The organism is Actinomycetospora sp. NBRC 106378, from assembly GCF_030269685.1.
In the GTDB taxonomy this organism is placed as follows: Bacteria; Actinomycetota; Actinomycetes; order Mycobacteriales; family Pseudonocardiaceae; genus Actinomycetospora.
Map to the genome: position 1 here is coordinate 109,729 of NZ_BSTT01000007.1, position 174,510 is coordinate 284,238.

At 74.4% G+C, this 174,510-nt stretch carries 160 protein-coding genes and 1 pseudogene (1 of these 161 only partly in view); 63 read left to right on the forward strand and 98 right to left on the reverse strand.

The features are described 5' to 3' along the window. Both QSK00_RS17265 and QSK00_RS17270 read left to right on the forward strand, forming a co-directional pair. Positions 1-1,216 carry the 3' portion of a sensor histidine kinase gene (locus QSK00_RS17265; RefSeq protein ID WP_285592392.1) on the forward strand. Its footprint begins 83 nt before the window's first position, so only the last 1,216 of its 1,299 coding nucleotides appear in the window; its start codon lies off the left edge, out of view; the stop codon is at positions 1,214-1,216. Between the two features lie 508 nt (positions 1,217-1,724). Further along, positions 1,725-2,513, forward strand: coding sequence for an SDR family NAD(P)-dependent oxidoreductase (locus QSK00_RS17270; protein ID WP_285592393.1), 789 nt, complete (start codon positions 1,725-1,727; stop codon positions 2,511-2,513). Positions 2,514-3,058: 545 nt separating this feature from the next. Here the strand turns inward: QSK00_RS17270 and QSK00_RS17275 are convergent. The 6 genes from QSK00_RS17275 to QSK00_RS17300 all read right to left on the reverse strand — a co-directional run bounded on the left by QSK00_RS17275 (position 3,059) and on the right by QSK00_RS17300 (position 10,051). Continuing rightward, positions 3,059-3,883 carry an SDR family oxidoreductase gene (locus QSK00_RS17275; protein ID WP_285592394.1) on the reverse strand — a complete coding sequence of 275 codons (825 nt, stop codon included), beginning with the start codon at positions 3,881-3,883 and terminating at the stop codon, positions 3,059-3,061. 24 nt (positions 3,884-3,907) lie between these two features. Then, complete coding sequence (locus QSK00_RS17280; RefSeq protein ID WP_285592395.1) at positions 3,908-4,900, reverse strand: endonuclease/exonuclease/phosphatase family protein; 993 nt, start codon at positions 4,898-4,900, stop codon at positions 3,908-3,910. A 37-nt stretch (positions 4,901-4,937) separates the two neighbouring features. Beyond that, positions 4,938-5,732: a methyltransferase domain-containing protein gene (locus QSK00_RS17285; protein ID WP_285592396.1), complete on the reverse strand. Its 795-nt coding sequence runs from the start codon at positions 5,730-5,732 to the stop codon at positions 4,938-4,940. Between the two features lie 32 nt (positions 5,733-5,764). After that, positions 5,765-6,913, reverse strand: coding sequence for an alpha/beta hydrolase (locus QSK00_RS17290; protein ID WP_285592397.1), 1,149 nt, complete (start codon positions 6,911-6,913; stop codon positions 5,765-5,767). A 40-nt stretch (positions 6,914-6,953) separates the two neighbouring features. Further along, positions 6,954-8,891, reverse strand: coding sequence for a glycosyltransferase family 39 protein (locus QSK00_RS17295; protein WP_285592398.1), 1,938 nt, complete (start codon positions 8,889-8,891; stop codon positions 6,954-6,956). Between the two features lie 359 nt (positions 8,892-9,250). Next, entirely contained in the window at positions 9,251-10,051 is an 801-nt protein-coding gene (locus QSK00_RS17300; protein WP_285592399.1) for a TspO-related membrane protein, read from the reverse strand. A gap of 60 nt (positions 10,052-10,111) precedes the next feature. Here QSK00_RS17300 and QSK00_RS17305 point away from each other — a divergent pair, with 60 nt between their 5' ends. Both QSK00_RS17305 and QSK00_RS17310 read left to right on the forward strand, forming a co-directional pair. After that, positions 10,112-10,945: a VldE C-terminal domain-containing protein gene (locus QSK00_RS17305; RefSeq protein WP_285592400.1), complete on the forward strand. Its 834-nt coding sequence runs from the start codon at positions 10,112-10,114 to the stop codon at positions 10,943-10,945. A gap of 32 nt (positions 10,946-10,977) precedes the next feature. After that, entirely contained in the window at positions 10,978-13,245 is a 2,268-nt protein-coding gene (locus tag QSK00_RS17310) for a molybdopterin-dependent oxidoreductase (RefSeq protein WP_285592401.1), read from the forward strand. On the opposite strand, the gene QSK00_RS17315 is transcribed toward QSK00_RS17310, so the two are convergent. Continuing rightward, on the reverse strand, positions 13,242-14,909 hold the full coding sequence (locus QSK00_RS17315; protein ID WP_285592402.1) for an L-lactate permease: 1,668 nt from the start codon (positions 14,907-14,909) through the stop codon (positions 13,242-13,244). The two genes, QSK00_RS17310 and QSK00_RS17315, sit on opposite strands and share 4 nt — an antisense overlap. A 195-nt stretch (positions 14,910-15,104) precedes the next feature. Between QSK00_RS17315 and QSK00_RS17320 the strand changes: the two genes are divergently transcribed. Next, positions 15,105-16,580, forward strand: a complete 1,476-nt coding sequence (locus QSK00_RS17320; protein WP_285592550.1) for a peptide MFS transporter — start codon at positions 15,105-15,107, stop codon at positions 16,578-16,580. A gap of 156 nt (positions 16,581-16,736) precedes the next feature. On the opposite strand, the gene ypfJ is transcribed toward QSK00_RS17320, so the two are convergent. The 3 genes from ypfJ to QSK00_RS17335 all read right to left on the reverse strand — a co-directional run bounded on the left by ypfJ (position 16,737) and on the right by QSK00_RS17335 (position 19,516). Continuing rightward, complete coding sequence (ypfJ, locus tag QSK00_RS17325) at positions 16,737-17,750, reverse strand: KPN_02809 family neutral zinc metallopeptidase (RefSeq protein ID WP_285592403.1); 1,014 nt, start codon at positions 17,748-17,750, stop codon at positions 16,737-16,739. A gap of 71 nt (positions 17,751-17,821) precedes the next feature. Next, a complete protein-coding gene (locus QSK00_RS17330) occupies positions 17,822-17,959 on the reverse strand; it encodes a hypothetical protein (RefSeq protein ID WP_285592404.1) in 138 nt (45 codons plus the stop codon). A gap of 111 nt (positions 17,960-18,070) precedes the next feature. Then, positions 18,071-19,516 carry a glycoside hydrolase family 183 protein gene (locus QSK00_RS17335; protein ID WP_285592405.1) on the reverse strand — a complete coding sequence of 482 codons (1,446 nt, stop codon included), beginning with the start codon at positions 19,514-19,516 and terminating at the stop codon, positions 18,071-18,073. 150 nt (positions 19,517-19,666) lie between these two features. Between QSK00_RS17335 and QSK00_RS17340 the strand changes: the two genes are divergently transcribed. Then, positions 19,667-20,854 carry an acetyl-CoA hydrolase/transferase C-terminal domain-containing protein gene (locus QSK00_RS17340; RefSeq protein ID WP_285592406.1) on the forward strand — a complete coding sequence of 396 codons (1,188 nt, stop codon included), beginning with the start codon at positions 19,667-19,669 and terminating at the stop codon, positions 20,852-20,854. 8 nt (positions 20,855-20,862) lie between these two features. Here QSK00_RS17340 and QSK00_RS17345 read toward each other — a convergent pair whose 3' ends face one another. After that, a complete protein-coding gene (locus QSK00_RS17345) occupies positions 20,863-21,150 on the reverse strand; it encodes a hypothetical protein (RefSeq protein ID WP_285592407.1) in 288 nt (95 codons plus the stop codon). A gap of 238 nt (positions 21,151-21,388) precedes the next feature. On the opposite strand from QSK00_RS17345, the gene QSK00_RS17350 reads away from it, so the two are divergent. Beyond that, a complete protein-coding gene (locus tag QSK00_RS17350) occupies positions 21,389-21,724 on the forward strand; it encodes a hypothetical protein (protein ID WP_285592408.1) in 336 nt (111 codons plus the stop codon). 273 nt (positions 21,725-21,997) lie between these two features. Here QSK00_RS17350 and QSK00_RS17355 read toward each other — a convergent pair whose 3' ends face one another. Further along, positions 21,998-22,291, reverse strand: a complete 294-nt coding sequence (locus QSK00_RS17355; RefSeq protein ID WP_018331607.1) for a metal-sensitive transcriptional regulator — start codon at positions 22,289-22,291, stop codon at positions 21,998-22,000. Between the two features lie 84 nt (positions 22,292-22,375). Here QSK00_RS17355 and QSK00_RS17360 point away from each other — a divergent pair, with 84 nt between their 5' ends. The 12 genes from QSK00_RS17360 (at position 22,376) to QSK00_RS17415 (ending at position 35,563) form a co-directional block, all read left to right on the forward strand. Next, on the forward strand, positions 22,376-24,583 hold the full coding sequence (locus QSK00_RS17360; RefSeq protein ID WP_285592552.1) for a heavy metal translocating P-type ATPase: 2,208 nt from the start codon (positions 22,376-22,378) through the stop codon (positions 24,581-24,583). After that, on the forward strand, positions 24,580-24,939 hold the full coding sequence (locus tag QSK00_RS17365) for an NADH-quinone oxidoreductase subunit A (protein WP_285592409.1): 360 nt from the start codon (positions 24,580-24,582) through the stop codon (positions 24,937-24,939). Before QSK00_RS17360 ends, QSK00_RS17365 begins: the two co-directional genes overlap by 4 nt. Beyond that, positions 24,930-25,925, forward strand: a complete 996-nt coding sequence (locus QSK00_RS17370) for a hypothetical protein (RefSeq protein WP_285592410.1) — start codon at positions 24,930-24,932, stop codon at positions 25,923-25,925. The genes QSK00_RS17365 and QSK00_RS17370 overlap by 10 nt, the downstream gene beginning before the upstream one ends. A 10-nt stretch (positions 25,926-25,935) precedes the next feature. Further along, entirely contained in the window at positions 25,936-26,832 is an 897-nt protein-coding gene (locus QSK00_RS17375) for an NADH-quinone oxidoreductase subunit H (protein ID WP_285592411.1), read from the forward strand. Next, positions 26,829-27,344, forward strand: a complete 516-nt coding sequence (locus QSK00_RS17380) for an NADH-quinone oxidoreductase subunit J (protein ID WP_285592412.1) — start codon at positions 26,829-26,831, stop codon at positions 27,342-27,344. Before QSK00_RS17375 ends, QSK00_RS17380 begins: the two co-directional genes overlap by 4 nt. Further along, positions 27,341-27,652, forward strand: coding sequence for an NADH-quinone oxidoreductase subunit NuoK (locus QSK00_RS17385; protein ID WP_285592413.1), 312 nt, complete (start codon positions 27,341-27,343; stop codon positions 27,650-27,652). Before QSK00_RS17380 ends, QSK00_RS17385 begins: the two co-directional genes overlap by 4 nt. Next, the gene (locus QSK00_RS17390; protein WP_285592414.1) at positions 27,649-29,535 is read left to right on the forward strand and encodes a proton-conducting transporter transmembrane domain-containing protein; all 1,887 of its coding nucleotides are present in this window, start codon (positions 27,649-27,651) and stop codon (positions 29,533-29,535) included. The genes QSK00_RS17385 and QSK00_RS17390 overlap by 4 nt, the downstream gene beginning before the upstream one ends. Next, positions 29,535-31,067 (forward strand): complex I subunit 4 family protein, encoded by a 1,533-nt coding sequence (locus QSK00_RS17395; RefSeq protein ID WP_285592415.1) that lies wholly within the window; start codon positions 29,535-29,537, stop codon positions 31,065-31,067. Before QSK00_RS17390 ends, QSK00_RS17395 begins: the two co-directional genes overlap by 1 nt. After that, positions 31,064-32,467 carry an NADH-quinone oxidoreductase subunit N gene (locus tag QSK00_RS17400; RefSeq protein WP_285592416.1) on the forward strand — a complete coding sequence of 468 codons (1,404 nt, stop codon included), beginning with the start codon at positions 31,064-31,066 and terminating at the stop codon, positions 32,465-32,467. The genes QSK00_RS17395 and QSK00_RS17400 overlap by 4 nt, the downstream gene beginning before the upstream one ends. Positions 32,468-32,584: 117 nt before the next feature. Continuing rightward, the gene (locus QSK00_RS17405) at positions 32,585-33,994 is read left to right on the forward strand and encodes an ammonium transporter (RefSeq protein ID WP_285592417.1); all 1,410 of its coding nucleotides are present in this window, start codon (positions 32,585-32,587) and stop codon (positions 33,992-33,994) included. A 39-nt stretch (positions 33,995-34,033) separates the two neighbouring features. Beyond that, the gene (locus QSK00_RS17410) at positions 34,034-35,035 is read left to right on the forward strand and encodes an aminotransferase class V-fold PLP-dependent enzyme (RefSeq protein WP_285592418.1); all 1,002 of its coding nucleotides are present in this window, start codon (positions 34,034-34,036) and stop codon (positions 35,033-35,035) included. 219 nt (positions 35,036-35,254) lie between these two features. Further along, positions 35,255-35,563: a hypothetical protein gene (locus QSK00_RS17415; protein ID WP_285592419.1), complete on the forward strand. Its 309-nt coding sequence runs from the start codon at positions 35,255-35,257 to the stop codon at positions 35,561-35,563. On the opposite strand, the gene QSK00_RS17420 is transcribed toward QSK00_RS17415, so the two are convergent. Next, positions 35,549-37,012, reverse strand: a complete 1,464-nt coding sequence (locus QSK00_RS17420) for a glucose-6-phosphate dehydrogenase (protein ID WP_285592420.1) — start codon at positions 37,010-37,012, stop codon at positions 35,549-35,551. The genes QSK00_RS17415 and QSK00_RS17420 overlap by 15 nt on opposite strands. A 68-nt stretch (positions 37,013-37,080) precedes the next feature. Further along, entirely contained in the window at positions 37,081-38,508 is a 1,428-nt protein-coding gene (locus tag QSK00_RS17425; RefSeq protein ID WP_285592554.1) for an MFS transporter, read from the reverse strand. Positions 38,509-38,554: 46 nt separating this feature from the next. Between QSK00_RS17425 and QSK00_RS17430 the strand changes: the two genes are divergently transcribed. Next, positions 38,555-39,268: a M50 family metallopeptidase gene (locus QSK00_RS17430; RefSeq protein ID WP_285592421.1), complete on the forward strand. Its 714-nt coding sequence runs from the start codon at positions 38,555-38,557 to the stop codon at positions 39,266-39,268. Here QSK00_RS17430 and QSK00_RS17435 read toward each other — a convergent pair. Next, complete coding sequence (locus QSK00_RS17435; RefSeq protein ID WP_285592422.1) at positions 39,260-39,964, reverse strand: (2Fe-2S)-binding protein; 705 nt, start codon at positions 39,962-39,964, stop codon at positions 39,260-39,262. The genes QSK00_RS17430 and QSK00_RS17435 overlap by 9 nt on opposite strands. Positions 39,965-40,025: 61 nt before the next feature. On the opposite strand from QSK00_RS17435, the gene QSK00_RS17440 reads away from it, so the two are divergent. Next, positions 40,026-41,645: a hypothetical protein gene (locus QSK00_RS17440; RefSeq protein WP_285592423.1), complete on the forward strand. Its 1,620-nt coding sequence runs from the start codon at positions 40,026-40,028 to the stop codon at positions 41,643-41,645. A gap of 200 nt (positions 41,646-41,845) precedes the next feature. On the opposite strand, the gene QSK00_RS17445 is transcribed toward QSK00_RS17440, so the two are convergent. The 10 genes from QSK00_RS17445 to QSK00_RS17490 form a co-directional block, all read right to left on the reverse strand. Further along, positions 41,846-42,580: an urease accessory protein UreD gene (locus tag QSK00_RS17445; protein ID WP_285592424.1), complete on the reverse strand. Its 735-nt coding sequence runs from the start codon at positions 42,578-42,580 to the stop codon at positions 41,846-41,848. After that, positions 42,577-43,236 carry an urease accessory protein UreG gene (gene ureG / locus QSK00_RS17450; protein WP_285592425.1) on the reverse strand — a complete coding sequence of 220 codons (660 nt, stop codon included), beginning with the start codon at positions 43,234-43,236 and terminating at the stop codon, positions 42,577-42,579. Before ureG ends, QSK00_RS17445 begins: the two co-directional genes overlap by 4 nt. Then, complete coding sequence (locus QSK00_RS17455; protein WP_285592426.1) at positions 43,226-43,909, reverse strand: urease accessory protein UreF; 684 nt, start codon at positions 43,907-43,909, stop codon at positions 43,226-43,228. The genes ureG and QSK00_RS17455 overlap by 11 nt, the downstream gene beginning before the upstream one ends. Positions 43,910-43,957: 48 nt before the next feature. Continuing rightward, positions 43,958-45,124, reverse strand: a complete 1,167-nt coding sequence (locus QSK00_RS17460) for a DUF4190 domain-containing protein (RefSeq protein ID WP_285592427.1) — start codon at positions 45,122-45,124, stop codon at positions 43,958-43,960. A gap of 114 nt (positions 45,125-45,238) precedes the next feature. Then, a complete protein-coding gene (locus QSK00_RS17465) occupies positions 45,239-45,733 on the reverse strand; it encodes a methylated-DNA--[protein]-cysteine S-methyltransferase (protein ID WP_285592428.1) in 495 nt (164 codons plus the stop codon). 74 nt (positions 45,734-45,807) lie between these two features. Further along, entirely contained in the window at positions 45,808-47,874 is a 2,067-nt protein-coding gene (locus QSK00_RS17470; RefSeq protein WP_285592429.1) for an urease subunit alpha, read from the reverse strand. 37 nt (positions 47,875-47,911) lie between these two features. Continuing rightward, positions 47,912-48,214 carry an urease subunit gamma gene (locus tag QSK00_RS17475; RefSeq protein ID WP_018331582.1) on the reverse strand — a complete coding sequence of 101 codons (303 nt, stop codon included), beginning with the start codon at positions 48,212-48,214 and terminating at the stop codon, positions 47,912-47,914. 32 nt (positions 48,215-48,246) lie between these two features. Next, the gene (locus QSK00_RS17480; RefSeq protein ID WP_285592430.1) at positions 48,247-49,884 is read right to left on the reverse strand and encodes a purine-cytosine permease family protein; all 1,638 of its coding nucleotides are present in this window, start codon (positions 49,882-49,884) and stop codon (positions 48,247-48,249) included. A gap of 70 nt (positions 49,885-49,954) precedes the next feature. Continuing rightward, entirely contained in the window at positions 49,955-50,953 is a 999-nt protein-coding gene (locus tag QSK00_RS17485) for a cation diffusion facilitator family transporter (RefSeq protein ID WP_285592431.1), read from the reverse strand. Between the two features lie 49 nt (positions 50,954-51,002). Next, complete coding sequence (locus QSK00_RS17490) at positions 51,003-51,554, reverse strand: Uma2 family endonuclease (RefSeq protein WP_285592432.1); 552 nt, start codon at positions 51,552-51,554, stop codon at positions 51,003-51,005. A gap of 90 nt (positions 51,555-51,644) precedes the next feature. Between QSK00_RS17490 and QSK00_RS17495 the strand changes: the two genes are divergently transcribed. The 5 genes from QSK00_RS17495 to QSK00_RS17515 all read left to right on the forward strand — a co-directional run bounded on the left by QSK00_RS17495 (position 51,645) and on the right by QSK00_RS17515 (position 57,134). After that, positions 51,645-52,211: a GNAT family N-acetyltransferase gene (locus tag QSK00_RS17495; protein ID WP_285592433.1), complete on the forward strand. Its 567-nt coding sequence runs from the start codon at positions 51,645-51,647 to the stop codon at positions 52,209-52,211. Between the two features lie 9 nt (positions 52,212-52,220). Further along, positions 52,221-52,853, forward strand: a complete 633-nt coding sequence (locus tag QSK00_RS17500) for a class I SAM-dependent methyltransferase (protein WP_285592434.1) — start codon at positions 52,221-52,223, stop codon at positions 52,851-52,853. Then, positions 52,850-54,412, forward strand: a complete 1,563-nt coding sequence (locus tag QSK00_RS17505) for a Na+/H+ antiporter (RefSeq protein WP_285592435.1) — start codon at positions 52,850-52,852, stop codon at positions 54,410-54,412. Before QSK00_RS17500 ends, QSK00_RS17505 begins: the two co-directional genes overlap by 4 nt. A gap of 317 nt (positions 54,413-54,729) precedes the next feature. Further along, a complete protein-coding gene (locus QSK00_RS17510; protein ID WP_285592436.1) occupies positions 54,730-55,974 on the forward strand; it encodes an ATP-binding protein in 1,245 nt (414 codons plus the stop codon). After that, positions 55,971-57,134 carry a tetratricopeptide repeat protein gene (locus QSK00_RS17515; protein ID WP_285592437.1) on the forward strand — a complete coding sequence of 388 codons (1,164 nt, stop codon included), beginning with the start codon at positions 55,971-55,973 and terminating at the stop codon, positions 57,132-57,134. Before QSK00_RS17510 ends, QSK00_RS17515 begins: the two co-directional genes overlap by 4 nt. On the opposite strand, the gene QSK00_RS17520 is transcribed toward QSK00_RS17515, so the two are convergent. From QSK00_RS17520 to QSK00_RS17545, 6 genes are all read right to left on the reverse strand, one after another. Beyond that, positions 57,118-57,429, reverse strand: a complete 312-nt coding sequence (locus QSK00_RS17520) for an EthD family reductase (protein ID WP_285592438.1) — start codon at positions 57,427-57,429, stop codon at positions 57,118-57,120. The two genes, QSK00_RS17515 and QSK00_RS17520, sit on opposite strands and share 17 nt — an antisense overlap. A 67-nt stretch (positions 57,430-57,496) precedes the next feature. Next, positions 57,497-58,456: a phytanoyl-CoA dioxygenase family protein gene (locus tag QSK00_RS17525; RefSeq protein ID WP_285592439.1), complete on the reverse strand. Its 960-nt coding sequence runs from the start codon at positions 58,454-58,456 to the stop codon at positions 57,497-57,499. Further along, positions 58,453-59,289 (reverse strand): class I SAM-dependent methyltransferase, encoded by an 837-nt coding sequence (locus QSK00_RS17530; protein ID WP_285592440.1) that lies wholly within the window; start codon positions 59,287-59,289, stop codon positions 58,453-58,455. Before QSK00_RS17530 ends, QSK00_RS17525 begins: the two co-directional genes overlap by 4 nt. Positions 59,290-59,368: 79 nt before the next feature. Further along, the gene (locus tag QSK00_RS17535; RefSeq protein WP_285592441.1) at positions 59,369-60,001 is read right to left on the reverse strand and encodes a TMEM175 family protein; all 633 of its coding nucleotides are present in this window, start codon (positions 59,999-60,001) and stop codon (positions 59,369-59,371) included. Then, entirely contained in the window at positions 59,998-60,612 is a 615-nt protein-coding gene (locus QSK00_RS17540; RefSeq protein ID WP_285592442.1) for a histidine phosphatase family protein, read from the reverse strand. Before QSK00_RS17540 ends, QSK00_RS17535 begins: the two co-directional genes overlap by 4 nt. Further along, positions 60,612-61,037, reverse strand: coding sequence for an HIT family protein (locus QSK00_RS17545; protein WP_285592443.1), 426 nt, complete (start codon positions 61,035-61,037; stop codon positions 60,612-60,614). The genes QSK00_RS17540 and QSK00_RS17545 overlap by 1 nt, the downstream gene beginning before the upstream one ends. Before the next feature lie 94 nt (positions 61,038-61,131). Between QSK00_RS17545 and glgX the strand changes: the two genes are divergently transcribed. Further along, on the forward strand, positions 61,132-63,342 hold the full coding sequence (gene glgX, locus QSK00_RS17550) for a glycogen debranching protein GlgX (RefSeq protein ID WP_285592444.1): 2,211 nt from the start codon (positions 61,132-61,134) through the stop codon (positions 63,340-63,342). Continuing rightward, positions 63,339-65,687, forward strand: a complete 2,349-nt coding sequence (treY, locus tag QSK00_RS17555; protein WP_285592445.1) for a malto-oligosyltrehalose synthase — start codon at positions 63,339-63,341, stop codon at positions 65,685-65,687. The genes glgX and treY overlap by 4 nt, the downstream gene beginning before the upstream one ends. Before the next feature lie 182 nt (positions 65,688-65,869). Here the strand turns inward: treY and QSK00_RS17560 are convergent, their stop codons facing one another. From QSK00_RS17560 to QSK00_RS17575, 4 genes are read right to left on the reverse strand one after another with little or no spacing between them, the layout of a single operon-like run. Then, positions 65,870-66,610, reverse strand: a complete 741-nt coding sequence (locus QSK00_RS17560) for a ferric reductase-like transmembrane domain-containing protein (RefSeq protein WP_285592446.1) — start codon at positions 66,608-66,610, stop codon at positions 65,870-65,872. A gap of 4 nt (positions 66,611-66,614) precedes the next feature. Continuing rightward, positions 66,615-66,863 carry a hypothetical protein gene (locus tag QSK00_RS17565; RefSeq protein ID WP_018331567.1) on the reverse strand — a complete coding sequence of 83 codons (249 nt, stop codon included), beginning with the start codon at positions 66,861-66,863 and terminating at the stop codon, positions 66,615-66,617. 58 nt (positions 66,864-66,921) lie between these two features. Beyond that, complete coding sequence (locus QSK00_RS17570) at positions 66,922-67,962, reverse strand: aldo/keto reductase (protein ID WP_285592447.1); 1,041 nt, start codon at positions 67,960-67,962, stop codon at positions 66,922-66,924. 52 nt (positions 67,963-68,014) lie between these two features. Next, positions 68,015-72,916, reverse strand: a complete 4,902-nt coding sequence (locus QSK00_RS17575; RefSeq protein WP_285592448.1) for a SpoIIE family protein phosphatase — start codon at positions 72,914-72,916, stop codon at positions 68,015-68,017. Between the two features lie 103 nt (positions 72,917-73,019). Here QSK00_RS17575 and treZ point away from each other — a divergent pair, with 103 nt between their 5' ends. Then, positions 73,020-74,756, forward strand: coding sequence for a malto-oligosyltrehalose trehalohydrolase (gene treZ, locus QSK00_RS17580; protein WP_285592449.1), 1,737 nt, complete (start codon positions 73,020-73,022; stop codon positions 74,754-74,756). Positions 74,757-74,832: 76 nt separating this feature from the next. On the opposite strand, the gene acs is transcribed toward treZ, so the two are convergent. The 4 genes from acs to pyk all read right to left on the reverse strand — a co-directional run bounded on the left by acs (position 74,833) and on the right by pyk (position 79,770). Next, entirely contained in the window at positions 74,833-76,755 is a 1,923-nt protein-coding gene (gene acs, locus QSK00_RS17585; RefSeq protein ID WP_285592450.1) for an acetate--CoA ligase, read from the reverse strand. A gap of 75 nt (positions 76,756-76,830) precedes the next feature. After that, positions 76,831-77,043, reverse strand: coding sequence for a hypothetical protein (locus tag QSK00_RS17590; protein WP_285592451.1), 213 nt, complete (start codon positions 77,041-77,043; stop codon positions 76,831-76,833). Between the two features lie 70 nt (positions 77,044-77,113). Then, entirely contained in the window at positions 77,114-78,280 is a 1,167-nt protein-coding gene (locus QSK00_RS17595) for a MalY/PatB family protein (RefSeq protein ID WP_285592452.1), read from the reverse strand. A gap of 71 nt (positions 78,281-78,351) precedes the next feature. Beyond that, positions 78,352-79,770 carry a pyruvate kinase gene (pyk, locus tag QSK00_RS17600; protein WP_285592453.1) on the reverse strand — a complete coding sequence of 473 codons (1,419 nt, stop codon included), beginning with the start codon at positions 79,768-79,770 and terminating at the stop codon, positions 78,352-78,354. 133 nt (positions 79,771-79,903) lie between these two features. Between pyk and QSK00_RS17605 the strand changes: the two genes are divergently transcribed. Both QSK00_RS17605 and QSK00_RS17610 read left to right on the forward strand, forming a co-directional pair. Next, positions 79,904-81,172 carry an AI-2E family transporter gene (locus tag QSK00_RS17605; protein WP_285592454.1) on the forward strand — a complete coding sequence of 423 codons (1,269 nt, stop codon included), beginning with the start codon at positions 79,904-79,906 and terminating at the stop codon, positions 81,170-81,172. 19 nt (positions 81,173-81,191) lie between these two features. Then, positions 81,192-81,455, forward strand: coding sequence for a hypothetical protein (locus QSK00_RS17610; RefSeq protein ID WP_285592455.1), 264 nt, complete (start codon positions 81,192-81,194; stop codon positions 81,453-81,455). Positions 81,456-81,492: 37 nt separating this feature from the next. On the opposite strand, the gene QSK00_RS17615 is transcribed toward QSK00_RS17610, so the two are convergent. The 3 genes from QSK00_RS17615 to QSK00_RS17625 all read right to left on the reverse strand — a co-directional run bounded on the left by QSK00_RS17615 (position 81,493) and on the right by QSK00_RS17625 (position 84,557). Continuing rightward, positions 81,493-81,906, reverse strand: coding sequence for an SsgA family sporulation/cell division regulator (locus QSK00_RS17615; protein ID WP_285592456.1), 414 nt, complete (start codon positions 81,904-81,906; stop codon positions 81,493-81,495). A 462-nt stretch (positions 81,907-82,368) separates the two neighbouring features. Further along, a complete protein-coding gene (locus QSK00_RS17620) occupies positions 82,369-83,739 on the reverse strand; it encodes a hypothetical protein (RefSeq protein ID WP_285592457.1) in 1,371 nt (456 codons plus the stop codon). Positions 83,740-83,993: 254 nt separating this feature from the next. Next, the gene (locus tag QSK00_RS17625; RefSeq protein WP_285592458.1) at positions 83,994-84,557 is read right to left on the reverse strand and encodes a CGNR zinc finger domain-containing protein; all 564 of its coding nucleotides are present in this window, start codon (positions 84,555-84,557) and stop codon (positions 83,994-83,996) included. A 124-nt stretch (positions 84,558-84,681) separates the two neighbouring features. Here QSK00_RS17625 and QSK00_RS17630 point away from each other — a divergent pair, with 124 nt between their 5' ends. Beyond that, entirely contained in the window at positions 84,682-85,977 is a 1,296-nt protein-coding gene (locus QSK00_RS17630; protein ID WP_285592459.1) for an MFS transporter, read from the forward strand. A gap of 20 nt (positions 85,978-85,997) precedes the next feature. Here QSK00_RS17630 and QSK00_RS17635 read toward each other — a convergent pair whose 3' ends face one another. The 5 genes from QSK00_RS17635 to QSK00_RS17655 are packed head-to-tail and all read right to left on the reverse strand — an operon-like array spanning position 85,998 to position 90,746. After that, positions 85,998-86,381 (reverse strand): nuclear transport factor 2 family protein, encoded by a 384-nt coding sequence (locus QSK00_RS17635; protein ID WP_285592460.1) that lies wholly within the window; start codon positions 86,379-86,381, stop codon positions 85,998-86,000. Between the two features lie 55 nt (positions 86,382-86,436). Beyond that, positions 86,437-87,234 carry an enoyl-CoA hydratase/isomerase family protein gene (locus QSK00_RS17640; protein ID WP_285592461.1) on the reverse strand — a complete coding sequence of 266 codons (798 nt, stop codon included), beginning with the start codon at positions 87,232-87,234 and terminating at the stop codon, positions 86,437-86,439. After that, positions 87,221-88,849 carry a class I adenylate-forming enzyme family protein gene (locus QSK00_RS17645; protein ID WP_285592556.1) on the reverse strand — a complete coding sequence of 543 codons (1,629 nt, stop codon included), beginning with the start codon at positions 88,847-88,849 and terminating at the stop codon, positions 87,221-87,223. Before QSK00_RS17645 ends, QSK00_RS17640 begins: the two co-directional genes overlap by 14 nt. After that, positions 88,849-89,589: an SDR family NAD(P)-dependent oxidoreductase gene (locus tag QSK00_RS17650; RefSeq protein WP_285592462.1), complete on the reverse strand. Its 741-nt coding sequence runs from the start codon at positions 89,587-89,589 to the stop codon at positions 88,849-88,851. Before QSK00_RS17650 ends, QSK00_RS17645 begins: the two co-directional genes overlap by 1 nt. A gap of 14 nt (positions 89,590-89,603) precedes the next feature. Further along, positions 89,604-90,746 (reverse strand): acyl-CoA dehydrogenase family protein, encoded by a 1,143-nt coding sequence (locus QSK00_RS17655; protein WP_285592463.1) that lies wholly within the window; start codon positions 90,744-90,746, stop codon positions 89,604-89,606. An 85-nt stretch (positions 90,747-90,831) separates the two neighbouring features. Here QSK00_RS17655 and QSK00_RS17660 point away from each other — a divergent pair, with 85 nt between their 5' ends. After that, positions 90,832-91,431 carry a TetR/AcrR family transcriptional regulator gene (locus QSK00_RS17660; protein WP_285592464.1) on the forward strand — a complete coding sequence of 200 codons (600 nt, stop codon included), beginning with the start codon at positions 90,832-90,834 and terminating at the stop codon, positions 91,429-91,431. Here QSK00_RS17660 and QSK00_RS17665 read toward each other — a convergent pair. The 9 genes from QSK00_RS17665 to ruvC form a co-directional block, all read right to left on the reverse strand. Next, positions 91,415-93,718 (reverse strand): RelA/SpoT family protein, encoded by a 2,304-nt coding sequence (locus QSK00_RS17665; protein WP_285592558.1) that lies wholly within the window; start codon positions 93,716-93,718, stop codon positions 91,415-91,417. The two genes, QSK00_RS17660 and QSK00_RS17665, sit on opposite strands and share 17 nt — an antisense overlap. A gap of 276 nt (positions 93,719-93,994) precedes the next feature. Then, positions 93,995-96,418, reverse strand: a complete 2,424-nt coding sequence (locus QSK00_RS17670) for an FUSC family protein (protein ID WP_285592465.1) — start codon at positions 96,416-96,418, stop codon at positions 93,995-93,997. Between the two features lie 314 nt (positions 96,419-96,732). Next, positions 96,733-97,266, reverse strand: a complete 534-nt coding sequence (locus QSK00_RS17675) for an adenine phosphoribosyltransferase (protein WP_285592466.1) — start codon at positions 97,264-97,266, stop codon at positions 96,733-96,735. Beyond that, positions 97,263-98,603: a protein translocase subunit SecF gene (secF, locus tag QSK00_RS17680; protein ID WP_285592467.1), complete on the reverse strand. Its 1,341-nt coding sequence runs from the start codon at positions 98,601-98,603 to the stop codon at positions 97,263-97,265. The genes QSK00_RS17675 and secF overlap by 4 nt, the downstream gene beginning before the upstream one ends. After that, entirely contained in the window at positions 98,600-100,375 is a 1,776-nt protein-coding gene (gene secD, locus QSK00_RS17685; protein WP_285592468.1) for a protein translocase subunit SecD, read from the reverse strand. The genes secF and secD overlap by 4 nt, the downstream gene beginning before the upstream one ends. 212 nt (positions 100,376-100,587) lie before the next feature. Next, positions 100,588-101,001, reverse strand: coding sequence for a preprotein translocase subunit YajC (gene yajC, locus QSK00_RS17690; protein WP_285592469.1), 414 nt, complete (start codon positions 100,999-101,001; stop codon positions 100,588-100,590). Positions 101,002-101,061: 60 nt separating this feature from the next. Beyond that, positions 101,062-102,135 (reverse strand): Holliday junction branch migration DNA helicase RuvB, encoded by a 1,074-nt coding sequence (ruvB, locus tag QSK00_RS17695; protein WP_285592470.1) that lies wholly within the window; start codon positions 102,133-102,135, stop codon positions 101,062-101,064. Positions 102,136-102,169: 34 nt separating this feature from the next. Beyond that, positions 102,170-102,796 (reverse strand): Holliday junction branch migration protein RuvA, encoded by a 627-nt coding sequence (ruvA, locus tag QSK00_RS17700; RefSeq protein WP_285592471.1) that lies wholly within the window; start codon positions 102,794-102,796, stop codon positions 102,170-102,172. 116 nt (positions 102,797-102,912) lie between these two features. Further along, complete coding sequence (gene ruvC / locus QSK00_RS17705; RefSeq protein WP_285592472.1) at positions 102,913-103,485, reverse strand: crossover junction endodeoxyribonuclease RuvC; 573 nt, start codon at positions 103,483-103,485, stop codon at positions 102,913-102,915. Positions 103,486-103,611: 126 nt separating this feature from the next. Here ruvC and QSK00_RS17710 point away from each other — a divergent pair, with 126 nt between their 5' ends. Further along, positions 103,612-104,076 carry a nuclear transport factor 2 family protein gene (locus QSK00_RS17710; RefSeq protein ID WP_285592473.1) on the forward strand — a complete coding sequence of 155 codons (465 nt, stop codon included), beginning with the start codon at positions 103,612-103,614 and terminating at the stop codon, positions 104,074-104,076. Between the two features lie 19 nt (positions 104,077-104,095). On the opposite strand, the gene QSK00_RS17715 is transcribed toward QSK00_RS17710, so the two are convergent. After that, a complete protein-coding gene (locus QSK00_RS17715) occupies positions 104,096-104,788 on the reverse strand; it encodes an alpha-ketoglutarate-dependent dioxygenase AlkB (protein ID WP_285592474.1) in 693 nt (230 codons plus the stop codon). Positions 104,789-104,863: 75 nt separating this feature from the next. On the opposite strand from QSK00_RS17715, the gene QSK00_RS17720 reads away from it, so the two are divergent. The 4 genes and pseudogenes from QSK00_RS17720 (at position 104,864) to QSK00_RS17735 (ending at position 107,655) form a co-directional block, all read left to right on the forward strand. Continuing rightward, the gene (locus QSK00_RS17720; RefSeq protein ID WP_285592475.1) at positions 104,864-105,130 is read left to right on the forward strand and encodes an acylphosphatase; all 267 of its coding nucleotides are present in this window, start codon (positions 104,864-104,866) and stop codon (positions 105,128-105,130) included. Positions 105,131-105,140: 10 nt separating this feature from the next. Further along, positions 105,141-106,190 (forward strand): annotated as a pseudogene (locus tag QSK00_RS17725) (DNA glycosylase AlkZ-like family protein); the annotation flags it as partial. Positions 106,191-106,313: 123 nt separating this feature from the next. After that, positions 106,314-106,487, forward strand: coding sequence for a CsbD family protein (locus QSK00_RS17730; RefSeq protein ID WP_285592560.1), 174 nt, complete (start codon positions 106,314-106,316; stop codon positions 106,485-106,487). A 193-nt stretch (positions 106,488-106,680) separates the two neighbouring features. Beyond that, positions 106,681-107,655, forward strand: a complete 975-nt coding sequence (locus QSK00_RS17735; RefSeq protein ID WP_285592476.1) for an FAD-dependent oxidoreductase — start codon at positions 106,681-106,683, stop codon at positions 107,653-107,655. Here QSK00_RS17735 and QSK00_RS17740 read toward each other — a convergent pair. After that, positions 107,652-108,413, reverse strand: coding sequence for a uracil-DNA glycosylase family protein (locus tag QSK00_RS17740; RefSeq protein ID WP_285592477.1), 762 nt, complete (start codon positions 108,411-108,413; stop codon positions 107,652-107,654). The genes QSK00_RS17735 and QSK00_RS17740 overlap by 4 nt on opposite strands. A 60-nt stretch (positions 108,414-108,473) precedes the next feature. Here QSK00_RS17740 and QSK00_RS17745 point away from each other — a divergent pair, with 60 nt between their 5' ends. From QSK00_RS17745 to QSK00_RS17760, 4 genes are all read left to right on the forward strand, one after another. Next, the gene (locus QSK00_RS17745; protein WP_285592478.1) at positions 108,474-109,214 is read left to right on the forward strand and encodes a hypothetical protein; all 741 of its coding nucleotides are present in this window, start codon (positions 108,474-108,476) and stop codon (positions 109,212-109,214) included. Between the two features lie 85 nt (positions 109,215-109,299). Then, positions 109,300-109,806, forward strand: a complete 507-nt coding sequence (locus QSK00_RS17750) for a hypothetical protein (protein WP_285592479.1) — start codon at positions 109,300-109,302, stop codon at positions 109,804-109,806. Continuing rightward, entirely contained in the window at positions 109,803-110,438 is a 636-nt protein-coding gene (locus QSK00_RS17755) for a hypothetical protein (protein ID WP_285592480.1), read from the forward strand. Before QSK00_RS17750 ends, QSK00_RS17755 begins: the two co-directional genes overlap by 4 nt. Positions 110,439-110,475: 37 nt before the next feature. Then, positions 110,476-110,961 (forward strand): hypothetical protein, encoded by a 486-nt coding sequence (locus QSK00_RS17760; RefSeq protein ID WP_285592481.1) that lies wholly within the window; start codon positions 110,476-110,478, stop codon positions 110,959-110,961. Here QSK00_RS17760 and QSK00_RS17765 read toward each other — a convergent pair. Further along, positions 110,951-111,394 carry a DUF3293 domain-containing protein gene (locus QSK00_RS17765; RefSeq protein ID WP_285592482.1) on the reverse strand — a complete coding sequence of 148 codons (444 nt, stop codon included), beginning with the start codon at positions 111,392-111,394 and terminating at the stop codon, positions 110,951-110,953. The genes QSK00_RS17760 and QSK00_RS17765 overlap by 11 nt on opposite strands. A gap of 193 nt (positions 111,395-111,587) precedes the next feature. Between QSK00_RS17765 and QSK00_RS17770 the strand changes: the two genes are divergently transcribed. Together QSK00_RS17770 and QSK00_RS17775 are read left to right on the forward strand one after the other, a co-directional pair. Next, a complete protein-coding gene (locus QSK00_RS17770; RefSeq protein WP_285592483.1) occupies positions 111,588-111,827 on the forward strand; it encodes a hypothetical protein in 240 nt (79 codons plus the stop codon). A gap of 75 nt (positions 111,828-111,902) precedes the next feature. Continuing rightward, positions 111,903-112,649, forward strand: a complete 747-nt coding sequence (locus tag QSK00_RS17775) for a dienelactone hydrolase family protein (protein WP_285592484.1) — start codon at positions 111,903-111,905, stop codon at positions 112,647-112,649. Here the strand turns inward: QSK00_RS17775 and QSK00_RS17780 are convergent. The 5 genes from QSK00_RS17780 to QSK00_RS17800 all read right to left on the reverse strand — a co-directional run bounded on the left by QSK00_RS17780 (position 112,621) and on the right by QSK00_RS17800 (position 116,286). Then, positions 112,621-113,043 (reverse strand): NUDIX domain-containing protein, encoded by a 423-nt coding sequence (locus QSK00_RS17780; protein ID WP_285592485.1) that lies wholly within the window; start codon positions 113,041-113,043, stop codon positions 112,621-112,623. The genes QSK00_RS17775 and QSK00_RS17780 overlap by 29 nt on opposite strands. A 9-nt stretch (positions 113,044-113,052) precedes the next feature. Beyond that, positions 113,053-113,541 carry a DoxX family protein gene (locus tag QSK00_RS17785; protein ID WP_285592486.1) on the reverse strand — a complete coding sequence of 163 codons (489 nt, stop codon included), beginning with the start codon at positions 113,539-113,541 and terminating at the stop codon, positions 113,053-113,055. Between the two features lie 123 nt (positions 113,542-113,664). After that, on the reverse strand, positions 113,665-114,708 hold the full coding sequence (locus QSK00_RS17790) for a GGDEF domain-containing protein (RefSeq protein ID WP_285592487.1): 1,044 nt from the start codon (positions 114,706-114,708) through the stop codon (positions 113,665-113,667). 104 nt (positions 114,709-114,812) lie between these two features. Continuing rightward, a complete protein-coding gene (locus QSK00_RS17795) occupies positions 114,813-115,799 on the reverse strand; it encodes a sensor domain-containing diguanylate cyclase (RefSeq protein ID WP_285592488.1) in 987 nt (328 codons plus the stop codon). A gap of 52 nt (positions 115,800-115,851) precedes the next feature. Continuing rightward, on the reverse strand, positions 115,852-116,286 hold the full coding sequence (locus QSK00_RS17800) for an acetyltransferase (protein ID WP_285592489.1): 435 nt from the start codon (positions 116,284-116,286) through the stop codon (positions 115,852-115,854). 38 nt (positions 116,287-116,324) lie between these two features. Between QSK00_RS17800 and QSK00_RS17805 the strand changes: the two genes are divergently transcribed. Beyond that, entirely contained in the window at positions 116,325-117,095 is a 771-nt protein-coding gene (locus QSK00_RS17805; RefSeq protein ID WP_285592490.1) for a MerR family transcriptional regulator, read from the forward strand. A gap of 3 nt (positions 117,096-117,098) precedes the next feature. On the opposite strand, the gene QSK00_RS17810 is transcribed toward QSK00_RS17805, so the two are convergent. Genes QSK00_RS17810 through QSK00_RS17835 form a run of 6 tightly spaced genes read right to left on the reverse strand, consistent with a single transcriptional unit; the run spans position 117,099 to position 123,172 of the window. Further along, the gene (locus tag QSK00_RS17810; RefSeq protein ID WP_285592491.1) at positions 117,099-117,857 is read right to left on the reverse strand and encodes a creatininase family protein; all 759 of its coding nucleotides are present in this window, start codon (positions 117,855-117,857) and stop codon (positions 117,099-117,101) included. Beyond that, positions 117,858-119,177, reverse strand: coding sequence for an FAD-binding oxidoreductase (locus QSK00_RS17815; protein ID WP_285592492.1), 1,320 nt, complete (start codon positions 119,175-119,177; stop codon positions 117,858-117,860). Further along, complete coding sequence (locus QSK00_RS17820; protein ID WP_285592493.1) at positions 119,174-120,331, reverse strand: substrate-binding domain-containing protein; 1,158 nt, start codon at positions 120,329-120,331, stop codon at positions 119,174-119,176. Before QSK00_RS17820 ends, QSK00_RS17815 begins: the two co-directional genes overlap by 4 nt. Before the next feature lie 20 nt (positions 120,332-120,351). After that, complete coding sequence (locus QSK00_RS17825) at positions 120,352-121,200, reverse strand: ABC transporter permease (RefSeq protein WP_285592494.1); 849 nt, start codon at positions 121,198-121,200, stop codon at positions 120,352-120,354. Then, complete coding sequence (locus tag QSK00_RS17830) at positions 121,197-121,934, reverse strand: ABC transporter ATP-binding protein (RefSeq protein ID WP_285592495.1); 738 nt, start codon at positions 121,932-121,934, stop codon at positions 121,197-121,199. Before QSK00_RS17830 ends, QSK00_RS17825 begins: the two co-directional genes overlap by 4 nt. Next, complete coding sequence (locus QSK00_RS17835) at positions 121,931-123,172, reverse strand: amidohydrolase family protein (protein ID WP_285592496.1); 1,242 nt, start codon at positions 123,170-123,172, stop codon at positions 121,931-121,933. Before QSK00_RS17835 ends, QSK00_RS17830 begins: the two co-directional genes overlap by 4 nt. Positions 123,173-123,197: 25 nt before the next feature. On the opposite strand from QSK00_RS17835, the gene QSK00_RS17840 reads away from it, so the two are divergent. Together QSK00_RS17840 and QSK00_RS17845 are read left to right on the forward strand one after the other, a co-directional pair. Next, a complete protein-coding gene (locus QSK00_RS17840; protein ID WP_502872046.1) occupies positions 123,198-123,767 on the forward strand; it encodes a helix-turn-helix domain-containing protein in 570 nt (189 codons plus the stop codon). Further along, positions 123,760-124,308 (forward strand): pyridoxine/pyridoxamine 5'-phosphate oxidase, encoded by a 549-nt coding sequence (locus QSK00_RS17845; RefSeq protein ID WP_285592498.1) that lies wholly within the window; start codon positions 123,760-123,762, stop codon positions 124,306-124,308. Before QSK00_RS17840 ends, QSK00_RS17845 begins: the two co-directional genes overlap by 8 nt. A gap of 31 nt (positions 124,309-124,339) precedes the next feature. On the opposite strand, the gene QSK00_RS17850 is transcribed toward QSK00_RS17845, so the two are convergent. From QSK00_RS17850 to QSK00_RS17875, 6 genes are all read right to left on the reverse strand, one after another. After that, complete coding sequence (locus QSK00_RS17850) at positions 124,340-125,575, reverse strand: amidohydrolase family protein (RefSeq protein WP_285592499.1); 1,236 nt, start codon at positions 125,573-125,575, stop codon at positions 124,340-124,342. Between the two features lie 132 nt (positions 125,576-125,707). Further along, positions 125,708-126,685: a zinc-binding alcohol dehydrogenase family protein gene (locus QSK00_RS17855; RefSeq protein ID WP_285592500.1), complete on the reverse strand. Its 978-nt coding sequence runs from the start codon at positions 126,683-126,685 to the stop codon at positions 125,708-125,710. A gap of 66 nt (positions 126,686-126,751) precedes the next feature. Further along, complete coding sequence (locus QSK00_RS17860; RefSeq protein WP_285592501.1) at positions 126,752-128,215, reverse strand: aldehyde dehydrogenase; 1,464 nt, start codon at positions 128,213-128,215, stop codon at positions 126,752-126,754. A gap of 5 nt (positions 128,216-128,220) precedes the next feature. Then, positions 128,221-128,808, reverse strand: a complete 588-nt coding sequence (locus tag QSK00_RS17865; RefSeq protein WP_285592502.1) for a 3,4-dihydroxy-2-butanone-4-phosphate synthase — start codon at positions 128,806-128,808, stop codon at positions 128,221-128,223. A 25-nt stretch (positions 128,809-128,833) separates the two neighbouring features. Beyond that, on the reverse strand, positions 128,834-129,373 hold the full coding sequence (locus QSK00_RS17870; RefSeq protein WP_285592503.1) for an NADPH-dependent FMN reductase: 540 nt from the start codon (positions 129,371-129,373) through the stop codon (positions 128,834-128,836). A gap of 539 nt (positions 129,374-129,912) precedes the next feature. After that, entirely contained in the window at positions 129,913-130,605 is a 693-nt protein-coding gene (locus QSK00_RS17875) for a GntR family transcriptional regulator (protein ID WP_285592504.1), read from the reverse strand. 147 nt (positions 130,606-130,752) lie between these two features. On the opposite strand from QSK00_RS17875, the gene QSK00_RS17880 reads away from it, so the two are divergent. Then, positions 130,753-131,742, forward strand: coding sequence for an AraC family transcriptional regulator (locus tag QSK00_RS17880; protein WP_285592505.1), 990 nt, complete (start codon positions 130,753-130,755; stop codon positions 131,740-131,742). Between the two features lie 131 nt (positions 131,743-131,873). Continuing rightward, positions 131,874-133,016, forward strand: coding sequence for an LLM class flavin-dependent oxidoreductase (locus tag QSK00_RS17885; protein ID WP_285592506.1), 1,143 nt, complete (start codon positions 131,874-131,876; stop codon positions 133,014-133,016). 45 nt (positions 133,017-133,061) lie between these two features. Here the strand turns inward: QSK00_RS17885 and QSK00_RS17890 are convergent, their stop codons facing one another. Next, positions 133,062-134,756 (reverse strand): DUF885 domain-containing protein, encoded by a 1,695-nt coding sequence (locus tag QSK00_RS17890; RefSeq protein WP_285592507.1) that lies wholly within the window; start codon positions 134,754-134,756, stop codon positions 133,062-133,064. A gap of 44 nt (positions 134,757-134,800) precedes the next feature. Here QSK00_RS17890 and QSK00_RS17895 point away from each other — a divergent pair, with 44 nt between their 5' ends. After that, complete coding sequence (locus QSK00_RS17895) at positions 134,801-137,167, forward strand: transketolase-like TK C-terminal-containing protein (protein ID WP_285592508.1); 2,367 nt, start codon at positions 134,801-134,803, stop codon at positions 137,165-137,167. A gap of 53 nt (positions 137,168-137,220) precedes the next feature. On the opposite strand, the gene QSK00_RS17900 is transcribed toward QSK00_RS17895, so the two are convergent. The 4 genes from QSK00_RS17900 to QSK00_RS17915 form a co-directional block, all read right to left on the reverse strand. Then, positions 137,221-137,502 carry a hypothetical protein gene (locus tag QSK00_RS17900; protein WP_285592509.1) on the reverse strand — a complete coding sequence of 94 codons (282 nt, stop codon included), beginning with the start codon at positions 137,500-137,502 and terminating at the stop codon, positions 137,221-137,223. Between the two features lie 23 nt (positions 137,503-137,525). Beyond that, entirely contained in the window at positions 137,526-138,005 is a 480-nt protein-coding gene (locus tag QSK00_RS17905; protein ID WP_285592510.1) for a (2Fe-2S)-binding protein, read from the reverse strand. A 13-nt stretch (positions 138,006-138,018) separates the two neighbouring features. Beyond that, positions 138,019-140,376, reverse strand: coding sequence for a molybdopterin cofactor-binding domain-containing protein (locus QSK00_RS17910; protein WP_285592511.1), 2,358 nt, complete (start codon positions 140,374-140,376; stop codon positions 138,019-138,021). A gap of 250 nt (positions 140,377-140,626) precedes the next feature. After that, the gene (locus tag QSK00_RS17915) at positions 140,627-142,387 is read right to left on the reverse strand and encodes a pyruvate dehydrogenase (RefSeq protein WP_285592512.1); all 1,761 of its coding nucleotides are present in this window, start codon (positions 142,385-142,387) and stop codon (positions 140,627-140,629) included. Between the two features lie 133 nt (positions 142,388-142,520). Between QSK00_RS17915 and QSK00_RS17920 the strand changes: the two genes are divergently transcribed. Both QSK00_RS17920 and QSK00_RS17925 read left to right on the forward strand, forming a co-directional pair. Next, a complete protein-coding gene (locus QSK00_RS17920; RefSeq protein ID WP_502872047.1) occupies positions 142,521-143,465 on the forward strand; it encodes a permease in 945 nt (314 codons plus the stop codon). A 55-nt stretch (positions 143,466-143,520) separates the two neighbouring features. Next, positions 143,521-144,285, forward strand: a complete 765-nt coding sequence (locus QSK00_RS17925; RefSeq protein ID WP_285592513.1) for a TIGR03943 family putative permease subunit — start codon at positions 143,521-143,523, stop codon at positions 144,283-144,285. A 6-nt stretch (positions 144,286-144,291) separates the two neighbouring features. Here QSK00_RS17925 and QSK00_RS17930 read toward each other — a convergent pair whose 3' ends face one another. Further along, entirely contained in the window at positions 144,292-144,627 is a 336-nt protein-coding gene (locus QSK00_RS17930; protein WP_285592514.1) for an STAS domain-containing protein, read from the reverse strand. Between the two features lie 276 nt (positions 144,628-144,903). Between QSK00_RS17930 and QSK00_RS17935 the strand changes: the two genes are divergently transcribed. Further along, positions 144,904-145,653: a hypothetical protein gene (locus QSK00_RS17935; RefSeq protein WP_285592515.1), complete on the forward strand. Its 750-nt coding sequence runs from the start codon at positions 144,904-144,906 to the stop codon at positions 145,651-145,653. Here QSK00_RS17935 and QSK00_RS17940 read toward each other — a convergent pair. Then, positions 145,650-147,605 carry a protein kinase domain-containing protein gene (locus QSK00_RS17940; protein ID WP_285592516.1) on the reverse strand — a complete coding sequence of 652 codons (1,956 nt, stop codon included), beginning with the start codon at positions 147,603-147,605 and terminating at the stop codon, positions 145,650-145,652. The two genes, QSK00_RS17935 and QSK00_RS17940, sit on opposite strands and share 4 nt — an antisense overlap. A 218-nt stretch (positions 147,606-147,823) precedes the next feature. On the opposite strand from QSK00_RS17940, the gene QSK00_RS17945 reads away from it, so the two are divergent. The 4 genes from QSK00_RS17945 to QSK00_RS17960 are packed head-to-tail and all read left to right on the forward strand — an operon-like array spanning position 147,824 to position 152,990. After that, positions 147,824-148,108: a DUF1490 family protein gene (locus QSK00_RS17945; RefSeq protein WP_285592517.1), complete on the forward strand. Its 285-nt coding sequence runs from the start codon at positions 147,824-147,826 to the stop codon at positions 148,106-148,108. Positions 148,109-148,115: 7 nt separating this feature from the next. Beyond that, positions 148,116-150,368, forward strand: coding sequence for a heavy metal translocating P-type ATPase (locus tag QSK00_RS17950; protein ID WP_285592518.1), 2,253 nt, complete (start codon positions 148,116-148,118; stop codon positions 150,366-150,368). A gap of 18 nt (positions 150,369-150,386) precedes the next feature. Beyond that, positions 150,387-151,811 carry a YibE/F family protein gene (locus QSK00_RS17955; protein ID WP_285592519.1) on the forward strand — a complete coding sequence of 475 codons (1,425 nt, stop codon included), beginning with the start codon at positions 150,387-150,389 and terminating at the stop codon, positions 151,809-151,811. Between the two features lie 39 nt (positions 151,812-151,850). Further along, entirely contained in the window at positions 151,851-152,990 is a 1,140-nt protein-coding gene (locus QSK00_RS17960) for an MFS transporter (RefSeq protein WP_285592520.1), read from the forward strand. Here QSK00_RS17960 and QSK00_RS17965 read toward each other — a convergent pair. Continuing rightward, complete coding sequence (locus QSK00_RS17965) at positions 152,971-154,344, reverse strand: protein adenylyltransferase SelO (RefSeq protein ID WP_285592521.1); 1,374 nt, start codon at positions 154,342-154,344, stop codon at positions 152,971-152,973. The genes QSK00_RS17960 and QSK00_RS17965 overlap by 20 nt on opposite strands. A gap of 36 nt (positions 154,345-154,380) precedes the next feature. On the opposite strand from QSK00_RS17965, the gene QSK00_RS17970 reads away from it, so the two are divergent. After that, the gene (locus QSK00_RS17970; RefSeq protein WP_285592522.1) at positions 154,381-155,151 is read left to right on the forward strand and encodes a class I SAM-dependent methyltransferase; all 771 of its coding nucleotides are present in this window, start codon (positions 154,381-154,383) and stop codon (positions 155,149-155,151) included. A gap of 148 nt (positions 155,152-155,299) precedes the next feature. Continuing rightward, complete coding sequence (locus QSK00_RS17975) at positions 155,300-155,437, forward strand: hypothetical protein (protein ID WP_285592523.1); 138 nt, start codon at positions 155,300-155,302, stop codon at positions 155,435-155,437. 21 nt (positions 155,438-155,458) lie between these two features. On the opposite strand, the gene QSK00_RS17980 is transcribed toward QSK00_RS17975, so the two are convergent. Next, positions 155,459-155,788 carry a DUF1330 domain-containing protein gene (locus QSK00_RS17980; RefSeq protein WP_285592524.1) on the reverse strand — a complete coding sequence of 110 codons (330 nt, stop codon included), beginning with the start codon at positions 155,786-155,788 and terminating at the stop codon, positions 155,459-155,461. 159 nt (positions 155,789-155,947) lie between these two features. Between QSK00_RS17980 and QSK00_RS17985 the strand changes: the two genes are divergently transcribed. After that, positions 155,948-156,367, forward strand: coding sequence for a DUF5994 family protein (locus QSK00_RS17985; RefSeq protein WP_285592525.1), 420 nt, complete (start codon positions 155,948-155,950; stop codon positions 156,365-156,367). Continuing rightward, on the forward strand, positions 156,364-156,531 hold the full coding sequence (locus tag QSK00_RS17990; RefSeq protein ID WP_285592526.1) for an RGCVC family protein: 168 nt from the start codon (positions 156,364-156,366) through the stop codon (positions 156,529-156,531). The genes QSK00_RS17985 and QSK00_RS17990 overlap by 4 nt, the downstream gene beginning before the upstream one ends. A 120-nt stretch (positions 156,532-156,651) precedes the next feature. On the opposite strand, the gene QSK00_RS17995 is transcribed toward QSK00_RS17990, so the two are convergent. From QSK00_RS17995 to QSK00_RS18020, 6 genes are all read right to left on the reverse strand, one after another. Further along, positions 156,652-157,383, reverse strand: a complete 732-nt coding sequence (locus tag QSK00_RS17995; RefSeq protein WP_285592527.1) for a TIGR03943 family putative permease subunit — start codon at positions 157,381-157,383, stop codon at positions 156,652-156,654. Further along, entirely contained in the window at positions 157,380-158,351 is a 972-nt protein-coding gene (locus QSK00_RS18000; RefSeq protein ID WP_285592528.1) for a permease, read from the reverse strand. The genes QSK00_RS17995 and QSK00_RS18000 overlap by 4 nt, the downstream gene beginning before the upstream one ends. A gap of 109 nt (positions 158,352-158,460) precedes the next feature. Then, a complete protein-coding gene (locus QSK00_RS18005; RefSeq protein ID WP_285592529.1) occupies positions 158,461-159,210 on the reverse strand; it encodes a dihydrofolate reductase family protein in 750 nt (249 codons plus the stop codon). After that, positions 159,210-160,064: a dihydropteroate synthase gene (folP, locus tag QSK00_RS18010; RefSeq protein WP_285592530.1), complete on the reverse strand. Its 855-nt coding sequence runs from the start codon at positions 160,062-160,064 to the stop codon at positions 159,210-159,212. Before folP ends, QSK00_RS18005 begins: the two co-directional genes overlap by 1 nt. A 129-nt stretch (positions 160,065-160,193) precedes the next feature. Continuing rightward, positions 160,194-161,807 (reverse strand): thiamine pyrophosphate-binding protein, encoded by a 1,614-nt coding sequence (locus tag QSK00_RS18015; protein ID WP_285592531.1) that lies wholly within the window; start codon positions 161,805-161,807, stop codon positions 160,194-160,196. After that, positions 161,804-162,550 (reverse strand): cyclase family protein, encoded by a 747-nt coding sequence (locus tag QSK00_RS18020; RefSeq protein WP_502872048.1) that lies wholly within the window; start codon positions 162,548-162,550, stop codon positions 161,804-161,806. The genes QSK00_RS18015 and QSK00_RS18020 overlap by 4 nt, the downstream gene beginning before the upstream one ends. A gap of 92 nt (positions 162,551-162,642) precedes the next feature. Here QSK00_RS18020 and QSK00_RS18025 point away from each other — a divergent pair, with 92 nt between their 5' ends. Continuing rightward, positions 162,643-163,650, forward strand: coding sequence for an alcohol dehydrogenase catalytic domain-containing protein (locus QSK00_RS18025; RefSeq protein ID WP_285592534.1), 1,008 nt, complete (start codon positions 162,643-162,645; stop codon positions 163,648-163,650). Here QSK00_RS18025 and QSK00_RS18030 read toward each other — a convergent pair. After that, a complete protein-coding gene (locus tag QSK00_RS18030) occupies positions 163,634-165,094 on the reverse strand; it encodes an NCS1 family nucleobase:cation symporter-1 (protein ID WP_285592536.1) in 1,461 nt (486 codons plus the stop codon). The two genes, QSK00_RS18025 and QSK00_RS18030, sit on opposite strands and share 17 nt — an antisense overlap. 357 nt (positions 165,095-165,451) lie before the next feature. Here QSK00_RS18030 and QSK00_RS18035 point away from each other — a divergent pair, with 357 nt between their 5' ends. Continuing rightward, positions 165,452-166,027: a hypothetical protein gene (locus QSK00_RS18035; RefSeq protein ID WP_285592537.1), complete on the forward strand. Its 576-nt coding sequence runs from the start codon at positions 165,452-165,454 to the stop codon at positions 166,025-166,027. 91 nt (positions 166,028-166,118) lie between these two features. Here QSK00_RS18035 and QSK00_RS18040 read toward each other — a convergent pair whose 3' ends face one another. The 6 genes from QSK00_RS18040 to kdpF form a co-directional block, all read right to left on the reverse strand. Beyond that, a complete protein-coding gene (locus tag QSK00_RS18040; RefSeq protein ID WP_285592538.1) occupies positions 166,119-166,808 on the reverse strand; it encodes a response regulator in 690 nt (229 codons plus the stop codon). Then, positions 166,805-169,468, reverse strand: a complete 2,664-nt coding sequence (locus QSK00_RS18045) for a sensor histidine kinase (RefSeq protein WP_285592539.1) — start codon at positions 169,466-169,468, stop codon at positions 166,805-166,807. Before QSK00_RS18045 ends, QSK00_RS18040 begins: the two co-directional genes overlap by 4 nt. 27 nt (positions 169,469-169,495) lie before the next feature. Further along, positions 169,496-170,116 (reverse strand): potassium-transporting ATPase subunit C, encoded by a 621-nt coding sequence (locus QSK00_RS18050; protein ID WP_502872049.1) that lies wholly within the window; start codon positions 170,114-170,116, stop codon positions 169,496-169,498. A gap of 64 nt (positions 170,117-170,180) precedes the next feature. Then, positions 170,181-172,217, reverse strand: coding sequence for a potassium-transporting ATPase subunit KdpB (gene kdpB, locus QSK00_RS18055; RefSeq protein ID WP_285592563.1), 2,037 nt, complete (start codon positions 172,215-172,217; stop codon positions 170,181-170,183). Positions 172,218-172,288: 71 nt separating this feature from the next. Next, positions 172,289-173,980 (reverse strand): potassium-transporting ATPase subunit KdpA, encoded by a 1,692-nt coding sequence (gene kdpA, locus QSK00_RS18060; protein ID WP_285592542.1) that lies wholly within the window; start codon positions 173,978-173,980, stop codon positions 172,289-172,291. Beyond that, entirely contained in the window at positions 173,980-174,087 is a 108-nt protein-coding gene (kdpF, locus tag QSK00_RS18065; RefSeq protein WP_285592544.1) for a K(+)-transporting ATPase subunit F, read from the reverse strand. Before kdpF ends, kdpA begins: the two co-directional genes overlap by 1 nt. Positions 174,088-174,510 lie beyond the last annotated feature (423 nt).

The following is a 174,510-nucleotide window of genomic DNA, read 5'->3' on the forward strand; positions in this document are numbered from 1 at the left end:
CGCCCGGTACTACGTCGTGGACGAGCAGTCCGACCTCGAGGGCGACGCCCAGGTCGCCGCGGACGCGATCGGGCCGGTGCTCGCGGCGGGATCGGTCCCGACCGACGTCTCCCCCGTCTCCGCGGAGAGCCCCGCCGCCGTCTACGGGCTCGACGGCCGGCGCGTCACCGGCGACGGACCGGACCGGCTCGACGCGACGCTCGCGGGCTCGCTCAACGGACGAGTCGAGCGGCGCGGGTCCGCGGGGGCGTTCCTGGTCGCGGTGCCGATCCTCGACGGCGACCGCCGCGTGGGCGTGCTGCGTGCGGAGCGGTCGCAGGACGAGGCGGTCGAGCGGACGGCGGTGACGTGGGCCGTCATGCTGGTCCTGGGGGTCACGGCGGTGGCCGGGACCCGCCTCGTCGCCCGCCGTCTCGCCACCCGTCTCGCCGCCCCGCTCGAGGTCCTCGCCGACGACGCCCGCCGCCTCGGCGAGGGCGACTTCACCGTGTCGGCCGGAACCGCCGACGCCGCCGTGCCCGAGGTCGCGGCCGTGCACCGGTCGCTCTCGGTCACCGCGACCCGCCTCGCCGACCTGCTCGCCCGGGAACGTGCGTTCTCCGCCGAGGCGTCGCACCAGCTGCGCACGCCCCTCGCCGGGCTGCGGCTGCGGCTCGAGGAGGCCGCCTCGCTGCCGCCCGGGTCGCCCGGGGTCACCGAGGCCGTCGAGGGGTCGCTCGAGTCGGCCGACCGGCTCGACCGCACCGTCACCGAGCTGCTCGCCCTCGCCCGTGAACCGGCCGGGGCGCGGCGGGCGCGGGTGGACATCGTGGACCTCGTGGAGCAGGTCGTCGAGGACGCGCGTACCGACGGGATGGCCGTCGAGCTGCAGGTCGCCGACGAGGGGGCGGCGATCTCCGGCTCGGAGGCGGCGGTCCGCCAGGTGCTCGCGGTGCTGCTGGAGAACGCGCGGGTGCACGGGGAGGCGCCCGTGACCGTGACGGTGCGAGATGCGGGCCCGGCGGTGGCGCTGGACGTGGCCGACGCCGGGTCGCTCACGGTGGACGAATCGGCGCTGTTCGCCGCCCGCTCCCCGGCCGAGGGCCACGGCATCGGGCTCGCCCTGGCCCGTCGGCTCGCGGAGGACCAGGGCGGGCGGTTGCGGCTGCGCTCGGCGTCCCCGACGACGATCACCCTGCTGCTCCCGGCCGCGTCGGACCCCGCTTCCCCGGCGTGAGGGGAACCCTCGTGCCACACGAGCGCTCGAATCCTCCCCTCACGCTCACCGCGGCGGGCCGGGCCGTCACGTGGTGACGCTCGCGCGGCACACACACAGTTCTGAAGGCCCGGGGACCGACCCGGGTCCTCCCTGCGCGGCACGCACACATCGAGCCGGCGTCCCGGCCATGCGGGTCGACGACCGGAGTGCCGGCGGCGAACCGCACCAGCGCCGAGGCGCATCACCCGCTGGACGGCGCGGGGCACGGCGCGGGGCACGGCGCGGGGCACGGCGCGGGGCTCGGCGAACGTGTGCGCGACGCGGCGGAGTCCCGCCGCCGATCCCGGCCCTCCGCAACACTGTGTGCGCCTCGCGCAGGAGTCGCCCGCGCCGTGTCGACCCGCGACCACCGTGTGTGCGCCACGCGCACGAGTCGGCCCGGCTCGTGCGGAGGCCGGCGCCCGGACCCGGCCACACCCGCCGTCGGGAAGGGGTGGGAGCGCGGCCCGCGGGGAAGGCAGCGCCCATGGACCTCGGACTGGGTGGAGCACGCGCGATCGTCACCGGGGCGTCGCGCGGCATCGGGCTGGCGTGTGCGCAGGCGCTGGCGACGGAGGGCGCGCGGGTGGCGCTCGTGGCGCGGACGGCGGGCGACCTCGAGAAGGCCGCGCAGCAGGTGGACGGAGAGACGCTGCAGCTCGTCGCCGACACCACCGACGACGCGGCGGTGCGGGCAGCGGTGGACCAGGTGGTCGCGGCCTGGGGCGGGGTGGACGTGCTGGTCAACGCGGCGGCGCGGCCCGCGGGCGGGGCGGCGATCCCGAAGCTCGTCGACCTCACCGACGACGCGGTCCAGGTCGAGTTCGATACGAAGGTGATGGGCTACCTCCGGACGGCTCGGGCGGTGGCGCCGTCGATGATCGCGCAGGGGGCGGGCCGGATCGTGAACATCAGCGGCCTGAACGCCCGGAAGACCGGGTCGATCGCGGGGACGATCCGCAACGTCGCCGTCGCCGCGCTCACCGCGAACCTCGCCGACGAGCTCGGGCCGCAGGGCATCAACGTGACCTGCGTGCACCCCGGGATCACCGACACCGAGCGGACGCCGGGCATGCTCGCCGACATCGCCGGGAAGCAGGGCATCTCCGAGGCGGAGGCCCGCGCGGGGCTGGAGGCGACGACGAGCCTGCGGCGCGTGATCACGGCGGCCGAGGTCGCCGACGTCGTGACCTTCCTGGCCTCGCCCCGCGCGGTGGCGGTGACGGGCGACTCGCTGGGAGCCGGCGGCGGGCAGCCGGGGGTCGTGCACTACTAGCGTCGGAACAGGGCCGGACATGCCGCGGCGGCGCCACCCCAGAGGTGAGGAGTGACGCCGCCGTGGGCTTCGAAGGAACGTTGTGCTCGGGACCCGCCCCGGACGAACGTCTCGGGTCGCGGCTCACCGCTCGTGGGTCTGCGCTCTCTCGGCGTCGCCGCGCCGTGCCTCGCGGGCTACGGGCGACCGATGTCCTCTGAGCGGCACGAGCCGGTCCGGTGCGGGATGGTCCCTGCGATCAGACGATCACCTGCCTCCTCGTCGGACTGGCGGAACGTGCCGCTGTGAGTCGATCCACGGGGCGCTGCGTTCGGAGCTCTGTACCCTGTGATCGGGACCACATCGACCCCTCCGAAGGTACTCCGTGTCCGGTCGGTGTCAACGACCCCGTCCGCCCGCCGTTCGGGCGGCGTTCACGCAGCGTCTGCTCCCCCACACGCACATCTCCCCTGCTCGAGCGCTTGACCGCCCACCGCGCGCTCCGGGAACGGTCGCCGGTGCCCGACCCTCGGTGTCCGGACCGGTCGAGCGGCCACCGGGTCGGGTCAATTCGTGTCGAAGCACTCCGCGAGCCACGTCCGGTAGGTCCGCGCGGGGTGCCCGGAGCGGTGCTCGACCTCGTCGGTGACGGGCGCCGGCACCCCGTCGGTCGCCCGCCAGTAACGGAAGAGCGAGTCGACGATGCCGGCCGGGACGAAGCGCGCCATCTGCTCCCGGGCGGCGTCGGGGTCGACCTTGCGGGCCTCGACGGGGCGCCCGAGGTGCTCGGCGATCAGCCCGACCTGCTCGGCCATGGTCAGCGACTCCGGCCCGGTCAGGTGCGGCGACTCGTCGACCGGGTCGGCGAGCAGCGCCGCGACGGCGACGTCGGCGATGTCACGCTCGTCGATGGGAGTGGTCGCCGCCTCGGGGAAGGGCAGCTCGACGACGCCCGCCGCGATGCCGCGCGACCACTGCCCGGTGTTGCCCGCGAACGCGCCGGGACGCAGCGCCGTCGTCGGGACTCCGACTCCGCGCAGCGCGTGCTCGGCGTCGGCGTGATGTGCAGCGATGCCGCCGGGTTCGGGGTCGGGCTCGAGGAGCACCGACTCCGAGGACAGCAGCACGGCGTGCCGCACCCCCGCCCCGGCCGCCGCGGCGGCGAAGGCGCGCAGGTCACCGGTGACGTAGAGGAACACGCGGTCCACCCCGTCGAGCGCGGGTCCGTACGAGGACGGGTCGTCGAGGTCGAGCGCGACCCGGCTCCCGCCGTCGGCGGGGAGCTTCCCCGGGTCGCGGCCGGCGGCACGGACGTCGACCCCGGCGGCGAGCAGGCCGGCGCGGACGGAGGAACCCACGGCGCCACGGGCGCCGGTGACGAGGACGGTCATGCCGCCCACTCTGCTCCGCGTGGTTCAGCCCGGCAGCGACAACCGGGTCAGGACGGCCCGGTGGTCGGTGCCCGGGACGTCGAGCACCTCGCCGTCCTGCACGCCCACGCCGCCGGTGGTCAGCACGTGGTCGATCTGGACGCCGAACCAGCGCGGGAGATTCGTCGGGAAGGTCGCGGTGGTCCCGGCGCCGAGGGTCTCCAGGGCGTCGACGCACCCGTCGGACGCGGCCCGGAAGGCGCTCTGGTCGGTGGTGGCGTTGAGGTCACCGACGACGACCGCGGGCGCCCCCGACCGGCACGCCGGCGCGACCAGGTCCGCGAGGTCCTGTTGCCACGCCCCGACCTGTCCCGGCACGGGCGCCGCCGTGTGCACCGCCAGGAGCCGCACGCCCCCGGGCAGGGTCGTCGCCAGGCTGCCGAACAACTGCCCCTGCACGACGTCCACCGTCCCGACGCCGGGTCGGGTCAGCAGGGTCGTCGACCCACCGTCCTCGACGGCGGGGGCGCTGACGCCCGCGTAGCCGGGCAGCAGCGGGGCGAGCCGCGCCCGGTAGGCGTCGCCCGCCTCGGGCAGGACCACCACGTCGGGGTCCCGCGCGCGCACCACCGCGGCCAGCGCCCCGACGTCGGCGGCGCCGTGGTCGACGTTGAGCGCGAGCACCGTCAGCGGCCGTCCCGGGGGCGCCGGGTCGTCGGCGAGCAGGCGGCTCCCCACGATCCCGGCCGCCGTCAGCGCCCCGACCGCCGCCGTCACCATCGCCGCGAACCCGAACGCGAACAGTCGCGGGTACCGCTCGACCAGGGGGCGCCCGCGTCGGCGCCGCGTCACGAGCACACCGGCGATCCGACCGACGAACACCGACCCGGTGATCACCACCAGGAGCATCGGCGTCAGCGCCGCCAGCTGCACGAACGGCGTCAGTCGGTCCAGACCGACGTACCCCGGCAGGAGCAGCGCGAGGGCCACCACCGCGCCGACCACGACGCCGAGCACGGCGGGCAGGGATCGGCGCACCCGATCATCGTCGCAGGTGTCGCGAGCCGCCCGGGGATCAGCGTCCGCAGGCCAGGACCCCGGTGACCGAGCCCGGGTAGGCGCCCGGCACGGCGAGCTCGGCGAACCACGCCGCGACCCGGTCGGCGTCGAGCCGACCCTCCGCCACCGCCTGCTCGACCGGCGCCCGCACCGCGGAGGCGAACACCGGCGGCGGGATCGGCATCGCGTACGGCGTCTGGTCCACCACGAGCACGCCCGCGTCGGTCAGCAGCGGGCCGAGCGCGCGGCCCATGCGGTCGCAGCCCACCGTCCCGCAGACGACGGCGAGCACCGCGTCGGCCGTCTTCGGGTCCCCGCCGAGCGTCATCGAGGCGTAGTCGAGCTCGAACAGCGCCACCCGCCCGCCGGGCCGACGGACGCGCGCGATCTCGGCCACTGCGTCCGCCGCTTCGTCGACGTACATGAGGACCCGCTCGGCGTAGACCGCGTCGACGCTGTCGTCCTCCAGCGGCAGGGCCTCCGCGGTGCCCGGCAGCCACCGGACGACGCCCCCGTGCCGGGCCTCCGCCTCCTCGAGCATCCGCGGCCGGTCGATCCCGACGACCGGTCCGGGCGCGTCGGCCGCCACCCGGGCGGCCGCGAGCGCGGCGGCGTGGTGTCCCGCGCCGCACCCGACGTCGAGCACGGTCTCCCCCGCCGCGGGCGCCAGGTGGGCCTCGAGCCGCGTCCGGTAGGCGAGCACCGACGGCGACGCCTCGACCGCCCGCAGGAACTCCACGGCGGGCCGGGCCGACGGGCCCCGCTGGACGTCGTGGAACAGCCGGTGGATGTCCTCGCCACGCTCCGTCATCCCGACCATGGAACGGGATCTCCGGCGGGTCGTCACCGCCCGGACGGGTCGCGGATCTCCTCCCGGACGAAATCGATGACCACGGGGCGCACGATCTGGGCGCCCGGTGATCCGTACGGGTGATCGAAGACGTGGTCGGCGTAGGGCACCTGGACCAGCCGTCCCGGCACCCCGGCGGCCCGCAGGGCGGCGTCGAACCCGCGGACCAGGTCGGCCCGGATGAAGTTGTCCGCCCGCCCGAGCACGAGCAGGGTCGGCGGCAGGCGCGGGTCGACCAGCTCGTCGGGAGAGGCGGCGCGGAGCAGGGCCGGCCGGGCCGAGGCGGGCCCGCCGAACACCGCGTCCTGCAGTCCGGGCGCCACCTGGGTCATGTCGACGACCGGGTAGAACGCGACCGTCGCCCGCGGCACCGGCGCGCTGCAGCCCCCGGGCAGCGAGGCGCGGGGCACCCCGGCCAGGGCGGCCGTCGTCGAGAGGGCCAGCGTCGCACCGGCCGACTGGCCGCCGAGGACGACGGCGCCCGGGTCGAGCCCGTGGAGCACTCCGGCGCCGGCGATCCAGGCCAGCGCGCACGCGACGTCGTGGCGCTGCGCCTCGCCGAGGGTCGCGCCGGGCAGCGGCGCGTCGCCCGGCAGCCGGTACTGCACGGCCACGACCGCGAGCCCCTGGTCGGCGTACCAGCGGTTCGCCCGCGCCCGGTCGGCCGTGGTGCCCCGGACCCAGCTGCCGCCGTGCACCCACACCATCACCGGGTGCGGGCCCGGGCCCGACGGCAGGTGGACGGCCAGCTCGAGCCCGGGCTGGTACTCCACGGTGAGGTCGGGCGGGGCGCCGCGCTGGTCGACGGCGGTGAGGGCCAGCCCCCAGTCGACCCGCACCCCCGCCGCGCGGGCCGCGGCGACCTGCGTCGCGAGGACGACGAGGGTCCCGACGACGGCGAGCGCCCCCACCGCCGTCACCACCGCACCGAGGCGGGGCACCCCGAGGACGAGCAGCCCGACCCCGGCCGCCAGGCTCACCACCGCCCCGAGCGCGGCGTGCAACGGGTACTGGCCGGACACGAACGATCCGAGGAACCCGACGACGGGCAGCCGTGGCAGGAACGTGCCGAGCACGACGACGACGAGGGCCAGGGCACCCGCGACGCCGAGCAGGCCGAGGGCGACACGGGCGATCGTCACGCCCCGATCTTCGCCCGGACCGCGTCCCCGGTGCGGGTGATCAGTGTCGCGGCCCCGCGAGGTCGTAGACCGTCTCCGACCCGACCTGTCGGCCCGTGTAGTGCGCGCCCACCCACTGTTGGATCGGCAGGATCGCCTTCCCACGACCGAAGCCGCCACGCTGCGCGGCGCCCCCACCGGCACCCGTCGTCGGGGCGACGTAGAAGCGGATGAGGCCGCGGTCGACGTCGGCCTCGAACTGGTCGAGGGTCGGCGTCGGGTCGTTGCCGGAGAACCCGCCGAGGCCCATCACCGAGGTACCGCTGGCGAGCTCCAGAGCGGAGGCGGCCATCGTCGTGGGCGTCGCCGCGGACCACTGGGTGGTCGCGCCCCGCAGCAGGGCGGCCACCTGGGGGTCGGTGCGCCCGCCGAAACCGCCGCCACCCGGGAACCCGCCACCGGGGAACCCGCCACCGGGGAACCCGCCACCCGGAGACCCGCGACGGGCCGCCGCGGCGAAGCGGTCGGAGCGTGCGTCGTGGACCGCCGGTCCGGGCGAGTCGGCGCTGGTGTGCGGCTTCACGACCGTGTCCACCGCCCAGGCCGTGGTCCCGCCCAGGGCCCCGATCAGACCGAGGGTCACCGCGGCCACCACTCCGCCCCGTCGGGCGAGCCCGGCCGGCGCGAGCACGACCACGGCCGCGACCAGGCCCGCGAGCAGGACCAGCCAGCGCAGCCACGGGACGAAGGTCGGCGCCCGGTCGAGCAGCACGAATCCCCACGCCGCGCTGCCGAGCACACCGACCGCGAGCAAGACCCGCGCGCCGAGGGCCTCCCGGCGCCGCCATCCCTCGTGAGCCCCCGTCGCGACCAGCGCCGCGACCGCGGGCGCCATTACGATCGTGTAGTAGGAGTGCACGGTCCCGGCCATGAACGAGAAGACCGCCCCGCTGACGAGCAGCCACCCGCCCCAGAGCAGGGCCGAGGCACGCAGGCGGTCCGCCCGCGGGGCACGGCGGGTCACCCAGAGCAGCGCCACCAGCGCCAGGATCGCGACCGGCAGCAACCACGCGATCTGACCGGCGAACTGCCCGTCGAAGAGCCGACCGAGGCCCGCCGAGTCGCCGCCGAAACCGCCCGGCCGGCCGCCGCCACCCCCGCCGCCACGGCCCTGCAGCCGCGAGAGCCCGTTGTAGCCGACCGCGAGCTGGAGCAGCGAGTCGTCGGTCGACCCGCCGATCCACGGCCGCTGCGACGCGGGCCAGAGAGCGACGAGCGCGAGGAACCAGCCGGCGCCCACGACGATGCCGACGCCCCCGAGCAGCAGCTGTCCCACGCGGCGGGTCCACGGGCCGGACGCGGCGACGAGGAACGTCAGGGCGAACGCCGGCAGCACCAGCAGGGCCACGCCCATCTTCGCCAGGAACCCGAGCCCGACGAGCAGTCCCGTCGCCACCAGCCAGGCCGTCGCCGCGCGGGTCGTGGCCGCGTCGACCGCCCGGACCAGCGTGTAGGCGGCCGCGACCAGCAGGAACGTGAGCATCGGGTCGGGGTCGTCGAACCGCGACATGATCACCACGACCGGCGTCAGCGCCAGCACCACGCCCGCGCCGATGGCGGCCACGTCGCCGCCCCACCGCCGGACCGCGAGCACCAGCAGGGCCACCGACCCGATGCCCAGCAGCGCCTGCGGGATCAGCATCGACCACGGCGAGAACCCGAACACGTTCGCCCACAGCCCCATCCACCAGTTGTCGGCCGGGGGCTTGTCGACCGTGATGAATCCCGGCGCGTCGACCGCCGCGAACAGCCACGCGACCGGGTTGCGGGTCGAGGCCTGCACGGCCGCCGCGTAGAACGGGTTGGCGTCGCCCTGGGCGCCGAGGTCCCACAGGTCGATCAGTGCGGTGAGGACGAGGACGCCGGCGAGGGCCGGACGGAACCAGGCCCGTTCCCGACGGCGGGTCGGGTCGGCCGGGCGCGTGAGGGTGGCGGTCACGAGGGCTGACGATCATCGGCGTTCCTCGCCGGCGGCTGGGGCGTTCCTGTGCAGGTGCTGTGGGCCCGCCGGGTGGCGTCTGTGCTCTGTGAGGTGGCTGCGCCGGCCGGTCCGGTGCCCTGTTCCGACGGCGTCGCGGCGCCCCGTGCGGCCGGGCCGGGCCGGGCCGGGCCGGGCCGCAAGATCTCGTCGCGCGGAGCGAAGCGGTCGCTCAGCGAGCACTTCGCTCCGCGCGTCAGGATCTTGCTGCCCGGCATCCCGCTCCAGGCCACCCGGGAGCCCGCTCCGGGCGTCGCGGCGCGGGACGAGCAGCACGGAGCCCCGCCGCCGTGTGCGCCCCGCACGAGGCGGCGCGGCCGTCAGGCCACGCGGGCGGGCCGCTGCTCCCGGAGTACGCGCCCGGCGACCAGGCGCCGCACCACCGCGGCGAGCACGAGCACCGCCGCGACGAGCGCGGCGACCACGACCGGCGCCGGCCGCCCCGCGACGACGATGCCCCCGAGCGCCCACAGCACCGCGAGCGCGTACGCCACGGGCGCCGGACCCGCCGTCGCCACCGCGGCCGCGATCAGCCCCGTCACGACCAGCATCACCACGCCGAGCAGGGTCGCGACCCCGCCGGTGCCGGGCAGGCCCGCCCAGACGCCGGTGGCGGCCGTACCGACGACGGTCGCGACGCTCACCCAGCCCGCGTAGAACGCGACCGGCACCGCGAGGAGCCAGCGGTCCGCACCCCCTGTCGGCGTGCTCTGCTTTCCCATGGCGAGGCGCGCGAGGACGACGGCGAGGCAGACGAGCAGGGCGATGATCGCGATCTCCGCCAGGCCGGGCAGCACCTGGGAGAACAGCGCGATCCAGGCCATGTTGGCGATCGCCGCACCGACCAGCCACCAGCCCGTGGCGCGGTGCACCGGGCGGGACCGTTGCGCGGGCAGCACCTGCCGGACCGCCAGGACGAGGACGCCGAGGTAGATGAGGCCCCAGATCGCGAAGGCGCCGCCCGCGGGGACGATCGGCGTCTCGAACACGGCGGAGACCTCCCCGATCGGCCGCCCGAGGGCCCCCGACCCGCCGAACGACCCGAGGACGAACTGCGCGACGGCCGTCACCAGCACCGCGACGGCGCGGACGGAATCCGAGGTCCCTGGTGTCTTGGTCACCAAGACATCATGCCCGGGCGTCACCCGGACGAAACCGGCGTGGATGGGATGCTGGCGCCCGTGGCGCAGTTCCCCCGGACCCGACCGCAGTGGCTGCTCCCCGCGGCGCTCGGCGCCGTGGTCCTCCTCGCGCTGGTGGTGCTGGTGATCGTGGTGACCGGGACCGGGCCGGCGGCCCGTCCGACCTGCACCGTCACCGCGCCCCCGAACTCGCCGGGGCTGCGCCCGAGCTGGAGCGGGTCGCCGGAGCAGATGGACAACGCGGCCACGATCGCGGCCGTGGGTCGCAAGCTCGGCGCCCCCGACCGGGCGATCACGATCGCGCTGGCCACCGCCATCCAGGAGTCGACCCTGGCCAACCTGCGCGGCGGCGACCGCGACTCGGTCGGCCTGTTCCAGCAGCGACCCTCGCAGGGATGGGGCAGCCCGTCCGAGCTGCTCGACACCGTGACCTCGTCCACCAAGTTCTACGAGGCCCTGCTCGCCACCCCCGGCTGGGCGGGGATGGACGTCACCGAGGCCGCGCAGCGGGTGCAGCGCAGCGGGTTCCCCGAGGCCTACGCCGACCACGAGCCCGAGGCGCGCACCCTCGCCGTCGCCTTCCTCGGGCAGAATCCGGGCGGGCTGACCTGCACCGACCTGGACCTCTCGGCCGCGCCCGCCGACACCGTCGCGGGCCTCGCCCGGGCCGAGCTCGGGAACGCGCGCCTGTCCGGGCCGCAGAGCGCGGAGAACGGGTGGGCGATCGCGTCGTGGCTGGTCGGGCACGCGACGCGGCTCGCCGTCGACCGGGTCACCTACGACGGACGGACCTGGACGGCGGCCTCGGGCGCGTGGGAGCAGACGGGCTCCGCGGACGGGGTGCTGGCCCTGCACCGGGTCGGAGACCCCTGAGACCGTCGGACCCCCGGGTTACCGTCCCCGTCATGAGCCGGACCGCATCCCACTGGGGCGTCTACGACGTCGACATCGATGCCGGACGCGTCGTCGGGGTGCGGGGCGACCCGACCGACCCACACCCGTCCGCGATGGTCACGGGGCTGCCCGAGCTGGTGCACTCCCCGCTGCGGATCGACCGCCCGCACGTCCGCGAGGGCTGGTTACGCCGGCGGGACCGCGCGGGGCGGGGCGCCGAGGCGTTCGTGCCGGTGGACTGGGACACCGCGCTCGCCCTGGTCGCCGACGAGCTGCCCCGGGTGCGTGCCGAGCACGGGCACGAGGCGGTCTACGGCGGGTGCTACGGCTGGGCCAGCGCCGGACGCCTGCACCACGCCCCCAGCACTCTCAAGCGCTTCCTCGCCCTCGACGGCGGCTACGTCGACAAGGTCGGCAACCACAGCTTCGGGGCGGCCCTCGCCGTCCTGCCCCACGTGCTCGGACGCGGCGACGTCCCGAACCTGACGCCGACCTGGCCGGAGGTCGTGGAGCACACCGAGCTGGTGGTGATGTTCGGCGGGGCACACCTGAAGAACGGTGCGGTCGACCCGGGCGGCGCCCTCGGCCACACCGGGGCCGACTGGTTCGCGCGGGCCCACGCGGCCGGGGTGCGCTTCGTCAACGTGAGCCCCGCCCGCGACGACCTCACGGCCGCCGTCGACCCCGAGTGGCTCCCCCTCCGCCCGGGCACGGACGTCGCGCTCATGCTCGGGCTGGCGCACACCCTGCACGACGACGGGTCGGTGGACCGGGACTTCCTCGCCCGGTACTGCGACGGGTTCGAGACGTTCGAGGCCTATCTCGTGGGCCACGACGCGGACTGGGCGGCGGGGGTCACGGGTGTCCCCGCCGACCGCATCCGCGCCCTCGCACGGCGGATGGCGGCACACCGCACACTGGTCACCACGAGCTGGTCGGTGCAGCGGGCCCAGCACGGCGAGCAGCCGCCGTGGATGACCGTGGCGCTCGCGGCGATGCTCGGGCGGATCGGGCTGCCCGGACAGGGGTTCGGGCTCGGTTTCGGCAGCATCCGGGGCAACGTGCTGCCCCGCACCGAGCCCGTGCCGCGCCCGACGCTGCCCCTGGGACACAACCCGGTGGACGTCGCGATCCCGGTCGGGCGCTTCGCCGACCTGCTGCTGCACCCCGGCGAGGAACTCGAGTACGCGGGCGGGCGGATCACGCTGCCCGACGTGCGGCTCGTCTACTCCGCGGGCGGCAACCCCTTCCACCACAATGCGAACCTGAACCGGCTGCTCGCCGGGTGGCGGCGGCTGGACACCGTGGTCGTGCACGAGCAGTTCTGGAACCCGCCCGCCCGGCTCGCCGACATCGTGCTCCCGGCCACCACCACGATGGAGCGCAACGACGTCCTCGCCACGGAGTTCGCCCCGGAGTGGCGGGCCATGTACCGGGTGCTGGCGCCGTACGCGCAGGCCCGCAACGACCTCGACGTGTTCGCCGAGCTGGCCGACCGGCAGGGGTTCGGCGCGGCCTACCACGAGGACCGCGACGAGATGGGGTGGCTGCGCCACCTCTACGACGTCGCCGCCGACCAGGCGCGCGTCGAGGGCTACGCGCCGGTCGACTTCGACGAGTTCTGGGCCACCGGTCGGTGTGCCTTCCCGGCGCCGACCGCGCCGCCGGTGTTCTCGGCCTTCCGCGCCGACCCGGCGGCCCACCCGTTGGCCACCCCGTCGGGGCGCATCCAGATCACGTCGCCGGTCGTGGCGGGCTTCGGGTACGACGACCAGCCCGGTCACCCGCGCTGGTCCGAGCCCGACGAGTGGCTCGGCAGCGCCCCGCCGGGCGCGCTGCACCTGCTCTCGAACCAGCCCGCCGCCCGGCTGCACAGCCAGCTGGACCCGTCGTCGGGGAGCCGTGCGACGAAGATCGACGGTCGCGAACCGCTGCGCATCGCGCGCGCGGACGCCGAGGCACGAGGCATCGCCGACGGCGACACGGTGCGGGTGTCGAACGGGCGCGGCGTCTTCCACGCCGGCGCCCGCGTGACCGACGACCTCCTCCCCGGCGTCCTGTCCATCGCCACCGGGGCGTGGTACGACCCGGCCGATCCCGGCAGCGCCGGCACGCCCGACAAGCACGGCACGCCGAACGTGGTCACCGCCGACTCCGGCTCCTCCCGGCTCGGCCAGGCCCCGGTGGCGCAGACCGTGCTCGTCCAGGTCGAGAAGGTGCTCGACGCCCCACCGGTCACGGCCTTCGCGGAGGTCCGGCTCGCGACGGGGGGCGACTAGGGCAGCATCCACCCGAGCACGGGCGTCGACTGCAGGTAGACCAGCGCCGCCATGCCGACGAGGAACAACACGCTCCAGGGCAGGACCCGCCGGAAGATCTCGCCCTCCCGCCCGGCCATGCCGACGGCGGAGGCGGCGATCGCGAGGTTCTGGGGCGAGATCATCTTGCCCAGCACGCCGCCGGAGGTGTTGGCGGCGGCGAGCAGGACCGGGTCGAGACCACTGCGCTGGGCCGCGGCCACCTGCAGGGCGCCGAACAGCGAGTTCGACGAGGTGTCGGAGCCGGTGACCGCGACGCCGAGCCAGCCCAGCACCGGCGAGAGGATCGCGAAGAACCCGCCGGTCGCCGCGAGCCACTGCCCGATCGTGATCGTCTGCCCCGAGAGGTTCATGACGTAGGCGAGGGCCAGGACCGCCATCACGGTGACGATGGCCGTGCGCAGCTCGGTGAGCGTCTGGCCGTAGGAGCTCACGGCGGTCCGCGGGGCCACGCGCAGCACGAGCATCGTGATCAGCCCGGCGATGAGCAGGATCGACCCGGCCGAGGCGAGCCAGTTGAACGTGAAGCTGGTGGAGGAGACCTGGCTGCCGGTCGGCGTACGCACGTCGAGCCCGGGCCAGCGGAACTTCGCCGTCGTGGCGTCCAGGGCCTTCTTCACCGGCGGGATCTGCTGGATCGAGAAGAGCGCGATGATGATGACGTAGGGCAGGTAGGCGAGCACGGTGTCGCGCGCCGAGTCGCGGGTGGTGTCGCGGGTGGTGTCGCGCTCCGGGGCCGCACCGGACCCGGCGTCGGGACCGGGCCCGTCGGGGACGACCCCTCCCCCGGCCGCGACCGGCACCCGGTCCTGCGAGGTGCGGCGGGCCCGCACGGTCAGCACGACGGCGCCGGCGCAGAGCAGCGAGGCGACGATGTCGGTGAGCGGGACCGACAGGAAGTTCGACGTGAGGAACTGCGCGACGGCGAAGACCAGGCCGCCGACGAGGGCGACCCCCCAGGTCTCCCGCAGGCCCCGCATCCCGTCGACGAGCGCCACCAGCACGAACGGCACGAAGACCGCGAGCACGGGGGTCTGCCGCCCGACGACGGCGCCGAGGACGTCCTCGGACAGGCCGGTGACCTGCGCGAGCGTCGTGATCGGGACCGCGATGGCGCCGAAGGCGACCGGAGCGGTGTTGGCAACGAGAGCGACGACGGCGGCCTTGAGCGGCTTGAAATCGACCGCCATCAACATGACGGTGCAGATCGCGACCGGAGCCCCGAACCCGGCCAGCGCCTCGAGCAGCGCCCCGAAGGCGAAGGCGATGATGATGGCCTGCACCCGCTGGTCGTCGGAGACGGAGCTGAAGGAGCGCCGCAGGACGTCGAAGTGCCCGGTGCGCACCGTCATCCGGTAGATCCACAGGGCGTTGATGACGATCCAGAGGATCGGGAAGAACCCGAACACGGCGCCCTCGGTGCCGGCGAGCACCGCCTGGCCGACCGGCATCGCGTAGACGAGCACCGCGACCAGCAGCGAGACCACGAGGGCGATGATCGACGCGAGCCACGCCCGCACCCGGAGGCCGCCGAGCAGGACGAACAGGACGAGGAGCGGGAGGGCCGCCACCAACGAGCTCCAGGCCAGGGACCCGAGTACCGGCGCGTACTGCTGCACGTACATGGCTGATGACTCCTCGTCGTCGAGTTGCCGTGCCTAGTACCCCATCCGGGGTGGAACACTCCACATGGAATTCACGGGACGGAATGTCGCCCGGCCACTGGTGCGGACCTCTCAGGTTTGTCACAGTGTCCGTTCGTGACCATCACCCCTGGTAACCCCGACGATCCGAAGGCGGTCGATCCCGCCGACGGAGGCGTGACGACGGCCGACACCCCCGACCCCGGCCAGGACTTCTCCGCCGACCGCCGCTTCTTCGGCCATCCGCTCGCGCTCGCGAACCTGTTCTCGGTGGAGCTGTGGGAGCGGTTCAGCTTCTACGGGATGCAGGCCGTCATGGCCTACTACCTCTACACGCAGGTGGCCGAGGGCGGGCTGGGCCTGCCGAAGGAGGCCGCGACCAGCATCATCGGCGCCTACGGCGGGATGGTGTACCTCGCCTGCGTCGGCGGGGCGTGGATCGCCGACCGGGTGCTCGGCGCCGAGCGGACCCTGTTCTTCTCCGCGTGCACGGTGATGCTCGGCCACATCGCGCTGGCCCTGATCCCGGGCCTCGGCGGCGTCGTGGTCGGCCTCATCCTGGTCGCGCTCGGCTCGGGCGGGGTGAAGACCTCCGCGACGTCCGTGGTCGGTTCGCTGTACCGCCGCGACGACCCCCGGGCCGACGCCGGGTTCTCGATCTTCTACATGGGCGTCAACATCGGCGCGCTGGTCGGGCCGCTGTTGACCGGTCTCGCGCAGACCACGATCGGCTTCCACTGGGCATTCGGTCTCGCCGCGATCGGCATGGCGCTCGGCCTCGGTATCTACGTCACGGGCCGCAAGAACCTCCCGGCCACCGCGAACGTGGTCCCGACGCCGCTCACGCCGGGGGCCTGGCAGCGGCCGGTCGGCATCGTCGTGGCGGCCGTCGTCGTCATCGTCGTGCTGTTCGTGGTCGGCGTGCTGACCGCGGAGAACCTGTCGACCGCGGTGGCGATCGTGGTGGCGGTCATCGCGATCGCGCTGTTCACGACGCTGCTCCGGAGCCCGAAGGTCACGGCGGACGAGCGTTCGCGCACCCGGGCCTACATCCCGATGTGGCTCGCCAGCGTCGTGTTCTGGTCGCTGTTCCAGCAGCAGTTCACGGTGGTGACCCTCTACACCGACGAGCGCCTCGACCGGATGCTCGGCGGCTGGGAGATGCCGATCGCGTGGGTGAACTCCCTCGAGCCGTTCTTCGTCATCGTCCTCGCACCGCTGTTCGCGGTGCTGTGGACCCGACTGGGCGAGCGGGCTCCGTCGACGCCGGTCAAGTTCGCGATCGGCGCGGGCGGTATGGGGGTGGCGTTCCTGCTCTTCCTGCCCTGGGCGGGCGGTACCGGCAACACGACCCCGGTGCTCGCGATCGTGCTGATCATGCTCGTGTTCGCGCTGGCCGAGATGAACCTGTCGCCCGTGGGGCTGTCGCTCTCGACCCGGATCGGGCCGGAGGCGTTCCGGTCGCAGTCGGTGGCGCTGTTCTACCTGTCGGTCTCGCTCGGCTCGACGCTCGCGGGCACCATGGCGGGCTTCTACGACCCGTCGACGGAGGGCACGTACTTCTCGGTCATCGGGATCGCGGCCCTCGTCCTCGGCGGGGTGCTGCTCGCTCTCGCGCCGTGGGTGAAGCGGGCGATGCGCGGCGTGCGCTGACCTGCTCCCCGAGGTGCACGTGGGGCAGGTCCGGGCGCTCTGGAACCTGCTCCACGTGTCCCTCGCGGGCGCCTGGCCCGTTGCTCCGGTCGCGAGGGTGACCTCAGACAGGTCGACGGGCCGCCCGCCCTGCCTGGTGTGCCCCTCGCGGGAGGCTCAGAGCGCATTCGTCGAGAACGTGTCGCAGCGGGTCGGGTCGCCACCGGTGTAGCCGGTGGTCAGCCAGCGCTTGCGCTGGTCGGACGACCCGTGGGTGAAGGTGTCCGGGTTGACGGTGCCGCCCCCGAGCTTGCCCTGGATGTAGTCGTCGCCGATGCGCTGGGCGGCGTCGACGGCGGATCCGAGGTCGGCCGGCGTGATGTCCTCGATGAGGGCGGGCCGACCGGCCGCCGGCTGGCTCGCGTGGTTCATCCACACCCCGGCGTAGCAGTCGGCCTGCAGCTCGAGGCGCACCGAGTCCGACGTCGCGCCCTGCCGGGACCGCACCTTCGCCTCGGTGCCGAGCTGGGCCTGCACGTGGTGGCCGTACTCGTGGGCGAGCACGTAGGCGTTCACGAGCGGCCCACCCTGCGCGCCGAACTGCTGCTGGAGCTGGTCGTAGAAGCTCAGGTCGATGTAGACCAGGTTGTCGCCCGGGCAGTAGAACGGGCCCGCGCTGGAGTCGGCCGACCCGCAGGCGGTGCGCACCGAGCCGGTGAAGAAGGTCGTGTCGACCCGCTCGTAGGTCGGTTGCGCGCCCCGCACCGCCGACGCCGCCCGCGCGTAGCCGCCGCCCGCCCAGTACGCCTGGATCGAGTTGATGTCGGCGACGATCGCGCAGTCCAGCTTCGTGTTGGCGTCCCGCCCGGTGCGGCACTCGCTCGCCAGGTCGCTCGTGCCGACCCGGCCCGGGCCGCCGGGGTCGCCGAACCCGCCGGCGACGCCGGTCGTCATCCCGGATCCGCCCCCGAGGAACTGCACCGCGAGGAACCCGATCACGGCGACGACGATGACACCGAGGCTCGCCTTGCCGCCGCGGCCCCGGAGGAGCAGGCCGAGGACCAGCGCGATCAGCCCGCCACCACCGCCGCCGCCCCCACCGAGGCCTCCGAAGCCTCCGGAGCCCCCGGACGAGCCCCGCTGGTCGGTGACCTCGGACGCGTCGAGCTGGGCGTCGTCGTCGTAGCGCATCGCGAAGTTCCTCCGGCCGTGTCGGTTCGCGTCGATCCTGTCGCGCTCACCTACCCGACCGGAAGCCGGGCCTACGACCGGTAGTTCTTCCGCCCGTTCCACGCGTTGCGTCCGTCGCGCCGCGCCCTTCCGGTCTCGGCACGCCACCGCCCGAGGAAGTAGCCGATGACGATCCCCACCAGCACGAACAACATCCACGCCTCGACCACGCAGGCCCCCCTGTCCGGTGTCTGCCGTCAGGCGTAGCACGGGTGTTCGAGTGGTGGTCGGGAAATTGCGACGGTCGGTGGCCGAGGTTCAGTCTCCCGGCCCAGTCGGGCTCACGGTGGAGTGGTCTCGTCCGCCGGTTCCGGCGACGCCGTGTCGATCGTCGGCGGGGTGGTCGTCGCGGCGGGAGCCGCGGCGGGGGCCGCGGCGGTGGTGGACGGGGCCTGCGAGGTGGGCGCCGCCGGCGTGGTGACCGGCGTCGTGGTCGCCGGCGGCGTGGACGACGGCATGGGCGTGGACGTCTCCGGTGCGGGCACCGCCGACCGGAACCCGGGAGCGCTGAGCGAGGCCGACCGGGCGGGAGCCGACTGCGGGACCACCGCGGCGGGCAGCGGCGCGCCCGCGGCGAGCGGCGTGAGCCGGGTCTTCATCAGCTCGACGCGGTAGGTCGTGTACTGCGACATCGTGAACCAGATGTCCGGGCCGTCGTTCCAGCGTGGCGTGAGGTAGGGCGCGTAGGCCTGGGGGAACTCCTTGGTGGTCGTGACCACCTGGGCGGGCGTCCACGGGCCGGTCGGCGTGGTGGCCGTCCGCAGGACGACCTCGCCGGTGTCGTCGACCAGGTACATCATGATCCAACGCTGGTAGTAGGCGTTCCAGCGCACCGAGAGCTCGCCGACCGGGCCCTTCACCACCGGGACGGCGTTGGCCTCCCCCGCTACCCAGTCGGTGCCGTTCCAGTAGCGGTAGGCCGTGGTGTCGGTCAGCTTCTCCGCCGGGACCCGGGCCAGGGAGAGATCGCCGTAGCGACCGCCGGGGATGCCGTACACGTAGATCTGGGAGCCCGGAGCGGTGCCGGCCTCGACCGGCGAGGCCGGGTCGTCGGGTCCGCCCGGCCGGACGTAGGCGACCTGACCGAACTTGGAGTCGGCGGCCCAGCGGGCGCCGGAGTCGGTCCAGGTGGTGCCGCCGTCGGTGGAGGTGACCATGCCCGCGCCGGTGAGCCGCCAGTGACCGGGCCGGTCGAAGCTCTGCACCGACATGTACTGCAGGTTCATCGTGGTGTTCTTCGCCCCGGTCGCGATGCCGTAGGTCGGGATCACCGTCTCCTGCACGCCCTTGCGCTTCTGGGAGGGGATCAGTTCCTTCGCGTGCCCGCCGCGGTCGGTGATCATGCCCTTGAACGAGAGCCCGTTCGCCGGGGAGGCGGGCGGGTCGATCGAGGCGATGACGTTGGAGCGCCAGTCGGTGTGCGGCACGGAGAAGAAGTTCTTCGCCGCCGGGGCGCCGAAGGTGTCGCCGAACGTCATCGCCATGCGCGGCCCCACCATGAACATGTGCCCCAGGTCGGTGCCCTCGACCCCGTACCGTGCGCCGGTGTCGTTGATCGATCCGGCGCCGACGAGGTCGGCGACCTTCGCGGTGGCCGACCGCTCGACCGCCCAGGCGCCCGTCTCGGCGGGGGCCGCCACCGCGGCGGTCCCGACCGTGAACCCGACGAGGGCGGCCAGGCCGGCGGTCAGCCCGGCGAGGACCCGCCGGCGGCGTGGGTGCTCCATGCGGGCGCACGCTAGGAAGCGCAGGCGCCGCGCCCGGGGCGCGAAACGCCCGATCACCCACAGGTGTCCCACCGACCACCCGGGGAACGCCGTGGCCGTCGGGCATGATCACCGTACGCCGACCGACACCCCGTTCGAGGAGTCCCGATCGTGAGCGCGGAGATCGACACGCGAGCCCTGGCGTCCCTGGTGCGGCCGGGAGCGCGGATCGCGCTGGCCGACGGGTGCGGCGCACCCCGGGCCGCATACGCGGCGCTCGGCGCGATCGCCCGCGAGCGCGGCGACCTGCGCCTGCTCCTCGGATGGATGCCCGCGTCGGTGGAGGGCCTCGACCTCGCCGCGTTCGCCGACGCCCGCACCGTGATGCCGGGCTGGGGCCTGCGGACGGGGGTCGCCGCCGGCCACGTCCGGGCCGTGCCCGCCCGGCTCTCCGCGATGCCCGCGCTGCTGGCGGGTCCGCTCCGGCCGGACCTCCTCGTCCTGGCGGCCGCCCCAGGGCCCTACGGGCCGGTGCTGGGCAGCGAGGTGTCCTGGCTGCGCGCGGTGATCGACGCCGGGGTGCCGCTCGCGGTCGTGCTCGACGAGGCGCTCCCCCGCGCCACCGCCGGCCCGCCGCTGCCCGAGGACCAGACCTTCGTGATCGGCCACACCGCGGACGGCCCGGCGACGGTGCCCGTCGCCCCCGAGCCGAGCCCCGAGCACCGGCGGATCGGCGAGCTGGTCGCGGGGCTCCTCCCCGACGACGCCCGGGTCCAGTGGGCGCCGGGGCAGCTCGGCCAGGCGGTGGTACGCGGCATCCTCGAGCGGGGCCGCCCGGTGCACGCCGACTCCGGGCTGCTCGGCGACCCCGTGGTGGACCTCGACGAGGCCGGGTTGCTCGCCTCGACACCGACGGCGACCTACCTCGTCGGCACCCCGCGCCTCTACGACTGGGCCGACGCGCACGGACGGGCCGGCCGCCCGGTGCTCCACGGCGTCGAGGTCACCCACGACCCGAACCGGCTCGCGGCCGACCCGCCGCTGGTCGCGGTGAACACGGCGGTGGAGGTCGACCCGGACGGGCAGGTCAACGTGGAGGGCACGGCCTCGGCCCTCGTCGGCGGGATCGGCGGGCACCCCGACTACGCCGCGGCCGCCACCCGCTCACGACGCGGCCTGTCGGTGGTCGCCCTCGCCAGCACCCACCGCGGGCGGTCGACCCTGGTCGACCGCCTGTCGCGACCGGTCACGACGGCGAGCCACGACGTCGACGTCGTGGTCACCGAGCACGGGGTGGCCGACCTGCGCGGTCTCGACCGGGAGGAGCGCCGCACGGCGCTGCGTCGACTCTGGCCCTGACGCAGGCGTCAGCTCGCGAGCACGCGCTCCTGCCGCGTCTCCTCGCGGAGCACCTCCATCAGGGCGGTGGCGAGATCCCCCGCGGCGGGGTCGTTGACGAGCAGCAGCAGGGCGATCAGGACGCGGGCGTGGGCGCGGCGCTGCACCCCGCCGACCGCCGGGGCGCCCTCGGTCAGCGGCAGCGCGTTCTGCGCCAGGGCCAGGGCGACGTCGTGCGCGAGGCCCTCGAGGATCCACACCTCGACCTGCGTCACGACGGACGCCGCCAGATCCTCGAGCCGTCCCGGTTCCGCCACGTCGGCCATCACCCCTGTTCCAACGTTCACGTAGGTAGTCTTACTGATCACGGACCGATGTCCGGACCCCCCTTTTCCGACGGGTGGACGGTGCCCGTTGTCGCCCGCCGGAGTGGCGCCGTGACCCCCGGTGCACGGGTTCGGGGTCCGTGCGTGCGCGACGCCGCAGGTGAAACCCAGGTGACCCCGAACCGCGATCCGGCGACACCGACGTGAACGGCGGGTAGCGTCGGGCCGTATGGCCGACCGTGTGCTGACCAGCGTCCCGACGGGCCCCGAGGCGGCACCGGCCCTCCCGCCGGAGAAGCACGGGGACCCGCTGTCCGCGCCGGACCTGCTGGACGCGCTCGACCGGGGCGACGACGCTGCCGTGCGCGCGTGGATCACCGCACACACGCCGGAGCCGGAGAGCCTCCTCATGTACGGACTGTTCCTCGGGGCGGGCGTCCTCGGGTTGGTGGAGTGGCCCGCGGTCCTGCTGTCCTGCCTCGGGCAGCTGGTGGTCGACCGGCGCTTCGGCGGGGTGGAGAGCCTCGCGGCCCAGCTGCGGGCACGGGTCGCCGCGGTCGGCTGACCCGCCTCGTCGTCGGGCGGGCCCCGCCGACCCGGTCCCGGAACGAACGTCTCCGGCGCAATCAGGAGGGACACCCCGGCGACCGGGAGCATCCGCGGCGTGGCAGCGGCGGGAGGTGTCGTCGGTCATGGGGCGGCCGCATCACGTTGCGTACAACCAGTTGAAGATGGCACAGTCGCCCGCGCCGGGCTCCTCGCCCCCCGAGGAGTCCGGTCAGACCCCGTCGCCCCTCCCCCCGGGGCGACGGGGTCGCTCCAGCGGCCGACCCGTCGGTCAGGACCGCACGAGCCGGGCGATCGCGGCCGAGGCCTCCGCGACCTTCTCCTTCGCCTCCGCGTCCCCCGCCTTGGCGGCGTCGACCACACAGGAGCCCATGTGCTCCTCCAGCAGCGCGAGCGCGAGGTTCTGCAGCGCGCCGGTCACGGCGCTGACCTGCGTGAGGACGTCGATGCAGTACTTGTCCTCCTCGACCATGCGCGCGATGCCCCGGACCTGGCCCTCGACGCGCTTCAGGCGTCGCAGGTGCGCGTCCTTGTGCGGGGAGTAGCCGTGCTGGTGCTCGCTCACGGGTGTCATCATACCGGGGTGGGGTATACCTTCCCCGATTGACTCGAATACCCCCCAGGGGTACCACTGGTAGACGTGGAGACGATGACGCCCGCCGTCGACGGCCGCACGAGCACGCAGCTCGCCATCTCCGGGATGACGTGCGCCTCGTGCGCGATGCGCATCGAGAAGAAGCTCAACCGCCTCGAGGGCGTCACCGCGAGCGTCAACTACGCCACGGAGAACGCGCACGTCGACCACCCGGCGGGGATGGCGACGGACACGCTGGTCGAGACCGTCGAGAAGCTCGGCTACGGCGCGACCCCGCCGGCGACGCGCGAGGAGCCCGCATCCGGGGAGTCCGACGGCTCCGACCCCGAGGTCGACGCGCTCCGTCACCGCGTGCTGGTCAGCGCGGCGCTCTCGGTGCCCGTCGTGGCGCTCGCGATGGTCCCCGCCTGGCAGTTCGTCGACTGGCAGTGGATCTCCCTGGTGCTGGCCGCTCCCGTCGTCGTCTGGGGTGGGTGGCGCTTCCACCGGGCCGCGGCGGTGAACCTGCGCCACGGCACGGCGACGATGGACACCCTGATCTCGGTCGGCACGCTCGCCGCCCTGCTGTGGTCGGTCTGGGCGCTGCTGTTCGGGGACGCCGGCATGCCGGGCATGACCCACGAACTCTCCTTCACCGCCGACCCGGGCGACGCGATCTACCTCGAGACCGCGGCCGCCGTCACCACGTTCGTGCTCGCCGGCCGCTTCTTCGAGGCCCGCGCCAGGCGGCGGGCCGGCGCCGCGCTACGCGCCCTGCTGGACCTGGGCGCCAAGGACGTCGCGCTGCTCACCGAGGACGGCGAGCAGCGCGTCCCGGTGGAGCGGCTCGTCGTCGGGAACCAGTTCGTGGTCCGCCCGGGCGAACGGGTCGCGACCGACGGCGTCGTCGTCTCCGGGGTCGGCGCGGTCGACGCGAGCACCGTGACCGGGGAGTCGGTGCCGGTCGAGGTGTCGCCCGGCTCCGAGGTGGTCGGGGGCTGCGTCGCCGTCGGGTCGCGGCTGGTGGTGCGCGCGACGCGGGTCGGCGCGGACACCCAGCTCGCGCGCATCGCGGCGCGGGTGGCCGACGCGCAGAACGGCAAGGCTGCGATCCAGCGGCTGGCCGACCGGGTGTCGGGCGTGTTCGTGCCCGTCGTGATCGCGGTCGCCGTGCTCACCTTCGTGGGCTGGCTCGTGGTCCCGGGCGACGTGAGCGGGGCCTTCACCGCCGCCGTCGCCGTCCTCATCATCGCCTGCCCGTGCGCGCTCGGCCTGGCCACGCCGACGGCCCTGATGGTCGGCACCGGCCGGGGCGCACAGCTCGGCATCCTGCTGCGTGGCCCGGAGGTGTTGGAGTCCACCCGGCGCGTCGACACCGTGGTCCTCGACAAGACCGGCACCCTCACCACGGGGCGGATGCGGCTGGTCGGGGACGTGGAGGACACCGCGCTCCGGTACGCCGCGGCGGTCGAGGACGGGTCCACCCACCCGATCGCGCGGGCGATCGCGGAGGCGGGCCGGCGCGCGGGGGCGCTGCCCGCCGCGACCGACGCACGGACGATCGACGGACTGGGGGTGAGCGGGACGGTGGACGGCGTGGACGTGCTCGTCGGCCGGCCCGCGCTGCTGGCCGAGCGGGGGATGCCCCTCACCGCCGCACTCACCGCCGACCTCGAGGCCGCGCAGGCCGACGGGGCCACCGCCGTCGTCGTCGGCTGGGACGGCACGGCGCGGGCCGTGCTCGCGGTGGCCGACACCGTCCGGGAGACCTCGGCCGACGCGGTGCGCGCGCTGCGCGACCTCGGCGTACGGCCCGTGCTGCTCACCGGCGACCACGAGGCGGCCGCCCGGGCCGTGGCGGCGAGCGTGGGCATCGACGACGTCCGCGCCGGGGTGCTGCCGGAGGGGAAGGCCGACGCGGTCGCCGCACTGCAGGCCGAGGGGCACACGGTGGCGATGGTGGGAGACGGCGTGAACGACGCCGCTGCGCTCGCCCGGGCCGACCTCGGGCTCGCCATGGGTGCGGGCACGGACGTGGCGATCGAGGCGGGCGACGTGACGCTGGTCCGCGAGGACCTGCGCGCGGTGCCCGACGCGCTGCGCCTCGCCCGCCGCACCCTCGCGACGATCCGCGGCAACCTGTTCTGGGCGTTCGCCTACAACGTGGCCGCCCTCCCGCTGGCCGCGTCCGGTCTGCTCAACCCCATGATCGCGGGCGCCGCGATGGCGTTCTCCAGCGTGTTCGTCGTGGGCAACAGCCTGCGGCTGCGGCGGTTCCGGTGAGCCCCTTCGTGGCGCTGGCCGTCGTCGGCGGGGCCGCCCTGGTCGGGGTCGGGCTGGTCGTCGCCGTGTCGTGGACGCTGCGGGCGACCCGCGGGCGGCGGCGTCCCCTCGTCGCCGCCCCGCACGCGGGCGGGATGCCGGTGGTCGAGCACGCCGTGTCCCGCTGGCACGTCCGCTGGCCGACCCTCGCGCTGGTCTTCCTGGCCTTCGACATGGAGATGCTCTTCATGTACCCGTGGACGCTCGTCGTCGCGCGGACCGGCACCGGTGCCGCGGTCGAGATGTTCGTCTTCCTCGCGGTCCTGCTCGTCGGGGTCGGCTACGCCTGGCGGGAGGGCGCCTTCCGGTGGTCCTGACCTCCGTCGTCGCGCGTCGCCCGCACGTCCTGACGGTCGCGCCCGCGACCGTGGACGCCGGGCTGCGTACGGCCGTCGAGGCGGAGCTCGCCCGCCGCCGCTGGCCTGCGGCGTCCTCCCCCGCCGACACCGACGTGGTGCTCGTGCTCGGCACACCGGGGCCGAGGCTCGCCGACGTGGTCCGGTCGGTGTGGGCGACGGTCCCGGCGCCCCGGGCGCTGGTGGGAGTCCCGACGGAGGTCGCGCTCCGGTCGGTGCTCGACGAGGCGGCGGCGGGGCTGGTCGCGTCGCGTGGCAGGACGTCGTTGCTGTCGGCCAGTGACAGCAACGACGTCCTGCCACAGGAGGTGGGCGAGCCCCAGATGGCCGACCTCGCCTTCTACGACCACGACGGGCTCGCCCTCGACGCGCTGCACGTGGCGGTCGGGCCGGTCCTCCCCCACTGGCCGGCCGGTCTCGTGGCGCACGTGACCCTGGCCGGGGACCTGATCACCGACGCGCGGGCCGAGGTGCTCGACGTGCCGGCCAGCGTCGGCCCCGGCAGCCGCGGGCGGTCCCCGCTCGGCCCGGACCGGACGCGGCTCGACATCCTCACCCGGGTCCTCGGTCTCCTCGGCGCCGACCACCTCGCCGCCCGGGCCCGGCAGTTGCGCGACCGCGACCCGGAGCCCGGCGAGCTCACCACCTTCGGGCGGCGGCTGCGGCGGAACCGGCCGCTGCGCTGGGCCCTCCGGGACGTCCCGCTCGTCGGCGGGCCGGTCGAGGAACGGACGCTCGAGGAGCGGGTCGCGAACCTCGCGGGCGCGCTGGGCGGCAGCCTCCCGCCCCCGGTGCGGCCGACCGCCGAGAAGGCCGTGCAGGCGATGGTCGGGCTCGAGCTCGGCGCCGCCCGGCTCGCCCTCGCCGCGATGGACCCCGACACCGCCCTCGGCGCCGGCCCGGTCACCGCCTTCACCCCGGCGGAGGTGGCCCATCAGCATCACTGAGCTGGTCGAGTTGGTCCTCCTCGCCCCCGCCCTGGTCGTCGTCGCCGGGCTGGCGGCGGCCGCCGGCGCCGCCACGGCCGGCGAGGGGCCGACCGCACCCGTCGTCGAGACCCTGCGCCTGCTGACCAAGCAGCGCCGCCGCACCCTCTCCGACGACCCCGCCCTCGCCCGGATCGGCCTGACCGCGCTCCCGGTCGCCGCCGTGCTCGCGCTCGCCGTCGTCCCGCTCGGTGACCGGGCGCCGGTCGACCTCGGCGTCGGGGTCGTGTGGTTCAACGCGATGGAGGTCGTCGCCTGGTTCGCGGTGTGGGTGGTCGGCTGGGGACCGAACGCGGCCACGAGCCTCGCCGGCGGGTACCGCGTCCTCCCGCTGGGACTCGCCTACGAGCTGCCGCACATGCTCGCGATCATCACCCCGGCGATCGCCGCGGGCTCGCTGTCCCCCGGGGTCATCGCCGCCGCCCAGCACGACCTCTGGTACGCCGTGTGGATGCCGGCGGCCTTCCTGCTCTACCTGCTCTCGGTCGCCGCCATGGCCTTCTGGGGCCCGTTCGCCGCGCCGCTGGGCCGCGACCTCGCGGGCGGTGCCGCCGCCGAGCACGCCGGGCTGGACCGGCTGCTCCTGCTCGCCGGGCGCTGGATGCTCCTCACGGCGGCCGCGGCGATGGCGGTGCCGCTCTTCCTCGGCGGCGGGGCGCCGCCGCCGATCACCGGGCCCGACCCGTTCCCCGGGCTGCCCGTGCTGTGGTTCGCGGTCAAGCTCGTCGTCGTGCTCGGGCTGCTCCTCGCCCTACGGCGCGCCGTGCCGATGCTGCGGATGGCCCGGTTCGCCACCCTCGCGTGGACCGTCCTCATCCCCCTCGCCGTGGCGCAGGCGCTCGTCGTCACCGTGGTGGTCCTCCCGTGATCGCGCTGGTCGCCGCCCTGGGCGCGGTCGCGGTGATCACCGGGCTGCTCGTGTTCACGGTCGACTCGATGGCGCGCGCGACGTTCCTGCTGCTCGCGTCGTTCGTCGCGGTCGCGGTGGTGCTGATCGGCTTCGGGCTCGGCTACCTCGGGACCGTCGTGATCCTCATGATGACGATCGAGATGATGATCATGGTCGTCTTCATGGTCATGCTCATGATGAACCCGGCCGGGCTCATGCCGATGACGATGGTCCACAACCGCCGCGGCTCCTGGGCCATCGCGCTCGTCGCCTTCGGGCTCCTCACCGCGGGCGTCTGGCTGGTCCCCTTCCCGGTCCGGGCGAGCGCAGCGTCGCGGGGTGTGACGTCGGGTCCTGCCGTGGGTCCGGACCCGACGGTCGCCCTGGGCGACGCGCTCATGGGCGGGCAGATGCTGACGATGATGACACTCGGCCTGGCGCTGCTGGCCACGATCGTCGGAGCCGTCGCCGTGGCGGTGAGCCGACGGTGACCGAGCTCGTCCTGCGGATCGCGCTCACCGTCGCCGCGGCGCTCGTCGCGACCGGGCTCTACGGGGCGCTCTCGCAGCAGTCGATCGTCATGATCATGATGGGCCTGGAGCTGGTGGTGAACGGCCTGATCCTGGGTGCGGGCGCGTTCTGGTGGGCGGGCGGGCAGCCGGTCGCGGCGAGCGTGCTGATCGTCGTGCTCCTGACCGTGATGGCCGTCGAGATGGCCCTGGGCTTCGCCGTGGCCCTCGCGCTCTACCGCGCCCGGCAGGTCGACCTGACCGACGACGCCGGGGAGCTCGCCGGATGACGCTCCTCCTGGCACTGCTCATCGCCGTCCCCGTCCTCGCCGGTCTGGTGCTGCTCACCGCCTTCCCGCGCGCGACCGGGGCGCGGGTGGTCGCGGCGGGGCTGGTGGCGGCCGTCGTCACCGCCGCGCTGGCCCTCCAGCTCGCGACCGCCCGCCCCGTCCTCGGGCTCCCGGTGCTGATCGTCCCGCTGGTCCCGGGGATCACGTTCACCTACGCCGTCGACGGCCTCGGCGCGGTCCTCGCGGTGACGGTCGCCGTGATCGGCGCACTCGTGCTCCTCGCGGCCGCCGGGGAGGACCGGCTGCGACGGGGCCGGTTCGTCGGGATGGTCCTCGTGTTCCTCGGGGCCATGCTCGCCACGGTCACCGCCGCAACGCTGCCCGCCCTGCTCGCTCCCTGGGAGGTGATGGGCGCGGCGAGCTGGGCCCTCATCGCCTTCGACCGCCGCGACCCGGCGGTCGGGCCCGCCGCCGGCCGCGCCTTCCTGACGACGAGGACCGCCGACGTCGGGCTCTACCTCGCCACCGGCGCTGCGCTGGCCGCCGGGGTCCCCGGCCTGTCCCTCGCCGGGCTCGCCACCGCCGACCCCGGGTGGACCTCGCTGATCGCGGCCGGGCTCGTCGTCGCCGCCCTCGGCAAGTCCGCGCAGCTGCCGTTCTCCGGCTGGCTCTCCGGGGCGATGATCGGACCGAGCCCGGTCTCGGCGCTGCTGCACTCGGCGACCATGGTGGCGGCCGGCGCGGTGCTGCTCATCCGCGCAGCTCCCCTGCTCGCGACGACGGGCTGGGCCGCGACCACCGTGGCGTGGGCGGGCGCCCTCACCGCGGTGGTGCTCGGCCTCGTCGCCTGCGTCCAGCGCGACCTCAAGCAGCTGCTCGCCGCGTCCACCTGTTCGCAGGTGGGCCTCATGGTGCTCGGCGCCGGGGTGGGCGCCCTCGGCGGGGCGGCCGGCCTGCTCGTCGCGCACGCCGCGGTGAAGGCGCTGCTCTTCCTCGCCGCGGGCGGCTGGCTCGCGCTGCTGCGCACCCGTGCCCTGCCCGCGCTGCGGGGCGCGGCCCGGCGGCACCCCGCGGTCGGCGTCCCCTTCACCGTCGGCGCGATCGCGCTCGCCGGGGTGCCGCCGCTGTCGATCTGGTGGACCAAGGACGCCGTGCTCGCCGCCATCCCGCTCGGTGACGGCGGGCTGACCGTGGCCGCGCTGCTGGCGACGACGCTCTCCGCGGTCTCCGCCACTCGCGCTGCGTGGTTCGTCTGGCGGCCCGTGCGCTCGCCGTCGATCCGGCGGGGACCGGATCGCGCCGGGCGCTCCGGCCGCCCCCGCCGCCACGTCCCGGTCGCCATCACCGCCGCTCTCGCCGTCCTCACGGTGCCCGCGGTCGCGCTGGGCGCCGTCGGCGTGGCGGTCGGGCTCGTGCCCGGCGCCGATCCGGGCGAGCTGGTGACGACGGGGGTGGTGGTCGTCCTCGCGGCCGCGGCCACCTGGGCGCTCCACACACGCCCGGTGCAGCTGCGCTCGCGGGCCTGGGGTCGGGCGGCCGGCACCGCACGCGGCTGGTTCGGGCTCGAGCGGCTGGTCGGACCCGTCGTCGGGACCCCGGTGCTGGCGCTGGCGCGGCTGCTCGACCGGGCCGACGCGACCCTCGGTGCGGCCGTGCCCCGGGCCGCGACGACGGTGCCGGACCTGGCCCAGGGCGTCCAGCGGTACGGCGAACGGCCGGTCGCGGCGGCGGTCGACCGGCTCGCCACCGGAATCCGCCGTCTCGGTGACCTCGCGCGGCGCCCGCAGACCGGGCAGCAGCACCAGTACTACGCCCAGGGGGTGATCGCGATCGGCGTGCTGGCGGCCGTGGCGGTGGTCGTGGTGTCGGCGGGGGTGCGCTGATGCTGACCGTGATGTGGGTGGCGCCGCTGGTGGTGGCGCTGCTGCTGGTCCCGGTGACGCGCCGCGAGGTGCTGCTGGGCGCGTGGATCGTGCTCGCGCTGCTCGAGGCGGTGCTGGCGGGGGTGGCGTGGGCCGGTGTCGGCACCGGCTACGCGCACGAGGTGGTGGTGCCGTGGATCCCGGCGTTCGGGGTCGGCTACCACCTGGGTCTCGACGGCCTGTCGGCGCCGCTGGTGGCGATGACGACGGTGGTGTTCCTCGCCGTGGCGCTGTACTCGCTGCGCGCCGACCCGGCCCAGGACGGCGACACCGACCCCCGGCGCACCCGCGGCTGGGTGCTGCTCTTCCTGGGGCTCGAAGCGGTGTCGGTCGGGGTGTTCGTCGCCCTGGACCTCGTGCTGTTCTTCGTCTTCTTCGACGTCGCGATCGTGCTCATGTACTTCGTGATCGCGGGCTGGGGCAGCGGCGAGCGGGCCCGCAGCGCCCTGCAGTTCTTCCTGTACACCTTCGTCGGGTCGCTCGTGATGCTGCTCGGCTTCCTCGCGCTCGCCGTCTCCGGGCCGGCGCTCACCTTCGACATCCCGACGCTGGCCGCCCGTCCCCTCGGCGGCACCGCCGGGACCCTCGCCCTCGTGGCCATCGGCGTCGGGCTCGCGATCAAGACGCCGGTCTGGCCGGTGCACACGTGGCTCCCGCCGGCCCACACCGACGCCCCGGCGGCCGGGTCGGCGGTGCTCGCGGCGGTGCTGCTGAAGATGGGGACCTACGGGTTCGTCCGGATCGCGCTGCCGCTGCTGCCCGGGCCGTGGCGCTCGGTCGCGCTGGTCGCGGTGGTGCTCGGCGTGGTGTCGGTGCTGTGGGGCGCGCTGGTCGCGCTCGCCCAGCGCGACCTCAAGCGGATGATCGCCTACACCTCGGTGAACCACATGGGCTACGTCCTGCTCGCCCTCGGCGCCGCCGGTTTCCTGACGGCGGGTCCGGCGGCCCGGGGCCTCGCCGTCACCGGCGCCACGGTGCAGATGGTCTCGCACGGCCTGGTCACGGCGGCGCTGTTCCTGCTGGCCGGCGTGCTGCGCGAACGCGGCGGGACCTCGGAGATCGGCGCCTGGTCGGGGATCGCGGGCCCGATGCCGCGCTTCTCGTGGACCTTCGCCGTCGCGGCGTTCGCCTCCCTCGGCCTGCCCGGCCTGTCCGGGTTCGTCGCGGAGTTCTCGATGATCGCGGGATCGCTGGCCGCCGTGCCGGTCGCGGCCGCGCTGTCCGCCCTCGGGCTCGCCGTGACCGCCGCGCTGTTCGTCCGGGCGCTGCAGTCGATGCTGCTCGGCGACCGGCACCTCCCGCGCCGAGCGGAGCGGGTGCCGCCCCGGACGGGCACCTTCCGACGGCCGGCCCCGGTCGACCTGCGGGTGGCCCAGACCGTGGCCGTCGGGCTGCTGCTGGCCGGCTCGCTCGCGATCGGGGTGGCGCCCGCCCTCGTGACCTCGACGATCGCGCCCGCGGCCGCGACGGTGGTGGACCTGGTGTCGCGGTGACCGCCGACCTCCTCGTGCTGGCCCCGGAGGCGCTGCTCGCGCTGGGGGCCGTGCTCGGGCTCGCCGTCGGGACCTGGCTGCCGCCCGGCCGGGAGGGCGCGGTGCGCGGGATCGGGGGCGTCCTCGCCGTCGCCGCCGCCGTGGCGGCGCTGACCGGGCCACGGGGTCCGGCCTTCGACGGCACCTACCTGGTGGACACGGCGACCACGGTGGTGCGGGTCGTGGTGGCGGGCGCCGTCGTCGTGACGCTGGTGCTGGCCGGGGACCGTCCGGACGTCAGCGGTGGCCCACGGCCGACGTCGGGTGACAGCGGTGGGCCACCGCTGACGAGCGCCCGGGGCGACACCGCCTTCGCCGTGCTGCTCCAGCTCTCCGCGGTCGGCGCGATGCTGCTCGGCGGCGCCACCGACCTGCTCCTGCTCGCCGCCGCGGTCCTGCTCGCCGGCCTCCCGCTCGCCGCGCTGGCGGGTCTCGCCCGGGACGGCCGGGCCACTGAGGCGGCACTCAAGTACTTCCTGACCTCCGCCCTCTTCGGCCTGCTCGCCCTGACCGGCACCACGCTGCTGCTCGGCCTCGCCGGCGCCACCACCTATCCCGCCCTCGTGGGCCTCACCGGAGCCGCACCCGCCGTCGGGATCGTGCTCGTGCTCGCCGGGCTGCTCATGGCCGCCGGGGCCGTGCCCGCGCACTACTGGGTCCCCGACGCCGTGGACGGCACCTCGCCCGTGACCGGCGCGGTCCTGACGACGACCGCCAAGATCGGCGCGCTCGTCGCGCTCTGGCGGTTGACCCTCGCCGTCCCGGCCGTCCCGACGCCGCTGCTCGTCGCGATCCTCGCCGTCGCGTCGATGACCCTGGGCAACCTCGCCGCGTTCGCCCAGACCTCGCTGCGGCGCCTGCTCGCCTACTCGACGGTCAGCCAGGTCGGGTACCTGCTCGTGCCGGTCGCGGTCGCGCGGGAGACGGCGCTGGCCCTGCCGACCCTGCTCGGCTACCTGGCCGCGTACACCGTCACCAACCTGGCCGTGTTCGCCGTCGTCGCCGCGCGCCCGCAGGCCCTCGAGATCGGCGAGCAGCGCGGCCTGGCCCGGCGTCATCCCGCGCTCGCCGTGGCCCTGGCGGTCGGCCTGCTGGGCCTGGTCGGCACGCCCCCGACGGTCGTGTTCGCGGGCAAGCTCGGCGTCTTCGCGGCCGCGCTCGACGGCGGGGCGGCGTGGCTCGCCGTCGTCGCGGTGGTGAACTCGATCGCGAGCCTCTTCTACTACCTGCGCTGGATCGCCCCGGTGTTCTCCGCGGGCGACCCGGTGCTGCGCGACCCGGTGGCGCCCCGGGCCCGCGCGGTCGCCGTCGGCCTGGCCGTGGTGTCGGTGGTGGGCACGGTCGCCCTGGCGACGCTCTGACACACCCGGCGTCGTCTGTCCGGGCTGTTCACAGATCGGAAACCGGCGGCGTGTGACGGGACGACGGCACTTACGGCAGTCTGTTTTGCGCTGGACGGGTGAAGGTGGTGTCGGAGTGTGATCAATACCGGGGACACGGCGTGGGTCCTGGCGTCGAGCGCGCTCGTCATGCTGATGACGCCGGGCCTGGCCTTCTTCTACGGCGGCATGGTGGGCGCCCGCAGCGTGCTCAACATGCTGATGATGGTGTTCGCCTGCCTGGCCGTCGTCCCGGTGCTGTGGCTGCTCTACGGCTACTCGGTGGCGTTCGGCTCCGACGCCACGGAGCTGGGCCTGTTCGGCGGCCTGGAGCACGCGGGGATGCGGGCCGTCATCGGGGCGACGGTCACGTCGGCGCCGGGTCACACCATCCCGATGTTCGCCTACGTGATGTTCCAGCTCATGTTCGCGGTGGTGACCCCGGCCCTCATCGCCGGAGCGATCGCCGCCCGCGCGCGGTTCGGCGCCTGGATGGTCTTCGTGGCGCTCTGGTCGACCCTCGTCTACTTCCCGGTGGCGCACTGGGTCTTCGACTTCTCCGGGTACGCGTCGTCGGTGTCCGGTGGGCCGGCCGACGGGGGCTGGATCGCCAACGTGCTCAAGGCCGAGGACTTCGCGGGGGGCACGGCGGTGCACATCAACGCGGGTGCCGCCGCCCTCGCGCTCGCCCTCGTGCTCGGGCGTCGGGAGGGCTGGCCCCGCTCGGCACCCCGGCCCCACCACGTACCGTTCATCCTGCTCGGCGCCAGCCTCCTGTGGTTCGGCTGGTACGGGTTCAACGCCGGCTCGGCGCTCGCCGCCACCGACACCGCAGGGCTCGCGTTCACCAACACCACCGGCGCGACCGCGGTCGCCGTCCTCGGGTGGATGGCGATCGAGTGGCTCCGGGACGGGCAACCGACGACCTTCGGCGCGGCGTCCGGGGCCGTCGCGGGCCTCGTGGCCGTGACACCCGCCTGCGCCTACGTGAACACCGTCGGTGCCCTGTGCATCGGGCTGGCCGCGGGGGTGGTCTGCGCCTGGGCGGTCGGCTGGAAGTACCGCCTCGGGTTCGACGACTCCCTCGACGTGGTCGGGGTGCACCTCGTCGGCGGGCTGATCGGCGTGCTGCTCATCGGCCTGTTCGGCACGTCGAGCACCGGCACCACCGGCGCCGCGGACGGCCTCCTCTACGGCGGGGGCCTCGACCTGCTCGGGAGGCAGGCGCTCGCCGCGGGCGCGGTCGGCGTCTACTCGTTCCTCGTGGCGGGCTTCCTGGGCGTGGTCATCTCGGCGACCATCGGCTTCCGGGTCCGCCGGGACGAGGAGCTCGCGGGCATCGACGAGAACGAGCACGCCGAGACCGCGTACGACCTCGCCGGGCTGCTGTCGGACCCCAGCCGGCCCCGGAGCGGGCCGCCCCCCGCCGGGCGGCACGCCTCCCCCGACGGCTCCTCGAACGGGGTCGGTCGGCCCGACCCGGCGGCCCTGCCACCGTGGGCGCAGTGACAGTCCTCGGGACGCACGACGACGGCTAGCGTGCGGCGGGTGATCACTGCCTTCGGCGCCGACTTCGACGTCGAGCCCGGGTACCTGAACACGCCGTCGGTCGGCATCCCGCCACGGCACGTGGTCGACGCCGTCCGCTCCTGGGTCGACGACTGGGCCGCGGGCCGCATCTCCGCCCCCGCGATGGACGGCCCGGTCGACGTGACCCGCGCCGCCTTCGCGGCCCTCACCGGCTTCCCGACGACGGACGTGGCGGTCGGGTCGGTCGTCTCCGGACTGCTCGGGCCGGTCGCCGCGTCGTTCCCCGCGGGCACGCGCGTGCTCACGGCGGCCGGCGAGTTCACCAGCGTGAGCTTCCCGTTCGCCGCCTGCGGGCACGAGGTCACCGAGGTCCCGGTCGCCGCGGTCGGCGAGCGCGCGGGCGACCACGACGTCGTCGCCGTCAGCGTCGCGCAGTCCGCCGACGGCACCCTGGTCGACCTCGACGCCCTGCGCGGGTCGGGGGCCGTCGTCGTGCTGGACGCGACGCAGTCGCTGGGCTGGCTGCCGGCGGACCTGTCCTGGGCCGACGTCGTCGTCGCGGGCGGGTACAAGTGGCTGCTCTCGCCCCGCGGCTGCGCGTGGGGGGCGTTCTCCGCGCGGGCCCTGGAGCGGGTGACGCCGAGCGCGGCGGGGTGGTACGCGGGCGAGGACCGGTGGGACGCGGTCTACGGCCTCCCGCTCCGGCTGGCCGGGACGGCCCGTCGCCTGGACGTCTCCCCCGCCTGGTCGGCCTTCGCAGGTGCGGCCGTCGCCCTGCCGTGGCTGGCCGGGCTCGACCGGGCCGCCGTGCACGCGCACGGCGTCCGGCTCGCGGACCGCCTCCGCACGGCCCTCGACCTCCCGCCGTCGTCGAGCCCGATCGTCTCGATCCCGGGCGACCCGCAGCGCCTGCTCGACGCCGGTGTGCGCTGCGCCGCCCGGGCCGGCGCCACGCGGGTCGGCCTCCACCTGCACAACACCGACGCCGACGTCGACCTCGTGCTGGACGCCCTGAGATAGGGGGGCGGGCGCCGAGTGCGGCGATGTGCGTCACCTCCGACACACATCGCCGCACTCGCCGACGAGGAACGACCACGACGGCGGTGGGTGACATCACGGGCGCCACCCGAGACGGTGCCGTGCGCTGGGCCGACGGCACAGGCGACGTGGCTCACCCGTCGTCAGGAAGACCGAGCAGGCACCCTGGGGAGCGCTCCCCAACGCGTCTGGAGGTGCGACATGCGCACCCGCGTCCGTCACGGGCACGCCGTGACCGCCCTGCTGCTGCAGGCCCGCTCGATCGTCCTCGTCCGGCGTCGCACCGGGCGCTACGACGACCTGTCCGACGCGGCGGTCAACGTCGTGAGCAACGGGCTGACCGGCGTGGCCGTCGACCCGTCCGCGGTGCCGGCGCCGCTGCGTGAGGAGGCGACGGCGCTCGCCCACCGCATCGTCGACGACGACCACCCCGAGGACTCGCCGCTGTGGCCGCCGCCGGGCGAGGACCTGCCGGTCACCAGCTGGATCCACCCGTCACTGGTCGCCTAGCGTCCAGCCGATCGGCTCGGCGAGGCGCAGCGCGTCGCGCGGTCCCCAGGACCCGGGCTCGTAGGACTCGATCGGCGCCGAGCCGTCGAGGGCGGCGCCCGCGGCCTCCCAGACCTCCTCGAGCCCGTCGGGCCGGGTGAACAGCGTCCGGTCGCCGAGCAGGATGTCGTGGATGAGCCGGACGTAGGGCGGCAGCGGGTCGCCGCCGTGCACGTCGTGCAGCGGGATCGTCGTCCACTGCGTGGTGAGCTGGGACTGGCTGCCGGGCAGCTCGATGTTCATCGAGATGCCGAGCTCGCCGTCGCCGGAGAGGTCGAAGCGGATGACGTTGCCGCGCTGGGGGATGTCGGCGCCCGCCCCGCCGTCCTCGTCGGGCGCGCAGTAGGGGCCACCCTGCGGGTCGCGCATCACCAGCGAGACCTTCTGGTGGCTCTCGGCCATCTTCTTGCCGGTCCGCATGAGGAACGGGACGTCGCGCCAGCGGTCGGTGTCGACGAACATCCGGGCCGCGACGAAGGTCTCGGTGTCGGAGTCGTCGGCCACCTCGTCGATGTCGCGGTAGCCGTCGAACTGTCCGCGCACCACGTCGTCGGTGGTGAGCGCACGGAAGGCCTTCACCGCGTCCGCGCGGGCCTGCGCGATGTCGTCCGCGGCGAGACTCCTCGGCGGCTCCATCGCGATCTCGGCCGCCACCTGGAACAGGTGGGTGACGAGCATGTCGAGCACCGCACCGGTCTCGTCGTAGAACTCGGCCCGGTCGGCGACGTCGAGGGTCTCCGGGACGTCGATCTGCACGGCGGCGACGTGGTGGCGGTCCCAGCTCGACCCGAACAGGCCGTTGGCGAACCGCAGCGCACGCAGCTGCTGGGTCGCCTCCTTCCCGAGGAAGTGGTCGATCCGGTAGATCACGGACTCGTCGTAGACCCGGTGCACCGCCTCGTCGAGCGAGCGGAACGACTCCAGCGAGGTGCCGAACGGCTTCTCGTAGACCACGCGGCTGCGCTCCACGAGGTCGTGGGCGGCGAGCGCGTTGGTGTAGTCCTCGAAGGTGGTGGGCGGGAGCCCGAGGTAGTGCACCCGCTGGACGGCCGACGGATCGCCGTCGCCCAGCTCCTGCTCGGCCTGGGCGACCTTGTCGACCAGCTCGCCGGGGTCGTCGACGGTGAAGCCCTTGCCGGCGAAGTGCAGGCGACCGGCGAACTCCTCCCAGACGTCACGGGGACCGTCGTCGGGCTTCGGCCCGAACTCGGTCAGCTTCTCGTGCACGTGGGAGCGGAAGTCGTCGTCGGAGAGCTCGCGGCGCCCGCTGCCGATCAGCTGCCACTGCGCGGGCAGGAGCTTCTCCTGGGCGAGCCGGAAGAACGCCGGCAGCACGAGCCGTGCCGCGAGGTCGCCGCTCGCGCCGAACAGGACGAAGACGGTGGGCGGGGTGCCTCCGGGATCGGTCACGAAGACCTGCTTCCCCCGCTTGCCCCTGCTTGACACGTCCGCGGGCACGCGAGGGTCCCGACGGCGGGTCAGCCGGGGTCGGGGGCGGGTTCGGAGACCCCGCAGTGCGAGCACTCGTGCACCTGGAAGCGCGACGTGGGGCGCAGCAGCAGGGCCGTGAGCAGGGCCGCACCCAGGAGCAGGCACGCCGCGATGACGACGGCCCGGTGGTAGCCCGCCGAGAACGCCACCGGGTCCGTGTAGTCCGCCCCGGCGATGCCCGCGGCGGCGGGGATCACGGCGACGGCGAGCAGGCCGGCGGCGCGGGCGACGGCGTTGTTCACCCCGGACGCGACCCCCGCGTGCCGGTCGTCGGCCGCGTCGAGCACGGTCGCGGTCAGCGGCGCCACGGTCGCCGCCAGCCCGAGCGCGAACAGCACCACCGCGGGCAGCACCTCGGTCCAGTACGAGGCCCCCGGCCCGACCCGCAGGAGCAGCAGCATGCCGCCGGCGGCGACCACCAGGCCGACCGTCATCGGCAGCCGCGGCCCGATCCGCGTCGCGAGCCGTCCGGCGCGGGCGGAGAGCAGCAGCATCACGAGCGTGATCGGGAGGGTCGACAGCCCGGCCCGCAGCGGCGAGAAGCCGGCGACCACCTGCAGCTGCAGCACCAGGAGCACGAACAGCACCCCGAGCGCGGCGTACATCAGCAGCGTCACGACGTTGAGGGCGCTGAACCGCGGGTTGGCGAACAGGTCCGGCGGGACGAGCGGCGAGCGCGACCGACGTTCCACCACGACGAAGGCGACGAGCGCGACCACCCCGGCCGCACCCGTCGTCAGGACCGCCGGGGTGGTGCCGGCCGCACCGGCCTCGGTGAGCGCCCAGGTGACGGCGCCGAGCCCGACGAGGGCGAGGACCGTGCCCGGGAGGTCGAGGTGCTGCGCGGCGGACGGGTCGCGCGACTCCGGCACGTGGCGCAGCGCGGCGGCCACGACGACGGCGGCGACCGGGAGGTTCACGAGGAAGACCGCCCGCCAGTTCCACTCGACGAGCCAGCCGCCGACGAAGGGACCCACGGCGCCGGCCACCCCGGCGAGACCCGACCACGCCCCGATCGCCGCGGCGCGGTCCTCCCCGTGGAAGGAGGCGGAGATCAGGGCGAGCGAGCCCGGCGTCAGGAGCGCACCGCCGACGCCCTGCAGCGCGCGGGCCGCGATCAGCACCTCCACCGACGGCGCGAGACCGCACAACGCGGACGCCACGGCGAACCAGACGACGCCGACGAGGAACACCCGCCGACGCCCGAACCGGTCACCCAGGGAGCCGCCCAGCAGGATGAACCCGGCGAGGGTGAGCGTGTAGGCGTTGATCGTCCACTGGAGGTCGGCGAACTCGGCACCGAAGTCCGACCCGATCCGCTCGAGGGCGACGTTCACCACCGTCGAGTCGAGCATCGCCAGACCCGACCCGAGCACCGTCGTCGCCAGCACCCAGCGCCCGGCCGGGGTCCGCATCCGCAACTCGGTCGTCACAGGTCCCCACGCTACGGTTCCGGGCACTGTGCTCGAACCACTCGGTGACCTCACCGCCGCCCAGACCCAGGTCGCCCTGGTCGTCTGCGCCGGCCTCGTCGCCCTGCTCGTCATCGCCTTCGACTCGACCTGGCGGGTCGCGCGGAACGTCGTGACGATCGCCCACGAGGGTGGGCACGCGCTGGTCGCCATCGCGACCGGCCGGACCTTGACCCGCATCCGCCTGCACTCCGACACCTCCGGCGTGACCCTGTCGAAGGGTCGGCCGACCGGCCCCGGCATGGCGCTCACGGCCTTCGCCGGCTACCCGACGCCGCCGCTGCTCGGGCTCGGGGCCGCCGCCCTGGTTGCGGGCGGGGCGGTCCCGACGATGCTCGGTCTGGCGATCATGGTGCTGCTCGGCACGCTCGTGCTGATCCGCAACGTCTTCGGGGTGGTCTCGGTGGTCCTGACGGGGGCCGTCGTCGCGCTGGTCATCGCCTACGGCTCGGTGACGTGGCAGTACGCCTTCGCCTGCTTCGTCACCTGGTTCCTCATCGTGGGCGGACTGCGGACGGTGCTGGAGATGGCGCAGAAGCGCTCACGGCTGCAGCGCCGGGGCGCCCCGACCTCCGACCCGGACCAGGTCGAGCACCTCACCGGGATCCCGGCGGGCGCGGTCGTCGCGCTGTTCGCCCTGGTCGGCGTGATCTCGCTGATCCTCGCGGCGAACCTGCTCCTCGCCTGGCCGCCGCTACCGTGACGCGAGCACGCAGTCACCGCACGTCCCGCCACCGGGCACCCGGTAGAACAGGCAGCACGTCCGGCGCCTGAACCCGATGCCGGTCGGGTGCCCGGGCTCCGGCCCGAACTCCCCCAGCCCCGTCAACGGCGGGTTCCCGACGACGGCGCGCGCGACCTCGACCGCGTGGCCGGCGGCACCCGGGCGGTCGGTGAGGATCATCCGCAGCGCGCCGCCCACCGACGACGCGACGTTGCCCCACAGGACCTGCGCCGAGACGGCCGCCTGCTCCTCGATCGCGGTGAGGACCGGCTGCAGGGTCCGGGCGATCTCGGCGGTGGCGGCGGCGCCGAGGTCGTCGTGGTCGATCGCGTCCGGGACCTCGACCCACAGCGGGGCGGGCCCGCCGGACCACGGACGCCAGTGGAGCCGGTCGTGCAGGCGGGGCACCAGCCCGTGCAGGGCGGCGGCGCCGAGGACCAGGCCGGTGATCCGCGCCGACACCGAGAGTCCGAGCAGCGACCCGGCGACGCGGCGCGAGGCGCCGAGCTGACCGGCGATCGCGTCGATGCGGGCGTCGAGGACGTCGCCCCGGAACTCCGGCAGCGGGCGCCAGGAGGGGTCGGCGCCCTCGACCCGGCCGGTCGCGAGGACGAAGAAGCCCCCCAGTGCGTCGACGTCGGCGAGCGCCTCGGTGGCCGTCGGGGTGGGAGCCATGGGGCCATCGTCCCGGAACCACGTCGCGGTGGGTGTCGTACCCATTCGTTAGATTCGGCGCATGGTCGAGTCCGGTCTGCGCTTCGCGTTCGCCTTCCTGCCGGCGGGCGTCGCCGTCGTCGTGGGCCTCGTCCTGGCCGTGCAGCGCCGTCGGGTGCAGCCCGACGTGGCGACGCCGGCCGTCTGGGGCCTCGCGCTCCAGCTCGTCGCGATCGTCGCGGGCGCCCTCATCAACGTGATCCCGTCGTCGATCGTGGAGGGCGGCGGGGACCCGCAGACGGCCATCACCGTCGCCACCGTGATCTCCCTGGTCGTCGCGGCCCTCACCGTGATCTCGTGGGTGCTGATCCTCACGGCGCTGTTCCGGCGTCTGCCCGCCGCGGCGGGCGCCGACGCGCCGACCGCCGCCGTGCCCACCCCGCCCCCGGGCAACGCCTTCGAGCCGTTCGCCGACGACGCGCCCACCGGACGACACGCGCTGCTCGACGAGCACGGCCAGCAGGTGGTCGCCCAGGCCGGGGTGCGGCTCTCCCCGCAGACGGCGGGGCTCGCCGCCGGCGCGGCCGGGGTCGCGGGGGTGGGTGCGGCAGCCGCCGCCACGGGGTCGGGGCCCTTCGCCGCGCCGCCCGTCCCGGCGCACACCGCGGACCTGCCGACCGAGGCCGTGCCGGTGGTCCGCGCCCCGTCCGCGGGCCCGGCGGCGCCGGCTGGTGACGCCACGGCCGAGCAGCCCGATCCGGGGCCCGCCGGGGTGGACGAGTCCGCCGTCGGCGGCACCCCCACCGGCCCCGGGCCCGACGACGCCGCGGCGCCGGCGTCGCCTGCCGAGGTCGCTGCACCCGTCGTGCCTGCCGGACCTGCCGGACCTGCGCAGCCCGACCCCGGGCCGTCCGGCGTCGACGAGTCCGCCGTCGGCGGCACCCCGACCGGTCCGGACGCGTCCTCCGAGTCCTCCGAGGCCGCCGCCGACCTCACGCCCGGGCCGGATGCCGCCCGCGCAGCCGACGGTGTCGCCGCCGCAGCAGCGGTCGACGTCGACGAGGCGGCCGTGGGCGGCACCCCGACCAGCGCGGACGCCGACCCCGGCACGTCCTCGCCCGCTGACGGAGCTGCCCCCACCGGCCCGGCGTCCGCCCCGCAGCCTGCCGTCCGTCCGTCGCCGACCGCGAACGGGTCGACGACCCCGGCGTCCGGTCCGCAGCCCGCGGTACGGCCTACTCCTGAGGGCCCGAGCGCGTCGACGCCGCCGTCCGCTCCCCAGCCCGCAGTAAGGCCGTCGCCCGAGGGCCCGAGCGCGTCGACGCCGCCGTCCGCTCCCCAGCCTGCGGTGCGGCCGTCGCCCTGGCCGACGCCCACCCCGGAGTCGGCGGTCGACACCCGCGGGCCCGCAGAGGAGCAGCCGTCGGAACCCTCGACGGGCGGTCCCGCGAGCCACCCGGGGCTCGCCGGCACGATGCGGTCGCCGCGCCCCACCCCGACGCCTGCGGGCGGCTCGGACCTGTTCAGCCCGTCGGCGCCGCTCCCGGAGATCGCCGACGAGGCCGTGGGCGGCACGCCGGTCGAGCCGCAGGAGTCGCGCGCGCCGCGAACGCGGTCGTCGAGCACCCCGGTGGCGGGGTGGTTCGAACCGGTCACCGACGGGTCGGCCGACGGGGCCGGCACGGAGAACCGGGACAACTGACCCGATCCGCGACCGCGAGGTGCACGCCAGGCAGCCCTGGGAGCCCGCGAACCTGCCTGATGTCACCCTCGCGGCACGGCCGGCACGAAGAACCGGGACAACCGGCCCCGGCCGGGCCGATCCGCCCGCGAGGTGCACGCCAGGCAGCCCCGGGAGCCCGCGAACCTGCCTGATGTCACCCTCGCGGCACGGCCGGCAGGCTAGCCCGCCGACACCCGCACGTCCGGCTCCCCATACGCCGCGAGCACCCGAGCGACGCCGCGCACCGTCCCGACCGCCGACACCATCGAGCCGGGGCCGGCGAGCGGGGTCTGCGCCCAGACCACGTCGTCGTCCGCACCACCGTCCTCGGCGTCGCCCGGCTCCCCCACCCGCACCACCGTGCCGACGGATCGCGCATCGGCGGTCCCGCCGATCCCGGTGAGCGCCGGGTCCGCACCGTCCAGGACGGTCGTCGTCGCGAGCAACGGCCGCCCCTCGACCGACGCGCGCACCGACGAGGAGCAGCGGCCGCCGGACTGTCCGGCGCGCCCGAGCACCACCTGCTCCACCACGCGCGCCACCGCCCCGGCCGCCGCCTCGATCCGCACCGACGGCGCCCACACGGCGCCGTCGCAGACCACCGTCGGCTCCGGCAGCCACGCGAACTCCGCCCCGGCCCCGAGCCGCACGTCGACCGCGAACGACGCCTCCGTCCCCGCCTCCCGGCCCGGCTGCACCACGGTGGCCGCGGCCGAGTGCACGGTGAGGCGCTCCCCCGGGCCCAGGTCGATCGCGAGCGCCAACCGGTCACCGCCGAGTGGCCCACCGCCGACGGCGACCACGTGGACCTGACGCACCCCGGTCCGGCGCAGCACCACCGGCGGCGACGACGCCCAGCGCACCCGCCCGTCGAGGACCGACAGCCGTGCCGCCGACGCGACCGACGTGGTCACGCGGTGACCCGGACCTGGGCGCGCACCCAGTCCACCACCTCCGGGATCGGAGCGGTGCGCACGCTGACCAGGGCGGTCGGCTTCCCGTCGCGGACGCGCGCGGCGTCGGCGGCCATCCGCTCGGTGTCCGCGCCGACCAGCGGGCCGAGGTCCACCTTGTTGATCACCAGGAGGTCGGCGCCCGCCACGCCCGGCCCGCCCTTGCGCGGCACGTCGTCGCCGCCGGCGGTGTCGATGACGAAGATCTGGCGGTCGATCAGCCCGTAGCTGAAGGTCGCGGTGAGGTTGTCCCCGCCGGACTCGACGAGCACCAGGTCGGGATCGAACCGCTCCACGAGGTCCTCGACGGCGTCGAGGTTCGCGGTGACGTCGTCCCGGATCGCCGTGTGCGGGCAGCAGCCGGTGCGGACGGCGGCGATCCGGTCGGCGTCGAGCACGGCCTCGCGGCGCAGGAAGTCGGCGTCCTCGGTCGTGTAGATGTCGTTGGTGACGACCGCGAGCGAGAGCTCGTCACGCAGCACCCGGCACAGCGCCGCGACCAGCGCCGTCTTGCCGCACCCCACCGGCCCGCCGATCCCGATGCGCACCGCACGACCCGGCTTGGGGTGGTCGTGCGCACCCCCGGACAGGTCGAGTTCGTCGAGTCTATGAAGCAAAGAGAGCTCCCTCGGATCGGACGTGCAGGACGGCGAGCACCTCCGGCAACGGTATCGTCGCCGTGGGCAGCAGATCGGGGTCGTCCGCGAGCGCGGCCGCCGTCCCCGCGTCGGAGGCCTTCCCGACGACGGGTCCGTGCTCGGCCAGGGCGCGGGCGTGAACTCCGGCGAGGGCGAGCGGGTCGAGCCCGAGGAGCCGCACCGCGGCCGAGCACACCTGCCCGACGAGGTGGTGGACGGCGAGCGCGGCCGCGTCGTGCGGGGCGCCGCCCGCTGCGGCGACGGTGACGCCGAGCACGAGGGCCTGGTGCGGTCGGGTCCCGAGCCGGTCGACGGCGGCCGTCGGCCAGGCGGCGCGCACCGTGCGGAGCATCGCCCGCCCCTGTTGGCGCGACACCTCGCGCAGCGCCGCCACCGGGGTCCGCGCCGACAGCGCGGCGTCCCACGGCGTCCAGTCGGGCTCCGGGCGGTCGGCCACCAGCGCGCAGGCCGCGGCCGCCGCGGCCGCCGTCACCAGACCCGTCGTCGGGACCCGGCCGGCGAGCCAGGCCGCGACGTCGTCCGGAGCGCGGACGAGACCGCGGCGCACCGCCGCCTCGATGCCGCCGGAGTGGGCGTGCCCGCCGGTCGGCAGCCGCGAGTCGGCGAGCAGCCAGAGGTCCGGGGCGAGCACCGCCCCACCCTAGGGCCGGCGTGTTACCGGCAGGAGACTCAGTCGCGCCTACGGCAGAGGGCCGGTGAAGGTCGCGGCTTCGAGGACGAACCCGGGGCGCACGTCGACCTGGAGGTCACCGGTCTCGACGGGCACGCTGAACCCGACGGTGTACGTCGTGCTCTTCCCCGGCTGGACCGACGTGCTCGGCGGGAGGCCGATCTTCTTGGGGATGTCGACGATCGAGGTCGCCTCCTGGCCACCGACCGACGCACTGGTGATCGCCGTGGCGGGCTGGAAGACCTCGTTCGTGCCGTTCTGGATGGTGACCTTGACCTGGACGTTCTTGACGCCGTCCGCGCCCGCGGCCGAGGACGACGGCGAGAAGGCCGTCGGCGCTGCCACAGTGACCTGGAGGCCGTTGGGATACGAGATCGGCGTGCCGAACGCCGCGGTGTTGCTCGCCGGGGCCTCCGACCCGCTCGCCGGTGCCGACACGTTCGGCGAACCCGCGACCGGTGCGAGGTCGTTCACGGCGCTCGTGAAGGCGGCGGCATAGATGATGCAGATCAACAGACCGAGTGCCGAGACGACGAGCCCCGCGATCGACATCCCGCGTCCGCCGCGGGAGCGAGAACGGACCAGGCCGATACCGGCGAGAATCAGACCGATGATCACCAGCGGCCACGCGATCACCCCGATGAAGGGGATGAAGGAGAGGATCAATCCGATCAGCCCGACGACGAAGCCGGCCGTCGCGAGCCCGTTGCCGCCACTCGACGTGGGTGCCGCGGGCGTCGCAGCGGGAGCCGGTCCGCTTGCGGGACCGGACCCGTATCCGGCCGGTGCCCCGAAGCCCTGCTGCTGGCCGTACTGGCCGTACCCCTGCTGCTGGCCGAAGGTGTGCTGGCCGTAGCCCTGCTGGCCGTAGCCCTGCTGGCCGTAGCCCTGCTGGCCGTAGCCCTGCTGGCCATAGCCCTGCTGGCCATAGCCCTGCTGGCCATAGCCCTGCTGGCCATAGCCCTGCTGGCCATAGCCCTGCTGGCCATAGCCCTGCTGCTGGCCGTACCCCTGCTGCCCGTGGTCGCCGGAGCCGTGTCGTCCGCCGTAGCCCTGCTGCGGGCCGTCGTGATCGGGCCCGGCTGCTCCGGCGTCGCTCGACGGCCTCCAGGCCTGCTGCCCCTCGCGCTCCGAGCCCCCATGGCGACTGCGTGACGCGTCCATCGGATCGGTCATCTGTCGTCCCTCCCCCCGATCCGGACAGAAGATCCGTCCGGGCGGTGAAGGTTAGGCGATGGCAAAGTGGTCGGCATCACGGCGGAGCGCGATGCTCCGGACGCCGGGCGGCACTCAGCCGAACAGCGTCGGCGCCCCGAGGCCCTCGAGGTCGAGCAGCGCCCGCTTGCGCTCCATGCCCCCGCCGTAGCCGGTGAGCGACCCGCTCGCCCCGATCACGCGGTGGCACGGCACGACGATGCTGACCGGGTTCTTCCCGTTCGCGAGGCCCACCGCGCGGACGGCCGTCGGCGCTCCGATCGCCTCCGCGAGCTCTCCGTAGGTCCAGGTCTCGCCGAAGGGGATCGTGCGCAGGCCGGCCCACACCCGGGACTGGAACTCCGTGCCGCGCAGCACCACGTCCACGGTGAACGCGCGCAGCTCCCCGGCGAAGTAGGCGGCGAGCTCCTCCCGGGCAGCGGGCGCCGCGTCGTCGACCCGCTCCCCCAGCTTCTCGACGGACGGTCCGTGCCGGTGGTCGGTCATGAACAGCCCGGACAGCACCCCGTCGTCGGCGCGCAGCGTCAACGGCCCGAGCGGGCTGTCCGTGATGGAGTGCGTGACCGCCATGCAGGTGACCTCCCGCCCTGTGAGTACGTCTCCGTGTCCTGACACGGAAAAGTACTCACGGGCGAAGCCACCTCCTAGAACAGGAAGTACCGCTGCGCCATCGGCAGTTCGCGCACCGGGTCGGGGTCGACCACCGAGCCGTCGATCGTCACCGTGAACGTCTCCGGATCGACCCGGATGTCCGGTGTCGCGTCGTTCTGCGGCATGTCGGCCTTGGCCACCGCCCGGGTCGAGCGCACGGGCACGAAGCGGCGCGCCACGTCCACGTCGGGCGGGGTCACCCCGGGCGCCGTGAAGAAGACCGAGGAGGCCGCCGGGGCCGCCCCCATGGCACCGAACATCGGCCGGGACAGCTCGGGCTGCGGGGTCGGGATCGAGGCGTTGGCGTCGCCCATCCGGCCCCACGCGATCATGCCGCCCTTGACCACGACGTTCGGCCGGACGCCGAAGAACGCCGGGTCCCAGAGCACGAGGTCGGCGAGCTTCCCGACCTCCACCGACCCGACCTCACCGTCGAGCCCGTGCGCCACCGCAGGACAGATCGTGTACTTCGCGACGTACCGCCGGGCGCGCTCGTTGTCGTCGCCCGAGGCCTGCACGCCGGTCAGCCCCGTGACGCGTCGCTTGGCCGCGTGCGCCGTGTGCCAGGTCCGCAGCACGACCTCGCCGACCCGCCCCATCGCCTGCGAGTCCGAGCCGATCATCGAGATCGCGCCGAGATCGTGGAGCAGGTCCTCCGCGGCGATCGTCGAGGCCCGGATGCGCGACTCGGCGAACGCCAGGTCCTCCGGGATCGACGGCGAGAGGTGGTGGCAGACCATGAGCATGTCGAGGTGCTCGTCGACGGTGTTCACGGTGTGCGGGCGGGTCGGGTTGGTCGACGACGGGAGCACGTGCGGCTGCCCGGCGACGGTGATGATGTCCGGCGCGTGCCCGCCCCCGGCCCCCTCGGTGTGGTACGCGTGGATCGACCGGCCGGCGATCGCGGCGAGGGTCGAGTCGACGTAGCCGGCCTCGTTGAGCGTGTCGGTGTGCAGCGCGACCTGGACACCCGTCTCGTCGGCCACGCGCAGGGCGGCGTCGATCGCCGCCGGGGTCGCGCCCCAGTCCTCGTGGACCTTGAACCCGGAGGCGCCCGCGGCGACCTGCTCGCGCATCGCCTCGAGCCCGACCGTGTTGCCCTTGCCGAGCAGCGAGACGTTCAGCGGCACGGAGTCCAGGGCCGTGAACATACGCGCGAGCCACCAGGCGCCCGGTGTCACCGTCGTCGCCTTCGTGCCCTCCGCCGGCCCGGTGCCACCGGCGATCCACGTCGTGACGCCCGAGCCGAGCGCCTCCGGGATCTGCTGCGGGCTGATGAGGTGGACGTGGCAGTCGACCCCACCCGCCGTCAGGATGAGGCCGTTCCCGGCGAGGATTTCCGTGGACGGCCCGATCACGAGCTCCGGGGAGACCCCGTCCATCGTGTCCGGGTTGCCGGCCTTGCCGAGCCCGACGATCCGCCCGTCGCGCACGCCGACGTCGGCCTTCACCACGCCCCAGTGGTCGAGCACCAGCGCGCCGGTGATGATCAGATCGGCCGCGCCCTCGGCGCGGGTGGCCCGGGACTGGCCCATCGACTCGCGGATGACCTTCCCGCCGCCGAACACCGCCTCGTCCCCGCCCCGCGGACCGCGCGAGCGGTCCTCCTCGACGCGGATGGTCAGGTCGGTGTCGGCCAACCGGACGCGGTCACCCGTCGTCGGGCCGAAGAGCGCCGCGTACCGGTCGCGCCCGACGCTCCAGCCACTGCCCGTCCTTCCCGACGACGGGTCGGTGCCGGCGGGGTCGGCCACGTCCAGCCGCCCGCCGGGGAACGACCCCCGCCCGCCCAGCGCGACGAGGTCGACGTCCTTCTCGACGCCGGGCTCGAAGCGCACCGAGGTGCCCGCCTGGATGGCGAGGCGCATGCCCGACGCCGCCGCCCGGTCGAAGGCGAGCGCCGGGTTGGTCGACGCGAAGTGCATGTGCGAGCCGACCTGGATCGGCCGGTCGCCCGTGTTCGTCACGGTCAGCGAGAGCGTTCGCGCGCCCTCCCCCGCGACGATGTCGCCGTCGCCGGGGAGGATCGCGCCGGGTCCCTGGTCGGTCGTCCCGCTCACTCGCTGCCCCCGTCGCTCCGCTCGCGCTCCGCTCGCCTCACTGGATCGGCTCGTGCACGGTGACGAGCTTCGTCCCGTCCGGGAACGTCGCCTCCACGGCCACGCTGGGCACCATCTCGGGTACGCCCTCCATGACGTCGTCGCGGGTCAGGACGTGCTGTCCGTCCGCCATGAGCTCGGCCACCGACCGGCCGTCCCGCGCGCCCTCGAGGATCCACGAGCTGAGCAGGGCGACCGCCTCGGGATGGTTGAGCCGGAGCCCGCGGCCCCGCCGTTCCCTCGCGAGGTTGGCCGCCACGTGCAGCAGCAGCTTCTCCTGTTCGTGGGGCGACAGCAGCACCTCGGGCTCCTCCCGGTCGGGTGGCGGCGAGACTACGGGGCGGCCGGCAGGACGTGGTCCCCGCTGCGGTCGGTGGACAGGCACAGCGAGCAGACGTGGCCGGTCCCGGTGCCCGAGGCGGTCATGTCGGGGCGCTCGAAGTCCTGGTCGCACACCTGGCAGTGCAGCGTCTCGCCCGAGGGGTTGCCGAGCTCGTCGAGCATCGGCGAGTCGATCCCGTCCTCGGAACGGCGCAGGTAGTACTTGCCCTTCGTCGCGATCGCGAGGATCGGCGGCAGCACGAACGCGAGCCCGATCGCGACCAGCGGGGAGTACGAGGCGAGCGTCGAGCCGAGCGCCCCGAAGAACGCGAGGATCGAGACGCCGGCCGAGACGATCATCGAGACGAAGCCGACGGGGTTGACGTCGTAGATCATCCCGCGCCGGAACTCGGGCTGCTTCGGCGAGAGCCCCAGGACGTACTTGTTGATCGCGATGTCGGTGGCGACCACGACCACCCACGCCATGCCGCAGTTCGCGTAGAAGCCGAGGATCGTGTTCAGGAAGTCGAACATGTTCGCTTCCATGAGGATCAGCGCGATCACGAGGTTGACGCCGAGGAACACGAGCCGCCCCGGGTAGTACTTGGTGACGCGGGTGAACGAGTTCGTCCATGCCAGCGACCCGGAGTAGGCGTTGGTCACGTTGATCTTGATCTGGCTGATGACGACGAGGATCACCGCGAGGGTGAGGGCGAGCCAGCCGGGCAGGATGTCGTTGTAGATGACGACGAACTGGCGCACCGGTTCGTTGGCGAACTCCGACGCACCCGCCACGTTCGCCAGCAGGTACACCGCGAGGAACAGCCCGACCACCTGCTTGGCGGCGCCGAAGATGACCCAGCCCGGTCCCGCGAGGACGACGGCGGTCCACCAGCGCCGCGAGTTCTCGGGCGTCTTCGGCGGCATGAAGCGCAGGTAGTCGATCTGCTCGGCGATCTGCGCGATCAGCGAGAGGCACACACCGGCGGCGAGGAAGACGGCACCGAGCGACGGGGCCCCCTGGCCCTCCTCACCCTGGTAGGCGAAGAACGTCTGCACCGACTCGGGGTGGCTCAGCAGCAGGTAGACGAACGGCGCGACCATGAGGATCAGCCACAGCGGCGTCGTCCAGAGCTGCAGTTTCGAGAGCAGGCTCATCCCGTAGACCACGAGCGGGAAGATGATGATCGTCGAGAGCGCGTAGCCCGCCCACAGCGGCAGGCCCAGGCCCAGTTCGAGGCCCTGCGCCATGATCGAGCCCTCGAGGGCGAAGAAGATGAAGGTGAACGTCGCGAAGATGATGTTCGTGACGACGGACCCGTAGTAGCCGAAGCCGCTGCCCCGGGTGATGAGGTCCAGGTCGAGGTTGTAGCGCGCGGCGTAGAAGGCCAGCGGGAACCCGGACAGGAAGATGACGACCGCGAACACGCCGATCCCCCACAGCGCGTTCACGGTGCCGTAGGAGATGCCGATGTTCGCGCCGATCGCGAAGTCGGCCAGATAGGCGATGCCACCCAGCGCCGACGTGGCGACCACGCCCGTGGACCATTTCCGGTAACTGCGCGGCGCGAACCGGAGGGTGTAGTCCTCGAGGGTCTCGTTGGCCTTCGCCGGGGGCGCCGCCGCCTGCGCCTGCACGTCCTGCGACATCTGCCCACCCCTTCGTACCGGCCGACCCGCTCGGGTGGCGCACGGTGAAGCCTGGGTGAGCCCGATGTGGTCAGCTTTGCCGCGGTGTCACAGGGTCGTTAACGGCCACTCGAACGGGGGGCGAGGGACAGTGCTCCTCGTGATCGGCGTGCTCGGGCGTCTCGATCTGCAACGTGGAGTGATCGAGCCCGAACTCCTCGCGCAGGGCGGCGGCGGCGCGGTCGAGCACGCTGCCGTCGTCGGCACGGCCCTCGCAGTGCGAGGTGGTGCCGTCGTCGACGACGAGATGGGCCGACGCGGCCGGGGTGCGGTCGGAGATGACCCACACGTGCAGGTCGTGGACCTCCCGCACCCCGGGGACCGCGAGCAGGGCGGCCCGGACCTCCTCGACGTCCACGCCCGGGGGCGCGCCCTCGAGCAGGACGTGGGCGGTCGTCGAGAGCAGCCCCACGGTGCGGGGCACGAGGATCGCCACGATCACCAGAGAGGCCACGACGTCGGCGTACGGCCACCCGGTCAGCAGCAGCACGCCGGCGGCGACCATCACCGCGACCGATCCGAGGGCGTCGCCCAGCACGTGGAGCGCCGCCCCCCGGACGTTGAGCGAGCCGCTGCCGCCGGAGAGCACGGCGAGCGAGATCAGGTTCCCGACGAGGCCGACCGCACCGAAGATCAGCAGCGCGACCCCGGGGACCTCGGGCGGGGCGTCGGCCAGCAGGCGTTCGACCGCCTCGACCGCGACCCACACGGTGACCGCGAGCAGCGCCAGGGCGTTGACGGCGGCACCGAGCACCTCGCTGCGCCCGAGCCCGAACGTGCGGCGCGCACTCGGCGGGCGCTGCGCCAGGCGCGCCGCGACCACGGCCATGACCAGCGCCGCCACGTCGGTGACCTGGTGCCCGAGGTCGGCGAGCAGCGACAGCGACCCGGTGATCGCGGCACCGACCGCGCCCGACACGAGCACCAGGGCCGTGATCCCGAGCGCGACGGTCAGCCGGCGGCCGTCCGCCGCCGCCCCGTGTCCGTGGCCATGTCCGTGGCCATGTCCGTGCCCGTGGTCGTGCCCCATGACCCGGACGATACATGCACGGATGCGCATGTGGGGATGGTGTGAGCGCTCAGACCGTGATCGTCGGACCGAGTGCGAGCGTCGCCGCCCCGCGGTGCTCGGCGACGAGCCGGTAGGCCCCGTCGACGAGGGCGAACTCCGCGATCGGCCCGTCCGGGTCGACGATCACGTAGTGCTCGACGCCCGCCTCGGCGTACTCGGCGAGCTTCGCGACGCGGTCGGTGCGCCGGGATCCGGGCGAGAGCACCTCGACGGCCGCGACGACGTCCCCGGGACCGCCACGCGCCCGGTCGGGGACGTGCTCGACGGGGACCACGACGACGTCCGGCACCCGGACGGTCGCCGGCCCTCGACCGTCGATCACCAGCTCGACCTCCGGCAGGGCGGTGAGTCCGTCGGGGAGCTGCTCCCGCAGCTGGTGGCACAGGCGGAACACCAACTCCTGGTGCCGGTACGAGGGGCGCGGGCTGACGACCATCACCCCCTCCACCAGCTCGTACCGCGCGGACGTGTCCTCGGGCAGCGCCTCCCACTCCGCCAGGTCGATCAGGTGATCGGGCGGGTGCGGGGGCCAGGCGGGGCCGGCAGCGGTCATGGTCATCTCACCTCCTCGGACGTCGCGCATCGTCGCACGGTTCCCGACCCACGAAATCGGGTGCGACCCGTCGTCGGGAAGGGTTGGCTGCCTGCCGTGGCCATCACCTTCCGGCGCGTCGCGCGGGACGACTTCCCGCTGATCGGGCGCTGGCTGGCCGAGCCCCACGTCGCGCGGTGGTGGGCACACGACCCGAGCCCGGCGGCGGTGGAGCGGGACTTCGGGCGGACGCTGCGCGGCGAGGAGCCCGCCGAGGACCTGGTCGCGGACCTCGACGGGCGCCCGCTCGGCCTGTGCCAGCGTTCGTTCTGGCACGCCTACCCGGAGGAGGTCGCCGAGTACGCGGGACAGATCGACGTACCGACCGACGCCATGACCATCGACTACCTCGTCGGCGACCCCGCTGAGGTCGGGCACGGCATCGGGACCGCCCTGATCCGGGACCTCGCCGCCGACACCTTCGTCACCCACCCCGACGCCGGCTGCCTGCTCGTCCCCGTCGCGACGGGCAATCGGGCCTCCTCGCGGGCACTGGAGAAGGCCGGGTTCCGGTTCGTCGGCGCGGCGCTCGCGTCCCCCGACAACCCCGTCGACCCGCCGGACCACCGCGTCTACCGCCTCGACCGGTCCGCTCCCCCGTCGCTGCGCCCGCCCCGGCACTAACATGCGCCGGTGCCCGAGAACCCCTGGCTCGTCGTCACCGGAGGGACCGCCGGACCCGGCTACGCGGAGCGCTTCGCGACGATGGCCGCCGAGGGCGCCGACCTGCACGGCGAGGCCCGGCGGGTCCACGCGCTGCTCGACGGGACGCCGTCCGACGTCCTCGACGCCGGGTGCGGCACGGGTCGGGTCGCGATCCACCTCGCCGAGCTGGGACACCGCGTCGAGGGGGTCGACCTCGACGCCTCCATGCTCGACGAGGCCCGTACCGCCGCCCCGCACCTGCCGTGGCACCTGCGGGACCTCGCGACGCTCGACCTCGGTCGACGCTTCGACCTCGTGGTCGGCGCCGGCAACCTGTGGCCGCTGCTCACCCCCGGCACGCACGCCCGCGTGATCGCCCGGCTGGCGGCGCACCTGCGCCCGGGCGGACTGCTCGTCCTCGGGTTCGGGCTCGATGACGGGCACGTCCCCTTCACCCTTCCCGACGGCGTGCCGTTCCCCGACCTGCACGCCTACGACACGGCCGCCGTCGGCGCCGGCCTGCAGCTGCTCACCCGCACCGCCGACTGGGACGGGCGCGAGCCCTTCACGGGCGGCGGCTACGCGGTGAGCGTCCACCGTCGAGGGAGCACCACCCCGTGAACGGCCTCGCCCTCCTCATCGTCCTCGTCGTCTCGCTCGCGGTCACCGCCCTCGCCGACCGCTTCCGCGTCTCCTCCCCGCTGCTGCTCGTGCTGGTCGGTCTCGTGCTGTCCTTCGTCCCGGGCATCCCCAACGTCCCCCTGGACCCCGACCTCGTCCTCTTCCTCGTCCTCCCGCCGCTGCTCTACTCGGCCGCGCTGGAGTCGTCCGCGCTGCGGATCCGGGAGAACCTCAACCGCATCGGCCAGCTCGCCTTCGGCCTGGTCATCTTCACGACGGTGGCCGTGGGTCTCGTCGCGTGGCTGGTCGTCCCGGGTCTGCCGCTGGCGAGCGCGCTGGTCCTCGGGGCGGTCGTGGCACCGCCCGACGCGGTCGCCGCCGCGTCGATCGGGCGCCGCCTCGGGCTGAACCGCCGCATGATGACCGTGCTCGAGGGCGAGAGCCTGCTCAACGACGCGACGGCCCTGACGCTGTTCCGGGTGCTGCTGGCCGTGGCCCTCGGTACCGGGGCCTCGCTGTGGGAGGGCATCGGCGAGTTCGTCCTCGCCGCGGCGGGCGGCATCGTCCTCGGCGCGGCCGCGGGCTGGCTGATCCACCGCGTGCGGCTGCGGCTGGGCGACTCGTCCCTGGAGAGCGCGGTCGGGCTCGTCGTGCCGTTCGCGATCTACCTGTTGGCGGAGGACCTGCACGCCTCCGGGGTGCTCGCCGTCGTGATCGCGGGGCTCTACCTCGGGCACCGGTCCAACGAGGGCGGGTTCGCGACCCGCATCCAGGACCAGGCCGTCTGGAAGGCCCTCGACCGTCTGCTCGAGGCCCTCGTCTTCGCCCTGATCGGGCTGCAGCTCGCGGTCGTCGTCGCCGACCTCCGGATCTCCTTCGGCGTCATCGCCTGGGCCTCGGTCGCCGTCCTCGCGGCGACGATCCTCGCCCGCTTCGTCTGGATGTTCCCGACGATCTACCTCCCGCGCCTCCTGCCGAAGGTCCGGGCGCGCGGTCCGGCGATGCCCGCCCGGGTGCCCGTGGTCCTGTCCTGGGCCGGCATGCGCGGGGTGGTGACGCTGGCCGCGGCGTTCACGATCGACCCGGCGATGCCCGGCCGCGACATCGTGGTGTTCCTCGCCTTCGTGGTGACGGTCGGGACCCTGCTCCTCCAGGGCCTCTCCCTGCCCTGGGTGATCCGGCGGCTCAACGTCTACGACACCGGGGGCCAGGCCGACACCCTCAAGGAGGCCGCCGCCAAGCAGGCGGCCGCCGAGCAGGCACTGAGCCGCCTCGAGGAGCTCACCACGACCGACGGCGACCGGACCCCCGGCCACGTCACCGACCAGCTCCGCTCCTGGGCCGAGCAACGCTCCAACGGCGCCTGGGAACGCCTCGGGCGCCCCGCCGCGGAGATCGGCGAATCGCCCTCGGTGGCGTTCGTCCGGCTGCGCCGCGCCATGCTCGACGCCGAGCGGCAGACCTTCGTCCGCTTCCGCGACATGGGCCGCCTCGACGAGTCCGCCATGCGCGAACTGCTCCGCGAGCTGGACTACGAGGAGGCCATGCTCGACCGCTGAGCACCGCGGGACGCGGTGCGGCTCGGGGCGCGGGCATCGCACGTGCCCTCGGGTCTCCCCGCCGCACCGGCTCCGACGCGTCGCGCACACACTCCAGGCCTCACGGCGAACGACCCCGTCCACCCCGACGCGTCGCGCACACAGTTGTCCGCGCGACGCGGAGGAGTCACCGCACCCCGTCCCCGACCCCGCCCGACGGTGTGCGCGACGCATGAGCCGTCCCACCCGCCGCCGGTCCCGGACACGCAGGACGAGGGAGACGACCTCGTCGCTCCTGCGAAGCTGCGGCAGGCCGGGAACTGGCTAGGGTGCCGGACGTGAGCGGCGCGGATCCCCTGCTCGACAGCCTGCGAGCCGCGGTCGCGGCGGCCCCGGAGGACGCGACGCTGCGGCTGCACCTGGCCGGGCTGCTGCTCGACGCCGGGGAGCAGCAGGAGGCGATCTCCCACGTGGCGGCCGTGCTCGGCCGCGAGCCGGGGCACGCCGGGGCGGCCGCGCTGATGGCCCGTGCGCTGGCACCCGCCGCGACCGAACCGCCCGAGCCGGCCCCGGCCGCCGTCGGGAAGCCCTCCTTCGACTGGGACGCCGCCGAGGCCGAGGTCAGCGACGTCGTCGGGCCCCGGTTCGCGGCCGAGACCGAGGAGCCGGAGCGCGTCCCGGCGCACCCGCCGTCAGGCGGTGGCCGGTTCGCGGTGGAGCGCCCGGACCTGCGCCTGGCCGACGTCGGCGGCATGGACGCGGTGAAGAAGCGCCTGGAGGCGGCGTTCCTGGCACCGCTGCGCCACGAGAAGCTGCGGGCGCTCTACGGCAAGAGCCTGCGCGGCGGGCTGCTGCTCTACGGGCCCCCGGGGTGCGGCAAGACCTTCTTCGCGCGGGCGCTCGCGGGTGAGCTGGGCGCGAGCTTCCTCTCGATCGGCATCCACGACGTGCTCGACCAGTGGGCCGGCCGCTCCGAGCGGAACATGCACGACGTCTTCCTCGCCGCCCGCGCCGCGGCGCCGTGTGTCCTCTTCCTCGACGAGCTCGACGGGATCGCGCAGAAGCGGTCGGCGGTCGTCGGCGGGGTGCTGCGGCAGGTCATCACCCAGCTGCTCGCCGAGCTCGACGGGGTGTCGGCGGACAACGAGGGCGTGTTCGTGCTGGCGGCGAGCAACATGCCGTGGGACGTCGACCCGGCCCTCCGGCGGCCCGGACGGTTCGACCGGACGGTCCTCGTGGTGCCGCCGGACGACGACGCCCGGCGGGCCGTCCTGGAGTACCACCTGCGCGACCGTCCGGTGGAGAACGTCCGCCTCAAGCCCCTCGTCGCGCGCACCGCGGGGTTCTCCGGCGCCGACCTCGCCCACCTCTGCGAGGCCGCGACGGAGCGCGCCCTGCTCGACTCGGTGAGCACCGGCACCGCCCGGATGATCACCCAGGAGGACCTGCTCGCAGCCGCCGCCGAGGTACGGCCCTCGACCGGCCCGTGGTTCACCACCGCCCGCCAGGTGGCGCTGTACGCCAACGGCGACGGCTCCTACGACGAGCTCGCCACGTACATGAAGCGCCACAAGCTGCTGTGAGCCCCGGAGAGGCCCGGCGCCGTGCGGGCCTGCTCGTCGACGCCCGGCAGTACGACCGGGCGCGCCCCGAGATCGCCCGCGCCCTCGCCGAGGACCCGGACGACGCCGCCGCCTTCCACGTGCTCGCCCTGCTCGAGCAGCGGGTCGGCCATCACGACGACGCGCTCGCGGCCCTCGACCGGGCCGCCGCGCTCGGTCTCCCCCCGCGCGCGCACCTCACCAGCCGGCTCGACACGCTCTACCACGCCCGACGGTTCCCGGAGGCCGTCGCGACCGCCGAGGAGCTGCTGCTCCACGACCCGCACCAGGTCACGGCCCACGTCCTGCTCGCCCAGATGTTGGGGAGCGAGGGCCGGGCGGACTACCACCGCGCGCGGGCCCACGGCGAGTACGCGGTGCAGCTCGCGCCGGAGAACGACCACGCGCACTACGCGCTCGGACAGGTCCTCGCCTCGACGCACGGCCGCCGGGGCGCGCGCGCAGCCCTCCCCCGCCTGCAGGAGGCGGTGCGTCTGCGGCCGGACGACCCGGCGAACCTCAACGCCCTCGGCGTGGTCGACCTCACCCTCGGCCGCTCGCGGCGGGCCCTGCGCGCATTCGCCGATGCGCTCGCGCTCGACCCGACCCTGGAGCCCGCCGCCTTCAACGTGCCGCTCGCGATGCTCGGCCTGGTCCGTCGGGCGGGGCTGGTGATGACGCTGCTGTTCCTCGCGGCCGCAGTCGTCGGCGTCTCGCTCGCCCCACGGCTCCCGACGTCGCGGGCGGGCGCCTCGGCGGGCGCGGGCGCGATCGGGCACGGGGTGGCGGTCGTCGCGGTGCTCGCCGTCGTCGGCCTCGTCGTCGTCGCCCTGCGGCGGTCGGTACCCCCGACGATCCGGCCCGCGGCGGCCCGCGCGTGGCGGCGGGATCCGGTCCTCGCGCCGCTCGTGATCGCGGGGGCGGTGCTCGCGGGGCTGAGCCTCGTGATGGTCGCGCTGCCCGTGCCCGACGGGGTGCACGTCCCGCCGCTGCTGCTCCTCGGGCTGGTGGTGCGGGTGGTCGCCGTGCTGCTCAGCCGGACGCGGACCGCCCGCTACGGTCGCGAGCGGCGGGCCGAACGGGCCGAGCTGTGGCGGCCGTCGGAACGGCCGCCACGGCCCGACGTCACACGGTCGTCGTGAGCTCCTGGAACTCCATGTCGACCCCGGCCTGGGCGAAGGTGTCCAGGTCGGCCACGGCCGCCTGACCGGGCTCGGAGCCCAGCGAGGCCTGGGCGGCCTCCTTCGAGTCCCAGTCCAGCACCGCGATCAGCGCGTGGGCCGGCTGCGACCCGTCCGGCGTCTCGCAGACGCCCCACGTGAACGACCGGAGGTCGGGCAGCTTCGCTGCCAGCGGCGCGTGGGTGTCGCGGTAGTGCGCGACGAAGGCGTCCTTGTCGGCGGGGTGGTGGTAGCTGGCGGTCAGGCGGTACGTCATCGAACCCTCCCTGCGGAATTCCGTGTGCGCTGCAACACAACCAGCCCCACCCGTCGTCGGGAAGGGGTCAGGAGCGATCGGTGACGATCGGGTTGTGGGCACTCGCCGCGGTCTCGCCCGGCTCGGTGTCGGGCACGAAGAGCCGCCAGTCCCCGCTGACCATCGTGGGGCGGTCGATCACGCGAGCCCCGTCGGCGTAGTACGTCGCGCCCAGCACCATGCGCGGCTGCGTCGTGTGGTTCGCGCCCGCGGTGTGGAAGCACAGCGTCGAGTGGAAGCTGACGTCGCCGAGCGCGAACGGCTCGTCGTGGACCACGACGCCCGCGTCGCGCAGGGTCTCCGACACCGTCAGGTCGTAGGAGGTCCCGACCTTGTCGAAGGGCACGTCGGCCACCAGCTTCCACGTGTCCATCCCGCGTGCGAACGAGAGCGGACCCATCGCCGCCGGGACCGCCTGCAGCGGCATCCACGTCGAGATCACGTCGTGGGAGTCGAGCGGGAAGTGGTGGGCGTCGTAGTGCCAGGGGGTGCGGCCCGCGCCGGGCTCCTTGCAGAGCGCGCTGTCGTGGTAGAGCCGCAGCGTGTCGTGGCCGAGGAGCGCCGCGCAGATGCCGGCGATGCGCGGCGACAGGACGGCCGCCCGGACCAGCGGGTCCTCCAGCCACATCATCTCGCGGGCGCGCAGTGCTGACCCGGTCGTCGTGGCGAGAAGGTCGGTGAGGCGCCGGCGCAGCACCTCCGCCGCGCCCGGGGACACCACGCGGGGCAGGACGACGAAGCCGTCGGCGGCGAAGGCCCCGGCCGCCCCGAGGGGCAGGTCGTAGGGCTCGGCGAACTCGGCGATCACGGCCGCGTCGCCGGGGAGCGGGCCGGGGTCGGAGGCGGGGATCTCGACCGGGGTCCTCGGCGCCTCGGTGCCGGCGAGGGACATGTACCAGTCCCACCACTGCTCGTTGTCGCCGTCCCAGGCGGGGGCGACGTCGTCGGGGGCACCGGCCGCGGTGGCTTCGCTGAGGTGCGGGTTCATGCGGGTCTCTCCCATGTGAGGACGTGGACGACCTGGGTGAAGCGGTATCCGTCGTCGTTCCGCCGACCGGCGAGGTACTCCCCCACCGCGCCCTCGGACTCCATGCGGTCGAGCGAGACCGAGTCGTCGAAGACGCAGCGCTGGAGGAAGCCCTCGATCACGGCCCGGTCGGGATGGCCGACGTCGTAGTGGATCGGGGCGACGGCGGGCTCGACGCCGGCCCCGACGAGCGCCTCGCGGACCTGCTCGGCGGTGGTGAAGGGCACCGCGTCCGGGGCGAAGGTGGCGCGGTACGCCTCCGCGAAGCGCAGGTAGTGCGAGTCCGCGGACGCGTGGACGATCGCGCCGAACCCGCCCGGGCGCTGCGCCGCGACCATCCGCGCGATCCCCGCGCCGATCTCGGCGGGCGGGACGGCGTAGAGGGCGTGCGTGGCCCAGGCGACGTCGAACCCGCCGGCGTCGTCGGGCAGGTCCTGGATCCGGCACTCGTGCTCGGCGCCGACGGTGAACGGCGCTGCGAGCACCGAGCGGGCCTCGGCGATCGAGAACGGTGACGGGTCGAGCAGGTCGATCTCGACCCGGAGGTCGCCGACGGCGTCCGCGAGGCCCCGCCGTTGCAGCTCGGCGGGGAACTTCCCGCTGCCGCAGGCCACGTCGAGCACCGTGGTGGCAGCGCCCCGGGCGTGGCCGCGCAGGTCGGCGGCCCAGTCCCGGGCGGCGACGATCTGCCGGTAGTCCTCGACGGCGAGGGCGTAGAACGCCTCCATCCCCGCGCGGCCCTCCTCGGCCCAGTGCGCGAGGCTGCGTTCCTCGGTGGTGCCCTGCTGCGGCATGCGACGCGCCTCCGTAAGAGCCGTGACGGGCTTGTCTCCCGAACAGAACCACGTCCCCGCACCCTCGGCAGGGCGAGCGTCACCGACGCCGGAGGCGGGCGACCAACCGCGTCGTGAGCGGGTCGAGCAGCAGGGCGAGCAGCGCGAGGTACCCGACGGCGGGGACGACCACGGCGAGCAGGAAGGCGAGGACGACGTTGCCCGTCGCGGCGATCATGCGGGTGACGAAGACGTCCGGGGGGCGGCGGAGGTCGCCCTCGGCGAGCCCGGTCCGGCGCATGAGCACGGTCATCGCCGTCAGCAGCCCGCTGCACACCGCGAGCACCGCGATGTAGAGGCGCAGCACGAACGGCTCCGAGCCGTAGGTGGAGACCATCTGCGTCGTGAACGGCAGGACGACGATGGTCAGCACCCACAGGAGGTTGAGCAGCACCAGGCCCCGTGTGAGACGCGCACCGAAGCCGAAGAGCCGGTGGTGGACCAGCCAGAAGCGGCCGATGACGGCGAAGCTCAGCACGAAGCTGCCGAACACCGAGAGGTTGTCGAGGACGAGATCCTGCGGCGGTCCGGCGGGCCGGTCGTCGGAGGGCACCAACTCGGTGAGCTGCAGGACGAGCAGCGTGAGCGCGATCGCCACGGAGGCGTCGACGAACGCGACCATCCGCGCCTGACCGGGGAGCGCGTCCGGGTCGGGCTCCCCCTCCACGGTCACAAGAGGTCCGCCACGTGGCCCGTCTCGTTGACCGACCGCACCTTGCGGGTCCCCGAGCGGGACACGAGGACCCGGCTCAGGCCCGCGTGGTCCAGCGGGAACGTCAGGGGCCGGGCCAGGGCGAGCTCGAGCGCGAGGAACATGTTGATCGTGCCCGCGTGGCAGACGACCAGCACCGACTCGCGGCCGGCGTCGGCGTGGCGCGCCAGGATGCGGTCGAAGGCGCCGCGCACCCGGGCGGTGAAGGCCCCGACGTCGACGAACTCGGGGAGGAAGCCCTCCTTGATCCGCTCCCAGTCCGGGTCGTCGGAGTCGATCCGCTGGTGGACCGGGGTGTAGGAGGAGCGACCGAGGTCGAACTCCGCGAGGTCGGTCTCGACCACGGGCGTCAGACCGAGCGCGTCGGCCACCGGCTGCGCGGTCTCCTGCGCCCGCCGCATCCCGGAGACGACGATCTCGGTGATCTTCTCGCTGGTGTTGTTCGCGGCCCACCACCCGAGCGCGCTCGCCTGGACACGGCCGCGGGAGGAGAGCTCCGGGTCCGCCGGGGCACCGTCCGGGCCGGCCTCGGCGGCCTCGGGCTCGGCGTGGCGGGCGAGGATGAGCTGCATCAGGCGGGCACCTGGTCGCCGTGGCCCGCCGCCCGCAGGCCGGCGCGGATCCGCTCGGCCTGGTCGTCCATCGCGGCCTGGTCGGGGTCGGCGGCGGCCTGGGTGAAGTCGAAGGCCTCCAGCCCCCACGCGGGGTGGACGTGGACGTGCAGGTGCGGCACCTCGAAGCCGGCGATCATGAGGGCGACCCGCGGGGGCTCGAAGACGTCGCGGAGGACGGTGCCGATGGTCCGGGCCGTCGTCATCGCGTGCTCGAAGAGCCCGGTTGGCGCGTCGATCCACTGGTCAATCTCCTCGCGGGGCACCACGAGGGTGTGGCCGGGCCCCAACGGGTTGATCGAGAGGAACCCGACGACCTGGTCGTCGGACCACACGAATCGCCCGGGGATCTCGCCGTTGATGATCTTGGTGAAGACGGTCGCCACGCGCCGGAGCCTAACGACCGCGGGGTGTCGGTGCGGGCCGGTAGCGTGGCCCGGGTCGGCGACCTGTCGGTGTTCGAGGTGTTGAGGAGAATCGATGCAGCCCTGGCCGGGCACGTCCTACCCGCTGGGCGCCACCTACGACGGCGCCGGCACCAACTTCGCGTTGTTCAGCGAGGTCGCCACCGGGGTGACGTTGTGTCTGTACGACACCGACGGGTCCGAGACGAGCATCCCGCTGCCCGAGCGTGACGGGTTCGTCTGGCACGGCTACCTGCCCGGCGTCGTCCCCGGGCAGCGCTACGGCTACCGGGTGGAGGGGCCCCTCGATCCCGAGGCGGGCCAGCGCTGCAACCCGCACAAGCTGCTGATCGACCCGTACGCGAAGTCGATCGACGGTTCGCTCGGGCAGACCTACGCCTGGGACGAGTCGCTGTTCGGGTACCACTTCGAGAACGCGGACGAGGTCAACCACGACGACTCGGCGCAGCACGTGCCGAAGGCCGTCGTCGTCAACCCGTTCTTCGACTGGCACGACGACCGGCCGCCCCGCACGCCGTACCACGAGACCGTGATCTACGAGGCGCACGTCAAGGGGCTGACCTACCAGCACCCGGACATCCCCGAGGAGATGCGCGGGACGTACTCCGCGGTCGCCCACCCGGCGACGATCTCCCACCTGCAGCGGCTCGGGATCACCGCGATCGAGCTCATGCCGGTGCACCAGTTCGTGCACGACGACGCGCTCGTGCAGCGCAGCCTGCGCAACTACTGGGGCTACAACACGATCGCCTTCTTCGCCCCGCACTTCGGCTACGCGAGCACCGGCCCGACCGGGTCCAGCGCGCCCGGCTCGCAGGTGCAGGAGTTCAAGGCGATGGTGCGTGACCTGCACGCCGCCGGCATCGAGGTCATCCTCGACGTGGTCTACAACCACACCGCCGAGGGCAACCACCAGGGGCCCACGCTCTCGATGCGCGGGATCGACAACCAGGCCTACTACCGCCTGGTCGACGACCAGCCGCAGTACTACATGGACTACACGGGCACCGGGAACTCGCTCAACGTCCGCCAGCCCCACACGCTGCAGCTGATCATGGACTCGCTGCGCTACTGGGTCACCGAGATGCACGTCGACGGCTTCCGGTTCGACCTCGCGTCCACCCTCGCCCGCGAGTTCTACGACGTCGACCGGCTGTCGACCTTCTTCGACCTGGTCCAGCAGGACCCGGTGATCTCGCAGGTCAAGCTCATCGCGGAGCCCTGGGACGTCGGGCCGGGCGGCTACCAGGTGGGCAACTTCCCGCCCGCGTGGACCGAGTGGAACGGCAAGTACCGCGACACCGTCCGCGACTTCTGGCGGGGTACGCCGGGCACGCTCGGCGAGTTCGCCGCCCGGCTCACCGGGTCCTCGGACCTCTACCAGGACGACGGCCGGCGCCCCTACGCCTCGATCAACTTCGTCACCGCGCACGACGGCTTCACGCTCAACGACCTCGTCTCCTACAACGAGAAGCACAACGAGGCCAACGGCGAGGGCGGCCAGGACGGCGCCGACGACAACAACTCGTGGAACTGCGGCGTCGAGGGCCCGACCGACGACGCCGCCGTGCTCGAGCTGCGCCAGCGCCAGCGGCGGAACTTCCTCGCCACGCTGTTCCTGTCCCAGGGCGTGCCGATGCTGCTGCACGGCGACGAGCAGGGCCGCACGCAGGACGGCAACAACAACGGCTACTGCCAGGACTCCGAGATCTCCTGGATGGAGTGGGCGCCGGAGAAGTCCGACTCGGCGCTCATGGGCTACACCTGCGAGGTCTCGGCCCTCCGCGCGGCGCACCCGGTGTTCCGCCGTCGGCGGTTCTTCAACGGCCGTGAGATCCGCCCCGCCCTGCCCGGCTCCTCCGACGAGCCGCAGCGCGACATCGCGTGGTTCACCCCCTCCGGCGAGGAGATGACCGACGAGGACTGGCAGGGCGGCGCGGCGACCCTGACGGTCTTCCTCAACGGCGACGGCATCCTCGAGGCCGACCAGCGCGGCCAGCGGGTCGTCGACGACTCGTTCCTGCTGGTGTTCAACGCCCACCACGAGGACGTCGAGGTGACGCTGCCGGGCGCCGGTCTGCCCGACCGGTGGGCCACCGTCCTCGACACCGTCGACGGGATGGTGGTGGTCGGCACGGCGCGGTCGACGGCGCAGACCACCGTCGACGCCCTGCCCGCGGACCTCGAGACGCTCGGCGGCGGGGACACCGTGACCCTCGCGGCGCGGTCGACGCTGCTGCTGCAGAAGACGGATGCGGGCTCGTGAGCGGACGCATCCCCTCCTCGACCTACCGGCTCCAGCTCTCCCCCGAGCAGACCTTCGCCGCCGCGACCGACCTGGTCGGCTACCTCGACGACCTCGGGGCGGGGGCGCTGTACTGCTCCCCGCTGCTGCAGCCCTCCCCCGGCTCGATGCACGGGTACGACGTCGTCGACCCCACGAAGGTCAACGACGAACTCGGCGGTGAGCAGGCGCGCGTGGCCCTGATCGGCGCGCTGCGCGAGGCCGGGCTGAAGGCGCTGATCGACCTCGTGCCCAACCACATGGGCGTCGCGGTGCCGGCCGCCAACCCGTCGTGGTGGTCGCTGCTGGCGCTCGGGCCGGAGTCGCCGTACGCGTCCTGGTACGACGTCGACCTCTCGGTGCCGATCCTCATCCCGGTGCTCGGGTCACCGGAGGACGTCGAGAAGCTCGAGCTGTCCGACGACGGCTCCGAGCTGCGGTACTTCGAGCACCGCTACCCCGTGGCGCCGGGGACGGGCGAGGGCACCGCGCAGGAGGTGCACGAGCGGCAGCACTACCGGCTCGTGCACTGGCGGCGCGGCAACGCCGAGCTGACCTACCGCCGGTTCTTCGACGTCTCCGACCTCGCGGCCGTCCGCGTGGACGACCCGGAGGTCTTCGACGCGACCCACGCCGAGGTCCTGCGCTGGGTCGGGTCCGATCCCGACGTCGTCAGCGGCCTGCGCATCGACCACCCCGACGGGCTGACCGCGCCCGGCGCGTACCTGCGACGGCTCCGCGAGCGGCTGGGTGACGACGCCTGGCTGTTGGTGGAGAAGATCACCTCGCTGCGCGCGGACGGCGCCGTCGAGGCGCTGCCGGCGTCGTGGCCGGCCGACGGCACCACGGGCTACGACGCACTGCGCGAGGTCTGCGGCCTGTTCGTCGACCTGCGCGGCGAGTCGCTGATCGAGCAGATCGCGGCCGAGCACACCGGGGAACGCCGGCGCCTGTCGGTGGCCGAGCACGTCGCGAAGCGGCTGGTCACCGACGAGATCCTGGTCGCCGAGGTTCGCCGCATCGCGCGCCTGGTGCCGGACGGCGAGGAGTCCGACGACGTCGTGCAGGACGCGGTGGCGGAGCTGCTGGCGGCCTACCCGGTGTACCGGTCGTACCTCCCCGAGGGGCGGGCCGACCTGGAGCGGGCGGTCGACACGGCCGCGACGGCGCGGCCCGAGCTGGCGCCCGTGGTCCGCCGAATCCGGGCGGCGATGATCGCCGACCCGGACGGGCCGCTGACGCTGCGGGTCGAGCAGACCAGCGGGATGGTCACCGCCAAGGGCGTCGAGGACACCACGTTCTACCGGTGGAACCGGTTCGTCGCGCTCAACGAGGTCGGCGGCGCCCCCGACCGGTTCGGGGTCTCCCCCGCCGAGTTCCACACGGCCGCCGCCCACCGCGAGGCGGCCACGCCGCTGGCGATGACGACGCTCTCCACGCACGACACGAAGCGTTCCGAGGACGTCCGCGGCCGGCTCGCGGTGCTGTCCGAGCTCACCGCGGAGTGGGGCGCGTTCCTGCGCACGCACTCGGCTCGCCACCCCCTCCCGTCGCCGTCCCTCGAGCTGCTCGCGTGGCAGTCGGTGATCGGGGCGTGGCCGCTCACCGAGGACCGGCTCGTCGGCTACCTGACGAAGGCGTCGAAGGAGGCGAAGCTCGTCACGGCCCACGTCGACGCGAACGCCGAGGTCGACGAGCAGATCGCGGCGTGGCCGGCCCAGGTGCTGGGCGACGCGGAGACGGTCGGCGAGATCGAGTCGTTCGTGGCGGGGATCGACGCGTACGGCCGGTCGAACTCACTCGGTCAGAAGCTGCTGCAGATCGCCGGTCCGGGCGTGCCGGACGTCTACCAGGGCACGGAGCTGTTCGAGTACTCGCTGGTCGACCCGGACAACCGGCGTCCCGTCGAGTTCGCCCGCCGTCGCGAGCTGCTGGCGCGCATCGACGGCGGATGGCTGCCGCCGGGGGACGACCCCGACGGCGCGACGAAGCTGCTCGTGACCGCGGCCGCGCTGCGCCTGCGCCGGTTCCGCCCCGAGCTGTTCGACGGGTACGCCCCGCTGCCGGCCTCGGGTCCGGCCGCCGACCACGCCGTGGCGTTCGCCCGGGGCGGCCCCGCCGGACGGGAGCGTCTCGTGGTCGTGGCGACGCGGCTCCCGGTGGGGCTGGAGGCGGCCGGGGGCTGGGCCGACACGGTCCTCCCGCTGCCCGCCGGCGCGTCCGACTGGACCGACATGGTCACCGGTGAGGCCGTCGACGGCTCCGCCCCGGCCCTGGCGGACCTCCTCGCCCGCTACCCCGTCGCGCTGCTCGTGCGCCCGGCCTGACGGCCGCCGCCGCTCCGCGAGAGCTACACCAGGCAGGATCCGAGCCTCCGGAACCTGCCTGGCGTGCACCTCGCGGAGGGTTCGGACGGGGCCGGGCAGGTCGGGCCCGCTGGGCCGTTGGCGAGGGTCACACCAGGCGGGGATCACCGGTCCGGGACCTGCCTGGCGTGCACCTCGCGGGGCTACGGCCGCCGTCTCGGCGCGAGCGGGACCACCCGGCGGGCCGGAGCCACCGTGGGCAGCACCTCGGTCTGCGCGTCGACGGGCGACATCGTCTCGGTCACGGCCTCGCCCGCCGGGGAGGGCGCCGCCCGCACCACGGGCACCTCCCCCGTGACCGCGCGGATCGCCTCCTCCGGCACCCGGCCGCGTTCGGACACCGGGACGGAGGTCCGCCGGGTGTCGCGGCGGCGGTAGAGGAGCGCGCCGACGATGGCGACGGTCGAGAGCAGCGGCACCCCGAGCGTCCACCACGTCGTACCGCGGAACGACAGGTTGAGCACCGCGTGCGCCACCACGACCGGCCAGCACAGGTACGAGGACCAGTGCACCCAGAACCACACGCGTCGCGAGATCCGGGACCGCAGCACCGAGGTCACGATGATCGCGATGATCAGGTCGAAGGCGAGGGTGCCCATCGCCGCGCCGATCGGGTTGTACAGCGCGATCCCGGGCACGAACACGTCCACCACGCGCAGGTGCACGTAGTCGGTGACCAGCACCGTCACCACGTGCAGCACCACGAACACGACCGTGATGAGCGAGAGGTTGCGGTGCAGCGCGACGAGCACGAACCGGGGCAGGCCCAGGTCCGCGTTCTTCACCACCGAGGTGTTGTGCAGGATTCCCAGGACGACGACGAGGCTGAGCAGCAGCAGACCCATGGCCCCGAGGGCCCGCGAGACGAACCAGAGTTGGAGCACCGCGTCACCGCGTGAAGGGCGTGTAGACGAGCGGCCCCTCCTGCGGGCGCGTGTACTGGTACTCCAGCGGCGTCACGCGCGGCACGTCGGGGGCCGAGGCGGTCGCCGAGATCGCCGCCTGCAGCCCGACCGTGAGCGCGGCGGCGATCGCGGTGATCCACGCGGTGGTCTCGACGATCATGCGCTTGTTCGTCTCGTGCTGGGACTTCTTGCGCGCGCCCGTCCCCGCCCGCACCGCTCCCGACGCCGCCACGCCCCCAGGATGCCGGATGAAGCCGGAGTGAGATCACCCGAGGGGCGTGGCTGCGCGATCAGCCCAGCAGCGTCGCGTCGGCCGGGGAGAGCCGGTCGGTGATCGTGTTCTTCTGGTGCCAGTAGGGGTAGAGCAGTGGCATCGCCGAGACCTCGTCGAGGCGGCGGATCTCGTCGTCGGACAGGGCGAGGTCGGCTGCGGCGAGGTTGTCGGCCAGCTGCTCCTCGGTGCGCGCTCCGATCACCAGCGAGGTGACCCCGGGCTTGTGCAGCAGCCAGGCGTTGGCCACCTGGGCCACCGACACCCCGTGGCCGTCCGCGATCTCCGCGGCGACCTCGATGATGTCGTAGAGCCGCTCGCGGTCGTGCACCGGCGGTTCGGACCACTCGCCGAGATGGCGGGAGGTCTCCGGGTCGTCCTGGCCGCGCCGGAACTTGCCCGAGAGCAGGCCGCCGGCGATCGGGCTCCACACGAGGATGCCGAGTCCCTGGTCGATCGAGACCGGGACCAGCTCGTTCTCGGCCTCGCGGGCCTGCAGGGTGTAGTGGATCTGCTGGGAGACGAAGCGCTGGAACTCGCCGCGCTCGGAGACGGCCAGCGCCTTCATGATGTGCCAGGCCGAGTAGTTCGAGCAGCCGATGTAGCGGATCTTGCCCTTGCGCACCAGCGTGTCGAGGGCCTCGAGGGTCTCCTCGAGCGGGGTCTGCCCGTCCCAGCCGTGGAGCTGGTAGAGGTCGATGTGCTCGACGCCGAGGCGACGCAGGCTGTCCTCGCAGGACCGCACGATGCGGGCGCGGGAGGCACCGCCGTCGTTCGGACCGTCGCCCATCGGGAAGCGCATCTTGGTGGCGAGGTAGACGTCGTCGCGGTGGTTCTTCGTCGCCTGTCCGACGATCTCCTCGGACCCGCCCGCCGAGTACATGTCCGCGGTGTCGACGAGGTTCACGCCGTGCTCGACGCAGAGGTCGATCTGGCGGGTGGCGCCCTCGACGTCGGTCGTGCCGAGCTGCTCGAACATGCCCCGGCCGCCGAAGGTCATCGTGCCCATCGTCATCGTCGAGACCTTGAGTCCCGACCGGCCCAGCTGCCTGTACTCCATGACCGTCGGGTGCCCGCCCCCGCGCGTCGCCGAACAGGGGTGGCGGGGCCGGTCAGGACCGGGCGGCCTCCCGCGGCGAGGCGAGCCCGCTGAGGGCGAGGACGCGGGCGGCAGGCCCGGTCTCCGGGAGCACCAGCGTCGCCCCGGCGTCGGCCGAGGTGAGCAGCACGCCGATGCCGGCGCTCGCGAGGTACCCGACCCCGGTGACGTCGACCGACCACGTCGGCGCGGGCGGGGTGGCGACGACCCGGGCCAGCACCTCGGCCCCGGCGAGGTCGAGGTCCCCGGCGACCCGGACGGTGCCGCCGTCGACGGTCACCGACACCTCGCGGTCGGGGGCCGACGCGGAGGCGGGTACCTCCCGGTCGCTGCGGCCGGAGCGCCGCGCCGGCGGCACCGTGAAGGACACCGTCGTGCCCTCCGACCCGGTGTCGAGCACCACGTCGGAGGCCAGCGCCCGGATGAGGGACAGTCCACGGCCCCGGTGCCCGGGATCGGTCGGGATCTCCCGCCACGTGCCGTGGTCGGTGACGGCCACCGCGGCGCCGCCGTCGGGCTGGACGGTGAGGGTGACGGTGACCTCGGCACCGGCGGGCGGGACCGCGCCGTACGCGTGCTCCACGGCGTTCGTGGCGGCCTCGCCGAGCGCGAGCTGGAGGTCCTCCGCGACCTCGTCGCGCAGGCCCGCCGGCCCCGACCAGGCCCGGACCGCCCGGCGCATCCGTGCGAGCTCGGCGGGATCCGCCGGGAAGGTGCGGGTCATCGGCGAGGGCGCCAGCCGCAGCACCACGACCGCGACGTCGTCGATCGCCTCGCTCGGGGCGAGGGCGTCGAGCAGGTAGGTCGCCGTCGGTTCGGGAGCGACGTCGGGTCGGGCCGCGGCGACCGCGACGAGGCGGTCGAGGCCCTCGTCGAGGGACTCCCCGCGGCGCTCCACCAGGCCGTCGGTGTAGAGCACGAGGTCGTCGCCGTCGGCGATGGTCACGACGCCCTCGGTCCGCGGCACCCGCGACTCCTGGGCGAGGCCGAGCAGCGGGCCGTGTCCGGCGGCGTCGGTCAGCAGCCGGGGGCCGGCCCCGTCGACGAGCAGGGCGGGCAGGTGGCCCGCGCGCGCCCAGCGGACCTCGCCGGAGTCGGTGTCGACGAGCACGCAGATCGCGGTGGAGGCCCGGGCGCCGGGCACCCGGGCGACGAGCCCGTCGAGGAGGTCGAGGGCGGGCCCGGGACCGTGGCCCGCGAGCAGGTACCCGGACAGCGCGGTGCGGAGCTGTCCCATGACGGCCGCCGCGGCGGTTCCCTGCCCCACGACGTCGCCGACGACCACCGCGACGTGGTGGGAGCCGACCTCGACGACGTCGTACCAGTCGCCGCCCGCCGAGGTCCCGACCGCGCCCGGGAGGTAGCGGACGGCGACCGGCAGCCGCGCCACCTCCGGCAGCGCCTGCGGCAGCAGGGAGCGCTGCAGGGTCTGCGCGATCTCGTGCTCGGCCCGGAAGAGGCGGGCGCGGTCGAGGGCGACCGCGCAGGGCTCGGCGAGTGCCAGCAGCGTCGTGCGCTCCCCCGCGTCGAGCCGGCCCAGGACGTCCCGGCCGACGGCCAGGGCGCCGACGACGTTCCCCGCCGCGATCAGCGGCACGGTCACCACCTTGCGCATGCCCCGGGCGCGCATGAGGGCCACCAGCTCCGGGTCCTGCGCGTCCTCGGGCTCGCCGGGCTCGGGCTCGTGCACCCAGACGGACCGCTCGGAGCGCACGGCGCGGGTGAGCAGGGTGTCGGCGCCCAGGGACACGACGTCACCGTTCGACCGCGGGTCGCGCGACTGCGGACGGCGGGCGACCATCCGGAGCTCGCGCGCGGCGCGGTCGTACTCGAAGACCGCCGCCTGGGCGTCCTCCCCGAGGAGTTCGACGATGTGCTCCATCATCGCCCGCCCGACCTCGGACGGGGTCGCGGCCGCGGAGAAGGCCGCCGTGGCGTGCTGCACGATCCCGAGCCGGTGGGCGGCGCTGCGCTCGTCGGCGTAGAGCAGCGCGTTGTCCAAGCTCGGCAGGACGCGGGCGACGACCTCCTCGACGAGGCCGCGGTCGGCCTCCGACCACGCGGCGGCGGTCGGGTCCCGCTCGAGCACGACCACCCCGATCGTCCGGTCGCGCACCCGCAACGGACGCCGGAGCCGGTGGCCGTCCTCGCCGTCGTCGACGTCGTCGACGTCGACGTCGCCCTTCTCGTCGATCTCGACGCGATCGGCCAGACCCGCCTCGCGCAGCACCCGCGCGAGCTCGCGCAACCGCCCCGCGACGGTGTCGGTGGACTCCATGCCCGCGCCGACCTCGGCGAGCAGGCGGGCTCGGTCGGCCTCCCGCAGCCGGGTCTCCACGTCCACGGCGGCACCGACCCAGCCGGTCGCCCGGCCGTCGGGCCCGGGCACGGGCGTGGCCTGCTCGACGAGGCGGTGGTACGTGCCGTCCACGTGCCGCAGCCGGAAGTCGGTCTCCCAGCTGCGCCCCTCGGCGCGGGCGAGGCCGACCGCCTCGTCGTAGCCCGCCCGGTCGAGCGGGTGCATCCCCGTGACCCAGCCCTCGCCGAGCTCCCCGGCCCGGTCGCGTCCCGTGAACCGCGTCCACCCGGCGTTGAGGAAGACCCGCCGGCCCTCGGCGTCGGAGACCCAGATCATCGCCGGGGCGAGATCGGCGACCGCGGTGAAGCGGGCCTCCGCCTCCCGCCGGGCCCGACTCAGCTGCAGGTGGGCCTGCACACGGGCCTGCAGCTCGCCGGGGGCGAACGGCTTGACCAGGTAGTCGTCGGCCTGCGCGGCCAGCCCCTCGACCGCCGCCTCCTCGTCGGCGCGCGCGGAGAGCAGCAGCACCGGGACGCGGGAGGTGCGCGGGTCCGCGCGCAGCGCCGCCAGCAGCCCGAGGCCGTCGCGGCCCGGCATCATGACGTCGGAGACCACCATGTCGGGCGGGTCGGCCAGGGCCAGCTCGAGGGCGGAGTCGCCGTCGACCGCCGTCACCACGGTGCACCGGGGAGCGAGCAGCCGGCTCACGTACGCCCGCATGTCCGCGTTGTCGTCGGCCACCAGGACGCGGCCGATCACGCCCCGGTCGGGGTCGGGCCCGGGCGGGGTCGGGTCGGCGGGCACCCACAGCTCCGCCTCGTCGACGAGGGCACGGGACCGGCCGGAGCCGTCCTCGGTGTCCTCGGCGTCCGCCGCGTCGCCGCGGAGCTCGGTGACCGGCATCAGCACGGTGAAGGTGGTCCCCCGGCCGGGTTCGCTCGCGACCTCGACCGACCCGCCGTCGTACTCGACGAGCTCGCGGACCAGCGCGAGCCCGATCCCGCTGCCCTCGGCGCTGCGGGCCCAGGCGCCCTCCACCCGGTGGAACCGCTCGAAGAGCCGCGGCAGCTCGTCGGCGGCGATCCCGATCCCGGTGTCGGCCACGGTGAGGACCGCGCGGCCGCCCTCGCGACGCAACCGCACGGTCACGGTGCCGGTCTGCGTGTACTTGAGCGCGTTCGCGACGAGGTTGAGCACGATGCGCTCCCAGCCGACCCGGCTGAGGGAGACCGACGTCCCCCACGCCGGGGCGTCCACGACGTAGTCGAGGCCGCCACGTTCCATCGCCGAGGCCACCATCCCGGCGACGTCGGCGGTGAGGCGCCCGAGGTCGACGGGGCTGCGGCGGGGCTCGGCGCTGCCGGCCTGCAGCCGGGCCACCTCCAGCAGGTCGCCGACGAGCCGGGTGAGGCGCCGGGTGTTGCGGGCGACCACCTCGAGGTCGGCGCGCGCCCGGGCGGGCGCGAGGTCGGGGGCTGCGAGCAGCCCGTCGACGGGCCCCGAGATCAGCGTGAGCGGCGTGCGCAGCTCGTGGCTGGCGTCGGCGAAGAACCGGCGCCGCGCCTCGTCGAGCTCGGCCAGCGCCTCGGCCCGCCGTCGTTCGGACTCCCCGGCGCGCGCGTCGAGCACGCCGGAGGTGACCTGGCCGGCGACGAGCTCCACGAAGTCGCGGTAGAGGTCGTCGAAGGCGAGGAAGCGCGAGAGCCCGACGACGAGGACGCCGAGCAGGTCGCCGGAGGGGGCCCCGGGCGGGCGCAGCGGCACGAGGACGACCCGGTCGCAGTCGTCGGGCACGGCGTCGCGCACTCCGGCGGGCAGCTCGACCGGGACGGTGCCCTCCCGTGCCCGCCCGAGCGGCCAGGGCCCGGACCCGTCGTCGAGACCCGCGGTGACCGGCGCCGCCGGGCCGCCGCGCGCCGTCCCGACGGCGGCGGCGAGCCGCAGGTCGTCGGGGTCCTGGTCCTCGTCGGGACCGCGGAGGTAGACCAGTCCGAACGGCAGGTCGGCGTGGTCGCCGCCGAGGACCTCGCCGGCGGCGTCGGCGACCTCCCCGGTGGTGCGCGCGGTGGTCATCGCCGTCGCGAGGTCGCGCAGGAACGCCATCCGCCGCTCGGAGAGCACCCGGGGCGTGGTCTCCGTCACCGCGCAGAACAGCCCGTGGATCCGGCCCTGCTCGTCGGCCAGCGGGCTGTAGGAGAACGTGTGGTAGGTCTCCTCGGGCCAGCCGTTGCGCTCGAGGTGGAGCAGCAGGTCCTCGTCCCACGTGGACTCACCCCGCTCGGTCACGGCGGTCACCTGCGGCAGCACCGCGTCGTAGACCTCCGACCACACCTCCCGGAAGGGGCGGCCCAGCGCCCACGGGTGCTTCCCACGCAGTGTGTCCCGCTGGTAGGAGTCGTTGTAGAAGAACGTGAGCTCCGGCCCCCAGGCCATCCACATGGAGAACCGCGAGGCCAGCAGGACGCGGACGACGGTGCGCAGCTCCTGGTGCCAGGACCGGGACGGACCGAGCGGGGTCGCCGACCAGTCGACCTCCGCCATGGCCGAGGCCACGTCGCCGTCCCCGGCGAACAGGGGGTCGACCCCGGCCCCGTCCTCGTCCGGGCTCGCTGACATCCGTGCTGCTCCTCCATGCCGTCGTGCGCGACCGACCCTAACGCCGCGGGCGTGTACCCGGTTCGCACGGCGACGCGTCGTCCGTGCCGGGAGGATCATCGTCATGACGGGTCTGGGCGTCGACGGGGCGTTCTCGGTGTGGGCTCCGACGGCCGATTCGGTGGCCGTGGTGGTCGACGGGGTGACGTGGCCGATGGCGGCGGAGGAGGGCTGGTGGAGCGCCGTCGTCGACGGCGCCGGCCCGGGCAGCACGTACGCCTACTCCCTCGACGGCGCGGACCCGCTGCCCGACCCGCGCTCGCGCCGCCAGCCCGACGGCGTCCACGCCGCCTCGCAGGTCTGGGCGCCGCCGGGCCTGCCCGACGACGGGTGGACGGGACGGGGTCTCCCGGGCGCGGTGATCTACGAGCTGCACGTGGGCACGTTCACCCCCGGCGGGACCTTCGACAGCGCCGTGGAGCGGCTCGACCACCTGGTCGAGCTCGGCGTGACGATCGTCGAGGTCCTGCCCGTCAACGCCTTCGACGGCACCCGCGGCTGGGGCTACGACGGCGTGCTGTGGTTCGCCGTGACGGAGAACTACGGCGGACCCGACGGATTCCGCCGGTTCGTCGACGCCTGCCACGACCGTGGCCTGGGCGTCGCGGTCGACGTCGTCTACAACCATCTCGGGCCGTCCGGGGCCTACCTCGACCGCTTCGGGCCCTACTTCGCCGGCTCGAACGACTGGGGGTCGGCGCTCAACCTCGACGGCCCCGGCTCGGACACCGTGCGCGACTACATCCTCGAGAACGTCTCGATGTGGTTCGTCGACTTCGGGGTGGACGCGCTGCGGCTCGACGCGGTGCACGCCCTGCGCGACACCCGGGCCACCCACCTGCTCGAGGAGATGGCGGTCCACGTCCAGGGGCTGGAGGCCACCCTGGGCCGGCCGTTGACGCTGATCGCCGAGTCCGACCTCAACGACCCGCGGCTGGTCACCCCCCGGGAGGCCGGCGGCTACGGGCTGGACGCCCAGTGGTGCGACGACATCCACCACGCCCTGCACTCGACGCTGACCGGCGAGACCCAGGGCTACTACGTCGACTTCGGCGACCTGGAGACCCTCGGGACGGTGCTGCGCGAGGCGTACGTGCACGCCGGGACGTGGTCGACGTTCCGCGGCCGCACCCACGGGCGCCCCGTCGACCTCGACCGCGTGCCCGGGTGGCGGTTCCTCGCCTACCTCCAGGACCACGACCAGGTCGGCAACCGCGCGGGCGGTGACCGGCTCTCCGCGTCGCTGTCCCCCGGCCGCCTGGCCTGCGGCGCGGCGCTGGTGTTCTGCTCGCCCTTCACGCCGATGATCTGGATGGGCGAGGAGTGGGGCGCCTCGACCCCGTGGGCGTTCTTCGTCGGGTTCGACGACCCTGGGCTGCAGGACGCGGTCCGCGAGGGACGCCGACGGGAGTTCGCCGAGCACGGCTGGGGCGCCGAGGAGGTCCCCGACCCCACCGACCCTGCCACGTTCGAGCGCTCCCGCCTCGACTGGTCCGAGCCCGAGGAGGGCCAGCACGCATGGCTGCTCGACGTCTACCGCTCGCTCACCGCACTGCGCCGCACCGAGCGGGAGCTCGCCGACCCGCGCCTGGACCGGGTGCACGTCGACGTCGACCCGGGCGCCCGGACCCTCGTGGTGCACCGCGGAGCGCTGCGCCTCGTGGTGAACCTCGGCGCGGGCGAGGCGACCGTGCCCCTGGACGGGGCCACCGACGTGGTGTGGTCGCCGTTCGAGGTCGGGCTCTCCGAGGCGGCCGTGGTGCTGCCGGCGGAGTCGTGTGCGGTGATCCGGACGTCGTGACCCCCGCCCTCGTGGCAGGAAAGCGTCGTTGCTGTCATCCGGTGGGGGGTTCCGCCGCATCGTCAGGCGCGCACCGTCAGCTCTGCAGCGCCGCCCGTGCCTGGTCGAGGGCGGTCGGGTCGACGATCGACGTCGTGTCCCCCGGCTCCCGGCCCGACGCCAGGTCGAGCAACAGCCGGCGCATGATCTTGCCGGAGCGGGTCTTCGGCAGGACCGACACGACGTGCACCTGCTGCGGGCGCGCGACCGGCCCGAGTTCTCGGGTGACGTGCGCCCGCAGGTCCGCGGTCAGGTCCTCGTCGGGCGCACCCTCGCCGCGGGTGACGACGAAGGCGACGACCGCCTGACCCGTCGTCGGGTCGGGCGCGCCGATCACCCCGGCCTCCCCCACCCGCGGGTGGCTGACGAGCGCCGACTCCAGCTCGATCGACGACAGACGGTGCCCCGAGACGTTCATGACGTCGTCCACGCGGCCCTGCAACCAGACGTACCCCTCGGCGTCGATGCGGGCGCCGTCGCCCGCCAGGTACCAGCGCTGCGCGCGGAAGCGCTCGAAGTAGGAGGAGACGTAGCGGTCGGGGTCGCCCCAGACAGTGCGGGCCATCGACGGCCAGGGACGGTCGACGACGAGCAGTCCGCCCTCGTCGGGATCGGCGTCGGTGCCGTCCTCGCGGACCACCTTCGCCGAGACGCCGGGCAGCGGCTTCGTCGCGGAGCCGGGCTTGAGCGTCGTCGTGCCGGGCAGGGGCGCGACCATCGCGGCTCCGGTCTCGGACTGCCACCAGGTGTCGACGATCGGGCACCGCCCGCCGCCGACGTGGGAGTGCAGCCAGCGCCACGCCTCGGGGTTGATCGCCTCGCCGACGCTGCCGAGCAGGCGCAGCGACGACAGGTCGTGCCCGTCGGTGATCTCGTCGCCCCAGGTCATGAACGTCCGGACCAGGGTGGGCGCGGTGTAGTACACGGTGACGCCGTAGCGCGCGAGGATCTCGAAGTGGCGGCCGCGGTGCGGGGTGTCCGGCGTGCCCTCGTAGAGGACCTGGGTGACGCCGTTCGCGAGCGGGCCGTACACCTCGTAGGTGTGCGCCGTGACCCAGGCGAGGTCGGCCTGGCACCAGTAGACGTCGTCGTCGCGGTGGTCGAAGCACGCCCACGCGGTCCACGCCGTCTGCGTCAGGTAGCCGCCCATGGTGTGGACCAGGCCCTTCGGCCGGCCCGTCGTCCCGGACGTGTAGATGAGGAACAGCGGCGTCTCGGCGTCGAAGGCCTCGGCGTCGTGCGTCTCCGGCTGCCCGTCGACGACGTCGTGCCACCAGACGTCGCGGCCCTCGGTCCACGGCACGTCCTGCCCGGTGCGCCGGACGACGAGCACGTGCTCGACGTCGGTGTCGGTCACGGCGTGGTCGGCGTTCTCCTTGACCGGGACGGCCTTCCCGCGCCGGTACTGCCCGTCGGTGGTGACGACGACCTTCGCCCGCCCGTCGGTCACGCGGAAGCGCAGCGCCTCGGCCGAGAACCCGCCGAAGACGAGCGAGTGCAGCGCACCGATCCGCGCGCACGCCAGCATCACGACGACCGTCTCGACGAGCACCGGCAGGTACACGACGACGACGTCACCCTTCCCGACGCCGAGCCCGGTCAGCGCGTGCGCCGCCTGCGCCACCCGCCGCTGCAGGTCCGCGTAGGTGACGGCGACCCGGTCCCCCGGCTCGCCCTCCCAGTACAGCGCGACCTTCTCCCCGCGGCCCGCGGCGACGTGCCGGTCGACGCAGTTGTGCGCGACGTTCAGCCGGCCGTCGGCGAACCAGGTGACGAACGGGTGCTCGGAGCCGTCGTAGCCGACCGTCGGCTCCCGTTCCCAGTCCAGCTCTCGGGCCCGGGCGAGCCAGAAGGCGTCGAGGTCGGCCTCGGCCTCGGCGCGCAGCCGGGCCTCGTCGGCGGCGGTGACGTTCGCGCGGGCGGCGAGGTCGGCGGGCGGGGCGTAGCGGTCGTCGTCCATCCCCCGTCGTGTTCCCCCCTCGCGGCAGGAACGCGTCGTTGCTGGCGTCCAGTGGGAGGAAACCCACACCGTGGATCAGTCCGGCGGGTCGTCGATGAGCTCGTCCAGCGTGACGAACAGCGGTTCGCCCCGCTCCCGGGCCCGAGCGGCGGCGCGCCGGGCGGCGGCCGCGATCCGGGCCAGTTCGTCGGCGCCGACCACCCGGGTCTGCACGACCTCACCCGACTCGTCGGTCAGCGTGACGGCGACCAGGCCGGTCTCGCGCTCCTCCGAGAACGACAGCGGCATGGCTCCACCCTAGGTGCCGACGATGTGGCTTCCCTGCCACTGGATGCAGGCAACGACGCTTTCCTGCCACTCAGGCGAGGGCCGCCGCCATCCGCTCCAGCGCCTCGGCCAGCACCGGCCGCGGCGTCGCCAGCGTGAGCCGCATCCCGCCGGGCCCGCCGCACCGCGTGCCGTCGGTCATCACCACGCCCGCCTCCCGGGCGAAGAACGCCGCCGGCGACTCGTCGAGCCCCAGCCCCGTGGCGTCGAGCCACGCCAGGTACGTCCCCTCCGGCACCACCGTCCCGACGCCGGGCAGGGTCGCCTCGCGCAGCAGCGCACGGTTGCCGTCGAGGTAGGCCAGCACGTCGTCGAGCCACTCCCGGCCGTGCGCGTACGCCGCCGTCGAGGCGAGGACACCCGGCGTCGCCGTGCTGTGCTCGGCGAGGTAGCCGCGTTCGGCCCAGGTGGCGGCGTCGGCGGCGTTCGACAGGATCACCTGGCCGCACTTGAGGCCGGGCAGGTTCCACGCCTTCGACGCCGAGGTCGCCGTGACGGTGTGCGCGGCCGCCGTCTCCGAGGTCGACGCGTACGGGACGTGCGGCCGGCCGTCGAAGGTCAGCGGGGCGTGGATCTCGTCGGCGAACACCCGCGCTCCGTGCCGCTCGACCACGGCCGTCACCGCGGTGAGCTCCTCGCGGGTGAACACCCGGCCCGTGGGGTTGTGCGGGTTGGTCAGCACGAGCAACCGCGCGCCCGACGACGTGAACGCGGCGTCCAGGGCGTCGAGGTCGAGCGCGAAGGGGTCACGGGTCATCGGCACCGGGACCATCTCCCGCCCCAGCTGCCCGGGCACCGTCAGGAACGGCATGTAGGCGGGCATCGGCAGCAGGACCGGGCTGCCGGGCGGCGTGACGTGCTCGATCGTCGCCACCAACGCGGTCATGACGTCGGGGACCGGCCGGATCCGCTCCGGGTCGATCGACCAGCCGAACCGGTCGGCCCAGAACGCCGAGCAGGCGGCCGCGAGGTCGGCGACCCACGCGTCGGCGAGGTAGCCGAACCGGGACGCGTCGGCGCTCGCGCGGACCGCCTCGGCGACCGGACCCGCCGTCGGGAAGTCCATCTCGGCGACGAACGCGCCGATGAGCTCCCGGCCGTGCCGGTCGACGCCGTCCGCGACGCCCTGGCCCGACCACTTCCACGTGCCGCCCGCCCGCATCGCGTCGGCGGTCAGGGCGTCGAACGGGTGCGCCATGCCCCCGATCCAACCGAACGAACGGCACTTTCGCGCACACAGATGCTGCGAGAGTGCCGTTGGCAACGGTCCTAGTGCGTGTCCTCGCCCAGCCGGTGCACGCGGATGAGGTTCGTCTTGCCGGCCTGCCCGGGCGGCGAGCCGGCGACGATGACGACGAGCTCGCCCGGGGCGAAGCGGCCGATCTGCAGGATCGAGGCGTCGACGCGGGCGATCATGGCGTCGGTCGTCTCCTCCCACGGCACGAGGAAGGTCTCGACGCCCCAGGACAGGGAGAGCTGCGAGCGGATCGCGGGCACCGGGGTGAAGGCGAGGACCGGCAGCCGGGTGTGGAGCCGCGCGAGGCGGCGCACGGTGTCGCCGGAGCGCGTGAAGGCGACGAGCGCGCGGGCGTTGAGGCGCTCGCCGATGTCGCGGGCCGCGGTGGTGACCACCCCGCGCTGCGTCCGCGGGACGTGCTGGATGGCCGGGACCGACGCCGGGCCGGACTCGACCGCCTCGACGATGCGCGACATCGTCTGCACCGTCTCGATCGGGTAGTCGCCGACCGAGGTCTCGCCGGAGAGCATCACCGCGTCCGCGCCGTCGAGCACGGCGTTCGCGACGTCGCTCGCCTCCGCGCGGGTCGGCCGGAAGTTGTGGATCATCGACTCGAGCATCTGCGTCGCGACGATCACCGGCTTGGCGTTCTCGCGGGCGATCTGCACGGCGCGCTTCTGCACCAGCGGGACGTCCTCGAGCGCCAGCTCCACGCCGAGGTCGCCGCGCGCGACCATCACGGCGTCGAACGCGAGCACGATCGCCTCGAGCGCGTCGACCGCCTCGGGCTTCTCCAACTTCGCGATCACGGGGAGCCGGCACTCGTACTCGTCCATGATCTTGTGGACGAGCTCGGCGTCGGCGGGCGAGCGGACGAACGACAGCGCGATCATGTCGACGCGCAGGCCCAGCGCGAAGCGCAGGTCGGCCTCGTCCTTCTCGCTCATCGCCGGGACCGACACGACGGTGCCGGGCAGGGAGATGCCCTTGTTGTCCGAGACCCGGCCGCCCTCGACGACCCGGCAGACCACGTCGCGACCCTCGACCGCGGTGACCTCGACCGAGACGTTGCCGTCGTCGATCAGCAGCGACTCGCCGGCGCGGACGTCGTCGGCGAGGCCCTTGTAGGTGGTGGAGACGCGGTCGTGCGTGCCGGCGACGTCCTCGGTGGTGATGCGGACGGTCTCGCCGGTGGCCCACGTCTGCGGCCCGTCGGTGAACCGGCCGAGCCGGATCTTCGGGCCCTGCAGGTCGGCCAGGATGCCGACCGCGCGGCCCTCGGCGTCGGCGGCCTCGCGCACGAGGCGGTAGACCTCGGCGTGCTGGGCGTGCTCGCCGTGGGAGAAGTTCAGGCGGGCGATGTCCATCCCGGCCCGGACCAGGGCCCGGATGCGCTCCGGGGACGACGTCGACGGACCCAGCGTGCAGACGATCTTCGCGCGGCGGCTCACGCCGCCCACCCTACGCCGTACTGCACCGATCCAGAAAGCCAGGACACGCATTCCCGACGGCGGCTCGCGGGGCGCCGACATCTTCAGCCCCGTCGTCCGGCCCCCTGACCTGCGCAGGTCTAGCGTGACGCCCGTGACGGCGCAGAGTGGGACCGGGGCCCCGGAGGTGGTGGGCGACCGGCTGACGGATCCTGCAGCCGGACGGGCCACCTCGGCACGACCGACCGTCGAGCCCGGACCGTCGCGCCCGAAGCAGCGCTGGACGATCCCGCACGGTCTCGACGTCGCCGCGGGGCTCGCGTGGCGAGTGGTGCTGATCGCTGCCGCGATCGCCACGCTGATCTTCGTCGCGAGCACGCTCTCGGTCGTCCTGATCCCCGTGGTGATCGCGCTCATCCTGGCCTCGCTGCTCGCGCCGGAGGCCCACCTCATGAGTTCGAAGGTCCGGTGGCTCCCCCACGCCGTCGCCACGGCGATCGTCATCATCGCCGGGCTCGCGGTCGTCGGCGGGGTGTTCACCGGGGTGGTCTATGCCTTCATCTCCGGGCTCCCACAACTCACCAGCGCCTTCACCGGCAGCCTCGCCGAGATCCAGAACTGGGTGCGCACCGGGCCGCTGGGCCTCAACAACCAGCAGTTCGCGCAGATCGGCGACCAGATCCTCGGCAGCATCCAGTCCAGCCAGGCCGCGATCGCCACGAGCGCGCTGGGGGCGGTCGGCACCGTGGGCGAACTGCTGACCGAGGGCCTGCTCGCGCTGTTCACCCTGATCTTCCTCATCCACGACGGCGGGGCCATCTGGCGGTTCCTGCTCGGCGGGGTCCCGCGGGCGGTGCGCGACCGGGCCGACGTGGCCGGCCGCCGGGCGTTCGCGTCCCTGGTCGGCTACACGCGCGCGATCATCGTCGTCGCGTTCATCGACGCGGTGACGGCGGGCATCGGGCTCTGGCTCATCGGCGTGCCCCTGGCCGTCCCGCTCGCCGCCCTCATCTTCTTCGGCGCGTTCATCCCGACCCTGGGCGCCGTGATCTCGGGCGCCGTCGCGGCGCTCGTGGCCCTGGTCAGCGGGGGGCTCACCGACGCCCTGCTCGTCGTCCTGCTCCTGCTCGCCGTGCAGAACCTCGAGGGCTACATCCTGCAGCCGCTGTTCCTCGGGAAGTCCATCAAGCTGCACCCGCTCGCGGTGGTCCTCCCGATCGCGTGCGGCCTCGTCGTCGCCGGGATCGCCGGCGCGCTGCTCGCGGTGCCGCTGGTGACGGTGCTCGACAACGGGGTGCGGTCGTTGATGCGGAAGTCGGACGCCACCGTCGACCCGGCCACGGTGAATGCGCTCGACCCGCGCAGCGCCCGCCCCGAGTACCACGACGATCCGGCCGTCGACGTGGTCCCCGAAGCCGCGTGACCCCTTCTACGCTCCGGGCATGAGCGTGGTCGTGGCATCGCGGTTCACCTGGAGCGACTACCCGGGTCTGCGCCCGGGCCGGGTCTACGCGGGCAAGCCCGACCTGTTCCGCCGGCCGTCGGGCGACGTCCACGTCCTCGCCGACGCGGACGCCACCGACACCCTGTGCGGCCTGCCGCGCGCCGACTTCCCGCACGAGTTCGCCACCGCGGACGCGATGGTGAAGGCGACGCCGTGTCCGGCGTGCGGGCTTCGCGACGGTGAGCAGGGAGTGGGGCCGTGACCTCCTCTTCGGGCCGGCGAGCGCGGCCCGACATCGGTCAACCCGTTCCCGACCCCGGCGTGGGCGGAGCGAGGAGCAGCATCGCCACCGTGTGATCGAGGTCGAGCCACTCGTGCTCGGCCCCGAAGGCGATGAGTTCCTGCGTACGGGCCAGGTACTCGCGGAGTTCGGCCTGCGGCGCGTGGAAGACGGCCCGGCCGCCGGGCCACAGGAGTTCGATCTCGACGACGGGTGTCGGCACGCCCGTCTCGAGGGGGCGGAGGCGGACGTCCCCCTCGCCGACCGCCTCGATCAGGCCCTGGGCGAGGAGACCGCGGGAGAACCGCCACACGACCTCACGGGCATCCAGGGTCTGGAACGCGAGCGCCACCGCATAGGGGTCGGGGCCGGCGAAGCGGAACTCGACCTGGGCGGACAACGGCGGGCGCTGGGCACCCACGAGTTGGAGCATGACGGGACAGCGCACGAAGACGTCGTGTCGCATCGCACGGGCCTTTCACGGAGGTGTGTCTGATCGAGATGCGGCCGCGGCCCCGGGGGCCGGCCGTGCAGGAGCCGACGGCGACCACGCGCGGGACGGGAGCCCGCGCAACCGCGTCGAGTGGCGATGGGCCGCCCCCTCGTACGGCCATCGCCGACGGCGGTCGGCGGGCGGTCCCGCGCGTGGTCACCCTGGGCCGACCGAGCCCGAGGAGGCGCTACCTCCGGGCCGGGCGACCGGTCGCCGGGGACGGGCGCGCCGGTGTGGGTCGGCACCCGGCCGGACGTCGCGGCGCCTCGATCACGATGCGCAAGCGAGGACACCGACCCTCAGGGCACGAGCCACCGGGCCCGTCGCGAAGGACTGACCGGGTGCTCGGCGCACGACCCCCACCCGCACCGGGCGGGACGGCGGACGGCGCGGGTCGGGACCTCAGTCGGGACCGACGGCGACCTCGGGGAACCACCACGTCCGTCGCCGGGCGCAGGCGATCAGCACCAGCGCGGTCAGGACGGCCGGCAGAGCCAGCGGGTCGGCCAGCAGCCCGGGTGGGACGCCCACGCCGGAGCCGCCCGCGCCGCCGGGTGTCCCGGTCGGGGACGCCGGGGCAAGAGGTGCCTCGGGGACGGGCGCGCCGGGGACCGCTCCCTCGGCGAAGGGACCGGCGGCGGACCCGGCGGTCGACCAGGAGCCCGGTGAACCCGGGAGGGCCGTGCCCGGGGGAACGGGGTCGCGCGTGGACCCGCCGGGACCGGCCGGTGGCGGTGTCGACGCGACGACCGCCGGTGGGCCGGCACCCACGAACGCCGGGCCGGGGACGGCCGACGGCGCCGCCACCGCCCCTGCGGTCCCGAGGAATCCGGTCACCCCGGCCTGCGCCTCCTGCGTCAGCCCGACGACAGGGCCGCCGAGGGCGCCGACGACACCGCCACCCAGGCTGCCCACCACCCCGGTGAGTGCCGTCGTGGTGGAGGTCAGCCCCGTGACCGTGTGGACGAGGGTGCCGCCGGTCCGGGCCAGGAGGTCGGAGGTACCGGTGAGCGTGCTGGGGAGGAGCGACGGGACCGCCGGGAGCGCGTGGGTCACCTGCGCCGTCGTGGTCGCCACCGGGGCGAGGGCGCCGTCGAGCGTGGTGGTGGTCGTGGAGACCGCCGTCCCGAGTGTCGTGAGGAGAGGTGCAGCGTGCGCGAGCGGGATCGAGGACGTCGAGCGCGCCACGCTCCGGACGGCCGAGGGCGTGCTGGTCAGCGGCGCGTGGCGGGTCGCCGTCGCGCGGGACACCACCGATCCGAGGTCGACGGTCGGGGTGTGCGTCGCGGCGACCGGGGCCTTCGTGCGTGTCGAGCCGACGGAGCCGACGGAGCCGTCGACCACGCGACGGGCGACGCGCACCGCGTCGCCGGACGTCGACGTGAGCGACGGCGCCTTCACCGACGGCGCCTTCACCGACGGCGCCTTCACCGACGGCGCCTTCACCGACGGCGCCTTCTTCGACGTGGCCTTCTTCGACGTCGTCCTGTCCGAGGTGGACTTCCCCGAGGTGGACTTCCCCGAGGTGGACTTCCCCGAGGACGATCGGGAGCTCGATCCGTGCGACGTCGTCGCGTGGGAGCCGAGGTGCGCGAGGGAGCTCACCGCGCCGGAGGGAGCGTCGCTGCCGCCCCGATCCCCCGCGCCGGGAGCGGCCTGCGCGGGACCGGCGAACAGGAGGCCCACCACGACGAAGCCGGCCACGAGCCCCGCCAGGAGGACGACGCGGCGCAGGAGACGCAGCGCGAGCGGCATCGGGTCGTCGACCTCCACGACTCCCGCCCCCTCTCGACGCGCCGACGCCCCACGGGCCGAGGCTGGTCGTCACCCCGACCAGGAACCGCTGCCCTCGTCGTCGAGGCGCCGGACTCAGCCGGAGGACGAGTCGTACCGCGCGACCTTCCCGTGTGCGCTCGAGTGAACACTAACCGTACTTTCGCAACGCCGGAGCAGCTTTAGGCCGTCCGGATGCGGCTCCTGCCGGACGGCCCAACCGGCGCCGCCGATGTCCGCGCGCCGCCCGTCGGCTAGCGGTCGCTGGTGCGGCTCCGGTAGGCCGCGACGCTGGCGCGGTGGGCGCAGGTCCGCGTGCAGTACTGCTTCGAGCCGTTGCGGGAGAGATCGACGTACGTGGCACGGCAGGTCGGTCCGGCGCACACGCCCAGCCGGCCGGGGCCGAGTGCGGCGATCACCCCGGCCAGGGCCGTGAGCGTGGTCGCCGCCAGGTGGGCCCCGGGCCGGTCGTCGTCGGACGCGACCTCGATCCGCCAGCGGTCGTCGCGGTCGTGGCGCAGGGTGGGCGTGGCCCGGGACCGGCGCAGCCCGTCGTTGATCAGGGTCGCCGCTCCTGCCGGGTCGGTGTCCGCGCGCTCGAGCACGGCCCGCACCGTCTCCCTCACGGCGCGGACCTCCGCCAGGTCGGCCTCGGTGGGACCCGCACCGGAGCGGTCGCGGCCCACGGGGTGCTCGGCGAGGAAGTCCCCGAGCTGCTCCACGGTCTCGAGCGCGTCCTTCCCCCGGATCGGCATCCAGGTGTTGGCCAGCGCCACGGCCGCCTCGACCGCAGAGACGTCGTGATACGCATCCGCCATTTGACGTGTCTCCTCACCGGTTCGTACGGTGACACTCGTCCAAGCTGTCACGTGTCACACGATACCCGGGAGAGCGATTTCGCGAACGATTCCGTCAGGCCGGACGCTCGGGGACGGACACCGTGTGGGGCTCGTCCTCGGCGTGCTCGTGCTGCCGGTGTTCGTGGCGCTGGGAGCGCCGTCGGTCGCCCTGCCCGCGCTCGGCCGCGCGCTGTCGGTGCCGTTCGGGTCCACCGCGTGGGTCCTGGCCGCGTGGTCCTTGACCTCCGCGCTCGCGATGCCGGTCGCGGGTCGGCTGGTCACCCGGTTCCGGCCCGTCCGCGTGCTCACCGCCGGAGTCGTGACGCTCGCCGCGGGCTCCGCGCTCGCGGCGGTCGGCCCGACGCTCGCGGTGGTGGTCGCCGGTCGGCTGGTCGGCGGCGCCGGAGCGGGCGCGACCGTGATCGCCGTCTTCGCGGTGGCCACGGCACTACCCGGGGCGGAGCGGGCCCGGGCGCTGGGGGTCGTCGCGGCCGCGAGCGCCACGGCGTCGGCGTGCGGGACCCTGCTGGGCGGGGCCGTCACGGCCTGGCTGGGATGGCGGGCCGTCCTCGCGATCCCGGTCCTCGCGCTCCCGCTCCTGCTCCTCGCGACCGCATCGACGTTCCCCGACGACGACGGGACCGGGCGGGCTCCGGCCGAACGGTTCGACCTCCTCGGCGCCGCGCTGCTCTGGGTCCTCGCGGGCGCGCTGGTCACGCTGCTCCAGGCGCACGCCGTCGGCCTCCCCGCCCCGGTCACGCTCGCGGTGGGCGTCGCCGGCGCGGTCGCCGGCGTCGGTCTGTGGTGGCGCGTGCGGCGGGTGCCCGACGGCTTCGTGCCCCGTCGGGTCGTCACCGCCCGCGGGCTCCCGGCCGCCGGGGTGGTCGGCGGCACGGTGTTCGCCGGCTACTACGGGGTGCTGTTCCTCGCCCCGTCCCTGATCGAGCAGGCCACCGGCGTGGGCGCGCTCGGGGCCGGGGCGGCACTGGTCCCGGCGGCCGCCTGCTCGGTGCTCGCCGGGCGGCTGGTGGCCGCCGCCGGCCGGTTCGCAGCCTGGCGGACGGCGGCCGTGCTGGCGGCGCTGACCACGCTCGGCGTGATCGTGGTCGCGGCCTTCCCCGGACCGGTCCCGGTCGTCGTCGGCACCGCCCTCACCGTCTGCGGGTTCGCCGGGGCGCAGGCCGTCCTGGTCGGCCTCGCCCCGCAGCTGGTCGCCGCACCCGACCGCGACACCGCCCAGGGCCTGCTCAACTTCGCGATCTTCCTCGGCGGCGGGATCGGACCGGCCGCGGTCGCCGGGCTCTCGGCGGTCGTGCCGGTGCCGACGGCGCTCGCCGTCCTCGCGGCACTCCCCCTCCTCGGACTCGTGATCGGCCTGACCCGACGACCCGGGGCATGACCCGCCGTCAGGACCCGCCGTCAGGACCCGGCGCGGAAGAAGGCCTCGAGCCCGGGGACGTCGGAGATCAGGTTCTCGGCCGCGGTGATCCGGCCGTCGGCCACCGTGAACACGATGACGACCTGCTCGTCGAGCACCGTCCCGTTCCGCTCACCGGTGTTGTGCAGCAGCACCGCCACGCGGTCCCACCCCGTCAGCTCGTACCGCAGCTCGATCGACACCCCGCCGGCCGCGACGGCGCGGGCCCGCTCCACCACGGCGTCGGCGCCCCGGGCGACCCCGGAGATCCCGTGGTCGCCCGGCACGCTCCACGTCGCGTCGGGCGACAGCGCGGCGTGCATGCGGTCGAAGTCGTGGTCCATCACGCCGGCGACGAAGTCCCGGGCGAGATCGCGTGCGGTCATGGATGTGCGGTACCCGCAGGTGAGCACTCAGGGTCGCTGGAGCGACCTTCTCTGCTCACCTAGCCGACGGCCACACCGGAGCCCGCTTCTCCCGCAGCGCCGCCACCCCCTCGTGCACGTCCGACCCGAGGAAGCACAACATCTCGTAGGCGACGGACTGGTCGAAGGTCGGCCCCATCGAGCGCAGCCAGTTGTTCAGGGACTTCTTGGTCAGCCGGATCGCCTGCTGGGACCCGGTGGCCAGGACCTCGGCCACCCGCAGCGCCTCGTCGAGCACCTGCTCGCGCGGGAGCGCCTTCGCCACCATGCCCAGCTTCTCGGCCTCGGCGCCGGTGACCATCTCGCCGGTCAGCAGGTAGTAGCGCGCCTTCGCCATGCCGGCGAGCAGCGGCCAGATGATCGCGGCGTGGTCCCCGGCGGAGACACCGAGCTTCACGTGCCCGTCGCCCAGCTTGGCGTCCTCGGCCGCGATCGCGACGTCGGCCAGCAGCGCCACCACCACACCCGCGCCCACCGCGACCCCGTTGATCGCCGAGACGATCGGTTTCTCGCAGTCGATGATGTTGTAGACCAGCTCGGACGCCTCCTTGAGCATGTGCGAGACGCGCGCGTGATCGCCCGCCATGCGTTCGACCATCGCGAGGTCGCCGCCCGCGGAGAACGCCCTCCCGGCGCCGGTCACCACCGCGACCCGCACCTCGGGGTCCGCGTCCACCTCGCGCCACACCCGGGCGAGCTCGCCGTGGAGCTGCTCGTCGGTCGCGTTGTACTTCTCGGGGTTGTTGATCGTGATCAGCAGGACGCCGTGGTCGCGGCGCTCGAACAGCAACTGGCCGTAGTCATCGAAGGACATCCGTACCTCCTCGTACCTCGGTGAACAGCCCGGCCGCGACGTCCGCGGCCGCCTGCTCGGTCGCCCGGTAGTGAATCTTCTTCCCGGTCGCGGTCAGTGGCAGCGCGTCGACGAACCGGTATCCCCGTGGCCGCTTGTAGCGCGACAGCATGGGGTGGTCGCGGCAGTGGGCCTCGCAGTCGGCCGCGGTCAGCGCCGGGTCGGCCCGCACCACGTAGGCCACGACCCGCCGACCCCAGCGCTCGTCGGGCACGCCGACCACGAGCGAGTCGGCGACCCCCGGCAGCTCGTTCAGCGCCTCCTCGACCTGCACCGGGTGCACGTTCTCGCCGCCCGAGACGAGCATGTCGTCGGCACGCCCGACGATCGTCACGAATTCGCCGGCGTCCCAGGTGGCGAGGTCGCCGAGGTGGATCCACCCGTCGTCGTCGAACTTGGCGCGCTCCTGCTCGGGGACGTTCACGTACGCGTAGCCCGCTTTCGGCGAGCGCACGACGACCTCGCCGACCGTCTCCGCGTCCTTCGGGACCTCCTCGCCCGGTCCGCCGCCGATCACGACCACGCGCACCTCGTCGTCGGTGCACGCCCGCCCCGCGGCGCCGGCGTGCCCGGGCAGGTCGGCCGGACGCAGGAAGGTGTTCCAGAACGACTCGGTGGTGCCGTAGCCGTTGAAGATGTTCGGTGTCAGCACGGACTGGTAGCGCAGGCACGCCTCGCGCTCGAGGGGCGCACCCATGGTCACGATCCCCCGCAACGACGCAAGGTCGCGTGGCCGGGCCTCCTGCGCCGCGGCCAGCATCGCGAGGTTCGTGGGCGCTCCGACCAGGAACGTGAGGCCGTGCCGCTGCACCAGGTCGAGCACCACGTCGGCGTCGAAGGCCCGCAGCGGCACCACCTGCGCCCCGACGTAGAACGCCGGGTTCGGGCCGCCCGAGTACAGCCCGCCGCGATGGAACCAGGGCGTCATGTTGAGCGTGACGTCCTCCGGCCCGAGTGGGAAGTGCATCGCCACGTCGTGGGCGCTGAACACCTCGACGAGGCTGTTCAGCGGCACACCCTTCGGCATCCCGGTGGTCCCGGAGGTGTAGAGCCGGGTGGTCTCGTCGTAGACCGTTCCCGACGGCGGGTCGACCGCCCTGCCCCCGGGCAGCAGGCCCGCCAGCTCCTCGTCGGCCTGCACCGCGATCACGACGTCGGGTCGGTGCGGGCTGCGGCGCAGGGCCTCGGCCGCCGTGTCCTGCAGCGTGGCGTCGTAGACGAACACCCGCGGCGCACTGTCGGTGAGCACGTGGGCGACCTCGCCCGGGGCGAGCCGGAAGTTGATCGGCGAGCCGACCGCGCCGAGCGCCTGGGTGGCCAGGTAGAGCCGCGCGAACTCCGGGGAGTTGTAGAGCTGGTAGGTCACCACGTCGCCGGGCCGCACGCCGGCGGCCGCGAGCCCGGCGGCGAGCCGGTCGACGTCCGCCGCGAGCTCGGCGTAGGTCCAGGACCGTCCGGACGGGTCGGTGACGGCGGTGCGCTCGGCGTACCGGCTCGCGGTGCGGCGGAACCCGGCGAGGTAGGTGAAGGAGTGCTCGAAGTACCGCCGGTACGCGGTGGGGTCGTAGGTGTACATCACGACATCGACATCCCGCCGCTGACGCTGACGGTCTGGCCCGTGACGAACCCGGCCTCGTCCGAGGCGAGGAAGGACACCATCGGCGCCAGGTCGGAGGGTTGTGCGAGCCGGCGCATCGGGATGGCCTTGATCAGCGCGTCGCGGAGCCGGTCGTTGCCCTCGACCACCGAGGCGAACAGCGCGGTGTCGGTCGGTCCGGGGCACACGCAGTTGGCGCGGACCTGGTGGCGGGCGCTCTCGCGGGCGATCGTCTTGGTGAAGGCGATGACGCCGCCCTTGGCCGCGGAGTAGACCGCCTCCCCGGACGAGCCGACGCGCCCGGCGTCGGACCCCAGGTTCACGACGGCCCCGCGCCGCTGGGAGATCATCACCGGCAGCACCGCGTGGCAGGTGTGGAGGACGCCGTAGAGGTTGATGCCGACGATGCGACCCCAGCGCTCGGGGTCGGAGTCGACGAAGGGCCCGACCTCGTCGTACCCGGCGTTGTTGACCAGCACGTCGATCCGGCCGTGCTGCTCGAGGACCTGCGCGACCAGGGCGTCCACCGCCGCACGGTCACTGACGTCGGCGGCGATGCCGGTGCCGCCGACCGCGCCCGCCGTGTCCTTCGCCGCGCCCTCGTCGACGTCGGTCGCGACCACGGTCGCCCCCTCGGCCGCCAGCGTCTCCGCGATCGCGCGGCCGATACCGCGCCCGGCGCCGGTCACGATCGCGACGTTGCCGTCGTGTCTTCCCATCGTCTGCGTCCTCCTCAGGGTGCGAGCGACCGGCCGACCCGCTGCCGGGCGATGACGAGCTTCATGATCTGGGCGGTGCCGTCGCCGATCTGCAGACCGAGGACGTCGCGCATCCGCTGGTCGAAGGGCAGCTCCCGGCGGTAGCCGTACTGGCCGTGCAGCAGCAGGCAGGCGGTGATCGCCTCGTGCGCCGCCTTCGGGGCCCACCACTTGCACATCGCCGCCTGCGCGGTGTGCGGCCGGCCGGTGTCCTTGCGCCACAGCGTCTCCAGGCACAGCAGGCGGGCGGCGGACAACAGCGTCTCCTGCTCCGCGAGCGGGAACGCCACGCCCTGCCGGGTCGACAACGGCTGGTCGAACGCCTCCCGGCCGGAGACGTAGGTCCACGTCTCGTCCACGGACTGCTCCGCGGCGCCGAGACACTGCAACCCGATCAGCGCGCGACTGAAGTCGAAACCCTGCATGACCTGGCTGAACGCGCGTCCCTCGGCGCCGATGAGATTCGCCGCCGGCACCCGGACGCCCTCGAGGTGCACCGCCCCCCGACCCACGGCGGTGGTCCCGACGTCCGGGTAGGGCTCGCGGGTGACGCCGTCGGCCTCGAGCGGGACGAGGAACGCCGAGATGCCGCGTCCACGGGTGTCGCCCTCGGTCCGCGCGAAGACGACGACGGCCTCGGCGTCGGCCGCGAAGGAGAGCGACTTGACCCCGTCGAGTCGCCACGAGCCGGCGTCGGGAACGGCGGTCATCCTCGGCATCCCCGCGTCGGAACCGCCGTGCGGCTCGGTGAGCCCGATCCCGACGATCCCCTCCCCCGCCGTGATGCGCGGGACCCACGTCCGGGCGAGGTCGGGCGCGTTCGCGACGAGGATCTGCCCGACCAGCGAGCCGACGACCTGCAGGTACGCGACGTTGAGATCGCCGCGGCCGAGCTCCTCGCAGACGAGGCCGGTGGTCACGCGGTCGGCGTCGCGGCCGCCGAGCCCGACCGGCAGCTCCGGGGCGATCAGCCCGAGGGCGCCCAGGTCCCGACGGAGCGCCGGCTCGATCCGGCCGGCCCGCTCGCGCTCGGCGTAGCCCGGCAGCAGCGTGCTCGTCGCGATCTCCCGCGCGGTGTCCCGCACCTGACGCTGGGAGTCGGTGAGCTCGAAGTCCATCGTCGGCCTCCGTCCTCGGTGTCGACGAACGTGCCGAACTTTGACCTCAGAGTCAAGAGATGACCGGTGGGTTAGGCTCGCTGCCGTGAACCGGGTCCAGCGCAAGCGCGACGAGCGGGTCCGCCGCATCGTCGCGGCCGCGGCCGAGGTGTTCGGGGAGCGCGGCTACGAGGCGTCGACCCTCGAGGAGGTCGCCGAGCGGCTCGACGTCACGAAGGGCTCGCTCTACTACTACTTCGCCGGGAAGGACGAGTTGGCCACGGCGGCGATCGAGACCCTCGGCACCGACTGGACCGAACGGCTGGAGGCCCTCGCGGACGCCCGCGCCGACGCACCGCGGGTCGAACGGCTCCGGGCGCTGCTGCGCGAGCACATCGCGATCGCGGTGCTCGAGTACCCGGCGGCGCTACGCCTGTTCCTCGTGCCCGACTCGTGGCCGGCGGCGCTGCGCGAACGCATCCGGGACCTCCGCCGCCGCCACGACCTGGTGTTCCGGCGCGAGGTCACCGCGGGCGTCGCCGCCGGGGAGTTCGCCGTCGTGTCCGTCGACGCCACGCTGCAGGCCATGCACGCGGCGATGAGCCAGGCGCCGCTGTGGTGCTCGCACCTGGCCGCGGAGGCCCGCGACCAGGCGATGGACGACCTGGCCACGACCCTGCTGCGCCTGGTCAGCTCGCCGAGGTGACCCGGTACACGTCGTAGACGCCCTCGACGTTGCGGACCACGCGCAGCACGTGCCCGAGGTGCTTCGGGTCGCCCATCTCGAACGAGAACCGGCTCACCGCGACGCGGTCCCGCGAGGTGGTCACCGACGCGGAGAGGATGTTGACCTTCTCGTCGGCCAGCGCCTTCGTGATGTCGGAGAGCAGCCGGTGGCGGTCGAGCGCCTCGACCTGGATGGCCACGAGGAAGACCGCGGTCGACGACGAGGCCCAGCTGACGTCGACGAGGCGTTCGGGCTCGGAGCGCAGGTCGTCGGCGTTGGTGCAGTCGGTGCGGTGCACGGAGACGCCGCCGCCCCGGGTGACGAAACCGAGGATGTCGTCGCCGGGCACCGGCGTACAACAGCGGGCCAGCTTGATCCACAGATCCGAGCTCGACCCGTCGTCGGGATCGACGCCGTTGATGACGACCCCGACGTCCCCCGTCCCGCGGCGGCGCTGGACCGTCGACGGGGTGGCGCGCTCGGCGAGCTCGTCCTCGTTCTGCTCGACCCCGCCGAGCAGGGCCACGAGGCGCTGCACGACGTGTCGGGCGGAGACGTGGTGCTCCCCCACCGCGGCGTAGAGCGCGGTGACGTCGGCGTAGCGCAGCTCGCGCGCCAGCGCGCCCATCGAGTCGGCTGAGACCAGGCGCTGCAACGGCAGCCCGGTGCGGCGCGCCTCGCGGGTGATCGAGTCCTTGCCCTCCTCGATCGCCTCCTCGCGGCGCTCCTTGGCGAACCACTGCTTGATCTTCTGCTTCGCCCGCGGCGAGGCGACGAAGCCCGTCCAGTCCTTCGACGGGCCGGCGCTCTCGGCCTTCGAGGTGAAGATCTCGACGACCTCGCCGTTCTCGAGCTGCCGCTCGAGCGCGACCAGGCGGCCGTTGACCCGCGACCCGATGCACTTGTTGCCGACCTCGGTGTGCACCGCGTAGGCGAAGTCGACCGGGGTGGAGCCGGCGGGCAGCGTGATCACGTCGCCCTTCGGCGTGAACACGAAGATCTCGCGGGTGGCGAGGTCGTAGCGCAGCGACTCCAGGAACTCGCCGGGGTCGGCCGCCTCCCGCTGCCAGTCGAGCAGCTGGCGCATCCACGCCATCTCGTCGAGCTCGAGGCCCGCGGTGTTGTGGCTGCCCTTCGTCTCCTTGTAGCGCCAGTGCGCCGCGATGCCGTACTCGGCGGTGCGGTGCATCTCGTGGGTGCGGATCTGCACCTCGAGGGGCTGCCCGTCCGGCCCGATGACGGTGGTGTGCAGCGACTGGTACACGCCGAACCGGGGCTGGGCGATGTAGTCCTTGAACCGGCCCGGCATCGGCTGCCAGAGGGCGTGGACCATGCCCATCGCGGCGTAGCAGTCCCGCACGTCCTCGACGAGGATGCGGACGCCCACCAGGTCGTGGATGTCGTCGAAGTCCTTACCCTTGACGATCATCTTCTGGTAGATCGAGTAGTAGTGCTTCGGGCGGCCGAGCACCTCGGCCTTCACCCGCGCGGCCTCCAGCTGGCCGGAGACCTCGTCGATCACGGTGCGCAGGTAGGTGTCGCGGCTCGGCGCGCGGTCGGCGACGAGGCGGACGATCTCGTCGTAGCGCTTCGGGTGCAGGATCGCGAACGCGAGGTCCTCGAGCTCCCACTTGACCGTCGACATCCCGAGCCGGTGGGCCAGGGGCGCGAGCACCTCGAGGGTCTCGCGCGCCTTCTTGGCCTGCTTCTCGGGCTTGAGGAAGCGCATGGTGCGCATGTTGTGCAGCCGGTCGGACAGCTTGATGACGAGCACCCGCGGGTCGCGGGCCATCGCCACGACCATCTTGCGGATGGTCTCCGCCTCGGCCGCCGCCCCGAGCTGGACCTTGTCGAGCTTCGTGACGCCGTCGACGAGGTGCGCGACCTCGGCGCCGAAGTCGGCCGCCAGGCGCTCCAGGGAGTAGTCGGTGTCCTCGACGGTGTCGTGCAGCAGCGCCGCCGTCAGCGTCGTGGTGTCCATGCCCAGCTCGGCGAGGATCGTCGCGACCGCGAGCGGGTGGGTGATGTAGGGGTCGCCCGACTTGCGCATCTGGCCCTCGTGGAAGGCCTCCGCGGTGTCGTACGCCCGCTGCAGGATCGCGAGGTCCGCGCTCGGGTGGAGCTCCCGGTGGACCGTGGCGAGCGGCTCGAGGACCGGCTTCACCGGCCCGGTGCGCTGCGCGGTGATGCGGCGCGCGATCCGGGCCCGGACGCGACGGGTGGCGGACCGCGGACGTCCGGTCGACGTGCCCCCGACCGGTTCCAGACGACGGGCCTCCCGCGGCTCGCTCGACCCGACGGTCGGCTCCCCGGGCGCGTCGACGCCGTCGGCCACCCCGTCACTGACCGTCTCGACCGGCCCCACGTCCTGGCTCACGGTCACCTCCGCTGGTACGGCCCCCTGCACATCCCGGCCGTCGCGCGTACCGGAATCAGTTCAGCGTAGGTCAGGAGGACCACCCGCGTCCGCCGACGTCGCCGTCCGGTCCCCCGGGGGCGGTGGCCCGTGCCACGCCGGGACCGCCGTCCGGTGAGCGGTCGTTCAACGGTGGGCGGCGCGGGACGGGCGCAGCACGACCACGTCGTGGGTCCCGCCCGCGATCCGCCCGGCGTACGGGGCGAAACCGTCGGACGCGACCACCATCTGCCACCACCCGCCGGCGGGAACGTCGAGGGCGAAGCAGCCGTCGGCGCCGGTGCGGACCCGCGCCTGCTGGGTGCCGTGCGGGTCGACCACCGTGACGACGGCGGGCAGGCCGGACCCGTCGGTGTCGACGACACGGCCCCGCACCCCGGGCGCCGTCCCGACGGCGGGGGTGGCCGGCTCCGGCGTCGCGGGGGCCTCGCCCGCGGCCTCCGGGTCGATCTCGTGCAGGTCCACGAGGGCGCCGTGCAGGGCGGAGAGCTCGGAGAGGACGTCGTCGGGGTCGTCGTCCCAGGCCCGGCGACGGTGCTCGCCGGGTCCGCGGCCCTCGGCCAGGGCGTCGACGAGCCCCTGCACGGCCCGCGTGGCGGCGCCGACGCGTTGGTGGCGCACCGTCGGGTCCGACCGGCTGGTGTGCTCGAGCTCGAGCGCGGCCTCGACGAGGGCGCGGACCCGCACCGCGCACCGCACCCACGCGGCGAGCCGGCGGGCGAGCGGCGGGCGCCGACGGGCCCCGCCCGGGGAGAAGCGCAGCGAGAGCGGCACCCCGATCAGCGCGAGCTGGTGCACCGCGGCGTCGAGCGCGCGGGCGCGGGCGTGCAGGTCCGGCCGGCCGGGACCGTCGTCGGACTCGCCGCGGAGGACCGCAGCGACGTCGGCGGTGGCCGCCCGCAGCTCCTCGGCGAGCCGGGCGCGGGCCTGCCGTTCGGCCCGCATGGCGGTGATCGGCAGGAACGAGACCGCGACGACGCCACCGATCACCGCGCCCAGCGCGGTCTCCCCCACCCGCAGCGCGAGGAGCCCGTCGGAGTAGGTGCCCAGCATCTCGTAGAGCTCGGCGACGATGAGGGTCACCGCGAAGGCCATCGACGTGTAGGACACGCGGAAGAGGTAGAAGCCGACGAAGAGCGCCACGAGGATGACGGTGAGCGCGACGGCGGTGGAGTTCCCGAGCCAGGGCACCACCACGAGGGCGACCACGACACCGACCAGGGTGCCCACCGTGCGCTGCACCGCCTTGCGGATGGTCTCGGCCGCGGTGGCCGTGCCGGTGAACGCCAGGAAGCAGGCGAGCACCGCCCAGTACCAACGCTGCCCCGACACGGCGTCGCCGAGGGCGATCGCCAGGCCCCCTGCGAGCGCGATCTGGCAGGCCTGCCGAGTGCTCAGCAGCATCCCCGTCGCGCGTCCGGTCCCGGGCTGCGCCTCGTCCTCCGGGGCCACCATCGGCCCGACCGTGATGGCGCTGCCGGGCAGGAAGCCCGCGAACAGCTCGGCGGCCGGGGTGAAGGGCGCCGACCCGTCGGTCCCGTCGTCGGGACGCGGACGGCCGGCCCGGTCCTCGTCGAGCACCGCGTCGAGGTCGGCGAGCGCCACCGTGACGGCCTGCTCGGCGGACACGTCGTCGGGGTCGTCCAGGGCCCGGGACAGGGCGGACTCGGCACGGATGACGGCCGCGCGCACGTCGGCGGCGCGGGCCGGCACGGTGAGCGACCCGGGGATCGCGAGCTGCCCGTCGACGAGGACCGCGGCCTCGTTGACCCGCAGGACGGCGCGGTCGCGCGCCGTCTCGTCGTCCCGCCGCCACGGCGGTCGGAGCGCGGGGTCCCGGTGCTCGGCGAGGGCGACCCGGACCCGGGCGCCGAAGGAGTCGACCATCCGCCGCAGGCGCCGGGCCGGACGGTGCGGGACCACGACGAGGGCGATCACCAGCAGCAGGACCGTGGTGGTCGCGAGCGCGAGGACCACGGTCGGGAGCTGGGCGAACGAGAGCTGCAGGAAGAGGGCGATGAAGTAGCCCATCCACGCGACCATCCCGCATGCGAAGGCCCGCGGCCCGAAGCGGCGCACCCACACCACCGCGAACATCACGACGACGAAGAGCGAGAGCGACAGCACCCGGTGCTTGTCGACCAACGTGCTCAGCGTGATCCCGACCAGCATGGCGACCGGCAGGCTCACCTGCGTGATCGCCCGCCCGCCCGGGGTGGGGTCGGCGGCCGTGAAGGTGGTGATCATGGTGAGGACGGCGCCGAGGACCAGCACGATGATCGCCTGCGTCCCGGCGAGCCCCAGAACGGCGGCGAGCACCGCGGACGCGGCCAGGGAGAGCGCGAGCGACACGGCCGCCCGGCTGGCGAGCGCGAGGCGCACGTGTCCCGGGTCGGAGGCGAGCAGACGGTCGCGCGCCCGCACCGTGGCGGCCGCCCGGGGCTCGCGCACCGCGAGCGTCGTGGGCGTCGTGGGCGTCGTCGGGGTGTCGGGCTCCTGTGGCCCGTCGTCCCGGGTGTCGGTGCGGCGACCGGTCGCCTGGATGGTCATCGTCCTCCCTCGCTCGGCCGCCCTGAATGTTAGCTGCGCGAAGCAATTCGTGGAGCCGTGGGAGGAGTTCCCCGGCCGGATGTGGTCAATCCCCTCCCGCCCGACGGGTCGCCGAGGGTCACGTCAGGCAGCTTCCGACGCCCGAGACCCTGCCTGGTGCCACTCTCGTGGCGCGGACGGCCGGGGTCGGCCCGGAGGTCGGCCGGGGGTCGGCCGGGGTCGGGCGGGGTCGGCGGCCGCGAGGGTCACCTCAAGCAGGCTCCAGGGCGCGCAAGCGCGCCTGGCGTGAACCTCGCTGGCGGAGTCGGGCCGGGTCAGCGTTCGAGGACCGTGTGCACCGGCCGCGCCCCGAGCCGGCCACGCCCACGGAGGCCCGGCAGCTCGAGGACGACCGAGAGGGCCCGGACGTGCGCGCCGCAGCTCTCGACCAGCTCGCTCGCGGCAGCCGCCGTCCCACCCGTGGCCAGCACGTCGTCCACGAGCAGCACCTGCGCCCCGGCGGTGAGGACCCCCGCGGGCAGCTCGAGCGTCGCCGAGCCGTACTCCAGGTCGTAGGACCGCGACGCGGCGACCGCGGGCAGCTTGCCCTGCTTGCGCACGGGAACGATGCCGAGACCGAGCGCCTGGGCGACGGCGGCGCCGAGCAGGAAGCCCCGCGCCTCGATCCCGACGACGACGTCGACGGCCGTCCCGGCCACGGGGGCGCTGAGCAGGCGCGTCGTCGCCGCGAGCCCCGCCGCGTCCGCCAGGACCGGCGTCAGATCCCAGAACCGGATGCCCGGCTCCGGGAAGTCGGGGACCGCGCGCAGCAACTGCTCGACGGTCCCGCGATCGTCGGCCGGGCTCACCGGCGGCGCTTGCCGCTCGGCCGGCCCGACTTGCCCGCCGGCCGTGCTCCCGGCCGGGGCGCCGCCGCGCGCCCGTCGACCACCGGGCGGGACGAGGCGCCCGCCCCTGCGGCAGCCACGGCCCGGGTGTCGATGACCTCGGTGTTCTCGCCGCGGGTGGCGCCCTCGTCGCCCTGGCCGCGACGCGCGTTCTTCTGCCGACGCGCCGCGACGCGCTGGGCCTGCTGGACCCACACGCGGTCGCGCATCGCGAGGTCCACCACGATCGGGGTCGCGAGGAGTACCGAGGACGCGGCACCGATGACCGTGCCGACCAGCTGCACCAGCGCGAGGTCGCCGAGCACGCCGACCCCCAGGAGCACGACGCCGACCACGAACAGGCCGATCAGCGGCAGCGCGGCGATGAGCGAGGTGTTCAGCGACCGCATCAGGGTCTGGTTGACCGCGAGGTTCGCGGCCTCGGCGTAGGTCCGCCGACTCAGGCTCTGCAGGCCCCGGGTGTTCTCGCGGACCTTGTCGAACACCACCACCGTGTCGTAGAGCGAGAACCCGAGGATCGTCAGCAGGCCGATCACGGTCGCGGGCGACACCTCGAAGCCGACCAGCGAGTACACGCCGGCCGTGACGATGATGTCGTTCGCGAGCGCGACGAGGGCCGCGAAGGCCATCCGCCGCTCGAAGTAGAAGGCCAGGTAGATCGCGACCAGCACCAGGAACACGACGAGCGCGATGAGGGCCTGGCGGGTGATCTCCCCGCCCCAGCTCGCGCTGACGGCGCTGTCGCTCACCGCGTTCTGGTCGGGCGCGCCGGCCGTGTCGAGGGGCTGGAACCGGTCGAAGAGGGCCTGACGCAGGGCGACGACCTCGCTCTGCGAGAGCCGGTCGGACTTGATGATGATCGTCGCGTTCTCGCCGGTGCCCGCGGTCTGCACGGACTCGGCGGGACGGCCGACCGACTGGTCGAAGACCTGCTGCACCTGGCTGACCTCGGCCACCCCGGTCGCGCCGCGCGCCGGGAACTGCACCGAGGTGCCGCCCTCGAAGTCGATCGAGAAGTTGAAGCCACGCAGGATCATCGACAGCAGGCACACCACGACGACGGCGCCGAACACCGCGTACCAGGTCTTCGAGCGGCCGACGACGTCGATCCCGCCGTTGCCCTCGTAGAGCTTGTCCAGCCGGCTGCGGCGCACCTGGCGCGCGGCGGCGGGGTCGGGCTCGTCGTCGGGGTCGGCGTCGTCCGCGTCGAGGTCGGTCGCGCCGGGGACCAGGTCCTCGGGCTCCTCGTCGCGGGGTTCGCGGGCGTCACGGCCGGAGCGGCCGCCTGCGCGGGTCATCGGGCACCTCCGCGGCCGGAGCCGCTGCGCGTGGTCGAGCGGGTCGATCGGGTGCTGGAACTGCGGGGGCCGTCGGGACGCGCTCCCACCCGCGGCGTCGTCCCGGCACGCGGACCGGAACGCCCCGTCTGGTTCGCGACCTTCCCGAGGCCCGACCACGCCGGGCTCGCGAACAGCTTCGAGTTCGAGGCGAGCGCGAGCAGCGGGTGCGTGACGAGGAAGACCACGACGAGGTCGAGGATCGTCGACATGCCGAGGGTGAACGCGAAGCCCCGGACCTGCCCGACCGCGAGGACGTAGAGCACGACCGCGGCGAGGAAACTGACCGCGTCGCCGGAGAGGATCGTGCGTCGCGCGCGGGTCCAGCCGCGGGGCACGGCGGAGCGGAAGCTGCGGCCCTCGCGCATCTCGTCCTTGATCCGTTCGAAGAAGATGACGAACGAGTCCGCCGTGATGCCGATCGCGACGATGAACCCGGCGACGCCGGCGAGGTCGAGCGTGAAGCCGATGCTCCGCCCGAGCAGGACCAGCACGGCGTAGACGATCGCGCCCGAGAGGACCAGCGAGAGGATCGTCAGCACACCGAGCGCCCGGTAGTAGAACAGGGAGTAGACGAACACCAGGATCAGGCCGATGACCCCCGCGATCAGCCCCGCCTCCAGCGACGCGAGGCCGAGCGTCGCGGAGATCGTCTGTGCGTCGGAGGTGTCGAAGGACAGCGGGAGCGAGCCGTAGCGGAGCACGTTCGCGAGGTCCTGCGCGGACTGCTGGTTGAAGTTGCCGCTGACCTGGGAGTTGCCGGCGGGCTGGGCCGCCTGGATGACCGGCGCCGACACGACCTCGGAGTCGAGCACGAAGGCGACGGCCTGGCCGATGTTCGCGCTGGTGTACTGCGCCCAGATGCCGGCGCCCTCGGACTTGAAGGTCACGTCGATGACGTAGCCCGCGCCCTGCGGGTTGGGGCTGGCGTTTGCGCCGGCCACCTCGGTGCCGGAGAGGATCGACGGGCCGAGGACGTACTTGGCCGTGCCGTCGCGGTCACACGCCACGAGCGGACGCGTCGGGTCGTCGTACCCGCGCAGCGGGTCGTCCGCACTGCAGTTGAGCGCCTGCAACGCCCGCGCCTGCACCGTGGGGTCGGTGCTCTGCCGGGTCTCCTTGGCCTGGGCGATCGCCGCCGCCAGCCGCGGGTCCTGCGAGGTGCCGCCGCCGGGCGACGGGGACGGTGGCGTCGGTTGCTGGGCGGGCAGCCGCACGGCCTGCCCGGCGGGCGCCTGCCCCGGCGTGGCCGCACCGGCGCCGCCGGTCTGACCCTGCTGGCCCGTCGTGCCCTGCTGGCCCGTCTGACCCTGCTGGCCGGTCTGACCCTGCTGCGCCGCGGGCGGCGTGGCCGCCACCGGCCCGTTGACGACGGGGCGGAAGTAGAGCCGGGCGGTCTGCCCGAGGCTGCGGGCCTGGTCGCCCGACGTGCCGGGCACGGTGATGACGAGGTTGTTCCCGTTCTGGACGACCTCCGCGCCGGACACGCCCAGACCGTTCACGCGCTGCTCGATGATCTGGCGCGCGAGGTTCAGCTGGTCGGGCGTCGGCGCGGCCCCGGTCTCGGTGCGGGCCGTGAGGGTGACCTGCGTACCGCCCTGCAGGTCGATACCGAGCTTGGGGGTGGGCCGACCGTCGCCGGTGAGGAACACCAGGCCGTACAGGACCACCACGATGGCCACGAAGAAGGCCAGGTAGCGCCCGGGCCGGAACCGGACGGTGGGAGGGGCCACGCTGCGAACTCCTGGGTCGGGCGGGATCGGATCCTCGCGGTCGGGCCCCGCGCGGCGGGCCCGGCGTCGATCACGCCACCCGCCCCACGGGCGCCGCGGCACCGGGGCCGCGACGGCCCGCGAAGGACCTCACCGCAGGGTAGGACCACCCTCCGACAGCGACCGCACCCGGCCCGTGACGGGCGGCCGGGTGACGTCCGCTAGGGACGGTCTCAGTTGTTGCGGGACTCCTTCGAGCCCGCGGACACACCGTTGCCGTTCTGGTGCGCGTCCTGGGGCTCGCCGGCCACGACCGGCGCCTGCACCGTGGTCGACGGCTCGTGCTCCACGTCGTCCTCGAGCTCGTCGGCCGGGACGACGCCCTCGGCGTCGGTGGACAGCTTCTCGCGCACCGCGGCACGCAGCCAGGTGGTGATCACGTCGGGCGCGATCTCGAGGTCGATGGTGCGCTCGTCGTCGGTGTCGACGACGGTGCCGCTGATCCCGGAGGTCATGAGGACGACGTCCCCGACCGCGATCGCGTTCTGCAGGCTCTCCTGCTGTTGCTGCTGCTTCTTCCGCTGACGGTTCGAGAAGAAGATCATGCCGATCATGAAGACGATCAGCAGGGGGAAGAGGAGGTCCATCTCACTCCAATGCGGGTACTCGGTCGGATTGACGGTGGGTCCGCCCCCGAGTCTGCCAGCTCAGCCGAACAACGTCGGCGGGCCCTGCTCATCCGATTCGTCCCGGACGTCCGGTTCCGGCGGTGTCTCGCCCAGGTGGCGCCAGGCCGCCGGGGTCGCCACGCGGCCCCGCGGGGTGCGCGCGAGCATGCCCGCGCGCACCAGATAGGGCTCGCAGACCTCCTCCACGGTGCCGGGCTCCTCCCCCACCGCGACGGCGAGCGTGGAGACGCCGACGGGGCCGCCGCCGAAGGAGCGGACGAGGGCACCGAGCACCGCGCGGTCGAGGCGGTCGAGCCCCAGTTCGTCGACGTCGTAGACCGCGAGCGCGGCCCGCGCCACGTCCCGGGTGACCCGCCCGTCGGCGCGCACCTCGGCGTAGTCCCGCACCCGGCGGAGCAGCCGGTTGGCGATCCGGGGGGTGCCCCGGGAGCGGCGCGCGATCTCGCGCCCGCCGTCGGGCAGCAGGTCGACCTCGAGGATCTGGGCGCTGCGGCGGACCACCAGTTCGAGGTCCGACGGCTCGTAGAACTCCATGTGCCCGGTGAAACCGAAGCGGTCGCGCAGCGGGCCGGTCAGCGAGCCCGCCCGCGTGGTGGCGCCGACCAGCGTGAACGGGGCAACGTCCAGCGGGATCGAGGTGGCGCCGGGCCCCTTCCCGACCACGATGTCGACCCGGAAGTCCTCCATCGCGAGATACAGCATCTCCTCCGCCGGACGCGCCATCCGGTGGATCTCGTCGATGAAGAGCACGTCGCCCTCGACCAGGTTGGACAGCATCGCCGCGAGGTCGCCCGCGCGCTCCAGGGCGGGGCCGCTCGTGATGCGGACGCCGCTGCCGAGCTCGGTGCCGATGATCATGGCGAGGCTCGTCTTGCCGAGGCCGGGCGGCCCGGAGAGCAGCACGTGGTCCGGTGGGCGACCGCGACGCATGGCGCCCTGCAGCACGAGATCCAACTGCTCGCGCACGCGCGGCTGCCCGATGAACTCGGTCAGCCGAGCAGGCCGCAGCCGGTTCTCCAGGTCGGACTCGCCGACCTCGCGGGTGGCCGCCAGTGCCCGCTCCAGGTCGGCCGAGAGCTCGTCGCCGCTCATGCCCCGCCCCCGCTGCCCGGCCGGTCCCGCTCCGTCACCGGTTCGGTCCCAGCCGGTGCAGCGCCGCGCGGAGCACCGCCGACGACCCGGCCGTCTCGCCGAGCGCCCCGACGGTCTCGTCGACGGCCTTCTCGGCCGGCTTCGCCGCGAACCCGAGCCCGACGAGGGCCTCCACCACCTGCTCGCGCATGGTTCCCGACGCGACGACCGACGCGGCGGCGCCGTCCTCCGCACCCGCGGGCAGGTCGGCCACCGGGTCCGGCGGCGCGACCTTGTCCCGCAGCTCCACGACGAGCCGCTCGGCGCCCTTGCGGCCGATGCCCGGCACGCTCATGAGCGTGGTGAGGTTCCCGTCGGCGAGGGCCCGGGACAGCGCCCCGGGGTCGAGCACTGCGAGCGTGGCCAGCGCCAGCCGGGGGCCGACGCCCGTGACGGTCTGCAGCAGGCCGAACAGCTCCCGTTCGGCGGCGTCGGCGAAGCCGAACAGGGTGAGCGAGTCCTCCCGGACCACGAGCGCCGTCTCGAGCCGCGCGGCCTGGCCCCGGCGCAGCCCGGCCAGGGTGGTGGGCGTCGCCTGGACCGCCATCCCGACCCCGCCGACCTCGACCACCGCGTGGTCGAGCCCCACCGAGAGGACCTCCCCGCGCACCGACGAGATCATCGCCCACCTCTCCCCGACCGACCCCGTGCCACGAACACCTGTTCGACGCGGAACGCTACCGAAGGGGAGCGACGATCACGCGCGGACCCGCCGGGCGGCGTGCCCGAACGGGTCGGTCAGCGGGTACTGCGCCGACGGGTCGCGGCGGCGAGCTTCGCGGCGTGGACCTTCGACAGCTCGGCGGCCCGGGCCTGGGCCTCGGCCATCCGGGCGGCCATCGGCGCCCGCCAGCAGTGGCAGACGGCGAGCGCGAGGGCGTCGGCGGCGTCGGCGGGTTTCGGCGGCGTGTCGAGGGAGAGCACGCGGGTGACCATGGCCGTCACCTGCGCCTTGTCCGCGCGCCCCGACCCGGTCACCGCCGCCTTGACCTCCGAGGGCGTGTGGAACGCGACCGGCAGCCCGGCGCGCCCCGCGACGAGAGCCACGACGCCGCCGGCCTGGGCCGTCCCGATCACCGAGCGCACGTTGTGCTGGCTGAAGACGCGCTCGACCGCGACGACGTCGGGTCGGTGCCGGGCGATCCAGCCCTCCACCGCGTCAGCGATCGCGCCGAGCCGGGCCGCCACCTCCTCGTCGGGCGGGGTGCGGACCACGTCGACGGCGATCGCGCGGACCTCGCGGCCCCGCACGCCCTCGACCACGCCGAGGCCGCACCGGGTCAGCCCGGGGTCGACGCCCAGTACCCGCATCCGTCCCCCGTCGCTCGGTGGTCCACCCGGTGGACCAGGTGGCCCCGGTCGCACGCTACCGACCGCTCCGGGACGACCCGGACGACGACGCGCCCGGCACCGTCCGGACGTGGTGAGGTGATCACCATGAGCAGCCCTGACGAGGCCCGTCCCCCGTTCCCGCCCTTCGATGCCGAGACCGCCGCGAAGAAGGTGCGGGCCGCGGAGAACGCCTGGAACACCCGCGACCCGGAGAAGGTGTCGCTGGCCTACACCTCCGACACGGTGTGGCGGAACCGCAGCGAGTGGGTGCGGGGACGCGAGGAGGTCGTGGCCTTCCTGACCCGCAAGTGGGAGCGCGAGCTCGACTACGCCCTGCGCAAGTCGCTGTGGGCCTTCGCCGGCAACCGGATCGCGGTGCGCTTCCAGTACGAGTGCCGCGACGCCGACGGGCAGTGGTGGCGCTGCTACGGCAACGAGAACTGGGAGTTCGCCGAGAACGGCCTCATGCAGCGTCGCGAGGCGAGCATCAACGACCTGCGGATCACCGAGGACGAGCGCCGCATCGTCGGGGCGCGCGCCGAGGGCGACGAGTCCGACATCCCCGTCTGACCGCAACTCCCGGCCGGGCTCAGCGCAGCGCCCAGGCGGGGACCTCCCGCGCCCGCTCCGACCGTGCCGCGACCGGCCCGGGGTCGGAGTGCCGGAAGGTGACGCTGATCCGCGGGCCGGCACCGGGATCCTTCGGCACCGTGTGCTGCCACTCGTGCTGGCACCGGCCGCCCATCACCAGCAGGTCGCCCCCGCAGACGGTGAGCCACCGGGTGCCGCCGCCGCGCCGACCGCTCCCGCCCGCCGGCCCGACCGGCCGCAGGCCGAAGCGTCGAGGCGCGCCCAGCGAGACGATCGCGACCACGGGCGCGGGATGGGTGAACCGCACCCGGTCGCCGTGCCACGCCACCGAGTCCGTGCCGTCGCGGTAGAAGTTCGCGGACACCCGGTCGAACGACTCCCCGTACCGCTCGGCGAGCTGCGGCGCGAGCTCGTCCGACGGCGCCGGAGCGTCGGCCAGCGCCCACCCGCAGGTCAGGCGCGGCTCGACGATCTCCTGCTCGAACATGCGCCGGCGACGCTGCTGCCAGGGCACCTCGTGGACCAGGCGCCCGAACCAGTCCTCGGCCCCCGCGAGCCATCCCGGCACCACGTCGACCCACGAGCGCTCGTCGAGCTGCGTGCGGTGGGCCCCCGACCAGGACACGTCGCCGGGGCGCGCGCCCACGAGGTCCGGGCCGTCGAACAGGGAGGGGGTGAACACCGCGGTCATGCCGTACAGTCGAACACATGTTCGAGAGCAGGGCAAGTCGCGTCGGGAGGCGGGCCCCAGGGTACGGAGCACGCCATGAGCGCACGTCACCTCGTCGTCCACGGCACCGTCCAGGGCGTGTTCTTCCGGGCGAGCACCGAGCAGGAGGCCCGACGGCTCGGGGTGGCCGGCTGGGTCCGGAACCGGTCCGACGGCACCGTCGAGATGGTGGCGGAGGGCGCGGACGAGGCGGTCGACGCCCTGGTCCGGTGGGCGCACGAGGGGCCGAGCCGCGCGGAGGTCACGGGGGTGGACGTGACCGACCGGGAGCCCGAGGGGCTCGTCGGGTTCGAGCAGCGGTGAGGACCCCGCCGTGACCGTCCTGCGTCCCGGGCGCGTCCTCGCCCGACGGGCCGCCCGCCACTTCCTCGCCGGTCCTCGCGCCGCACGGGCCGTCGACGTCGCCGCGCGCCTGCTCGGACTGCAGGCCCAGGTCGTCGCGGCGGCGGAGCAGGCGGTCGCGGTGCGCGGGCCGGCCGCCACGGACGTGCGCGACGGGCTCGCGCACGGATCGCTGGTCCGCACGTGGAGTGCCCGCGGCACGCTGCACGTCCTCGACACCAGGCAGGCGCCGGACGTCCTCGCGCTCCTCGCGGCCGCCCGCACCTGGGAGAAGGGCGCGTGGCAACGGGAGTTCGCCACGGCGGCGGAGATCGCCCGGCTCGCCGAGCTGGTCGGGGGCGCCCTCGCCGGGGAGGTGCTCACCCGTGACGAGCTGGTCGCCCGCCTCGCGCCCCACGTGTCGGGGGAACTGGCCACCCGCCTGTCGTCGGGGTGGGGCACCGTCCTCAAGCCGCTGGCCTGGCAGGGACTGCTCGTCAACGGCGCTCCCCGCGGTGGCCGACCCACCTTCACCACCCCGCCCTGGGACGCGCTGCCCGACCCCGACGACGCGGCCCGCCGCGTGATCCCCGCGTACCTCGACGTGTACGGGCCCGCGAGCCCGGCGACGTTCGACGCCTGGTTGCTGCGCGGCGGCACCCGACGGGCGACCCTGCGCCGGTGGTTCGCCGACCTCGTGGACGCCGGGACGGTCACGCCGGTGGCCGTCGGGTCCGCGGAGGGCGAGCCCCGCTACGCCCGCACGGCGGACCTCGACGACCTGACCGACGGCCCGGTCCCGCCGGACCATCTCCGCTTCCTGCCGGCGTTCGATCCGTGGGTGCTCGGCCCCGGCACCCGGGACACCGAGGTCCTGGCCGCCGAGCATCGCGGCCGGGTCAGCCGGACGGCCGGCTGGATCTCGCCCGTGGTCGTGCGGGCCGGGCGGGTGATCGGCACGTGGTCCGGCGTCGACGTGCACGACGTGGAGCTCTTCCACGACACCGACCTGCCCGAGGCCGAGGTCGCGGCCGAACGCGAGCGGTGGGCACGCGTCCTCGGGACCCCTCCGGACGGACGGGGCGGTTCCGGGTGGACCGGATCGGGTACGCCTGGCGCCGAGCGGGTCGAGACCGATCCGACGCCCAGCACGGAAGGGGACGCCATGAGCGGCGCCGACAAGGCCGAGAACAAGGGCGAGGAGCTCAAGGGCAAGGTCAAGGAGTCCGCCGGGAGCGCGGTCGGCAACGAGTCCCTCGAGGCCGAGGGCAAGGCCGACCAGACCAAGGGCAGCCTCAAGCAGGCCGGCGAGAAGGTGAAGGACGTCTTCAAGTCCTGACCCGCCTTCCTTCCCGACGGCGCCCGCGGCCCCCGGCCCGGGCGCCGTCGTCGTTCCCGGCCCTGGTCGGAACGCGAACGGATCGTGCGCGGTACGACTCCCGGTGGACCACCAGCGGGCAGTGTCAGGTCCGTTCGGGTGACGCCTGCGGACCTCGACGCACGGCTGCACGCAGCGTCGCTACGGTCCGTTCGTGCTGAGCACCTCACCGACCCGACCCGAGGTCGTGGTGGTGGGCGCGGGTGTCATCGGGCTGACCGCGGCGGTCGTGCTGGCGACGGCAGGCGTGCGCACCGAGGTGTGGTCCGCGGAGGACCCGGACGACACGCCGTCCGCGCGCGCGGGCGCCGTGTGGACCCCCGTCCCACAGGCGCCGCTGGACGCGTCCCTGGCGTGGGCCGCGCGGTCGCTGCACGAGTTCTGCGGGGCGAGCCGCGTCCCCGGCTCCGGCGTCCGGCTCGCGGAGGGCCTGACGCTCGTCGAGCCCGTCTCCGCCGTGCGCCTGCCCCCGCTGACACGGCTCTCTCCCGACCTGCGCGACGCGGCGCCCGGTGACCTGCCGCCCGGGTTCGGGGCCGGTCTGCGCTACCGCGTCCCGGTGATCGACATGGCGCGCTACGTCCCATGGCTGCTCCGGCGGCTCGGGGAGGCGGGCGGCCGGGTACGGAGACGGCAGGTGGCGGGCCTCGGCGAGGCGCTGGCCGCCGCACCCGTCGTCGTGAACGCGTCCGGGCTGGGCGCGCGGGAGCTGACCCCGGACCCGACCGTCCGGCCGGTGTTCACGCAGTACGTCGTGACCGACAACCCGGGACTGGACCGGGTCGTCGTCGACACGACCGACCCGCGACGCTGGGTGTCGATCGTCCCCCACGCCGACCGCGTCCACCTGGGCGGCGTGCGGATCACCGGGCGCGACGACGACCGGCCCGACCGCGAGCTGGCCTCGGACGTGCTGCGGCGCTGCCGGGACCTGGAGCCGGCCCTGCTGGACGCCCGCATCACGCGGATCGACACGGGGCTCCTCCCGAGTCGCCCGACGATGCGCGTCGAGGCCGAGCTGCGCCCGGACGGCCTCGTCGTGCATTCCTACGGTCACGCGGGCGGCGGGGTCACCGTCAGCTGGGGCGCGGCACACGCGGTGGCCGCGCTGGTCACCGACCGCGCCTAGAAGGGGCGCCGCCCGACGGCCCGGGTGGGCGGGACGACCTCGCCCCGCGCCCGCTGCGCGGCGTGGCGCAGCACCTCGACCAGTCGGTCCCCGTTGCGGCGCCCGGTCAGCGGGTCGAGCCGGTCGTGCACCAGCGGGTTCGGGTGCGGCGCCCGCGAGACGGTGGCCGTGGTGAGCTGCCACGGGAGCCCGGCGCGGCGAACCAGGACATCCCATGCCTTCGCCGCCGGAGCACCCAGCAGCACGACCTCGGCGGGCGGCGCGCCGAGCAGGTCGAGGAACTCCCCCAGTCGCGGCTTGGCGCGCACCACCTCGTCGGCGAGGCGCCGCGGGGGGTGGTGGTTCGGGTTCGCGATCCACCACGGCACGAGGTGCCAGTGCAGCGTCACCTCGTGCCCGAGCCCCGCCCGGTCGGCGGCCCGGTAGAGGTTGGCCGAGACGGCGTCGTTGGCGTAGCGGCTGACGAAGCCGCTGTTGTCCTCCGCGTCGGCGGCCGGTTCGTGCAGGAGCAGCAGTACCCGGGCGCCGTCGGCCGCGGCGGTCGGGTCGACGTACGGGATGTTCTCCAGCGTGGTGTCGCGGAGCCGGTCGACCCAGCGGTTCAGCCGGCCGGGCCCGCCGTCGTGGCGACGGGCCCACCAGTAGGCGTGCCGCTCCGGATCGATCTCCCGGCTGAACAGCTCGCCGCGCCGCTGGGCGAGCCGGTTCCACACCACCCGCTCCGGGCGTGCCACCGGGCGCCGTTCGTCCTGCACCACACGACCCACCCTAGGGTGCGCCACAATGCGCGGCGTGCTGGTCGCGCACCGGGTCCGCTGATGGCCGACGACGTCGTGGTGCGGCTGGTCGGCGGCCCCGACCACCCCGGGGAGCTCGACGCCTCCGGGTTGCGCGGCCTGCTCGGCGCGGTGCAGCTGCTCTGCACGCGGGTGGCGCGCCACCTCGTCGACCAGGCCCGTCCGGGCCGCAGCGCCGGGGTCGTCGAGCGGTCGGCGCGGGTCCGCGTGGTGGGGCTCGCCGGGGAGGGCGCGACGACCGTGCTGCGGTGCGCGGTCGGCGAGGAGGGCGTCCTGGGCGACGGGCTCGAGCACGAGGTCACCGACGCGGTCTTCGAGCTCGTCCGCGGCCTGTGGAACGAGGTCCCGCCCGCGTGGACGACGCCGCTGCTCGGGGAGGCGTGCGTGGAGCTGCTCGACGCCCTCGCCCGGGTGGCGCGCACCGCCACGTTCGGGGGCGCCCGGTTCCGGGAGGTCAGTTTCGCCCCGGCCGCCCTCTCGCGGGACGCCTGGCCGCGGGAGGACGCCCCTCGCCGCTACGGGGCGGTGGCCACCGTGCGCGGCCGGCTCGACCGGGTCGACCTGCGACGACGGGTGCTGCGGGTGCTCGACGAGACGGGTGCAGACGTGGTGGTGGAGAGCGTCCTCGCCGGGTTCGACGCCGATGCCGACCCGTTCGTCGCCGCCGCGCGCCTGATCGGCAGCGAGGTGGTGGTCTCCGGACCCGCGAGCCGCGGCCCGGGCGGCCTGCGGCTGCGTGGGGCGACGGTGCGGCCGGCCTGACCCGGGACGGGAAACTCCTCGGAACCGATCGGCGCCCGGCGCACTCCAAGGGGATGACGGCACACCCGTGATCCCAGGAGGCACCGTGCGCACGACCGTTCCGACGGACCCCGTCCTCGGCCCGACCCGCCATCCGCAGGCCCTGCCCGGCTGGGACGACGTGGTGGTCACGGCCCTCGTCCCACCCGCCGCGCTGCCGGTGCTGCGGGCGGGGCGCCCCGGGGAGACGGTCCGGGTCGCGCTCGCCGTCGCCGAGCACGAGGTGCGCCCCGCCTTCGTCGGCGCCGACCGCTGGCGGACCGATGCGCGGGCCCGGCTCGACGCCCGTGGGTCCTTCGGCCGTCGCCCCGGAGACCCGCTCTGCTCCCCCGGGCACCTGACGGTGGCGGGCCGGTGCTGGCCGCTCGGCGCGGGCGCCGACGTGCGCCCCGGTGCACGGCTCGAGGTCGCGGGCCTGCTCCACGTCGTCCCCGACGCCGGGTGGTACGCGCGGCGCTGGACGGTACGCGCCTGGCGCCGGGCCGGCCGCGACGTCCTGGTCGACCTCCTCGACCCGGGCGACGACACGGCGCACACCGGGAGCCCGGCGTGAGACCGGGGCGGGAGCGTCCGCGCCGGCGGCCGGTGCGGGTGGCGGGCGCCCGTCGCGGGGGGCCCGTGGTCGTGCACCGGGGCCGCGCCGAGGAGCTCGCCGTGCAGCTGCCGGGGACGTTCCTCGACGACCCGGAGCTGGCCTCGTTGGTCCCGGGCGCCGAGATCGAGGCCGCGCCGGCCCTGTTCGTGGCGGAGATGCTGCCCGCCGGTCCCGGTCCCGACGGCTGGACCCACGACGACCTCGGCCTCGTGCGTGCGCAGGGCACGGTGCTGACGGCGCCGCCGAGCGGGGAGGACCCGGTCCCGGTGAGCGTCCTCGACGCGGGCGAGCGCCTCTTCCCGCTCTTCTGGTCGACCACGCAGCCACGGACGGGGCGGACGGCGGTGGCCGGGGCCCTCTACCTCGACCCCGACCTCGCGCCCGGCACGGGCCACGGCGAACAGGTCGCCCTGTGCCGCGAGCGCTACCGGGTCACCGCCATCCGGTTGTCCTCCCGCCTGTCGTGGCGCCCCGAGCCACCCCGCCACCTCGACGGTGTCCCCGAGCACGTCGACGAGGGCCTCATGCTGGTGGTCGGCCTGCTGCCGGTGGGGGTCACCGACACGCCGCCTGCCCCGCGCTCGGGCTGACCGGAGGCTGACGGTGTCAGGGCCTACGGTGCACGGCGTGCAGGTGGAGGCGGTCGTGCCGGCGTGGATGCTGGCCGACGGCGAGTACGTCGGGCTCGGGCCCGGCGATCCGGTCCGCACGGGGTTCGCGCTCGCCGTCACCGCGGCCACCGGCGCCGGCCCCTACCCGGAGACCGGGGCGCTCGAGCAGAACGGGGACCGGCCCGGGCTGACGACGGTCCGGGGACGGACGGCGGTCGTCGGTCGCACCGTGCTCCTGTGCGTCGGGTCGTGGGCGCTGGTCCTGCTCACCAGCGGCCGCGTCGCCCCCGAGGTCGACCTGCGCGTGGAGGGGTGGCTCACGGTCGAGCCCTACCTCTGGCTTCCCGACGGCGAGCTCGCCCGCACCCGCCCCGACGGTCGGCTCGGGTGGACGGTCGCGCGGGTCCGGGCCGTCGACGACGCGGCGCACGACATCCCGCGGCTGCCCGCGGAGGCCGACGTCGATCCCGACGCCGCCTACGTCCTCGACCTCACCCGCTGAGGGTCCAGCCCGCGTCGACGGCCGGTCCGGCGTCGCAGGGCACGATCGACCACGCGGCGGCGCTCCAGCGGAAGATCGCGTCCTGGCCGTGGCGGGCGCCGAGGGCCCGCGCCTCGTCGTCGGTGAGGCCCTCGACCAGCACGCTGCGCTCGGTGTGCGAGCCGTCGGCGGCGCCCGCCTCCGCGTCCCACCGGCGGACGTGCGCGGGGAGCTCGTGGACGAGGGCCTGCTGACGGCGCGCGTTCTCGGCCGGGGAGAACCGCGCCGGGCCGGGGTCGAAGGCGGTGAGGACGTGCACCGGCCCGGCGAAGGGGAACCGGCCCGTCGTCGTACCCGGCGGGGCGGGATGCACCTCGACCGTGCGGCCGTGCAGATCGGGGACCCGCAACCGCGCCCGGCGATAGCCGGCGAAGCGCTCCTCCCGGTCGGTCACGCCCGCATTCTGCCCCCTCCGGTGCGACCGATCGCCTGCTCCGTCGCCGTCCGGCCCACCGCCACCGCGGGAGGCTCGCCGACGCCGGCACGCGGCGGTCGTCGTCGGTCCGCTGCTCGCGTGGCCGTGCTGATTGTGCCGGGGTGGCGGTAGATCTTGACTTCCCGACGCGGCGGCGGACACCGTCGGGCGGATGACGAAGGATCGGATCACGAACGTGCTCGGGGTCCTCGGGGCGATCTTCTGTCTCGTGGCGGTGCTGACCGGGTTCGGCCACGCGTCGGAGAACGACGACGACCACCCCCCCGCCGCGCCGCCGCCCACCAGCCAGGTCGTCCCGGCCCCCGGGGTCCCCTCGCAGCAGTCGACCGCCCCGGCCGCGCCGGCCGCCCCCGCCGCGCCCCAGGACGACGACGGGGACGACGACGGCTGACCGGTCACGGCGGACGTCGTTCGCCGAGGGTGAAAGCCGACCCCACCCGCCGTCGGGAAGGTCGACGATCAGCGGGTGACCCGCACCGAGCTCGCCGTCGAGACTCCCGACGGCCCCTGCCGCGCCACGTTGCACACGCCCGAGAGGACGGGCCCGTGGCCCGGGGTCGTGTACTACCCCGACGCGGGCGGGGTCCGGGAGACCCTCGCGGGGATGGCGGACGCGCTGGCCGCGGTCGGGTTCGCGGTGCTGCTGCCGGACATCTACCACCGGACGCCGTACGCGCCCTTCGACACCTCGACGCTGTTCGGCGACCCCGAGGAGTTCGCGCGCCTGACCGCGCTCGCCAGTTCCCTCACGCCGAGCCAGGTCGTCACCGACGCCCGCGCCCTCGTCGCGGCGTCGACGGCGCGGGCCGAGGTGGCCCCGGGCGGGATCGGCGCGGTCGGCTACTGCTTCGGCGGGTCCATGGCGTTCCGGGCGGCGGCGGCCGAGCCGGATCACGTGGCGGCGGTCGCGACCTTCCACGGGGGCGGGTTGGCGGCGGCCGACGACCCGTCGAGCCCGCACCTGCTCGTCGGCTCGATGCGGGCGGCGCTGTACGTCGCCGCCGCGACCGACGACGCGAGCTTCGACGCCGGGGCGCACACCCGGCTGCGGGAGGCGTGCGACGCGGCGGGGGTCGCCCTGACGCTCGAGACGTACCCCGCGGCGCACGGGTTCGCGGTGCCGGACAACCCGACCCACGACGACGACGCGGACCGCCGCCACCGCGAGACGCTCGCGGCGTTCCTCAGCGAGCGGCTCCGCCGTCGGGGATGAGCGGCAGGGCGTGCCGTCGGAAGAAGCGGCCGTCGGCGGGGTGGGAGAGCATGCCCGGCACCTCGGCAGCCGGGACCCAGCGCGCCTCGGGGTTGGCCGGGTCCAGCGGCCGTAGCTCGACCGCGGGCCCGTGGAACAGGTAGAGCGTGATCGTCTTGTACTCGGGCAGGCCGTGGCGCACCGCGGCGCGGCTGAACGAGCCCAGTTCCCGCACGAGCTCGAGGTCGGTCAGGCCGCACTCCTCGTGGATCTCGCGCCGGGCCGCGTCGAGGACGCCCTCGCCGTCCTCGACGTGCCCCTTCGGCAGCGACCACGTGTGCGAGCGCTGCCGGACGACGACGACCCGCCCGTGCGGGTCGACGACGACTCCGCCGGCGGCGCGGCTGCGGAACATCTCCGCAGGCTAGGCCAGCGACTTCGCCCGGGCGGCCACCCCGGCGGAGCCGAGCAGGCCCGCCCCGATCGCCGCGAGCGCGATCGCCGGGCCGGAGCGCTCGATGCCGAGGGCGTGGTCGAGCGAGAGCTCGCCCGGTCCGGCCGCCGCGACGGCGAACACGACGGCGGTGAGCACGGCGTTGTACTCCCAGCCGCCCTGGGTCACCCAGGGTCCGTTGTTCCGGTGCACGTGGTACACCGCCGAGCCCATGGCGCCCGAGATCATGGTCGCCGCCAGCGGGGTGGCGAGACCGGCGGCCAGCAGGGCGCCGCCACCCGCCTCGGAGACGCCCGCGGCCACGGCGTTGTCCCGCCCCGGCTTGATGCCCATCGACTCGAAGCCCTGCGCCGTGCCCTCGACCCCGCCGCCACCGAACCAGCCCGCGAGCTTCTGCATGCCGTGCCCGACGAAGAGCAGCCCCACCACGAGCCGCAGCACGGCCATCCCGATCTTCACGTGATCTCCTTGCCCGACGAAACAGTTGTCTCGTCAAGCTAGACCCCGACAGCAGGCGCGCCGACGACGGGGCGTTCCTGCCGCTGGACGCCAGGAACGACGCTTTCCTGCCACGAGGGCGGGTCAGGTCGCCGGGGTCACCTCGACGACCGGTTCCCGCACCCCCGCGACACCGGCGTGCGTGGACTGCGTGGCCCGGGCCGACCGGCGGGCCCGCTTGTTCTCGTACATCGCCGCGTCCGCCTCGGCGAGGGCCTGCGCGAACCCGCCGTCGACGCGGAACGGCGCCACGCCCACCGAGCACGGGACATCCGCGTCAGCCAGTGCCGCCTGCAGCCGGTCGGCGAGCCGGGCGGCGTCGTCGGCACCGACGGAGGCGACCAGCCCGAACTCGTCGCCGCCGAGCCGGGCGAGCGGGTCACCGGCCCGCACGGCCCCGAGGAGGGCCCGGGCGGTGTGGTGCAGGTAGCGGTCGCCCGCGTCGTGGCCCTCGGTGTCGTTGACCGTCTTCAGGCCGTCGAGGTCGAACATGACGACCGCCGCCGGATCGCCGAAGCGCCGGAACCGGTCCTCCTCGCGGTCGAGCCACCGCTGCCAGCCGCGGCGGTTGAGCAGGCCGGTCAGCGCGTCGGTCTCGGCGTCCGACACCGCCCGCTCGAGAGCACGGGCCGTCTCGACCGCGGCGCTGTCGGCCTCGAGCACGCTCGACAGCAGGCTGGACAGGAGGTCGAGCAGGGTCTCGTGCTCCAGGAACGTCTCGGGCAGCGGATCGGGGTTGAGCCCCACGACCGTGCCGAACAGGGAGCCGTCCGGCTGCAGGATGGGCGTGCCCACGTAGGCCCCGACCCGCACGGCGTCCCGCGCCTGGGCGTCGACGGCCTCGGCGAGGTCGGGCACGAGTGCGGTGTCCGCCACGACCCGCGGCGTGGTGCCGAGGGACATCGTGCGGCAGAGCGAGGTCGACCAGGCCACCTCGGCTCCGGGCCGGATGCCGTAGGCCCGATCCGCGGTGACGAGCATCGTCTGCCGTCGTCCGATCACGCGGGACACCGCCCACACACCCATCGGCACGGTCTCGGCGAGGTAGTCCAAGACCATGCGGCACGCGGCGTCGAACGCCCGGGGCGGCGCCAGCTCCGCCGCCACGTCCTCCAGCGTCGTCGACACGGTGACCCCCTCATCGTCGCAGAATGTCGACTACCGGTACCACCGGAGGTGTCCGGAATACTCGTCGCTGCCCGGATGACCACCCCGTCGGGCGGTGGTCGGCCCTAGGAACGGGCCTCGGCGCCCTTCCGGGCACGTTTGTCGGAGTACATGGCGGCATCGGCCTCCGACACCGCCTCGGAGAAGCCCGTGGCCACCCCGACCGGGGCGACACCGACCGAGCAGGGGGTGCCGGCGGCGTCGAGCACCGCCTGCAGCCGCGCCACCAACGGGCCGGCGTCGTCGGGGCCGACCGTGGCGACCACCGCGAACTCGTCCCCGCCGAGCCGGGCCAGCGGGTCGCCGTGCCGGGTGGCGCGACGCAGCGTCTCCGCGGTGCGTTGCAGGTAGCGGTCGCCCGCGTCGTGGCCCTCGGTGTCGTTGACCTGCTTGAGACCGTCGAGATCCATCATCACCACGCAGGCGGGGTCGCCGAAGCGGCGGAACCGCTCCTCCTCGCGCTCCAGCCAGCGGGTCCAGCCACGCCGGTTGAGCAGGCCCGTGAGCTGGTCGGTCTCCGCCTCGGAGACCGCCCGCTCCAGCTCCCGGGCCGACTCCACCGACGCGGTGTCGGCCTCGAGCACGCTCGACAACAGGCTTGAGAGCAGGTCGAGCAGGCCCTCGTGCTCGACGAAGCCGGGCTCCATCGGCTCCTTGTTCAGCCCGAGGAGGGTGCCGAACAGGGCGCCGTCGGGCTGCACGATCGGCGTCCCGACGTAGGCTCCGATCTCGAAGTCGAGGGCGGCCGCCGACTCGCGCGGGCCCGTGAGCTCCGGTCGCGTCCCGACGTCGGGCACCACCCGCGGCGTCTCGCCGGTCACCATCGTGCGGCACATCGCCTCGGTCCAGTAGTTCCCGACGCCGGGCTCGATGCCGTACTCGCGATCGTGCGCCACGAGGACCGTCTGCCGACCTGCGGCCACCCGGGTGACCGCCCACGCGCCGAGCGGCACGGAGTCGGCGAGGTAGTCCACGACCATCCGGCAGGCCTGGTCGAAGGCCCGCGGCGGCATCACGTCCGTCACCACGATGTTCTCGTCAGCTGCGCTCATGTCGTCCCCCACGAAACACAGCACGCATTGTGAGCGATGTCGTCACCCGCTGCTAGGGAGGGGTGACCCGTCTGAGGTGGATCAAGGGGTACGGGAGCCCGTCGGCATCGGTGTCCGAGCGTCCGGTCCCGACGAACCCGCGGCGGCGGTACCAGGCCCGGGCGGTCTCGTTCTGCTCGTTCACCTGGAGGGTGAGGATCGGGGCCCGGACGTCGTCGAGCAGAGCGCTCCCGATCCCTCGCCCGTGCGCGGGCGGGTCGACGAAGAGCATGTCGATCTCACCGCCGCGCGCCGCGAGGAACCCGAGCGGCTCGTCGTCGGGACCCGTCGCCACCCGCACCGCCGCGCGTGGCAGCTCCTCGCGCAGCCGCGCCTCGAAGGCGTCGACCGCCGCCGCCGTCAGGAAGTCGTGGGTCGCCTCGACCGCGCGGCGCCAGATGCCGACCAGCGCCTCGTGGTCGGCCGGACCGGCATCTCGCAGCTGCACTTGACCCTCACGCGACGTCAGGCCGGAACCTCTCCATCATGACCGGGATGACGGGGACGGCGCTCACGGTGGGGCAGCTCGCGGAACGCTTCGGGCTCACCGTGCGCACGCTGCACCACTACGACGAGATCGGGCTCCTGCGCCCGGGCCGCCGCAGCCCGTCGGGGTACCGCCTGTACACCGACGCGGACGTCGTCCGCCTGCAGCACGTCGTCGTCTACCGCCGCCTCGGGTTCGCCCTGGAGGACATCGCCGTCCTCCTCGACGACCCGGCGGCCGACGTCGCGGCGCACCTGCGCCGGCAGCGGGACACGGTCACCACCCGGCTCGACGAGCTCACCGACCTCGTCGTGGCCATCGACCGAGCCCTGGAGGCGGAGATGGACGGAATCCAGCTGACCCGTGAGGAACGTCGGGAGCTCTTCGGCGAGGGGTTCTCCGACGAGTACCGGGCCGAGGCGCGGGAGCGCTGGGGCGACACCGAGCAGTGGCGGCAGTCCCAGGAGCGGACCGCGCGCTACACCAAGGAGGACTGGGTCGCGATCACGGCCGAGACGGACGCGGTGAACGCCGCCTTCGTCGCCGCCAAGCGCTCGGGCGCGGCACCGGACTCGGAGGCGGCGCGCGCCGCGGCGCAGGCGCACGGACGGCAGATCCACGAGCGGTTCTACGACCTGTCCCCCGAGATGCACCGCAACCTCGCGTGCCTGTACGTGACCGACGAGCGCTTCGCGAAGACGTACGACGACCTGGAGCCCGGGCTCGCGCAGTACGTGCACGACGCCATCACGGCGTACCGGGCGCCGTGAGGGTCAGGACGGCGAGGGCCACCGGCGCGCCTCGGCGATGACCTCCACCAACCGGCCGACCGCGGCGTCGAACACGGCCTTCCCGTGCTCCGCGGTCGCGCCGGTCGGGTCGCCGACGTAGCCGTCGGGGCCGAAGTCGTCGGTGAGCCAGCCGAACGACACCGGCTTGCCGAAGCCGATGTGCCGGAAGGTCCTCAGGTCCTCCGGCACGCGTCGTTCCGCCAGCTCCAGGTGCACCAGGTCGGGACGCAGGTGCAGCATCAGCGACGTCTCCCCGTGGCCGCCGTGGATGCCCATCCCGTACTCGTCCGGCGCGGAGGTCGTCCCGCCCTGGTCCGCGGGGACCGAGAGGTGACTGAAGAAGGTCCGCAGCCCGAAGCGGCGGCGCAGCTCGCGGCACGCCACCTGGCCGAGGGCCGAGTTCCCGCCGTGGCCGTTGACGAACAGCAGCCGCGTCAGCCCGCACATGGCCAGGGACTCGCCGTAGTCCACGAGCGTCCGCATCAACGTGTCCCAGGACAGCCAGATCGTGCCCGGGAACCGGCAGTGCTCGTCGGACTTCGCGACGGCCAGTCCGGGCAGCTCGATCGCAGGCACCCCGGCCGCCTCGACCGCGGCCCGCGCCGCCGACGACGCCGTGACCCAGTCGGTCGACACCGGCAGGTGTGGTCCGTGCTGCTCGATCGCGCCCAGCGGCAGCACGGCGACGGTGTCGGGGTCCAGCGCCGCGACCTGTGGGCCGGTCAGCTCCGTGAACAGCATCTAGCGCACCACCCCGATGTTGACCCGCGAGTCGTGACCCACTCCCGCGACGAGCTTGCCCGGGTTCAGCAGGCCCTTCGGGTCGGTGGCGCGCGCCGTGTCGCGGGCGAGCTCCACCGACCGGTCCACGTACCACTGGTGCGGCGAGTGCACCCCGACGCCGAGCGCCTCCAGTCGCGCCATCCCGGCGACCAGCTCGGCCTCGCCGGTGTAGCGGGCGACGAGCATCGCGCCCGGCCCGTGCGCGAACAGCTCCAGGTGCAGCCAGACGTCGCCGTCGTAGACCGCCCGCACCTCGTCGGGGCGGTCCCACAGCGGCCTCCCGGACGTCTCGAGGTGGAACCACGTCTCGTCCGGGTGGGCGCGCTGGAAGAACCAGACGGGGTGGTTGTAGGACATACCGGAGAGCCGGTCGGTCTCGGCGTAGTCGTCCACCGTCCCGACGACGACGCCTCCCGAAGCCTCGAGATGCGCCCGCAGCGCGGCCACGCCCGTCGTCGGGACGATGACGCGGAGGGACCAGCGGTCGGGGTCCAGGGGCGTCGTCAGCGAGGCCACCAGCGGCGGCTCGTCCCCGGAGGCCAGCCGGGGTACCTCGTCGAGGGCGAGCAGACCCCGGTGCGCGGCGACGAGGGCGGCGTAGGAGTCGAAGGAGGCGTACACCGCGGACCACTCCCGGGCCGGGTCGGTCCGCACCTCCACCTCGACGAGCACCCCGGTCACGCCGTAGACGTGGACGAAGGGGACCAGCTCCTCGCCGGTCACCCGCACCAGCCGACCGGACCCGTCCATGGGCGCGACCACCGCCGCGACCACGAACCCGTCGGAGGTCGTGCGGTGCTCGACCGTCCCGGTCCCGGCGCTGCCGCCGGCGACGAAGCCACCGATCGTCGAGGACTTCGTCGACGGGAACATCCACAGGTCGCGCCCCGCGGCGCGGCACGCCCGGTCGATCGCGGTGAGCCGGGCGCCGGCACCGCAGGTCACCGTCGTGTCCCCCACGACGACCGTGTCGAGGCCCCGCAGGTCCAGCAGGATGCCGCCGTCGAACGGGGTGGCCTGGCCGTAGTTCCCGGTACCCGCGCCGCGCGGGGTGACCGGGACGTCGAGGGCGTGGGCGATCCGCAGCGCGGCGGCCACCTGCCCGGCGTCGGCGGGCCGGACGACGAGGTCGGCGACGTAGCGCCCGACCGGCAGCTTCTCGGCGAGCACCGGCGACATCCGCGACCAGTCCGACGACATCACGGTCCGCTGCCGCAGGTCGTCGGTCCAGGCGACGCCGGCCGCCGTCAGTCGCGCGGGGAGCTCCGCGGGGATCACGGGAGCTTCACCCCGGCGTCGATGAACTCGTTGGTGTAGAGCGTGGTCGGGTCCGGGAGCGGACCGGCGGGCAGGGCTCCGGTGCCCTGCAGGACCGGGCCGAAGGTCGTCACGATCTGCGCCCAGCGCGTCGGGTCCATGCGTCCGAACACCCCCGACGACGGGTCGTTCGCCAGGAACGCCGGCAGCTCCTTCGCGGCGTAGTCGGCGACGCCGGCGGAGTAGCTCCACCCGGTCTGGTACTGGTCGACGAGGTCGACGATGAGCTGGTTGGTCGGTCCGGGATTCGCGAGGTAGTCGAGCTGGGCGCGCTGCATGATCGGCACGAGCTTCTGCAGACAGGGACGGAGCGTGTCGAGCCGCGCCTTCGAGACGGCGAGCGCCTCGGGGTAGACCGAGTACCCGACGTCGGCCAGCCGCTGGAACGCGATCGGCTTCGCCCACTGCCGGATCTCGTTCTGGTAGAGGTACGGCTCCGCGGTGGCGAAGCCCTGCTGCAGGATGCGCGGGTCGGACACGAAGCGCGCGGGCGTGCCGTCGTAGGAGAGGTCCTGCTGGGCCGCCGTCATGATCCCCTGCGCCTTCAGCAGGCCCGGGATGACGTCGCCGCTGGTCACCACCGGTGCCCCGCTCGCGGCAGCCTGCCGGATGGTCGTCGCGCCCGGGTGGCTCGCCGGGTCCCACATGAGGATCTGCGGGCTGGTGGTGATCTGGCTGGTCACCGTGACGACGGGCTGCTTCGCGCTCGCCGCGAGGGCGTCGTCGGAGGTGACGGCGCCGAGGGTGATGCTCGGGTCGACCGCCATCAGCGCCGACACCGGCTGGAACCCGACGCTCGAGCCGCCCGGCCGGACCTCCACCCGCACGCCCGTGTCGACCCCCTGCGCGACGAGGCGCCCCGAGACCTTCTTCGCGCTCGCGTCGACCTGACGGTCCCCGCCGACGAGCGAGTACATGGCGCCGTGCTCGGCCTCGGGCTGCCAGTCCTGCTGCAGGACGACGGTGTCGGGGCAGCTGCCCCGCAGGTCCAGGGGGCCACCGGCCGGGGCGGCCGCCACCGTCGGGCCCGCATCGGTGGTGGACCCGCCGGAGCTGCAGCCCGCGACGGTCAGGGCCGCGGCGAGTACCACGGCGGCGAGGGAGCGACGGTGCACGGGGACGGGTTCCTCTCGGGTCAGCGGCCGTACCGGCGACCGACGACGAGCCGGTCGGCCAGGGCGAACGCGGAGAACACGAGCACCCCGAACAGCGCGGTGAGGGTGATCGCGGTGAACAGGGCCTCCATCTGCAACTTCGTCGTGTACAGACGCAGCAGGCCGCCGATGCCGGGGTCGCCCTGCTGGAAGTAGAAGTCGGCGACGATGACGCCGATGACCGACAGCCCGGCGGCGTTGCGCAGCCCGGTGAAGATCGCGGGGACGGCCGCCGGGAGCTGCAGCTTGACCAGCCGCTGCCACCGGGTCGCCCGGTTCAGGGTGAGCACGTCGTGGGCGTCCCGGCTCGCGGACTGCAGCCCGAACAGCGTGTTCGAGATCATCGGGAACAGCGCGATGATCACGCAGACCACCACGCGGGCGGTGAACGCGTACCCCAGCCAGATGCCGATCAGCGGCACGAGCGCCAGGATCGGGATCGTCTGGAGGATGACCGCGTACGGGTAGAGGATCCGCTCGGCCCAGGACGACTGGCTCATGACGACCGCGTAGGCGATGCCGAGCACGACCGCGACCACCAGCCCGACCAGGGCGACGGCGGCGCTGCGGCCCAGCGCCTCGAACATCGGCCCGGCGATCCGGGGGTTCCCCAGCGCGACCCCGAACGCCTCGTGCGGCGGCGGCAGGAGGAAGCGCTGCGACGGCGACAGGACGAGATAGCTCACCGCGTACCAGATCACGACGATGCCCGCGACGGCCGCCGCGATCGGCGCGGAGCGGGCGAGGGCACTGCGCCACCACGGACGCGAGGGGGCCGTCGGCGACCCGTCGTCGGGAACGGTCCGGGTCGGCTCCACCAGCGCGGTCACGCGGCCACCTCGCCGGCCAGGGCGGCCGACACGCGGCCGGTGAGCTCCGCGAACTCGGCGGTGTGCCGCAGGTCCGGGGGCCGGGGATGGGCGAACGGCACGTCGATCTCGTCGACGATCCGGCCTGGCCGCCCGCTCATGACGAGGACGCGGGTCGACAGGTAGACCGCCTCCGACACCGAGTGCGTGATGAAGAGCCCGGCGAAGTGCGTGTCGGGCGCGGCGAACAGGCGCTGCAACTCGGACTGCATCTGCAGGCGGGTGATCTCGTCGAGGGCGCCGAAGGGCTCGTCGAACAGGGCGAGCTGCGGGTCGGAGACGAGCGCGCGGGCGAGGGACACCCGCATCCGCATACCGCCGGAGAGCTGCCGGGGGTGCTGCTGGGCGAAGCCCTCCAGCCCGACGAGGGCCAGGGCGGCCCGGGCCCGCAGGCGGCGTTCCTGCTTCTCCACCCCGCGCAGCTCGCCGACGAGCTCCACGTTGCGCGCCGCCGAGCGCCACTCCAGCAGGGCCGGGTCCTGGAACACGTAGGACAGGCGCTCGGCGTCCACCCGGACGGTTCCCGACGAGGCGACGTCGAGCCCGGAGGCGAGGCGCAGCAGCGTCGACTTCCCGCAGCCGGACGGGCCGACGACCGACACGAACTCCCGCGGCCCGACGTCCAGCGACACGTCGTCGAGCGCCGTCGTCCCGGTGGCGAAGCGCTTCGTCACGGCGTCGAAGATGAGGGTCATACGGTGGTCAGCTCCGGCAGGTCGACGGTGCGGGCGCAGCGGGTGTCGGCGACGACGCGGCCGCGGTGGACGACGATCCGGGCGTCCGCGGCCCCGGCGAGGGCGTCGCCGAGGGGGTCCTCGGAGGTCACCGGGACGAGCACGAGGTCGCCGTCGCCGCCGTCGATCCCGAGGAGGCGCCGGGCGTCGGTGGTGACGGCGGCGAGTGCCTGGGCCGGGGTGAGGTGGGCGGCGGTGACCAGCAGCGACGTCGTCTCGAAGGCGTCCGCGCGGCCGACCGGGTTGAACGGGTCGCGCAGGTTGTCCGCGCCGGCCGCGACCGGCACGCCCGCGGCGAGGAGCTCGCGCACGGCGGTGAGACCCCGCGGCGCCCGGTGGGTCACGTCGCGGGCCTGCAGGTAGAGGTTGGTGATCGGGTTGGTGACGACGCCGATCCCGGCGGCCACGATCCGGTCGATCACGCGGGTCCGCGCCGCCGGTTCCAGCACGCCGAGCCGGACGACGTGGCTCGCGGTGACCTGCTGGGTCAGACCGCGGGCGAGCACCTGGTCGGCGAGCTCGGCGACGTCGAGCCGGTCCGGGCCGTCGAGCCGCTCGTCGGCGTGCAGGTCGACGGGGAGGCCGGTGCGCTCCGCGACGTCGAGGAGGCGGGTCACCTCGTGGCGCGGGTCCGGTGCGAGGTGCGGACAGCCGCCGAGGACGTCGACCCCGTGGTCCACCGCCTCGTCGATCAGCGTCGTCGGGGCCTCCCAGTTGGGGAGTAGGCACAGCTGGAGGTCGACCGTGCCGCGGAGCCGGTCGCGCAGGGCGACGAGAGCGTCGAGGCCGGCGAGGCGGTCGCCCGCGTCGACCGGGCGGACGTCGACGTGGGTCCGGATCGCGGTCGTGCCGTGCGCGAGACTGCGCCCGACCGCCGCCAGGGCACGGGCGGTGACGTCGTCCGGGCCGAAGGCCGGACTCATCGCCTTCCACGCGGCGACGGCGGCCGGCAGGTCGTGGCCCGTCCCGGCGGGGAGGCGCGCGGCGGTGAGGGCCTTGTCGAGGTGGGCGTGCGGCTCGGCCGGGGCCGGGATCGCCAGCCAGCCGTCGGCGTCGAGGGTGACCGAGCCCGACCCGCCGTCGGGAACGGGGAGCCGACCGCTCGTGCCGTCGACCCGACACACCCGGGCGAGGGCGTCCACCCGGGTGCCGACGAGGTGGGGGGTGTCCCCCGGCGACCCGACCACGATCGACGTCATCCGGCCTCCCACCTGGTATGTATTGATGCTGTCGATATCCAGGCAGGACGGTAGGGAGCGCGTGTTGCCGCGTGATGACGCCCGGCAACGGGCCGGTGAACCCGACGGTGCCCTCGGACCGACGCTGCGGCGCGCCCGGCGCGAGCGGGGGATGACACTCGTCCAACTGGCCGCGGCCGCCGGGCTCTCGCAGCCGTTCCTGTCCCAGCTCGAGCTCGGACGGGCCCGGCCCTCGATGCGGTCGCTGTGGCGCATCGCCGAGGCGCTGGGGACCACGCAGCAGGCGCTGCTGGCCGGGGAGCCCGACCCCGTGCCGGTCGACGCGGGTGGCGCCGCCCGTCTCCTGCTGCACGACCCGGAGGGCGCGGACGTCACGGAGTTCGTCGGGGCGCCGACGGAGTGGGGCGAGTTCTTCACCCACGGGCGCACCGAGCTGCTCTACGTCGTGGCGGGGCGGTTCGAGGTGGAGCTCGAGGGATCGCCCGTCGTCAGCCTCGACCGCTGCGGGTCGATCTCCTACCCCGGCACCACCCCGCACCGGTTCCGGCAGGTCGGGACGACCACGGGCATCGTCCTGGTGGTGCACGGTGGCTGACCCGCTGGCCCTCCTCACGGCGTGGCTCCCCGACGGCGGCGCGATGACGCTCGCGACGACGGCTCCCGACGGCGGCCCGCGGGCGCGCACCGTGCTGGTCACCGGTGTGGTCGACGGCGGCCTGCGCTTCCACTCCTCGACCCCGACCGGGAAGACCGTCGACCTCGCCCACGACCCCCGGGCCTGCGGGGTGTTCCACTGGTCCGACGCGGGACGGCAGGCGGTGGTGACCGGACGGGTCCACGAGCTCGACGCGACGGTGTCGGACGCCGCGTTCGCGGTCCGGCCGCCGCACCTGCAGCGGGTCGCGTGGCTCTACGACGCGGTGCTCCCGACGCTGCGGGGTCCCCGGTACGAGGTCGACCCGTCCGCGCTCGACGCGACGACCGACGTCCCGGCCCGGCGCCCCGCGAGCTGGACCACCTTCGCGCTGGTGCCGACGACGATCGAGGTCTGGCTCGGCGGACCGGACCGGGTGGCGTCGCGGACCCGGTACGTGCGCGACGGCGACACGTGGGCCGGGGTGCCGGTGCTGCCGTAGGTGCGCGGCGCGCAGGTGAGCGGAGAGGCCGCTACAGCGACCTCTCCTGCTCACGGGCGACGTAGTCGCGCACCACCACCCGGCCGCCGACGACGACGTGCCGCGGGCGGCGCCCCGGGTTCGCCCAGAGCAGGCCGGCCAGCCGGTCGTGCACGCCCTCGTCGGCCGGCCCGGAGACGTCCCAGCACACGAGGTCACCCGCCGCACCCGGGTCGAGGTGTCCGAGATCGGGACGACCCAGGCCGGCCGCGCCTCCCGCCGTCGCGAACCCGAGGACCTCGCGGGCCGTGAGCGCGCGTCCGGCGAGCGGGGCGACCTGCATCGCGAGCCGGGCGTCGGCGAGCAGGTGTCCGGCGTCGTTCGACCCGCCGCCGCTGGTGCCGAGGCCGACGCCGACTCCGTCGTCGGTGAGCGCGGCGACGGGGGCGATGCCCCAGCCCATCGGCAGGTCGCAGCCGGGCGCGTGGGTGGCGCTCACCCCGGTCGCGGCGAGTCGGGCGCGCTCCTCGTCGGTGATCGCGCAGAGGTGCGCCAGGGTCACGTCGTCGGCGAGCCAGCCCCACTCGTCGAGCAGCTCCAGCGGACGCCGCCCGTAACGCTGCGCCGCCACCTCCACGTCGACCTGCTCGTTCGCCTGCGTCCGCCGCCGCAACCCGTGCCGGGCCGCGACCTCCCCGAGCAGCGCGAAGGTCTCGGGTGCGTCGGAGTGCACCCCGGCGGGTCCGACGGCGACCTGGCACCGGCCGCGGAGGGCGACGGCGATCGCCTCCGCCGACGCCGCCGCCTCCTGCGGGTCGTCGCGGGCGCTCCCCCGGACGAACACCAGGCGAGCTCCCACCGCGTCGGCGGCGTCGGCGACGGCGGTCGCGATCCCCACCCCGGCGTCGGGCAGGCCGGCGGGCCAGGTCAGGTGGTGGTCGGCGACCGTCGTCACCCCGCAGAGCACCGACTCCGTCAGCCCGACGCGCGCCGCCCGGTGGCACAGCTCCGCGTCCACGCCCGCCGCCGTGTACGCCGCCGCCATCGTCGGCAGCCACTCGCGCATCGGGACCCCGCGCGTGCCGGGCAGCGTCCGGAACAGCGACTGCATGAGGTGGTGGTGGGCGTTGACGAGGCCGGGCGTGACGATGCACCCGGTCGCATCGAGGTTCTCCGCGGCGGGCTCCGGCGTGGCGACGACGAGCCCGTCGGTCCCGACGTGGACCTCCCCGCGCTCGATCTCCCGCGTCCCGGTCCAGACCAGCTCCGCGCCCCTGACGGTCAGCATCCGCAGGATGATGCTCGAACCGGCCCACCCGTCGTCGGGAACGTGTCCCGATCGACGGGCACCGAGGAGGACACGGCCGGGACACGGCCGGGACGAGGTCCCCGGGGCCCGGGCCCCGGGGACCGCCGCGCGTCAGACCGTGATGGCGACCTTGCCGGTCATGTGCCCGCCCTCCACCAGCTCGTGGGCGCGCTGCAGGTTCTCGGCGGTCAGGCCGTCGAGCCGCTCGGACAGCGTGGTCCGCACCGTGCCGGCCTCGACCAGGTCGGCGGTGCGGTCGAGCAGCTCGTGCTGGGCGATCATGTCGGCCGGCTCGAACAGCGCCCGCGTGAACATGAGCTCCCAGTGCAGCGCGAGGCTCTTGTCCTTGAGCGGCAGCGTCTCCAGCCCCTCGGGCTCGTCGATCGCGACGATGCCGCCGCCCGGGTTCAGCAGCTCGGCGTAGGTCTCGATCATGCCCTCGGTGTAGGGCGAGAAGACGAGGTCGACGCCCTCGGGCGCCACCTTCCGCACGGACGCGACGAGGTCGTGGTGGTCGGCCGTGTGATGGGCGCCCATGGCGGTGGCCCAGTCACGCGAGGCCTCGCGCGACGCGGTGCCGACGAGCGTGAGGTCGGTGAGGGCCCGGGCGTACTGCAGCACCATCGAGCCGACCCCGCCGGCCGCGCCCATGACGAGCAGCGTGCGCGACCGGCCGTCGGGCAGGCGGAAGCGGTCGAAGAGCGACTCCCACGCGGTGATCGCGGTGAGCGGCAGCGCCGCGGCCTCCGCCCAGTCGAGGGTCGCGGGCTTGCGGCCGACGATGCGCTCGTCGACCACGTGGTACTGCGCGTTCGTGCCCGGGCGGTCGATCGAGCCGGCCTCCATGACCTCGTCGCCGACGGAGAACAGCGTCACCTCGTCGCCGACCGCGGTGACCACCCCGGCCGCGTCGAACCCGAGGACCTTCGGCTCACCCCCGGGGTCGGCGCCGTGGTGGACCTTCGTGTCGACGGGGTTCACCGAGACCGCCCGGACCTCGACGACGACGTCGCGGGGGCCGGGGGTCGGGTCGGGCAGCTCGATCTCGCTGAACGGCCCGGACTTCTGGTGGTAGGCGATGGCCTTCATGGGTGTGCGGTACCCGCAGGTGAGCAGTTTTCCGTGTCCCGGCACGGAAAAGTGCTCACCTGCTCGCTAGCCCAACGTGAACGGGTCGCGCGTCCCGCCGGTCAGCTCGACCCACACCGCCTTGGTCTCGAGGTAGGCGTCGACGCCGTTCAGCCCGTTCTCGCGGCCCAGGCCGGACTGCTTGAACCCGCCGAAGGGGACGCTGGGCGACAGCACGCGGTAGGCGTTGATCCAGACCGTGCCCGCGCGGATCCTCCCGGCGACCCGGTGGCCGCGGTGGATGTCCTTGGTCCAGACGGCGCCGGCGAGCCCGTAGGGCGTGTCGTTGGCGAGTTTGATCGCCTCGTCCTCGTCGGTGAACGTCACCGCCGAGAGCACCGGGCCGAAGACCTCCTCCCGGTACACGGTGTCGGTCGGCTTGACCGACAGCACCGTCGGGCGCACGAAGTAGCTGCCCAGCGACTCCTCGGCGACGCCGCCGTAGGCGATCGTGGCGCCCTCCTCGCGGGCCTTGTCGAGGTAGCCGAGGACCTTCTCGTACTGCGGCTGGTTGGCCACCGGGCCCATCTCGGTCTCGGCGTCCATCGGGTTGCCGAGCTTGATCGAGGCGGCGCGCTCGGCGACGAGACGGACGAGCTCGTCGTGGACGTCGGCGTGCACGATCAGACGCGAGCCGGCCATGCAGGTCTGCCCGGTCGCGGCGAACACCCCGGCGACGAGCCCGTTGGCGGCGGCCTGCAGGTCCGCGTCCGCGAACACGACCTGCGGCGACTTGCCGCCCAGTTCCAGGGTGACCGGGTTGAGGTTCTCCATGGCGGCCTGGCCGACGTGCCTGCCGGTCGCCGTCGAGCCGGTGAACGCGACCTTGTCCACGCCGGGGTGGGCCGCCAGGTGGGCGCCGGTCTCGCGGTTCAGCCCGGTCACGACGTTGACGACCCCGGCCGGGATCCCGGCCTGCTCGATCAGCTCGACGAAGCCGAGGGTCGACGCGGGGGCGTGCTCGCTGGGCTTGATCACGACGGTGCAGCCGGCCGCGAGCAGCGGCGCCAGCTTGAAGGTCATGAGCAGCAGCGGCGAGTTCCACGGCGTGATCGCGGCGACGACGCCGATCGGCTCGCGGCGGGTGTAGACGAGGTAGTTCGGGTTCGGCGAGGGGATCTGCGCGCCCTCGATCTTGTCGGCCAGGCCCGCGAAGTAGTGGTACCAACCACCGAGCCCGTTGAGCTGGCCGAGCATCTCGCGGTAGAGCTTGCCGGAGTCGTTGACCTCGAGCGTCGCGAGCCGCTCGGCGTTCTGTCCGATGAGGTCGCCGAGGCGGCGCAGGCAGGCGGCGCGGGCGAAGCCCGTCATCGCGCCCCACTCCCCCTCGAACGCCGAGCGGGCGGCGGCGACGGCGGCGTCGACGTCCTCGGGCCCGCCGTCGGGGATCGTCGCCCAGTTCTCGCCCGTGTAGGGGTTCTGCGACTCGAAGGTCTTGCCGGAGATCGCGTCGACCGAACGGCCGCCGATCAGCATCTGGAACTGTTCCATGGTCCTCACCTCGTGATCAGGTCGGTGACGGCGAGGTCCACCAGGCCCTCGACGCGGGCGAAGGCACCGGCGGTCACCGGCTCGAGGAGTTCGCCCGACTCCTCGTCCAGCAGCGTGCAGAGCACCGCGACCGGGCCGAGCCCGGCCAGTGCGGTGAGCGCGGAGGCGGCCTCGGCGGTGTCGATCCGGCCGGGCCGGGTGGCCGTCGCGACGACGTGGCCGGGCCGGGTGAGGTCCTCGGGCCGGGTCGACGGGTCGGCGAGCAGGGCCAGGGTCCGGGCCCGGTCGGTGGCGCTGATCCCGGTGCTCACGCCGGTGGCGGCGTCGAAGGGCACGGTGCGGGCGCTGCGGCCGGACGCGGGCGGCAGGTCCAGGGCGTCGAGCAGCGATTCCGGGGCCGCCGCCTCGACGAAGCCGCTGCCGTAGCGGACGAGGAACGCGACCGTCGCGGGCTCGATCCCGACGGCCGCGGCCACCAGCACCGCGCCCTCGGTGCCTCCGTGCACCACGACGGGCCGGCCGCGTCCGATCTCGGCGACCGCATGGTCGACGACGTCCACGGCGGCGGCGGCGGCTGCGACGGCGAGGGTCACGACTGCTCCTTCACGACGGCGGGTGTCACAGCAACGGGGCCAGCGCGGTCATGGCGGGTGCGGCGCGGACCGCCGCGGTGAACTCGGCGAACGCGCGCCCGTGGGCGGCGACGAGGTCCCGGGCGTCCGCGGTCAGCTCGCCGTCGGGACCGAAGTGCGCGCCGCTGAGGAACAGCCCGGGCGAGAGGACCTGGGCGGCGAAGAAGCCGGCCAGCACGGAGCGCAGGTCGTCGACGGCGAGGAAGTGCTCCGCGGCGTTCCCGGTGTGCACGATCGCGGTCGCCTTGCCGCGCAGCGGTGCACGCTGCTCCCCCACTGCGCCCCGCTGCGTGTTCTCCAGGACCGCCTTGATCAGCCCGGACGAGCGCGCGCGGTAGGTGGGGGTCGCGAAGACCACGCCGTCCGCCGCCTCGACGGCCCGCTGCAGGTCCTCGGGGTCCGGTCCGCCGCCGAGCTCGACGACGGTGCTCGGGGCGCCCGTGGCGTCGAGGAACGCCGACAACGCCGTGGAGCTGCGGCCCCCGGCGTTGGGCGATCCGACGAGACCGAGCAGGGTGACGGTCACCGGTTGACCTCCGGGTGCGGGCAGCTCACGCGGTGCGAGTACCCCGTGAACGCTAGGGAGCCGTCCCCTCGCGCCCCATCCGTCTCGCGCACCCGGTCAGCCGATTCGCGCAGGGGTCCCCGCCCTCGTGGCAGGAAAGCGTCGTTGCTGTCGTCCAGCGGGAGGAACGGCGCATCGTCGTGGAGGGGCGTCGCTGACGCGGGACGCACACACTCCGCGCTGCTGGGCGAAGGACCCGGGCGAGCCCGACGTGCGACGCACACATCGTGGGGCCCCGCCGGTCTCCGTCGCCCATGGTCGATTCCTCGTGCGCGACACGCACGACCGGGGACGCGACGCGCTCACGACGTCCGCGCACCGGGCGCGGCCGCGAGCAGCGCACGAGGTGTGCGCCACGCGCAGGGCTCACCACCACCGCATCCGCACACCCCCGCGGTGTGTGCGCCACGCGCAGGGCTCAGCACTGCACTCGCGAACCCCCGGACCGTGTGCGCCACGCGCGGGCACCACAGCCGGGCACGACCCGACGTCGGGAAGGATCAGGCGTCGGTGGCGCTCCGGGCGGCGGCGTGGCGGGCGCCGAGGATGTGCGAGCGCATCGCCGACTCGGCCAGGGCGGCGTCGCGGTGCTCGATGCCGAGGACGAGGTCGTGGTGGCCGGCGACGCTGCGGGCGAGGTCGGCGTCGGCGTAGTGGCCGAAGGCGAGCGCGACGAGCGGGGTGGAGGACACCGAGGCGAGCAGCGACTCCAGGCGCGGGCTGTCGGCGGCGCGCATCACCGCGGCGTGCAGCGCCCGGTTCGCCTCGACCGCGCTGTCCAGAGCCGGTCCGGCGTCCTGGCCGACGGCCCGGAGACGCGAGAGGTCGGCCGCCGCGTCCGCGAAGGCGTGTTCGTGCTCGTGCAGCGTGGCGGTCACCGGGGCGTCGGCCCGCTCCGCGGCGAGCCGGGCACCCTCGCCCTCGAGCAGCGCCCGCAGCGAGTAGACCTCGTCGACGTCGCGACGGGTCCAGGAGCTGACCCGCGCGCCGCGGTGCCGCACGATCTCGACGAGTCCCTCGGCGGCGAGCGCGTTGAGCGCCTCGCGAACCGGCGTGCGACTGACCCCGAGCGTGTCCGCGAGGGGCCCCTCGCGGACCCACGACCCGGGGACGAGCGCGCCGGCGGCGATGTCGGAACGGATGCGGCGGTAGGCCTGGGTGCGCGCCCCGTCGGGCTGGACGGCAGAGGACATCGAGGCACTTCCTGACGCTCGTGAGGCGCGGATCGTATGCGTTCCGGCGCCGATCCTCGCGGTGAACGGCCGTCTTGCGCGCCGATCGTATGCGTGCAACCGTGAGCACCACCACACAACGGCGTGATCGAGCAAGGGGTCATGCAGGTGAGCGCTCCGACCGAGGAACCCCTGGCCGCGCACGCGGTGATGAACACCGACGACGTCGACGAGGCCCGTCACGTCGTCACGGAGGTCTACGTCCCGCACCAGCTGGACTCGCTCGGCGGACGCCCGCTCGACGCGCGGCTGAACAGCGTCGCCTCGGACCGGCTCACGCTGGGCTATCTCGTCTACGGCGCCCACGCCTCGCTCGACCTCCCGCCGCTCGAGCACTGCTACCACGTCAACCTGACGCTCTCCGGGCGCACCGAGGTGACTCGTCGCCGGGGCCGGGAGCGGGCGGTCACCGAGGGCGGGCGCAGCGGCGCGGTGCTGCTGCCGACCGAGGACTCCACGGTCACGTGGAGCCCGGAGGCGACGCAGTTCGCCATGAAGTTCCCGCGCGGCCCGCTCGAGGAGCACCTCGGCGGCCTGCTGGGCCACCCCGTCCACGACGCGCTCGACTTCGACGTCTCCATGGACCTGACGGCGGGGCCCGGGGCAGCGCTGATGAGCGCGGTCCGGTTCCTGCAGACCGAGCTCGACCGCCCCGGGGGCATCGCGAGCGCCCCCCTGGCCCGCGCCCAGCTCGAGACCTACGTGATGACCGCGCTGCTGCACGGGGTCGGCCACCAGTACACCGACGAGCTGCTCGCGCCGCGGACCGAGGACCGGCCGGCGATCGTGCGCCAGACCCTCGAGTTCATCGACGGCCACGCCGCCGAGGCGTTCAGCATCCCGCAGCTCGCGAGACGGGTCGGTGTCTCGACGCGGACGCTGCAGGTGACCTTCGCCCGCCACGTCGGGATGACGCCCAGCGAGTACGTCCGCGACGTCCGCCTGACGCGGGTCCACGCCGACCTGCTCGCCAGCAACCCCGCGGACAGCTCGGTCACCGAGCTCGCCGCCTCGTGGGGCTTCCTGCACCAGGGCCGCTTCTCCGAGCAGTACCGCGCCAAGTACGGACGCCTGCCCTCGCAGACGCTGCGTTCCTGACAGAGCGACCGAGCACGCCGACAGGGGTCTGCGCACTTCGGATGCCCGACTGCGCCAACCGGATGGATCGGCCGCGCGCGACTTCCTAGCGTGATCGCAGTCACCGAGGACGCCCTTGGAGGTAGTCACCCATGGTCCAGACGATCACGTACGGCCGCGAGCAGACGCTGCCCCTGGAGCACACCCGCACCGGGCCGTCCATCTTCAACGACCAGAAGATGAAGCTCGGACTGTTCGGGTCGAACTGTTCGGGCGGGCTGTGCATGACCGACGCGCCCACCACGTACGAGATCACGTGGGAGCACACGAAGTCGATCGCGCAGAAGGCCGACCGGCTCGGCATGGAGGCGATGGTCCCGGTCGCCCGCTGGAAGGGCTTCGGCGGCAACGTCAACTTCAACGGCACCAACTTCGAGACGTTCACCTGGGCGGCGGGCATCGCCGAGGCCACCGAGCAGATCACCGTCTTCACCACCACCCACATCCCGACCGTGCACCCGGTGGTCGCCGCCAACATGGCCGTCACCAACGACCACATCGCGAACGGCCGCTTCGGGATGAACCTGGTGATGGGCTGGTTCACCCCGGAGATGGGGATGTTCAACCCCAAGCAGCTCGAGCACGACGAGCGCTACGTCTACGGCGGGGAGTGGCTCGAGCTCGTCGAGCGTCTCTGGACCGCCGAGGGCGAGTTCGACTTCGACGGGAAGTACTTCCAGGCCAAGAACCTGGAGTCCGAGCCGAAGCCGCGTCAGGACCCGCGCCCGGTGCTCATCAACGCCGGCAACTCGAAGTCGGGCACCGACTTCTCCGCGAAGTACGTCGACATCAACTTCGCCTCGCTCGACATGGACGCGATGGCCGACTACACCAAGGACATCAAGCGCAAGGCACGCGAGGAGTACCAGCGCCAGATCTCGACGATGACCTACGGACTGGTCGTGTGCCGGGACACCGAGGCCGAGGCCAAGCGCGACCACCAGCGCATCATCGACGAGGGCGACTGGCCGGGCGCCCAGAACCTCATGTCGATCATCGGCATGGAGTCGCAGTCGTTCAACGAGCAGATCGAGAAGTTCAAGGAGCGCTTCATCGCCGGCTGGGCCGGACAGCCGCTGGTGGGCACGCCCGAGCAGGTCGTGGAGGGGTTCCAGCAGCTCTCCGACCACGGCATGGAGGGCATGATCATGGGCTTCCTCGACTACAACGAGGAGATCGACCACTTCGGCGAGCAGGTCATGCCGCTCATGCGGGAGGCGGGCCTGCGGCACTGAGGTGCGCTCCGCGCAGGTGAGCACTATTCCGTGCCGTGGCACGGATTAGTGCTCACCTGCGAGTTCTCGCACCAGGTCGTCCAGGCCCAGTGACCCCTGGGCCAGGGCGGCGGCGTGCCAGGAGGGGAGGTCGAAGTCCGCCCCCTGACGGCTCGCGCGCCGCCGGGCCTCGTCGCGCCCCGCCAGCCAGGCCCGTTCGCCGAGCTTGTAGCCGATCGCCTGCCCCGGACCGCCGAGATAGCGGATCAGTTCGGAGTCGAGCATCTCCGACGAACGCCCGCTGTGGCGCCCGAAGAACTCCCGCGCCAGCTCCGGCGTCCACCGCTCCCCCGCGCCGACCGGGGAGTCGTCCGGGATCGGCAGCCTCAGGTGCATGCCGAGGTCGATCACGACGCGGATCGCCCGCAGCATCTGCGCGTCGAGGTAGCCGAGGCGCGACCCCGGGTCGGCGTGGAAGCCCAGCTCGTCCATGAGCCGCTCCGCGTACAGCGCCCAGCCCTCGATGTTCGCGCTCACCATCCCGACCACCGAGGTCTGGAACAGCGACAGGCGCCCGGCGTGCAGCGGCCACGAGGCGAGCTGCAGGTGATGACCGGGAACGCCCTCGTGGTACCAGGTCGAGTAGAGACCCCACATCGGGTAGCGGTCGTCCGAGGACGCCGGGAGCCACGTGCGGCCCGGTCGGGCGAAGTCCATCGACGGCGGCGTGTAGTACGGCGCGGCGGCGCTCCCGGCCGGCGCGAGTCGGGCCTCGACCGCGCGGATCGGGCCCGACAGGTCGAACTGCGTCCCGTCCAGCCCGGCGATCGTCGCGTCCATGATCGCCTGCAGGTGCGCCACGGCGGCGTCGCCACCGACGATGACCTCGCCCGCGGTGTCGAGGTGCGCCATCGCGGTCGCCGCGTCCGCGCCCGGCAGCACCCGCTCCGCCTCGACCGCCATCTCGTCGCGCAGCCGGCGGAACTCCGACCAGCCCCACGCGTAGACCTCGTCGACGTCGAGGTCGGCACCGTTCCAGTAGCGCGCCGCGATCCGGTAGCGCTCGGCGCCGACGGCGTCCGGCGTCCCCTCGGCCGCGGGCAGGTACTCCGCGAGCAGCCAGTCCCGCAGGCCCGCGAGGCTCCCGGCGGCCGCTGCGGCGCCCCGGTCGAGCTCGGCCCGGACGCCGGGGCCGACCTCGGCCCCGCGCGCGAACCCCGAGAACCAGCCGCGCCCGCCGTCGTCGTCGAGCCAGGCCCGCAGCTGCGCGGCGACCCGCACCACCTGCCGCGGCGCCGCGAACAGGCCCCGTCGTCGTCCCTCCTCCAGCGAGCGGCGGTAGCCCTCCAGCGCGGCCGGGACGCGGGCGGAACGCCGGGCCACCGCGGCCCAGTCGTCCTCGGTCGCCGTCGGCATCAGCGTGAAGGCGGTCCGCACGCCGGCGGTCGGCCCGAACAGCTCCTGGACCGCCCGCAGCGGCTCGCCGGAGGAGCTGTGTGCCAGCTCCGCCTCCAGCCGTTCCGCGAGCAGGCGGGCACACCGGCGCTCGTCGGCGTCGGTGGGTGCGGGCAGGGCCGTGAGCCGGGAGAGGGTGTCCCGCCGGACGTCCTCACCGGCGGCGATCCCGTCGGGCGAGAGGTCGGGCAGCTCGTCGAGGTGGTCGTTCCACCCGAGGTGGCCCGCGAGGATCGGGTCGAGGGCCGCGAGGCGGTGGACGTGGTCGTCGGCCAGGTCGCGCACGGCGCGCTGCGGATCGCTCATCGGCGTGCAGTGTGCCCCTCCCCCGGCACGGGCACAGGAGGAGTGTGTCGACGACGCTGCCCGCACCGGCCGACGAGTCCGCCGACCTCGACGTGCTGCGGGACGTCGAGCGCCGCGTGCTCTGGCTCTCCACCGCGATCGTCGACCACGCCAACCGCGTCCGGTCCTCGACGGGCGGGGTGAAGGTCGGGGGCCACCAGGCGTCGTCGGCGTCGATCGTCTCGATCATGACGTCGCTGTGGTTCGGCGCCCTGCGCCCGGAGGACCGCGTCTCGGTCAAGCCGCACGCCTCGCCCGTCCTGCACGCGATCAACCACCTGCTGGGGCGCCTCGACGCGCGCTACCTGACGACGCTGCGGGAGCAGGGCGGGCTGCAGTCCTACCCGTCGCGCTCGAAGGACCCCGACCCCGTCGACTACTCCACCGGCTCCGTCGGCATCGGCGCCACCGCCCCGATCTGGGGGGCCATCGCCCGCCGGTACGCCCACGGACTCGGCACGCGGGCGGGCACCGGCCGGCAGTTCTCGCTGGTCGGCGACGCGGAGCTCGACGAGGGCGCCGTCTGGGAGGCCGTCCTCGACCCGATCGTCCGCGAGCTCGGCGAGGTCACCTGGATCGTCGACTTCAACCGCCAGTCGCTCGACCGCGTCGTCCCGGACATCTCCGTCACCCGTCTGCAGGGCCTGTTCGAAGCAGCCGGGTGGCAGGTCATCACCGTCAAGTACGGCCGTCTGCTCACCGACCTCTACGCCCGGGAGGGCGGCGAGGCGCTGCGCCGCCGCATCGACACAATGTCGAACCCGGAGTACCAGCGCCTGCTGCGGTGCAGCGCCGCGGAGCTGCGCGAGCGGCTGCCGCAGTCGTCGGAGGACCATCCCGACGACGGGGCCGCGATCGGCTCGCTGCTCGGCGAGATCGACGACGACGAGGTCCACGCCGCCATCCGCAACCTCGGGGGACACGACCTCGGCGCCCTGCTCGACGCCTACGGCCGCATCGACGACACCCGCCCTACGGTGATCTTCGCCTACACCGTCAAGGGCTACGGCCTGGCCACCCAGGGGCACCCGCAGAACCACTCCTCGCTGCTCTCCGAGGACCAGATGCGCGAGCTCGCCACGTGGGCCGGCACCGACCTCGACGAGCCGTGGGCGGCGCTCTCCCCCGACTCGGCCGCCGCGCGCCTGTGCGCGGACACGGCGACCCGGCTCGCCCGTCCCGACGAGACCGAGCGCCGCGGCTCCCGGCCCGCGAGCCAGGACCACGGGCCGGCGGAGCTGCCCGAGGTACCGACCGACGTCGGGCGGACCCCGACCGGCACGGGCACCACCCAGCAGGCCCTCGGCCGCGCGCTGCTCGACCTCACCCGCTCCGCCCCGGACGCTGCCCGGCGCGTGGTGACCTGCTCCCCCGACGTCGCGAGCTCGACCAACCTCGGCGGCTGGCTGAACAAGGTCGGGTCGTGGTCGCCGCGCGAACGTCGCGACTGGTTCGAGGACGACGCCGAGACGATCCTGCACTGGAAGGAACGGCCCACCGGGCGGCACATCGAGCTCGGGATCGCCGAGACCAACCTCGTCGGGCTGCTCGGCGAGCTCGGGGCGACCTGGTCGCGCTGGGGCGAGCCGCTCCTGCCGATCGGGGTGCTCTACGACCCGTTCGTCGCCCGCGCCCTCGAGCCCTGGGCGTTCGGGATGTACGCGGGCGGCCAGTCGATCCTCGTCGGCACCCCGTCCGGGGTGTCGCTCGCGCCCGAGGGCGGGGCGCACCAGTCGATCACCACCCCGTCGATCGGGCTGGAGCAGCCGGGCTGCACCGCGTTCGAGCCCGCCTTCGCCGTCGAGGTGACCTGGTGCCTGCTCGACGGGCTCGGCCGCCTGGGCCGGCCCGACGGCTCGTCGACCTACCTGCGGCTCTCGACCCGGCCGGTCGACCAGTCGATCGCGGCGGTGCCCGACGACGCGGCCGCCCGCGAGCGACGCCGGCGCCAGGTGGTGGGCGGCGGCTACCTGCTGCGGCGCAGCGAGCGGCGCCCGCAGGTGACGATCGCGGCGATGGGCGCCGTCGTCCCGCAGGCGTGCGAGGCCGCCGAGCGGCTCGACGCGCTCGGACACCCGGCCGACGTCGTCGTCGTGACCAGCGGGGACCTGCTCTTCCGGGCCCTCGACACCGGCGACCGGGCCGTGCTGGACGCGGCCCTCCCGGCGGACCGCGCGGCGCCGCTCGTCACGGTGCTCGACGGGCACCCGCACACGCTGGCGTTCCTCGCGGGCGTCCACCGGGTGCGGGCGAAGCACCTGGGCGTGCGGACCTTCGGCCAGTCGTCCGACCTCGCCGACGCCTACGCCGCGCACGGCATCGACGCCGACGGGATCGTGACGGCGGGGCTGGAGTGTGCCGAAGGCTCGTGAGCACTAATCCGTGCTCCAGCACGGATTAGTGCTCACCTGCGCGAAGCGCACCTCTATTCGAACGGGCCGTCCTTGACCAGGCCGCCGGCCGGGCCCTCGGCGTACCGGTAGTCGGCGTCCGGCACCTTCGTCTCGGTGCCGTCGGCACCCTGGGGGCGGTTGCCGTCCACGTTCGACGCGTCCTGGCTCTGGGCCAGGAGGTCCGAGCCGATCGCGGACACGGCGGTCACGGCCTGGAGGGGGCTCTGGCTCTCGTCGGCCTGCGCCACGCCCGCGAGCAGCGGGAGGGTGGCGCCGGCGAGCCCGAGCGCGGCGAGCGGCTTGCGGAGGGACACGGGTGCTCCTGGTTCTCTCGGGGTCACATCTTCTCCGCGCCGGCCTTGATGGCCTCGCGGATGCGGTTGTAGGTGCCGCAGCGACAGATGTTGCGCAGCTCCTCGATCGCGGCGTCGTCGACCTCGCGGCCCTCCGCCCGGCACTGCCGGACCTTGGCGACCGCGGCCATGATCTGGCCCGGCTGGCAGTAGCCGCACTGCGCGACGTCGTTGTCGATCCACGCCTGCTGCATCGGGTGCAGGTCGCCGCCGGGCGCGGTGTCGGCGAGCCCCTCGATCGTGGTGACCTCGTCGGTCGGCTTGACCGCCCCGACCGGCACCGAGCAGGGGTTGAACGCCTTGCCGTTGATGTGGCTCGTGCACGCCTTGCAGACGTTGATGCCGCAGCCGTACTTGGGGCCGGTGACCCCGAGCAGGTCGCGGATGACCCACAGGAGGCGGACGTCGTCCTCGACCTCGACGTCCACCGTCTCGCCGTTGAGCTTGAAGGTGTGGTTGGGCATGCGGGTCTCCTCGTCAGAACGTGGTCTCGAGGCCGTTGACCGGCGACGGCGGCACGGGCGGGGACGTCGGGTAGGGCGTGAAGGGCAGCGGGTCCTTGTGGTCCAGCGGGAAGTAGCTCGGCGTCTTCCCGGTGGCCCGCACGTAGGCGCAGGCGATCGCGCCGCACGTCGCGGCGACGCCGAACTCGCCGACTCCCCCGGGTTCCGGCGCGTCGGAGTCGTCGACGACGATGATGTTCATCTCCGGCGGGGTGTTCCACTGCCGGGTGTAGAAGTAGTTGTCCCAGCTCGCCTCGACGAAGTGGCCGTCGGTGAGGTGCAGGCTGGAGGTCAGCGTCATCGCCAGCGCGTCGTTGATCCCGCCCATCATCTGGGCGCGGACGCCCCGCGGGTTGATGACGAGGCCGACGTCGACGACGTAGGTCACCTTGGTGACGCGGGGGCCGGTGCGGGCCGAACGGATCTCGCGGTTGACCGTCTCCGGGCGGCAGTCGAGCTCGACGACCGCGCAGGCCACGCCCTTGTACTCGACGTGCATGCCGATGCCCTGGGCGGTGCCGTCGGCCATCGACTTCCCCCAGTCCGCCTCCTTCGCGGCCCGGTCGACGACCTTCTTCCAGCGCTCGAGCTTGGTGAACTCGCTCCGGAACTCGTACGGGTCCTTGCCCATCCGTGCGGCGATCCGGTCGACCATCAGCTCACGCGCCGTCGCCACGTCCGGGGAGTAGATGTTGCGCATCGAGCTGGTGTTGAAGCGCATGTCGACCTCGCTGAGGAAGTTCGTCGACACACCGAAGTTGTAGGGCGTCACCTGCGTGGTCACGAAGATGCTCTCGGAGACCGTGAGGTTCCCGCCGGGCACCTTCTGCGCCGTTGCCGTGATCGCCTCGGACAGGCCGGGATTGACCTCGGTCGCCACGCTGGTGTGCCGGATCTCGAAGCTCGACACCGCGTCGCCGGTGACGTTCGCGCGGATGCGCGTCGTGGCCATCGGGTGGACCCGGCCCTGCCGCGAGTCGTCGGAGCGGGTCCACATGAGCTTCACCGGCTTGCCCATGGCCTGCGAGACCTCGGCGGCCTCGAGCGCAGCGTCGTAGAAGAGCTTGCGACCGAACGAGCCGCCGCCCTCCATGACGTGGAAGGTGACCGCGTTCTGCGGGATCCCGAGCTTGCGCGCGATGTCGTTCTGCGCGGCGATGGGGCTCTTGGCCGGCCCCCAGATCGTGGCGCTGTTCGCGCGGACGTCGGCGATGGCGCAGTTGGTCTCGAGCGAGGAGTTGCTGCGGAAGTAGAAGACGTGCTCGCTCTCGAGGGTCGTCCCGAGCCCCTTCGGCGCGGCGAGCGGCAGCTCCCCGCGGCGGAGCTTGCGCAGGACCGACTCGTCGTCCTCCCCCGACACCGTGCCGGCCGCCCAGGTGACCTCGAGGGCGTTCACGGCGTCGATGCACTGGCCGTAGGTCTTCGCCCGCACGGCCACGCCGGTGCCGACCTTGACCACGTCGGTGACGCCGGGCATGGCCCGGATCGCTGCCAGGTTGCCGACCGAGCGGGGGAACCCGTTGAGGTCGGGCGCGCGGCAGATGACGGTGGGCAGCGCGTCCGGGATCTTCAGGTCGGTCGTGAACTTCTTCTTGCCCGTCACCATGGCCAGGGCGTCGGACTTGGTCCGGGCCTTGCCGATGACGGTGAACTTCTCGCGGTCCTTGAGCACCACGTTCGCGGCCTCGGTGACGGGGGCCGCCGCCTTCGTGGTGAGGTCGCCGAAGGGCAGGGACTTCCCGTTCGGGCCGGTGATGAGGCCCTGGCGGCTCGTGAGGACCGAGACGTCCTGGTCGAGCTCGTTGGCGGCCGCCCCGAGGAGACGGCCCTGGGCCAGCGCCGCCGCGACCCGGATCGGGGTGTAGGTGCTGAAGGTGGTGCTGGAGCCGCCGGTGAGCTGGTTGAACACCAGCTCCGGCCGGGCGTCGGCGAGGGTGACCACGACCTGGTCGGGGTCGAGGTTCATCTCCTCGGCGATGATCATCTGCGTCGAGGTGATGATGCCCTGGCCGTTCTCCGACCGTGGGATCGCGAAGGAGACCGTGCCGTCCTTGTTCACCTTGACGGTGATGAGGTTGGCGGTCGGCCGCGCGCTGTCCCGGATGACGTCGAGCAGGTCGTAGAGCTCGGCGGGCTGCGGGGCCGAGGGCAGGGCCACGGCCGACGCGTCCGGCACCGAGTCGAACAGCGTCTGGCGACCGATCTCGGCGGCGGTGACCAGCACCGGCGCCGCGACCAGGAGCCCGAGGAAGCTGCGCCGCTTCACGTCCGCGCGGTGCGCGGGCTCGGCGGTCGGTCGCGAGCGCGTGGTGGTCGCTCGGTGAGTGGGCATCGTCGTCCCTCCCGACAGCGTCCGAACGGCTCAAGGGGGAGCGGCCGCCTGGACGAGGACTGTGTCGGGGGCCTCAACGAAGTGGAGTTTTAACGGTCACGCGACCGTCCGACGACGGACTGTTGACCGTTCGAGCACCCGGACGGCGTCACCGCAGGTCAACACCTGTGAAACAGAGATGAAAATCTGTGACTCACTCGATCGGGTGTCGCGGCGCGTCGCACGTCGACACGCCGGGACACGCTCCCGATCACCGCAACGGGTGCCGGGGGATCGACCGCAGGTTCGACCGGGCGAGCTGGACCATCTTGCCGACGCCGCCGGACAGCACGGTGCGCATGCCGGCGAGGGCGAACCCGCGGACCTGCTCGGCCGTGATGTGCGGCGGGATCGACAGGGCGTCGGGGTCGGTGCGCACGTCGACCAGCGAGGGGCCCCGGTGGTCGAGCGCGGCGCGCAGGGCCGCGCGCAGCTCGGTCGGCCGCTCCACGGTCACCGCGTGCAGGCCGGCCGCGGCGGCGATCCCGCCGAGGTCGGCGGGGCCGTGGTCGGTCTGGAACGACGGGAACCCGGCCACCATCATCTCGAGGCGGATCATGCCGAGCGCGCCGTTGTTGAAGGCGACCACGGTGAGGTCGAGGTCGTGCTCGGCCGCGGTGAGCAGCTCCCCGAGCAGCATCGTGAGCCCACCGTCGCCGGACATCGACACGACCTGGCGTCCGGGGTGCGACACCGCGGCGCCGATCGCATGCGGCAGCGCGTTGGCCATCGTGCCGTGGCGGAACGACCCGAGGATGCGCCGCCGTCCGGTCGGGGTGATGTAGCGGGCGGCCCACACGTTGCACATGCCCGTGTCGACCGTGACGACCGCGTCGTCGGCGAGCTCGTCGTCGAGGACGTCGGCGACGTACTCCGGGTGGATCGGCGTGTGCTCGGAGACCTTCGAGGTGTAGGCGTCCACGACGTGCTCGAGGGCGTCGGCGTGGTGGCGCAGCATCTCGTCGAGGAAGGTCCGGTCGGTCTTCTCGGCGACCAGCGGCAGGAGCATCCGCAGGGTCTCCCCCACGTCGCCCTCGACGCCGAGGTCGAGCACGGTGCGCCGCCCGAGGTGGCGCCCGTCCGCGTCGACCTGGACGGTACGGGCCTGCGGCAGGAACCCGTCGTACGGGAAGTCGGTCCCGAGGAGCACCAGCAGGTCGGCCTCGTGGGACGCCTCGTAGCAGGCGCCGTAGCCGAGCAGCCCACTCATCCCGACGTCGTACGGGTTGTCGTACTGGATCCACTCCTTGCCGCCGAGCGAGTGCCCGACCGGCGCCTTCACCCGCCCTGCCAGCTCGAGGACCTCGGCCCGCGCGTCCCGCGCCCCGGCGCCGACGAACAGCGTCACCCGGCCCGCCCGGTTCACGTGCTCGGCGAGCGCCTCGACGCGGTCGGGCGCGGGCACCACCACCGAGGACGGCGCGACGAGGTCGCCGGCGCCGGTGGGGTGGGCGGCCGCCTCCGCCGTGACGTCGCCGGGGATCACCATGACCGCCACCCCGCGGTCGGCGAGCGCGGTCTGCATGGCGATCCGCTGCAGGCGCGGCAGCTGCTCGGGCCGCGAGATCAGCTCGCACCAGCTCGAGGCCTCGAGGAAGAGCCGCTCGGGGTGGGTCTCCTGGAAGTAGGTGGTGCCGATCTGGGTCGACGGGATGTGGGAGGCGAGCGCGAGGACCGGGGCGCCGGAGCGGTGCGCGTCGTAGAGACCCTGGATCAGGTGCGTGTTGCCGGGCCCGCAGCTGCCGGCGCACACCGCCAGGGTGCCGGTGAGCTGCGCCTCGGCGGCCGCGGCGAGGGCCCCGGCCTCCTCGTTGTGCACGTGGATCCAGTCGATCCCGCCCTGCGCCGCGCCCCCGGAGCGGCGGACGGCGTCGACGATCGGGTTGAGGCTGTCCCCCACCAACCCGTAGATCCGCCGGACGCCGGCCTGCACCAGCACCTCGATGATCTGGTCGGCGACGGTGCGAGCCATGCGTGGTCCTCCGGATGCGTCTCGGGTGCCTGTCGGGTGTCGCCCCGGTGGTGCCCGGGCGCCGGGCCCGCCACGCCGGTCCTAGGCTGTCGGGGCCGTCGCGCCCGGAAGGAGCAGTCCGATCTCACGCTCCGTGCGCACCTCGGCTCCGGTGCCCCTCGGGCTGCTCCTGGTCCTCGCGGCCCTGGTGCTCGTGCTGGCGGGCCCCGAGGTGTTCGCGATCGGCGTCGGCGCGGCGCCGGCCCTGCAGACCTGGTCGACCGTCTTCGTGGCGATCGTCCTGCAGGCGCTCCCCTACCTCGCACTCGGCGTGGTCGTCGGGGCTCTCGTGACGGCGTTCGTCCCCGACCGGGCGCTGCGTGCGGTGGTGCCGGCCGACCCGATCGCCGCGGTGCCGGTGGCCGCGGTCGCCGGCGCGGCGCTGCCGGGCTGCGAGTGCGGGTCGGTGCCGCTGGCGGCCCGCCTGGTCGACCGGGGCGTCCGCCCGTCGGCCGCCCTGGCCTTCATGCTCTCGTCGCCGGCGGTGAACCCCGTGGTGCTGGTGGCCACGGCGGTCGCGTTCCCCGGTCAGCCGCGGATGGTGCTGGCACGCGCGGTCGCCTCCCTGGTCGTCGCCACCGTCGTCGGGTGGCTGTGGTCCCGGTTCGGGCGGCCCCTCCCGGTCCGTCGCGCGGCCCACCACCACGACGGCGGGGCGCTCGACGTCGTCACCCACGACCTGCTGCACGCGGGCGGCTTCCTCGTCGTCGGGGCGGCGTGCGCGGCGACGCTGAACGTGGCGGTGCCCCCGACGTGGGTGGGAGCCGTCGCGGGCGTCCCGGTGCTCTCCGTGATCGTGCTCGGCCTGCTCGCCGTGCTGCTGGCGGTGTGCTCCGAGGCCGACGCCTTCGTCGTCGCGAGCCTCACCGCGTTCTCCGACACCGCGAAGCTCGCCTTCCTCGTCGTCGGTCCGGCGATCGACGTCAAGCTCGCCGCGATGCAGGCGGGGACGTTCGGCATGCCGGTGGCACAGCGACTCGGGCCGCTGACCTTCGTGGTCGCGATCGCGGCCACGCTCGTCGTCGGGACCCTGCTGTGATCCCGCCACCACGGTGCGGTGTCGGCGACCCCCGCGACCCGCGTCGCGCAGCCTCGTGAGGCGCGATCTCGGCGCGGGCCTGCTCGTGGTCGTCGGGCTGGTCCTGGCCGTCTCGACGCTCACCGGCGGCTACCTCGACTACGTCCGACCGTCGCACCGCTGGTGGCTGCTCGCGACCGCGGCGCTCCTCCTCGTGGCGGGGTCGGCGGGGCTGTTCGGGTGGGCGCGTCGCCCCGATCCCGACGACGGGTCGCGCGCGGCCCGCCTGCACACCCACGGGCCGCTGGCGGCGACGCCCGAGGCGGTCGCGGCCGCGCGGGAGGCGGACCGCGCGAGCGGGACCGACGGCGGCCACCGTCCCGCCGTCGGGTGGCTGCTCGTGGTGCCGGTCCTGCTGGTGCTCCTCGTCCCGGCGAGCCCGCTGGGCAGCTGGGCCGCCGCCCGGCAGGGTCCGACCGTCCCGGCCACCGCGGTGACGTCCGGCCCGCTGCCCCCCGGGTCCGACGTGGCGGTCCCGGACTACGCCGTGCGCGCCGCGTACGACGGCGGTCGAGGGCTCGCCGACCGCGACGTCGCCCTGGTCGGGTTCGTGACGCCCGCCGACGACGGGGGCTGGTACGTGACCAGGACCGCGATCAGCTGCTGCGCGGCGGACGCCCGCAGCTACCTGGTCGCGGTCGACGGTGTCCCCGCTCCCCCGCGCGACACGTGGGTGCGGGTGCTCGGGCGGTGGACGCCGTCCGCGACGCCGGCCACCGCCCGGCTCCGGGCGTCCGCCGTGACAGCGGTGCCGGTGCCGGCGGCGCCCTACGTCACCTGACGCCGCTCAGCCCGCCAACGGCCCCCGGGAGTCGGCGTAGACCGCGAAGACCTGCTCGAGCGGGACGTGTTCCCACCCCGGGGCCACGTCGGGGTGGAGGCCGCGCAGCCGGCAGCCGAGGCCGCCGGCGTGCCGGGCCGCGCGGAAACGGCACAGCCGGGCCAGCGCGAGCGACGAGTCGCACCGGGCGCCGGAGACGTCGACGACGATCTCCTGGGGCACCGGGGCGAGCGCGTCGAGGAGTGCCTCGAGGCGCTCGCGGGCCGGTCGGTCCAGGTCGCCGACGAGTTCGACGACGACGGTCGGGGCCTGCGGTGCGAACGGGAACGTACGGGACGCCATGGAGTCTCCCGGATCGGGTGGGAGTCGCCACGGCATCGGACGTGAACCGCAGGACGGGACCGAAGGCATCGTGCAGGACCGGTTCGTCCGGGTGCACGTCCTGACAGGTCAGGCCGCGACGCCGAGCACGGACCCGACGGACCGAGCGACACCCCTGAGCTGGTCGGTCGGCTTCTGCTGCTCGCCGGCCCCTTCCGCGCCCGCGATGTGAATCGTCGTCTCGGACACGACCGGGGAGCCACCGCGCACGCCGTACGTCCGGCACCATCGACGGCGATGACGAGCGGAGCGGGTCGGACCGGGGTCGCCCTCCGCCTGCCGGGCGTCGGCCCGGAGGCGGTGGCGCCGGAGCGTGCGCTGGCGGCGGTCGTCGGGTACGCCCGGGGACGCCGCTGGCTGCGGTTCCGCTCGCCCGGCCTGCCGGAGGGCCGCTGGGTGGAGGTCCCGGCGTACGGCTGGGGCCGCTTCGACGCGCACCCGGCGAGCACGGGCCCGGACGCCGACGTGCTGATCGCCGAGGGGCTCCACGGCCGGCTCGACCGCACGGGCTGGCACGACGTGCACGACACGCTGCTGCGGGTCGCCCCGCTCGTGGACCGGATGTGCGAGCGCGCGGCGGGCCGCCCGTTCTGGGATCTGCCGGCGAGCGAGTTCTCCGTGCTCGACGAGCCGGGCACGATCGGAGCGCTGCTGCGGCGGCTCTCCGACGAGGCCGCGCCGCACGGGGCGCACGTCCTCGCCGCGCTCCACCACCGCCACCCCGCGCTGGTGCCCCACCTGACCACCACCACCCGGCGGGCACTCCTGCCCCACGTCGAGGAGGGCGACAGCGGCGTCGAGGCCGTCGTGCAGCGGGAGCTGCGGGCCAACGCGGACGCGTTCGCCGACCTGGGAAGCGCCCTGGCCGAGGTCGTGGACGATGCCCGGCCGACGCAGCTGCGTCTGCACGACCTGCTGCTGTGGCTCGCCACCACACTGCGCCTCGCGCACGCGGTGGAATGCGGGCGGCGCGTGCTCGACGGTTAGGGCGCGCCCACCGTCGTCACCGTGAGCTGCGGCGTCGCGACGGTGCCCGAGCAGGCCTTGCCCGCGCGGGGCAGGGTTGCCGCCGTCGTCGTCCCCGGGGCACGCACCCGGAGCCCGGTGACGTCGACGGCCTTGCAGTTCTTCGCGTCGAACTCCGTCACCGGCACGATCCGCAAGGTCGCGGCCACGGAGCCGTTCGCGGCCAGCGTCAGCGTCGGACCCGTCGCGCCTGCCCGGCTCGCCGCCTTCCCGACGGCCTTCCCGCCGGCGACGAACCGCACCGCCGGGAACCCGCGCAGGGTGCACGGGACGTCGCCGCGGTTGGTGAACACGATCTTCGCCGTCGCGCCTGCCCCGGCCAGCGAGGAGACGACGCTGCGGCAGGCCGCGGGCGGAGCGGGCGCCGGCGGCGCACCGGGCACCGGGGCGGGCACCACCGGAGCGGCAGCACCGTCGGGCGCGTCGGGGTCGTCGCCGGGGTCCGGATCAGCGCCCCCCGGCACCGGGGCGGCCGGAGCGGAGGCGCCGGACACCACGGGCTCGGTGCCCGGTGCCGGGGCGGCCGGCGGGGGCGCCACCGGTCCGACCGGTGCCGCCAGGACGGGGGCGGCCGGGACCGGCTGCGCCGGGTCGGTGAGGGGCGACGACGCGCCGGTGAGCACCACGCCGCCCACGACGCCCCCGGCCAGCACGAGCACCGCCGCCGCGCCGAGCAGGCCGCGACGCAGCGAGCCGGAGCGACCCGGCGTCGCGACCGGTCCGGTGGCCGGCTCGGTGGCGACCACCGCCGCGGCGGCCGGAGCGACCGGAGCGACCGGGACGACCGGAGCGACCGGAGCGACCGGAGCGACCGGAGCGACCGGCGCGAGCGGGACCACGGCGGCGCGGGCGGGCACCGACCCCGGTGGCAGGAAAGCGTCGTTGCTGCCACTGGATGACGGCAACGACGCTTTCCTGCCACGGAGGGCGGGGCCGTCGGGGGCGGGGGCGATCACGATCGGCGAGCGCGCCGGGAGGCCCTCGGTCAGGGCCGCGGCGGGCACGGCGAGCGTCTCGCCGTCCAGGCCCAGGGCGGGGGCGAGCGCCCGGAGCCGGGTCCGGGCGGTCTCGGCCGTGGGGCGGTCGACCGGGGCGGCGGCGGTCATGGCCGCGAGCAGGGCGCGGAGGTCGTCGGGGAGCTCCGGGGGAACGACCGGGTCGCGGTGCAGCCGGGCGACCGACGACTCGACCGGCCCACCCGGGAACTCCCGGCGCCCGGTCAGGCACTCGAGCAGCACGAGGCCGAGGGCGTACACGTCGGCGGGCGAGGAGACCTCGTCGCCGCGGACCTGCTCGGGCGCGAGGTACGCGGCGGTGCCGGTCACCTGCCCGTGCACCGTCGTGGCCGTCGCCATCGCCGCGACCCCGAAGTCGGCCAGGACCGGGTGCACCCGGGCGGGCCCGTCGTCGTCCAGGTCGGGGTCGACCGGGTCGAGCAGGATGTTCGCGGGCTTGACGTCGCGGTGGACGATGCCGAGGGCGTGCACGTGGGCGAGGGCGGCGAGCAGCTCCCCCGCGAGCCCGACGACCACCTCGGCCGGCAGCGGGCCCTGCTCCAGGGTGTCGGCGAGCGAACCGCCGATGACCAGCCGCGTCACGAGGAACACGCGGTCGCCGGCCTCGCCGACGTCGAACACCTCGAGCACGCCGGGGTGGGTCACCTGCGCCGCGGCCTGCAGTTCCCGGCGGACCGAGGCGGACTCGAGGGTCCCGACGCCGGGTGCGAACAGCTTCACCGCGACCTCGCGCTGCAGGAGGCGGTCCTGTGCCCGGTAGACCGTCGCGGTGGCGCCGCGGCCGAGGCGTGCCCCCACCTCGAAGCGGTCGCCGACGACGTCGGGGACCGCCCCGTCGTCGAGGGTGACGACGGTGCCCGTGCCGACTGAGGTCCCGTGCTCGGTGTCCGGTTCCACGTCGTGATCGTGACCGATGCCATCCGATCGGGGTCATCCGCCCCCCGATCGGCGGCACGTCCCGGTCACCGACGTGGTCCAATGACACCGACAATCATGACCGACAAGGGTCACCCGTGGGTCGGGATCTCGATCCCGACCTGCGGAATCGCGGTGACGGTGGGCTAGCGTCGGCCGTCGATCACGGGACGTCCAGCACGGAGCGGAGGAGTCGGCGGATGGTGGCGTGGGGTGCGCTGGCGGCCAGGGCGGCCGGGGCGGTGGCGACCGGGGTGGCCGGTGTCGCCGTCGTCGAGGGCGTGAAGAAGTTGTCCGGCGGGCGGGCGGTGCACCAGTCCGCGGTGGCGGTCACCACGCTCGGACTGAAGGTCTCGCGGGCGGCCGAGACCGGCGCCGAGCGCATTCGCCTGAACACCGCCGACGTCGTCGCCGAGGCCCGCGAGCGGCTCGGCGAGCAGGCCCCGCCGCCCGGGGCGGTCGAGAAGCACGACCACGAGCACTGACCGCGCCGTGACCAGCGCGCGGTACCTGCACCCGGTTCCCGACGACGCGCCCGGCCTCCGGGTCGTCTCCGACGCCGCGGGCCGGGTGCGCTTCGACGCCCCCGGCCTGCGCTCCGCGATCGGGCTCGCGGTCGCGGTCGAGGAGGCCCTCGACGGGGTCGAGGGGGTGCGTCAGGTCCACGCCTTCCCCCGCACCGGGTCGCTCGTCGTCTGGTACGACCGGGACCACTGCTCCCCGGCCGCGATCACCGAGGTCTACCGCGGCGTGACCGCCTCGACGCCGCACGACGAGCCGGCGACGCGGCTGCCGCGCTCGGCCGAGGTCGGGAACGGCGACCTGCTCCGCATGGCGGTCGGTGGTCTCGCGCTGCTCCTGCTGGGTGGGCGACGCTGGGTCCTGCGCCGACCCCCGATGCTCGGGCCGACCAGCCGCACGGTGGCCACCGGCGTCACGATCTTCACCGGCTACCCCTTCCTGCGCGGCGCCCTGCGCGCGCTGGTCGGCGGACGGGGGGCCGGCACCGACGCGCTGGTCTCCGCGGCCACCGTCGCGTCCCTGGTGCTGCGCGAGAACGTCGTCGCCCTGACGGTGCTGTGGCTGCTCAACATCGGCGAGTACCTGCAGGACCTCACGCTGCGCCGCAGCCGCCGCGCGATCTCCGACCTGCTCACCGGCGCCCGGACGACCACGTGGATGCGCGTCGCCCCCGCCGACCCCGCGGGCGAGGCCGTGGAGATCGAGGTGCCGATCGACCGGGTGCGCGTCGGCGACGAGATCGTCGTCCACGAGCACGTCGTGCTGCCGGTGGACGGCGTGGTGGTCGAGGCGTCCGAGCAGGGGCCGGGCGAGCGGAGCGACGGGCAGGGACGGGGCTGCCTGCTCGACCAGGCCGCCATCACCGGGGAGAACCTGCCGGTCACCGTGGAGGTCGGCGACGCGCTGCACGCCGGGTCGGTGCTGCTGCGCGGCCGCCTCGTGGTCCGCGCGACCGCCGTGGGCTCCGACACCGCCGTCGGCCGGATCATCGAGCGCGTCGAGGCCGCCCAGTCCGACCGGGCACCGATCCAGACCGTCGGCGAGAACTTCTCCCGCCGCTTCGTCCCGCTCTCCTTCGCGCTCTCCGCGGCCACCCTGCTCGTCACCCGCGACGTGCGCCGGGCCATGACGATGCTGCTGGTCGCGTGCCCCTGCGCGGTCGGGCTCTCCACCCCGACGGCCATCAGTGCGGCCATCGGCAACGGGGCCCGACGCGGCATCCTCATCAAGGGTGGCTCGCACCTCGAGGCGGCCGGGCGGGTCGACGCGGTGGTGCTCGACAAGACCGGCACCCTCACGTCCGGGCGACCCGTCGTCACGAACGTCGTCTCCTTCGACGACGACTACTCCCCCGAGCAGGTCCTCGCCCTCGCCGCCTCCTCGGAGATCCACTCCCGGCACCCGCTCGCCCAGGCGGTGATCCGCTCCACCGAGGAGCGGCGGATCGAGATCCCGCCGCACGAGGAGTGCGAGGTGCTCCTCGGCCAGGGCATGCGGGTGCAGGCCGACGGGCGCACCCTGCTGCTGGGTTCGCGGGCCCTGTTCCGGGAGCAGAAGGTCCGCGTCTCGCGGAAGGCCTCGGACTGGGTCCGCCGCCTGCAGCGCCAGGCCGAGACCCCGCTGCTGCTCGCCGTCGACGGGAAGCTCACCGGGCTGATCAGCCTGCGCGACACGGTGCGCCTGGAGGCCGTCGAGGTGCTCGAGGCGCTGCGGGCCGACGGGGTCCGGCGCATCGTCATGCTCTCCGGTGACCACCCCGACGTCGCCGAAGCGGTCGCCGCCGAGCTCGGCATCGACGAGTGGCGTGCCGAGGTGATGCCCGAGGACAAGCAGGACGCCGTGCGCGCGCTGCAGGCCGAGGGCTACACGGTCGCCATGATCGGGGACGGCACCAACGACGCCCCCGCGCTCGCCCTGGCCGACCTCGGCATCGCGATGGGGGTCGCGGGCACCGACGTCGCGGTGGAGACCGCCGACGTCGCCCTCGCCGGCGACCGGCTGACCGCGCTGCTCGACCTGCGCGACCTCGGTCGTCGCGGCGTCGGCGTGATCCGGCAGAACTACGGGATGTCGATCGCGGTCAACGCGGTCGGGCTGGTCGTCTCGGCGGGCGGGGCCCTCTCCCCCGTCGTCGCGGCGATCCTGCACAACGCGTCGTCGGTGGCCGTCGTCGCGAACTCGTCCCGCATGATCCGGTACCAGCTCGAGCCTGCCGGGACGTAACGGACACACTGGACGCCGATGGACGTCGACGACCCGGTGACCGCGCCGATCCCCGCGCAGCGGCCCACCCCCGAGGTGCACGAACGGCCCTCTCGTGCACGTCGAGCGAGCGAGGGTGCCGTTCGCTCGGGAGGGCGGTCCCGTTCCCGACGACGGGCCGGGTCTCGTCGGCAGGGCCCTGCCGGGCACGGCCACGGGCACGGGCACGGCCCCGCACCCGCCGTCGGGACCACCGTCCGCCGACTCCTGGCGGCGCTGCTCGTGCCGTGCGGGCTCGCGGTCGTCGTCGGGCTGGTGCTGCTCGCGCCGTCACCGTCGGAGTATCGCGCCGTCCTCGACGGCAGCCACGCCGCCGCGGCGGGCACGACGACGGGTGCCGCCGCGGCCGTGGCGACGCAGCCGCTGGACGGGACGATCGTGCGGGCGGGCGCGGAGGCCGACTGCTCCGACCCGACGCTCGCCGTCACCGAGGCCGGGACGGGATGCTTCCCGCTGCAGGTCCGGCTCGACGAGGGCCCGGCGTCGGGACGGACGATCGACACGCTGCTGCCGGGCGGTCCGGCGACGCCCCGGTTCGCCGCCGGGGACGCGGTCGTCGTGGCCTGGTCGGGCGGCGACCCGGCCGACCCGTCGGGCTACCAGGTGGTCGACCGGCAGCGGGGCGGGTCGCTGCTGCTGCTCGCCGGGGTCTTCGCACTGGCGGTCGTGCTGCTCGGGCGCTGGCAGGGTCTCGCCGCGCTCGGCGCCCTCGGGATCACGCTGCTCGTGCTGGGGCTGTTCGTGCTCCCGGCGCTGCTCACGGGCGCCTCGCCGGTGCCGGTGGCGCTCGTGGCGTCGGGGTTGATCGTCGCGGTGGTGTTCCCGACGATCCACGGGTTCTCGGCGCGGACCGCGACCGCCGCGCTCGGCACGGTCGTGTCGCTCGGGCTGATCGGGGTGCTCGCCCTCGTGTTCGGCGGCTTGACCCGGCTCACCGGGCTCGACGACGCCTCGACCGAGCTCATCGGCGTCCTCGGGGCCGGCATCGACGCGCGCGGTCTCCTGCTCGCCGGCCTGGTCATCGGCGCCCTCGGCGTCCTCGACGACGTCACCGTCACCCAGACCTCGACCGTCTGGGAGCTCCACCGCGCCGACCCGTCGTCGGGAACGCGGGAGCTCTATGCGGCCGCGATGCGGGTCGGCCGCGACCACGTGGCGTCGGCGGTGAACACGCTCGTGCTCGCGTACGCGGGCGCCGCCCTGCCGCTGCTGCTGCTGTTCACGCTGTCCGGGCGCGGGGTCGGTGACCTGCTCACGGCCGAGGACGTGGCCCAGGAGGTCCTGCGCACGCTCGTCGGGTCGATCGGGATCGTGGCGGCCGTGCCGGTGACGACGTTGGTCGCGGCGGTGGTGGCGCGGTCGGGCTCCGCCGATCCGGAGCGAACGGCACTCTCGCGCGCGTAGATGCTGCGAACGGCCCGTTCGCTCGACAGGGTGATCGGCGTGCGCGACATCGAACGGCGGGTGGGCATCGCCGGGGCGGCCGTGGTGGGGGTCGCGTTCGGGATGGGGCGGTTCTGCTTCGGGCTGACGTTGCCGGACCTGCGGGTCGACCCCGGGCTCTCGACGACGGGTGTGCCGGACGCCGTGCTCGGCCTCATCGCCGGCGGGACGTTCGCCGGGTTCCTCGCGGGAATCATCTGCGCGCCCCTGCTGGCCGCCCGCCGGGGACCGCGGGCGCCGACAACGGTGGGCGGCGTCTGCGGGGCCCTCGGCGCGCTGGTCGTGGTGCTGGCGCCGTCGCCCGCCGTGCTCGCCGTCGGGGCGGTGCTCGCCGGCAGCGCGGCGGGGTGGGTGTGGGCGCCGTACTCGGACCTCGCCGCCGCCCTGGTGGCCCGCGAGCGCCGGCCGCGTCTGCTGTCCTTCATCAGCACGGGGACCTGCGGTGGTCTCGTCGTCGTGGCGGTCGTCGCCGTCGCCGCGGCGGGCGGGTGGAGGGCCGTGTGGGCGGCGGTGGCCGTGTGCTCGACGGCCGCCGCCCTGCTCAACCTGCGCTGGGTGCCCGCCGTCCCGCCGACGCCGGTCGCCGACCGGCAACCGGTGCCGTGGCGGGCCCTGCGGCTCCCGGCGCTCTACGCGGTCGTCTATCAGGCCGGGACGGCCGTGGCCTTCACCTACTCCGCCGACGTCGCCACGCGGGCGGGTCTGTCCGCGGGGGTCCGCCCGGTCCTCTTCGTGATCATCGGGGTGCTGGGCCTCGCGGGGCTGTTCACGGGTGCGATGACGGCGCGGATCGGTCCGCCGCGGGTGGCGGCCGGCTGCCTGCTCACCATCGCGGTGTCCCTGGTGCTGCTCGCCCTCGGGGAGCGGTCCCCGGTGATCGCCCTGCTCGCGGCCGCGGTGTTCGCCGCGCCCTACATGGTCGGCGCCGCCACGCTCGCCGTCTGGACCGGGAGCGTGGTGGGCTCGGCGCCGGGTCAGGCCCTGTCGGCCGCCATGGTGGTCGGCGCGCTGGGCGCGGTGGGAGCACCCGTCGTCGTCGGCGCGCTGGTCACCGCGGTCGGCCTGCCGGTGCTGCTGGTGGCCTTCGCGGTGCTGTGCGGGGGCGTCGGCGCCGGGCTGGTCAGGTCCCGCAGTACGTGACGAACGGCCCGCTGCCCGGCTCGGCGTAGCGCTCCCGGCCCGGCTGCACCGCGTAGGGCTGCGACACGACCTCGAGAATCTCCTGGAACGGCCCGAGGTCGCCGGACTCCGCCGCGGTCAGGGCCTCGTCCACGAGGTGGTTGCGCGGCACGTAGACCGGGTTGACGTGGTCCCGGGTCTCGGTGGGCCGCCAGCCGGCGGCCCAGGCGTCGTAGGCGTCGCGGTCGAGGAAGAGGTCCCGCGGGCTCTCGGCGCGGAAGAACGTCGTCCAGTCGACCTGCTGGGCGTGCAGCAGGGCGAGCAGGTCCGCGACGAGGTCCGGGTCCGGCTCGCGCAGCCCGAGCTTCGCCGCCATCCCGGCCTGGAAGTGGCGCTCGTAGACGTCGCCGAACTCCTGGACCACCGCGGTGGCCTTCGCGATCGCGGTGTCGGTGTCGTCGTCGATGAGGGACAGGAGCGCCTCACCGAGCCGGGCGAGGTTCCAGCGGGCGACCGGCGGCTGGTGGGAGTAGGCGTAGCGCCCGGCGTGGTCGATCGAGCTGAACACGGTCTGCGGGTCGTAGCGGTCCATGAACGCGCAGGGGCCGTAGTCGATCGTCTCGCCCGAGATCGTCGTGTTGTCGGTGTTCATCACGCCGTGGATGAAGCCGACGAGCATCCACCGCGCGATCAGCTCCGCCTGCGCGTGCACGACGTGGCGGTAGAAATCCAGGTAGTCGGTCGCCCCGGGGTGGTGCCGGGCGATCGCGTGGTCGGCGAGGGCCCGCACGACGGCGGGTCCGCCGTTGGCCGCCGCGTACTGGAACGTCCCGACCCGGATGTGGCTCGACGCCACCCGCGCCAGCACCGCGCCGGGCAGCAGCCCGCTGTCGCGCGGGACGTCCTCACCCGTCGTCGAGACCGCGAGACCGCGGCTGGTGGGGACGCCGAGGGCGTGCATCGCCTCGCCCATGAGGTACTCGCGCAGCATCGGACCGAGCGCGGCCTTCCCGTCGCCGCCCCGCGCGAACGGGGTGCGGCCCGAACCCTTGAGGTGCAGGTCGTGCCGGCCGCCCCGTGGGTCGACCAGCTCGCCGAGCAGCAGGGCGCGCCCGTCGCCCAGCCGCGGCTGGTACATCCCGAACTGGTGGCCGGAGTAGACCATCGCCACCGGCGCGACGCCCTCGGGCACCGCGCCGGTCAGCAGCCCGGACTCCCGGAGCTGCTGCGGGTCGAGCCCGAGTTCGCCCGCGAGCTCGTCGTTGACGACGAGCGGGGACGGGTGCGGCGTGGGCGCGGCGGTCCAGTTCGTGACGAGGTCGGGGACCGCGTCGGCGTAGGTGTGCTCGAGCTGCTGCGCGATCGCGGTGCTCACCACCCCGACGCTACGCGTGCGTGGGACGGTACGCCGGTGACCGCCTACAGCCAGGGGCACGCCGCGAGCGTGCTCCGCTCGCAGACCTGGCGCACCGTCGACAACTCGGCCGCCTACCTCGCCCCGCACCTGCGCCCCGACCAGCGGGTTCTCGACGTCGGGTGCGGTCCCGGGACGATCACCGCAGACCTCGCGAGGCGGGTCGGGTCCGTCGTCGGGATCGACGGCGACCCCGGCGTCGTCGAGCAGGCCCGGGCGCTCGGCGTCGACGCCCTGGTCGGGGACGCGTACGCGCTGCCGGCCGGACCGTTCGACGTCGTCCATGCCCACCAGGTGCTGCTCCACCTGACCGATCCGGTGGCCGCCCTGCGCGAGATGATGCGCGTGACGGTCCCCGGCGGACTCGTGGCCGTCCGGGACTGCGACTACGGCGGGATCGTGCTCCACCCGCACGACCCGCGGCTCGACCGCTGGCTCGAGGTCTACCGCGGGGTCGCCCGGGCGCACGGGACGGAACCGGACGCGGGCCGCCGGGTCCTGGCGTGGGCGCACGCCGCCGGGGCGACGGACGTGACGCCGTCGGCCTCGATCTGGTGCCACGCCACGCCCGAGGAGCGGGCCTGGTGGGGCGGGCAGTGGGCGGAGCGGATCGTCGACTCGACGATCGCCGGGCGCGCCGTCGAGGGCGGCTTCGCCACCCGGTCGGAGCTGGCCGACATCGCCGCGGCGTGGCAGGCGTGGGCGGCGCACCCCGACGGCTGGTTCTCGATCCCGCACGGCGAGGTCCTGATCCGCGTGCCCGCCTGAGACCGGCAGGCACCGGGTCGAGCCGGAGGTCCTCGGGCGCCGTCCAGGAACCCGACCCGACGGGGCGTTTCCTGATCTCGCCCGCCCGGCAATCCGCCGCGGTCGTCGACCACGCCGGTCGCCGCCGAGGCACGGGAACGGACACGTCATGCGCAACGACGCGGGAAAGACCAGCGACGAGGAGCCCGAGGGCATCGGACACACCGAGATCCCGGAGGAGTCCGCGGCCTCGGAGGACGAGCTGTCGATGTCGGCGCAGGTGGAGCAGCGGGAGGACCAGGACTGACGGGTCGGGCCGCGCCCCGGCTCAGCGGTCGTTCAGCACGGGGCGCAGGTCCTCCAGCCGGTCATAGGCCCACCACAGGTAGTTCTCCGTCCCGCCCTCGCGCAGCGGGTGCAGGTCGGTGTGGTCGGGGTCGTCCTTGAACGCCTGGAAGGCCTCGGCCGACGGCCACTCCACGAGCACCATCACCTGGCGCGGAGTGCCGCCGGTCGACGGGCTGTCGTCGCTGAGCCGCCCGAGCGCGACGACCCGGCCGCCGTACTTCCCGACCGCCGCGACCGACCGCCTCGAGTAGGCCTTGTAGTCGTCGTTCGGCGCGAGGTCGAACAGGTTCAGGGCGTAGACGGCGCTCATGCGCGAAGTCTGCACCGGATCCGCGGGCGCCGGCCGCCCGCCGGTCACGGACGCGTACGCTGGCGCGTACCGAGGGTTTCCCGCACGTCGGCGCTCGAGCCGCCGTCGTCGTCGGCGCAGTCCTCGCCCGGTCCGACGACCGGAGACGGGAGTGCCGGCGTGAGCCCGGCCCCGAACCCCACTACCACCTCGCGCCTGCGACTCAAGCCGCAGGGGCCTACCTCCGGCTACGTCGACGGCGCCTGGTGGCCCCGGTCCGACGACCTGTCGGCCGAGCTGCCGCCGCTGCTGACCGACCTGGCGCCCCGGGTCGACCCGGTGGCCCGGGTCGCCTACCACCTCGACGACTGGGGCCCCGCCCCCCGCCGGCTGCCCCGCGGCCAGGTGCGCCTCGAGGGCTTCCGCACCACCGCGCCGCACACCGTGACGCTCGTGGGTCCGGCCGGCGTGCGGCTCGTGCTGCTGGTGATCCCGCCGTCGACCGCGGAGCCGGCGGCCGAGCAGGCGATGGCCGCGGCGGTCGACCCGGCCGACCGGCAGTCCCCCGCCGACCTCCTCGCCGCGGGCACCACCCGATGACCGGCGAGCCCGCGGAGCGGCCCACCGGGATGTCGGACCCGAATTGCGCCATGTGCCCGCACCCGTGGTCGCAGCACGACGCGCTGGGCCGCCGCTTCTGCACCGCCACCCAGGTCGGCGTGTGGACGCGGGGCTGCATCTGCACCCCGGCGCAGCGCCGCTGATCCGCCGGGCCCCGCGTCTCCTGACGCGCGATCAGAGCCGGCGCGAGGGTCACCCCGGCAGGGCCCCGGGCCGCCGGGGCTGCCCGGTGTGCGTCTCGGCAGCGCTCGTGGACCCGACGTTCAGTACTCGTAGGCCGGGGTGGGCTCCCGCACCTCGGCGGCGTCGAGCACGGTCACCGTCGGCACGAACCCGGTCCCACGGGTCGCCGTGCCGGGGACCAGCCGGACCCGGGCGCTGACCCAGCGGTCGCCGCCGGTGCCCGGGGCGCCCACGAGACCGGCCGGGTCGTCGACGTGCACCCGCACCGGGCTCGCGTCGGCGGCGCAGCAGGAGATGACCAGCCGGGCGAGGTCCGTGCCCCGGCCATCCCGCGCCGGCACCACGAACCCCGTCACCGTGACGTCGCGCCCCGCCAGGGCTCCGCCGTCCGGGGTCGCGGCCGCCCGGGCCACGAGGTCGACCACCGGGACCGCCGGCGCCTCCCTGGGTGGCAACGGCTCCTCCGGCGCGCGCCCGACGGCGACCGTCCGCGAGCCGGCCAGGTCGACCGCGTCCGACCCCAACGACGGCGGCGCCGCGAGCAGCACCACCAGCACCGGCACGAGCAGCGGCCAGGCCGAGCGGCCCGACCCGTGGTCGTGGTCGTCGTCGTGGCCGTCGGCCGGCTCGGGGCGGCGCCGCAGGTCCCGCGCCACGTCGAGCAGCGCCAGCGCGATCACCACCACGCCCGCGGCCGCCACGAGCGGCGCCATCCCCGGGCGCACGTAGTGCAGCACCGTGCCGTCGGCGACGATCAGCACCAGCACCGCACCGACGAACACCAGCAGGGCGTTCCGCACCTCGCGCGTCACAGCAGGAGCACCCCCGCCCCGACCCCGCATAGCACGGCGACGACGAACGTCAGCGGCGCGAACCGGGCGGCGAAGCCCCGACCGAACGTGCCCGCCTGCAGCGCGATCAGCTTGAGGTCGACCGCCGGCCCGACGACGAGGAACACGAGCCGGGGCAGCAGCGGCAGCGCCGACAGCGACGCCGCGACGAACGCGTCGCCCTCGCTGCACAGCGACATCACGACCGCGAGCAGGGCCATCACGAGGACGGCGAGCACCACCTGCTCCCCCAGGCCCGCGACCCACGCCTCGGGCACCACCGTGGTCAGCACCGCCGCGGCGAGACCCCCGAGCACGAGGAAGCCGCCCGCGTCGACCAGGTCGTGCCGCGCCGTGGCCGCCGCGACGCGCCAGCGCGGACCGTCCCCCGTCGTCGAGACCCGGCGGACCCGGTCGGCGAGCCACGCCGCGCGGCCCGCGCGGGCCCAGATCCAGCCGACCACGCTCGCCGTCAGGAACGAGCCGAGGAAGCGGGCGCCGACCATTTCCGGGGCATCGGGGAACGCCACCGCCGTGGCCACGAGCACGACCGGGTTCACCGCGGGCGCCGCGAGCAGGAACGCGAGCGCCACCGCGTCGGGCACCCCGCGCGCGATCAGTCGGCGCGCGACCGGCACCGACGCGCACTCGCACCCCGGCAGCGCGACGCCCGCGGCCACCGCGACCGGGACGGCCGCCCCCAGGCGCCTCGGCAGCACTCGCCGCAGCGCCAGCGGCGACACGTAGGCGGTGAGGACGCCGGAGAGCAGGACCCCGAGCACCAGGAACGGCAGCGCCTGCACGACGACGGCGACGAACACCGTCGCGCCCACCCGCAGCTGCGGGGTGACCAGCGGGTCGACCCCGAGGACCCGCAGCCCGAGCGCGACGACGAGCACGGCGGCGAGGACCTCCACGCCGCCGACCCGTCGCACCACCCCCGTCGTCATGATCGCGATGGTGACAGAGGGGTCCGACGCCGTGGGCCGGAACGGGTAACGGGGGCCGTGAGGGGAGGATTCGAGCGCTCTTATGGCCCGAGGGTTCCCCTCACGCGGATCAGGCGCTCCGCGTGCGCAGGTAGCGGACCAGGATCGTCGAGTCCTCGACGAGCAGGGAGTCGACCGTGAACCCCCGCGGCTCGTCGAGCGGGCCGTCGGTGCGCGCGACCCGGCCCGCCCGACCCGCCACGGCGGTGGGCACGAAGCTGATCCGCATCTCGTCGACGAGGTCGGCGTCGAGGAGCTTGCCGGTCAGACCGGGGCCGCCCTCGCAGTCGATGCGCCGCAGCCCCCGCTCGGCGAGCTGGCGGACCGCGTCGACGAGGTCGACGTCCTCGTCGCCCGCGACCAGCACCTCGGCGCCCGCGTCCTTCCACGCCTGCTGCTGGTCGTCCGGCGCGGACGCGCACGTGATGACGATCGTCGGCACCAGCACGTCGACGATGCTCGGCGCGTCGGCGGGCAGCGACCCGGAGGTGACGACGGCGAGCGGCGGCACCTCCGCGAGTCCGTGGCGACGACGGCGCTCGGCCGACTCCCCCTCCGGCCGCAGCCCCGGATACTCCTCGGCCACCGCCGTGCCGGAGGCGAGGAGGACGACGTCGGCGAGGTCGTGCCCGAGCCCGAACACCGTGCGGTCGGCGTCGCTGGAGAGCCCGCGGCTCGTCCCGTCGATCTCGATGCCGCCGTCGAGCGAGCTGACGAAGTTGACCGCCACCCAGCCCCCGTCACGGTCCGGGTAGGTGTACAGCTCCTCCAGCTGCCCGGCGTCCAGCTCGCCGGCGGGCAGCGGCCACGCCTGGTGCACTACATCCACCTCTCGGCCCGCGACGGCGGCCGGTGCCCCAGCACGCTCGCCACCATCTCCAGGGTCTGTCGGGTCTCCTCGACCTGGTGGGCGCGGACCATCGTCACGCCCATCTGCGCGCAGAGCGCGGTCGCGGCGAGGGTGCCGGTGAGGCGCCCGTCGAGCGGCACGTCGAGGGTCTCCCCCACGACGCCCTTGTTGCTCATCGCGAGCAGCACGGGCCACCCGGTGTCGACCAGGCGTGGCATCGTCCGCAGCACCTCGAGGCTCTGCAGGGTGTTCTTGCCGAAGTCGATCGTGGGGTCGAGCAGGACGCCCTCGGCCGGCACGCCCGCCTCGACCGCGCGCTGCGCGAGCTTCACGGTGACGTCCACGACGTCGCCCATCACGTCGTCGTACACCGGCTTGACCGGGTCGGTCCGCGGCGTCAGGCCACCGGTGTGCGCGGCCACGTACCCGGCGCCGTACCGGGCCGTGACCGGCAGGATGTCCTCGTCCCAGCCCGCCCAGCTGTCGTTCACCAGGTCCGCGCCGGCCGCGAGGAGTGCCTCCGCCGCCTCGGCCCGGTAGGTGTCGATGGAGATCGTCAGCTCCGGGAAGCGCTCGCGGGCCCAGACCAGCGTCGGGCGCACGCGGTCGATCTCGTCGGCGACGGTGACCTCCGGCCCGGGACTCGCGGGGACGCCACCGAGGTCGACGACGTCCGCGCCCTGCGCCACGGCCCGCTCGATCGCCGCCTCGGCCGCGGCGGGCTGCCAGGTCGACCCGTGGTCGTAGAAGGAGTTCGGCGTGCGGTTGACGATCGCCATGATCAGGGCGCGGTCGCGTCGCAGCCGCCTCCCGTGGATGGTCATCTCGACACCCGCGCGGGTGGGAGCGCTCACCGAACGGGGCGAACGTCGCGACGGGGGGCTGTCATGACCGTGGTCTCGATCAGCAACGGCATGGGACGTTGATACACGGGCTGCGGCGTCATCGCTTCGTCAGTGACCCTTGAACGCCTCCGCCAACCACCAGGCGGGCCGGTCGTCGGTGACCTTCGCGTCGAGCAGCAGGGGCCGGTCGCGCGGGCCCGCGAGCCAGTCGGGCACCACGGCGAGGTCGGCGGTCGAGCGCACCACGGCGGCTTCGCAGCCGTACCCGCGGGCGACGGCCGCGAGGTCCGCGTCGGGGAACCGGACCGTGCCCTGGTCGGCGTCGGTGAAGTGGTGGAACTCGGCGCCGTACCCGGCGTCGTCGTAGACCACGACGACGAGTCCCAGCCCGAGCCGGACCGCCGTCTCCAGCTCGGAGATGCCCATCAGGAAGCCGCCGTCACCGCAGGCGGCGACCGGCACCCGATCGGGGCGGGCCAGGGCCGCACCGATGGCCGTCGCGAGCCCGAGACCGATCGACTGGAACCCCTGCGTGAAGCAGAACCCCGCCTCGTCGGGCACCCGGAGGTAGCCCGCCGGGTAGCCCATGAAGTTCCCGGAGTCGACCGCGACGGTGCGCTCGGGCGGGAGCAGGTCGTCGAGCGCCGCGGACAGGACGCGCGGATCGATCCGCTCCCCCACGACCTCCGCGGGCGCGGCGTGCCGGGCGTCGGCGTGCAACCGCTCCGCCACGGTCGCGGTGCGGTAGCCCTCCTGCTCGTCGACCACGGTCAGCGTGTCCCGGGCGGTCGCCGCCACGTCCCCGAGGACCCCGAGCACCACCGGCCGCTGCGCCCCGAGGGCCTCCGGCGTGTCGTCGACCTGGACCAGCGTCGCGCCGGCGGTCAGCTCGCCGTGCCGCGTGGTCCAGGCCGTGAGCGAGGCGCCCCAGGCGACGATCACGTCCGCGTCGGCGATCAGCTCCGCCGCGAGCGGTGTCGCGAACCCGCCGGAGATGCCGAGCGACCACGGCGACCCGGTGAACAGGCCGTGCGCGACCGCCGAGGTGGCCAGCAGCGCCCCGCACCGCTCGGCCAGCGCCTCGAGCTCCGCCCGCGCCCCGCGGGCGCCGCGACCGGCCACGAACACCGGCCGCTCCGCCGTGTCGAGCAGCCCGGCCAGGTCGACCACCGCGTCCGCGTCCGGCGCCGGCGGCCCCCACGTGGTCCGACGGGGCGCGGGCGCGTCGACCGCGGTGGCGGCCTGCACGTCCAGCGGCAGGTTCAGCACCACCGTCCGCCGCTGGTCCCGGCAGACGCCGTACGCGCGCACGACGTCGGCGGCCGCCGAGGCCGCGGAGTGCACCCGCTCCGGTACGGCCCCGACCGCGCGGGCGAGGGCGTCCTGGTCGACCCGGAAGTTCGAGCGCACCTGATGCCCGGCGACATCGGCCGCGAGCACCAGCAGCGGGGTGCGCGACTTCGCGGCCTCGGTGATCCCGGTCAACGCGTTGGTGAGGCCGCACCCCTGGTGCACCGACAGCACCCCGACCTCGCCGGAGGTACGGGCGTACGCGTCGGCCATGGTCGCCGCGCCGCCCTCGTGCCGGGCGGCGGTGTAGCCGACCCCGGCCGCCCGCAGCGCGTTGGTGACGTGGAGGTTCCCGCTCCCGACCACCCCGAAGGCGTGCCCGACCCCGAGGTCGGCGAGCAGCGTGCCGACCTGTTCCGCGACCGTCGTCACGCCCGCTCCACCAGCGCCAGCACGCGCGCGGGCGACCCGGAGCCCCCGACGATCGGCAACGGGCAGACCACCAGCACCGCACCCGTCGTCGGGACCCGCCCGAGGTTGCGCAGGCTCGTCAGCCCCCACTTGTGGGCGCCCATGAGGAAGTGGTGGCAGGAGAACGGCGGGTCGAAGCCCCCGGCCGCGCCCGCGTCGGTGCCGACGGTCTCGACCCCGAACCCCGCGAGCGGCGACTCCTCCGCGATCCAGCGGGCGCACGCGGCCGAGACGCCCGGCGTGTGCGGCCCGGCGTCGTCGGCGTTGACGAACTCCTCCTGCGTCGCGCCCCGCGCCTCCCAGCCCGTCCGGTACAGCAGCCACCCGCCGTCGGGCAGGGGACCGTGCTCGGCCTGCCAGGCCTCGAGGTCGGCCACCTCGAGCAGGAAGTCGGGGTCGGCGGCCACCTCGGCGGTCCGGTCGACCACGACCACGGGTGCGACCAGCGTGCGCATCGGGGCCTGCGAGACGTCGGGCCCCTCGCGACCGGTCACCCAGTGGTTCGGCGCGTCGAGGTGCGTCCCGGTGTGCTCCCCGGTGTGGATGTCGTTCCAGTACCAGGCGGGCCCGCGGTCGTCGTAGCGCGAGAGCTCCTCGAGCCGGAACCGCGAGGTGTTCGCGAACGGCTCGGGCAGCTCCAGGATCGGGGTCGACTCCTGCAGCGGCGTCGTCAGGTCGACCACCTCGATCGCGTCGGAGCGCATCGCCTCGGCGAACGCGGACAGGACGGACACGGACGGCTCCTCGGGTCGGGTGGGCTCCTCGTCGCGCGTGATGCTGCCACCGAACCCCGACAATGTTCGCCGTGCGAGCCGTGGTGATCACCGAGTTCGGGGCCGAGCCCGCCGTCGTCGAGCGGCCGGACCCGGCGCCCGGACCCGACGGCGTCGTCGTCGCGGTCGAGGCCACCGGCCTCTGCGCCAGCGACCGCTTCGCCTGGCGCGGGCACGACGACGGGGTGGTGCTGCCCTACGTGCCGGGTCACGAGCTGGTCGGGCGGGTGGTCGCGGTCGGGTCGGAGGTCCGTCGCGTCCGGGAGGGCGACCGGGTGCTCACGCCGTTCGTGGAGGGCTGCGGCCGGTGCGCCGAGTGCGCCGCCGGGCACGCCCAGGTCTGTCCCGACCAGTCCCAGCCCGGCTTCACCCACGACGGGTCGTTCGCCGAGCTCGTGGCCCTGCGCCACGCCGACACGAACGTCGTCGCCGTCCCCGACGACCTCGACGGCGGCGGGGCGGCCCTGCTCGGCTGCCGGGTGGCGACCGCCTACCGCGCCGTCGTCGACCGCGCCCGGGTCCGGGCCGGGGACCGCGTGCTCGTCCTCGGTGCGGGCGGGGTCGGTCTCGCGGCCGTGCTGGTCGCGGGCGTCCTCGGCGCCGAGGTCGTCGTGGCCGACCCCGCCCCCGCCGCCCGGGCGCGTGCGCTGGAGCTCGGTGCGACCGCGGCGCTCGACCCCGCGGAGATCCCCGACGACGGGTTCGCCGTCGCGATCGAGGCGGCCGGGCGGCCGGAGTCCCTGACGACGGGGCTGCGGGCCCTGCGTCGTCTGGGCACGCTGGTGCAGGTCGGGCTCCTCGCGGCCGACCCGGTGGTGCCGGTGCCCGCGATGATCGCCCGGGAGCTCGCCGTCCTCGGCAGCCACGGCATGGCGGCGGCGGACTACCCCGCGCTGATGGACCTCGTGACGACGGGCCGGCTCGATCCTGCCGGCCTCGTCACCCGCCGGATCGGCCTCGACGACGCGCCCGCCGCCCTCGCCGCCCCGCCCCTGCCCGGGGAGGTCGTCGTCATCACGCCGGGTCGGTGACGACGGCCCCCGCCCGGCGGCTCAGGACGAGGTGCACCGCGAACGCGAGGCCCGCGCCGACGAACCAGGAGAACGCGGCGGCGTCCGACGACCCGAGCAGGACGAGCAGCATCGCCCCGACCGCCCCGATCGCCGTCGCCCCGATCGCCACCGGGTTGTACCCGCCGCGGAAGTGGTACTTCCCGGCCGGGTCGAGCGTGTACATCGCGTCCACGTCGATGCGCCGGCGCTTGACGAGGAAGTAGTCGGCGATGAGCACCCCGTAGAGCGGGCCGATGAAGGCGCCGAGGGTGTCGAGCGTGTAGTGGATGACCTCGGGGCTGGAGTACAGGTTCCACGGCGTGAGCAGCACGGACCCGACCGCAGCGATCATGCCGCCGGTGCGCCAGCTGATGCGCTGCGGGGCGACGTTGGAGAAGTCGAACGCGGGCGAGACGAAGTTCGCCACGATGTTGATGCCGATCGTCGCGATCATGAAGGTGAGCGCCCCGAGGACCACGGCCGTCGTCGAGTCGAGCCGGGCGACGGTCTCCACCGGGTCGTCGATCATCTCGCCGAACACGGGGCGCGTGGCCGCCGCGGTGACGACCACCAGCAGCGCGAACACCAGGAAGTTCACCGGCAGCCCGAGGAAGTTCCCCTTCCGGACGGCCCGGAAGCTCTTCCCGTAGCGGGAGAAGTCGCCGTAGTTGAGCATCGGGCCGGAGAAGTAGGAGACGACCAGGGCCACGGCGGTCGCCATGAGCGGGAGCACCGCCCAGCCGCTGACGACGTTCTCCGAGAGGTTCAGGTCGATCGCGGAGAAGCCGCCCGCCCGCCACACGAGGTAGCCCGCGAGCAGGAACATGACGACGTAGACCGCCGGTCCGCAGAAGTCGATGAAGCGGCGGATCGCCTCCATGCCCTTCCAGAACACGAGGGCCTGCAGCACCCACATCAGCGCGAAGGCGACCCACCCGACCGGCGAGAGGCCCGTGAAGCCCCGCGCGTCGTCGGCGTACGGGGCGAGCCCGGGCCACAGCTTCAGCGCCACCACGACGAGTGACGCCGACGCGAGGTAGGTCTGGATGCCGTACCACGCCACCGCGATGAGACCGCGGATCACGGCGGGCACGTTCGCGCCCAGCACCCCGAAGGCGGAGCGGCACACGACGGGGTACGGCGTCCCCGTCGCCTGCGAGGGCCGGGCGACCAGGTTGCAGAGCAGGTAGACGATGCCGATCCCGACGAGCAGGGCCACGAGGACCTGCCATGCGGCGAGCCCGAGGGCGAACAACGAGCCCGCCGTCAGGTACCCGCCCACCGAGTGGACGTCGCTCATCCAGAAGGCGAAGAAGTTGTAGGACGACCACGTCTGCTCCGGCAGCGGAGCCAGGTCCTCGTTGGTCAAACGTGGGTCGTAGCGCCCGACGTCGGGTCCCGCCGCGGCCAGCTGATCGGTCATGTCCGCCCCTCCCGCACGACGCTCGTCCGCGACGGACGCTAGGTCGGCGACCGGAACGGGGACCGACGATGTCCGGTTCGTTCACACGATTCTCACACCCGGAACGTCCCTGCAACGAGCGGAGTGGGCGTCGTCCGTTCTGGTCGCCATGGGATTGCCCACGTCGAGATCGCGCACCGTCGCGCCGAAGCGCGTGAAAAGGGTGTCGGATTGGCCGTTCCGATGACGAACCCGCGTCGAATGCGTTTCAGGAATAGTTGGTACGCCCTCGGCATAGCCACCCGTTTGTCCCAGGAATAGCGTCGGGCCCGCTCACGATGAGCGACCGTACCGCCGGCATCGGGGACGGAGCAGGTCATGGGGGAACTGGACGGGCGGGTCGTGCTCGTCGTCGGCGGAGCCGGGGGGACCGGCGACGCCGTCGTGGACGACCTCGTCGGCGACGGCGCGTCGGTGGAGATTCTCGACGAGGACGCCGAGGCGGCCCGCGAGGCAGCACGACGACACGGCGGCCCGCTCGGCCGGGTCTCGCACCGGTCGCTCGCGCCGGACGCGTGCGCGGAGATGCTGCGCCGGGCCGTGACCCGGGTCGTCGCCGACCGCGGCCTGCTCGACGGGATCGTCACGGTGGGCCGCACGGAGGACGAGGTCCTCGCCGTGCTGAAGGCGGCCCGGGCGCCCCTGCGTGCGTCACCGCGGGCCGCCGTCGTGCTCGTCGGGGACGGGACCGACCAGACGGCCGCCCTCGCGCGGTGGCTCGCGAACGACGGCGTGCGGGTCAACTCGGTCAGCCCCGCCCAGGGCGCCTCCGACACCGCGCACGCCGTGCGGTTCCTGCTCTCCGACGCCGCGGAGCAGATCTCCGGCCTGCGGTGGCCCTCGGCCGACCGCACCGCGGCCCTCCCCCGACGCCCCGGCCACCTCACCGGCTGATCCGACCCCCGGCGACCGCACCCCCCCGCACGGTCGCCGGGTCGCGCGGCCCCCGGTCCGTCCCGGGCCGGGGGCCGCGCACCTCCCGGTCTCAGCCGGTCGGCTCGAACCGGTAGCCGCGTCCGGGCTCGGTGATGAGGTAGCGCGGCCGTGAGGGCTCGGGCTCGAGCTTGCGGCGCAGGTGCCCGAGGTAGACGCGCAGGTAGTGCCCCTCGGTGCCGTACTGCGGGCCCCACACCTCCTGGAGCAGCTGCTGCTGGGTGACGAGCCTCCCCGGGTGCCGCACCAGGTGTTCCAGGACGCCCCACTCGGTGGGTGAGAGGTGCACCTCGGTGCCGCCCCGCACCACCTTCTTCGCGACGAGGTCGACCTCGAAGTCGGGGGTGGTGACCCGGGGCTCCCCCTCCCCCGGCACCGTCGCCGCCCGCCGGACCGCGGCCCGGATGCGGGCCAGCAGCTCCGGCATCCCGAACGGCTTGGTCACGTAGTCGTCGGCGCCGCCGTCGAGCGCGGCCACCTTGTCGCCCGCGTCGGTGCGGGCGGACAGCACGATGACCGGCATCGCGCTCCACCCGCGGATGCCCTCGAGCACCTCCAGCCCGGGGATGTCGGGCAGGCCCAGGTCGAGCACCACGACGTCGGGGGCCGGCCGGTCGGCGGCCGCGCGCAGCGCTCCCGCCCCGGTGGACACCGGCACGACCGTGTGGCCGTGGGCGGTGAGGTTGATCCGCAGCGTGCGCAGCAGGTGGGGGTCGTCGTCGACGACGAGCACCCGGCTCACGACGCCGCCCCGGCCACGACGGGCCGCACCGACCGGACCGGCTGCGCGCGCGGCAGCGACAGCACCATCGTCAGCCCACCCCCCGGGGTCTCCTCCGGTTCCAGCGTGCCGCCCATGGCGCGGGCGAAGCCCCGGGCGACGTGCAGGCCGAGCCCCAGCCCGCCGGGCGCCCCGTTGGAGTCGTGGTCGCCGAGGTGCTGGAACGCGGTGAACAGCTCGGCGTCGCGGGCGACGCCGGGCCCGCGGTCGACCACCCGCAGCTCCACCCGGTCGGCGTGCGCGCTGGTCCGCAACGACACCGGCCCGTCGCCGCCGTGGCGCACCGCGTTGTCCACCAGGTTCGCGACGATGCGCTCCGCCAGCCCCGGGTCGGCCACCACCTCGTCGGACTCGCCGGGCGCCGACGGAGCGATCTCGACGCGTCCCCGCACCTCCGCGGTCGGCAGCGCGGCCACCGCGGCGTCGACGATCTCCGCCACCGCCACCGTCGAGCGGTGCGGGGTGACCGCTCCGGTGGCCAGCCGCGAGGAGTCGAGCAGGTTGTCGACGAGGGCGACCAGCCGGTCGCCGGACTCCTCGACGGTGGCGAGCAGCTCCGCGCGGTCGCCCGGGTCGAGCGGCAGGTCGGGATCGCGGAGGCTGGACACGGCCGCCTTGATGGCCGACAGCGGCGTGCGCAGGTCGTGCCCGACCGCCGAGAGCAGCGCGGTGCGCAGCCCGGACGCCTCCGCCCGGCGCGCGGCGTCGACCGCCTCCGCGCTGATCCGCCGGTTGCGCAGCGCGAGCAGGGCGGGTCCGGCGACCGCGGCGAACAGCCGGTTCTCCGCCGCCGTGAGCGTGCGCCCGTGACCGACGAGGTGCGACCCCTCGTCGATCTCCACGTCCGCGTCCGCCTCCGCCGGGTCGCGCGCGAGGTCCGTCGTCCCGGCGCTCTCCGCGGGGACCTGCGCGGTGACCGTCCACGAGGACTTCGCGCCGCGCTCCAGGACGGCGACCGCACTGAACCCGAACGCCTCGCGCACGCGGTCGAGCAGGCGCGGCAGCGGGTCGGACCGGGAGATCACCACGCGGGCGAACGAGGCCAGCAGGGTCGCCTCGGCCCGCGCCTGCGCCGCCTGGGCCGCGCGCCGGTCGGCCCGGTCGACCACGGCCGCGACGAGCACCGCGATGAGCAGCATCGTCGTGACCGCGACGAGGTCCTCGAAGCGCCCGACGGTGAAGCTGTACAGCGGCGGGGTGAAGAAGTAGTTGAGCAGCGCCCCGCCGAACAGCGCGGCCACCACGGCCGGCACGAGCCCGCCGATGATCGCGGTGAGCACGGTCGCGAGGAAGAAGGCGACCGTGTCCGTGGACAGGCCGACGGCCGGGAACAGCCACCCGAAGCACGTTGCGAGGACCGGCAGCACGATCGCGGCCGGCCAGCCCCGCACCGCCCGCCGGCCCCGCAGCAGCCGCCCGAGCCGCGGCCACCAGCCGCCGTCGGTGGCCTCCCGCCCGTCGTCGTCGCGTTCGACGTGGGAGACGAGGTGGACGTCGATGGACCCGGAGGCCGCGACCGCCCGCGACCCGATCCCGGGGTCGAGCAGGCGCGCGAGCCGGGAACGTCGCGAGGTGCCGAGGACGAGCTGGGTCGCGTTCGCCCCGCGCGCGAAGTCGAGCAGCGCGGAGGCGACGTCGTCGCCGACCACGGTGTGGAACGAGGCCCCGACCTCCTTCGCCAGGCGGCGCAGGTCGCGGCCGGAGCCCCGCCCGGTGTCGCGCGTGGCCACGCCGTCGCCGCGCAGCACCTGCACGCAGAGCAGGTCGGCCGCGCCGGCGCGCCGGGCGATGCGCGCCGCCCGGCGCAGCACCGTGAGGCTCTCGGGCCCGCCGGTGACGGCGACGACCACCCGCTCGCGGGCCTCCCACACCTCGTCGATCTGTTCGTCGGCGCGGTAGCGGCGCAGCGCCACGTCCACCTGGTCGGCCACCCAGAGCAGCGCGAGCTCCCGCAGCGCGATGAGGTTGCCGGTGCGGAAGTAGTGCGCGAGCGAGGCGTCGATCCGCTCGGCCGGGTAGACGTTGCCGTGCGCGAGACGCCGCCGCAGCGCCTCGGGCGTGATGTCGACCAGCTCGACCTGTTCGGCCGCGCGGACCACCTCGTCGGGCACGGTCTCCTGCTGGCGCGTGCCGGTGATCCGCTCCACGACGTCGTGCAGGGACTCGAGATGCTGCACGTTGACCGTCGAGATCACGTCGATCCCCGCGGCCAGGATCTCCTCGACGTCCTCGTAACGCCGGGCGTGCCGGCTGCCGGGCGCATTGGTGTGCGCCAGCTCGTCGACCACCACCACCTCGGGGGCCCGGGCCAGGACGGCCTCGACGTCGAGCTCGGAGAGCGCGGTGCCGCGGTGGGTGAGGGTGCGTCGGGGCAGGACCTCCAGCCCGTCGAGGAGGTCGGCCGTGCGCGCCCGCCCGTGCGTCTCGACGAGGCCCACGACGACGTCGGTCCCCCGGTCGCGTCGCCGCCGCGCCTCGTTCAGGGCGGCGTAGGTCTTGCCGACGCCGGGCGCGGCGCCGAGATGGATCCGCAGCTCGCCGCGCGCGGGGTCGCTGCGTACCGACTCCCGGCCCGCGGGCCGGGAGTCGTAGCGCTGCGACGTGTCCTCCACGTCGTCCATTGTGACGCGACCCCCCGACGACCTCGGCTACCGAAGCCCCGGACGGGCGACGAGGAGCGCGGCGTTGAGCTCCGAGGTGTTCACGGTCGGCTCGCCGAGCACCCCGAGGACACGGCCGTCCGTGGCCTCCGCGACGAGCGCCCGCACCTGCGCCTCGGGCAGCCCGGTCACCCGGGCCACCCGGGGGACCTGCAGCGCCGCGTAGTCCGGGCTGATGTCCGGGTCGACGCCCGAGGCGGACGCGGTGACGGCGTCGTCGGGCACCGCCGCGGGGGCCACACCCTCCCGGCCCGCGATGACCGACCGGCGCTCCGCGACCGCCTGCGCCAGCTTGTCCGCCGTGGTCGCGAGGTTCGACCCGCCGGAGGTCGACGGGTCGGCCGGGCCGAGGCCCGCCGTCGCCGTCTCCGGGGCGGAGGCCGACGGCCGCAGGTGGAACCAGGGGTCGGCCCCCGGGTTCGCGGGCACCGGGTCGATCCCGATGAGCGACGAGGACCCGGACGCCGACACCGAGCCCTCGGCATGACCGGACAGACCCGGGACGCGGCTGATCCCCCAGACGACGGCGGGGTAGACGAGCCCGAGCACGACGGTGGCGACGAGCACGAGCCGCAGGGCCGGTCCGAGCTGGCGCACCAGGCTCCGCAGGACCGGCGTCCGGGTCGCCTCCTCGGTCGGCTCGGGCGCGTTCTCGATGGTGGTGGTCACGTGGTCACCCGATCCCCGGGATCAGCCGGACGACGAGGTCGATGAGGGGGATGGCGAGGAACGGCACGAGCACGCCGCCGACGCCGTAGATCAGCAGGTTGCGCCGCAGCATCTGCTCGGAGCTGACCGGCCGGAACCGCACGCCCCGCAGGGCGAGCGGGATGAGCGCGATGATGATCAGCGCGTTGAACACGACCGCGGAGAGGATCGCCGACTCCGGGGTCGCGAGGCCCATGACGTTGAGCAGGCCGAGCTGCGGGTACAGCGCGGCGAACATCGCGGGGAGGATCGCGAAGTACTTCGCGAGGTCGTTGGCGACCGAGAACGTGGTGAGGGCCCCGCGGGTGACCAGCAGCTGCTTGCCCACCTCGACGATGCCGATGAGCTTGGTCGGGTCGGAGTCGAGGTCGACCATCGACCCGGCCTCCTTGGCCGCCGTCGTGCCGGTGTTCATCGCGACCCCGACGTCGGCCTGGGCCAGCGCGGGGGCGTCGTTCGTGCCGTCCCCGGTCATGGCGACGAGGCGGCCGCCCTTCTGCTCGCGCCGGATCAGGGCGAGCTTGTCCTCCGGCGTCGCCTCGGCGAGCACCTCGTCCACGCCGGCCTGGTCGCCGATCGCACGGGCGGTCACCGGGTTGTCGCCGGTGACCATGACGGTGCGGATGCCCATCGCCCGCAGGTCGGCGAAGCGCTCGGCGATCCCGGGCTTCACGACGTCCGAGAGCTCGATCGCGCCGCCCAGCAGAGCCCGGGAGCCCGCCACCTGACCGCACACCAGCGGTGTCCCGCCGCGCGAGGAGATCTCCTCGGCGATCCGGCGGACCCGCTCGTGGTCGGCCGGGTCGATGGCGCCGTGCTCGTCGAGCCACGCGAGCACCGAGGCCACGGCCCCCTTCCGGACGGCGACGGTGGTCCCGTCGGGGCCCGCGACGTCCACCCCGGACATGCGGGTCGTCGCCGAGAACGGCACGAACTCGGCCCGGGCCTCGTCGGCGGACGCCTCCGCGGGCAGGCCGAAGCGCTCGGCGCACAGCTCGACCACCGACCGGCCCTCGGGCGTCCCGTCGGCGAGCGAGGCGAGGCGCGCGAGCCGGGCGAGCTCGTCGTCGGGAACGCCGACCGGGTGCAGCGCGGTGGCGCGGCGGTTGCCGTAGGTGATGGTGCCGGTCTTGTCGAGCAGCAGCGTCGAGACGTCCCCGGCGGCCTCGACCGCGCGTCCGGACGTGGCGAGCACGTTGCGCTGCACGAGCCGGTCCATCCCGGCGATGCCGATCGCGGAGAGCAGGGCGCCGATCGTCGTCGGGATGAGGCAGACCAGCAGGGCGACCAGCACCACCAGCGACTGCGGCGAGCCGGAGTAGACCGCCATCGGCTGGAGCGAGACCACGGCGAGCAGGAACACGATCGTCAGCGCCGAGAGCAGGATCGACAGCGCGATCTCGTTCGGCGTCTTCTGCCGCTGCGCGCCCTCGACCAGCGCGATCATCCGGTCGACGAAGGACTCGCCCGGCTTCGCGGTGACCGCCACGACGATGCGGTCGGAGAGCACGGTGGTGCCACCGGTGACCGCGGACCGGTCGCCGCCGGACTCGCGGACCACGGGCGCGGACTCGCCGGTGATCGCCGACTCGTCGACCGTGGCGATGCCCTCGACGACGTCCCCGTCGCCGGGGATCGTCATGCCGGCCTCGACGACCACGCGGTCGCCGGGGCGCAGTTCGGTGGCCGGCACCTCCGTGCCGTCCTCCCGGCGGGCCACGGTGCCGGTGCGGGTCCGGCGCAGCGCGTCGGCCTGCGCCTTGCCGCGGCCCTCGGCGACGGACTCGGCGAGGTTGGCGAACAGGACGGTGAGCCACAGCCAGACCGCGACCAGCCAGGCGAAGACGCTCGGGTCGACGATCGCGGCCACGGTGACGACGACCGAGCCGACCCAGACGACGAACATGACCGGGTTGCGGAGCTGCACCCGCGGGTCGAACTTGCGCAGCGCCAGGGGGAGCGCCTCCAGCAGGGCGCGGGGGCGGAAGGCCCCGGCCGCCACGGCGCGGCCGGCGCCGTGGGCCCGCTCGGGCGGCGTGCCGGTGCCGGAGGGCGGGGTGAGGACCGAGGAGGTCACGGGAGCGCTCCGATCTGGGCGGTCGCCACGAGGCCCTCGGCGATGGGGCTGAGGGCGAGGGCGGGCAGGAAGGTGATGGCGCTGACCAGCACCACGGTCGCGGTGACGAGCCCCGCGAACAGCGGCGTCCCGGTACGCAGCGTCCCGGCGGAGGCCTCCCGGCGCGGCTGCGCGGAGAGCAGACCGGCCAGGGCGAGCACGGCGAGGATCGGCAGGAAGCGGCCGAGCAGCATCGCCGCGGCGAGCGCGATCTGGAAGAACGGCGAGGTGACGGTGAGGCCGCCGAACGCCGAGCCGTTGTTGTTGGCCGCGGAGGCGAACGCGTAGAACACCTCGGACAGCCCGTGCGGGCCGGAGTTCGTCAGCGCGTCGGAGGTCCCGGGCAGGACCACCGCGGCGCCGGTACCGAGCAGGACCAGCGCCGGCATCACGAGCACGACGATCGCCGCGCAGGTGACCTCCCGGCGTCCGAGCGACTTTCCGAGCAGCTCCGGGGTCCGGCCGACCATGAGGCCCGCGAGGAACACGGCGATGATCGCGATGACGAGGATCGAGTAGAGCCCGGTCCCGACGCCGCCGGGGCTGAGCTCCCCGAAGAGCATGTTGAGCAGCGTCCCGCCGCCGCCGAAGGCGGTGTAGGAGTCGTGCAGCGAGTTCACCGCCCCGGTCGAGGTGCCGGTCGTGGAGTCGGCGAAGAGGGCCGACGACGGGATCCCGAAGCGGGTCTCCTTGCCCTCCATCCCGCCGCCGGTCACGGCGGGGGCGTGCGCCTCGGCGGCCCAGATGACGGCGAGCATGCCGCCCCACAGGATCGTCATGACGGCGAGGAGCGAGACGCCCTGGCGCAGGTCACCGACCATGCGGCCGAAGGTCCGCGTGAGCGCCACCGGGATGAGGAGCATCGCGAGGATCTCGAGGAGGTTCGTGCCGCCGTTCGGGTTCTCGAACGGGTGCGCGGAGTTGGCGTTGAGGATGCCGCCGCCGTTGGTGCCCAGTTCCTTGATCGCCTCCTGCGAGGCGACCGGGCCGATCGCGGCCGCGTGGGTGGAGCCGTCGGCCGCGGTCAGCGTGATCCCGGTGCGCAGGCTCATCACCACGCCGCACGCGACGAGCACGACCGCGAGGACGGTCGCCATCGGCAGCAGGACGCGGACCGTGCCGCGCACGATGTCGACCCACGCGTTGCCGATACGTCCGCTGCGGGAGCGGACGAAGCCGCGCACCAGGGCGACGGCCACGGCCATACCGACGGCGGCGGACAGGAAGTTCTGCACCGCCAGCGCGACGGCGTTGGAGACGTGGCTCATCGTCGACTCGGGGACGTAGGACTGCCAGTTCGTGTTGGTGACGAACGAGATCGCGGTGTTGAACGCGACGGACGGGTCGACCGCGCCCTTGGCGTCGCCGCCCGCCGTCGCGTCGAGCGGCAGGAACCCCTGCACCCGCTGGATCACGTACACGAGGAGCACACCGACGAAGGAGAACGCGAGGATCGCCAGCGCGTAGGTGCTCGCGCGCTGGTCGGAGTCGGGGTCGACGCGCCCGATCCGGTAGATCGCCCGCTCGACGCGCCAGTGCCCCTCCGCGGTGTAGACGCGCGCCATCCAGTCGCCGAGGGGGCGCCAGGCGGCCGCGAGGAGCACCAGGAGGACGAGCAGTTGCAGCAACCCGGCCGCGGTGTCCGACATCAGAACCACTCGGGGCGCAGCAGGGACACGACGAGGTACAGCAGCAGGGCGAGCGCGACGATCCCGCCGACGACGTCGCCGGCGGTGCCGCTCAGGAGGCCGCTCACAACCGCTCCAGCCCGCGCGCCGCGAGCACCAGGATCGCGAACAGCACGATCACCAGGCCCACGTAGAGGAGATCCGCCACGTCCGCCGTCCGTTCCGTGTCCGGGCGGCCCTCATCGGGTGGGCCGCCGTGCGGACGCCACCCTGCGTCGGTGGCCCGGCGGTGAACCGGACGTTGACGCGCCGTTGACGCGCTGCCCGGTGCTCTTGACGGCCCGCGCACACGCGCTGTGACCTGCCCGACGCCGGGGCGGGTCACCTCCCCTGCGCGAGGTTCACGTCAGGCACGCCCGAAGGCCCTTGGGCTCAGGGGGTCGACGCAACACCTGTGGCTTGTGGGTCGGACAGTAGCTGGGTCATGGCTCGGGCTGGTGATCGCCAGCCGAGGGTCTTGCGGGGTCGGCCGTTGAGTTCGGCCGCGACCG

Bases quoted from the DNA above. Each gene is read 5' to 3' on its own strand.
- QSK00_RS17270 (WP_285592393.1), top strand. From the start codon at position 1,725: ATGGACCTCGGACTGGGTGGAGCACGCGCGATCGTCACCGGGGCGTCG.
- QSK00_RS17275 (WP_285592394.1), bottom strand. From the start codon at position 3,883: ATGACCGTCCTCGTCACCGGCGCCCGTGGCGCCGTGGGTTCCTCCGTC.
- QSK00_RS17285 (WP_285592396.1), bottom strand. From the start codon at position 5,732: ATGACGGAGCGTGGCGAGGACATCCACCGGCTGTTCCACGACGTCCAG.
- QSK00_RS17310 (WP_285592401.1), top strand. From the start codon at position 10,978: ATGAGCCGGACCGCATCCCACTGGGGCGTCTACGACGTCGACATCGAT.
- QSK00_RS17315 (WP_285592402.1), bottom strand. From the start codon at position 14,909: ATGTACGTGCAGCAGTACGCGCCGGTACTCGGGTCCCTGGCCTGGAGC.
- ypfJ (WP_285592403.1), bottom strand. From the start codon at position 17,750: ATGCGCTACGACGACGACGCCCAGCTCGACGCGTCCGAGGTCACCGAC.
- QSK00_RS17335 (WP_285592405.1), bottom strand. From the start codon at position 19,516: ATGGAGCACCCACGCCGCCGGCGGGTCCTCGCCGGGCTGACCGCCGGC.
- QSK00_RS17350 (WP_285592408.1), top strand. From the start codon at position 21,389: ATGGCCGACCGTGTGCTGACCAGCGTCCCGACGGGCCCCGAGGCGGCA.
- QSK00_RS17360 (WP_285592552.1), top strand. From the start codon at position 22,376: ATGACGCCCGCCGTCGACGGCCGCACGAGCACGCAGCTCGCCATCTCC.
- QSK00_RS17390 (WP_285592414.1), top strand. From the start codon at position 27,649: ATGACGCTCCTCCTGGCACTGCTCATCGCCGTCCCCGTCCTCGCCGGT.
- QSK00_RS17395 (WP_285592415.1), top strand. From the start codon at position 29,535: ATGCTGACCGTGATGTGGGTGGCGCCGCTGGTGGTGGCGCTGCTGCTG.
- QSK00_RS17415 (WP_285592419.1), top strand. From the start codon at position 35,255: ATGCGCACCCGCGTCCGTCACGGGCACGCCGTGACCGCCCTGCTGCTG.
- QSK00_RS17425 (WP_285592554.1), bottom strand. From the start codon at position 38,508: ATGCGGACCCCGGCCGGGCGCTGGGTGCTGGCGACGACGGTGCTCGGG.
- QSK00_RS17435 (WP_285592422.1), bottom strand. From the start codon at position 39,964: ATGGCTCCCACCCCGACGGCCACCGAGGCGCTCGCCGACGTCGACGCA.
- QSK00_RS17440 (WP_285592423.1), top strand. From the start codon at position 40,026: ATGGTCGAGTCCGGTCTGCGCTTCGCGTTCGCCTTCCTGCCGGCGGGC.
- QSK00_RS17460 (WP_285592427.1), bottom strand. From the start codon at position 45,124: ATGACCGATCCGATGGACGCGTCACGCAGTCGCCATGGGGGCTCGGAG.
- QSK00_RS17465 (WP_285592428.1), bottom strand. From the start codon at position 45,733: ATGGCGGTCACGCACTCCATCACGGACAGCCCGCTCGGGCCGTTGACG.
- QSK00_RS17480 (WP_285592430.1), bottom strand. From the start codon at position 49,884: ATGTCGCAGGACGTGCAGGCGCAGGCGGCGGCGCCCCCGGCGAAGGCC.
- QSK00_RS17485 (WP_285592431.1), bottom strand. From the start codon at position 50,953: ATGGGGCACGACCACGGGCACGGACATGGCCACGGACATGGCCACGGA.
- QSK00_RS17490 (WP_285592432.1), bottom strand. From the start codon at position 51,554: ATGACCATGACCGCTGCCGGCCCCGCCTGGCCCCCGCACCCGCCCGAT.
- QSK00_RS17520 (WP_285592438.1), bottom strand. From the start codon at position 57,429: ATGACGTACCGCCTGACCGCCAGCTACCACCACCCCGCCGACAAGGAC.
- QSK00_RS17525 (WP_285592439.1), bottom strand. From the start codon at position 58,456: ATGAACCCGCACCTCAGCGAAGCCACCGCGGCCGGTGCCCCCGACGAC.
- QSK00_RS17530 (WP_285592440.1), bottom strand. From the start codon at position 59,289: ATGCCGCAGCAGGGCACCACCGAGGAACGCAGCCTCGCGCACTGGGCC.
- QSK00_RS17540 (WP_285592442.1), bottom strand. From the start codon at position 60,612: ATGCAGCTCATCCTCGCCCGCCACGCCGAGCCCGAGGCCGCCGAGGCC.
- glgX (WP_285592444.1), top strand. From the start codon at position 61,132: ATGCAGCCCTGGCCGGGCACGTCCTACCCGCTGGGCGCCACCTACGAC.
- QSK00_RS17570 (WP_285592447.1), bottom strand. From the start codon at position 67,962: ATGGAGTACAGGCAGCTGGGCCGGTCGGGACTCAAGGTCTCGACGATG.
- QSK00_RS17575 (WP_285592448.1), bottom strand. From the start codon at position 72,916: ATGTCAGCGAGCCCGGACGAGGACGGGGCCGGGGTCGACCCCCTGTTC.
- treZ (WP_285592449.1), top strand. From the start codon at position 73,020: ATGACGGGTCTGGGCGTCGACGGGGCGTTCTCGGTGTGGGCTCCGACG.
- acs (WP_285592450.1), bottom strand. From the start codon at position 76,755: ATGGACGACGACCGCTACGCCCCGCCCGCCGACCTCGCCGCCCGCGCG.
- QSK00_RS17590 (WP_285592451.1), bottom strand. From the start codon at position 77,043: ATGCCGCTGTCGTTCTCGGAGGAGCGCGAGACCGGCCTGGTCGCCGTC.
- QSK00_RS17595 (WP_285592452.1), bottom strand. From the start codon at position 78,280: ATGGCGCACCCGTTCGACGCCCTGACCGCCGACGCGATGCGGGCGGGC.
- QSK00_RS17610 (WP_285592455.1), top strand. From the start codon at position 81,192: ATGAGCGTGGTCGTGGCATCGCGGTTCACCTGGAGCGACTACCCGGGT.
- QSK00_RS17615 (WP_285592456.1), bottom strand. From the start codon at position 81,906: ATGCTCCAACTCGTGGGTGCCCAGCGCCCGCCGTTGTCCGCCCAGGTC.
- QSK00_RS17625 (WP_285592458.1), bottom strand. From the start codon at position 84,557: ATGGCGGATGCGTATCACGACGTCTCTGCGGTCGAGGCGGCCGTGGCG.
- QSK00_RS17635 (WP_285592460.1), bottom strand. From the start codon at position 86,381: ATGACCGCACGCGATCTCGCCCGGGACTTCGTCGCCGGCGTGATGGAC.
- QSK00_RS17640 (WP_285592461.1), bottom strand. From the start codon at position 87,234: ATGTCCTTCGATGACTACGGCCAGTTGCTGTTCGAGCGCCGCGACCAC.
- QSK00_RS17645 (WP_285592556.1), bottom strand. From the start codon at position 88,849: ATGTACACCTACGACCCCACCGCGTACCGGCGGTACTTCGAGCACTCC.
- QSK00_RS17650 (WP_285592462.1), bottom strand. From the start codon at position 89,589: ATGGGAAGACACGACGGCAACGTCGCGATCGTGACCGGCGCCGGGCGC.
- QSK00_RS17655 (WP_285592463.1), bottom strand. From the start codon at position 90,746: ATGGACTTCGAGCTCACCGACTCCCAGCGTCAGGTGCGGGACACCGCG.
- QSK00_RS17670 (WP_285592465.1), bottom strand. From the start codon at position 96,418: ATGACCATCCAGGCGACCGGTCGCCGCACCGACACCCGGGACGACGGG.
- secF (WP_285592467.1), bottom strand. From the start codon at position 98,603: ATGACCCGCGCAGGCGGCCGCTCCGGCCGTGACGCCCGCGAACCCCGC.
- yajC (WP_285592469.1), bottom strand. From the start codon at position 101,001: ATGGACCTCCTCTTCCCCCTGCTGATCGTCTTCATGATCGGCATGATC.
- ruvB (WP_285592470.1), bottom strand. From the start codon at position 102,135: ATGAGCGGCGACGAGCTCTCGGCCGACCTGGAGCGGGCACTGGCGGCC.
- ruvA (WP_285592471.1), bottom strand. From the start codon at position 102,796: ATGATCTCGTCGGTGCGCGGGGAGGTCCTCTCGGTGGGGCTCGACCAC.
- ruvC (WP_285592472.1), bottom strand. From the start codon at position 103,485: ATGCGGGTACTGGGCGTCGACCCCGGGCTGACCCGGTGCGGCCTCGGC.
- QSK00_RS17710 (WP_285592473.1), top strand. From the start codon at position 103,612: ATGAGCAGCCCTGACGAGGCCCGTCCCCCGTTCCCGCCCTTCGATGCC.
- QSK00_RS17715 (WP_285592474.1), bottom strand. From the start codon at position 104,788: ATGACCGCGGTGTTCACCCCCTCCCTGTTCGACGGCCCGGACCTCGTG.
- QSK00_RS17720 (WP_285592475.1), top strand. From the start codon at position 104,864: ATGAGCGCACGTCACCTCGTCGTCCACGGCACCGTCCAGGGCGTGTTC.
- QSK00_RS17730 (WP_285592560.1), top strand. From the start codon at position 106,314: ATGAGCGGCGCCGACAAGGCCGAGAACAAGGGCGAGGAGCTCAAGGGC.
- QSK00_RS17745 (WP_285592478.1), top strand. From the start codon at position 108,474: ATGGCCGACGACGTCGTGGTGCGGCTGGTCGGCGGCCCCGACCACCCC.
- QSK00_RS17770 (WP_285592483.1), top strand. From the start codon at position 111,588: ATGACGAAGGATCGGATCACGAACGTGCTCGGGGTCCTCGGGGCGATC.
- QSK00_RS17780 (WP_285592485.1), bottom strand. From the start codon at position 113,043: ATGTTCCGCAGCCGCGCCGCCGGCGGAGTCGTCGTCGACCCGCACGGG.
- QSK00_RS17795 (WP_285592488.1), bottom strand. From the start codon at position 115,799: ATGAGCGCAGCTGACGAGAACATCGTGGTGACGGACGTGATGCCGCCG.
- QSK00_RS17805 (WP_285592490.1), top strand. From the start codon at position 116,325: ATGACCGGGATGACGGGGACGGCGCTCACGGTGGGGCAGCTCGCGGAA.
- QSK00_RS17810 (WP_285592491.1), bottom strand. From the start codon at position 117,857: ATGCTGTTCACGGAGCTGACCGGCCCACAGGTCGCGGCGCTGGACCCC.
- QSK00_RS17830 (WP_285592495.1), bottom strand. From the start codon at position 121,934: ATGACCCTCATCTTCGACGCCGTGACGAAGCGCTTCGCCACCGGGACG.
- QSK00_RS17835 (WP_285592496.1), bottom strand. From the start codon at position 123,172: ATGACGTCGATCGTGGTCGGGTCGCCGGGGGACACCCCCCACCTCGTC.
- QSK00_RS17840 (WP_502872046.1), top strand. From the start codon at position 123,198: ATGCTGTCGATATCCAGGCAGGACGGTAGGGAGCGCGTGTTGCCGCGT.
- QSK00_RS17850 (WP_285592499.1), bottom strand. From the start codon at position 125,575: ATGCTGACCGTCAGGGGCGCGGAGCTGGTCTGGACCGGGACGCGGGAG.
- QSK00_RS17855 (WP_285592500.1), bottom strand. From the start codon at position 126,685: ATGAAGGCCATCGCCTACCACCAGAAGTCCGGGCCGTTCAGCGAGATC.
- QSK00_RS17860 (WP_285592501.1), bottom strand. From the start codon at position 128,215: ATGGAACAGTTCCAGATGCTGATCGGCGGCCGTTCGGTCGACGCGATC.
- QSK00_RS17875 (WP_285592504.1), bottom strand. From the start codon at position 130,605: ATGTCCTCTGCCGTCCAGCCCGACGGGGCGCGCACCCAGGCCTACCGC.
- QSK00_RS17885 (WP_285592506.1), top strand. From the start codon at position 131,874: ATGGTCCAGACGATCACGTACGGCCGCGAGCAGACGCTGCCCCTGGAG.
- QSK00_RS17890 (WP_285592507.1), bottom strand. From the start codon at position 134,756: ATGAGCGATCCGCAGCGCGCCGTGCGCGACCTGGCCGACGACCACGTC.
- QSK00_RS17905 (WP_285592510.1), bottom strand. From the start codon at position 138,005: ATGCCCAACCACACCTTCAAGCTCAACGGCGAGACGGTGGACGTCGAG.
- QSK00_RS17910 (WP_285592511.1), bottom strand. From the start codon at position 140,376: ATGCCCACTCACCGAGCGACCACCACGCGCTCGCGACCGACCGCCGAG.
- QSK00_RS17915 (WP_285592512.1), bottom strand. From the start codon at position 142,387: ATGGCTCGCACCGTCGCCGACCAGATCATCGAGGTGCTGGTGCAGGCC.
- QSK00_RS17930 (WP_285592514.1), bottom strand. From the start codon at position 144,627: ATGGCGTCCCGTACGTTCCCGTTCGCACCGCAGGCCCCGACCGTCGTC.
- QSK00_RS17935 (WP_285592515.1), top strand. From the start codon at position 144,904: ATGACGAGCGGAGCGGGTCGGACCGGGGTCGCCCTCCGCCTGCCGGGC.
- QSK00_RS17945 (WP_285592517.1), top strand. From the start codon at position 147,824: ATGGTGGCGTGGGGTGCGCTGGCGGCCAGGGCGGCCGGGGCGGTGGCG.
- QSK00_RS17955 (WP_285592519.1), top strand. From the start codon at position 150,387: ATGGACGTCGACGACCCGGTGACCGCGCCGATCCCCGCGCAGCGGCCC.
- QSK00_RS17975 (WP_285592523.1), top strand. From the start codon at position 155,300: ATGCGCAACGACGCGGGAAAGACCAGCGACGAGGAGCCCGAGGGCATC.
- QSK00_RS17980 (WP_285592524.1), bottom strand. From the start codon at position 155,788: ATGAGCGCCGTCTACGCCCTGAACCTGTTCGACCTCGCGCCGAACGAC.
- QSK00_RS17990 (WP_285592526.1), top strand. From the start codon at position 156,364: ATGACCGGCGAGCCCGCGGAGCGGCCCACCGGGATGTCGGACCCGAAT.
- QSK00_RS18000 (WP_285592528.1), bottom strand. From the start codon at position 158,351: ATGACGACGGGGGTGGTGCGACGGGTCGGCGGCGTGGAGGTCCTCGCC.
- folP (WP_285592530.1), bottom strand. From the start codon at position 160,064: ATGACCATCCACGGGAGGCGGCTGCGACGCGACCGCGCCCTGATCATG.
- QSK00_RS18020 (WP_502872048.1), bottom strand. From the start codon at position 162,550: ATGCGCTCCGACGCGATCGAGGTGGTCGACCTGACGACGCCGCTGCAG.
- QSK00_RS18025 (WP_285592534.1), top strand. From the start codon at position 162,643: ATGTTCGCCGTGCGAGCCGTGGTGATCACCGAGTTCGGGGCCGAGCCC.
- QSK00_RS18030 (WP_285592536.1), bottom strand. From the start codon at position 165,094: ATGACCGATCAGCTGGCCGCGGCGGGACCCGACGTCGGGCGCTACGAC.
- QSK00_RS18035 (WP_285592537.1), top strand. From the start codon at position 165,452: ATGGGGGAACTGGACGGGCGGGTCGTGCTCGTCGTCGGCGGAGCCGGG.
- QSK00_RS18045 (WP_285592539.1), bottom strand. From the start codon at position 169,468: ATGGACGACGTGGAGGACACGTCGCAGCGCTACGACTCCCGGCCCGCG.
- kdpA (WP_285592542.1), bottom strand. From the start codon at position 173,980: ATGTCGGACACCGCGGCCGGGTTGCTGCAACTGCTCGTCCTCCTGGTG.